Here is a 224,860-nt window from a genome sequence, read left to right as displayed (position 1 = left end):
CAAATCTTCTTGGTTCCGTCACATTCGGGCCGCACCGCTCGGCTTGGTGGGCAATGGCTGTTTTCTCGCTCGCACCATTTGGGCAGCAATGGTTTGAGCTTGGGCGCGGTCTTGGGTAAGATTGCCCGGGGCCGTGCTTTGGGACGAGTAGGGGATTTCCCAAGTGTTGGCGTTGTGGGACCTGCAAAAGACGCTGCCGATCCGCGGCGCGCTGCTGATCGCGGCGCTCGCCGTCGGCGGCTGCTCGAGCCAGCTCGCTGATATGACCCCCGCGGACGCGCAGGCGCATCCCAGGGAGCCCGGCACCTACCTGCCGGTGCACGACCTGCCGCCGGATCGCGATCAAGCGGTCATCCCGCCGGAGCAGCGCGCCAAGATCGAGGCTGAGCTCGCCGCCGCGCGCGATCGCCAGGCCGTCGCCGGCAAGGATGCGAAATGAGCCGCTCCAAGGTAATCGCTGGCGCCTCCGCCTTGCCGTGCTAAAAGACCACGGTTCAGCCGAGAGTCAGGGCGAACGACTTCAGTCCTCGTCGTCGATGATTGCTCTAAGCATTTGATTTTGAGTAATTTTCACGACGGGACCGGACGCCTTTCCGAAGCGCCGTCCTGGCCTGTCGATTCTGTCCTGACCGGTTGCCCCGGAGCCCAGAGAGCCATGGAAGAATTTTACCGCATCCGCCGCCTTCCGCCTTACGTGTTCGAGCAGGTCAATCGGGCCAAGGCGGCCGCGCGGAATGCCGGCGCCGATATCATCGACCTCGGCATGGGCAACCCGGATCTGCCGGCCCCGGCGCATGTGCTTGAGAAGCTGAAAGAGACGCTGGGCAAGCCGCGCACCGATCGCTACTCGGCGTCCCGCGGCATCCCCGGACTGCGCCGGGCCCAGGCCGGCTACTACGCCCGCCGCTTCGGCGTGAAGCTCAACCCCGACACCCAGATCGTGGCGACGCTCGGCTCGAAGGAGGGCTTTGCCAACGTGGCGCAGGCGATCACCGCGCCCGGCGACGTCATCCTCTGTCCGAACCCGAGCTACCCGATTCACGCCTTCGGCTTTTTGATGGCGGGCGGCGTGATCCGCTCGGTGCCGTCGGAGCCGACGCCGCAGTTCTTCGAGGCGGTGGAGCGGGCGATCGTGCATTCGATCCCCAAGCCGCTGGCGCTCGTCGTCTGCTATCCCTCGAACCCGACCGCTTATGTGGCGAGCCTGGATTTCTACAAGGACCTCGTCGCGTTCGCCAAGAAGCACGAGATCCTGATCCTGTCCGATCTCGCCTATGCCGAGGTCTATTTCGACGAGAACAATCCGCCGCCCTCGGTGCTCCAGGTGCCGGGCGCGATGGACGTCACCGTCGAGTTCACCTCGATGTCGAAGACCTATTCGATGGCCGGCTGGCGCATGGGCTTTGCGGTCGGCAATGAGCGCGTGATCGCGGCGCTCGCCCGCGTCAAATCCTACCTCGATTACGGCGCGTTCACGCCGGTGCAGGTCGCGGCGACCGCCGCGCTGAACGGTCCGGACGATTGCATCAAGGAGATGCGCGACACCTACCGCAAGCGCCGCGATGCGCTGGTGGAATCGTTCGGCCGCGCCGGCTGGGAGATTCCGCCGCCGGAGGCCTCGATGTTCGCCTGGGTGCCGCTGCCCGAAGCCTTCCGCAGCGTCGGCAGCATGCAATTCGCGACCCTGATGGTGGAAAAATCCGGCGTTGCGGTCTCGCCCGGCGTCGGCTTCGGCGAGCATGGTGAAGGATATGTCCGCATCGCCATGGTGGAAAACGAGCAACGGATCAGGCAGGCCGCGCGCGGCGTGCGACGCTTCCTTGAAAGCGGCATCGAAACGTTGCACAACGTCGTTCCGCTCGCCAATCGGCGTTAAGTTCTCTTCGGCAGGTTTTCTAAGTCATCATGGTTGCACCCCTGAAAGTGGGCATAGCGGGGCTCGGCACCGTGGGCGCCGAAGTTGTCCGTTTGATCGAAACGCAGGCCCGCGTGCTCGCGGGCCGCAGCAGCCGCGGCATCCGCGTCGTTGCCGTCACCGCGCGCTCGAAGGCGAAGAAGCGCGGCATCGATCTGCGCGGCGTCGAATGGGTCAAGGATCCGATGGCGCTCGCCACACATCCCGGCATTGATTGCTTCGTCGAGCTGATGGGCGGCGCCGGCGATCCCGCGCTGTCGGCGGTGGAAGCCGCGCTGAGCGCCGGCAAGTCAGTGGTCACCGCCAACAAGGCGCTGCTTGCGAAGCACGGTTTGAAACTGGCAAAAGCCGCTGAAAAGCACGGCGGTGCGCTGAATTTCGAGGCAGCCGTCGGCGCCGCGATCCCCGTCATCAAGACGTTGCGCGAGGGTCTTGCCGGAACTGGCATCAACCGCGTCTACGGCATCCTCAACGGCACCTGCAATTACATCCTGACCCGGATGGAGCAGGAAGGCCTGTCCTTCGCCGAATGCCTCAAGGACGCGCAGCGGCTCGGTTATGCCGAGGCCAACCCGTCGTTCGATGTGGATGGTCACGATACCGCGCAAAAACTCGCGATCCTCGCCAGCCTTGCTTTCGGCACGAAAGTTGCTCAAAGCGCGGTGTATGTCGAAGGCATCTCATCTATCGCACCGGAAGATCTGCGTGCGGCATCCGATCTCGGCTACCGCGTCAAGTTGCTCGGGGTTGCGGTGCGCACCGCCAAGGGCATCGAGCAGCGCGTGCATCCGACCATGGTTCCGAAATCCTCCTCGATCGCGCAGGTGATGGGCGTCACCAATGCGGTCACGATCGACGGCGAGGGCATTCCGCCGATCACGCTGGTCGGCCCCGGCGCCGGCGGCGCCGCGACGGCGTCCGCCGTCGTCGCCGATATCGCCGATGTCGCGCGCGGCATCCGCGCCAATCCGTTCGGCCGGCCCGTTTCTCATTTGCGCGACACCAAGAAGGCGCCGATGGAGCGGCACGAGGGCGGCTATTACATCCGCCTGCTGGCGCGCGATTTCCCGGGCACCGCGGCCGCGATCGCGACCCGGCTTGCCGAACAGAAGATTTCGATCGAGTCGATCGTGCAGCGTCATCCCAATGGCGGCGCTGCGCCGGCTGACGGCAAGGCGGTCCCAGTGCCCGTCATCCTGATCACTTACGCGACGCATGAGGACGCCGTGCGCCGCGCGCTCGCCGCTGTGCAGAAGGACAAGGTGATCAGCGGACGGCCGCAGGTGATCCGGATCGAGAAGAACTAGAGCATGACCCGGACCTGGAGGGCCGCGCCAGCGCAAAGTGCGAAGCGGTTTTCCGGAAGGGGCGTGCTCAAACAATAAGACGGTTTGAACGAACGAACCGTGGGCGTTGAGAGTTGATGCGGGCAGAGACTTCTGTCCAAAACCGTTTCGAAGGAGTGAGCCGATGTCGACCCATATTTCAGTCCCCCCGCACGCGTTGCTCGAGCGCATCCTCACGCTGGAGATCGTGCGCGTGACGGAGCGGGCGGCGGTGTCGTCGGCGCGGCTGCGCGGGCACGGCAACGAGAAAGCGGCCGACCAGGCTGCGGTGGATGCGATGCGCCGCGAGCTCAACAAGCTCCCGATCGAGGGCACCATCGTGATCGGCGAGGGCGAGCGCGACGAGGCGCCGATGCTCTTCATAGGCGAGAAGGTCGGCCTGAACGCCGGCCCGCAGGTCGACATCGCGGTCGATCCGCTCGAAGGCACCACGCTGTGCGCCAAGAACATGCCGGGCTCGATTGCCACCATGGCGATGGCCGACGGCGGGACGCTGCTGCACGCCCCCGACGTCTACATGCAGAAGCTCGCGATCGGGCCGGGCTACAACAAGGGCGTCGTCGATCTCGATGCAACGCCGGCCGACAACGTCCGCCGTCTCGCCAAGGCCAAGGGTGTCCAGCCCGACGGCATCACGGTTCTGGTGCTCGATCGCCCGCGCCATGCCAGCATCATCGAGAGCGTGCGCTCGACCGGCGCCGCCGTGCGCCTGATCACCGACGGCGACGTCGCCGGCGTGATCCATTGCGCCGACCCCGATAACACCGGCGTCGACATGTATCTCGGCACCGGCGGCGCGCCGGAAGGCGTGCTCGCGGCCGTGGCGCTGCGCTGCATCGGCGGCCAGATGCAGTGCCGCCTCATCCTCGATTCCGACGAGAAGCGCGAGCGCGCCGCCAAGATGGGCGTCAACGATCCCAAGATGATCTACGGCATCGAGGACATGGCGCGCGGCGACTGCCTGTTCGCCGCCACCGGCGTCACCACGGGCTCGCTGCTCTCGGGCGTCAAATTCCGCAAGGACGGCGTGATCGAGACCGAGACGGTGGTGATGCGCTCCGTCACCGGCACGGTGCGCTACATCAAGGCCGAGCATCGCGAGCTTGCGAAGTTCCATCTGGACTAAGTTAGGATACGCGACCCTCGTTCCGGGCCTGCGCTTCGCGGCGCATCCCGGGACGACCAAGAACAAGCAACATTCAGGGAAGCGCCATGTCCGAACTCTCCGCCGTCAAAGCCCTTGTCTTCGACGTCTTCGGCACGGTTGTGGACTGGCGCACCAGCCTCATCACCGACTTCATGTGGTGGAGCAAGCAGCGCGGCATCAGTGCCGACTGGACGGCGCTCGTCGACGGCTGGCGCGGCATGTACATGGCCTCGATGGACGACGTGCGCAAACATCCCGAGCGCGGCTATGTCATGCTGGACGATCTGCACCGCCGCTCGCTTGAGAATCTGGTCGCGCAGTTCGCGATCAAAGGCCTCACTGACGCCGATCTCGATTATCTCACCAAGGGCTGGCATCGCCTCCATCCCTGGCCGGACAGCGTCGCGGGCCTCACCCGGCTGAAGTCGAAATTCGTGATCTCGCCGCTGTCGAACGGCAATGTCGCGCTGCTCACCAACATGGCGAAGTTTGCCGGCCTGCCGTGGGATCTCGTCATGTCGGCCGAGCTGTTCGAACACTACAAGCCGGATCCGGAAACCTATCTGGGCGCAGCAAAGCTGCTCGGCCTCAAGCCGGAAGAGGTGATGATGGTCGCCGCCCACAACGGCGATCTCGCGGCGGCGCAGAAGAACGGGTTGAAGACCGCGTTCGTCGCACGGCCGACGGAGTACGGTCCGCTCCAGAAGGTCGATTTCGAAGCCACCGGCAATTGGGACATCGTCGCCAAGGACTTTGGCGGGATCGCCGACAAGCTCGGCTGCTGACCCTGGTCAAGCTGAGCGGGGCGGCTCACCGGCCCGTTCGTCGGCCGCACAGAACGTCGCAATGGCAAGATCGATCCGCCGGTCCAGCGCCCGGCGATTGAGCTTGAACGCGGTGTCCGTCAGCAGCCTGAAATGATCGTGGCTGAAGACCATGCCGAACAGCATCTCGGCGACGAGGCGGAGCGGCACGCCCTCGAAACGAGGCTCCAGGCGAACGGCCTTGAGCAGCTCCACGATGTGCTCCGTGCCGGATTCGATGATGACCTCGGCAAACATGCGCCCAAGTGCAGGCGAGGCCTGGCGTTCCCCGATGATCAGGCGCTGCAGCGCGATCTCGCCCGGCGACAACGCCACGTCTGCCGCCTCCCGGAGCATGTTTCGAAGCCGGATCACTGGTGATCCTTCCGAAGGGGCGTCTGCGTACTCAGCTTGAGGCAGGCTGCGCAGCAGCATGGCGCGGAACAGCTCGGTCTTGCTCTCGAACAATCTGTAGAGCGTCTTCTTCGACATCCCGGCGGCACCGGCGATGTCGTCCATCGTCGTCGCGGCAAAACCCTTGCTGGTGAAGGTGTCCTTTGCCGCCGCCAGCAATTGCAACATGCGCGCGTCGGGGGCGGGAGGGTCGACGGCCGGCTTGGTCTGCTCCGACGGCGGAGTAACGCGGCTCCGACTGCTGGATTCTCTTGCCATGGACGCACCTGCTTGAATTTGAGCTGCTTCACGACTGCTTGAATGCCGTTGCGTAGACAGCCTAGCACTTGACTTCAGGGAAGGAAACTACCAAGTTTCCCAATGGAAACTGAATAGTTTCCAAATGTTTCCGTGCGCGGTGCCCTTCAGGGGCCGCAACTTACCCATGGATCGTCATCATGCGTCGCCCGATCGTCCGCGCTGTTCCCTTGATTGCCCTGCTGCTTGCCGCTTGCGGGGAGCAGAACCCGCAAGCGGCATTGCAGCAGATGGTGCCGGAGGTCGGCATCATGACCCTGAAACCGCAGGAAGCGAAGATCTCGACGGTCCTGCCGGGCCGCGTCGTTGCCTATCAGGTTTCCGAGGTCCGGCCGCAGGTCACGGGCATTCTGCTCAAGCGCGACTTCGTGGAAGGCGCCGAGGTCAGGGAAGGCGACCTGCTCTATGAGATCGATCCGGTGCAGTACAGAGCGGGTCTGGCGAGCGCCGAGGCCGCCGTGCAGAGGTCGGAGGCAACGCTCGTCAGCGTCAAGCTCAAGGCCGCGCGCAAGACCCAGCTTCTGCAAACCAATGCGGCGAGCCAGCAGGATGTCGACGATGCGGTCGCCGCCTACAAGCAGGGCGAGGCCGACGTGAAGGCGGCGGAGGCCAACCGCGACACCGCCGCGATCTCGCTCGACCGCACCAAGGTCACCGCCTCGATCTCGGGCCGGATCGGCAAGTCGAGCATCACGCCCGGCGCGCTGGTCACCGCCAGCCAGGCAACCGCGATGACGACGATCCAGCAGCTCGACCCTGTTTATGTCGATCTCGACCAGTCCACCTCCGAGATGGAACGCCTGCGCAACCAGATCGCCAGTGGCCAGCTCAAGCGTCCCGCCGAGGGCGTGCAGGTCGAGCTCTTGATGGAGAGCGGCAGGGCTTACGGCCACAAGGGCAAGTACGGCTTCACCGATGCCAGCGTCAACGAGAGCACCGGCTCGGTCTCATCGCGCGCCGTCTTCGCCAATCCCGAGCGGGCGCTGCTGCCCGGCATGTATGTGCGCGCCCGCGTTGTCGCCGGCGTGGACACGGCCGCGATCTTGGTGCCGCAGCGGGCGGTCTCGCGCAATCCGCTGGGGCAGGCGGTGGCGATGTTCGTCGACAAGGACGGCAAGGTCGAGCAGCGGACGCTGGAGCTCGGGGAGGACGTCGGCAGCAACTGGCTGGTGCGCTCCGGCGCCAAGGCGGGTGATCGCCTGGTTGTCGAGGGAACGCAAAAGGCCCGCCCCGGTGCGCCCGTCAAGACCGTCGAGGTCGCGATCGATCCTGCAACCGGCCTCACCGTGAATCCGACGCGGCAGGCCGATGCGCGGCCTGCCGCCGCCACAGCCGAGCAGTAACCGTCATGTCCCATTTCTTCATCAAGCGGCCGATCTTCGCCTGGGTCATCGCCATCCTGATCATGCTGGGCGGCGTGCTCGCGATCATGCGGCTGCCGATCGCGCAATATCCGCAGATCGCGCCGACCGTGGTCACGATCACGGCGACCTATCCCGGCGCCAATGCCGAGACCGCGGAGAACTCGGTGACCAAGGTCATCGAGCAGAACATGACCGGTCTCGACTATCTGCAATACATGTCGTCGTCGAGCACTTCGACGGGCCAAGTGCAGATCTCGCTGACCTTCACCAACGAGGCCGATGCCGACATCGCCCAGGTGCAGGTGCAGAACAAGCTGCAGCTTGCAACACCGCTGCTGCCGCAGGTCGTGCAGCAGCAGGGCATCAAGGTCGTGAAGTCCTCGGCGAGCTTCTTGATGGTGCTCGGCTTCGTCTCCGAGGACGGCCGGCTTGCCGCCAGCGACATCGCCGACTACGTGGCCTCTTCGGTCAACGATCCGATCAGCCGCGTCGCCGGCGTCGGACAGGTGACGTTGTTCGGCGCCGAATACGCCATGCGCATCTGGCTCGATCCCGACAAGCTGGCCAAATACAATCTGATGCCCGGCGACGTGACCGAGGCGATCCAGACCCAGAACACCCAGGTGACCGCCGGCCAGCTCGGCGGCCTGCCGTCCGTCGGCGGCCAGCAGCTCAATGCCACCATCACCTCGCAGAGCCGCCTGCAGACGGTCGAGCAGTTCAAGGACATCATCCTGCGCACGGCCACGACCGGTCAGACGGTCCGCATCGGCGACGTCGCGCGGGTCGAGCTCGGTTCGAAGTCCTATGATTCCGCGGCGCGCTACAACGGCAAGCCGGCCGCGGGCATGGGCATCAGCCTTGCGACCGGCGCCAATGCGGTCGCGACCTCGGAAGCGGTGAAGGCGCGTGTTGCCCAGCTCAGCGCCACGATGCCGGAGGGGCTCCGCGTCGTCTACCCCTACGACACCACGCCCTTCGTCAAGCTGTCGATCGAGAAGGTGATCCACACGCTGTTCGAGGCGATCGCGCTGGTCTTCGTCGTGATGTTCGTGTTCCTCCAGAGCTGGCGCGCCACCCTCATCCCGACCATCGCGGTGCCGGTGGTGCTGCTCGGGACCTTCGGCGTGCTCTCGCTCGCGGGCTATTCCATCAACACCTTGACGATGTTCGCGATGGTGCTGGCGATCGGCCTGCTGGTCGACGATGCCATCGTCGTGGTCGAGAACGTCGAGCGCGTGATGGCCGAGGAGCAGCTCGGGCCGCGCGAGGCGACCGAGAAATCCATGCGCGAGATCACCGGCGCGCTGGTCGGGATCGGCGTCGTGCTCTCGGCCGTTTTCATTCCGATGGCGTTCTTCAACGGCTCGGTCGGAATCATCTACCGGCAGTTCGCGCTCACCATCGTCACGGCGATGCTGCTGTCGGTGCTGGTGGCGCTGATCCTGACGCCGGCGCTGTGCGTCACGATCCTGAAGCCGCCGCAACACCATGGCGCGCAACGCGGCTTCTTCGGCCTGTTCAACCGCGGCTTTGACCGTATGGCGGACGGCTATCAGCGCACCGCGGGCGGCGCGATCAGGCGCGTCGCCGGGGCGATGATCGCCTTCGCGGCGATCGTCGCCGCCATGGTCGTGCTGTTCCAGCGGCTGCCGAGCTCGTTCCTGCCCGAAGAGGACCAGGGCACGATCATGACCCTGATCCAGCTCCCGGTCGGCGCGACTTCGACTCGCACGCTCGACGTGATCAAGCAGGTCGAGCATCAATATCTCGACAACGAGAAGGACGCCGTGGACGGCGTGTTCGCGGTCAGCGGCTTCAGCTTCGCCGGCCAGGGGCAGAACGTCGGCCTTGCCTTCGTCAGCCTGAAGCCGTTCGACGAGCGCAAGAGTCCTGCGGCCTCGGCGCAGGCCGTGGCCGGCCGTGCCATGGGGGCTTTCATGAAGATCCGCGACGCCATGGTGTTCGCAGTGCTGCCGCCGTCGATCCCCGGCTTCGGCAATGCCGGCGGCTTCGATGTCTATCTCCAGGACACTGGCGGGCAGGGGCACGAGGCGCTGATCCAGGCGCGCAACCAGCTGCTCGGGCAGCTTGCGGCGGACAAGCGCGTGGCGCAGGCCCGGCCGAACGGTCAGGACGACACGCCGCAATTCAACCTCGACGTCGATCAGGCCAAGGCCACCGCGCTCGGCGTCAACCTCAGCGATCTCAACACCACATTGTCGGCGGCCTGGGGCGGCGCCTATGTCAACGACTTCATCGATCGCGGCCGCGTCAAGCAGGTCTATGTGCAGAGCGATGCGCCGTTCCGCATGGATACCAGCGACATGGGCCGCTGGTATGTGCGCAACGCCTCCGGCTCGATGGTGCCGTTCTCGGCGGTCGCTACCGATCGCTGGAGCTTTGGCTCGCCGCGCCTCGAGCGCTACAACGGCGTTGCCGCCGTCGAGCTTCAGGGGCAAGCGGGGCCGGGCATCAGCTCGGGCGTCGCCATGCAGGCGGTGGAGGAGCAGATGGCCAGGCTGCCCAAGGGCTATGGCCACGAATGGACCGGATTGTCGTTCCAGGAACGGCTCACCGGCAGCCAGACGCTGTATCTCTATTCGATCTCGCTGCTGATCGTCTTCCTGAGCCTTGCGGCACTCTACGAGAGCTGGTCGGTCCCGTTCGCGGTGATGCTGACGGTGCCGATCGGCGTGCTCGGCGCGCTGCTCGCGGCGACGCTGTTCAGTCAGGCCAACGACGTCTATTTCCAAGTCGGCCTTTTGACCACGATCGGTCTTGCCTCGAAGAACGCGATCCTGATCGTCGAATTCGCGCTGGAGCAGATCGCGGCCGGCCGCAACCTCGTCGATGCCACCCTGCACGCGGCGCGTCAGCGTCTGCGTCCGATCCTGATGACGTCGCTCGCCTTCATCCTCGGCGTGCTGCCGCTGGCGGTGGCGACCGGCGCGGGCTCGGCCAGCCAGAACGCGGTCGGCATCGGCGTCGCCGGCGGCATGATCGCGGCAACCGTGCTCGGCATCTTCTTCGTGCCCGCACTGTTCGTGCTCGTGAAGCGGATATTCCCGGGCGGCCGGACGGATGCCGCCGCCTCGGAGGCCGGCGCTGTTGCGGAGCCTGCGGAATAGGGCACGTCGACGGTCCGGACGGCACGCGCCGCCCGGACCTGATCTCGAGAACCTACAGCGTCATCTGCATCGGTTCGGGATAATAGTGGAAGCCTTCACCGGCCTTGGCGACATGGCCGTAGCCCGGCCAGGCGAAGTGATAGGACATCACCGGGGTCTTGTTGGCCGCAAGCATCGTCAGCAGTTTGACGCGCGATTCCGCGGCCTGCTTCGGATCGGTGTCGTAGGAGAATTCCATGCGCGGCCGCTCGAGCAGCAGCACGGAATGGTGCGAGAGGTCGCCGAGGAAGGCGAAGGACTTGCCGGCCGACGACACCAAGAAGATGGTGTGGCCGACGGTGTGACCGGGCGCGGAGATCGCCTGCACCCCCGGCAGGAATTCCTGGCCGTCCTTGAAGAACACGATCCGGTCGCGGACCGGCAGCAGGTTCTTGCGGGCGTGAACGACGAAGTCCTTGGCCGGGCTGCCGAGCTTGCCTTCGTCGGTCCAGAAGTCGAAATCGGTCTGCGAGATGTAGATCTGCGCGTTCGGAAACAGCGGCTTGCCGCCTTCGTCGACGATGCCTCCGATATGGTCGATATGGGCATGCGAGCACACGACGGCATCGATGTCCCCCGGCTTGATGCCGGCCTCGGTCATGCTCTTCTGTTGCCGGCCGGTGCTGGCGCCGAACATCTTCGATGAGCCCATGCCGGTATCGAACAGGATGAGCTTGTCGCCGGTGTTCACGATCGGCGAGTTCTGTTCGAGCACGACGTTGTCCGGCGACAGGAAATTGTCCGCCAGCATCTTCTTCACCTCTTCCTTGGGAACGCCGGTGAAGGTTCCGGAGGGATCGCCGAGCGGCAGCGGCCCGTCGGACACGACGGTGACCTCGGCATCGCCGAGAACGAAGCGGTGCCAGTAGGGCGTCTGGGTGCCGAGCTTGGGAGCCCGCGCCATCGCGCTGGTGCCGAGCATGGCGCTGGCGCCAAGGCCCGCTCCGAGCGCGAGTAGGGATCGACGGGACACATCGATTGTCATGCGTTTCCTCCGCTTTTGTCTTTTGTTTTGCGCGATTGTTCGCGCGTTGGGACCGGCCTGATCGGCCACGCGGCCGCAGGTCGGCAGAGAAGTATGCTGCTCCGGCCGCGACAAGCTAGCAAGTGGAATTAGTGCGCAGATTCACGCGGAGCGTGAACGAGCTGCCGGACGGGAAGGCCACGTGTGGACGCGCTCTCCGCTGGTCAGGACAACGCGAATTGCGCCTTACGCAATTCTCAGCGTGAGATCGTTCCCTTCCGTCTCGGCAAAGCCCGCCTGCAACACCTCCTCGCGCTTGTGGCGGAGATGCGCGCGCAAAATGTGGGAGAGGCCGACGCCGTCGCGGCGCTGGAGCGCGTTCAGGATGGCGTCATGCTCCTTCACGGCGAGCGCCCAGCGCTGCGGCGTCATCGGCGTGACGTAGCGCGCGCGCCGGATGCGCGCTGTCACTGATGTGTAGAGCCCCGCGAGCACGGGATTTCCGGCTGCGGTGACGATGGCCTCGTGGATGGCGCGATTGCCGCGGTAGTACTGGATCAGATCGCCATCGCGATAATGCAGCACCATGGCCGCATGCGCGGCGGCGATCTCGTCGATCTCGGCGTCCGTGATGCGTTCGCAGGCGAGCTCGCCGGCAAGGGCCTCCAGGCCCTGGCAGACCTCGAACAGGTCGCGCATGTCCTTGTCGGTCAGTTTTGCCGCGCGCGAGCCGCGATGCGGCAGCAGTTGCACGAGGCCTTCGGCGGCCAGCACCTTGAGTGCCTCGCGCAGCGGCGTGCGTGAGATCTCCAGCCGTTCACACAGCTCGCGCTCGGGAATCCGCGCGCCCGGCGGGATTTCGCCGTCGAGCAGGATCGCCCGGATGCGGCCAACGACGTCCTCGTGAAGCATGGGGACCAGCGCTCCAATTTGAATGCAAAACTGGGATAAGCGATCGTATTTAGAAGTTCCAGCTTGCTAATCGCAGATTTTGCATTCAAAAATGTAAAAAACAAGAGGATATGAGGAAATGGACCGGGCGGTAGGGGCAGACGACCTCGTTTTTGAATGCAACGACGGTATCGGGCGGATCACCTTCAACCGTCCGCAGGCCCGCAACGCCTTCACTTTCGCCATGTACGAGCGGCTCGCTGCGATCTGCGAGGAGGCCAACGGCGATCATGCGATCAAGGTGCTGGTGTTGCGCGGAGCCGGCGACAAGGCCTTTGCGTCCGGCACCGACATCAACCAGTTCCGCGAGTTCAAGACGCCGCAGGATGCGATCGACTACGAGAACCGCATCGATCGGGTGCTGACCACGCTCGAACAGTGCCGCGTGCCGACCATCGCGGCGATCAACGGCTTTTGCACCGGCGGCGGCGCCGGCATCGCCGCGGCCTGCGACCTCCGCATCGGCACGGCAAGTGCGAAGATCGGTTTTCCCATTGCCCGAACACTTGGCAATTGCCTGTCGATGTCCAATGTCAGCCGTCTCACCGCGCTGATTGGCGCCGCGCGCGTCAAGGACCTGATCTTCACCGCTCGCCTCGTCGACGCCGCGGAGGCTGCCAGCGTTGGGCTGCTCGGCGAAGTGGTCGAGGACATTGCCGCGCTGGAAAAGCGCGCCGACGAGGTCGCCCGGCTCGTCGCCAGCCATGCGCCGCTGACGCTGAACGCGACCAAGCAGGCGGTGGCCCGCCTGCAACGGCGGCTGACGCAGGACGAAGGCGAGGACCTTATCCTGATGTGCTACACGAGCCAGGATTTTCGCGAAGGGCTCGATGCTTTCCTCAACAAGCGCGCCCCGCAGTGGCGCGGTCAATAGGACAGGCCCGATGCAAAGCGATCGATCGCAATCCAACTCTCGCCGTTCGGGACCGCTTGCCGGCCTCAAGGTCGTCGACCTCACCCATGTCATGGCCGGGCCGACCTGCACCCTGATGCTCGCCGACATGGGTGCCGACGTCATCAAGATCGAGAAATCGCCCAACGGCGACGACACCCGTCATTCGGTGCCGCCGAAGATCGGCGAGGAGGCGGCCTCCTTCCTGATGATGAACCGCAACAAGCGCGGCATCGTGCTGGATCTCAAGACCGAAGGCGGCAAGCAGGTGCTGCGGCGGCTGATCGCTGATGCCGACGTGCTGGTCGAGAACTTTGCGCCGGGCGCGATGGAGCGCCTCGGCTTCGGCTACGAGGCGCTGCACGAGCAATTCCCGGCGCTGATCTACTGCTCGCTGTCGGGCTTCGGCCGCACCGGCCCCTACAAGCACCGCCGCGGTTTCGACCTCGTCGCCCAGGCCATGAGCGGCATCATGAGCTTTACCGGTGAGCGCCCGGATGGGCCGCCGGTCAAATGCGGGCCGCCACTGTCCGACATCACCGCCGGCCTGCTCGCGAGCATGGGCATCCTCGCGGCCTATACGCATCGCCTCAAGACCGGCGAGGGGCAGTGGGTCGAGACCTCGCTCTATGAGGCCGCCCTGGTGCAAACCTATTGGCAATCGACCATCGCACTCGCCGCCGGCACGGCGCCGCGTGCGATGGGGTCGGCCCATCCGCTCAACGCGCCGTACCAGGCGTTCGAAGCTTCCGACGGCTGGCTCGTGGTCGGCGGCGCCAACAAGAAGCACTGGCTCTTGATGCTGGAAGCTCTTGGCGCCGGCGAACTCGCCGCCGATCCGCGCTTCGTCACCGGGGCCGACCGCATGGCCAATCTGAAAGTGCTCGAAGCGGTCCTGAGCGAGCGCTTCAGGACCCAGTCGCGAGCGCATTGGCTCGCGGCACTGGACGAGAAGGGCGTGCCGTGCGGACCGGTGCATGACATGCTGGAGGCGCTCAGGGATCCCCAGACGCTGGCGCGCGAGATGGTCGTCGAAGTCGAGCATTCCACGCTCGGCCCGGTGAAGACGATCGGTCTTCCCGTCAAGTTTTCAGAGACCCCAGGCAAAGTCCTCTCGGGCGCGCCGGTCTATGGTGAGCATACGGGCGAGGTGCTGGCCGAGTACGGCTTCGACCAGAAGCAGATCGAAGCGCTCGAAAAAGAAGGCGCAATCGTCTTAGGCTCAGGAAGACGCGAGGAACGCGTCGCCTGACCGGACGTCGATACGACAGACAACAACAAAAGACAAAAGCCAGCTGGAGGAAATCATGGGTCGGACGTCGATACTTCTGCTCTCCGCAGCCGCGACCATGCTCGCCGGCACGATGCCGGCGCTCAGTGCCTGGCAACCGCAAAAGCCGATCGAGTTCGTCGCCACCGCCGGGCCCGGCGGCGGGACCGACAATCTCGCGCGCGCGGTGCAGAACATCATTACCAAGCACAAGCTGACGGAGCAGCCGATCGTCGTCGTCAACAAGGGCGGCGGCAGCGGCGCGGAAGGCTATGTCTATGGCAAGGCCTCCGCCGGCGATCCCTACAAGGTGATCTTCGGCACCTCGAACGCCTGGCAGCAACCGCTCGTCTCCAAGGTCGCCTTCAACTACACCGATCTCACGCCCGTAGCGGCGATGGCGCAGGACGAGTTCCTGCTGTGGGTGAAGCAGGACGCGCCTTACAAGACGGCGGGTGACTATCTGAAGGCGGCCGGATCGGGCGAGTTCAAGATGGGCGGCGCCCAGTCGAAGGACACCGACGAGGTGCTGACGCGCATGATCGAGAAGGCCGGCAAGGTCAAGCTGACCTATATCCCCTTCAAGAGCGGCGCGGAGACCGCCGTGCAGCTCGCCGGCGGACATCTCGATTCCCACGTCAACAATCCCAGCGAAAGCCTCGGCCAATGGCGCGGCGGCACGCAGCGGCCGCTCTGCGTTTTCAGCCCGAAGCGGCTGCCGCAGGGCGCCAAGGTCACCGCGACCGAAGGCTGGGGCGATGTTCCGACCTGCGTCGAGCAAGGGCTCGACATCAAGCAATATGAGCAGCCACGCACCGTGTGGCTGCCCGGCAAGGTCACGCCGGACCAGGCCGCGTTCTATGTCGACCTCATGAAGAAGGTGCAGGCGACGCCGGAGTGGAAGGACTACATCGAGAAGACGTCCCAGGTCGACACCTTCCTGACCGGCGCCGAGTTCGACAAGTTCATCAAGGAGGATCTCGAGCACGTCAGGCAGGTCGCGGGCGAGCAGGGCTGGCTGGTCAAGTGAGGAGGGGCGCATGCAGCGGGGGGGACGATGTGGGCAAGGCTTCCCGCAGCATGTCGACCATCATGCCAAATCCGCCGCTGTCGTCCCTGCCTAGCGCGCAATTGCGCGCGGAGGCGCAGGGACCCATACCGCGTGATCTGTCGAGAAGTGTCGGTCGCTGTACCGAAGTGACCTCGAGTCTTCGTCAAATTCCTCCCCGGGGTTATGGGTCCCTGCGTTCGCAGGGACGACACCGAGCGCCGGGGAAGGATGCGTGGCTACAGCGGGCAATTGCCCGACGTCAGAGCGGAGTCCCCGATGATCTCTCGCCGCGCGCTTGAACTTGCGACCGCTGTCCTCACCGGCAGCTTCGGTGTGGCCGTCGTCGTCTCCAGCCTCGACAACGGCATCGGCTGGTCGAGCGCGGGCGTCGATGCCGGCACGTTTCCGTTCCTGACCGGCATCGTCATCGTGCTCGGCAGCCTCTACAACCTGGCGCGGGGCGTGCTGCCGGTTGCGTCCCTGGCAAACGTTCCCATCGCGATCACGCCGATCGAGCTGCGCCGGCTTGCCGGCCTGTTCGTGCCCGCCGCGGTTTTCGTCGCCGCAATCCCGCTCGCCGGGATGTACGTCGCCTCGGCGCTGTATGTCTTCGCGGTGCTGGCGATCCCCAGACATCAATCGGTGCCGCGCGCGCTGGGGATGGCGGCAGCGACAGCGCTCGCGCTCTACGTCGTGTTCGAGCGCATGTTCCAGGTGAGCTTGCCGCACGGCGCGCTCGCAGCCGCCTTCGGGTTCTGACGGAGGGCCGATGGACAATCTCGGGGAACTCCTCCACGGCTTCAGCATCGCGGTCACCGTGCCGCACCTGGTGCTGATGGTTGTCGGCGTGCTGCTCGGCATTCTCGTCGGCGTGCTGCCCGGGCTGGGCGCGCCAAATGGCGTGTCGCTGCTCCTGCCGCTGACCTTCGGCATGCAGCCGGTGTCGGCGATCATTCTGCTCTCCAGCATGTATTGGGGGGCGCTATTCGGCGGCTCGGTCACCTCGATCCTGTTCAACATTCCCGGCGAGCCGTCGTCGGTTGCGACCACCTTCGACGGCTATCCGATGGCGCGCGACGGAAGGCCGACCACGGCGCTCGCCACCGCCTTCGGCTCGGCCGCCTTCGGTGCGCTGGTCGGCGTCATCCTGATCACTTTCCTCGCGTCCTGGGTGGCGCAGGTCGCGCTCGCCTTCGGGCCGGCGGAATACTTTGCCGTCTATTTCCTGGCCTTCGCCAGCTTTGTCGGCATGGGCGGCGCCGCGCCGATCAAGACGGTCGTGGCGCTCGCGATCGGCTTTTCGATCGCCGCGATCGGCATCGACACCGTCTCCGGCAGCGTCCGCCTCACCATGGGCGTTGATGAACTCGTCAAGGGCGTGAGCTTCGTCGTCGCGGTGATGGGCCTGTTCGGCATCGGCGAGCTGCTGGTCGCGGTCGAAGAGGAATTCCATGCCCGCGCGGTGTCCTCGAAGATCGACTGGCGCGAGGTGTTTCGCGCGGTCGGACGCCTGCCGCGGCATGGCGTTGCCTTGCTGCGCAGCGCCGCAATCGGCTGCTGGATGGGGATCACCCCGGGCGGACCGACCGCGGCGTCCTTTATGAGCTATGGCATCGCTCGCCGCTTCTCGCGCCGGGGCCGCTATTTCGGCACCGGAGAGGTCGAAGGCATCATCTCGCCGGAGACGGCTGACCATGCCGCCGGCACCAGCGCGCTGCTGCCGATGCTCTCGCTCGGCATTCCCGGCTCGGCGACCGCGGCCGTCATGATGGGCGGGCTGATGATCTGGGGCCTCAATCCGGGGCCGATGCTGTTCGTCGACCAGAAGGACTTTGTCTGGGGCCTGATCGCCTCGATGTATGTCGGCAACATCGTCGCCGTCGCCTTGGTGCTGTTGACCGTCCCGGTGTTTGCAGCCTTGATGCGGATTCCCTTCGTCGTCATCGCCCCGCTGATCGTGATCATCTGCGTCGTCGGCGCCTATTCGGTGTCGAATTCCTATCTCGACGTCGTCATGATGCTGGGCTTCGGCATCGTCGGCTATCTCTTCAAGAAGCTGTTCTATCCCTTGGCCCCGCTGGTGCTCGCGATCGTTATCGGCGACAAGGCCGAGGATGCGTTCCGGCAGTCGATGCTGATGTCGAAGGGGTCGCTCGGGATCTTCTTTGCGAACAAGCTGGTGACATGCCTGATCATGGCCGGCATCGCGCTGCTGCTGCTCCCGCTTGTGCTGCAGCTCGCACGCCTCTGGCGCAAGCCCGCATCCCCCGCGACCGAAACGACCGCCCAGGAGAAGGTGATCATATGACCGCAAAGCCGCTGGTTGCATTGGCCATGGGAGATCCCGCCGGCATCAGCCCGGAGCTGACGGCCAAGCTGGTGGCGCAGGACGACATCCGCGCGAAAAGCCGGCTCGTCGTGATCGGGGACCGCCGCATCTTCGAGGAGGGCGCGCGCATTGCCGGCGTCAGGCCGGCGCTGGAGATGGTGGAGCAGGGGGCCGATCTTCGCGCGGCGGGGGGCGAGGCGCTGTTCGTCGATCTCGGCCATCTCGATCCCAAGGAGGTCGAGCCGAAGACCGCGACCCTTGCCGGCGGAAAATTTGCGCTGGCGAACTACAAGCACGCGCTCGAGCTCGGCCGCGACGGCCGCGTCGAGGCGGTCTGCTTCACCCCCTTCAACAAGCAGGCGATGCGGCTTGCCCGCGCCGAGTACGACGACGAGATCGCGTTTTCGGCCGAAGTGGTCGGCCTCAAGACCGCGGCGAGCGAGTTCAACGTCCTGGACCGGCTGTGGAACGCGCGAGTCACCTCCCATATTCCGCTGAGGGACGTTGCTGCAAAGTTGTCCAGCGAACGCATCCGTCGTGCGCTCCAGCTGACCGATGCCTGCATGCGCAACGCCGGCTTCGCGCGGCCGCGCATCGCCGTGGCCGGTCTCAATCCGCACGCGGGCGATGGCGGAAATTTCGGCCGCGAGGAGATCGATATCATCGCGCCCGTGGTCGCGGCCGGCCAGCGCGAGGGCATCGCCGCGGAGGGACCGTTTCCCGCCGACACCGTCTTCCTGCGCGCCAATGCCGGCGCGTTCGATGCCGTGCTGACGATGTATCACGACCAGGGCCAGATCGCGATGAAGCTGATGGGCTTCGACCGTGGCGTCACCTTGCTCGGCGGCTTTCCATTCCCGATCTGCACGCCAGCGCACGGCACGGCTTACGACATTGCCGGGCAAGGCGTCGCGTCGATCGGAGCCAGCCGGGCCGCGTTGCTCCTCGCCGCGGAGATGGCCACGCGGCGCGCCGCCTGATTTGCACGCAGCAGGAGCAAACGCTTGCTGAACTCGCCTTGCGGGCAGCATTAGACTTTCGGGAAAAACTGGAAACTTCCGCCGTCGCGACGAGTTGGCGTCCCATGAACATCTTCACGTCGGAGCTGGGAACATGGTCGACGACGGTCCGCTACGAACAGCGGTCGATACCGCATGGTGCGTGTACCGCGCGCGGCATCGCGATATCGATGCTGCGGATGGCCGTCGCTGCCTGCTCGAGCGCCATCTGCGAGGGAGACGGGAAGCACGAGAGAGCGACGGCGACGCCCAGGAACTCACGGGTTTCGGGCTTGCCTATCTCGAGCGGCTTTCCGATGACTCATGTTGATGTCGCTTGAGAGGCTTCTGTGCCGCCTGGCGCGCGCGAGCGCCAGACCGGCTTGGACGTTGCTCGCGATTTCGAACCTCCTGTCCGCAGCCATCGTGCTGATCTTCCGATTAGCGATATAGCGGCGGGCTATCATGCGCATCGCTCAGCTTGCTCCCCTGGCCGAAAGCGTCCCTCCGAAGCTCTATGGCGGCACCGAGCGGGTAGTCGCCTGGCTGGTCGATGAGCTCGTCAAGCTTGGACACGACGTCACGCTATTTGCCAGTGGCGACTCCCGAACGACCGGCAAGCTTCACCCGGTATGGCCACGCGCGCTGCGACTCGGCCGAAAGGGCGCGGATCCCGGGGCGGCCAGCGCGATGCTGCTGGAAGCGATCGCGAAGCGGGCGAGGGAATTCGACGTGATCCACGCGCATGTCGACTGGCTCCCACTGCCGCTGCTCACTCGCCTTGGCGTGCCGTTCCTCACGACCATGCACGGCCGCCTCGACTTGCCGGGGTTACCGGACGTGATCCGGCAATTCCCCGAGGCAAGCTTCGTGTCGATTTCCGATCGCCAGCGCTTGCCGCTTCCCGATGCGAAATGGATCGGAACGATTCAGCACGGATTGCCGTCGGAGCTGTTGCGCCCCTCCTGTGAGGAGGGATCCTATCTGGCTTTTCTTGGTCGTCTGACCGCCGAGAAGGGGCCGGAGGACGCTATCCGGATCGCGCACGCGGCCCGGATGCCCCTCCGCATCGCCGCGAAGATCCCACGCGCCGAGACCGCCTACTTCAGGAAACACCTCGAGCCTCGGATCGACGGCGAGAAGATCCAGCTTATCGGTGAAGTCGATGACATCAAAAAGCAGGCCTTCCTCAGCCAGGCGGCCGCGCTTTTGTTTCCGATCGACTGGCCGGAACCTTTCGGGCTGGTCATGATCGAGGCGATGGCCTGCGGCACGCCCGTGATCGCGTACCGTTCCGGCTCCGTCCCTGAGGTGATCGAGCACGGTGTGACCGGTTTCATCGTCGAGAACGAGGAGCAGGCGGTCAAGGCCGTCGACGAACTGGACAAGCTGGATCGAAGGAAGGTGCGTGCCCGCTTCGAGGAACGCTTCACCGCACGCCGAATGGCGCGGCAGTATGAACAACGGTATCGCGAGCTGGTTGCCGCTGCAGCCCCAGGGTTCAACGCGCAACCGCAGGAAACCTGAAAGGAGGCGGCGATGTCCCTGACGAAAACGGGGCAGATTTGCATCTTGCTTGTCTTTGCCCTGGCGGCCTCGCCAGCGTTTGCTGCCGAGATGACGGCGGATGCGGTCAATTCTGCCCAGCCAACGAAAAAGAGCCTTTCGAAGGAGAAGCCGACCCCGGCGGGCGTGCGCTTGCAGGTCCTCCTGGATCGGGCGCACTTCTCGCTAGGCGAGATCGACGGCAAGTTCGGAGAGAATGCCAGGAAAGCGCTGCGGGCCTATGCGGAAGCGCAGCAATTGCCGAGTTCCGATACCCTATCGGACGATGTTTGGAAGGCGCTGCAAACGGATGACCGGCCGGCGACCGCGACCTACACCGTCGCCCAGCAGGACGTGGCGGGTCCTTTCCTGACCAGGCTCCCGCCGAAGATGGAAGACATGAAGGACATCCCGAAGCTCGGCTACACCAGCCCGCGCGAAGCACTGGCCGAGAAATTTCACATGAGCGAGCAACTCCTGGAGATGCTCAACCCCGGGCGCCATTTCGACCGGGCCGGCGAGATTATCGTCGTGGTGAACATTGGCAACGAGGGCAATGATGCACCTGCCAAGGCCGACAGGGTCGAGGTCGACAAGGTCAGGCAGACGGTAAAGCTGTTCGATAAATCAAATGTCATGATCGGATTCTATCCCGCGACGGTCGGAAGCGAAGACAAGCCTTCGCCTTCGGGCACGCTCAAAGTCACGGAAATCAGCCGCAATCCGTACTATCGCTATAATCCTGATTATCACTTCAAGGGCGTCCGTTCCCGCTCGCCCTTCAAGATCAGGCCAGGCCCGAACAATCCGGTCGGCACTGTCTGGATCAACCTGTCGGCTGAAGGCTACGGCATTCACGGCACGCCTTCGCCGGGCAAGATTTCCAAGGCGGAATCTCACGGCTGCGTACGCCTCACCAATTGGGACGCCGAACGCGTCGCGGCGAGCCTGTCGAAAGGCACGCCAGTCGTTTTCGTCGAGGGTCCCAATTGACGCTGGTGGCAATCGCCAGCCGTCTGCCGGTCTGGCGCTACTTCGCAAGAGGCGTCGTCAGCTCCTTGTCGGCCGTATCCACCACGAACACGGCCAGTAGTTTCGCCGGCTCGGTATCGCTGGCGTTGGCGCTGACGGCGTGGCGATCGCCAGGCCGTTCGGCAAAATTCTCTCCCTTGTGAAAGACCTTGGCGGGGCCGTCATTGACCTGACTGCGGATCGAGCCTTCCAGGACGGTGGCATAGATGAAGGCGGAGGGCGCGTGGATGTGGGCCGGCGAGGAGCCTCCGGGACCGTACTCAACCAGCACGCCCTTCATGCTCTTGCCGGGGACATTGGGCAGGGCCTGGTCGAATACGATTGTGACCTTGGCCGATGGTGCTGCCGTCTCGGCCGCATCGACCGTCAGGACAGACGCGGCGTAAACCGCCGTTGCGATCAACAATCTGCGCATGGGATTTCCTTCATTGCCGTTTCTGTGTTGATTGCAGCGGGCCCCCTCAGAGGCGCGCGAGCCATGTTGCGAGCGACGTCTTCCCGAGCCGCGCCTCGCCGAGCGGGTTCAGCGATGTGTCCTGAATGGGAGCGCCGTAATATTGTGCTTTTGGGTCGCCGACCACCGTACGGCTGTCGCCGGAGGCTTTCAGACGGCGCGCGACGAACTCATTGAAGGGAGCCTTCTCGGGGCCTGCGATGTCGATGGTGCCGTTCAGCGGCCGCCCGGATGCGATCTGTGCGAGGCAATCGACCACGTCGTCGGCCGCGATCGGCTGAAACAGCGCCGATGGAACGACGATCTTGTCGCCGGCCGCCCCGGCGTCGCCAATGGCGCCGAGGAATTCGAAGAATTGCGTGGCGCGGACGATGGAGTAGGGGACGGAGGAGGCCTTGACGATGGTCTCCTGGGCGAGCTTGGCACGGAAATAGGCGATGTCGGGCGAACGATCGGTCCCCACGATCGATAGCGCGACGTGATGCTTGATGGCTGCGGCGGCCTCGGTCGCGGCGAGATTTCGGCTCGAGCGCTCGAAGAATTCGAGCACGGCGGCGGGCTCCCAGGACGGCGCGTTGGCCACGTCGACGACAACTTCCGCGCCCGCCAGCGCCGCAGCGAGGCCTTCCCCGGTCACGGCGTTCACGCCTGATTTCGGCGAGGCCGCTACCGCGTCATGGCCCTGTTGTTTGAGCTTCGCCACGAGCTTGGATCCGATCAATCCGGTTCCGCCGATCACGACGATCTTCATGGCATGTCTCCTTGGCATGTAACGAGCGCGAGATGATCAATGCCGGTGCGAACCCGCGCGCTCACGTCGATCAACGTGATGCGAGCGACTCTATTCGATCAAGGACGCGGGCCTCTTGCCTGTAACGGGCGCGGCTTGCCGGAAACTGCTTCAGAAGCCGGGGTGCGATGTCACAAAACCGCGAAGGTTCGTTCCCTCATGCCGCAAACACAATCTGCGATGCTCGCAGATTGCCAGTGTTTTGCCCGACGTGTCAAAATTTTCGAGGGAACAAGGACCAAGCCCAGCTGGAAAACGCCAATGGAAGCAACCGTCTGGCTACTGTGCATGGGGTTGTTTTCGCATTTTTTGAATCGGCCTGCCGCCTCACGCCCCGCAGACGATCACGCCGTACCAGCCGAGCCCGCGATAGGTCTCATAGCCCGGCGTGGCATGGAAGGCGACCAGCGCGCCCGAGCGGTCGTGGTAGAAGCCCGAGCGTTGGCCATTCATTGAGATCGAGATGCGCTCGCTGAGAATGCCCTGGCCGTCGGACGCCGCGATGACGCGGAAATTCGAATCGACCAGCAGAACGCGGGCCTTGTCGCTGTCGCCGACACGCACGCCCTGCACGATGGCGCGGGCCTGCGCCTCCCAATCGAAATGGATGGCGAGCACGCCGATCGGGGCGCCGTGGGCCTGACCGCCGGCGCGGACGCTGGCGCAATAGGTCGCCACCTGCGCATTGCCGAGCAGCGGCTGGTTCTCGACGTCGCCGGCGACGTAGTCGTCACCGGAGCGCAAGGTTCGCGCCTCGCGAAACCATTTGGTGTGGGCGACGTTCTGGCCGACGACGCGAAAGCGATCGGCGCGGCCGTTGGCGATGACGTTGCCGTCGAGGTCGCAGAGCCAGAGATCGAGATAGACGGTGTAGGCGCCGAGGATCACCCCCAGGCGCTGCGAGGCGTGGGACACCGCTGCTGGAGTGGGCGAGGCCGCGCAATCGACCACGGCTGAGTCCGTCGCCCACCAGCGGACGTCGCAGGTGCGTTCATAGAGGTTGCGGTCGATCAACTCGATGGCGTTGAGCGAGAGGTCGACCATGCGCTCGCCGCGCGAGCGCTGGCTCATGCGGTCGATGGAGGCGACGAGATCGCCGGTGCGCTTCGTCAGCTGGCTTTCGAGCTCGCGTGCAATGGTCTCGACCTGCTGGCCAACGCCGCGCACCTCCTGCGCCACCACCGCAAAGCCCGCGCCTTGCGCGCCGGCGCGCGAGCTCTCGATCAGCGCGTTCAGCGCCAGCATCTTCATCTGGTTGGTGATCTGCTGGATCGACTTGGTCTTGTCGACCGCGATCTGGTTGACCTCTGCGGTCAGGCGATTGATCAGCGCGGAGATGTCGGAATCATCGTCGGCGGGTTCGGTGGCGATCGGCTTGGCTTTCAGACCCAGCGCAGCAGACATCGGGGGACTTCCCTTGGCAATGAGGTCTGATCTGCAATGAACCCGGAACAATCGCTTACAGATCGAATACGATTCTTTTTCGAAGATTCCGCCTAACGCCTGCTTAATTTGCTGCTCGCCGGAATGCCTAAAAGGTAGTCACTCCGGGCTGCCGGGGGGCTCCCCCGCCGCCTTGTGCGGCCCGGACCCCGAGTTTCTGGTGGAATGCCGCCGGCCGGCCCGGCGGCCCGTAAGATCAGTGTTGGGGAAGGCAGACAACGGCGAGCTCGTGGACCAGCCCGACTGCCCCTGGCAGCGGCCAGACCGTCCCATGCCCACAATAATCGATCGCGGCTTGCCATTGCGCGTCCGTCGGCGACGCGAATCTGTAGCCGGTCGCTTGCTCGAACAGCCCGAATTCATCCGCCGCTGATCGAACAGGATCGAGGCGTCAGCGCCAACGTAGCCCGCGATGATGATGGCGAACGCGGCAACCAGCCGAGCGCCGCAATGCATAGCGCGATTGGTGATAACAGCCTCGGCGCCAACCAGGCGACATTGCCGATGAGTGGAGCAATCGCGGCGCATGCCATCGCGACCACGACGGCCAGCGCCGCAACGAGCGCTGCGATACTGTCCCGCCGCTGCAAGGTCATTCGGAGCATCGCCGCTGAACGACTTCCGGGCAACGTCATAGCCGTCGATGGAGTACATCGGTGCAAACAGGGCCTGGCCACGCGCAATGATGTTGAGACCGAGCGCTGCCCAGAACGGTGTTGCGAACCGCGAGACTGTGTCCCTTGCGACGCTGGCGTTCAACACCTGGGCCTGCACGATTGCCTCTGCTGATGTTGAGCGATGACGTCGAGGGACAACAACGCGTTCCAGGGGCCAAAATGTGAGGCTTTTCAGCAGATGTCGTGCAGTACGGGGGTGGAATTTGGTTTGGCGTTCCACGGAAAAGGGTCGTGGCTCCGCTGTGCAAAACCGCTCGGCCGAGGCATCGAGCGATTGCTCAATGTGCTACCCTCGTCGTACGGACTGAATACATCATGGCTCCTCCCGCATCCGCCCTCCCGGTCGAAGCGCCCCAGGCGTTTCTCGGCGTCGCGCGTTCGCTGACCGACAAGCTCTGGCGCGACCGGCTGGATGCCCGCGGGGCGGCCCAGGCGCTCGCCATCGTGCAGCGGCACCAGCTTCCCGAGCTGCTGGCGCGGGTGCTGGCCGGCCGCGGCGTCGATATCGACGCGGTGCCTGACTTTCTAGATCCGACCATCCGCAAGCTCATGCCGGACCCGTTCACGGTGACGGAGATGGAGGCGGCCGCCAAGCGGGTCGCTGACGCGGCGGCGAAGGGCGAGAAGGTCGCGATCTTCGGCGACTACGACGTCGACGGCGCGACCTCGGCGGCGCTGCTCGCCTGGCACCTGCGCCATTGCGGGCTCGATCCATTGATCCACATTCCCGACCGCATTTTCGAGGGCTATGGCCCGAATGTGGAAGCCGTTCGCGGGTTGGTGGCCAAGGGCGCCACGCTGCTCGTCACCGTCGATTGCGGCACCACCAGCATCGAGCCGCTGGCGGAAGCCAAGCGCCTCGGCATGTCCGTGGTCGTGATCGACCATCACCAGGCCGGGACCGAGCTGCCGGAGGTCGACGCGCTGGTCAATCCGAACCGGCTCGACGATCTCTCCGGCCTTGGCCATCTCGCCGCGGTCGGTCTCGTGCTGGTCACACTGGTCGCGGTCAATCGCGAGCTGCGCCAGCGCGGTTTCTGGACGAGCGAGATGCCGGAGCCGGATCTGCTCGGCATGCTGCATCACGTCGCGCTCGGCACCGTTGCCGACGTCGCGCCGCTGATCGGCCTCAACCGTGCCTTCGTCGCCAAGGGGCTGATCGCGATGCGGCGCCGCGACCATGTCGGCCATACCGCGTTGATGGACGTGGCGCGGCTCAACGGCCCGCCGGAGGCCTGGCATCTCGGCTTCATGCTGGGGCCTCGCATCAATGCCGGCGGCCGCATCGGCCGCGCCGATCTCGGCGTGCGGCTATTGCTGGAAGGCGACAGCGTCGAGGCGGCGCGGATCGCGGCCGAGCTCGATCGCCTCAACAGCGAGCGCCGCGTCATCGAGCAAGCCGCCGAAGCGCAGGCCGAAGCCGAGGCGCTGGCCTCGATCGGGCTGGAGGACAAGCTCGGCGTCATCGTCACGGCGTCCGAAGGCTGGCACCCCGGCGTCGTCGGCCTCGTTGCCTCCCGGCTGAAGGAAAAATTTTCGCGGCCCGCTTTCGCCATTGCCCTCGAGCCCGGCGGTATCGGCACCGGCTCGGGCCGCTCGATCGCGGGCGTCGATATCGGCAAGGCCGTGCGTCAGGCGGTCACTGATGGCATTCTGCTCAAGGGCGGCGGGCACGCGATGGCCGCAGGCGTGACGCTCCGGAAAGAGAAGCTCGCCGAATTCCGCGCCTATCTCGAGAACGCGCTGGCGCAGGACGTCGCCGAGGCGCGGCACGTCAACGAGCTCTATATCGACGGCGCGGTCTCCGCGCGCGCCGTGACGACGGAGCTCGCAGCGACGTTGAACCGTGCCGGTCCGTTCGGCAGCGGCAATCCGGAAGCCGTGCTGGCGCTGCCGGCACACCAGCTCGTCTTTGCCGACGAGGTCGGGCAGGCCCATTTGAGGCTGCGCTTCAAGTCGGGCGATGGCGCCATCGTCAACGGCATTGCGTTCCGCTCGGTCGGCCAGAAGCTCGGCAACGCGCTGCTCGCCAATCGCGGCCAGCAATTGCATGTCGCGGGCTCATTGTCGGTCGATCGCTACCAGGGCGCCGAGCGCGTGCAATTCCGCGTCATCGACGTCGCGCTACCGGACCAGGGGCCATCCGTGATTAGATGATAACGGCCTCAAACAACAAAAAAGGGAGTGAACATGGCAGGGCAGGTTGAGGGCAAGGTCGCGCTGGTGACCGGCGGCGCCTCCGGTATCGGCGAGGCCATCGTCGAGCTGTTCGCGCGCGAGGGCGCGACCGTCGTCATCGCCGACATCGATGAGCTGCGCGGGCCCGAGCTCGCCAAGCGCGTGACAAAAGCCGGCGGCAAGGCGATCTTCCTGGAGCAGGACGTCACCAGCGAGGAGCGATGGGGGGACATCGTTGCCGAAATCGCCAAGCGCTACGGCAGGCTCGATATTCTCGTCTCCAATGCCGGCATCGGCATCGCCGTGCCATCGATCGTCGACATGACGCTCGCCGACTGGCGCAAGCAGAACGCGATCAATCTCGACGGCGTGTTTCTCTCGGTCAAGCATTGCCTGCCGCTGATGCGCAAGCATGGCGGCGGCTCGATCGTCATGATGTCCTCGCTCGCGGGTCTGCGCGGCGCGCCGGGCCTGTCGGCCTATTCGGCGACCAAGGGCGGCGTGCGGGGGTTCGCCAAATCGATCGCGATGGAATGCGCGGCGGCCGGCGACGGCATCCGGGTCAATTCCGTGCATCCCGGCATCATCGATACCCCGATCTGGGGCAAGATCCCGACCGGTGCGACCGGCGCCGGCCAGAACGCGCCGATCGATCCCGAGGAACGCGCCAAGGTCGTCACGCCGCTCGCCCGCGCGGGGCAGGCGGCGGAGATCGCTTCAGGCGTGCTCTATCTGGCCTCCGATGCCTCGCGCTACGTCACCGGCAGCGAGCTCGTCATCGACGGCGGCATGAATGCCGGCGGCGTGCCGCGGCGGGCCTGAGCCGCGCAGGGCAGGGTGGCGGTCGCAGGGGCTGACGCGCAGGCGCAGCCCCTGTACAACGCCGGGACCTTCCGACCGACAGAGGTGTCCTTCGCCATGGCGCACAGCCTTCACGCTTCCTCACCCGCGTCAGCGCCATTCCGCTCGAACCGGCCGGACCTCGCCACCGATGCGATCCGCACCGCGCGCGAGGATCTCGCGGCCTGCTTCCGCATGGCGGCGCGCAACGGTTTTGAGGAAGGCATCTGCAACCACTTCTCCGCCGTCGTGCCCGGCCATGACGATCTGTTTCTCGTCAATCCCTATGGCTATGCCTTTCGCGAGATCACCGCCTCAAAGCTGCTGATCTGCGATTTCCACGGCAACGTGCTCGACGGCGAGGGCGTGCCGGAGGCGACCGCGTTCTACATCCATGCCGAGATGCACAAGCGCCTGCCGCGCGCCAAGGTCGCGTTCCATACCCACATGCCCTATGCGACGGCGCTGTCGATGACCGAGGGCGATCCCTTGATCTGGGCCGGCCAGACCGCGCTGAAATTCTACGGCCGCACCGCGGTCGATCGCGACTACAACGGCCTTGCGCTCGACAATCGCGAGGGTGCGCGCATCGCCTCCGCCGTCGGCGATGCCGACATCGTCTTCATGAAGCATCACGGCGTGATGGTGCTGGCACCCACCATCGCGGAAGCCTGGGACGATCTCTATTACCTCGAACGTGCCGCCGAGGTGCAAGTGCTGGCGATGTCGACGGGGCGGAAAGTGCTGCCGGTCGATCCCGCGATCGCGGCCGAGACCTACAGGCAGATGCGCGAGGGCGATTCCGAATCCGCGCGGCTGCATCTGGCCGCGATCCGCAGGCAGCTCGATGCGGAGGAGCCGCAATACCGGCACTGAGGCAGGCTGGCATTCCGTGGCGCGCCACTCGGCGCGAGCCCGGAATCCATCGTGCAGCAAGCAATGCGGAGGAATGGATTCCGGGTTCTCGCTACGCGAGCCCCGGAATGACGGCGTACCTACGATCCCTGTCGCAGCTTGGCCAGCACCTTCAGCCCGCCGTAGCCATCCGCCGGCGTGATGCCGGCGCGCTGTTGGAAATCCTTGATCGCCTTCATGGTGTCGTTGCCGACCCGGCCGTCGGTGCCGCCGGTGTCGAAACCGGCTTTCGTCAATCGGGTCTGCATCTCCTGCACCTCGGCGAGCGTGAGCGCGCGCTCGGAGCCCGGGAAGGGCTGGATGAAGGGCGGCGCCCCGAGGCAGCGGTCGCCGAGATGGCAGATCGCGAGCGCATAGTTCATGGACGGGTTGTAGCTCTTCACCGCGTTGAAATTCGGTCCCAGCAGAAACGTCGGTCCGCCCGCAACCGGCGTCCACATCTGCGCGGATGCGTTCGGCTGCGGGAACGGCTGGCCGTCGGCTCGGGTGACGCCGGCTGACGCCCAGGCCGCATAGGTGCGGCTGCCGCTCATATTGCCGGCGGCGCGTACCTCATAGCCCCAATGTTCGCCGCGATGCCATTTGCCGCGATTGACGAGGTATTTTGCGGTCGAGCCCAGCGCGTCGTCGGGCTTGCCGAATGGCGAGACCTTGCCGTCGCCGTCATAGTCGATGCCGACATTGAGCCAGACTTCCGGCATCCATTGCGAATGGCCCATCGCGCCGGCCCAGGAGCCCTGCATCTGCTCGGGCGTGCTCCAGCCCTTGTCGACGATGCGCAGCGCGTTGATCAGCTCGGTCTCCCAATAGGCCTTCCGGCGCGGCTCGTTCCAGGCGAGCGCGGCGAGCGAGGGAAATACCGGCGTCATGTGGTTCTGCTGCACCAGGGGATCGCCATAGGCGGACTCGACGCCCCACAGCGCCAGCAGCGTGCCGCGCTCGACACCGAAATCGCGCTCGATGCGCGCGAGCAGCGCCTCGTTGTTCTTCAGTGCGATCTTGCCGTTGATGACGCGCCAGTCCGAGACGCGGCGGTTGATGTATTGCCAGACCTGCTCGTGGAATTCGGGCTGGCTGCGCATCTGCTTGAACACGCTCATGTCGGGCTCGACCCGTCCCATCGCGCGTTGCCAGGTCGCGGCCGAAATGCCCTTGGCCATCGCACGTGCGCGGAAGCTCTCGCGCCATTCGTCGAAGCCTGGAGGCGCGGCAAGGACGCGTGTCGGGAATGCGAGCAAAGCGGCCGCACCGAGCGTCGATTGCAGCAGGCTGCGGCGAGTTGGATCGAGCGAGGAATCAGTGTGCGTCATGGGCACATTGTAGCCCGAAACATGGCCTGTGTGGGTCGGTTCCCGGAACAGCCGCACGGCTGATTCTGCGCGACCCAGGATCAGGCTTTCTGTCGGAACAAACTGTCGCAGTCCCGCATTCCCTCCGTATCCGGAAGGAGGAAGAGATGATGAGGACATATCTGTTTGCCGCTGCCATGATCACCGCCGTTGCGACGCCTGCGTTCGCGGATGAAGTCGGCGTTCACGTCGGCCCGGTCGGCGCCGGCGTGACGGTCGGACAGTCCCACGAGTACCGCGAGCGAGACCGCGATCGCGACCGCACCACCGTCATCAGGGAGCGCGAGCCCTCTGATCGCACCACGGTGATCAAGAAACAGGATGAATTCGGCAATCGCAGCAAGACCGTGATTCATCACGACAACGACTGACGGAGCAGGGCCCCGGCGGATCGTCGGGGCCCGCCTTTCGCATGCAGTCCGTTCATCGAGAATTCGGGGTGGAATGAAGATACACACGCATGCGGAAAGCCATGTCGTCGAACTCGACGACGGATCGCAATGGCAGATCTTTCCCGGCGATCTCGCGACCACGCTGAGCTGGAAGCCCGAGACCGATCTGCGTCTCGAGCAGAGCGGTGATCGGGTGAGTTCGCATGTGCTGGTGAATGGCACGGACCAGAGCCGCGTGCGGGTGATCGCGGCGGACGAGACCTGGGTCGACGGTGAGGTTAAGAAAGTGTTGAAGGGCGGGTAGTCGGCTCCCGCGCTTATCGAGTACCCCCAACTTTAAGCCGGTCGCTTTACGGTCGGTTCGCTTCCATCTGCGCGTGATGTGCGCATGCGGGAGCTGTTCAACATCATCCGTGCCAATCCCTGGCCGTTCGGCGCCGGGCTCTTCGTCGTGATCCTGATGATCATCGCGGATAACTTTGGCCGCGGTATTCAGGGCGGCGACGGCGGTGGGGGCGGAGATTTTTCGGATGCCGCCGGCTGTGACGGCGGCGGAGACGGAGGCGGCGGCGGCTAGCCGTTGCCCGGGTTCTCCTCGCCTAGTCCTCCTGCAACTCCGTCGCGACGTTGGCGAGCCAGCGGCGAATGCTCGCCTCGGCCTTGGCGTCGAGGCCGCCAGCCAGACGCTTCTCCAGCGCGATCACGCGTTCTCTGCACGCCTTCAACAACGTCGTTCCGCGCTTGGTCAGCGTCCATTGCTGGATACGGCCGTGGACGGGATGAGGCGTCATCACAATCGCGCCGTCGCGTTCGAGGTTGCGGATGATGACCCCGACCGTCTGCGGCGTGAGGAAGGTGAGGCGGGCCACATCGGCACCCGATAGTCCCGGATAGGCATTCAGCATCGTCAGCACGGCAAATTGTGGCGACGTCACGCCGAGGTCTGCGAGCGTCCGCTCCATCGTCAGACGGACAGCTGCATGGGCCTGTCGCAAGAGATAGCCGAGATAGCCCTGCTCGCCGCGCTTGCCTTCGCCCGGGGCGGGCACGTGCACGGCATCAGGGCCGGCGGTTTTGCCCCGGAATTTCGATCTCGTGATATCGGGCGCCTTGCGTAACATGTAAGTGCTCTTATAAGATGTAAGCAGTCTTATAATAACACGAGGTGTACGGCAATGTCACACGTCCGCAGCGAATACGAGGATTTCAAGCGGATCGCACCCGATGCGTATGATGTGGTACTTGCGCTGGGCCAGCTTGCGGCCAAGGCCGGCCTCGACAAGCAGCTTCTCGAGCTCGTCAAGCTGCGCGCCTCGCAGATCAACGGCTGCGCCTTCTGCGTGCAGCATCATGTCCTGCTGTCGGAACGGATCGGCGTCCCCGTCGACAAGCTCCATTTGGTCGCAGTCTGGCGCGAGGCGCCGATCTTTTCGCCGCGCGAGCGGGCCGCGCTGGCGTGGGCCGAGGCGCTGACCTTGCTCCCCGGCGGCGTCGGCGAGGACGTCTACGCCGAAGCTGCCCGCGAATTCTCCGAGGCCGAGCTGATGTACCTGACCTCGGCGGTCGCCTCGATCAACGTCTGGAACCGCTTCGGTGCCGCGTTTCGCTGGACGCCGGCGCCGCGGCCGGTGGCCGCGAATGCTGCGGCATCCTGATCGGCACAAAGGGAGGTTGCGATGACAGCGATGAGTGTTTCTGCCGTGCAGCGTCCGGGGCCGTCACGTTCGACGGCGCTCGCCGTCGTTGCAGGGCTGGCCTGTGCGCTGGCGATCGGCAAAGCGCTGCCGGTGACGATGGATGCCGTCTCTGGCGCGCTGGCGCCGCTCTGCGCCACGACGGCGGAGAGCTCGCCGCTCGACAAGGTCGAACCGATCGGCTCCTACGCATTGCCAAACGTGCCGGGCAAGCGCGTCACCATCGTGCGGGTGACCTATGGTCCGGGCGGGTTTTCACGGCCGCATCGTCACGCAGGATCCGTGACGGCCTACATCACCAAGGGCGAGATCCGCTCCCAGCTCGGCGGCGGTCCTGTCGCGACGTTTGGCGTCGGCCAGTCCTTCTTCGAACCGCCGGGCTCGACGCACCTGGTCTCGGCCAACGCCAGCGCGACGGAGCCCGCGGAATTGATCGCGGTGTTCGTGGCGGACGAGGGCGCGCAGCTCACGACGTTCTTGGAGTAGCTCGCGCCCGTCGTTCGGATGCGGCTAGGAGGCGCGGTCCCGCGATCGCCTCAGCCGTTTCCATGCCGGCGACAGACCGTATTGGACTGCCGGAAGCGCAAGCGCGCCGACAAGCAGTCCAAGCACGCCTGAGATGGCCGCCTCGACCGACCATTCGATGACGCCGGCAATGGATGGAAGGGCGTGTGCGGCCGCCTCGGTTGCGGCATGGACCGTGCGGCCGACCACCGGCGGGCCGTATTTTTCGATGCCGTGCAGGATGATGCCGCCGCCAACCCAGATCATGGCGGCAGTGCCGATGGTGCTCAGCACCGCCAGGAAGGTGGGCATACCGCGGACCAGCGCGCGTCCAAGCGAGCGGATCGCGGCGCCAATGACGGAGGCGCCGTCGTAGCGCGCAAGGGCCACGCCGGCATCGTCCGCCTTCACGATCAGGGCAACCACGCCGTAGACCCCGACCGTGATGCCGAACCCGACCAGCGCCAGCACCAGCGCCTGCATCCAGATGCTGCCCGCCGGAAGGGCCGCCAGCGTGATCGCCATGATCTCCGCCGACAGGATGAAATCTGTCTTGATGGCGCTCGCGACCTTCTCGTCCTCGACCGACCGGGCATTCAGCGCGATCGGCTGGAGCTGGGCTTCGTGGTGGTGCGCATGATGCGGCATCACGGCTTCGAGCACCTTCTCGGTACCCTCGTAGCAGAGAAAGGCTCCGCCCAGCATGAGCAGCGGCGTCACCGCGGTGGGAAGGAAATAACCAAGCAGCAGGGCAACGGGAAGCAGAATCAGTAACTTGTTGCGCAGCGATCCGACCGCAATCTTGCCGACGATCGGGAGTTCGCGTTTCGAGGCAAAACCGATGACGTAGTTCGGCGTGACGGCCGCGTCGTCGATGACCACGCCGGCCGCCTTTGCGCCCGCCTTGGCAGCCTGGCTCGCCACGTCGTCGAGCGAGGCCGCTGCCACCTTTGCGATCGCCGCGATATCGTCGAGAAGACCGATCAGTCCGACACTCATCAACCCTATTCTTTCTTCGCTCAAACCCACGGCGTGCGCGACAACACGCTCTCACCCTCCGGCACGGGAGCGAGCAGGCCGTCAGTTCTCCTCGCCGCTCGACCCCTCGCGCAGGTCCGGCTTGATCACGTCGTCCGGCAGCGCATGGGCGACCGGCTGCGCCGTGACTGCGATCTCCGGGCCGACCTCACGGCCGCGGGCGCGGATCAAGCGTTCATAGGCCGAGACCAAGGTGACGTAGGGGCTGACCCAGATCCAGCCGTCGCGCGTGAACACCTGCACGTCGAAATGCAGATGCATCGAGGTGCCGGCCGGATGGTCCAGATAGTTCGAGATCACACCGATCTTCTCGCCTTCGGTGACGATGCGGCCATTGAGCACGCCATCGGCGTTCATTGCGTGCGGATTCATGTGCATGTAGCGGAAGCGGATGTGCTCGGTGCGGCTGTTGACTTGAAGCGTCGCAGCCTGGTCCTTGGACGCACGGATCACGATGGCGTCGCGCACTGCAACGACACCGCGCTGCTTGGGATCGCAGGGCTCTCGGCCTTCGCCGGGGGGCGGGCAGTCGGCGGCGCGGATGTCCTCGCCCTGATGGCCGTAACCGCCCGCGCATTGCCAGACCTCGAAACTGCGGGATTCGCAGAAATTGTCGCGCCAGGGATAGGCGGTCGTGCTCTCCGTCTTGTCACGCTTGGCATAGGATTGCGAGCGGACGAAGGCGGGTGTCTTTTCGAGCGGAAAGCGGATTTGTGCATAGGCCATTGCGTCGGCATGGCCGCCCTGTTTGCGGTAGCCGGTGTTCGGGATGATATCGCCGCTCGCCCGGTAGGTGAAATCCGCCGAACGGCCCGCCGGACGATCGAGGATGTTGGAGGCGATGTCCGTCAATGGCCGCATGCGCTGGCCGCCGGCGACGCGCAGGGCCTTCAGGAAGCGCTCGGCAACCGGATAGGCTTCCTTGCAGGCCAGCCGCCGCGGCTTGGCGACGCTGTCGAGGCACTGGATCGACACCACATAGGCGACGCCGAAACGGGTGAAAGCGTAGCGTACATAGCCTTCCCGGATGAACCTGCGCAGGTCCGGGTAGAGCGCTGCGAGCGGTTTGATCTGCTCGCCCTTGCCGCCGGCGGGATCGGCGATGTCGTAGACGAGCGCCGAGCCCGTGATCTGCACTTCGACCGGCCTTGTGAACACCCGGCTCGGCATGCCGTCGCCGGCGCCGGGCTCGAGCGAGAAGGTCGCACTGTAGCCGGCGGGGCCGGCATCGAACATGTCGACCGGATTGAAGTCCGCCTGGTAGCGGGGCAGCGCGAGCGTCGCCGCTGCGCTGCTGCGTTGCGCCTCGAGGTAAGCGGCGGCGTCGAACGGCAGCAGCACCGGCACGGGACTGCGGGTGATGCCGGTGAAGAATCGCGAGGAAACCGCGTTGAGCTGCACCAGGGCGGGCATCGCGCGGGGATCGTAGCGCGGCACCGAACGGCGAGGCGCGAAGATGACATCGTCCGCGACGCGGGGGCGGCTGTTGATCTCGGTGCGGAGCTGGTCGAGCGCTGCGCGCCAGTCGACGCGCAGGGCCGTGAGCGAGGGGCTGCGGAATTCATCCGCAGCGAGCGGAGTGGCAATCAGGAGCGAAAGCGACGCCAAAAGAAACGAGACGAAGCGGAAACCCTTCCCAACCACTGTCTCGCCCCCCGGCGGCACCTGCTGCGATTGCCCTGTTCCCCGTCAGTCCTTGGCGCGTTCGGAGTAGGAGCCGTCCTCGGTCATGACCACGATGCGGGTGCCGACCGCGATGTGCGGCGGCACGGTGGTGCGCACGCCGTTGGACAGCACCGCCGGCTTGTAGGAGGACGAGGCAGTCTGGCCCTTGGTCACCGGCTCGGTCTCGACCACTTCCAGCGTCACGCGCTGCGGCAGCGCGATCGACACCACGTTGACGTCGTGGGTCGACAGCTTGACGGTCATTTCCGGTTGAAGATACGAGGCCGCGTCGCCGATGACGTCCTTGGAGACCTGGACCTGATCGTAGGTCTCCGGGTTCATGAAGTGGTAGCCGTCGCCGTCTTCGTACAGGAACGTGTAGTTGCGCTCCTCGATGGTGGCCTTCTCGACCTGGTCGGTGGTCTTGTAGCGTTCGGAGATCTTTACCCCGTCCGAGATTCGGCGCATTTCGATCTGGCTGACCGGGGTGCCCTTGCCGGGGTGGATGTTTTCGGCGCTGACGACGACATAGAGCTTGCCGTCTTGCTCGATCACGTTGCCTTTGCGAATAGAACTGGCGATGACTCTCAAAGCTATATTTCCTGCTTGCTTGGCCCGGCACCGGCCAGGACGTGGTCGAATCGATGGGGGACTTGGGGCCTCAAATCGGACCTCGGCGCCCGTTTCGGGCCGCAACATACTGATTTTGCCGTTAGATGCCAGCGTTTTGCTCGGGTCTGGGGCCGTCGGGTAATGGCTGGGGACAAGCCCATCTCGCCGTTCTGGTCGCCCGGGCGGCACCTCGACCGTCGGCCGTTCCTCCAGGCCAGAGGGGCCATTACCGGGTCTCTACGGGCCTTTTTCGCCGAGCAGGGGTTCGTGGAGGTCGAAACCTCCGTCCTCCAGGTCTCCCCGGGCAATGAGACCCATCTGCACGCCCCCCGGACCGAGATCGTGCGGCCGGACGGCAGCCGGGCCCTCCGGTATCTGCGGACTTCGCCCGAATTCGCCTGCAAGAAGCTGCTGGCGGCGGGCGAGACGCGGATTTTCGAGCTCGCCCGGGTGTTCCGGGACCGCGAGCGCGGCGACCTTCATCTGCCCGAATTCACCATGCTGGAATGGTATCGGGCAGGCGCCTCCTATGACGCCATCATGGCCGATTGCGTCGTCGTCATCGCCCGTGCGGCGCAGGCGACCGGCATCGGCACCTTCTCGTTCCGGGGCCGGACCGCCGATCCCTTCGCCGGGCCCGAGCTCCTGACGGTCGCAGGCGCCTTCGAACGGTTCGCCGGCATCGACCTGCTGTCGACAATCAGGGACGGCGAGGGTAACCGTGCCGCGCTGGCCGAGGCGGCCAGTGGCAAGGTCCGTGTGGCCGAGGACGACACCTGGTCTGACATCTTCAGCAAGGTGCTGGTGGAGCACGTCGAGCCGCATCTGGGGCAGGGGCGTTTGACCATTTTGTTCGAATACCCATCTCCAGAGGCGGCGCTGGCACGCGTGAAGACTGACGATCCCAGGGTTGCCGAGCGCTTCGAGGTCTACGCGTGCGGCGTCGAGCTCGCCAACGGCTTTGGGGAACTGACCGATGCCGAGGAGCAGCGAAAGCGCTTCACGGAATCGATGACGGAAAAGCAGCGCCGCTACGGCGAAGCCTATCCGCTCGACGAGGACTTTCTGGCCGCGGTCGCCGCAATGCCGGAGGCCAGCGGCGTCGCGCTCGGCTTCGACCGGTTGGTGATGCTGGCGAGCGGCGCCGCGCGGATCGATCAGGTGGTTTGGACGCCACCTGCAAATGAAGCGTCTAGTGAGACATGACGAAAACGAACCTTGCACGCACCCTGCGCGAGCCGGCTGAGCTGGTCGCCGAAGGTCTGGCGCCCGCAGCGGCGCTGCCGGCGCTCGAACGCGTTGCCGCGCGCTATGCGGTGGCGATCACGCCGGCGCTGGTCGAGTTGATCGATCCGTCCGACCCTGACGATCCCATCGCACGGCAATTCGTTCCGAGTGCAAGCGAATTGGAGATGCAGCCGGGCGAGGACGCCGATCCGATCGGCGATCATCCGCACTCGCCGGTATCGGGGATCGTGCACCGCTATCCCGATCGCGTCCTGTTCAAGCTCGTTCACGTCTGCGCTGTCTATTGCCGCTTCTGCTTCCGCCGCGAGATGGTGGGGCCCGGCAAGGAGAACGCGCTGTCGGACAGCGCCTATCGCGCGGCGATCGATTACATCCGTTCGCATCACGAGATCTGGGAAGTGATCCTGACCGGCGGCGATCCGCTGATGCTGTCGCCCCGCAGGATGGGTGAGATCATGGCCGAACTCGCGGCGATCGATCACGTCAAGATCATCCGCCTGCACACCCGCGTGCCCGTGGCTGATCCCGCGCGCATCAGCGACGAGTTGGTTGCGGCGCTCAAGGTCGAGGGCGCGGCCACCTGGGTAGCGCTGCATGCCAACCATGCGCGCGAACTGACGGGACCGGTGCGCACCGCCTGCGCGCGGCTCGTCGATTCCGGAATTCCCCTGGTGAGCCAGTCCGTGCTTTTGCGCGGGGTCAACGACAACATCGCCGCGCTGTCGGATTTGATGCGAGCTTTCGTCGAATGCCGGATCAAGCCCTACTATCTGCATCACGGCGATCTCGCGCCGGGCACCGCGCATCTGCGCACCACCCTTGCGGAGGGGCAGGACCTGATGCGGCAGTTGCGCGGGCGGGTGTCAGGGCTGTGTCAGCCGGACTATGTCATCGACATTCCCGGCGGCGCCGGCAAATCCCCGGTGGGGCCGAGCTACGTCTTGGCGCCGCAAAATACCGCACCCCCTGCGGGTGATACGGGAGCCGAAACGCGCTATCGTATCGTGGACTATTGCGGCGACGTTCATCTCTATCCGCCCGAGACCTGAGCGGTAATGGAGAACGCGCCGGTTCGAGAATGGAGAAGCGGACATGAAAGAGATCATGGTGGCAGCATCGCTCGTGGTCTTGCTTGGCGGCGCGGCGGCAGCACAGACCGGCGGCTCCAAGGGATCGACAACCGGCGGCGCAAGCTCTGGATCGGTGTTGCCGGCACCGGTCGGTCACCGCCAGCCGCGCGCGGCTGACGTGCCGAGCGAGAAGAATTTGAGCAATCCGAACACCCCCGCGAACAAGGAAGACGCTGAACTCGATCGCAAGATCAAGAGTATCTGCCGCGGCTGCTAGGGCTTTCCACCTCTCCCCGCCAGGGAGAGGTGGAAATCGCGCAAGCGACGAACACTTTGCTCGCCATTCTTCAAGCCGAGCGTTCCTGCAGTCCGGCGCGACGGGTGTTGCGGCGGACTTCCACCGCGTCGGCGAGCTGCTCGAGCGCGGTCGCCGTAGCAGGCCAATCGATGCAGCCGTCGGTGATGCTCTGGCCGTAGGTGAGCGGCTTGCCCGGCACGACGTCCTGGCGGCCCGCAACGAGATTGCTTTCGATCATCACGCCCATGATGCGGCCTTCGCCGCCTGAGATCTGGCCGGCGATGTCGGCCGCCACCTGCGGCTGGTTCTCGGGCTTCTTGCTCGAATTGGCGTGGCTGGCATCCACCATCACCAGCGGTGCGACGCCGGATTTGGTCAGCTCGTTGCAAGCGGCCGCGACGCTTGCCGCGTCATAGTTCGGCTTGCTGCCGCCGCGCAGGATGATGTGGCAGTCCTCGTTGCCGGCGGTCGAGGCGATCGCCGAGCGGCCGAGTTTTGTAACGGCCATGAAATGATGAGGATGCGAGGCCGACTTTACCGCGTCCGCCGCGATCCGCACATTGCCATCGGTGCCGTTCTTGAAGCCGACGGGACACGACAGCCCGGAGGCCAGCTCGCGATGGATCTGGCTCTCGGTCGTACGCGCACCGATCGCGGCCCAGGACACGAGGTCGGCGATGTATTGCGGCGTCGTCATGTCCAGGAATTCGGTGCCGGCGGGCAGGCCGAGATTGTTCACCGCCGACAGCACGTTGCGCGCCAGCCGCAGGCCCTTGTTGATGTCGAAGCTGCCGTCCAGATCAGGATCATTAATCAGGCCCTTCCAGCCGACGGTGGTGCGCGGCTTCTCGAAATAGACCCGCATCACGATCTCGAGCTGATCGGCGAGGTCCTCGCGCAAAGTCGCGAGACGCTCGGCATATTCGAGCGCCGCCTTGGGATCATGCACCGAGCACGGACCGACCACGACGAGCAGGCGGTCGTCCTGGCCATTGAGGATGGCGTGGATGGCGTTGCGCGCCGCCATCACCACACGCGTCGCGGTGAGCGTGCGCGGGACTTCCCGTATCACCTCATCCGGCGTGCTCAGTTCTTTCAATTCGCGGATACGAAGATCGTCGGTCGTGCTCAGCACGGCGGGCTCCTGTTTGTTTCGAACCTGCCGGCCAATAAAAAAGCCGCCAGGTCTGGCGGCTTGTTCGGACGTTTGCTTCAATATTCAGATTGAGCGCGATCCTCCTGCCGCCAGCGAGCTGTCGTAGCTAAAGTACCAAAAATAGCTGGTGGCGACGGTGATCATGGTGGGGCATATAGCGCGGCATCGGCGGATTGTCACCCCCCAATCAGCGCGGCAGGTGACGAGGCGGGTCAGGTGTTGCTGTTGCGCGCCGCCAGCGCCAGGCCGATCAGGCTGGCTCCGCCGAACAGGAGGTTGATACCGACGAGGACGCCGATGGCCCATTCCGCCGAGCTCGGCAATCCGGTGATCACCATGAAGGAGATCGCGATGTCGACGAAGCCCGAGATCAGAAGCCACGACCAGCGGCCGCTGAGCTCGCGGCGGTGCTCCAGTGCGTACATGATGGTGGCGACGCCCTCGGCCAGGAAGTAGGCGCCGACCACGATGGTCAGCGTCAGCACGGCCTGCATCGGGCGCGCCAGCAGCAGCATACCGGCGAGCACGGCGAGCGCGGCCGAGATCAGCGACCACCAGAAGCCCGGCGTGCTGCGCGCCCAATAGGTCACGATCAGCCCGCCGATACCGCTGATCAGGAACATCCAGCCGAGGAAGATCGCGATCGCAAGGCTTGCGAGCGGCGGCAGGATCAGCGCCGCGACGCCGAGAATCGCGAGCAGGATGCCCTCGAACAGAAAGGCCTTCCAGTGGGCCTTGACCCTCTGGCTCATCATGGATTGCAGCCGTGAAAAATCTTCGGGCGACGTCATCGGCAGGCTCCAGATCGAAAGGTCTGCGCTCAATCTAGTATGCGCGCAGCGCGCTCGCCATCCCGCGGCTCACCCGCCGCCGGGCGCCGAGGAAAAACCTTCCGCGCTGGTGCGGATGCGGTTGCGGCCGAGAACATAGATCGCCGTTGTGACAATCAGAAGCGCAAGGCCGAGCAGGATTGATACGAAGCCGATCGGGATCAGGGCCAGGGTCAGATTGCGCTCGGGGTTGATGAGCCAGTGATGGATCGAGGTCAGCACGAAGGCGAGCCCGAGAAAGCCAACGCCCCCGCCGGCAAGCAGCAGCGCCCACATCCGGCGGAGCTGGCTGAGCCGCTCCCGTGCGACATCGGTCCGGGGGGCGTGGTGGCGGGCGACGCGCCGGACCAGGCGGATGGCGAAGGCGATCGAGCTGAAGCCGATCAGGAGGCTGGAGGCGCCCAGCCACATCCGCAGCGTCGGATCGAGGTCGGGCATTCTTTGCAGGGTCAGCAGCGGAAAGTCGAAGGCCGAATGCAGCGCAAGCGGGCCGGCCAGCATCAGGAGCCGGCTGGAGAGGCGAGCCCAGTCGCGATGGTGCCGGTTCGCGCCCAGCGCCGTGCCGGCGCGCGCGATCGTCAGGTAAGCGCCTGCGATGATGCCGAGCGCGCCGTGGAACGGCACGGTCAGCACGCTGCGCAAGGCGGCCAGCGAGCGCCACATCTCGGCGTGCTGGACCAGATAGGCGAGGTTCTCGTAAGCGGCGAAGCCGAGGCCGACCGCGGCGCCATAGACTACGGTGTCCATCGGATTGGCAAAGGTCCGCCGCTTGGTCGAGGAAATCACCACGATGGCAATCACCTTGACGGCTTCCTCAGGCAGCGCGACGCCGAAGATCGAATGCATGGCCAGCGCCGCCCAGGGGTCGTCGGGCGCCGCGACCATCTTGGCGAAGGGAGCCCGGGCGAGGCCCAGCAGCGAGATGCTGGCTGCCCCCAACAGGAACGCGGTCCAGACCTGGGCCGGCGGGCCGGGGCGCTCTTCGGCGGCGATGACAAGCCACAGCATCAGCAGCGCCGGGGCGATGGCGGCCGTTCCGATCACGGTGGGCAATGCTTCAATCAGGTACATCGGCGCCGAAAATAGGTTCCCTTGATCCGCTTATCTACATTCACCGATGCGACCATGTGTCATGCGCTTGCTGTCGGCTCGCTTAATGAGTGCGATAGCTTCCGTTCATCCGCCGCGGCTCGTGGCGGTGTAAAATACACGCGTAATCAATTGCATGACAGCACCTGTTCGTCATCCACGGCAATGACGGCCCGGCCCCGGCTGGAACGCGATTGGCAAGCCAGATCAAGGAAGTGCGCAGGTTTCTTCGATTCACGACGCAGGCGTGCGCGGGGTAGGCCAGCTAGCCGCGCTTCGTCGTGCGGTCGCGGGGCGGCGAGGCGATCCGGCGCGTTCGCGCCTGCTCCAACTCCCAGAAGGCGCGTACGAGGCAGGTGCCAAGGCAGAAGACGATGAGCACCAGCAGGAAAGCCTGGTCGACGGCGGGGATGTGTACCATGGCGATGATAAAGCAACGCCGATGCCATGCGTTCCCGCAACGGCCGGCGCTTTTCGCCTTCAGTGCGTGGTGAACGGCGGCGCCACCCCGGGAGCGACGTCGAAGGCGCCGAGATGGAATTCCTCGCCAAGGGATGCGTCAGCCTCGCCAGGTTGCGCCAACAGAGTGAACGCGGCCTGCGGATAGACCTTCCAGATCTCCAGATCGCCGGCGGTGATGGTGAGCCAGCCGAACGTGTACATGTAGCGTCCGGGCTCGGTGACCCGGCCGACCCTGTCCCAGGTGATCTTGTCCACCGTGATCTTGTCCACTGTGATCTTGTCGACTGCCATTCGGTCCCCCGATCGCAAGTCTGCAAATGACGCCGGCCCCGAGGCACGGACGTTCAAAAGCTGATCCCGCAATGGGGCCGCGATAGGGCGGTGATGCGGAGGCAAGACGGCCCGGCGGTGGCCGCTGCCTGCCGGTTCAGCGCGCCGTGGAGGCCGCCTCTGCTTCGGCCGCCCGCTCCAGCTGACGGTGCGAGGCGTGGAAGACGTCGTGGACGAGGCCGATCTTTTCCAGGCCCAGGATGATCAGGCCGTTGAGATCGATCTCCCACCAGGCGTGCGAGATGTAGGCGTCCCGCGGGAAGCGGTGATGGTTGTTGTGCAGACCCTCGCCGAAGGTGAGGATCGTGGTCACGAACTCGTTGGTCGAGGCGTCGTCGACCTCGAAGCGGCGATAGCCATAGGCATGGCAGACCGAGCCGGTGAGCTGGCTGGTGAGGATCAGCAGATAGGCTCGGAGCAGGCCCGAGAACAGCACGCAGCCGATCATGGCGTGCACGCCGCCGAAGGTGTAGCCGATCACGCCGGGGATGAAGACTGCCGACATCCCGTACCAGACCCAGCGCGTGCGCACGAAGAACATCGCGATGGGATCGGCGAGGATGTCCTTGGCATAGTATTCGTTGTCGGTGGTCGCCTGGTCGAACACCCAGCTGCCCTGGGCGTGCAGGAAGCCCTTGAACGCGCTGACATAGCGATTGCCGAAGCCGTCGAATTGCGGGCTGTGGGGATCGCCGACGTCATCGGCGTAGAGGTGGTGGCGGCGGTGGTTGGCGACCCATTTGGCGATCGAGCCCTGTACCGCCATCTGGGCGATGGCGCAGAAGAAGACCCGCATGATCGGGCCGGTACGGAAGCTGCGATGGACGAACAGGCGGTGCATGCCGGCGCCGATGCCGAACGTCGTCAGCGCGAACATCCAGGCGAACGTGAACAGCTCGACCTTGCCGACGCCTTGCGTCACGGCCCAGATGATGCCGGCAACCGCGCCGACATAGAGGATGCCGAGCAGGAGATAGCTTTCGCGCAGCTTGGCCTGGACCAGCGGTCCCTCGGTGACGACGCCGGGTGGAAGCTGCGGCTTGGGCGCGACGGGCGGGTTCGGCGCGATCTCTGCCGGGGCGAACTCGGCGTCGGCGATGGACATTCCGGGACTTCCAATACTCAAGGCCCGCAGTGATTGCGGACGGACCGGGTCACACCCTACCGCGCAGGGGTCGCCATCTCCAGTATTTAGTTAAAAAAGAGTTAAGATTGATCGGGCCGGCTTCAGGCCGACTGCAGCAAGGGCGTGCGAACGATCAGGCGGGCGAGGTCGTCTCGCGACTGCTTTTCCGCGAATTTGACTGCAAAGCCGTTGTCGAATTTGCGGATTACGCGCCCGACACAGGCCCCGACCGCAAGCGGGGTTCCGACCGGCGGATCGTATTCGCAGGAGATCGCGACGCCAGCCGTGGAGACGTCGATGATGAAGCACGGATGGCTGCTGCCGTCGGCGAGCGTCAGGAAGGTGTGCGAGACCTGCGGTACGAAACGCGCGTCGTTCCGCAGCTCCTGGACGCTGGCGTCCTTCTGCTTCTTCTCGAGCCAGGTCAGCTTTTCCGACATCCAGGCGCGCCGCGCCCGCGTCATGTCGAGCTCCATCAGGAAACCCGACTTCAGCGTCGCGCTGATCGTGCACTGGAATTCGCCGAAATCCTGGAAGTAGGAGGTGAGGCGCTCGCCGACCTTGCCGACGACGGGCACGTCCACGATCATGCGGAACGGCGAGACGCGCTTGGTGCGGCAGGCAAAGCTGCGCAGCTTGCCCTCGCAATCATACCAGCGGGGCAGCGAGTAGCTGCCGCTGACCGTGACGTCCACTGCACGCTGCCTGAGGAACTCTGCGACGGACATGAGGTGCCAATGATGTTCGGGATTGCTTCCGTAATTCCACGGTAGCGGTCAAATTCTAAGCAAATGATACCAGGGCTCGGGAGCAGGGGTAAATTTCCGGTTAACGCTCGCCTCGGTCGCGCCGCGGAAAGCGCGGCATATGGACCCGTTAGGCTGCAGGCCGCCTCACAACATCGTCATTGAGGCGCGGTGAAGCAATGACGCGCCGCGGCGCCTAGAGCGATCCGAACAGCACCAGCAAAGCCAGCGCGCCGACGGCCATCGCGAACTGGATCGTCGTCCATGTCAGGCCGTTCGGGCTGATCTGCAATCCCAACGGCGGCAATGCGCGCCGCATCGCCAGCGCCGTGAGTGCTTCGACGATGGCGAGCAGGAGGGCGATGCCGGCGATGAAAGACCATGACTCGGCTGGAGGCATCCATGGCGCGAGCCAGGCCGGGACGGAGCCTTTCAAGGCGGCAAGCAACGCGAACCAGCCGAACCAGAATGCCGAGCGCTTGACGATGTCGGGGCCGATCGTTTCGGGCTCGAGGCGGATACCGATCGTTGCCAGCGCGCTTTCGATGCGCTCGCCGTCGGTCAGGATGACGAACGCACCGAGATAGAGCGGAATGCGCGACTGGAAGAGCAGGGCGATGACACCGAACAGGACAACGTGGCCGATGACATCCCCGAGAAAGTCGCCGATCACGTTCTTGGCGCTGCTGCCTGACGGCGCGAGCGCGGCCGGCGCAGAATCTGCCTGACGCTGCGAAAGCGATCTGGCGCGCGCCATGTGCTCCAGCATTTTGGCGCGCCGGTCCGACGGATGCTGGCGGGGATGGCCCAGCCACGGCGGAAGGCGCGGCGTCATTGCGGACGCGCCGGACGAACCTTCAATCTCGGGAATACGCTGTGCCATGGGTCCGGTTCCAACTGACATTGGTCGGTGGCGGGCAGCGGGGAGGTTCATGCGGGAGCGGCGGAAATTGCGGCCGGGCTGTCATCGCGGCACCGTCGCCTGCACTGGCGCTCCCTAGCGGAATCGAACCGCTCTCTCCACCGTGAAAGGGTGGCGTCCTAACCGATAGACGAAGGGAGCAAACGCAGGGCCCTGCCGTTATTCCCGGCACGACCGCTGGCCGGCCGAGTCGAGCCCGGCGGCTTGCAGCGGGCGAACGTATAGTGGCCTTTCTGGCTCCGGGCAAGCCGTCCGGGACCGGTCTTTTGTCCCCGGTGGACAGCGCCGGCCCCGGGGTGATCCGGAGGCGATTTCAACGGTTTCTTAGGGTTCCCTGAGTAGCGCTGGAGGGGGAGATCTTTGCCAATGCCACCGCCGAAAAAGCGCGCAGCCCGCAAGCTGCTGTCGCAGCACGCCTGGATCACCCTCGACGGTGGCTTCGCCGCGCGGCATTGCCTGGTCCAGGACATCTCGGATTCCGGCGCCAAGATCACGCTGGACGAGGACGCGAGCCAGCTCCCGGGCGTGATCCGGCTCGCCTTCGCGCGCGATGCACGCACCGGGCGGAGCTGCCAGGTGGTCTGGCGCCGCGGCAAATCAGCCGGCATCAAGTTCATCTGATCGCGGCCGCGGCGGCCCCGATGGCGCGTGGCGCCCGTCCGGGCTAGAACGCCGCCATGCGCGCGCCGCTCCTCATCCTGATCTCGTTGCTGGCCACACCCGCCGCGGCGGAAGCCCTGCGTCTGCCGCCTGCCGAGCAGCCGAAGGCAGGCACGGCCGTGCCGCTGAAGGGTGCGGCCGGCAAGGCACGAGCGGGCTCCTGCGCCACTTACGGCCCGCGCTTCGTCATGGTCGAGGGCACCGGGACCTGCGTGAAGATCGGCGGCTCGATCAGCATCGACACCACCGTGAGGCGCTAGAGGCCCATGCCGGCGGATCTTCTGCGCCTCGACCTCGTCGTTCCCGTCCTGATGTACTGCGCGCTGTTGTGGTGGGTCGGCCGCGGCCTGAGCTGGACGGCACGGCTGGCGACCGCGGCGGTGACCTTGGTGCTGATCGTCTGCGTGCTGCTGGTCGAGCGCGGCTGGCGCTAGGCCAAAAACAAAAAACGCGAAAACAACCCCATGCACAGTAGCGTCAAGTGCTGAGTTGGCGCCGGAGGATTGCGCCGAAGCGCGGATTCATCGCGCTCTCACCGCAGCTTTTGCAGTTCTGCCGCCTCACGACATCGGCGGTGCGACATGCTGTGCAAATCCGGTCCGTTTGCCGAGCTCGGCGAGCCAGCGCGTCAGGTGCGGCTGCGCCGGCCGGGTGATGCCCTCGACGCCGAGCCAGCGCCGCGCGTAAGAGCCGAGCGCGATGTCGGCGAGCGTGAACGCATCGCCCTCGATGAAGCGGCGCGAGGAGAGCAGGCGGTCGGCGATGGCCCAGACCTCGGCGGCGGCATCGGCATCGCGCTGCACCTGGATCATGTCGCGCTCGGCGGGCGCCGTGCGCACGATGCCCCAGAACACCGGGCGGTCGACCGGCTGCACGGTCGACAGCGTCCAGTCGAGCCAGCGGTCGACGGATGCGCGGCTCTTCGGCGCCTCCGGGTAGATCGGCGTGCCGCTTCCATGCGCGAGGCAGAGATAGCGCAGGATCGAATTGGATTCCCACAGCACGAAGTCGCCCTCGACCAGCGTCGGGATCCGCGCATTGGGATTCATCGCGAGATAGTCGGCCTCGCGGGTCCTGCCGTAGCTCATGCCGGCGTCGATGCGTTCATAGGGCAGGGACAGTTCGGTCAGGCACCACAGCACCTTCTGCACGTTGACCGAATTGGCGCGGCCCCAGATCGTCAGCTTGGTGTCCGGCATGAAGCGTCTCCCCGCGTGCGTTGTTGCTTGCGCGGGTGATAGCGGAAATTCTCGAGACGCGCGATGCGCGATTGCGGTGCGCCTCGCATGCAAAAAGCTCCGCCACGGACGGAGCTTTCATTGCACGTTGAACCTGACGCTCAGCGGCCGAAGAACAGCCACAACAGAATGATAACCGGAATCGGCACGCCCAGCATCCACAACAACAATCCTCGTCCCATGCTTTCCTCCTCAAATTGCATTGTCGGGGAGAGAACGCGGGCAGCGAGAGCTTTGTTCCAGTTGCGAGCCTCACCAATGTCCGGTGTTGGGCATCGATGCCCAGGGCTCCTGCGGCGGCTTCGGCTCGCCCTTCTGCAAGAGCTCGATCGAGTGCAGGTCCGGCGAGCGGACGAAGGCCATGTTGCCGTCGCGCGGCGGACGGTTGATGGTGACGCCGGCCTTCATCAGTTGCGCGCAGGTGGCGTAGATGTCGTCGACCTCATAGGCGAGATGGCCGAAGAAGCGATCCTCGCCATACTTCTCCTCATCCCAATTCCAGGTCAGCTCGACCAGCGGCGCGCCGCGGGACTGCGGCTGCTGCTTCAGCGCCTCGAGATCGTCCGCCGAGCACAGGAACACCAGCGTGAAGCGCCCCTTGTCGTTCTCGATCCGCCGCACCTCCTTCAGCCCGAAAGCATCGACGTAGAATTTTAGCGCGACATCGAGATTGCGCACGCGCAGCATGGTGTGGAGGTATCGCATGGTTGTTGCTCCCTGGAACGGAGGTGTTTTGGTTTGGGCCAAGACGGCGGGGACAGGAGATAGCAGGAAACGGGCAGGAGGGGCAGGGGGCGGGCGCGCGAGGAGAAGCGGCTGGTGGAAACAGACCAGCCAAGCGTGGACCGAATCCGCAGAGCCTGCGGGTGAGCAGGCCATTTTTAATGCACTGTCACCGTAGTCTTGCTCATGCTGAGGGGCGACGGCGTATGAATTTTGATCCACCGTCACCGAACCCCAACGCCGGCGGCGCGACCAATTACTATGCTTCAAGCCCTGCTCAGCGCGATCGTGGATATTCTCCTGTCTGCCGCATGGAGCGCGGTCGTCAGGTTCTTCGGCCTGGAAAACGCCGTCGAGATCGCGACGGCCGTCTTCGGTCTTGTCTGCATCGCGATCGGCTCTGTGGTCTTGTTGCTTGGGCACTAACGAGGGAGCGTCGTGAAGACGATCACACTGGTTGCGGTGGCGGCCGTGCTGCTGCTGGAGGTCTTCGGCCCGACGTCGAGCGTCGGCGGCTCGATGAGCTTCATGCTGGTGCTTGCCCTCGTCGTGCTGGCTGTCGCGATTTACGAGGCCTGGTCGAACGGACGCGGCGCAATCGGCTGGGTCGTCAACATCGTCGCCGCCGCCTTTGGCGGCCTGCTTGCGGTTGCGCTCATCGGAATGGGCATGGACGCGATGCTGCCATACCTTCAGCTCGAAGGTTCGCTCGCGTCCTCGCAAAATCCGGTGAAGTATGTCGTGGTCACACTCGTTGCGATCGTCATCGTGCTGGGATCATGGATCCCGCTCCAGATCGTCAACCGGCTTCGCGATTAGCCGAAGAATGGGGGCCGTCGGCGAGGCGGCCGAACTGCTCGGTCCGCAGGGTTCGCCCGGCGATGCAGAGCATCGCCCGGCAATGGCCGCTGGAGCCGCCGCCTTCGATCAGGCCGCAATCCGTTGTTCGACCGGGGCCGTCAGCAGCTTGAGCGCCTGGGCGTGTTGCAGGTCGGGGACCGCGATCGCCGTGTGGCTGTAGATCGCATGGCTGCGTGATGTTGCAATCCTGTCCAGGATCTCTTTGCCCTTGATGACGTGAAGGCCCATGCCCTCGTCAGTGGGGAAGATTGCCAGCACCACGTCATAGGCCGCGATGACGGCCCTGAGTGCTTCGGCCTTGTCCTCGGCGACGTCGACAAAAACACGAACATCAGCCGCGAGTTCACGCAGCTCGTCAAAATCCAGCACTGTGGGGTTACTCCAACGCAACGAGACTGAATGGAGCTTGGCGGCGTTGGGTTACTGAAGTGTCAACAAGGCGTGCCGAGCCACAAGTTTCACGACGAGGTGACTTCACGCTCTAGCGCTTTGCTTCGTCGTTGCGAAGCCGGGCCTCCGCGGCCTCGTCCACGAGGTTCAAGGCGAGGCCGTCATAACTCAGCTTGAGCCCGCGGCCGACGATCCATGTCCATCCCTCGCGGTCCTTGAGGGCTTGCGCGTTGAACTGGTCGGAGATCGATTTGACGGCAGCGTCCTGCGCCCCCGGATTGTTCAACTCCGCCTTGACGCGCCAGATCGGGTGCCTGACGTCGGCCTCGTCGCTGTCGACCGAAACCTTGGCGCCGTTGATGTCGCATTCGAAAGTGTAGGAGTCGCGGCTCCGGCGGCAGAGATAGCGGCGTTGACTGATGAGCTTGCTGGTCTCGTCGAATGTCATCCCGGGCGAGAAGCCGAAGATGTCGGATTTCTTCACGAGGGCGAGGGAGGCAGGCTTCAGGAAGCTCGGCTGGATCGCGACGAGGGCGGCGACAACGACAACGATCAAACCTGCGATGACGATAGCGACCTTCATGAGCACCCCACGAGAAACCTTAAGACCATTACAGGCAGCCGGGCCGTTCTACCATGCCCCCAAAAGCGAAAGCCCCGCTCGGGGGAAGCGGGGCTTTCTGGTGGGGTGAAGCTTGGGGATTTCTTTGGGGACTTCAATGATATGACGCGCCAGCCGCAAATTGGTTCAAACGGAAAGCGGAAGGTCCTGCAGCATCTTGCACAGGAAGTCGGGAACCCCGCAGAACCCCTGCTTGCGTTTTGAGCCTCGATAGGCTCTAAGCCCGGTCAATTCATGACCTCTGGCATGAATCAGAAGCGCGCCTCCGCGGTCCGGCCGCGTCACAGCAGAGTTATTCGCGCGCACCCTTCAAAGGAATTCAGACATGGCGAAGATGACGAAGACCCAATTGATTGATGCAATTGCCGAGGGCACGCAGCTTTCGAAGAACGACGTGAAGTCCGTGATCGAGTACATGGCGACGGTCGGCTACAAGGAGCTCAACGAGTCCGGCGAGTTCGTCATTCCCGGCTTCGTGAAGATGTCGGTCGTGAACAAGCCGGCGACCGAAGCCCGCATGGGTGTCAATCCCTTCACCAAGGAGCCGATGCAGTTTGCGGCCAAGCCGGCGAGCAAATCGGTGAAGGCTTCGCCGCTGAAGGTGGCCAAGGACTCCGTCTAAGGCGATGTCGTTGCGGCGGGCGATGCCGCAACGATCAATGGCTGAAGACAAGGTGGTGCTCGGCGACGGCGATGCCGAACATCACCACGATGATCAGGACGAACCACAGGGAGCGCCGGTCGGTCTGTCCGGACGCGCTCTGTGGTTTCCCGCAATGGGGGCAGACCGAAAGTCCGATCGGGATCTCGGTTTCACAGAACTCGCAGATCATCGGCGCCTCGATGATGAAGGGCGCGGGCCCGGACACGGTAACGCGCGACACTCATCGGCCGGGCAATGCGAACGTTGGAAGATTCGTTCCCGTAGCCACGACCCGCTGCGCCTGGCTGAAGCCCGCGGCCTTGAAAAGAAAAACCCCGCGCCTTCGCACGGGGCTCTTCTGGCCGACGGCGTTGGGATTTCAGCGCCTGGCCGCCAGCCGTGTTCCTAACTTAAAGTTGAAAATCCAAAAAGCAACAGCGCCGCGATGACGGAATATGTTCGTTCACGGCGGCGCTGCCATATGACTGGGCGCTGAAATCCCCAGCTTCCTTGGGTCCACGCGGCGTTGAAAAGGTTCAACGCGACATACCGGGAAATCGCGCGCGGGGGACTGGACTTTTTGTTCTCATTTTGTTCTATTGAACCACCTTAGGGACCGCTTGGGAGGTGACTCATGACCGTCGAGAAACAGCGCGAAGTGATCAGGCTCTGGAACGAGCTCAGGAAGCTCGAGGGCCCGGCCGCGGAGGAGCTCCGTATCCAGATCCTGGAGTGCTTCTCGGAAAAGGAAAAAGTGAAGCGGGCGGCTTGATCTGCGCCGGCAGACGCCGACGATATCCGGCATCCGGCAAGCGCGGTCTCGTTCTGACGCCGCGCTTGATCGAGCGGCTGTCGCGGGGACGACGAGGCGGACCAATTTGAAGTTGGTCTTGGATGCTGGTCTTGGACTCCGGTCCTGGCTTGGGTCGTTGCGGCCGCGAGTATTCGCCGCTGATGCTTCAGGAACGAACCTGTGCCGTCAGCGTTCGGCCTGCATGACATGCCCCCGATGCGTCAAGCCGATGATGGCGACCTCCGCCAACAGCTTTCCATGCGAACCTTGCCGCGAGATCGTCATCGTGTTCGCGGTCGTTTCGGAATTCCTGCGGGCGAAGATCGTACCGACGGCGAGCCACGTCGCTGAAGAGATTGCGTCGTGCGCTTTCATCGATCGTTAGGAATCGCTTCGCGCCGAATTTTCCGACTCCGATTCGTTCTGCGAGAACGAAATGGAGTCGGATGCAGAACATGTTGCGCCTGCCGCCGGGGATGCGGCCACGCGTATCAGAACGAGACAGCGTGATGCTTGGCACAGTCGCGTCCGCGCCTCCTCCGTAAGGAGTGGGGCGAGGGAGAGCGACATGAATGCCTGCTGGTTTCTCGCCGAGATCGCGAAAGTGTTTTGGTACGATCGGCACCCGCGCTTGCGCAAGGACAAGCCGTCGGTGCCGCAAGTGCCGGCACCGGGATTGGAATCTCCTGGGCCCCCGTCTTCCGATGCGACGTGATCGGACGTGGCGCCCGCGTACGGTTTGTTAAGAGTTGCTCCGCGCCGATTTCTTCGATTCCGATTCGTTCTTTGAGAACGAAATGGTGTCGAAGCTGGAACAAAGCCGGTCGGCGACCGCGAGCCGCCGCAGCCTCGACTTCGCGCTGTAGCGCGATTCAGAAAGCGGCGCGCTGCGATCGCAGGCTTCGGCAAATTCCTAACGACCCTTTGCGCGGAAGCCGATAACCCTATTCGGTTAGGTTAAAAGCCCAATCGCATTGCGCTTGGCGCTCGTTGCGGTAGGTGTTGGCAACGACAAGCAAGAAACGACCTTTGCCAGAAGCAATTTTGTCATGACACCGTTTTCAGAGCCGTTCTTTTATCAAGGCGACCGACAGACCTACCGGCGCGTCGCCATCGTCGGCACGCTGTTCTGTCTCGCTTTTGTCGTGATCAGCTTTTCGCTGCGGCCGCAGCTCGAGGACACGCGCGTTGCGGTCAAGGCCGACCGGCTGGTGCGCACGGCGGGCCAGCCGGCGCACGCCAATTAAAGCGGCGCACGCCAACTAGCGCTCGTCGTGAGAGATGCGATCGTCGCCCGACACCTGCGGGCCCGCGGCGCCGCGCGAGGCGAGCGCCACGAAACCGGCATAGCCGGACAAATTGAGCAAAACTTCGAGCCACGCGGGCATGTCGGCCTCTTCCGCTCTCTGCGTGAAGGGGGATTCAACGTCCGCGCGCAATTCTGGTTCCGTGCTCTCGCCAAGAAATGCGGAAGAAATTCGAAGGAAACTCAAAGGGGTGAGGAGGGGTCGAGCCGGCGGCCGAGGGTCGCGACGGATTCGCTCGACGGCTGCTCCTTCAGGAACTCGGCGATCGCCCGCGCCAGCTCGCCGTCGCTCATCGGCGTCGGTGGCGGGTGCAGCGTGCCCACACCGAAGCTGCGAACGATCTCGTCGTAGTGCTGATCGTCGGATCTGGGAACCAGCCTGCGGATACGGGCCAGCAAAGCGGATAACGGCAAACTCTTCTCCTCGGTCGTTCGCCCCGTTGGCAGCAATCCTCGTCTGCTGCCATCTGCTCCCGTGAAACTGAAAACCCCGCCAGCATCGCGGAGATGCTGACGGGGCTTCGTGCCGTTGCCTCTACCCGGATGGCGGAGGCTCCCGCACTTGAGGCGATAATCCGCGGCCGGCGATTTCGTTCCGGCTGCATCGACTTTTTTTGCCGGGCCCGGTTCCCCACCCGTTGCGCAACCATCGCAGGCGCTCGTCGTTATCTCCGCAAGACGCGAAGGAGGAGAGCATGAAGAAAACACTGGCAGTTCTGGCCACCGTCGCAGCCGTCGGCGTGACCGCGGTTGCGGCCCCTGCGCCTGCCGAGGCGCGCGGGCGCGGCATCGGCCCGGGCCTCGCATTCGGCCTCGCCGCCGGCGCGATCACCGCGGGTGCGGTCGCAGCGTCGCAGCCCTACGGTTACGGCTATGGCCCGCGCTATGGCTATTATGGCGGACCCGCCTACTACGAGCCCGGCCCATACGCCTATTACGGTGGCGGACCGTACTACCGGCACCATCACCACTGGCGTCACTGGTAGTCTCATTCAAGCGAAAAGCCCGGAGCGATGCTCCGGGCTTTTTTCACGTGCATTGATCGGGACGTGAATTACGGCCAGAGCGAGGGCCGTTCGACTTTGCGGGCGTTCTCCAGGGTCGACACGAAATACTCTTCGCGCTCGCGCTTGAACTTTTCCTGCGTGGCACGGAAGGCGGCGACACGGGCGGCGATTTCGTCGCGCTCACGAGCTTTGCGTTCTTCGTCTTCGGTCATGACCATCCCCTCGGGTTTACTTGACTCAACTCAAGCACTGCCGCCGCATCATCCTGAGTCGCATTGACACATCCATTGGGGCTCCTGAATGGGGCGTCAATGGGGAGGAGGCATTGCAGGATTGTGATATGCGAAGGCCCGGAAAAAATTGCCGAGCGCCTCACGTTAGCGCTTGATAAGAGCGTCAACAATCTTGCCGCTTGTGCATGATGCTGTCAGGCAAAACGAATCGGGAGCCCGCGATTGATTGCATCGGATCTTCAGAGCGGCGTTGAGCGGCTCGGCGACATGATCGCCGAGGCGAGGGTCATCGTGCCGTTCACCGGCGCCGGCATCTCGACCGAATGCGGCATTCCCGATTTCCGCTCGCCGGGCGGAATGTGGACGCGCAATCGTCCGATCCCGTTCGACGAATTCGTCGCGAGCCAGTCAGCGCGGGACGAATCCTGGCGGCGCCGTTTTGCGATGGAGGAGGTCTTCGCGGCGGCCAAGCCCGGGCGCGGCCATCGGGCGCTGGCCTCGCTCTACCGCGCCGGCAAGGTTCCCGCCGTCATCACCCAGAACATCGACAATCTGCACCAGGCCTCCGGCTTCGCCGGCGAGCACGTGATTGAACTTCACGGCAACACCACTTATGCGCGCTGCATCGGATGCGGGCAGGCCTATCCGCTCGATTGGGTGAAGCGTCGCTTCGACGGCGACGGCCTCGCGCCAAACTGCACCGCGTGCGGTGAGCCCGTGAAAGCCGCCACGATCTCCTTCGGCCAGATGATGCCCGATGATGAAATGCAGCGCGCGACCGCATTGTCGCAGGCCTGCGACCTCTTCATCGCGATCGGTTCCTCGCTCGTGGTGTGGCCCGCGGCGGGCTTTCCGATGATGGCGAAGAACGCCGGTGCACGTCTGGTGATCATCAACCGCGAGCCGACCGAGCAGGACGACATTGCCGACCTCGTCATCCACGACGACATCGGCGAAGCGCTCGGGCCCTTTGTCGGCAATTGAGGCATCAATTTGATTCGCGGCTGTGCAAGCTGTTCATAGGTTCCGGCGAATCTCTTTTTTATCTATGCCTCGCAACCGGGAGTGTTATCTTTTGAGTCGAAAGATTCGCGTCGCGTCCGGTTGAGAAGGTTCTCGAAAGACGCGTGATTCGATACCGCTGCTGAGGCGGGTCGCATGACAGTGTGGGGTCCGGGGTTATGGGGTCGTCGGACGGATTTGAGTCCAAGAAGCTCGGGGTTCCCGGGCAGGGGGTGTCGCCCGGGCGGATCACGCCGGGCGAACACGGCAGTGCCGGTCGCGAGAGCGCGCTCAGTCCGTTCAGCGGGTTGGGTGAGACCAGCGCCAATCTCGTCGAAGTCCATGGCGTGATCAAATGGTTCGACGCCTCCAAAGGCTACGGCTTCATCGTCCCGGACAACGGCTGGCCGGACGTGCTGCTGCACGTAACCGTGCTTAGGCGCGACGGCTTCCAGACCGCCTATGAGGGCGCCCGCATCGTCGTCGAGTGCATCCAGCGCGCCAAGGGTTACCAGGCGTTCCGCGTGGTCTCGATGGACGAGTCGACCGCGATCCATCCGGCGCAGATGCTGCCGCCGCGCACCCATGTCACGGTCACCGCGACCAGCGGGCTGGAACGGGCCCAGGTCAAATGGTTCAACCGGCTCCGCGGCTTCGGCTTCCTGACCTGCGGTGAGGGCACGCCCGACATCTTCGTGCACATGGAAACGCTGCGCCGCTTCGGCATGACCGAGCTCAGGCCCGGCCAGTATGTCCTGGTCCGCTTCGGGCCCGGCTCCAAGGGCATGATGGCGGCCGAGATCCATCCCGAGACCGGATCGCCGGGATTGCAGTCGCACTAAGCGCGAGGAGACTCGCGCTCTAGCGTCCAAGTCCTGCAAATCTTCAAGTCCTGCAAATCTTCAAGTCCTGCAAGCTTCCAAATCCCCCAAGCTTCCATTTCCCGCAATCGTGAGCAGAGGCGTGCTGGCAGGCCGGTGCGCCTCTGGCTTTTCCGGCGACCGCCGCGTAAGGACTGGTCCAGTCCCACGCCTCGAGTGCCCGCATGAATCCTGATCGAAAGGCTGCCTGGTCCGCCCTGAAGGGCTGGCTTGCCGCCATCCTCGTCATCGCCGGCTGTGCTGTTGCCGGCGCGCCCGCCGGCGCAGCCAGCTTCCAGCCGCTCGAGATCGTCACCAAGAACGGCGTGCAGGTGTTCTCGGTGGAAGTGGCGACGACCGAGGAGGAGAAGCAGACCGGCCTGATGTACCGCAAGGAGCTGGCGGACGGCAAAGGCATGCTGTTCGACTTCAATCCGGAGCAGGAGGTGTCGATGTGGATGAAGAACACCTATGTCTCGCTCGACATGATCTTCATCCGCGCCGACGGCCGCATCCTGCGCATCGCCGAGAACACCGAGCCGATGTCGACCAAGATCATCTCGTCCCGGGGGCCCGCCCGGGCCGTGCTGGAGGTGGTGGCGGGAACGGCGCAGAAATACGGCATCCGGCCCGGCGACCGCGTCGGCCATCCGCTGTTCGGCAGCAAATAGGGCAGGCAGAAAGCACCTCGGGGCGCCCGGAAGCTAGCCGACGCTTTGGAAGCCTTGCTGGCGCCTTGGAGCCTTGCTGGCGCCCTGGGAAGCGTGTATCGACGGGGCTCGCAGGACATTCGGGGTATAGCGCAGCCTGGTAGCGCGGCAGTTTTGGGTACTGCAGGTCGTTGGTTCGAATCCAGCTGCCCCGACCAGTCCCGGGGTTGAATCTCCTAGACTTTTTCCTGCGACCTCCGACGTGATCTGACAGGCAGCGCTTGCGGCGTTCCCGCGATTTCTGCGCGATGTTTCAAGCCATTGCGTCCCCGCTGACCGGGCCAGAATTGCCGACGCCGCATCGAACCTTTCGCTGTCGCCGTAGACATATATGTATTGGGGATTTCAGCGCCCAATGTCTAAACGGACGCCGCCAAGCGATGATATTCCGCTTGCGCGGCGTTGCGCTTTTCGGCTGCCGTTTTTTCGGATCCGGCCAATCAGCTCGAGGCGTACCAGCCGAGCGGAAACGGCAGCAGCGGCCATATCCCGTGGTTGTCGTTGGCGGCTTTCGTCGGCTCTTGCGCCGGCGTCCTTGCGATTGGCGCAAGAAGCGTCGATCGCAGCGCCAGGCGCAGACGTTCACATTGCAAATTCATTGTGGTCGCCCTGACGAGTCGTCTCGAAATTTCAACTTACAAAATTGGACGTCAGCTCAATCAAATAGCCACGCGCCCAAGACGGCGCGGTCGTTCTCAAATCGTGCGCGTAGTCTAGATAGTTCGGCTGCGGCTTTCAACCGATCTCGGCTCCAAGCCGGGAGAAGTAAGGTTGACCGGTTAGGTTAAGGATGAGCGGTTGTTGCGGCCGCTTCGGCGATCGTTATCAGATCGATTCCGGCTCGCGATGGGCTGCCTGCAATTCGTGCTCACACAAGGTCACGGTTCGTCGCAGCGCGCGTATCCTGTGAGTTCTGCGTCATGTCTTTCGATCGCAACTTCAAATCCGCCGGTCCGCAATCGAGCTGGAGCGAGATCTGGCACCTCTGGACCGTGTTCGTGCCCCGCCGCTCGATCAACGGGCAGCTCGTGGTCGGCAAGGTCTGGCGCCGCCATGACGGCCGCGACTGGATCTACAAGAAATTCACCGAGTTCGACGGCGAAGAAGCCGCCTGAAGCACGATGAGCTGGGCGAGAATCATCATCGCGCCCAGAGCTGTTGCTAAGGCCGTTCGGCCTCGACCTCAGTCCGTCTGCCCGCGGCCTATCCCGGTGCCTGCACGCGCGGCAGCGGCAGCTTGAAGTGACGTTTCGCATAGGCGATGATTTCGGCGTCCGAGGGATGATCGGCGGCTTCCACCGCGGCAATCCGCTTGGCGATATCGGGTGCGCCCGCGCGAATGTGGCTGGCAAGCTCGGTCTTCGCGCTCGCCGGACCGATGATGAGAATCTCGCCGGCATCGGCCAGGGCTTTGGTCACCTCGGCGAAGAACGCCTTGTCAGGGGCGGCATGGCCGCTGCCGACCGCGTTGGCCTTGTGATGAAGGTGACGCGTCGCCAGTTGCGGATGCAACGTGATTTCGTCGGAGCCGCTCAGGCCGAGATGGAAGATCCTGGCCTGCGAATGGTCGATCCATACCACGGCGTGAAAATGAGAGGGCATGTGCTTTTAGCCTTGTCCGAGGGGAGGCCGCCGACATCGGTGCGCGGCGCGTGTCGTGAGGACACTATGCCGGCCGCCGCCGCCTCTGGTTGACTCAAGTCAACCGATCTTTGTCGATCGATCTCGGCCCAGGGCGGTTGAAGGCCGCGCTCAGGCGGCCTTCGCTGCGGCTGCCGCCGGCTTGGGCGGCGGTGGCTTCAGCGGCTTGTCCTGCTTCTTCGACCACGAGATGTAATAGGCCACCGTCGTCATGATCGCGATGCCGGCAACGCTGACGAAGATCTGCGCGAGCAGCGAGCCCGAGCTCATCGACAGCTCGAAATGGCCGACGAAGGACAGGAACACGCCGACGCAGAACACGGCGAGCGACTGCTGGCCGCAAACGATCAGGGGATCGAACACCTTCCATTCCAGCCCCGGCCATTCCTTCGGCACGAAGCGGATCACCAGGATCACGATCACGACGAAGTGGATGAAGCGGTAGGGCGCAAGGTTGGTCTTGTCGTTCGGGTTGAAGGCCGAGAACAGCCACTCCGGAAACATGCCACCGAACGCGGGGAAGCGGCCGGCCATGGTCATGACCAGCGCGAACAGGAGATAGCCGAGACAGAGATAAAGCGTGATCGGCGCGTTGATCAGCGTCATCGAGCGCCGCGCGCCGCCCATCGCGCACCAGGCGCCGAACACGAACAGCACCTGCCAGCAATACGGGTTGAAGTACCACTGGCCAGCCGGATAGGCGTTCAGATTCCAGCCGAAGTGACGCGCCGTCAGCCACAGCACGATCGCCAGCACCATCGTCAAATCGGGCTTGCGCAGCATGAACCACAGCACCGGCGGGAATAGCCCCATCAGCACGATGTAGAGCGGCAGCACGTCGAGATTGAGCGGCTTGAAGCGCAGGAACAGGCCCTGGCGCAGCGTCTCGGTGGCGTTGTCGACGAGGCCGGCGACGTTGAACTCGTTGATCATCTCGGAATCGCCGAAGCGCAGCGCCAGATAGCTGATCGAGGCGATATAGATCACGAACAGGATGATGTGGGCGACGTAGAGCTGCCAGACCCGCTTGGTCAGCCTGGTGGCGCCGACGAGGAAGCCACGCTCCAGCATCATCCGCGCATAGACGAACGAGGCGGTATAGCCGGAGATGAACACGAACAGGTCGGCGGCGTCGGAAAAGCCGTAATTGCGCGTCGTGACCCAGTTCACGACGTTGTCGGGGATGTGGTCGAGGAAGATCGCCCAGTTCGCGACCCCGCGAAACAGGTCGAGCCTGAGGTCACGGCCTTTTTCAGGGAGCGTGGCGTTGATGTTCAGGAAGGCCATGCGACGGAAGCTCTCGGAGGGGACGGTTACACTGATGTCGGCGAAGCAGTGCCGCCGGGCGGGACCCCAGCGCGAAAGGCGGGTACGCAATTGTCACGGTGCAGCATAATGACTATACCGTCGGAGAAGGTTGCCCGGGGCCGGAATCACCGATCAGTTCCCAATCGGTGTCTGTATACTATGCCCGCGGTTTCCACCAACTGCTACCGTGACGCATCGAAATCGAACGAAAAGACGAAGAGGCCGGACCGCCAATGACCGCACGCATTTTCAAGCCCGCCAAGAACGCGATGCAATCTGGTCGGTCCAAGACCCGGGAATGGCAGCTCGACTACGAACCCGAGCAGCCGCGTTCGGTCGAGCCGCTGATGGGCTGGACCTCGTCCGGCGACATGAAGCAGCAAATCACGCTGCGCTTCCATTCCAAGGAAGAGGCGGTCGCCTATTGCGAGCGCAAGGGCATCGCCTACCAGGTCATCGAGCCGCAGGATTCGATCCGTCGCCCGGCGGCCTATGCCGACAATTTCTCGTTCCGGCGCGGCGAGCCCTGGACGCATTGAGCGGGCGGCTGCTCCGACCTTAATCGACGTGATGTACTCGTCATGCCCGGGGCTCGTCCCGCCTGCGCGGCCGAAGCCGCTTCGGCGAGGCGAAGGCCCGGGCATCAACGTTTTGGGCGCGTGAACGAACAGTGGGCGGGACAGGCCGGCCATGACGGTGGGGGGAGGCATTCCTCCCGAACGCGATGGCGTCGCGCTCCGGGTTCGGACCCTTGGCACCAATTCCGCCGCGTGCTTCGCTGCCCCGCATGACACGAGCATGACGAGGGTAGGGTATGGCCGGGCGTGACCAGCTCGACGGCGTCGATCTGAAGATACTATCCGAGCTGCAGCAGGACGGGCGTATCCGCAACAACGAGCTGGCGCTGCGCGTCGGCGTATCCGCGCCCAACTGCCTGCGGCGGCTGAAATCGCTGTTCGGCCGCGGCGTGATCCGGGCGGTGCGCGCCGTCATCGACGAGCGGCTGCTCGGCTATGAGGTCGTGTCGTTCGTCTCGATCCAGCTCGGCAGCCAGGCCCAGCCGGTGCTGGAGGCGTTCGAGGGCTCGATCGCCGCGATCCCGCGCATCCAGCAGTGCTGGCGCATTTCCGGCGACACCGATTATCTCTTGAAATGCGTCGCGCCGAGCGTCGAGAGCATGCGCCAGCAGCTGCTGCATTTCGCCGCGATGCCCGATGTGAAGAACGTCCGCAGCTTCCCGGTGCTGGGTGTCGCGAAGGATGTGCCACTGCCGTTGCAGAACGTCGCGGCGGCGTCTGCGGGCTAGCGGCAGGCCACGCCCGAGGGCAGCCCGCACTGCATTTGAATCAATTGCGAAAGAGTGGAGGCGATCGCCCCGGCGGCACTATAATGCTGATCAACTCACCTAATTGAGAAATGTGATTATCACATCCCAGCAATGCGCTGAGCCGTGATTGATGGTTCCCGTGGTTGGCCTACATGCGAGGTGTGAGCCTCAGCGCGCGTTGCGAGTCGAGGGCTCGCATGTGGGACTTCTTAAGCAGGAAAAGACATCATGACCTCGGTTTCGAAGACGTTCGCAGTTTCCGCCGCGACGCTGTTTGCGTCTGCGTTTCTGGTGCTGACGGCACCGACTGCGAAAGCGGAAGATTATTGCATTACGAACGGCGCCCAGGCCGCTCACGGCTGCGGCTATCCGACGATGGAAGCCTGCCGCGCCGCTGCCGGCGGTATCGGTGGAACGTGCGCGCAGGGCGGTGGGAAGAGCGCGACCGACTCTCTCGCCTATCAGCCGAAGCACTCGCAGTCGCGCAGCAAGCTTCGCCACGGCGGGCAGACCAACTCGAATTGATCAGAGTTAGGACTAGTGGTTTCGACCTTTACGGCCTTCGGGAGTGATCCCGGGGGCCGTAAACGTCTGAGGAGTACGGTGCCTCAGAGTGCTCGCCCTCTCGGCATCGCACGGAAGACCGCGACGTGCTTTTCCGGATGATGTCTTAGCGATACCGCCCTCGAAACTCGCGGGGACTAGCGCCGGTCCAGCTGCGGAAGGCGCGCGAAAAACTCTTCTCGTTGCGGAAGCCGGCGATCTCCGCGATCCGCTTGATCGGCGCGCGGCCGCGCATCAGCTCCTGCTTGGCGAGCTCGAACTTTGCCTCTTCCTTGAGATCGCGCAGCGAGGTGGCCTCCTCGCGCAGGCGCCGATGCATGGTGCGCGTTGAAAGCGCGAGCTCGCTTGCGACGTCCTCGGCGCCGAGACTGCGTCCGCGCGCATTGCGCAGCACGCGGCGGACACGCTCGACCAGCAGCCGGTCGCGCCGATAGGGCAGCACGGTCAGCCGCAACGCGCCCTTGAGCATGTTGTCGAGATCGGCCGCGCTGCGGGTGAGCGGCAGCGACAGGTAGTGCTTGTCGAAGACGATGGCCGCGCCGCCCGCTCCGAAGCGGACGTTGCGACAAAAGATGGTCGGATAGACCGAGACGTGGTGCGGCTCGGGATACGGAAATTCGGCTGCGCGGAGCGCGATCCTGGAATCGACCGCCCAGCAGGAGAAGCCGAGCACGTAGCGGAGCAGGGTGACCAGACAGAACTCACGCAGCGGCCCGAGATCGCGCTGCTCCCGGATCGACACCACCGCGGTCTCCTCGCCGACCGCGAGATCGAGCAACACGTCCTCGGTGATAAGGCTGTGATGCCGACACCAGCGCTTGAGCGCCACCTCCAGCGTCGGCGCCGTGATCGAGGCGCGGCACAGCATGCCGTAGGTGCCGAAGGGCAGGCGGCGCGAGAACCAGCCGAGCGCCTCGTCGTCGAGCTCGCGCATGGCATGGCCCGCCAGGGCCTCGAACTGGGCGGCCGTGACCCGCCCATCCGGAGAATTGACAAGGTCCGGCGCTACCTGACCCCGCTGCAACGCCTCGGCCGGATCCCGTCCGTATCGCGCATAGGCGGCAACCACGCCCCGCACGAAGGCGGCGGGGGTGACGGCGCGGCGCGGGATCGCGGTTGCGGCTTGAAAAGGCATTGCGAACCTTTGGGAACTCCCTCGGGAAAATCCTCGCCAAGTTTGGCGGAAAATGCAACCTTTTCGACCGCAAGAGGGCCCTGACCCCGCTAGGTTCGGTCCCCAAAATACGGAGGAATCGCCTTGAACATCCCGAGCATCGATTTCGATCTGGGCGAAGACATCAGCCTGCTGCGCGACACGCTCCGCGCCTTCGTCGAGGCGGAGATCACGCCGCGGGCCGCCGAGATCGAAAAGGCCAATCTGTTCCCGGCGGACCTCTGGAAGCGCCTCGGCGACCTCGGCCTGCTCGGCATGACCGCGCCTGAGCAATATGGCGGCTCGAACATGGGCTACCTCGCCCACATCGTCGCCATGGAGGAGGTTTCGCGCGGCTCGGCCGCCGTAGGCCTGTCCTACGGCGCCCATTCCAACCTCTGCGTCAACCAGATCCGCCGCAACGGCAATGACGCGCAGCGCCAGCGCTATTTGCCGAAGCTGATCTCCGGAGACTATGTCGGCGCGCTCGCGATGTCCGAGCCGGGTGCCGGCTCCGACGTCGTCTCGATGAAGCTGCGCGCCGACAAGCGCGGCGACCGCTACGTGCTCAACGGCTCGAAGATGTGGATCACCAATGGCGGCGACGCCGACGTGCTGGTGGTCTACGCCAAGACCGATCCGGCGGCCGGCCCGCGCGGCATGACCGCTTTCCTGATCGAGAAGGGCTTCAAGGGTTTTACCCACGGCCAGCATCTCGACAAGCTCGGCATGCGCGGCTCCAACACCTATCCCTTGTTCTTCGACGAGTGCGAAGTGCCGGAGGAGAACGTGCTCGGCAAGGTGGGCGAGGGCGTCAGGGTGCTGATGTCCGGCCTCGACTATGAGCGCACGGTGCTGTCGGGCGGCCCGCTCGGGATCATGGCGGCCTGCATGGACGCGGTCGTGCCCTACATGCACGAGCGCAAGCAGTTCGGCCAGCCGATCGGCGACTTCCAGCTGATGCAGGGCAAGCTCGCCGACATGTATGCGACCTGGCAGGCCACGCGCGCCTATGTCTATGCCGTCGGGCGCGCCTGCGACCGCGCCGACCACGCGCGCAGCCTGCGCAAGGACGCCGCCGCCGCGATCCTCTATTCCGCGGAGAAGGCAACATGGATGGCGGGCGAGGCGATCCAGGCGCTCGGCGGGGTCGGCTACACCAGCGAATTCCCTGTGGGGCGTCTGTGGCGCGACGCCAAGCTGTACGAGATCGGCGCGGGGACGTCCGAGGTTCGCCGCATGCTGATCGGCCGCGAACTGATGTCCGAGACGGCTTAAAACCTTCACCTCATTGGAATCAACATGCCGCTCCATTCCAGCATCGATCCGTCTTCATCAGACTTTGCGCGCAATTCCGAGGCCATGCGCGGCCTCGTCGCGGACTTGCGCGAAAAGCTCGCCCAAGTCGCTGGCGGCGGCGGCGAGGTCTCGCGCAACCGCCACACCTCGCGCGGCAAGATGCTGGCGCGCCAGCGCGTCGACCTCTTGGTCGACCCCGGGACCTCGTTCCTGGAGCTGTCGCCGCTCGCGGCTTACGGCCTCTATGGCGGCGACGTGCATTCGGCGAGTGTCGTGACCGGGGTGGGGCGGGTTGCCGGCCGCGAATGTGTCATCGTCGCCAACGACGCCACCATCAAGGGCGGCACCTATTATCCCATGACGGTGAAGAAGCATCTGCGCGCGCAGGACGTGGCGCGGCAGAACAACCTTCCCTGCGTCTACATGGTCGATTCCGGTGGCGCCTTCCTGCCGCTGCAGGACGAGATCTTTCCGGACGAGCGGCATTTCGGCCGCATCTTTTACAACCAGGCGCAGATGTCCTCGCAGGGCATTCCGCAGATCGCGATTGTGATGGGCTCCTGCACCGCCGGCGGTGCCTATGTCCCCGCGATGTCGGACGAGAGCATCATCGTGCGCAACCAGGGCACCATCTTCCTCGGCGGCCCGCCGCTGGTGAAGGCCGCGACCGGCGAGGTCGTCAGCGCGGAAGAACTCGGCGGCGCCGACGTGCATTCGCGCCAGTCGGGCGTCACGGACCACTATGCCCAGAACGATGCCCATGCGATCGGCATCGCGCGGCGCATCGTCGGCACGCTGAAGCCGTCGGTGCGGCCGAATCTCAACATGCACAAGCCGCGCGAGCCACTATTCGCCGCGGAAGAGATTTACGGCGTGGTGCCGGTCGACGGCCGCAAGCCGTTCGACGTGCGCGACATCATCGCCCGCGTCGTCGACGGTTCCGAGTTCGACGAGTTCAAGAAGCTCTACGGCACGACGCTGGTGTGCGGCTTCGCCCATATATGGGGCTATCCGGTCGGCATCATCGCCAACAACGGCATTCTCTTCAGTGAAAGCTCGCTGAAGGGCGCGCACTTCATCGAGCTGTGCTGCCAGCGCGGCATTCCCCTGGTGTTCCTGCAGAACATCACCGGCTTCATGGTCGGCAAGAAATACGAGGCCGGTGGCATCGCGCGCGACGGCGCAAAACTGGTGACGGCGGTTGCGACGGCGTCGGTGCCGAAATTCACCGTGGTGATCGGCGGCTCTTACGGTGCCGGCAATTACGGCATGTGCGGCCGCGCCTACTCACCGCGATTCCTCTGGATGTGGCCGAACGCGCGCATCTCGGTGATGGGCGGCGAGCAGGCCTCGATGGTGCTGAGCCAGGTTCGCCGCGACAATATCGAGGCCAAGGGCGATAGCTGGTCGAAGGAAGAGGAAGATAAATTCCGCGAGCCCATCCGCGCGCAATATGAGAGCCAGGGACACCCGTATTACGCGACCGCGCGGCTGTGGGACGACGGCGTGATCGACCCCGCTGACACGCGCCTCGTGCTCGGCCTTGGCCTCTCGGCGGCGTCGAATGCGCCGATCGAGCCGACGAAATTCGGCCTGTTCAGGATGTGATGCGATGGACCACTCAAAGCTCTACCGTCGTTTTCGCACGCTCCTGATCGCCAACCGCGGCGAGATCGCCTGCCGCGTCATCCGCACCGCGCGCGCCATGGGGCTGCGCACGGTCGCCGTCTATTCCGAGGCCGATCGCGACGCGATGCATGTCGCGCTCGCGGATGAGGCCGTGCTGCTCGGGCCCGCGCGTGCCCGCGACAGCTATCTCAACGTCGAGCGGCTGATCGATGCGGCGCGCAAGACCGGCGCCGAGGCCGTGCACCCCGGCTACGGCTTCCTGTCGGAAAATGCCGAGTTCGCGCGAGCCTGCTTCGATGCAGGGCTGGTCTTCGTCGGCCCGACCGCCGGGATGATGAATGCGATGGGCTCGAAGTCCGGCTCGAAAGAGCTGATGGAGAAGGCCGGCGTGCCGCTGGTGCCCGGCTATCACGGCGAAGCCCAGGACGAGGCGACGCTTTCGAAGGCGGCCGACAAGATCGGCTTCCCGATTTTGGTGAAGGCCTCCGCCGGCGGCGGCGGCCGCGGCATGCGCATCGTGCGTTCGGCCGACGAGCTTGCGCCCGCGATCGTCAGCGCCAAGCGCGAGGCCAAGGCCGCGTTCGGCGACGACCGCATGCTGATCGAAAAATATGTCGATAATCCCCGGCATATCGAGGTGCAGGTGATCGGCGACAGCCACGGCAATCTGCTGTCGCTGTTCGAGCGCGAATGCACGCTGCAGCGCCGGCACCAGAAGGTGATCGAGGAGGCGCCGTCGCCGACGCTCAATCCTGCCCAGCGCGAGGCGGTCTGCGCCGCCGCGCGAAAAGCGGCGGGAGCTGTGAACTACGTCGGTGCCGGCACGATCGAGTTCGTCTCCGACGGCAAGGACGTGTTCTTCATCGAGATGAACACACGCCTGCAGGTGGAGCATCCCGTGACCGAGCTGATCACCGGGATCGACCTCGTGGAATGGCAGCTGCGCGTCGCCTTCGGCGAGGCGCTGCCGCTGAAGCAGAACGAGATCAAGCTCAACGGCCACGCCGTCGAGGCGCGCGTCTACGCGGAAAATCCCACCAAGAACTTCATGCCGTCGGTCGGCAGGATCTCGACCTGGCGGCTGCCGGCCGAGACCGGTGGCCTGCGCATCGACGCCGGCTACCGCGAGGGTGATACGGTCTCGCCCTATTACGACGCCATGCTCGCCAAGATGATCGCGTGGGCGCCGACGCGGGACGTTGCGATCGAACGGCTGAACCGCGGGCTCGAAGAGTCCGACGTCCGCGGCATCGTCACCAACATCCCGTTCCTGTCTGCGCTGATGACGCATCCGAAGGTGCGAACCAATGCGATCGACACCGGCTTCATCGAGCGTGAGCTGGCGGTGCTGACACAGGCCGCGCCGGCGCCGGGTGAGCTGGAGCTGTGCGCCGCGGTTGCCGCTATCATCAGCGACGAGCAGCGGGCTGCCCAAGCGGAGGCGAATTCGCCCTGGCAAACCTTTGGCTGGCAGCCGGTCGGCCGCCGGCAGCGCAGCTTTGCCTTCCGCGTCGGGCACGGGCCCGAGCAGAAGATCGTGCTGAACTACGGCAGCGGCCCGTCCACGCTGGTGATCGGCGAACGCGAATTGGCGTTCGCGATCGCGCCACGCGACGGCGGCTTCGACCTGACGCTTGACGGCGTCAAATCCTCGGTCGCCGCGGTCATCGCCGGCCATGAGCTCTACTTGCGCACGCGCAACGGCCGCTTCGACCTGCATTGGGTCGATCCGTTCGGCGGTGAGACCGAAGAGCAGACCGGCGAGGACAAGATCGCAGCGCCGCTGCCGGGCACCGTCGTCGCCGTGCTGGCCGAGGAGGGGGCGAAGCTCGAGAAGGGCGCGCCGATCCTGACGCTGGAAGTGATGAAGATGGAGCAGACGCTGCGCGCGCCCTATGCCGGCGTCTTGAAGTCCATCAAGTGCAAGGTCGGCGACATCGTGCAGGAGGGCGTCGAGCTCGCGGTGGTCGATCCTGCGGGAGAGTGACATGAGCGACCCCGTCCGCATCATCGAAATGGGGCCGCGCGACGGCCTCCAGAACGAGAAGACGCCCGTCAGCGTCGAAGACCGTATCGCCTTCGTGGAGGCGCTGGTCGCGGCTGGCCTCGATACGGTCGAAGTCGGCGCCTTCGTCTCGCCCAAGGCGATCCCGCAAATGGCGAGCTCGGATGCCGTGCTGCGCGGCGTGAGCGGCATCAAGGGCGCCGAATTCCACGTGCTGGTGCCCAACGAGAAGGGCTATGACGCTGCGCGGGCCGCGGGCGCGGAGGTGGTCTCGGTGTTCGCCGCGGCGTCCGAGGGCTTTTCCCGCGCCAACATCAATTGCACGGTCGCCGAGTCCATCGAGCGGTTCAAGCCGGTGCTGGCGCGCGCGAGGGACGACGGCGTCAAGGTGCGCGGCTATATCTCCTGCGTGCTCGGCTGCCCGTTCGATGGGGAGATCAAGCCGAAGGCCGTCGCTGATCTCGCGAGCACGCTGGGGGATCTTGGCTGCTACGAAATCTCGCTCGGCGACACCATCGGCGTCGGCACGCCTGATAAGGCCAAGGAGATGCTGCGCGCGGTTGCCGCCAACGTTCCCGCCGCCAATCTCGCAATGCACTTCCACGACACCTACGGCCAGGCGCTCGCCAATCTCTATGCCGGCCTGGAGCAGGGCGTCCGCGTCATCGACGCCGCCGCCGGCGGCCTCGGCGGTTGTCCCTATGCGCCGGGCGCGACCGGCAACGTCGCGACCGAGGACGTCGTCTACATGCTCGAGGGCATGGGCGTCCGGACCGGCGTCGACATGGACAAGCTGCTGGCGGCCACCAACGAGATGAGCGGCGTGCTCGGCAAGCCGCCCGTGAGCCGCGTGGCCTCCGCGCTGAATGCGAAGAGGAAGCGGGCGCTGACGTAAGGCCGCTTGCGGCGCTTTCAGGTGCCGTTACCTGCTCCCGTCAGGCCCCATCACCAGATCCGGCAGCCCGGTCGAGATCCCCGGGAAGAAGCAGAGCAGCAACACAGCGAGCATCATCAGCAGCACGAACGGCAGCGTGCCCCAGATCACCTCGCGCAAGGGGATATCCGGCGCGACGTTGCGGATGACGAAGATGTTGAGGCCGACGGGCGGATGGATCAGCCCCATCTCCATCACGATGGTCATGACCACGCCGAACCAGATGATGTCGAAATTGGCGGCGCGCAGCGGCGGCAGGATGATCGGCGCGGTCATGAGGATGATCGACACCGGCGGCAGGAAGAAGCCGAGCACGACGACCATGACGAGGATCGCGAACAGCAGCTCCCAGCGCGGCAGGTGCATCGCGACGATGGATTCGGCGACCGATTGCGAGATGTGCAGATAGCTCATCACGTAGGAATAGAGCAGCGACATGCCGATGATCATCATCAGCATGGTCGATTCCCGGATCGTCGACTTCATGATCGGGGCGAGGTCGCTCGGCCGCCACACGCTGTAGATCGCCGCGATCAGCGCCAGTGCCAGCAGGCCGCCGAGGCCGGCGGTCTCCGACGGCGTGGCGTAGCCGCCATAGAGCGCGATCATGACGCCGGTCAGCAGCAGCACGAACGGGATCACGCGCGGCAGCACGCTGAAACGTTCGGCGAGCGTGTATTCGTCGCGGGCGAGGATGGCGGCCTCCGGGCCGCCGTTCTTGTAGATCGCTTCGGCCGCGGCATATTCCCGGCGGAAGCGGATCACGGCATAGGCGCCGAACAGGGTGACCAGGAGCAGGCCGGGGCCGATGCCGGCGAGGAAGAGCCGTCCGAGCGATTTTTCGGCTGCGACCGCGAACAGGATCATGGTGATCGAGGGCGGCAGCAGGATGCCGAGCGTGCCGCCGGCAGCGATGATGCCTGCGGCGAAGCCGCCGGAATAGCCGCGCTTGCGCATCTCGGGGATGCCGGCCGAGCCGATCGCCGAGCAGGTCGCAGGCGAGGAGCCCGCCATCGCCGCGAACAGCGCGCAGGCGAAGACGTTGGCGACGCCGAGCCCGCCGGGCACGCGATGCAGCCAGGCATGCAGCGCCGAATAGAGATCCTGGCCGGCGCGCGACTTGCCGATCGCCGCGCCCTTCAGGATGAAGAGCGGGATCGACAACAGCGTGATCGAGGCCATTTCCTCGTAGACGTTTTGCGTCACCGTATCGAGGGACGCCGCCGGCATGTAGATGCCCATGAACACGACCGCGACCGCGCCGAGCGCGAACGCAATGGGCATCCCTGAGAACATCACCAGCAGGGTCGCAATACCGTAGGCGAGGCCGATACCGAAGACGCTCATGAACGCTTGGCTCCGGTGAAGGGCAGCGCAAGCTGCACGAGAATCTGGATGCAGAGCAGGCTCATGCCGAACGCCATCAGCGAATAGGGAATGGCGAGCGGCGGCGACCACATCGAGTTCGAGACCTGGCCGTCGACATAGGCCTCATGGGCCAGTGTCCAGGACTTCCATGTGAAGAACGCGCAGAACAGAAACGTCGCGGCATCGACCAGCCAGAGCCGGATCTTGTTCGCGAGCGGCGAGAGCAGGCCGACAAAGGCCTCGATGCCGATATGCCCGCGGTTCTGCTGCACATAGGCTGCGGTCATGAAGGTGGCGCCGACCAGCAGGAACACGGCGGCCTCGTCCTGCCAGTAATTGGCGGCCTTGAACAGGGCGCGGCTGAGCACGCTGTAACTCAGGATGGCGCAGGCCGCGACCAGCGCGATCGCGGCGAACACGACGATGATGTTGTTGAGGATGGCAAGACCGCGATCGATCGCCGCCGCAAGGCCTGTCCTTGCGGCAGCGATGGTGTGATCGTCACGATCCGGAAGCGGACCGTGGCTCATGCGGCGACATCGGTGGCGAGCTTGAGCAGGTTCGCCGCAGTCGCGGTCTTGGCGCTGTAGTCCTTCCAGGCGGTGTCGCGGGCGATGTCACGCCACTTGCCGACGGTCGCGGCATCCAGCACCGAGACCTTGGCGCCGGCCTTCTCGTAGACCTTTGCGACCTCGACGTCGTCGTCCTGCGCGCCCTTGCGGCCGAAGGCCTCGAGCTCGGCGCCAACTGCGAGCAGCACGTCCTGCTGGTTCTTCGGCAGCTTGTCGAAGATCGCCTTCGACATCATCAAGGGCTCGAGCATGAACCAGTAGGAAGCGCCCGCGCCCGAGGTCAGCGACTTCGCGACCTCTTCGAGCCGGAACGAGATCAGGCTGGTGGAGGAGGTGAGAGCGGCGTCGCAGGCGCCGGTCTGCATCGCCGCGTAGATTTCGTTCGAAGGCACCGACAGCACCGAGGCGCCGGCGGTCTGGAGCACCATGTCCATCTCGCGCGAGCCGCCGCGCACCTTCATGCCTTTGGCGTCTTCAGGCGCGACGATAGGCTTGGAGCGGCTGGCGAGGCCGCCGGCCTGCCACACCCAGGTGAGCAGGATGATGCCCTTGTCGGCGAGGAAGTCGGAGAGCGCCTTGCCGACCGGCTCCTTCTTCCAGCGCATGCCCTGGTCGTAGGTGGTGACGAGGCCAGGCATCAGGCCGATATTGGTCTCCGGCAATTCGCCGCCGGCGTAAGGCATCGGATAGAGGCTGATGTCGAGCGCGCCTTTGCGCATCGCGGAGAACTGCGCGTTGGTCTTGATCAGCGAGGAGTTCGGATAGATCTCAGCGGCAATGTCGCCATTGCTGCGCTTACTGACTTCGGCAGCGAACATGCGGCAGAGCCGGTCCCGGAAGTCACCTTTGTCGATGGTGCCGCCCGGGAATTGGTGCGAGATCTTCAGCGTGGTCGCGGCCTGCGCGGTACCGGTGCCGAAGCGGAGAATGGCGGGTGCGGCGACCGCGGTCGCGAGCAGATGGCGGCGCGTGAGCATGGCGTAATCCTCTTGAACGTTTCTTCGAACGGTTCTTGTTGGCGTGATTTGGGCGGGTCATATGACCGGCACGTAGGCCCATCCTAGCCGGTCTTTCACCCGATGTTCTCTCATCTGATAGTTCGAGACCGAATGCCGCGGCAAGGGGGTGGCCGTGCTGCGCTGCACACATCCAATTCCCGCCGCAGGCCCTGGCCTCCTTCGAGCGGCGGATCGCAGCAGGCTCGTCAAAAATTTTATCGGCGGCGGGGTAACAATGCGCGGCGTGCATCCGTCGAGATTGAATAGCGGCGTCCGTCGCTGACAAACACCATCTCAAAGGGAAGATGATCCATGACCATTCGCACCCGTATCGTGCTCGGCGTCTCCGCTGCCGCTCTCTCGCTTGGCCTCGCGCTCGCGCCGGCGGCCTTTGCTCAGGACAAGATGGGCAAGGATGACGGCATGATGAAAAAGGACACGATGTCCAAGGACGGCATGATGAAGAAGGACACCATGTCCAAGGACGACGGCATGAAGAAGGATCACATGTCGAAGGACGGGATGAAGAAGGACGACGGGATGATGAAGAAGAACTGATCTTCGACTGTCGTCTCCAGCAGGCAGACCCGCGTCGAAAATCCAGGGGCGGTCACGTGGACCGCCCCGGAACGGGTTAGTTCAAATTCAGTTGAACGCGACCGTGAATGCTACTTGCGCTTGGCCTTGCGGGCGGCGTAGCGGGCGTCACGCTTGGCCTTCTGCTCGGCCTCCATTTCAGCCTGCTTGGCGACCGCTTCCTCCGCCTCGCGGGCCATCCGGGCTGCCTCCGCGGCTGCGGCTTCCTCCGCGATACGCTTCTGCTCGGCCTTTTCGGCCTCGCGCGCTGCCTTTGTCTCGGCGCGCTTGGCCGCGAGTGCTTCGCGCTCGGCGCGTCGTGCCGCGACCGCCGGATCGTCATGACCCGGCTGCGACTTGAATTTGTTCAAAAGATTTTTGCGTGCTTCCTGTGCCGCCTTTTGTCGGTCGGAGAAGCCTGGTTCCCTAAATCCACTCATCGAACGAACCTTGTCTTCCTCACTTTCAGCCCTACATCACTGCGTGTTGGTACGTCGGCTGGGCATAGCGGGCGCCACGCGACGCAGAAGCGTGTACATCGGCGCGCGTCGCGAAGCCACCCATAATCGCAGCCGATCAGGTAGACGAAAAATCGCCGCCCCGACGATCTCGTAGCCCGGAAAAACTGCCGAATTGTGATGTCCCTCATAAGGGAGCACGAGGGGCGACGCCTAGCGTCCGCCCCGATACGAGACGGAGCACGGGCATGACGATCTTCCGCTTCCGCCAGAAGGCGCTCGTAATCGCCTTGGCCCTGGTAGCCGCGGCTGGCGCGGCGCTGCTGCTCGCTCGTCCGCAGCCCATCGAGAGCGCCGTTCTGGGGGCCGACTGGGAATGCACCCAGACCGCGTTCGTGCTCACGACCTGTGCACCGCGGCTCCAGCAGGCGATCCCGGCGGTCGAAACCTCCCGCAAGGATGCGATCCGGGCGACCCGAGGCTAACCTGACGAGCAGGGCTGAACAGGCTGATCAGGATGTGACGGGACGTCGCAGAGGTGATAAGCCGGCTCGCCCGCGCGGTAGGTAGCCATGTCCACTTCCAAGCCCGAGTCCGAGCTGGAGTCCAAGCTCAAGTCCAAACTCGAGTCCAGGCCCGAACCGGGCGCGAAGCCGAAATCCCAGCCGAAGCCTCAATCTGGTGATAACCGCCGCGGCGCGATCGCCGGCTTGATTATCGCGGTCCTGATCCTCGGTGTCGGCTGGTGGCTCGCGCGGGACCTCACCGCCGCCAGCAAAATGCAGGACTGCCTGATGTCCGGGCGGAGCAATTGCAACGTGATCGAGCCGGCCCGCTAGAAGCGCTCCAGTGCGGCCCGTCGAGCCGAAAAATTGCCGTGATCTTAATCATTTGTAACGCGACATGGCCGACCAAAGCAGGTCAGCTATGTCAGCCGGCATCAAGCCGAGCGCGATCCGAATCGTCTATCGCGCCAGGCACCACGGCAATTGCGAGAGCAATCGAAAAGTAGGGGGTCAAGCACGCATGAGTGCGTCCAGCCGCATGAAGATCATCTTTTCCTTGGTTTCGGCCATGTCGTTGCTCGCGCTTTCGGCGCAGGCCCAGGACGCCAGGCCGTCGAGGGACGCCGGCCAGCCTCCGGCCCGCCCGGGCGCGGGCGCACCACCTCCGGACAGTCAGAACATGCGCAGGGGCCCGCCGCCGCAGCAGGCGGCCCGGCCCGCGCCGCGGCCCGGTGGCCAGCCCCATGCGGGTCCCGGTCCGCACGGCGCCGGCGGCCCGCCGCCGGGACGTTATGTCGCCCGCGGTCCCGCTCCGACGCGCGACTGGGGCGGACAGGCCTATCGCGGCAATCGCTCCTGGGATGGCGGGCGCTGGCGCCACGAAGTCCACAACGGCCGCTCCGGCTGGTGGTGGGACGTTGGCGGCGTCTGGTATTATTATCCGCAGCGGATGGCCGGCCCGCCCGGCTACATCTCCGAGGAATATTACGACGACGTGCCGGTGGCCTATGCCCCGCCGCCGCCTCCGGTCGCCTATGCACCGCCACCTCCGCCGCCGCCGGCTGATCCCGGCGCGAGCGCGCTTGGCGGCGCCATCGTCGGCGGCGTGCTGGGCGGACTGATCTCGGGCAACGCAACGGGGGCTGCCGCGGGCGCGGTTCTCGGCGGCGCGACCGGAGCCATCGCTGGCGCCACCGCCGCATCCCAGCCCGGCTACTACTGGGCGCAGGGCAATTGCTACTACCGCTATCCGGACGGGCAGTACGTGGCGACCGATCCGCGGGCGTGCCGCTAAGGCACTGATCGCATCCTGACCTGAAAGAGGCGGGCGAAAGGCCCGCCTCTTTTTATTCTGGTGGTGTCAACCGAACGTCTCGATGCGCATCTCGGCGCGGCGTTCGGCGGCGCACAACAACTGCCTCAAAATAGCACTGGCTCCCGGTGCCGCTTCACGCGATTCTCAAAAGAAAAAACGTTGGGAAAGCGATTCGCGGGGACGTGGGACATGCTGGATGCAATCCAGATCAGCTTGGCGCTTTGGGCCATGATCGTTTGCGGCGGGATCAAGCTGGGGCAGATGTTGCACTGCCTGTTCTAGCGCACGATCGCGGCGACGAGCCTTGCTCGCCAACGCGACGGATTGCCTGCGTCACACCAGCCAGTTGAAGAACGCAATCGCGCCCCACACCAAGCCGGCGATCCAGGCCAGCATCACGATGCCGATGGTCCCGAGATAGGCGATACCGAGCAGGTCGGTCCTTTGTCGTTGCGTCGGGACGTTGGCCGGAGCTGCTGCGTCTTGTGTCATGACGGGAATTACCATCGATCCCCTCTGCGTGCTGCTGGGAGCGTCGACACAAGGTTTAACCGAGATGCAGGTCGCAGACTGTGACACAATTCACAGATCGCCTGGATGAAGCCCAGCCAAATGGCTTCGCAATCAGCGCATGCATGCAGTGAGGCAATCGCGCCGGGGCGTTTGTATCAGTCCGGGAGACGCGGACGTTACCCCGCAATCATACGGACGAAATTGCCATGTGCTTGTCCAGATGGCCGGCTAGAGTCGGTCTCATGTGTACCAAGTACGACCCACAGCACGAAGCGGAGGCCGCGATGAAGCGGGCCGCGGCATCGGAAGGCGCCGACCGGCAACGGCTGATCCAGTTGGCGCTGGCCTGGCACGAGCTGGCCCGCGACCAGCGCGACGAGCGGGCGGACTGAGGGCATTCGCAGGGAAATTTCGCGTCAGACGAATTTCGCGTCAGACGATGACGGACCGAACTCGGCCGGCCAGCTGATCTGCATGAGAAAGCCCCGTGCTCGGGGGACAAGCACGGGGCCCTTCAAAGCCGACCGGGGCTGGCAGGTCGGCACCACTTGATTTCAAGCCATCCAACGTGCCGGTCGTGATCTCGTTCCATGCCGCTGCTCATTTTGTTGTGCCGTGTTCGATACGCCTGGCATTGCGCAAGGCGACCCGCCTCGCTCGCGCTCAAACAGGAACCTCCGTTCCCCGCGGACGTTGGCCGTCCATGACCGACCCCGAGTTACGCGCACAGTCCTTCGACATTGCCTGGAAATATCTCGACCGATCCGGCTTGCTCACAGGCGAGCACGAGGACTCCGCCCGCTTCATCCTGAACAGGATCGACAGGTTGATGCTGCGAGGAGAGCGGCGCAGGCTGCTGCTGTCGAACGCTGCGATCGACGCCTACCTGCTGCGGCCGACGCTCGTGCCCATGGATACCTGAATGGATCCGTGAATGGCTACGTGATCGATCCGACGAAACGCGACGTTAAGAAATGCGCGGCGCCGACTTTACGATTACGATTCGTGCTTTTTGGAACGAAGCGGAGTCGGATCGTGAACAAACAAAAAGCCCCCGAAGGGGCTCAATGTTCAGGCGGCTTCCGTCTTCGGTACGGCGTCGGCATTCATTGAAAGCTTGACGACATCGCCTTCGACGGCACCGACATATTTCGTGTCGATGTAGTGATGGTGGTCCTTGTGACCTTCCGGGCTGTCCTTGCGCGTCAGCTTGATGCGGTTGCCCTCGACGCGGTCGACGGTGCCGACATGTGCGCCGTCCTTGCCGATGATTTTCATGTGCTCTCTGATCTCAGACATGTTGTCCTCCTTTGCCTGGTCTCAACAGCGAACATCGACCTTCGTTGCAGGCGGACGCAGATAGGACCCAACGTGCTGTCCGCGCGTTTGACGTCCGATCGGATTTGCCAAGACGCGCAATGGAGACCATTGAAGCCTATCTCGAACGGAAGCACAGGGAACTCGGGCTGTTGAATGACTGCCTGAGCCATCGGCTCGATCTGACGCGTCCGCGATCGGTCGACGAGGTCGTCAGGTCCAAATTCCAGATCACTGCGGCGCTCAGGGCAGAGCACGAGCTGCACGAGTGGAAGGCAACGGAAACAGCCTGGTCGCACAGCGCCGATCCCGTCAGCGGGCCCTTCAAGTTCAGTTACGATTACCAGCGGGCCGATCTTACGGTGCGCGGTCCTTCCTTCTATGAGTTCGAATGCGGCTGCATGAGCGCGGCGATCTATACTGCCTCGGGCATGGCTGCGATCTCCGCCGTCCTGCTGGCCTCCGCGCAAATCGTCGAGAAGGCTGATTTGCTGGTGCTTCCCGGCTCCTATGGCGAGACGCTGGAGCTGATCCGGGGCCTTATTCCTCATCTGCGGCTCGTGGCTTTGAAGCCGCCGTTCGGCGATAATTTTGCTTCGGCGAATTCACCGCGAATCCTCTTATTGGATTCCTGCTGTCTCGCCGGCGCTTTCGAGGCGGCGATCCGAAGTGACGGCTCGGGTCTCGATCTCGTGATTTTCGATACGACATGCTTCGCGGGCAGCTCGGGCCGGATCCGGCGTGTCCTGAGCTGGGCCCGGCGATACGGAATTCCGCTGGTGCTGGTGCGAAGCCACAACAAGCTCGATTCGCTCGGGGCGGAATACGGCCGCCTCGGCTCGGCGGTTTTCGTGCAGGGGAATGATGACCGGCGGCGGGCAGGGCGGCCTGAATGGACACGTCTTTCGGCTGAAACGCGCAACGCGGTGCGATTGCTCGGCGGCGCGGCGTTGCCGGCGCACTTTCCGCCCTTCGTGGGCAGCGCGGTCTACTGGGCCCTCACGAAGCGGCGTGTCGCGGCGATCTTGCGCAACGGCCGGAGCATGGCTCGCTATTTTGCTGCGAAGCTCCCGGCACTCTCTGCCGAACTCCATTTCGCCCATGGTCTCTATGTCACCTTGCGGGGCAGGCGCCCTCTCGACGAGGCGGGCGCGCGGCAGGCCGCCGAGGACATGAGCAACGAACTGCGCGCCGGGGGCCTCCCGATTCGCCATGCCGGCAGCTTCGGTTTCGACTTCGCCGCGACCGAGTGGTTTCACGACGCCGCCACGGACCAGTACAGCGTGCGGGTGGCGGTCTCGGATTTGCCGACGCAGGTGTGGGACGATCTCACCGCGGCCATTGCGCGCTGGTGGCAGGTTCGTCAGTCGACAGGTGGCGGAGGATGAATATGGTCGCTTGCGCGGAAGAAAGCGCCTCGATCAGTCGATCGCCAGGCAATGCTCCAGGGGCGGCTTTTCGTTGTTGTCGCGGCTGGGACGCGCCCACTCCTGAACGGCGAAGGAAAGGTGACGCTGGCCCATAGCGCCGCCAATGATCGATGCTTGAGCCATCTTGATGGGCCTCGTGACCACACTGGTGTTCACCACGCCCGCGTCAATGGCCAAATACGACATCGCGACGATTGCCACCGCAGATGCGATGGCCATTCTCGTCCATTCGGCTGGAAGCATCGAAGTCCTTAACCGGGCGCAATTCGCCCCGCGCTTAGATAGGGCTGTTCGGCACCGTTCAAAGGCCGGCGTATGGTTACCCACGCGTTCGTGAAGGGCGGTGGATTTAGAAATGAGACTGGCGATCCCAGCAGAAGTGACATTGCGAACGATCGCAATGACTTAGATTGGCAAATTGGGTTAACGCTCTCTATTGAACCTAAAGCGGTATTTGGGACGCTGGCAAACGGGAAGCCAGAGGGGGCACCCACGGCCATGTCGGCTGCCTTCGCCGCAGCGCTGGCGCGGAAGGCGGTGCGGCCATGAGCGAGCCGAGCAATCGTCTGCCTGTCCTGGCTAACGACATCCGGCGCGCGCATGCCGGCGTGCGAGAGGCAGCTAAGGTCGCCGCCTCCCACGCCATTGCGGCGGGCACGGCGCTCCTAGAAGCGAAGGCGCTCCTGAAGCATGGTGAGTGGCTGCCCTGGCTCAAGGCTCATGCCGGCGTATCGGAACGCACAGCTCAGCTCTACATGAAGATCGTTCGCCTCGGGCTCAAATCCGAAATGGTTGCGGATTTGGGGCTACAAGCAGCGGCGAAAACCGTCAGCGTCTATCGCGACCCGGAGTACGATCCCTTCCATGGGGCAAGTGATGCCGAAGTTCATGAGTGGTTGGCCTTTCGGCTATTCATAGGCCGCTTCGTCCGGCCGGATCACGCTGATCATCATGTCGAGTGGTTGCTCCAAGCTAAAAAAACCTACCCGCTAGCGGACTGGCTTAGCGGTAAGGGCGATCGGTGGCGACAGTTACAGGGATATCGCGCAGCCAAGGTCGGTCCGCGCTTTCTTTCAGAATGGGAGCAATTCAAGCGAGAATCGTCGCAGAAGTCGCGAGCCGACCTTGAGCGCGAAATCGACAGGCAAACTGAAGGCTTCCTTGTCGGAGAGGCGGTGCGGTCGTGACCGGCAGCAACGTAGTCGCGTTCCCATCCGCAAAGCCGCCATTTCTTGAGGTCTGTCCCGAGGAGGTCGACGGCTACAAGTTCGTAATCCGGTACCGAGACGAACGTTATCGCCCGATGGTTTTCCGGCGCTGCATGTCGCGGCGAGAGGCCTTGCAGCACGCGCGCAACTACGGCGGCATCCCGATTTTGGGCGAGGTGCGGAGATGACGAACCTGTTCGCGCATCAGATCGCAGCCCGGGCCGCTGGCGGCCGGGTTTCGGTCGTTAGCTTCCGCGACCCTGCCGACGGAAGCGAGACCTACGGGGCCGCCTACACTGCTGCCGGCGGTGTTGGCGGTCGCTGGCTATCTCCCCAGCGGTTCGTTGAACGGGCTCACGCAGATGCCGCCGTTGCCGTCCTTGCCGCATTCCTCGGGCTGGAGGTGCGCTGATGGACCTATCCCGTGGCTATATCGCGGTGCCTAGGGCGCTTCTCGGTGGCCATCCGGCATTCGCCAGCGAGCCCTATACCGAACTGCAGGCTTTTCTAAGCATGGCTGGTGATGCTGCATGGAAGCCCCGCAGGTTGCGCCTTCGTCGAGGCTTCGTTGAGCTGGAGCGAGGCCAGCTGCTCGCCTCCAGCCGCTACCTGGCGGAGCGCTGGCGGTGGCCAGAACCCCGTGTTCGGCGCTTCATCGACAGGCTCTCTGGTCGACGCGCAAACGACGCGCAGAACGACGCACCTAGCAACGCTCAAAACGACGCGTTGATTGACGCTCATCCCACCCCGAACGGAACGATCATAACCATCAGAAATTACGACGCATTTCAAAAAGAGGCAAAGACAGAAAAGTCCAGCGAAGACGCGCAGATTGACGCGCAATCTGACTCACCGATCGACGCACCCCTTGATCCAAAATCGACGCAAAGAGAAGAAGAAATAAATATAAATAATACTCCCCTGAAGGGGAGTGAGCGCGCGCGCGCGACGCTGATTCCGGAGGAGTTCACTCTCGACGATCAGAACTACAACTGGGCGCTCGAACAGCTTGGCAGCACAGACGCGGTGACAGCATCGCTCTCCCGCTTCCGAGACCATCACCGCGCCAAGGGCACTACCAGCCTTGATTGGCAGGCCACGGCCAGGCTGTGGATCGGTGATGACTTCCGTTCCCGACGCTACCACGCGAAACCAACACCTGAGGGTCGGCCTGAAGGGCCCAGCGAAACGGCTTGGCGCGCTGTGCTGTCTACGCTCGTAAAGACGGGCAGGTGGACTATCTACGTCACCGAGTTCGGGCCTGATCCAAGCTCTCCTAACTGCCGCGCGCCTCGGCATTTGCTCGAAGAGTATGGTTTGGCGAGGGCGGCAGCATGAGCCGCGCGCTTTCACAACCAACATCTGCAGCAGATAGGGTTACTTACCTCACTTCGCGACGGCAAGGCAGCAGAGTCGGTTGCTCCGCCCAAACTGTTCGGGTGTCAATGACGATATCTCGCGAGGCATTCGCAGAGCTTCGATCACAAGCCGACATGCACCATCGTTCGATATCACGACAAGCAGCGCGCTTGCTCGTCCAGACACTGACGCAGCACCCGGGGGGTATCCCCGATGTGGAAGCGACCTTGATCCCAAACCGGCGCGCACCATGCGTTTGCACTGGGATCAGAAATCAGAACGACCCCATGGGGTCAGAGGTAGATGGAAGCCCGACAAGTACCTGAAAACATACACATCTTGAATTGTTCATAGGCGGGTCAATTGAGCGTCAATTCAGAGGCCGAATTCAAACAAATCAAACGTGGACACGGCGGCGCCCGTCCCGGCGCCGGCAGAAAGCCCGGCGATGCAAGGCGTCCGCGATGCGCAGCGTGCGGCGACGCGCGAGCAGCCGCTCTCGCCTCTGCGGTCAGGGGCGCACGCGCAATCCAGTTCATCACCGCCATGCTCGCTCTTGGATCCGACATCGACACAATCTGTCGCGCCCTCAATTTGTCTCGCAACCAGTTCGCGACGACCTACCTCGCCGAGCTCAGACCGGGGGGGCCTTCGTAACTCCCCCCGACCGGCGCCGGCAAAGACCGGCGCGCACCTCATTCGCAGAAAATAACCCCTCAGCAAAATTCAGTGTGCACTTTCCATGACCAAACAGACCGCAATCGACTGGACACTAGCTAAGCAACTATTCGAGTCCGGCCGATCTCTCCGGGCTATTGCACGTCAAGCCGGCGGATCACCGTCCGGCATTCGCCGCCGCGCCAGAGCCGAGAAATGGTCCCGCGCAGTGCACAGGCGCGCACATGTGCTCATCGATCCGCGGCCGATAGCGAAGCTCCATCCGTTAATTTTGGAGGCCGCCACCGACGACCCATTGGCCTTGGTTCGCAAAGGGCGCCATTTGATCGCCGCGCTTATGGATGAGCTCATGCGCGAGAGTGAGGCGGTACCGGATATCCTCGATCTCGCTAATGCGTCTGATGCCATTAGGGCGAAAGCCGTCGAGAAGGCCGTTTCGCTCTCCACACGAGCTCAGGCCGCGAAGAACCTGGCGACTGCGCTAACGGCTTTGACTGCCCAGGTTGGGAAAAAGCGCGAGGCGGATCTTGCTGCAGACCGAGCTGGCGAGGGCTCCGAATGGGGCGAAGATCTGCAATACAAAGGCGGAAAGGCAAACTAGATGGCTCGAATTCAGCGTGCGCCATTCCCGGCCCCTCCGAGCAACTGTTTGAATTGCGGAGCGGGCTTCTGGCCAAAACGACCCGAGAGAGCCATGTACTGCTGCGATGGCTGCAAGATGATTGCGCACCGCATTCGCAAGAAGGCGCGCACAGCCGACCCATCCGCGAAGCCGGCTCTAATTCCAGTGTCGGATTACTACCAATTCGTCGACTTCGCATCCCGGTACGGCGGGCTCGGCGCTTGGGACGAAAACAACCCTCGTAAAGTCGGTGAAGCGATGAGCAGAGCGATCGCATCGTTCGAGCGAGTGAAACCGTAACGCGCGCCCGACGAGTTTAGTTTGCTACGGTCCGACCAACATCACACGGTTCGGGATCGTAAACATGTCGACAGCAACCTTTCTCCCGCTTGAAAAAGCTATCGCGCAGGCAAAGCCGCCCGCCTTTCTGAAGCTGAAGGGCGATCTAAGGCGCATCGAAGAGCAGATCGCGCTCGTGAGCCACGAGCGTGGTGTTCAGCGCGAATTGTCCGACACCCAGTTTTCATCAAATCTGAAGGTGAGAACTCCCGAGTTTCGACAGGCGGCTGCGAGCAAGGTCGAGGATCTGGATCGGCAAATCGCCGCGCTCACGCGCACCGCTGGAGATGTCCGCCGGCAGATCGCAGAAATCCAGCCAGTCGTTGTCCAGGCCATGGAGCCGTTGCGCAAGACGACAAGGCTACAGCTCACCGCGGCGCGGGACTGCCTGTACCAGGCGTTAATCGACTTCAATGCTGTCAGCGTCGCCCGACAAGAAGCCGGCGCGGCTGCGACAATCTTGCCGACGTCTTTTCCGCACCTCGAAGAGATCATTCGGCAACTCGATATTAGGGGTGAATGATATGGTCGTCGTCCGGCTAGATGGCACAAAGAACCGACGTCAGAAAGCCGGGACGGTCACCGTTCTGCCGACGAATAACGACGTCTGGGGCGTCGAGATCAGGATTGGAATGTCCCTGGTCAAGGGTGATTTCAACGGCGCCCGATTTTATCGTGACCAATATCTAGAACTCAAGTCGCGGGGTGCGCCGATTGAGGCCGCGACGCCCCGCAAGTTTTCGTGGGTTGACCTCGATGCAATCAAGGTAGCCAGAGCTTGGTTGGAGGGCCGCGGCGATAGTGCCAAGTGGCTGGCTGAGCAACTGGCGCTTAAGATGGTGGCTCGTCCATGACGAAGTCTGTCAGCGAGCTTCAGACGAGTCTTCTGGCGGCCAAGGTTCGCTACAACGAACTGTCGCGCGCTGTTAGCTGCCTGGATTTCCGGGAGGTTGCCGAACTCAGATCTCTTGGCGTGATGCTGCCAATCATGACTGAAGAGATCGAACGGGCACGTGAGGAACAACGGAAGCGAGCTGCTGCTTGCCGCTTTGGCGGCATGATGACGTCTGACTCTGAATCCATTTGGATGAAGGATGCGACCGGCCTGATGGTGTCCGGACCGCGAATGATCCACGGAATTGCTTCGACACCGACTCCTTCAATCCACTACAGGGAAGTAGACGGAGAGAGGAAGGAATTCACGCAGGTGCTCCTTTCGAGGGGAGCGAACATTAAGCTTCCAGTGCCGATGTGGTGTGCGCACTGTGGTGACGCCGCGATTGGGCAGTTCGTGTTTGCACGCAAGCGCGCAGATCAGATCTACGTGATAGGAATGGTCTTTGAAAACGAGGCGAGCGACTACGCATGGTCGAAAATCCTCAGCGGGGAAATGCGTTGTCTCTCCGTCGGATCAAGAAATGGCCGATCTCAGGGAGTAATCGATGGTCGTCGATTTTGGGACTGCTGGGATTTGAAAGAGATTTCGATCTGTCGGGAGGGAGCGAATCCCGACGCGAAGTTCGAAATCTATAACGGGGTTTGCCGGCCGCGACAGGCCACTGCAAGCAGGGCGGCGCGGCCGAGCAGCGTAAGCTCTCGGTCGCCCGTTCCTTACGCCCGCAAGGTGATCACATGATTGGCGTTGTGAAGCAATTCAACGATGAAGCCGGCTTTGGCTTTATCACACGGGACGACGGACAAGGTGACGTCTTCGTGCACATCAAGCATTGCAAGCTGGGTCTCAAGGAAGCTGTAAAATGCCAATCTTTACTGCAGCCGCAACGGCTATTCTCGCAACCGCCAGCATCACTAGCACCTTCATCGACGAAGCGGAGGTCGCGAAGGTTGATGAACGGGATGAGAGCGACGGTGGAGAAGACCAATGACCGCGATCTCCGCCTTCAAGGACTCAAATTCAGTCCATATCTTCTCCGATGGTGCGTGGCATGACGCCTTCTCCGGCAAACGTTGTGGCACGGGCACGAAGGTGCAGACGATCCCTGAGATGAACTCGGTGTTCGCCGTCACCGGCCTGTCGACGGTGCCGACACTGTTATCGGCACTTCTCATGGAAACTGCACCATTTGCGGATCTTCATTCGCTAGCGCAGGCATTCCCAGATCTGCTCAAGACCTGCGGCGCGCGGGCCAAGACGGTCGGTCTCACCCTGACCGGTCGATGCGACGTCATCCTAGCGGGCTGGTCCGACAGCGCTGGGCCGTCCATCCATGTGACCCAGTGCTATTTTGAACATGAGATTTACAAAGGATCGGACGTTAATCGCTACGTCAGGCCGAGCGTCGACGAGTCTTCGCGGATGCATTTTCCAGATGATGGGCTGCGACTACTCGAAAAGCAGCGTGACGCGAAGGTTAGTCGGACGATTCCGGGCGCATTCAGCACCGAGACCATTAGCGGGCTGGTCGGCGGCTTCGCTCAGCACACGCAAGTCGATGCGGATGGGATCCGGATCAGGGTTCTGCAGCGCTGGCCAGATAGGACTGACGGCGATTTGCCAGGCATTGCCGTTTCATCGGTCGAGATGGCTCAGAAGGAACGGGCATTATGATGCAAATCGATCCGCCGCATGGGCCGCCCGCTCTTACCGAGAAGCCGCCTGTTTCCATCCGCGAAGCCGCCGCGAGGCTCAAAGCTATCGTTGCTGAATGCATGGCAGATGAGGAAAAGCGGAAGCTCTATTTCGGATATTTCGTGACGTCGGACGGAGATCTTTGAATGACCGCGCTCAACAGCTACTCCACCGGCACTGCCTCCGTCTCCGCAGGCGGAACCACCGTCACCGGCTCCGGAACTATCTGGTCGGGCGGCAACGTCAAGCCCGGCGATATTCTTCAGATCGGCAATTTTCAGTCGATCATTTCGGATGTGACTGATGCGACGCACCTGGTCATTCCGCCGTGGGGAGGCGGCAATCAAAGCGGTGTCGCCTATACGATTTGGCAGGTCTCGCCGCAGCGCTTTGCTGGCGCCGAGGCGATGGCGACCGTCAATGAACTGGTCGCTGCGTTCAACACGTCGGGCTTTTTCGTGTTCGTGGACATCGATGAGACCGACCCCGACCCCTCGCTCGGAGATGACGGGCAATTCGCCTTCCAGCCGACGACTGGCAAGACCTGGGAGCGGGTTGCGGGCGTCTGGTCCTATCTCGGCATTTACAAAGCATTCCGATTGCTCGGCGCGTGGAGCGGCAGCACTGACTATGTGATTGGCGATGTCGTGACGCTGAGCGGTTCGAGCTACATTTGCATTCTCGACCACACCAACCACACGCCTCCGAACGCGACTTATTGGCAATTGCTGGCGAGCAAGGGAGATACTGGCGCAACGGGTGCCGCGGGCGCCGGTTACGGCGGTACCTCGACAACGTCGCTTGCCCTTGGCACAGGATCAAAGGCATTCACTACGCAGGCCGGCCTCGCCTACACGAACGGCGCACGCGTGCGGGCGAGTTACGCCGCAGACCCGTCGAATTACTGGATGGAAGGCGTTGCGACCTATAGCGGCACGACGCTGACAATCACCGTCGACAAGGTCAACAACAGCGGAACGTGGGCGAGTTGGAATTTCAACATCGTTGGTCAGCCCGGCGCGGGCGATCTCACGAGCACGAATAATCTTTCGGACCTTGCTAGCGCGGCTACAGCCCGCACCAATCTCGGTGTTCCTCAGACCTACGGGCAATGCAAACTGGTTAAGTCGGGTTCAAACCTAGTCTTGCAGCCATTCAACGGAAACCTGCTCACGATCGCAGGCGCCACATACGCTGTACCCGACGCTGGTGTTTCGCTTGCGGCCACGAGCCTGACTCCGGGCACGTTGTATTACATTTACGCCTATATGAATTCGGGCACGATGACGCTCGAAACATCGACTACGGCGCACGCAACATCGACGACGGCCGGCAACAAGGGAACGGAGATCAAGAGCGGTGACAACACGCGCTCGCTTGTCGGCATGGCGAGGGTTATCACGGGGCCGGCTTGGGCCGATAGCGCTACGCAGCGTTTTGTTGTCTCATGGTTCAACCGTGACCGACGCTCATTGGCCGGCGCGCTCGATGGGGCGTCGACAGAGACCTCAACTGGTTCTTATGTCGAAAAAACGGTCTCGAAGGTTGAGTATCTTTGCTGGGCCGGTGAGCTGCTGCAACTGATCACCTACGGCATTATCACCAATTCCGTGAACAACGGCGCCGTTGGCCTGATGAACATGCTGGACGGCGTCACTGTCGGCGGGCAGGCCGACGTCAACCCAGGCGGCACGTCGTTCCGTTGTCCCGTTTCCGCGACCTACAACGTAAGCGCAAGCTCAGAGGGATATCACTATTCGGACTTCGGCTTGCGTGCTCTGGGCGGTGGAACGGCCAGCTGCTCTTACGGGGTCACCCATACCGCTGTAGTCGGCTAATGCAAGCGAAGGGCGCGACGATCAAACGTTAGAGCGTCGCTGCTAAAGGAAGCCCAAATGTCTAGGCAAATGGTCGAGGCGGCCTCAGTTCTGCCGCCGTTTCATAAAGTTGTCGACGCCGATTCAGGTCCTCGAATATCCGCGGATGTGCCTCATCATAGACGCCCATGTTCCGAAGTGCGCGAGCAACGCTATCCCACGCCAGTTCGGCGGGCGCCTCGTCGAGTGCTCGCCTAGCATAGCTGAAGAACGAGGCGGCCCCAGCGTAGATGATCGCGCAATCTACCACGTAGCTCTCTAGTTGGTGGCGCGTGACCACACTGGATCTTGAGGTCGTATTCTCTGTTACGAGAGACCTTAATCTAGAGTCATTGATTTGAATTCGAGCCACTGTGGCTTCGAGTACCCTCGCCGTCCCGGGTTCGCTAAACTCGATAAATTGGGCCAGCGCATCGATGCTTTTTGTTGGAGGTTCGCGGAGCAAATGGTCGGTCGCCGACCCCTTCGGCAGGGACTCCCCATCGCATTTTTCGATGATATCCAACAGTGTCGTGACGATGCCTCCGGCATAGTGATTGATGTCTGCTAGAGCGAGAGGCAGCGTTGCTCGAAGGGCAGCGTGTTTCCTTGCGCGCCGATCTTCTTCAACTCTCTGAGAATGGGCAAGCGAGCGGGTCGTGTTGAAATAGGCCAGGCCGGCGGCGACCAGAGCAACTGTAGCGCCAACGAGGGTTTGCCATTCGTGTAACCGGCTTGCAAATCCGCCTTCGGGGAGATGGATAAGCGGTAGCGCAATGAATATCCAGACTGCGATCGCGATTAGCGCGATCAGTGCGAAAGGAACATCTTTGGTTTCACATGGCTTCTTGGGCATGTCAGAAATCGTCGGTCTCTGTTTAGCGGGGAGCTGCGTCTCGGGCAGGTAGCAACTGGCCATCAAGTGAAGCGCTTAAGAGGAGTGATTTTTAGTCGCCGTTTTTCGCACCTTCCTGTAATGCTCGTTCAGCATCTATGCGCCGAAACCTCCTCCAAAAGCTCATCCGATTGGACAACGATGCCGGTTACAATGAGCGATCTGCGGAAAATGAGCAAATAGGCAGAGAGTTCACCTCCGTCGTCCTTGCCATACCGATATGCGAACTGATCGGATAGGTCGCGCCGATTGCGGACGATCGGCGGGCGTGCCGGCAGCCCCATATAGAATTGCGCTTCGTCGCTGCTCCGGAAGACGTCAAAATAGGCGTTTGTGTACCAGTCAGCTTTGACGCCATCGTCATTTCGAACGATGTTACCGGTGTGCTTCCAATGAAGCGCTTTCAGGAGCTTGGTCATCGTAGTGCTAAAGAGCTCTTCGGCTGCTTTGGCCTCGATGCCCGCGACGTGCATGTCGACCAGAGCCGCGCCGGGCGGCCGATGGATACCCTCCGACTTTAAGAATTTCCTTTTTTCATTTGCGGTGAACGGCTTTAGCAGCCCCTGAAAATTGTTTCGCATGCCGGTCAAGTACTTCTGGAGTTCTCGTCGGCGAATAGGATCGTCCAGACGCTCGGCATCGATCCGGACCAACAACGCGAGCTTGTGCTCAGCGTCTTTAGACGACCGGTTGCACGGTTCGCAGGCGGGAAAAGCATATCCGTCCGGCCACTCCCTCCTATCGAACAGGGCTCTTGCCGGTTGGTGGTCGACGGTCGTAGCAGGGGCGCGCCCTGCGCAAAAAATGCAAACGCTGCTCAAGCTCAGAATTGACTGTGTTCGCTGCTTTGCCTGTCCCATGTTGCTGCAATACCGCACCCTTATTCTGGAAGCGGCGGGAGGTCTGCATAAAAGGCACCCGTCTCTTGCTGGACTAAATGAGCGACCTCAAGCATCTTGTAGTACATTCGCTCGGCGCGATTTATGGCTGCAATCAGTTCCACCGCAGAGCGCCCATTGACGGCCCTCCGCTTTACTCTCACGAGATCCATGCTTTCGTCAGCGTAGTCGTAGCTAAGCTCATACCCTTCAAACCGAGCCCTGCCATCCTCTTCGTTCAAATATCGCGCGTGGCAGTAAAAATTGCGCAATCTGCTAAGGCCAAACATCAGTTTGGCGCAGTGTTCAACCTCAGCGAACGCCTTCGGCGAAAGCCGATTTATCTTCGCTACGCGAAGAACCAATTGGATGCGAGCCCGAGTGCTGATCTGAGAAAGCCACAGAACTTCGTGATGGCGTTTGCCTTCCTGCCCCGCGAGGCATCGTAGGACGACGTAGAAAAAATACTCGCAGCTAGATAGTGATGCGACCAAGTGTCCGATCCCGAGAAGGATTTGGTCTTCATCGCTCAGCCCCTTCGGCCAAACAATTGACGACTTGAACTTTTTCTTTTGCATGATTGTTGCCGACGCTGAAGGTGTCACGCCGTTGAACGCCTCTTCGATCAAATCACCGGACAATTCTGATCGCCGCCGGCCCAACCAAGTATCAGCGTCTTGTATTTCTCGCTGGCCATGGTGTTGCCTGAACGAACCGTTAGCTTTGAGCCGGTCGGCTGTTTATCGACACGGGCTGAAACGTAGTAGTTGCGCGTTCCCATGTTGATCAAAGAAAGTGTAAGCTCTCCATAGCCGAGTTCTGAATACAATTCCGAGTCGACCGCAAAGGACGCGTACGCACCGACGTTGCCGGCGAAGCAGCGCTTCGCGGTCGTTGAAACTCTCCGATAAATTTCTTGGTAGTTTTCGGAATACGTCTGGACGATCGGTGCCGCTTTGGCTTCGAGATCGGCCGGAGTTGAAGAGCAACCAGGAAGCAGCATGGTGGCGCAAACCGCCACGACTCCGCAATAACGCATTATTGGTCCCCCCAGACCGAAAGTGATATTCAACCGCAACCGGGGCGAGAGCGCAAGCCGTAGTGCACCGGACTAAAGGACTAGATCACTCGTCCTGCCAGTGGATTGTCACGAACGATCCCTTGCCCCGCCGCGACTCAGGAGCCGCCTTCCGCAGCGCAATTCCGCGCCATGTGGAGGCGAGCATGTCCCGTGTCCAAAAATTTCGATCGCATGAGGAGCGTAGCGCTGCCAGACGGAGGTGGATGACCGTCCCTCCCGGCATGACGCCTGAGCTCGCTGCCGAATTCATGCGGAGATTGATTGCAGGCCACTCGCTGCGGCGGATCACATCGGGTGACAAGAGACATGGGCCAGCTTTCGTTACGCCGAGCCGCTTCAAGAAACACTGTGAATTGCACCCAGAGTGGGCTGTAGAGGCGATGCGCTTGGCGAAGGCCAACGCCAAGGCCGCTGATCTGTTAAAATCGGTCAACGCCGCCAAGCGAAAGAAGACGCAGGAGGTGTGTCTTAAGGGTCTTCACCCGATGTCGGGTGACAACATTATGATCCACAAAGGTAGACGTGCGTGCTTGGCGTGCTGGCGACACCATGCGAACAATCCGCCCCTTCACTCTATTTTGCCTGTACTGGAAAAGATCAAGGACAGTCTGCGGCGCGGGATTTCGCTAGCGCAGATATGCCATGGGCGTCCCACTGGGGGTGGAAAAATTGATCGAGGTCTCGTTCTGGTTCGACCAAACGTCTTCTACCTAGGAGACTTCATCCGGAGTTCGACCTCTTGGTTAGAGAGGCAATTTCGGGAAATAATAGTCGAGGACAGAATATTCGATGGACGCGGGTTCGGACATCCTCCGTCCGCGACGACAACAACGACTATTATAAGATCCGAGGCATGATCCCGGAAAGCAATCCGCATCGCGACGATATCGTTGCTCGCATCTTCGAGGACTTGCTAGGCGGCGGATTACAGCGAGAGAACGTGCCCAATCGCATCAAAGCCTATGTTGCGGAATTCCACCGTATGTTCCCGACCAAATATGCAAAGTTTGGCGATAGTCCTCTCGTTTCGCTGGACGAGGCGCTCTACGACGACGGCTCCGGCACCAGGGGAGACTACGTGAGCCGCGGCCTTTGGGATTGATACGCAAGCAGCCGTGGGTCCTAAGGCTTCAATCTCTAGTGCAGGACCCTCGCGGCCTCGGCCGCCTGAACCCTTTCTCGGAGGTTCTCAAGCTCCCCGATCGCATCCAGCAATCTGACCAGCCTGCGAGCGATCTGCTCCAAACTGGGGCTTGGCTGTTTAGGAATACGAATATGCTGTGCCATCGGCGCACGCCTCCATGCCTTGGAGTTCTCCTTGGCAAGAAGCGCGCCGAAGCGCCCCTGAAGAGGACGGATTTGCTATTTGGGACCGAGAGCGCTCAGGAGCCCGATCGCAACGGGGATCAGGGCGACGCAGGCCCACAAAGCTGGCGCGCCAGAGTTTAGGCCGGCAATGAAGATCCCGATGCCAAAGCCGACGATAAAGGCCGAGATCCCATAGGCGACAACTGTGTCCATTGGGCTGATCCACAAGCAACGGGATCGATGCCTTAAGGACGCGTCGCGGCAACAAACGTTCCTGCGTGTCCCAGCACGCAATACCCCGACGCGGGGCGATTATTGCGGCTCGCTTGGTTTATCCCGTTCATGGCTCTCGGCTTCGGCGGCCGAGCAGGCGTCCATGCCATGGCATTTGCTTAGATAGTACCGTGTGCCCGCGACGATCGAGCCAACAATCACTAGGGCAACCAGCAGGAAGATCCACCGTCGTTTCGACATTTCCATGACCTTGACGCGAACCCTCTCCGATCGGCGACTATACTTAGCTTATCCATTCACGAAGCCCGTCACGTGGCATGACGACCGAGAAGCCTGGGTGTTAATGAAACCCATGTTGAAGCCGCGCACGGTCTTGCTGCTCTTGGGTTTGATGGCTTCGTAAATCGTCCGGGTATTGGCGTCGATCAGGGTGCCGCTGTTGGCTGTGTGCTCGCACCTAACGTCCACGTCCTTCACCGCAAAATCGTTGGTGTTCTCGATCGTAAGCGTCGCAAGCATGACATTGTCAAATCCTCCCTTCTGCCAGGAGAATTTCGAAATCTTGACGCTCAAGAGGCGTTGCTGCTGCGCGATATAGCGGTCGACATCGGTGTTTCTGGCCTCGGCAACCTTGTTGGCCTGCGACCGGTCATCCGGAGACCGAGAGAGCCACAAAACGCCGAGTACAACCAAAAATAACGCGATCAGCGCTCTCATAATTGCCCCCCGAACCCGGGGAGAGCCTACCGCGGGTTGTGGGCGCGCGGAAGCGCCCCCAAAGGGGAATTGAATTTTAACCAAATCAGTGGTGAAGTGTCCGTGGGCTTGAACACCCGGACTAGGATAGGCGTGCCACCGATTGGCGTCGGAAGCGTGCCGAATGCATGGACCCTTGGCGGGGTCTGATGCTGGATGCACCTTGGCGGGTGCACCGACCTGGCCATTATGGCCGGGAGGGGTGCGCTATGTCCAGAGCGAAAGCTTAAAGGCCATCCGCCTGTTTCTAGCAGGTGTTCAACTCCCGGCTGCCGGTCCGCCACCGGCAACGGCCTTGAACAGCCATCTAGAAAGCCAACCACCATGACACTCGCTAGACCTATGTTTCCGCCCGCAGCGGGGAGCGCCTGCGCACCCATTCCGTCCGGACTCGCTCGACAGCAGCTGAACCGCCGAAGGGCACTCAAGGCCGTCGCCCAACTCAGGGAGGAGGCGTCCACTGAGATCGAGCGGCTGATCGCCTTCCTTGACCAGACCGACATCTACGTCCGGACCGAGCTCGAGCTGGACGGTGACGAAGGAGTGTCAGCATGAGCAGCCCCGTCAAAATCGGCCGCAGGGGCTTCCTGGGACGCGCCGCGGGGGTACTGGCCGGCGCCAGCGCAGCCACCCCCATCGCACTGACGGCCGCGCTTGCGGCGCCTGAGGAGCACCCGGCGCTGCTTGATGCCGGCCGGCACCTGGATGGCCTTGTTGAGGCACACACGGCGGCAACTGCCAGGCTGGCCAAGGCCAAGGCCCTCGCGCAGTCCCTCGTACCAGAGCCCCCAGAGGAGATTGTTTGTTATTCCCACTTTTGGGCGGGCTGTTCCTACGAACTGAGGGACGTTGACGACAATCCGTTACCCCGGGGATTCGTCGTCGACGGCGACGGCAAATCGAGAGCGGCCCGGCCGAAGAAGATCGTCGACGCGACTGCGCTGAAAAATCAGATAAAGGCCGGGATCATACATTGCGACGGCCGCACCTCGTTCGGGAAGGCAGTTAAGCGAATGATCGAACTCGCGGAACGTTATGAAAGCGAGCGCGCTGCAGTCATCGAACGATCGGGACTGCCGGAGGCGAGGGGGGCCGCCTTCTTGGCCTCTCAAGCGATTGACGATCTCGCCAGAGCGGTTGCTTCCATCGAGCCGAAAACGCAGGCCGGCGCGGTGGTGCTGGCGCGGGTTCTTTGTGCCTACGTGAGCACGGAGGACGGCAGTAACAGGCACCAAGGCGTCTTAATTCTAGGCAAGCCGCTCGCAGAGGCCGTCGCTCGCCTTGCATAATCGCGAGGCCCGCCGGCAATGAGCCGGCGGGCCATCCACGTGAAACGTGAAACAAAATCCGAAATCGCTGTGGGCGGCTTGTGTGTAACTCAAATTGCTGTTGCCTTCACATGCCGAATATTGGCCCTATAGCGACGGAAGCGGTACCGCTTCCTGGTCCTCTCCGGGGGGAGAAGCTGAAGAACGAGAGATATTCGCCAAAATCGGCGAATTGCGCGTTCGGAGGTGCACCCGTGAGTATCGTTCCTTGGTTCTATTCCTTCGCTGAAGTCGACGAGCTCGTTCCGCTCTGTGATAGCACGCGATGGCGCCTGGAGCGGAAAGGCCGCTTTCCGCGACGCATTCGGATTTCGAGCCGAAAGTCCGTTTATCGAAAATCAGATATCGACGCGTGGCAGGCCGATCCTGAGGGGTGGCGCGCGCCTTCGGCAGAGGCTGCCGCATGAGCCGACTGCCGTCCTCATTCCGGCAACAGGATGTGACTCGCGCTGTCCGCGCGGTGCGTGCGGCTGGAGAATCGGTCCGGCGGGTTGAAGTCGACAAGTCGGGACGGATCGTCATCGTCACCGGCGAGCCCGATATCGGGGATGAGCCGAACGAGTGGGACAAGGTCCGGTGAAGAAGCGATACCCAAAGTACACGCATGCCTTCATGGACCATGACGGGACGCCGCGGTTTTATCTCCGCGTTCCCGGGCGAAAGCGCATACCGCTGCCGGGACTGCCATGGTCTCCAGAATTCATGGAGGCTCGGGAGAAGGCTCTTAATGCCGACTGGGAGGCGCCGCCGCTCGGAGCAAGTCGCACTGTCGCCGGTACCGTTAATGCCGCGCTGATCAGCTACTATCAGTGTGGCCCGTTCACGTCGTTAGCGAAGAGCACGCAAGGCAATCGCCGGGCGATCCTGGAGCGTTTCCGGAACGAGCACGGCGACAAGCGAATCGCGATGATGCACGCACAGGCGCTCCAGAATATCGTCAACTCAAGAAAGCCGGCTGCTCAGCGCAACTTCATCAAGACGATGCGCGGGTTCATCGACCATTGCGTGTCATTGGGCATGATCAAGGTGGATCCGCTGCTGACGGTGAAGCGCTTGAAAATGAAAAAGACGGGGGGCTTCCACACCTGGACCGAAGACGAGATCGTTCAGTATCGAAAGCGTCACAAGCCGGGAACCAAAGCGCGCCTCGCCTTGGAATTGCTCTTGCAGACCGGACACGCGAGATCGGACGTGGTTCGGATGGGCCGCCAGCACGTGAGGCGCGGAAAGCTCTCGATGCGTCGCCAAAAAACAGGCGTGCAGTTCGATATTGAATTGCTGCCCGATCTTCTCGCGGAGCTGAAGCTGCATCCGTCGACAGACAATCTGGCGTTTCTCACAACCGAGTTTGGCGAGCAGTTCACACCGGCCGGCTTCGGCAATTGGTTCGCTGATCGATGCAAGGAAGCTGAGGTTCCGGGGAGGGCGCACGGCCTGCGCAAGGCGTCGGCCATCCATCATGCGCTGAATGGTGCAACCGCTCCCGAATTGATGGCTTGGTTCGGCTGGAAGACCATCACCGAAGCGCAGCGCTACATCGAGGAGGCGAATCGTATTCGCCTCGCTGAGAGCGCAGCCGACAAGGTCAGAGCAGGAACAGGAATTGGCAAACCGCAGAGCCCGTTTGCCAAAAAGTCTCGTAAGTCTCTGAAAAATAAGAGGGTGAAATCGTGAGTGGCGATCCCAGCAGGACTCGAACCTGCAACCCGCGGAGTAGAAATCCGCTACTCTATCCAGTTGAGCTATGGGACCGTCGCTGCGCCAGCCTCCGTTTCGAGGCCGGCTGTTCATCTACCATGCCAAATATGAAAAATATCGTCTTTCGCCAAGTCTGAACCGAACCGTTTTCCTCAGAGCCGCGACAAAGCGAGACGGTGGCATGTCAGGGTGCCGGGTTGAGCGGCGGCGGACTGGACGATGGATCACATCGCCGGGAACGCTGGCCAGCTTCCGGGATGTGGCCGCCGGTCGACGGGTCAGGTAGTGCTGCGCCATCAGGACGGCGTGCGCGGCGGTATCTTGATCGGTCTCCTCTGGGCTTGCCTTTCCATGGCGAATGCGACGATTTGCACCTTTGGTTCCATCGCCTTGAGTCCGTCACCTTTCCGCGCATTTCATGCCGCCTGCGGGCGGCTGTCCGCGATTTCCGGGAGTCCATCATGATCGGTCTTGTTCGCGCCGTCACACTCTGCGCCACGCTGGCGCTCGGCCTCACCGCCGCGCATGCCGCGGACAAGGCGTTCAAGCGCGACGACCTCGCCGATTCCGCGATCAAGCTGGAGGCCCAGATCAAGAGCGAGGCGGGGCCGGTCGCCAAGTCCAACGCGACGCTGCGCACCGACGCGGACGCCGCCTTCCGGCGCAATGATTATCGCACCGGCCTGTCGGTGCTCGGCCAGATCGCGGCGACCACGCCGGAGGACGCCGGCAACTGGCTGCGGCTCGCCAAGGTCATCTTCCAGATCTCGCCGAAGAGCTCGAGCGAGCAGACCTTCCTGCTGGAGCGCGCCTCGACCGCGGCCTACATCGCCTACCAGCGCGCCGGCAATCCCGGCGAGGAGGCCGACGCCCTCGCCGTGCTCGGCAAGTCGCTGTCGGAACGCAAGCTGTGGCGGCCGGCCCTGGATTCGCTGCGGCTGTCGCTCGACATGCGCGAGGTCGCCGACGTCCGCGGCCAATATGAGAAGATGCGCGACGAGCACGGCTTCCGGCTGCTCGACTATACCGTGGACTCGGATTCGGCGAGCCCGCGCGCCTGCTTCCAGTTCTCCGAGGAATTGGCCAAACGCACCGACTTCGCGCCGTTCCTGGCGCTGGCGGGCCAGGACAAGCCGGCGCTGTCGGCCGAAGGCAAGCAGCTCTGCGTCGACGGGCTGAAGCACGGCGAGCGCTACAACATCAATCTGCGCGCCGGCCTGCCGTCCACCGTGAAGGAGGGGCTGCCGAAATCGGCCGAGTTCAACGTCTATGTGCGCGACCGCAAGCCGTTCGTGCGCTTCACCAGCCGGGCCTATGTACTGCCCCGAACCGGCCAGCGCGGCATTCCCGTGGTCAGCGTCAATACGCCCGCGGTCAACATCAACGTCTTCCGGATCGGCGACCGCAACCTGATCAACACGGTGGTCGACAGCGACTTCCAGAAGACGCTGTCGAAATACCAGCTCTCCGATCTCGGCGACGAGCGTGGCGTGAAGGTCTGGACCGGCGAGCTCGCGACCGCGATGACGCTGAACCAGGACGTCACCACGGCATTTCCGGTCGACCAGGCGCTCGGCGAGCTCCAGCCGGGCGTCTATGTGATGACGGCGGCCGCCAAGGGCCCGGGTTCGGACGACGATTACCAGCTCGCTACGCAATGGTTCATCGTCTCCGATCTCGGCGTTTCCGCCTATTCCGGCAATGACGGTATCCACGTGTTCGTGAACTCGCTGGCCTCGACCGACCCGGTCGGCAAGGCCGAGGTCCGGCTGGTTGCCCGCAACAACGAGATCCTGGCGACGCGCAAGACCGACGACAGCGGCCATGTGCTGTTCGAGGCGGGCCTTGCGCGCGGCGAGGGCGGTCTGTCGCCGGCGATGCTGACGGTCACGGGCGAGAAGGCCGATTATGCCTTCCTCAGCCTGAAGTCCTCCGCCTTCGATCTGTCCGATCGCGGCGTCTCCGGCCGCGCCGTGCCTGCAGGTGCCGATGCCTTCGTCTATGCCGAGCGCGGCGTCTATCGTTCCAGCGAGACCGTCTATCTCACCGCGCTGCTCCGGGACGGGCAGGGCAATGCCGTCAGCGGCGGGCCGCTCACGATCGTGATCGAGCGCCCTGATGGCGTCGAATACCGACGCGCGGTGCTCGCCGACCAGGGCGCCGGCGGCCGTACGCTGTCCGTGCCGCTCAACTCGGCCGTGCCGACCGGGACGTGGCGGGCGCGCGCCTTCACCGACCCGAAGGGCTCCTCGGTCGGCGAGACCACCTTCATGGTCGAGGACTACGTCCCTGATCGGATCGAATTCGACTTGTCCGCCAAGGACAAGCTGATCAAAGCTAACGCTCCAGTGGAGCTTAAGGCGGACGGCCATTTCCTCTATGGCGCGCCCGCGTCCGGCCTGCAGCTCGAAGGCGACATGCTGGTCGCGCCCGCGAGCGAACGCCCAGGATTTGCCGGCTACCAGTTCGGTGTTGCCGACGAGGAGACCAATTCGAACGAACGCACGCCGCTGGAGAACCTGCCCGAAGCCGACGCCAACGGCGTTGCGACCTTCCCGGTCACGCTGGACAAGCAGCCAGCCTCGACCCGTCCGCAGGAGGCGCAGATCTTCGTCCGCATGGTCGAGACCGGCGGCCGCGCCGTTGAGCGCAAGCTCGTGCTGCCGGTCGCGCCCACCGCGGCGCAGATCGGCGTCAAGCCGCTATTCGCAGACAAGAACGTCGCCGAGGGGGACAAGGCCGAGTTCGACGTCCTGTTCGTCTCGCCCGAGGGCGAGAGGCTGCGCCGCGACGGCCTGCGCTACGAGCTCCTGAAGATGGAGTCGCGCTACCAGTGGTATCGCCAGAACAATTACTGGGAGTACGAGCCGGTCAAATCGACCTCGCGCGTCGCCGACGGTGATGTGACCGTTGCCGCCGACAAGCCGGCGCGGATTTCGCTCAGTCCTCAACCCGGCCGCTACCGGCTCGATGTGAAGTCGAACGACGCCGATGGCCCCGTGACCTCGGTGCAGTTCGACGTCGGCTGGTATTCCGACGGCAGCGCCGACACGCCGGACCTGTTGGAGACCTCGATCGACAAGCCGCAATACGCCTCCGGTGACACCATGACGGTGTCGGTCAACGTCCGCAGCGCCGGCAAGCTCACCATCAACGTGCTCGGCGACCGCCTGCTGACGACGCAGACCATCGACGTCAAGGAAGGCACTGCCCAGGTGAAGCTTCCGGTCGGCAAGGACTGGGGCACCGGCGCTTACGTGGTGGCGACGCTGCGCCGTCCGCTCGATGCAGCCGCCCAGCGCATGCCGGGCCGGGCGATCGGCCTGAAATGGTTCGGCATCGACAAGCAGACCCGCACCTTGCAGGTGAAGCTGTCGCCGCCGGCGCTGATCCGGCCGAACGCGACCTTGAAGATCCCGGTCAAGCTCGACGGGCTCAATCCGGGCGAGGACGCCAAGATCGTCATCGCCGCAGTCGACGTCGGCATCCTTAACCTCACCAATTACAAGCCGCCGGCGCCGGACGATTACTATCTCGGCCAGCGCCGCCTGAGCGCCGAGATCCGCGATCTCTATGGGCAGCTCATCGACGGCATGTCCGGCACGCGCGGCCAGATCAAGTCCGGCGGTGACGCTGGAGCTGCCGAGCTTCAGGGCTCGCCGCCCGCGCAAAAGCCGCTGGCGCTCTATTCCGGCATCGTCACGGTTGGCCCCGACGGCAGCGCGGAAGTCAGCTTCGACATTCCGGAGTTCGCCGGCACCGCGCGCGTGATGGCGGTGGCGTGGACCGCGACCAAGCTTGGCCGCGCCAACACCGATGTCGTGATCCGCGACCCCGTCGTGCTCACCACGACCCTGCCGCGCTTCCTGCTCAATGGCGACCACGGCACGGTGAACCTCGAGATCGACAATGTCGAGGGACAGGCCGGCGACTACGTCATCAATGTGAAGACCGGCGGCCCCGTGAAGATGACGGGCAATCCCGCGACCACGGTCAAGCTCGCCGCCAAGCAGCGCAATTCGTTCTCGCTTGCGGTCGACGCGACCGCGGCGGGGCAGGCGACGCTGGACGTCGACATCAGGGGTCCGAACGGGCTGACGCTGGCGCGCCATTACGCGTTCGACGTCAAGGCGGCGACGCAGGTGCTGGCACGGCGTTCGATCCGAACGCTGGCGAAAGGCGAGAGCCTGACGCTGACATCGGACATGTTCTCCGACCTCGTGCCGGGCACCGGCAGCGTCTCGGTTTCGGCGAGCCTGTCGACCGCGCTCGACGCGGCGACGATCCTGAAAGCGCTCGATCGCTATCCCTATGGCTGCTCAGAACAGATCACGAGCCGCGCCATGCCGCTGCTCTATGTCAACGATCTCGCGGCCGGTGCGCATCTCGCCATGGACACCGAGGTCGACCAGCGCATCCGCGACGCGATCGAGCGGCTCTTGGCGCGTCAGGGCTCCAACGGCTCGTTCGGCCTGTGGTCGGCCGGCGGCGACGACGCCTGGCTCGACGCCTACGTGACGGACTTCCTGACCCGCGCCCGCGAAAAGGGTTTTGCGGTGCCGGACGTGCTGTTCAAGAACGCGCTCGACCGTGTCAGAAACTCCGTCGTCAACGGCAACGAGCCGGAGAAGGACGGCGGGCGCGATCTCGCTTACGGCCTCTACGTGCTCGCACGTAACGGCGCAGCGCCGATCGGCGATCTGCGCTATCTTGCCGACACCAAGCTGAACAACCTCGCAACCCCGATCGCGAAGTCGCAGCTCGCGGCGGCGCTCGCTCTCGTCGGCGACCGCAACCGCGCCGAACGGGTCTATGGCGCCGCGCTCGACAGCCTCGCGCCAAAGCCCGTGCTGGAGTTCGGCCGTACCGACTACGGCTCGCAGCTTCGCGATGCCGCAGCTTTGGTGTCGCTGGCCAGCGAAGGCAACGCGCCGAAGGCGACGCTGACGCAGGCAGTGTCGCGGGTCGAGACCGCGCGCGGGCTGACGCCCTACACCTCCACGCAGGAGAATGCATGGCTGGTGCTGGCGGCGCGCGCGCTGGCCAAGGAGAACCTGTCCATGGAAGTGGACGGCCAACCGGTCAAGACCGCGCTTTATCGCAGCTACAAGGCCGCGACGCTGGAGGGCAAGCCGCTGAAGATCACCAACACCGGCGATGCACCGGTGCAGGCCGTGGTCTCGGTGTCGGGCTCGCCGGTGACGCCGGAGCCAGCGGCGTCGAACGGCTTCAAGATCGAGCGCAACTACTTCACGCTCGACGGCAAGCCGGCCGACATCAGCAAGGTCAAGCAGAACCAGCGCTTTGCGGTGGTGCTGAAGATCACCGAGGCGAAGCCCGAGTACGGCCACATCATGGTGTCCGACTATCTGCCGGCGGGCCTCGAGATCGACAATCCGAAGCTGGTCTCGTCGGGCGACAGCGGCACGCTGGACTGGATCGAGGACGGCGAGGAGCCTGAAAACACCGAGTTCCGCGACGACCGCTTCACGGCGGCGGTCGACCGGGCCTCGGATTCGAAGTCGGTCTTCACCGTCGCCTATGTCGTGCGCGTGGTTTCGCCCGGCAAATACGTGCTGCCGCAGGCCTATGTCGAGGACATGTACAATCCCTCGCGCTATGGCCGGACGGGCACCGGGACGGTCGAGGTGCGGGCGGCGAAGTGAGTGAGATGAGCGAACCCAACGAAGTCTCTCGTCATTCCGGGGCGGTGCGCAGCACCGAACTACGGCGCGCAATTGCGCGCCTGAGAATCTCGAGATTCCGGGTCTGGTCCTTCGGGCCATCCCGGAATGACGGCCGTTGGGCCAGGGGCAGGGCCCTTCGCATCCTCTCAGCCTTCGCACTCGCTTTCATCATCGCCATCGTCGGCTTCGTCGGTTGGGTCTACTCCCTCGGGCCTCTCCCGCTCGACGAAGCCCGGCACGTCTCCACCACCATCGTCGACCGCAACGGCAAGCTGCTGCGCGCCTACGCCATGGCAGACGGCCGCTGGCGGCTGCCGGTCGATGCCAAATCCAATGTCGATCCGACCTATCTCAAGCTGCTGCTCGCCTATGAGGACCAGCGCTTCTACGGACACAACGGTCTCGACCCGCTGGCGCTCGGCCGCGCCGCCTTGCAGCTCGTAACGCGCGGCCACATCGTCTCGGGCGGCTCGACCATCAGCATGCAGCTGGCCCGGCTGATGGAGCCACGGCGGCAGCGCTCGCTCTACGCAAAACTGCGGCAGATGGTGCGCGCGATCGAGATCGAGCGCAGCATGAGCAAGGAGCAGATCCTCGACCTCTATCTTGCGCTCGCGCCTTATGGCGGCAATCTCGAAGGCATCCGCGCCGCCTCCATCGGCTATCTCGGCAAGGAGCCGAGACGCCTGTCGCTGGCCGAAGCCGCGCTGCTGGTCGCGCTGCCGCAGTCGCCGGAGACGCGCCGGCTCGATCGCCATCCCGAGGCCGCGCGCAAGGCGCGCGACCGCGTGCTCGACCGCATGGTCGAGGAGCAGGTGGTCAGCGCCGACGACGCAAGGCAGGCCAAGGCCGTGCCCGTGCCAAAGCTGCGCAAGCCGATGCCGATCCTGGCGCCGCATGCGTCCGACACCGCGCTGTCGACAGTCAAGGATACGCCGGTCATCAAGCTGACGCTGGACGCAAATCTGCAGAAGGTGCTGGAGCCGCTGGCGCGCGACCGCGCCATTGCGCTCGGACCTAACATCTCGGTCGGCATCATCGTGGTCGACAATGAGAGCGGGGACGTGCTCGCCCGCGTCGGGTCGGCCGATTATTTCGACGAGAGCCGGGCAGGGCAGGTCGACATGACCCGCGCGATCCGCTCGCCGGGCTCGACGCTGAAACCCTTCATCTACGGGCTCGCCTTCGAGGACGGCTTCGTTCATCCGGAAAGCCTGATCGACGATCGTCCCGTCCGCTTCGGCTCCTACGCGCCGGAAAATTTCGACATGACCTTCCAGGGCACGGTGCCCGTGAAGAAGGCGCTGCAACTCTCGCTGAACGTGCCGGCGATCGTGTTGCTCGATCGCGTCGGATCGAGCCGGCTGGCGTCGCGACTGCGGCAGGCCGGCGGCAATCTGGTTCTGCCCAAGGACGAAGCGCCGGGGCTCGCCATGGGGCTCGGCGGCGTCGGCGTGACGCTGCAGGATCTCGCCCAACTCTACACCGGCTTCGCCCGTCTCGGCACCACGAGGCCGCTGCGCGAGGTGATGGCTGACAAGGACGACCGCGAGCCGCTCCGGCTGCTGGACCCCGTCGCGGCCTGGCAGGTCGGCAACGTGCTGCTGGGAACGCCGCCGCCGGAGAATGCCGCTCACAACCGCATCGCCTTCAAGACCGGCACCTCGTACGGCTATCGCGATGCCTGGTCGGTCGGGTTCGACGGCCGGATGACCATCGGCGTCTGGGTCGGCCGGCCCGACGGTGCGCCGGTTCCCGGCCTGATCGGGCGCGTCGCCGCCGCGCCAATCCTGTTCGACGCCTTCGCCCGCAGCGGCAAGACGCTGGCCGCATTGCCGAAGCCGCCTAAGGGAACCCTGGTTGCTGGCAATGCCAAGCTGCCGTTGCCGCTGAAGCGGTTCCGTCCAGTCGGGGAGCTGGTTCGGACCGGCCGCGAGCAGGCGTTGCACATCCAGTTTCCGCTGAACGGCTCGCGGATCGATGTCGATCGCTCCGGGGGGCAGGACAGCGCCGCGATGCCGGTCAAGGTCGCCGGCGGGGTGCTGCCCATGACCGTCATGGTTAACGGTACGGCGCTCGGCGAGATTGACGGACGCCGCCAGCGCCTGATCGATCCGCCCGGTCCGGGCTTTGCGCGGCTCACCGTGATCGACGCCACGGGCGCCGCGGACACAGTCGTCATTCGAATTCAATGACCCTGGCCTTAACCGGTTGTCGGAATGGCGGTTTCAGCGTAAGCGGAACCAATGGCCGAGACCTTTCCCAGCCCCCGTTTTGGAGCGCCCCGCGAGCCGAAATCGCCCGTGAATCCGGGCAGCCGGCTCGTGCTCATGCTCGACATCGCCACGGCCAGCCAAGCCCGTGCCGTCGCCTTCCTGCTGCTGTGCGCGCTGCTGTTGTTCCTGCCGGGCTTCTTCACGATTCCGCCTGTTGATCGCGACGAGGCGCGCTTCGCCCAGGCCACCAAGCAGATGGTCGAGAGCGGCGACTATGTCGACATCCGCTTCCAGGAGGACGTCCGCTACAAGAAGCCGGTCGGCATCTACTGGTTGCAATCGGTTGCGGTCGAAGCCGCCTCGGCGCTGAAGCTGCCGAAGGCCGAATTGCGGATCTGGGTGTACCGGCTGCCGTCGCTGTTCGGAGCGATCGGCGCCGTGCTCATGACCTATTGGGCCGCGCTCGGCTTCGTCACGCGGCGCGCCGCGGTGCTGGCGGCGCTGATGATGTGCGCCTCCGTGCTGCTCGGCGTCGAGGCGCGGCTCGCCAAGACCGACGCGATGCTGCTGTTCTGCGTGACCGCCGCGATGGGGGCGATGGCGCGGGCTTACCTCTCCTGGCAGCGCGCCGAGGACGAGACGCATCCGCCCTGGAGCTGGCCCGCGATCTTCTGGACCGCGCTTGCGGTGGGCATCCTGATCAAGGGGCCGCTGATCCTGATGTTCGCCGGGCTGACCATCGTCGCGCTCGCGATCCAGGACCGCGATGCCTCCTGGCTGTGGAAGCTGCGTCCGGTCTGGGGCCTGATGTGGATGCTGGTGCTGGTGCTGCCCTGGTTCGTCGCGATCTTCTGGCGCGCGGGCGATGCCTTCTTCGCCGATTCCGTCGGCGGCGACATGCTGAGCAAGATCGGCGCCCAGGAATCCCACGGCGCGCCGCCCGGCATGTATCTGGCGCTGTTCTGGATCACGTTCTGGCCGGGCGCGCCGCTAGCGGCGATGGCGGCGCCCGCGGTGTGGCGGGCGCGGCGGGAGCCCGGCGCGCAATTTCTGCTGGCCTGGCTGATCCCGTCCTGGATCGTGTTCGAAGCGGTGCTGACCAAGCTGCCGCATTACGTGCTGCCGCTATATCCGGCGATCGCCATTCTCACGGCCGGTGCGGTGGAGCGGCGCGTGCTGTCGCGCTCCTGGCTGATGCGCGGCTCGGCCTGGTGGTTCGCGATCCCCGCGGCCGCCTCGATCATCGCGGTGGTCGGCGCGGTGATGCTGACGCGGCAGCCGGCTTTTGTGGCCTGGCCATTCATCGCGGCATCGCTGATCTTCGGCCTGTTCGCCTGGTGGCTCTACGACAACAACCGCGCCGAGCGCTCGCTGCTCAACGCGCTGGTCGCGGCCCTGATGCTGGCGGTGGTGGTGTATGGCATCGTGCTGCCGTCGCTGACGCCGCTGTTTCCGAGCATCGAGGTCGCGCGCGCCTTGCGCAACGTCACCTGCGTCGGGCCGAAGGCGGCCGCGGCCGGCTATCACGAGCCGAGCCTCGTCTTCCTGACGGGCACGCAGACCGTGCTCACGGACGGGTCGGGCGCGGCCGACTTCCTGAGGCAGGGCAGCTGCCGCTTTGCGCTGATCGAGCAGCGTTCGGAGCGGAGCTTCGTGCAGCGTGCCGAGGCGATCGGGCTGCGCTATAAGGTCGGCACCCGCATCGACGGCTATAATTTCTCGCAAGGACGCGCGATCTCGATCTCGATCTTCCGCTCGGAAGGCACCGAATAGGATGCCGGCCTCGACCAGCCCCGCGCCGCGCCCGGGCTATCCCGCGCAATTGCTCGCCGTGTCGGGCCGCGCGCTTGCGCAGCTCGTTCGCACGCCCTCGCATTCGCGCCGCGCAGAGGCCGCGCGAAAACTGGCGCGGCATTCGCTGTGGCTCAGTGCGGCGGGCGCGGCCCTGGTCATTGCGCTGATGCTCGCGTTCGACCTAACCGAGATCCAGCTGATGCCGGCGCGCGGCACGCCGAGCCTGTGGCCGATCCGCATCCTCACCGATTTCGGCAAGGACGAGTATCTGCTCTCGGTGCTCGGGGGCGTGCTGGTCCTGCTGGCGCTCGTTGCGGCGGGACTTCACGGGAGACGGCGCGCGCTGCTCCTCGGTCTCGGCACACGGCTGCAGTTTGTGTTTCTGTCGATTGCCGTCTCGGCCTTCGTTGCCGAGATCCTGAAATATATCATCGGCCGCGGACGTCCGTTTGTCGGCGGCAAGGCCAATCCGTTCAACTTCATGCCGTTCGAGGGGACGGGGGCTTATGCCAGTCTGCCGTCGGGCCATGCCGTGGCAGCGTTCGCCCTGGCGTTTGCCGTGTCGGCATTGTGGCCGCGTCTGCGCGTGTTCATGTTCACTTACGCAATCGTGATCCTGTTGACGCGTCTGGTGCTGGTCGCGCATCACCCGAGCGACGTCGTGGCCGGCGCCCTGGTCGGCACGGTCGGCGCCATGGCGGTCCGCTATTGGTTCGCGGCCAGGCGGCTGGGCTTCGCCATCTGCGCCGATGGCACCATTGTGCCGCTTGCAGGGGCGGTTTCGGGCCATCTCAAAGGGGTTGCTCGCGGGGCATCCGCCCCATAAAAGCGGCTGCCTGTCGGGGCCGCCGGTTCCCCGGGAAGGCCCATTCCAACCACGAGCCTCGATTTGTCGTCGTCCCAGCCTTCGGTTTCCCAGCCTTGGGTTTCCCAGCCCTCGGTTTCCATCGTCGTTCCCGTGCGCAACGAAGCCGACAACATCGCGCCGCTGATCGCGGAGATCGGCGCGGCGCTCGATGGCCGCTGGGCCTATGAGATCATCTACGTCAACGACGGCTCGACCGATGCGACCGGCGAACGCCTCGCAGCGATCATGGCGCAGCGGAGCAATCTGCGCCAGCTTCGCCACGCCAGATCAGGCGGCCAATCCGCGGCCGTGCGCAGCGGCGTGCGTGCGGCGCGCGGGGCGATCGTGGCGACGCTCGATGGCGACGGCCAGAACAATCCGGCCTTCCTGCCCGACCTGATCTCGGCGGTCGAGAAGGGAGCAGGGCGCGTCGGCCTCGCCGCGGGGCAGCGCGTCGGACGCAAGGATACCGGCTTCAAGAAATTCCAGTCGCGCGTGGCCAACGGTGTCCGCAACTCCATCCTGAAGGACGGCACGCGGGATACCGGCTGCGGGCTGAAGGCATTCCGGCGCGAGGTCTTCCTGATGATGCCTTATTTCGACGGGCTGCATCGCTTCCTGCCGGCACTGGTCCGCCGCGAAGGCTACGATATCGCCTATGTCGACGTGATCGACCGGCCGCGCCATTCCGGCGTGTCCAATTACGGCTTCTTCGATCGGCTGTGGATCGGCATCATGGATCTCGCCGGCGTGTGGTGGCTGATCCGCCGCAAGAAGCCGACACCAGATGTGACTGAGGTGAACGCATGATCATTCAATACGGTCAGGCGCTGAGCAACTATCTCTACGACGTCTTCGTCGCCAAGTTCGATTTCTGGCTGGCGTTCGGCCTCGTCGCGCAGCTGTTCTTCACGGCGCGATTCCTGGTGCAGTGGATCGCCAGCGAGCGCGCCGGCAACAGCGTGGTGCCGATGGCGTTCTGGTTCTGCTCGATGGGCGGCGGGCTGATGACGCTGGTCTACGGCGTCGTGAAGCGCGAGCCGGTGATCATCCTCGGACAGTCGCTGGCGACCATCATCTATATCCGCAACATCATGCTGATCATCAAGAACCGCGGCCGCGCCTCGAAGACGCTCGATCGCTGAGCCCAGGTTTTAGCGCGGCAACGCCGATGCCGCGCCTGAGGCTGGCAGAGCCGCTGTCTCCGCCTCGGTCCTGCGATAAGGCACGCCGGCTGCGTCGAGCACGGGATAGGCGACCGAGCAGATGTGCGAGTGGATACGCCTGAGGTCGCGCAGCACGTCCAGATGCAGCGAGGTCGTCTCGATGGTTTCGGGGCGGCCCTCGCGCAGGCGGTCGAGGTGGCGCTCGACTGCGGCAAGCTCCGTGTTGCGCAGTGCAGTTTTCTCCACCAGCAGCTTGCGCGCCTCATTGGCGTCGCCGGACATGAAGACGCCGAAGGCGATCCGCAGCGAGTCCATCGTGCGCTTGTGGAAGGCGGCGAGCTCCTCGGCCCCCTCGGCCGAGAACTGGAAGCGGCGCTTGATCTTCTTGGTGGCGAGCTCGCTCAGGCTCTTGTCGATGATGTCGCCGATATGCTCGAGGTTGATGGCGAAGGAGATGATCTCCATCGCGCGCCGCCCTTCGCTCTCGTCGAGGCTGCCCCGCATCAGCTTGGTCACGTAGAGCTTGATGGCCTCGTCGAGACCGTCGACGAAATTGTCCATCTTGGAGACCTGGTCGACCAGCGCACGGTCGCCTGTCATCATCGCGGCCATCACCTTGCGCAGCATGACCTCGACGAGATCGCCCATCCGCAACGTCTCGCGCGCGGCGTCTGCAAGCGCCAGTGACGGCGTCTCCAGCGCGGTCTCGTCGAGATAGCGCGGGCGGGCCGGATCGGCCTCTTGCACGCGATCGGGCAGGAGGCGTGTCAACAGGCGCGACATGGCGTCGAGCAGGCCGATGAAGACGACGGCGGTGCCGACATTGAAGGCGATGTGGAAAGCCGCCGTCATCCTGGCGAGATCGGGCTGCCAGGCGTGCATGTGCTCGGCGATCGCGCCCAGGAAGGGCAGCACGAGGGCAATCCCGATCACGCGGTTGACGAGATTGCCGACCGGCAGGCGGTAGCTCGCGGGATCGTCACGCCTGGCGCCCTCGAACACGGGATTGACGGCACTGCCGAGATTGGCCCCGAGCACCAGCGCCAGGCCCGCGTCAGGCGTGATGAACTGCGAATAGGCCAGCGACATGATCAGCAGCACGCTGGCGACGCTCGAATGCACTGCCCAGGTGACGAGGGCGGCGATGACGATGCACAATATTGGATCGCCCGTGATGGCCGACATCACGATGCGGACGCCCGGTGCGTTCTCAGCCGGCGCCAGCGTGTCGAGCAGGATGTGCAGCGAGAGCAGCATCAGGCCGAGGCCGATGCAGACGCGGCCGATGTCCTTGATCCGCGATCGCGGGCCGGAGCGGAAGGCGACGAGGCCGAGCACGAACAGCACCGGTGCGACGGCTGCGATGTTGAACGACAGCACCTGCACGATCAGCGTCGTGCCGACATTGGCCCCGAGCATGATGGCGAGCGCAGCGGCGAGGCTGACGAGCCCTTCGGCCGCGAACGAGCTCGTGATCAAGGCGGTCGCGGTGCTGCTCTGGAGCAGCGCGGTGAGGCCGAGGCCGGCAGCAAAGGCGCTGGCGCGGTTGCTCAGCGCCTTGCCCAGCAGCCGCCTGAGGTCAGGACCGAAGGCGCGCAAGATCCCGCTGTGGACCATGTGCAGGCCCCACAGCAACAGCGCAACGCCGCCCATCAGATCGAGCAGAACCAACGTTCCCATGCTCCGTGTCCGGATTGGAGTCGATTGGTGAGGCTAGCGCCAAATGCTTGAGGTTCAAACCCTTTGTTGGCGCGTTGGCGTTAACGTTTACGCCAGCTGCACGTTCCCACGGCGCGTGGTGCGCGTCCGCCGCGGCGTGCGTTGGCGCGTCCGCAGTCGAGATGCCTTGTGAGCAGGCTCACATTGCCGCCTTGAGGGCAGCGAAGCCGCGGTCGAGATCGGCCTTGAGGTCGTCGACGCTCTCGAGGCCGATGTGGAGACGCAGCGTCGGGCCGCCCGGCGCCCACTTGGTCGCGGTGCGATAGGCGTCGCAATCGAAGGGAATCGCGAGGCTCTCGAAGCCACCCCAGGAAAAACCCATGCCGAACAGCTTGAGCGTGTTGAGCATGGTGTCGACGGCCTTCTGCGGTGCTGGCTTCAGCACGATGCTGAACAGGCCTGACGCGCCGGTGAAGTCACGCTTCCAGATCGCGTGGCCGGGATCGGTCTCGAGCCCCGGATGCAGCGCGCGCGCGACCTCGGGTCTAGCCGCGAGCCAGCGCGCCATGTCGAGCCCGGAGCGGTGATGCTGCGCCAGCCGCACCGACAGCGTGCGCAGGCCGCGCAATGCGAGGAAGACGTCGTCGGGACCGGCGCAGACGCCGAGCAGGCGGATGCCTTCCGCAATCTGCGGCCAGGCCTTGGCGTTGGCCGAGATGGTGCCGAACATGATGTCGGAATGGCCGCCGATATATTTGGTGGCGGCCTGCATGCTGATGTCGACGCCCTGGTCGAGCGAGCGGTGATACAGCGGCGTCGCCCAGGTGTTGTCGTCGATGACGAGTGCGCCGCGCCCATGCGCGACCTCGGCGATGGCGCGAATGTCCGGCATCTCGAACGACTGCGAGCCCGGCGCCTCCACCAGCACCGCGCGGGTGTTCGGCTTGAACAGCTTGTCGATGCCGGCGCCGATCAGCGGATCGAAATAGGTCGTCTCGACGCCAAAGCGGGTGAGCATGCCGTTGCAGAAATTGCGCGAGGGCCGATAGACGTTGTCGCAGACCAGGAGATGGTCGCCGGCCTTGAGCACCGCGAGCAGGGTGGTCGAGATCGCCGACAGCCCCGACGGCACGATGCCGATGCCGGCGCATTGCGGTCCCTCCAGCGCCATCAGCGTCTCCTGGAACGCCTTGGTGGTGGGGGAACCGTGGCGGCCATACGTGAACTCGCCGCGATGGGCGTGCAGGTCCTCGGCGGTCGGATAGAGCACGGTCGAGCCGTGAAAGACCGGCGGATTGACGAACCCCTTCTGCGCCTTGGTGTCGCGGCCGGAGGTGACCAGCCGGGTCTCGGCATGCTGCTGGGAGGGGTGCGAGGAATCCATGCGTCTGCTTTCAAAACCGCGTTTCCGCTCGGGCTTGGCGCCCGATGGGCTGGCCAAAAGGCCGCTGTCGTTAATAACAGAACACAGAAGAGTCCCGTCAACCCCTTGACCCGGCAGGCCAGTCGTTCTGTGATGCGCAGGTGCTATTCAGTCGCCGCATGTTGAGGGGCAGCCGCGACCTTCGATCCATCGTCCGACCGGACCTTGCGCCACAGCCAAAAAAATGGCGGGCGCGAGCGGCAGGGATTAAGGTATGGCCTCCCGGGATCGGCGAGTGTTCGGCAAGGTTTCCCAGCATGACTCTTGCAGGGGCTGGCCTTGATACGCCTGGCCCTGGCAGCGATGATCCTGAGACAACGTTCCTTGAGACGACTTTGAAAGGCCCAAAGCCCATGAAACGCGTAACCTTGGCTCTCACCCTTGCTATCGCCGCCGGCCTCTCCGCCCAGGCCGCCGATGCGCAAACGCTCAAGACGGTCAAGGACCGGGGCATGCTGTCCTGCGGCGTCAGCCAGGGCCTGCCGGGATTCTCCTCGCCCGACGACAAGGGCAACTGGACTGGCCTCGACGTCGATGTCTGCAAGGCGATCGCCGGGGCGATCTTCAACGATGCGACCAAGGTCAAGTACGTGCCACTGTCCGCCAAGGACCGCTTCACCGCGCTGCAGTCCGGCGAAATCGACGTGCTCTCGCGCAACACCACCTGGACCATCTCGCGTGATACCTCGCTCGGCGCCAATTTTACCGGCGTGACCTACTATGACGGGCAGGGCTTCATGGTGAAGAAGTCGCTCAAGGTGAATTCGGCGCTCGAGCTCAACAGCGCCTCGGTCTGCGTGCAGACCGGCACCACCACCGAGCAGAATCTGGCCGACTACTTCAAGGCCAACAACATGAAGTACGAGGTGATCGCGTTCGGCACCAACGACGAAACGGTCAAGGCGTATGAGGCGGGACGCTGCGACGTCTTCACCACCGACCAGTCGGGCCTGTACGCCAATCGCCTGAAGCTTGCCAATCCCAACGACCACATGGTGCTTCCCGAGATCATCTCGAAGGAGCCGCTCGGCCCCATGGTGCGCCACGGCGACGATCAGTGGTTCGACATCGTGAAATGGACGCTGTTCGCGATGGTCACCGCCGAAGAGCTCGGCGTGACCTCGAAGAACGTCGACGAGAAAGCGAAGCTGGAAAATCCCGAGTTGAAGCGCGTCCTCGGCACCGACGGCAATTTCGGCGAACAGCTCGGCCTGACCAAGGACTGGGTGGTGCGGGTCGTGAAGGCAGTCGGCAATTACGGCGAAGTGTTCGATCGCAATGTCGGCGCCGGCTCGCCGCTCGCCATCAACCGCGGTCTCAACAATCTCTGGAACAAGGGCGGTCTTCAGTACGCGCCGCCGATCCGCTGATCATCTGATCCGCTGGCAGCGGCATGAGCACCGAGGCCCGAAAACCGCCACCCCAGATCGCGCTGAAGATCAGGCGCGTTCTGGGTGGCAAGGCAGGCTGGAACGGCGTTGCCGTCCAGTTTGCCTTCGCGGCGATCCTGGGCTGGATCGGCTATGAGATCGTCTCCAATGCCCGCGCCAACCTCGAAAACCAGCACATTGCCGCCGGCTTCGGCTTCCTCCGGAATAATGCCGGCTTCGACGTCAACCAGACCCTGATCTCCTATACCGGCTCGGACACCTTCCTGCGCGTGTTCGTGGTCGGGCTCCTGAACACACTCGTGGTCTCGGTGGTGGGCATCGTCTTCGCCACCTTGATCGGCTTCATCGTCGCGCTGTGCCGGTTGTCGCCCAACTGGCTGCTGTCCCGCGTCGGCGAGATCTATGTCGAGATCATCCGCAACCTGCCGCTGCTGTTCCAGATCCTGTTCTGGTACCTCGCGGTGCTCGCTGCCTTGCCCAATCCGCGGCAGAGCATTTCGCTGCTCGGCGTTGCCTTCGTCAGCAACCGCGGCCTCGTCATTCCAAGCCCGGTCGGCGGGAGCGGCCTGGAGCCGTTCCTGGCGATGCTGGCGCTCGGTATCGTCGCGTCACTGGCCTTGCGCTTCCATGCGCGGCGCGCGCTGTTTCAGGAAGGGCGGATGATCCGGATCTGGCCCACCGTGCTGGGCCTGCTGTTCGGGCTGCCGCTCGCCACGATATTGGTGTTCGGTCTGCCCTTCACTTTCGAGCTGCCGCAGCTGAAGGGCTTCAATTTCGCCGGCGGATCGCGGATCATTCCGGAGTTCGTGGCGCTGACGCTGGCGCTGTCGACCTATACCGCCGCCTTCATCGCCGAGATCGTGCGCGCCGGAATCCTGTCGGTCCACAAGGGGCAGATGGAGGCGGGGGCCTCGCTCGGCCTCAGCCGCGGCACCACGCTCCGGCTGGTCGTCGTGCCTCAGGCCATGCGCGTCATCGTGCCGCCGCTGACCAACCAGTACCTCAACCTCACCAAGAACTCGTCGCTGGCGGTCGCGATCGGCTATCCCGACCTCGTCTCGGTGTTCGCCGGCACGTCGCTGAGCCAGACCGGGCAGGCGATCGAGATCATCGCGATGACGATGGGGATCTATCTCCTGATCTCGCTCCTCACCAGCGCGATCATGAGCGTCTACGGTTGGCGCGTCAGCCGGAGTCTGGGCGCATGAGCGACATCGCCTCGAGCAGCTTCGTTCGCCGGGACCTGCTCACCGAACGTCCCGCGCCTGTGAAGACCACGGGCTTTGTCGGGCTGGTGCGCACGCGCCTGTTCAACTCGCCGACCAACATCCTGCTCACGATCGTGGGCGCCTTGCTGCTGTGGTTCACCATCGTTCCCTCGGTCAGGTTCCTGATGGTCGATGCGGTCTGGAGCGGCAAGGACCGCACGGCGTGCCTCACGGAGAACGCCGGCTTTGCGGTCGGCGCCTGCTGGCCCTACATCCAGGCCAAGCTGCCGCAATTGATCTACGGTTTCTATCCCGAGGCCGAGCGCTGGCGGGTCAACCTCACCTTCGTCCTTGCGGCGGCCCTGCTGGTGCCGCTGCTCGTGCCGCGTCTGCCGGCGAAGGGGCTCAACGCCAGTCTGTTCTTCTTCGCATTTCCTGTGGTCGCGTTCTTCCTGCTGCACGGTGGCGGCATCAAGGGCTTTGGCCTCAGCTGGACCGCCGGCCTGCTGGAATTGTTCGACGACAGCATCATCGGCGCCGGGCAGGCCGTGCTCGGTCTCAGCAAGACATCCGCCGTCGCGCCGCTGTTGTGGGCGGTCGGGAGTTTTATCGTGCTGGTCGGCACGGCGATCTCCTGGCTGATCCTTCCGCTGACCTGGCTGCGCGATCAGATCCAGGGCGCGGGTCAGTCGATCTGGGCCGATTTCGCCGTCACCACCGCGGTCGTGTCGTTGATCGCCTTCGGTCTCGGCGGCGGCTTGCGCACCGGCTGGCGCGCTCTGGCCTCGAGCATCGTTGCCTTCGGCGCCATCGCTATCGTGATCAAGCTGATGGGGCTCGATCGCGGTGGACTGCCGGTCGTGACGACGAATTTGTGGGGCGGCCTTCTGGTGACGCTGGTGGTCTCCGTCACCGGCATCGTCACCTCGCTGCCGATCGGCATCGCGCTGGCGCTCGGCCGCCGCTCCACCATTCCGTTGATCCGGATCTTCTCGATCGCCTTCATCGAGTTCTGGCGCGGCGTGCCGCTGATCACCGTGCTGTTCTTCGCCACCTACATGCTGCCGCTGTTCCTGCCCGGCAATTTCACCGTCGACGGCCTCGTCCGCGCGCTGATCGGCATCGCGCTGTTCACGGGCGCCTATCAGGCCGAGAACGTCCGCGGCGGGCTTGCCGCGATCCCGCGCGGGCAGGGCGAGGCCGCCGCAGCCCTGGGCCTGTCCTGGTGGAAGACGACCTCGCTGATCGTGCTGCCGCAGGCGCTGCGTCACGTCATTCCGAACCTCGTCAACAGCTTCATCTCGCTGTTCAAGGACACTTCGCTGGTCTCGATCGTGGCGCTGTTCGACCTGCTGGGCTCGCTCAGGGCCTCGTTCTCGGATCCAAAATGGTCGACGCCCTCGACCGCGTTCACCGGCTTCGCCTTCGCCGGGATCATCTACTTCATCTTCTGCTTTGGAATGTCGCGCTACTCGCTGTTCGTCGAGCACCGCCTCAACGCCCACCGTCGCAACTGATCGAGGTCACCATGTCCGACCCCATCGTCAAGATTTCCGGCCTCAACAAATGGTACGGCGACTTTCACGTGCTGCGCGACATCGACCTCGATGTCCGCAAGGGCGAGCGCATCGTGATCTGCGGACCCTCGGGCTCCGGCAAGTCGACCCTGATCCGCTGCATCAACGCGCTGGAGGAATTCCAGGAGGGCGAGATCGTCGTCGACGGCATCGCGCTCGGCCCCAACCTCAAGCACGTCGACGCGGTGCGCCGCGAAGTCGGCATGGTGTTCCAGAGCTTCAACCTGTTCCCGCATCTGACCGTGCTGGAGAACTGCACGCTGGCGCCGATCTGGGTGCGCAACATCCCGAAGAAGGACGCCGAGATCAACGCGATGAAGTTCCTGGAGCGGGTCAAGATCCCGCATCAGGCCAACAAGTTTCCGGGGCAGATGTCCGGCGGCCAGCAGCAACGCGTCGCGATCGCCCGCGCCCTGACGATGAACCCGAAGGTCATGCTGTTCGACGAGCCGACCTCGGCGCTCGACCCGGAGATGGTCAAGGAGGTGCTGGACACCATGGTGGACCTTGCCGAGGAAGGCATGACCATGCTGGTCGTCACCCACGAAATGGGCTTTGCCCGCGAGGTCGCCAACCGCGTGGTATTCATGGACGCCGGCCAGATCATCGAGGCCAACACGCCGAACGAATTCTTTGCGGCACCCCAGCACGCCCGCACGAAGCTGTTCCTGAGCCAGATCCTGCGCTGAGCGCCTGCCATCCGGTGGCCGCGCCGGCCTGACTCACGCGCCAGCCTGGCACCAGCGAATCAGCTTTGCCTCTTTTCGGGCGATTCCCCGGAGAGAGACCTTGCAGAGCAGTGTTGGTGCGCGCGCATATCAGAATGCGCGATTGCAAAAGAAGTTGAGGAAGCAGGCGGACGCCGTCATGTCGCTTGCGGTCGAGGCGCTGCGGCAGGGCCGATTTGCCGAGGCCGAGACGCTCTGCCGCGGGATTGTGGAGGAGGTTCCGGATCATTTCCACGCCACGCACCTGCTTGGCCTGCGCGCGTTTGAGGGCGGGCGGCTTGAGGAGGCGCAACGACTGTTCGAGCGCGCGATTGCGCTCGATCCGCGCTCGCCCGATGCCCATGGCAATCTCGGCGCCGTCTATTTCGACCTCCAGAAATTCCAGGACGCCCGCGCATGCCAGGAGAGGGCCATTGCGCTGAAGCCGAATTGTCCGATCACCCTGACCAATCTCGGCAATACGCTCCTGAACGTCGGCCTCGGCGAACAGGCGATCGGACTGCACGAACGCGCTATCAAGCTGCGGCCCGACTACGCCGATGCCTTTTGCAATCGCGGGATGGCGGAGCTGATGATCGGCCGGTCCGAGCGTGCCAAGGAGAGTTTCGATCGCGCCCTGTCGTTTCAGCCGCGTCATGCGGAAGCGATCGCCGGCAAGGGCATGGTGTGCATCGAGCTTCGGCACTACGAGGAGGCGGAAGCCGCCCTCGCAGCAGGGCTCGCGATCAAGCCGGGTTCACCGCGGATTCTGGCCCAGCGCGGACGGCTCAATTTCGATCTGCACCGGCTGGAGCAGGCGGCGGCGGACTTCGATGCGGCGCTGGCGCAATCGACGCGACTCGAGCTCGCGCTGCGCGGCAAGGCGCAAGTCAACCTCCTGCTGGGGAACACGACGCAGGCGCTCGCGGCCGTCAAGACCCTGCTCGAGGACAATCCGCGGTCGGACTACGCCATCGTGCTTCTCGGCGCCTGCTACGCGAACCAGGGAGACGTCGCGACGGCGCTCGAGCACCTCGACGCGGCGCTCGAAATCTCCCCGGACTATGCAGATGCCATCGCACGCAAGATATTCATCCTGGACTATCAGTCGGAGGCCGATTTCGCGGTCCAGCAGGCGGCGCGAAAATCCTGGTGGGATGCGATCGGCGCCAGACTGCCGCAACGGACGCTGCCGCCCCGGCAGCTCGATCCGGGCCGGCGGATCGTCGTCGGATATGTCGCGTCGGAATTCAGGAACCACTCGGCAGCATTCGCGCTGTTGCCGGTGCTGCGCCATCATGATCACATCAGGTTCGAGATCGTCTGCTATTCCTGCTGGCCGCTGCAGGATGAGATCACCGAGAGGTTCAAGCCCCTCGCGGACGTCTGGGTCGACGCCGCGCAGCTTTCGGACGACGAGCTGGCCGATCGCATCCAGGCGGACAAGATCGACATCCTGATCGACGTGTCCGGGCACACGGCCGGCAACAGGCTGCCTGTATTTGCCCGCAAGCCGGCCCCGATCCAAGTCACGGGCTTCGGACACGCCACGGGCACGGGCCTTCAGACCATGGACTACGTGCTCGCCGATCCAATCTTCATTCCGCAATCGGCGCGCCATTTGCTGACTGAGAAGGTCCATGATCTGCCGTGCCTGATCACGATCGATCCCATCCTGGACGTGCCGCCCTCGGAGCTTCCCATGCTCCGCAACGGCCATGTGACTTTCGGCGTGTTCAACCGCATCTACAAGATCTCGGATGAGGCGATCCGGGTGTGGTCGAAAGTGATGCGCGAGGTGGCGGGTTCGAAGATCATCATCAAGCACGGGCTGCTCGACGATCCCTTGCTGCGCGACGGCCTGATCGCACGGTTCGCAGCCCAGGGCATTGCCGAAGACAATATCACCTGCCTGGGCTCGACCACGCGCCACGAGCATCTGTTGGCCTTTGCGCAAGTCGACATCTCCCTCGATACCTTCCCGCAAAATGGCGGCATCAGCACCTGGGAATCCCTCTATGCGGGCGTTCCGGTCGTCGCCAAGCTCGGCAACGGCTCTTCGTCACGCGCCGGCGGCTCGATCGTGGCGGCCGTCGGCCTCGACGACTGGGTCGCCGAGGATGACGACGGCTATGCCGCGATCGCGTGCAAATATGCGGCGCAGTCCGCTCATCTGGCGAAATTGCGTGCGGAGCTGCCGGCTCGGATCGCAGCCTCGCCTGCCGGCAACGTCGAAGTTTACGCGCGTGAGGTCGAGGCGGCCTATCGTCGTTTTTGGCTCGACTATTGTGCCGGCGCCTCGGAACGCGGCGAGGTGGCGTAGTCCGACCTTGCGCCGCCCCCCGGGAAATCCCGGAGGCGCTGCTGGTCGGGTGACCGGCCGGCCGGGCCTGCGAATCAGTTAGACTCCTCTGAGGGCATCCTCCGGAGAGACACCTTGCAGAACAGCGGCGGCGGCGCGCGCGCATTCCAGAACGCGCGATTGCAGAAGAAGTTGATGAAGCAGGCCGACGCCGTCATCGCTGCTGCGGCGAACGCCTATGGCCAGGGCCGATATGCCGAGACCGAGGCGCTGTGCCGCGAGATCCTGAAAGCCCTTCCGGATCATATCGACGCCATGCACCTGCTCGGCATGTGCGCCCACGACGGCCGGCGCCTCGAGGAGGCGAAAGAGCTGCTGGAGCGCGTGATCGCGCTCGATCCGCGCCTGCACGATGCCCATAACAACCTCGCAACCGTGCATTTTGACCTCGGCAATTACGAGGAGGCGCGACGGTGCCAGGAGAGGGCGATCGCGCTGAAGCCGAATTTCGCGGTGGCGCTGACCAATCTCGGCAACACGCTGATGCACATGGCGCTCTACGAGCAGGCGCTCGAGATGCACGAGCGCGCCATCAAGATCAAACCGGATTATGCCGATGCGCTCTGCAATCGCGGCATGGTCGAGCTCGTGCTTGGGCAGATCATGCGCGCCAAGGAGAGTTTCGATCGCGCCCTGCTGTTTCAGCCGCGTCACGCCGAGGCGATCGTCGGCACCGGCATGGTCAGCATGGAGCTGCGGCACCACGAGGAGGCGGCAGCCAAGTTCGCCATGGCGCTCGCGATCAAGCCTGGTGCGCCGAGGATCCTGGCCCAGCGCGGGCGGCTCAGTTACGAGCTGCAGCGCCTGGAGCCCGCGCTTGCGGATTTCGATGCGGCGCTTGCGATTTCGCCCAAGCTCGAGCTGGCCCTCCGGGGCAAGGCGCAGGTCTGCCTCGTCATGGGAAGGACCGCGCAGGCGATGGCGGCCGCGACGACCTTGATCGAGCGAAATCCGCGATCCGAGATGGGGTTGGCGCTGCTGGGCTTCGCCTATTCCAACCAGGGAGACATGGACTCCGCGATCCAATATCTCGATCGCGCGCTTGCGATCCGACCGGATTATGGAGACGCGATCAGGGGCAAGATCTTCCTGCTCGACTACCTCGCGGACGCCGATTTCGCGGTCCAGCAGGCGGTACGAAAATCCTGGTGGGATGCGATCGGCTCGAAGATACCGCGAAGGACGCTGCCGAAGCGGCCGCTCGATCCGGACAAGCGGATCGTGGTCGGCTATGTCGCGGCCGAATTCCGGCAGCACTCGGCGGGACTCACCCTGCTGCCCGTGCTGCGCAACCACGATCACACCAAGTTTGAGATCATCTGCTATTATTCCTGGCCGGGAGCGGACGAGTACACCGCCAAGTTCAAATCAATGGCGGACGTCTGGGTCGACGCCTGGCAGATGTCGGACGACGAGCTCGCTGATCGTATTCAGGCCGACAACGTCGACATCCTGATCGACGTTTCCGGCCACACGACCGGCAACAGGCTACAGGCCTTCGCGCGGAAGCCGGCTCCGATCCAGGCCACGGGATTCGGACACGCGACGGGCACGGGCATGCCGACCATGGACTATGTGCTCGCGGATCCCATCTTCATTCCGCCATCGGCTCGGCATTTGTTTCCGGAAAAGATCTACGATCTGCCGTGCCTGATCACGATGGAGCCGGTCACTAATCTGCAGCCCTCCGAGCTGCCGATGCTCCGCAACGGCTACGTCACCTTCGGCGTGTTCAACCGTATCTACAAGATTTCGGACGATGCGATCCGTGTGTGGTCGCGCATCATGCGGGAGGTGCCGGGATCGAAGATCATCCTCAAGCATGGTTTGCTCGATGATGCCCTGCTGCGCGATAGCCTGATCGCACGCTTCATCGCGCAGGGCATTGCGGAGGAGGACATCACCTGCCTCGGCACCACCTCGCGCGACGACCACCTGATGGCCTTCGACAAGATCGATATTTCGCTCGACACGTTCCCGCAGAATGGCGGCATCAGCACCTGGGAATCCCTCTACAAGGGCGTTCCCGTCGTCGCCAAGCTCGGCATTGGAGCCTCTTCGCGTGCCGGCGCCTCCATCGTGGCCGCCGTCGGTCTCGGCGACTGGGTCGCCGAGGATGACGACGGCTATGTCGAGATCGCCCGCAGATTTGCGTCGCGGCCCGAGCATCTGGCGAAGTTGCGGGCGGGCTTGCCGGCTCAGATCGCAGCCTCGCCCGCCGGCAATGTCGAGATCTACACGCGTGAGCTCGAAGCGGGTTACCGCCAATTCTGGCGCGACTATTGTGCCGCCTCCGCGGAGAGCAGGACAGCCGCACCGGGCGGTTCCTGAGCCGGATCCTGCGGCGAGGCCCGGAATAGCCCGGGGGGATTTCCGGTCGCGCCGACCGGCCGGCTCGGCGCGCGAATCAGCTAGACTCGCCCCGGGCCATCTTCCGGAGAAACACCTTGCAAAGCAGCGCCGGCGCGCGCGCATTCCAGAATGCGCGATTGCAGAAGAAATTGAAGAAGCAGGCCGACGCCATCATCTCCGCCGCGGCGAGCGCCTATGGCCAGGGCAGATATGCGGAGAGCGAGGCGCTTTGTCGCCAGATCGTGCAAGCCGTTCCGGATCATTTCGACGCAACGCATTTGCTCGGCCTGAGCGTGCAACAGGGCGGGCGCCTTGATGAGGCGCGACAGCTGCTCGAGCGCGCAATTGCGATCGATCCACGTTCGCACGAAGCCCATCACAATCTCGCCGCTGTCCACCTGTCCCTTCAGAAATTTGAGGCCGCCCGCGCGTGCCAGGAAAGGGCGATCGCGCTGAAGCCGAATTTTCCGCCGGCCCTGGCCGGCCTTGGCAACGCCTTGCTCCAGATGAACCTGCCGGAACAAGCCATCGAACTGTATGACCGCGCCGTCGCCTTGAAGCCCGACTACCCCGATGCGCTCTGCAATCGGGGTCTGGCCGAGCTGGCGCTGGGCCGATTTGACCGCGCCAGACAGAGTTTCGAGCGCGCGCTGTTGTTTCAGCCGCGTCACGCCGAAGCCCTCATCGGCAAGGGCGTGGTCGGGATCGAGCTCAAGCATTACGACGAGGCGGAAGCCGCGCTCGCAGCGGCGTTCGCGATCAGGCCAGGTTCGGCAAAGCTCCTCGCGCACCGCGGACGGCTCAATTTCGCGCTGTCGCGGCCCGAACAGGCAGCTGCGGATTTTGACGCGGCACTGGCGCTTTCACCGAAGCTCGAAGTGGCTTTGCGGGGGAAGGCAGAAGTCGCGCTGAGCATGGGAAATACGGCGCAGGCGATTCTGGCCTGCACGGCGTTGCTCGAGGAAAATCCGCGCTCGGCGATCGCGCTGGCGCTGCTGAGCTCCTGCTTTGCCAACCAGGGAGAGATCGCAGCCGCCATCGAACATCTCGACGCCGCTCTGGCAATTGCGCCGGACCAGCCGGACTTGATCGCGCGGAAGATCTACTTTCTCGACTTTCTCTCCGAGGCCGATTTCGCGGTCCAGCAGGCCGCGCGCAAATCCTGGTGGGATGCGATCGGCGCCAGATTGCCACAGAGGAAGCTCGCACCCCGGCAGCTCGATCCCGGCAGGCGGATCGTGGTCGGGTATGTCGCGGCCGAGTTCTGGTACCACTCGGCGGCGTTTGGCCTCTTACCGGTGCTGCGCCACCATGATCACGCCAAGTTCGAGATCGTCTGCTATTCGTGCTCGTCGGTACGAGATGAGATGACAGCCAAGTTCAAGTCGTTGGCGGACGTCTGGGTCGACGCCGCGCAGCTTTCGGACGATGAGCTGGCCGATCGTATCGAGGCCGACAAGGTCGATATCCTGATCGACGTGTCCGGGCATACGACCGGCAACAGGCTTCCGGTCTTCGCCCGCAAGCCGGCCCCGATTCAGGTCACGGGCTTTGGACACGCCACAGGCACGGGCCTTCAGACCATGGACTACGTGCTCGCAGATCCGATCTTCATTCCGGAATCGGCCCGTCATCTGCTGGCCGAAAAGGTCTACGATCTGCCGTGCCTGATCACGATCGATCCGATCCTGGATGTGCCTGCTTCGGAGCTTCCCATGCTCCGCAACGGCCATGTGACTTTCGGCGTGTTCAACCGCGTCAACAAGATCTCGGACGAGGCGATCCGCGTGTGGTCGAAAGTGATGCGCGAGGTGATCGGATCGAAGATCATCATCAAACATACGCTGCTTGACGATTCTCTGGTACGCGATGGCCTTCTTGCGCGACTCGTGAACCAGGGCATCCCAGCAGAGAACATCACCTGCCTGGGCTCGTCAGCGCGCGCGGAACATCTTCAGGCCTTCGCGAGAGTCGATATTTCGCTCGATCCATTTCCGCAGAATGGCGGCGTCAGCACCTGGGAATCCCTTTATGCGGGCGTTCCAGTCGTCGCCAAGCTCGGCCACGGCGCCTCCTCGCGCGCCGGCGGTGCCATCGTGGCGGCGGTCGGGCTTGACGACTGGGTCGCCGAGGACGACGACGGCTATGTCGAGATCGCCCGCAAATTTGCCTCGCAGCCCGAGTATCTCGCGAAGTTGCGCGCGAGCTTGCCGGCTCGGATCGCAGCCACGGCGGCCGGCAATGTCGAGATCTATACGCGCAGGGTCGAGGAGGGCTATCGCCAGTTCTGGCGCGACTATTGTGCCGCCGCTGCGGAGCGCGGCGAGGTCGTGTAAGCCGGCCGAACCGCGCTGAGTTTGTGGAGGCGCGTCCCCGACCAGAGGGGGCGCGTGACGATCACACGAAGGGTGGCTTGATGTTGCTGCGCTTCTCCAACCATTCCGGCACCGGCAGGTTCTTGGCGCGCATGAAGTCCGCGTTGAACAGCTTCGACTGATAACGGCTGCCGGAATCGCACAGCACGGTGACGATGGTCTTGCCGGGCCCGAGCTGCTTGGCGAGGCGTATGGCGCCCACGATGTTGACACCGGTCGAGCCGCCGAGGCACAGGCCCTCGTGCTGCAGCAGCTCGTAGATCACGCCGACGGCTTCGGCATCGGGAATGAGATAGGCATCATCGACCTTCGCGGTCTCCACGATGGCGGTCGCCCGGTTGAGGCCGATGCCCTCGGTGATCGAGCCACCCGGCGTCGCCTTGGGATCGCCGGTCCTGAAGTATTCATACATGCCGGCGCCGTGCGGATCGGCGCATGCGATCCGCACGTTCTTGTTCTTCTCTTTCAAGTAACGGCTGACACCAGCCAGCGTGCCCCCGCTGCCGACCGAGCAGACGAAGCCGTCGACCTTACCGCCGGTCTGCTCCCAGATTTCGGGGCCCGTGGACTCGTAATGCGCCTTGGCATTGTCGAGGTTGTTCCACTGATCGGCGAACAGCACGCCGTTCGGCTCGGTCTTGCGCAGCTCGTCAGCAAGACGGCGACCGACATGCTGGTAGTTGTTGGGATTGGCGTAGGGCAGGGCCGGCACCTCGATCAGCTCGGCGCCGCACAGCTTCAGGAAATCCTTCTTCTCCTGGCTCTGCGTTTCCGGGATCACGATCAGGGTGCGGTAGCCGCGCGCGCTCGCGACGACCGCAAGGCCAATGCCGGTATTGCCGGCGGTCGCTTCCACCACGAGACCACCGGGCTTGAGCTCGCCGCGCTTCTCGGCCTCCAGGATCATCCATTTGCCGGCGCGATCCTTGACCGACTGGCCGGGATTCATGAACTCGGCCTTGCCGAGAATGGTGCAGCCGGTCAGTTCCGAGGCGCGCTTCAGCTTGATCAGCGGGGTGTTGCCGATGGCTTCGACAACGTCATTTCGAATGGTCATGTCGGGGAAATCGCTACCAAGGGGGTTGATCTGGTTGGTCAGAACCTAGTGCTTGGGAGGCCAAAGGGGAAGGCTTTTGCGCTGCGGCGAGACCGGCTGAAACGCCTGTCCAAACAGCGATATTCTCGAGAAGCGAGGCCGGCGATGATGCGTTCGGCCACGCGGCGAGATATCGATAGGAGGAAATGGCTGAACTCCGCCAGAGCACGGAAGATGACGGTCGCCACCAGCCGCTTCGCGACCGCTTTTTTCCAAGGGTGAGATGAGCCGACACCCGAGGGACGTGGATGGTCTGGATGGCCGAAATCATATCTGCTCGAGGGATGGCTCCCTTTCGGGAATTGAAGGCCAGGCGAGATGGAGCGGCCGGAGCGTACGACTGAACCAACGCCGCGCGGGGGTTGGTGCGGTCGGATGGAAAGGCTCAGGTGCCACTGTGGCAGCAATATCACATGAAATCTTGGTAAGCTTGATCACGTATCCAAATGTTTCAGAATGAGAGAAATCCCTGCGAGACAGTCACCGTTCGAATACAGATCGACTCGATCGCACCTGATTGGCGTGGCCATCTCGCAACTGCGGGACTGTCCCGCTGGTCAGCGCACGGCTAGTATGATTTTCGAGGTTCCGCAGAAAGCATCGCCGCTGTGAACGAGTTGTCCAAAGCCCCCCGACTGCCCCGCCGCGAATCGGTTAATCCGGCTGTGCGGCGGTTCGATCTGCCCGGCGGGGGATGGATGTGACACAGGATGTTCCTGCGATCGCCGTGCGGCGGTCTGAAGGTTCTGCATCCCGGACGCTGCGCGCGGCGCGCTGGATTGCGGTGTTGTGCCTCGCCGCCGGCTCGGGTGCTTGCGTGCTGACCCAGGACCTTCCGGATCCCGCCCTCGACGTTCCCACGCAGTACAAATATGCGGGCAAGGGTGATGCGCCGCCGTCACTGGACTGGTGGCGCGGCTTCCGCTCCGCGGAGCTGACGCAGCTGATGGAAGAGGCGCAGACCGTCAACCTCGACATCGCCGCCGCCGTTGCGCGCATCGTCCAGGCTGACGCCCAGGCGCGACAGGCGGGTGCGGCGCTGCTGCCGAGCGTGTCGACAGGCGGATCGGAGACCTATTCGCGCACTTCGGGATCGAGCGCGTCCGGCCTGTCCATCGGGGGGCGCGAGGTCGTCAATTACTCGGCATCGCTGAGCGCGAGCTACCAGCTCGACTTCTGGGGCCAGAACCGCGACGCGCTGCAGACGGCGGAAGAGACCGCGAATGCCAACCGCTTCGATCGCGACACGGTCGCGCTGACGACGCTTGCGGCCGTCGCCAATGCCTATTTCCAGGTGCTCGCCTCGCAGGATCGCATCAGGACCTCACAGCGCAATATTGCGAGCGCGCAGCGCATCCTCGATGCGGTCAGGGAGCGGCGCAAGGCCGGCACCGGCACCGATCTCGACGTCGCCCAGCAGGAGAGCGTGCTTGCCAACCAGAAGGCCCTGGTGCCGCCGCTGCGCCAGACGCTCGACCAGAACGTCAACGCGCTCGCCGTGCTGGTCTCGCGCCCGCCGGAAAGCGTGCGGGTGCTCGGCGGCTCCCTGGACCGGATCGCGATCCCGCGCGTGACGCCCGGCCTGCCGTCGGAGCTCCTGACGCAGCGGCCCGACATTCGCCGCCAGGAGGCGCAGCTTGCGTCTGCGACCGCCAATATCGGCAATGCCCGCGCGCAGTTCTTTCCGACCATCCAGCTCACCGGCAATGGCGGCTATCAGAGTTCGGCCTTGGTCTCGCTGTTCCAGCCCCATGCGGCCTTCTTCCAGCTCGTCGGCAGCGCCACGCAGCCGATCTTCGACGGCGGCAAGATCCTCGGCAATTTCGAGTTCGCCAAGGCGCGGCAGGACGAATTGCTCCAGACCTACCGCAAGACGATTATCCAGTCGTTTGCCGACGTCGACAATGCGCTGTTCTCGATCAAGCAGACCACGATCAAGCTGCAATTGCAGCGCGACGTGGTCGTCGCCTCGCGCCGCGCCTTCGATCTCTCCGAGCAGCAATTGCGCGCCGGCACCGCCGACATCGTGACCGTGCTCAACACTCAACTGACCCTGTTCCAGGCGGAAGACGCGCTGTCACAGGCGCAACTGGCCCGCTTGCTCGCCATCGTCAGCCTGTATCAGGCGCTCGGCGGCGGCTGGGAGCCGCGAATGGAGAAACCGGTCAATGCTCTTTAAGCCGGACAGCAAGCAAGGCGCGAAGGAGGGGACGGCGAAGACGTCGCGCGGCCGCGGCTTTGTCATGACCCTGATCACGCTCGCGATCCTCGGCGGTCTGTTCTATCTCGGCTGGACCGTCACCCATCAGCAGCAGGCCAACAACCGCAACAACAACCAGCGGCTCGATCTGCCGGTGCCCGTGCTGGCGGCGAGCCCGCGCGTTCAGGACGTTCCCGTCTATCTCGACGGCGTCGGCGCGATCCGCGCGCTCAACACCGTGACCGTGCGCTCGCAGGTCGACGGCAAGCTGATCGCCGTCAACTTCACCGAGGGACAGGACGTCAAGAAGGGCGACGTGCTCGGCGAGATCGAACCCGCGCTCTACCAGGCCACGTACGACCAGGCGGTCGCCAAGAAGGCGCAGGACCAGGCCCAGCTCGCCAACCAGCGCATCGATCTGACGCGCTACGAGCAGCTCGCTGCCTCCAATGCCGGCTCCAAGCAGCAGGCCGACACCCAGCGCGCGCTGGTCGCGCAGACCGAGGCGCTGGTCAAGGCCGATCAGGCCGCGATCGACAACGCGGCGGCGACGCTGAGCTACACCAAGATCGTCGCGCCGCTCTCGGGGCGCGCCGGCCTGCGCCAGGTCGACCAGGGCAACATCATCCACGCCTCCGACACCACCGGTCTCGTGGTGATCACGCAATTGCAGCCGATCGCGGTGTGGTTCAGCCTGCCGCAGCAACAGATCATGCGCGTCAATGCGGCCGCGGCGAAAGGCACGCTCGCGGTCGACGTGTTCGGCAATGACGGCGTCACCGTGATCGACACCGGCAAGCTCACCGGCATCGACAACCAGGTCGACCAGACCACCGGCACGCTCAAGCTCAAGGCGGAATTTCCCAACGCCAACTACCAGCTCTGGCCGGGCCAGTTCGTCAATGTCCGTCTCAAGGTCGAGACGCTGATGCAGGCGCTGGTGGTGCCGACATCGGCCGTGCAGCGCGGCCCGATCGGAACGTTCAGCTACGTCATCGGCGAGGACAACGTGGTCTCGGCCAAGCCGGTGACGGTGACGCAGCAGAACGAGCATGACGCCGTGATCGCCAGCGGCCTGTCGGCGACCGACAAGGTCGTCACCACGGGCTTCGCCAATCTGTCCGACGGCTCCAAGGTGACCGTCGGCCGCGACGACCAGACCCCATCGGCTGATCTTGCCCCGCGCAAGCGCTCGCGCGGGCCCGACGCCCAGAAGAAGGATGGCGCCAAGGACGGCCAGAAGGAAGGTCCGAAGGACGGACAGGGCAAGGACGGCGAGTTCCGCGCCAAGCGGAGTAGCAGCGAGGGCGACCAGAAGGGGCAGACCGGGCCGGCTCCAGGACCTGCGCCAGGTCCGGGGGCATCGGGAAGTGGAGCCAAGCAGCCATGATCCCGACAACAGCCGCTTGAAGCGGCAGGCAGATCCCATGGGTGTCTCCGAACCCTTCATCCGCCGTCCCATCGCGACCTCGCTGCTCGGCATCGCGCTGCTGATCGGCGGGCTGCTGGGCTATTTCGCGCTGCCGGTCTCGGCGCTGCCGCAGGTCGATTTCCCGACCGTGCAGGTGACGACGCAGCTCCCGGGCGCGAGCCCCGACGTGATCGCCTCGCTGATCACGGCGCCTTTGGAGCGGCAGCTCGGGCAGATCCCGTCGCTGTCGGCGATGAACTCGACCAGCTCGTTCGGCGTCAGCCAGATCTCGCTCCAGTTCGATCTCAACCGCGACATCGACGGCGCGACCCAGGACGTGCAGGCCGCGATCAACGCCGCGGCGGGCGTGCTGCCCAAGACGCTGCCGTATCCGCCGACCTACGCCAAGGTGAACCCGGCGGACGCGCCTGTCATGACGCTGGCGTTGCGCTCCGACACCATCTCGCTGCGGGCGATGAGCGACATCGCCGACACGCTGCTGGCGCAACGGCTGAGCCAGATCTCCGGCGTCGGGCGGGTCTCGGTGCTGGGCGGGCTGAAGCCGGCGGTGCGCATCCAGGCGGACCTGGCACGGCTCGCCGCCTACGGCATCGCCATGGAAGATCTGCGCACCGCGATCGCCAATGCCAACGTCTCGGGGCCGAAAGGCTCGCTCGACGGCGCGCAGCAATCCTACATCATCGCGGCCAACGACCAGATCGCTGCGGCCGAGGCCTACAAGCCCGTCATCATCGCCTACCGCAACGGCTCGCCGGTCACCATCGCCGACGTCGCGCAGATCGTCGACGGCCTCGAGAACGACCGCACCGGCGGCTGGTACCAGGGCACGCCGGCCGTCATCATCGACATCCAGCGCCAGCCCGGCGCCAACGTCATCGACGTCGTCAGCCAGATCCGCGCCGAAATCCCCAAGGTGCAGCGCGCGATTCCGGCCGGCGTGAACCTCACCATCGTCTCCGACCGCACCGTGACCATCCGCGCCTCGGTCCACGACGTGCAGTTCACGCTGGTTCTCAGCGTCGTGCTGGTGACGCTGGTGGTGCTGCTGTTCCTGCGCTCGCTGCGAGCGACCCTGATCGCCGGCGTGGCGCTGCCGCTGTCGCTGATCACCAGCTTCGGCATCATGTATTTCGCCGGCTTCAGCCTCGACAATCTGTCGCTGATGGCGCTCACGATCGGCACCGGCTTCGTCGTCGACGACGCCATCGTCATGATCGAGAACATCGTCCGCCATATGGAGAACGGCGACGGGCCGATGGAGGCCTCGCTGAAGGGCGCCAGCGAGATCGGCTTCACCGTGATCTCGCTGACGGTGTCGCTGATCGCGGTCTTCATCCCGCTGCTGTTCATGTCCGGCCTCGTCGGGCGCATGTTCCGCGAATTCGCGCTAACCTTGACCATCGCGGTCGTGACCTCGGCCGTGGTCTCGCTGACGCTGACACCGATGATGTGCTCGCGCCTGCTCAAGCACGCCCATGAGGAGCTGGCGGTGCCGGGCCTCGCCGCCATCAGCCGCTTCATCGACCGCACCGTCGAGGCCTATCACCGGACGCTGCTGGTGGTTTTGCAGCACCAGCGGACGACGCTGGTCGTGACCTTCGCCACGCTGATCGCGACCCTCGTCCTCTACGTCGTCGCGCCGAAAGGCTTCCTGCCGCTGCAGGACACCGCCTCGATCACGGCGGTGACGGAGGCGGGGCCGGACGTGTCGTTCGCGGAGATGCAGAAGCGGCAGGCCGAGGCTGCCGACGCCATCAAGGCCGACCCCGACGTGGTCGGCGTGGTCTCGGTGATCGGCGCCGGCTCGGTCAATCCGACCACCAATGTCGGCCGTCTCGTCATGACCTTGAAGCCGCGCGGCGAGCGGCGCGACGATGTCAGCGCGGTCATCGTCCGGCTGAAGGAGCGGGTCTCAGGCATTCCCGGCATGACCGTCTATTTCCAGCCGGTGCAGGACGTGCAGATCTCGACCCAGTCGAGCCGCTCGCAATACCAGTACACGTTGACCGGCACCGATGCGACGCTGGTGTCGGAATGGGCGCGCAAGCTGGTCACGGAGATGCGGCGCGATCCCTTGTTCCGCGACGTCTCCTCCGAGGCGCAGGAGGGCGGATTGCGGGCGCAGCTCGATGTCGACCGCACCCGCGCAGGCCAGCTCGGCGTCAGCCTGCAAGGCATCACCGATACGCTCAACGACGCCTTTGCACAGAGGCAGATCTCGACCATCTACGGCCAGGCCAACCAGTACCGCGTGGTGCTGGAGGCGCTGCCGATGTACCAGCGCGATCCCTCGATCCTGTCGAAACTCTATCTGCCGGGCGCTGCGAGCGCGACCGCCGGCGCGCCCAACGCCCAGGTGCCGCTGTCGGCAGTGGCGACGCTGAAGCGCACCACCGCGCCGCTCGCGATCTCGCACCAGGCGCAGTTCCCGTCGGTGTCGCTCAGCTTCAATCTCGCGCCGGGCGCCGCGCTCGGCGATGCCGTCGAGGCCGTGAAGACGATCGAGACCCGGATCGGCATGCCCAACAGCATCGTCGGCGTCTATGCCGGCGATGCCGCCGAATTCGCCAAGGCGCTCGCGGGCCAGCCCTGGCTGCTGCTTGCCGCCGTCATCACGATCTACATCGTGTTAGGGGTGCTCTACGAGAGCTACATCCACCCGATCACGATCCTGTCGACGCTGCCCTCGGCCGGCGTCGGCGCGATCCTGGCGCTGGTGCTGTGTGGGCAGGACCTCTCGGTCATCGGCCTGATCGGCATCATCCTCTTGATGGGCATCGTCAAGAAGAACGCGATCATGATGATCGACTTCGCGCTGGAGGCCGAGCGCCGGCAGGGCATGTCGCCGAACGAAGCCATCGTGCAGGCCTGCCTGCTGCGCTTCCGACCCATCATGATGACGACGCTGGCGGCGCTGTTCGGTGCCTTGCCGCTCGCGATCGAGAGCGGCACCGGCGCCGAGCTGCGCTTTCCGCTCGGCATCTCCATCATCGGCGGCCTGCTGCTCAGCCAATTGCTCACGCTCTACACGACGCCCGTGATCTACCTCGCGCTCGACCGCATCAACCGCCGCCTGGAGCAGGCGCTGCCGCCGGCCGAATCCGGCGGCCCGCCGGTCGCGGGCGCGACCGAGGGGATGCAGTGATGGTGTCGATCTCGGAGCCCTTCATCCGCCGTCCGGTCGCGACCACGCTGCTGTCGATCGGATTGTTCCTGCTGGGTGTCGTCGCCTACGAGTTCCTTCCCGTCGCCTCGGTCCCGAACGTCGACTTCCCCGCCATCTTCGTCTCGGCCAGCCGGCCCGGCGCCGACCCGGCGGTGATGGCGGCGACGGTGGCCTCGCCGCTGGAGCGGCGGTTAGGGGAGATCGCCGGCATCAACCAGATCACCTCGACCTCGACGCTCGGCAACACCAGCATCCAGCTCCAGTTCGACATCGGCCGCAACATCGACAAGGCCGCGCGCGACGTGCAGGCGGCGATCAACGCCGCGATGGTCGACCTGCCGAGCGACCTGCCGACGCTGCCGCGCTTCCGCAAGGCCAATACGGCCGGCGCGCCCGTCTTCGTGCTGGCGCTGACCTCGAACACACTCGCAGCCAGCGCGATCTACGACGTCGCCGACACCGTGCTGGCGCAGCGCATCTCGCAGGTTCCTGGCGTCGGCAACGTGGCCATCAGCGGCGCCGACCAACCGGCGGTACGCATCCAGCTCAATCCGGTGGCGCTCTCGAACGCCGGAATTGCCACCGACGACGTCCGCACCGCCATCATCAACGCCAATCCGCTCGGCCCCGTCGGAATCTTCAACGGCGAACGCCAGAGCGAGACGCTGGCGCTCAACCGGCAGATGCGGACCGCCAAGGAATTCCGCGACGTCGTCATCAAGAGCGCCAACGGCAATTTCGTCCGGTTGTCCGACGTCGCCGATATCCAGGATTCCGTCCGCAACGCCCGTTCCATCGCCTGGTTCAACAAGCAGCCGGCGGTGCTGATCCAGATCACCAAGCAGGGCGACGCCAACGTCATCGACACCGTCGATCGGGTGAAGGCGCTGATCCCCGAGCTCAGGCAATGGATTCCGGCCGGCGTGGAGGTTTCCACCCTGGTCGATCGCACCGGCACGATCCGCGCCAGCGTGCTCGACATGCAATGGACATTGCTGGCGACCGCGATCCTGGTGATGGTCGTGGTGTTCGTGTTCCTGCGCAGGCTGACGCCGACGATCGCGGCCGGCATCTCGGTGCCGCTGGCGCTGGCCGGCACCTGCGCCGGCATGTGGGTGGCGGGCTTCTCGATCGACAATCTGTCGCTGATGGCGCTCGCAATCTCAGTCGGCTTCGTGGTCGACGACGCCATCGTCATGATCGAGAACATGTACCGCAATCTCGAGCATGGCATGCGGCCGCTCCGGGCGGCGCAGGAGGGCGCGAGGCAGATCGGTTTCACGGTGGTCTCGATCAGCCTGTCGCTGGTCGCCGCGTTCACGCCGCTGATCTTCATGGACGGCATTGTCGGCCGCCTGCTGCGCGAATTCTCGCTGACGCTGACCTTCGCCATCCTGGTCTCGACGCTGGTGTCGCTCACGGTGACGCCGATGATCTGCGCCCATTACATCCGGCAGACCCCGTCCGGCACGGCGACGCTGTTCGATCGGATGATCGAGGGCTCGCTGTCGCGCATCGTCGCCTTCTACGCCCGGACCTTGCGCACCGTGCTGGACTATCCGCTGGCGACCCTGCTGGTGTTCTTCGCCACCATCGGCCTCACGGTGACGCTCTACATCAAGGTCCCCAAGGGCTATTTCCCGACCGACGATTCCGGCTTCGTGATCGGGGCGACGCGGGCCTCGGCCGACATCTCGTTCCAGTCGATGCTCGGTCTCCAGCAGCGGCTCGCCGACATCGTGATGCAGGACCCCGCCGTGGCCGGCATCGGCTCGACCGTCGGCGCCGGAGGCGGCCCGGGGGGAGCGACCTCGAACCGCGGCATCATGTACATCAGCCTGAAGCCGCCGGAGGAGCGCGACCACGTCTCGACGCAGGTCGTGATCGACCGTCTCAGGCGCGCGCTGTATCCCGTGCCCGGCATCCGCCTCTTCATGTTCGCCGCCCAGGACGTCCGTGCCGGCGGGCGGCAGAGCGATTCCGACTACCAGTACACCCTGACCAGCACCGATCTCGGCCTGCTGCAGAAATGGGCGCCGATCGTGGCCAAGCGCATGGAGAGCGTCGAGGGTATCACCGACATCTCCAGCGACCGCGATCCAGGCGGCCTCCAGCTCACGCTCGCGATCGATCGCCAGAAGGCCTCGGCGCTCGGCGTCAGGGTTCAGGACATCGACAATGCGCTGAACAACGCGTTCTCGCAGCGGCAGATCTCGATCATCTACACCCAGCGCAACCAGTACATGACCGTGCTGGAGATCGATCCGAAGTTCCAGGTCGATCCCTCCAACCTCGAGCGCATCTATGTTGCCGGCGCCGGCGACGCGCAGGTGCCGCTGTCGGCCGTCGTGCACGCGACGCGTGGGTTGGCCGCGCTCGCGGTCTATCACTCGCAGTCGTTTCCCTCGACCACGGTGTCGTTCAACCTGATGCCGGACGTGCAGCTTCAGGCGGCGACCCAGAACATCCAGCGCGCGGTCGAGGAGCTGCACATGCCCGAGGGCATCCGCGGCAGCTTCGACGGCAACGCCGGCGACTTCGCCAAGACCAGCGGCCGCCAGCCGCTTCTGATCCTCGGCGCGCTGGTGGCGATGTATATCGTGCTCGGGGTGCTCTATGAGAGCCTCGCCCATCCGCTCACGATCATTTCGACGCTGCCCTCGGCCGGTCTCGGCGCGCTGCTCGCCCTGCAGCTCACCAACACGCCGCTGACGGTGATCGCCTTCGTCGGCATCATCCTCTTGATCGGCATCGTCAAGAAGAACGGCATTATGATGGTGGATTTCGCGCTCGACGCCGAACGTCAGCGCGGCCTGTCCTCGGCGGAAGCGATCTTCGAGGCCTGCCAGGCACGCTTCCGTCCAATCCTGATGACGACCATGGCGGCGCTGTTCGCCGGCATTCCGCTCGTGGTCGCGACCGGCCCCGGCACGGAGCTCCGCCGTCCGCTCGGCATCACCATCATCGGCGGCCTGTTCGTCTCGCAAATCCTGACGCTCTACACCACGCCGGTGATCTACCTCTTGATCGACCGCCTGCGGCGGCGGTCGGCGCCGCGCCCGGTGCCAGCGCCGGCGGAATAGGTTGTTGAAGCGCCGCATCAAGCGTATAGCGGCGGCCATGTCGAACCCGCCAGATATTGCCGCCGCCGATCCGATCCCCGAGTGCCCGCATTGCCAGAAGCCGATGCCGCTGTGCATCTGCGACAGCGTCACGCCAATTGAAAAGAGCCGCCTCGGGCTCCTGATCCTGCAGCACCCGCAGGAGCAGGACATGGCGCTCGGCACTGCGCGGCTGCTGGCCCGGCATTTTGCCGATGCCACGGTGCGGGTCGGCCTGTCCTGGCCGAGCCTGTCCAAGGCGCTGGGACGGCCGGTCGAGAATGCCTCGCATTGGGCCGTGCTCTATCTCGGCTCGGCGCGCGCCGCCGATCTCGAAGCCGAAGGCGAGATCGTCGCGCTCAACCGCAAGGGCGAGGTCGCGGAGAACCAGCGCGGGATCCTCGGCAAGCTCGAAGGAATCGTGCTGCTCGACGGCACCTGGAGCCAGGCCAAGGCGCTGTGGTGGCGCAATCCCTGGATGCTCAAGTGCCAGCGCGTGATCCTCAACCCCGCGCATCCCTCGCGCTATGGCCGTCTGCGCAAGGAGCCGCGCAAGGACGGGCTCTCTACCATCGAGGCTGCGGCGACGATCCTCGCCGGCCTCGAGCGGCGTCCTGATATCGCCGAGACGCTGAATGCGAGCTTTGAACGCCTGTTAACACGCTACCGCGAGGTCCAGGCCGAGATGCCGGAATTGGCGCCCAAACCTGCCCCGAAGGGCCGGCGCGACTTCCGGCGGCGCAAACGAGCCTGACTTCGGCCCAACTCATCTGTACGGTCGATTGCACCGCGAGGGCCGGGCGTCTAGAGACGATCGGCCGAAACCGGTTGCGATCTGCTCTCCTGTTGCGGCATCGGAGAGCGAGAACTTGAGGGGCAGTCGAATTCAGCTCGCAGCGAAGGAAATTCTGGCACAGGCGGCGCGGCCCGATCGTTGGGGCACGCTCGCGCTGATGGACATTTCGCTGCGCTACCGCCGGACCGTGATCGGCCCGCTCTGGATCACGCTGACGCTCGCCGCGACGATCGCAAGCGTCGGCACGGTCTATGCGGCCCTGTTCAAGCAGGACATCGCCGTCTTCCTGCCGTCCTTCGCGATCGGCCTGATCGTCTGGACCCTGATCGCCACGACGCTTCAGGAGGGCTCCAACATCTTCGTGGCGTCCGGCCATCTCATCAAGGCGGTGCCGGCGCCGCTGATCGTTCATGTCCTCCAGATGATCGCGCGCAACGTCCTCATCTTCGCGCATCATTTGGTGATCGTCGTGCTGCTCTACGTCGTGCTGCCCTGGCCGCTGCACTGGAGCATGCTGCTCGCGCTGCCCGGCTTTGCGATCCTGTTCCTCGCGCTGCTCGGCGGCTCGGTCGCGCTCGGCATGCTCTGCGCGCGTTTTCGCGACATCGGTTCGGCGATCGTCAGCGGCCTGCAATTCGTCTTCTTTCTCACGCCGATCATCTGGACCGAGGACAGCGCGCGCGGCACCGCGTTTCACTGGCTGACGCTGGTCAATCCGTTCGCGACGCTGCTCGATCTGGTGCGACGGCCGCTCTTGTCGCAGCCGACCGATGCGGAGCAATGGCTGCTAGGGGCCCTCTATGCGATCGTCGCGGCCGCCATCGGCCTCGGCTGCTACGCAAAATACCGCCATCGCGTGGCGTATTGGCTGTGATGCGCGCATGACCGCCCCGGCCCACATCGTGCTTCGCGACGTCTCGGTCACGTTTCCGGTGCTGTCGTTTCGCGACCGCTCGCTGCGCAGCCGGTTCGTCAGCGCCGTGACGCTGCGGCGGAAGCCGGCGGTTTCGCACATCATCACGGCGTTGAACGAGGTCAGCCTCGACATCCGCGCCGGCGACCGCCTCGCCATCATCGGCGCCAACGGCGCCGGCAAGACCACGCTGCTGCGGGTTCTCGCCGGCATCTACCATCCGACGGCGGGGAGCATCGACGTACGCGGCCGCTGCCTGTCGCTGTTCGATTTGCAGGCCGGTTTCGACGAGGAAGCGACCGGCTACGAGAACATCATGCGGCGCGGGCTCGTGATCGGCGCGCGGCGCGCCGAGATCGACGCGCGGCGGGCGGAGATTGCCGAGTTCACCGAGCTCGGCGATCGGCTCGACCTGCCGCTGCGCACCTATTCCAGCGGCATGATGCTGCGCCTGATCTTCGCGGTCGCAACCGCGGTCGAGGGCGAGATCGTGCTGCTCGACGAATGGATCGGCGTCGGCGACCAGCAATTCCGCAAGAAGGCGCGGCAGCGGCTCGACGAGATCGTCGCCCGCGCTGGCATCCTGGTGTTCGCCTCGCATGACATCGAGCTGATCCAGAGCAGCTGCAACCGGGCGATCCTGCTGGAGCAGGGGAGGATCATCGCCGCCGGCGCAACCGATACGATTCTCGCGCAATATCTGGCGGGGTCCGGCGGGAGAAAGGCGTAACGCTTCGAAGGTCCCCCTGACGGGGCGGCCCCCACCCAAAATCGGTCGAAGGCGGTTGCCTAAACCCTTCATCCCCTATATTGCTCCGGCCTTACGGGGCCACGTGGCGGAGTGGTTACGCAACGGTCTGCAAAACCGTGTACACCAGTTCAATTCTGGTCGTGGCCTCCATCACAACCCTCTGATATCCCAGCATTATTCGATTTCGCCGCCAGTTCCGCAGAGGGCTGCGCGCAACGTTCTGCCGACGTGAGAGGCGGATCGATCACCGGGTTTGCCCGGGGCTTGCTGGAAACCGCCGATTCACGCCCGTTGGCATAGACTTCGCATCTGCGAAGTGATGCGACTGACATCAACGAGCGCTGGAGCACCCGTGGGCGACATCGTCCGACTTGTCCCGAAATCCGAGCTGGAACGGGCTCGCCTCATCCGTGAGGCCCGTGCGATCTATGACAGCATCTTTCCATCGGCCGCACCCGACCGGGCGCCGCAGGATGGCGAGGAACGCGTCAAGACCTGATCGTCGCGCCGCCCGGTTTCCGGCAACGGCAAAACGCCCGCGAGGCGGGCGCTGCGGCTCACCGTGAAAGCAGCCCTCAGCAGGCCGCGTACCATCCGTCGGGGAACGGCAGGAGGGGCCAGGCGCCCTCGTTGTCATTGGCGGCTTTGGGCGTCGCGTCAAAACTCCACGAGCGGGGCACGAACTCCTCCTCCGGCGCGGGAGCAAAGTCTTCAATGACCATGGCGTCCCGGACGGCATCCAGCAGCAAGTTGAATTCGGCTTCGCTTCTCATCGCACCCTCGCAGAACGCGGACGGTGCAATGTCGCAGAGCCGGTTTGTTACCCGGTTGAGCCGATCGTTCGCATTTTAACGATCTGGCGATCGGGTCCCGATTGGTTAGCGATGTCTAAAAAAATCCCCGCGGAAACCCTAGGTTCCTCCGCTGCGCGGGCCGTGTGAAAGAAATCACATCCTCGGCGGTTTATTTCTCCTACCCCTTCGCATACCGGCCCGATGCAGGCCGGAGCGGGCAGGGCGAACGGGAGACTGGTCATGAAGGCGAGGTTCTTGCGGTTTGCGGGTGTGAAGAGCCGGGCGCGCCGCGCCTCCACGGTCGGGCTGTTCCTGACACTGTTTGCTTCCGCTGCCCACGCGCAGGGGACGGCCGAACAGCGCCGGGCCTGCACGCCCGACGTCTACCGGCTCTGCGCCGGCGAAATACCCAACGTCCGCGCCATCACGGCGTGCCTCCGGCGCAACCGGTCGAGCCTGAGCGAAGCCTGCCGCAGCGTGTTCGATCAGGCCGGCGGCTGAGGACCTGTGGATTTGTGCGCAGCAAGTGGCTCGCGCCGGCTGACGAATTCGCGATACCGGCCCTGTGGATATGCTGCGGACAGCCTGTGGATCAACGGGGGCCGCAACTCCCGTCGCCCGGATGGGATCGCAGCGCAATCCGGCTCTAGCCTACAAGCGGTTGCGCTGCCCGACGGGCAAAACACGCTAGCCGTGGGGCAAGGCGCGCAGGCGAAAATATTCGCCTTTACAGAATTTCGGCTTTGTCGCATTGTCCGGCCACCTCACCCCGGTCAGAGGGGCGTATCGCGATCGTCACGAAACGTGGGGTGAGCTGCGGTGGACGCTAGTCACATCGGCGCGAGAGGCATCGCAGGGCGGGCAACCGTGAGCGACAGCCTATCGCGCACACGACCGGTGTGATCTGCGTACGGCAAAACCGTGTCGTCCTGACGCCCGGGGTCTGTGCGTCAAGTCTTGTGGTGATGTGTGCGGCCCGACCGGGTGCGCCCATCAGTCATCTGCAAGGCGACGGGGGCAATAGTGCATCGCTCCCCGGGGAGAACTCGGCATAAGCCGTCAAACCACTGCGCAGGGAAGGCCGGGTTGTCCTGGCTACACCTGTATGCCGCTGTGCAGCTTCTTGTCACGCAGGTTTCGCACAGTGGACCGCGGGTGCCAGCCGGCACCCGGTCTTCCCTGCGCCCTCTGACAAAGAGGGCGATGAGATGAGCAAAGCTCGGGCAGAGTGAGCCGCGAGGATGCGGATCTGTGTCTGCGTTATACATTGCAAGTTGGTGGCGCGAGGCGTTGCGTGGAGGAGAGCTCAGTCTCGCGTGCCCCGGACGCTGCGCAGCGTCTCCCCGGCGATGCGAAGCATCGTCCGGTTCGACGGTGCGCTGCAGGGCCGGGCCCATGCATCAGCAGGTGCGCGGCTTCCTGGGTCCCGGCTCTGCGCCGCGACGCTGACGCGTTGCAGCTTGTCCGGGACACGAAAGCTGCGCGAGCAGCAACCGACTTGCCGAACCCTCCCTGCATTTCGTCTCAAATTGCAACCCGCGCGTGCAAGAAGTCTTGATCGGCTGTGATCTAGGGGTGAACGCCTGGCTTGAACGCGGGTCCCGGGCACAGCGACCAATAAGTAGCGTGCATGAGGGTCAGGGAAACGTGATTATGCCTTCTCTTCCTAAAGCACCAAAATGGTGCTTTAGTGCTTTCCATGAGCCAATCGCCCCGAAACGCGCCGTCCGCGCTGCGTTACAGGCTTGCCCCTGACCCGGCCGCCAAGGCCGCCATCGAGGCGACGTTCAGGGCTTATGACCGCATGATGGAGATCCTCGACGAGGTGGCGCGGACCCACAATGTGGGTTCCAACGTCGTGCTGCTGCACGCCCACGCCTATGAGCCGATCCGGAAAGAAACTGCGCTGCCCTCGCGGCTGGTGACGCTGGGCCTGCGCGACCGCGCGGAATATCGCGCAGCGCAAGGCCGCCGCCTGCCGCTCGACGACAAGCTCGCCAAGATCAAGGGGCCCGCCACCATCTCGATTGCGACCGTGCAAGGGCGCTTCAGCGTGCCCTTCGACTACGCCGGCTATGCCGAGGGCTGGGGGCAGAGCGCGCCCGCGCGCCTCATCCGCACCGACGACGGTTTTGAAGTTCACTACGGCGTCACGCCGAACAATCTGCCAGAGGAGGAGAACGCCATGGATACCATCGCTGCCGCTCCCGAGAACTTCCTGTCCCGGGTCGGGCGCCTGATCGCCGGGATCGCCTATGACGCGATCGAGCAGGCGGAAGGCAAGAACAAGCTGAAAGTGGTCGGCCAGGCCATCCGCGAGATCGAGCGCGCCGAGAGCGAAGCGCGCGACGCGCTCGCCGCTGCGCGTGCCGAGGAATATCGCCTCAACGCGCGCCGCACCGAGATCGAACGCGAGATGGCCGATCTCGCACCCAAGATCGAGGGCGCGATCGCTGATGGCCGTGACGATCTCGCGCGCGCCGGCATCGCGCGCCAGATGGATATGGAGGCGCAGTTCGATGTGCTTTCCCGTGCCATCGACGAGAACAACGAGAAGATCGAGCAATGCATCACCTCGCTGCGCGCGGTGCTGTCCGCGCTCCAGGATGCTGAGCAGCGCCGTGCCGATCTCGAAAAGAGCGAGGCGGCGGCGAGCCATCAGGCCTCGACGTCATCCCGAAAACAGGGGGGCGGCTCTGCGGCGGCGAAGGCGCTGCGGGCGGGCAGGGCGGTGGCACGCGCCACCGGCGTGCCGCAGGGGATCCCGTATTCGAGCGACATCGACGAGCTCAGCACGTTGCATCGCGACAAGGAGATTGCAGCGAGGCTGGCGCGATTGAAGTCGCGCTCCTGAGTAATGTGTCATGAGCGCTCTGCTCGAACACGTGATGTCGCCGGAGGTCAGGCCGTTCGCGATCGCGGCGGCCATGATCGTCATCGTCGGCTCGATCGAGGTGATCTCGATGCTGGTCGGGGCCTCGCTCAGCGAGATGCTCGGCACCAACATCGATTTCGGTCATCCCAGCGACAATGGCGTCATCAACGCCATTTCCTGGATCAATGTCGGCGGCGTGCCGCTTCTGATCTTCCTGCTGCTGCTGCTCGGCGCCTTCTCCATCACCGGCTTCCTGATCCAGGACATCGCGCGGATGGTTGCGGGGCCCTTGCCGGCAACGGTCGCCTCGGTCGGGGCCGTCGCGGTCTCGGTTCCGCTGGTCCGCGCTGCCAGCAGGGCGATCGCGCGGGTCATTCCCAGGGATGAAAGCTATGCCGTCGGCCTCGGGGATCTCGTCGGCCGCATCGGTGAGGTCGTCATCGGCCCGCTCGACCAGGGGCCGCCCGGCCGCGTCAGCGTCGCCGACGTCCACGGCAACCGCCATTTCGTCTGGGCGGTTGCGGCGCCGGCGTCATCGCCTCTGCCGCAGGGAACCCTGGTCCTGCTGGTCGACCGCGACGGCACCCGCTTCGTGGCGGTCAAGGCCGACGATGAACTCAAACCTTCCAAGCCCACTCTAAACAGCTAGCAAGTCATCATCGGAGAACATCATGTTCGACATCGCAGTCCCGGCCATGATCGGCGTCGCGCTGATCATCGTCCTGGGGATCGTCTTCACCATCCTCTACAAGCGCGCCACCCGCGACGAGGCCTTCGTGCGCACCGGCCTCGGCGGCAAGAAGGTGGTGCTCGACGGCGGCGCCATGATCCTGCCGATCTTCCATTCCTATGCCAGCGTCAATCTGAAGACGCTGCGGCTCACCGTGGAGCGCAAGGAGCGGGAATCCCTCATCACCAAGGACCGGCTGCGCGTCGACATCGTCGCCGAGTTCTACGTGCGCGTTCGCCCCGACGACGAGAGCATCGCGCTTGCGAGCCAGACGCTGGGCGCACTGACCAATGATGCCGAAGCCCTGCGCAACCAGGTCGAGGCGAAATTCGTCGACGGCCTGCGCTCGGTGGCGGCGACCATGTCCATTTTGGAGCTGCAGGAGAAGCGCTCGGATTTCGTCAAGCATGTGCAGGCGACGGTCGAGTCCGACGTCAAATCCAACGGCCTCGAGCTCGAATCCGTGTCGCTCACAAAGCTCGACCAGACCGACGTCAAGTTCTTCAACCCGGAGAACTTCTTCGACGCCGAAGGTCTCACCCAGCTCAAAACCGTCACCGAGACCCGCCGGCGTGACCGCAACGCCATCGTACGCGACAACGAGGTGGCGATCGCCCAGAAGGACCTCGAGGCGCGGCAGCAGACCCTCGGCATCGAGCGGACCAAGAAGGAGGCCGAGCTGTCGCAGGAGCGCGACATCGCCAACAAGACCGCGAGCACCCGCGCCGAGGTCGCAACCGCGACGCAGACCGCGCGCCTCACCGAGGAGAATGCCCGCATCGATACCGACCGTGCCGTTGCCGAGAAGGAAGCCGGCGCCAAGCAGGTCAAGGAAACCGCGGTGATCGAGTCGGATCTGGCGATCAACAAGCGCAAGACCGACGCCCAGCGCGAGATCCAGATCGCGACCCAAGAGAACGAGATCCAGATCGCGTCCAAGAGCAAGCAGACCTCTGAAGCCGTCGCCGAGGCCAAGACCGCCGAGGCGATCGCGGTCTCCGCGGAGGAAAAGGTCGTGACCGCACGCGCGGTCGAGGTCGCCGATCGTGCCCGTCTCACCCAGGTGCTGGCCGCGCGGACTGAGGCCGAGCGCAAATCGACCGAGCTGATCGTCGCGGCCGAAGCCGAGAAGAAGGCCTCGCTCGATCGCGCCGAGGCCGTCAAGACGCTGGCCACGGCCGAAGCCGAGTCCAACAAGATCAAGGCCGTCGGCGTGCGCAACATCGGCGAGGCGGAAGCCGCTGTCATCACCATGAAGAACGAGGCGCAGAACAAGCTCGGCGCCAACGTCATCGATTTCGAGATCGCCAAGAAGCGGATCGAGACGATGCCGTCGGCGCTGGCCGAGATGGTCAAGCCCATCGCCAACCTCAAGGACGTCCGTATCCTGCACACCGGCGGCGCGTTCGGCGGCAACGGCGCCGGCGGAGGCAATGTCGGCTTCGGCGAGGGGCTCGCAGGCGAGCTGCTCAAGGTGCATGCGCTGCGTCCGATGATCGACGAGATCTTGCGCCAGAGCGGCTTTGCGCCCGACGATGATCCCGTGAAGGCGCTGGTCGGCGCCGTGACCGGCAAGAGCAACGGCGCGGCCGTGCCGGCACCCGAGAAGACGAACACCGCCGATCTATGAATGCCCGTTCATTGCTGCGGAGAATTCGAATCGATAAACAGGCTGAGCGCGTCTCGCGTCGCGCAACGTGCCGGAGTGCCGATCGATCGTCTTGAACCTTTCGATCGCACTCCGGACGAATCTTCCTGAGGCAACGCCATTGGTTGCCGCGGCGCCTGCGCCGATCGACGCCAGGTGCCGAAGCCTGTTTCGATCGGGGAATTTCATATGAAATATTTTCTGTCTGGACTGATCGCGATCGGCCTTTCGATCGCCGCCATGCCGTCGTTCGCGGCCGATGCCCGCAACGTCACCGTCGTCAACGAGACCGGCTATGCCATCAGATTCCTGGGCTTCAACGCGCCGGACGATGGCCTGGACGAATGGGACAATGAGCTCGACAAGGTTTTGCAGAACCAGGCCAGCACCTATGTCGAGTTCGACGAAGACGACGATGGCTGCGTCTGGAACATCCGCGTCGACTGGCAGAACTACGACGAAGCCGTGCTCTGGAAGAACGTCAACCTCTGCAAGATGACCGCGCTTCGGCTGCGCTACGATCCCGGCACCAAGACCACCTCGTTCCTCGCGGAATAGCCTTTGGCGACATGGCCGGAGGAGGGGTCGTCCCAGCCTTCCTCCGGCGCGCCTGCGGATGATGACGAATTCGTCCTTTGCAAGCGCAAGCGGCTTTGTTATACGCAGCCGCGCGCGAACGACTGGTTCGCCTTTTCCTCGGTAGCTCAGCGGTAGAGCATCCGACTGTTAATCGGATGGTCGCTGGTTCGAATCCAGCCCGGGGAGCCAAATCCTGCCGCAAATTCAATGGTTTATGGTTGCGCCCTCATGTGGCGCGCGACGTCGTTGCTTTGCTCTCTGAGCCGCGCATCCATAAATTCTCGCCCGGAATCATCCTCAAGCAGATGTGTGCATGGGCGCCGTCACGCCATGCGGGTGGCGCCAAATCGACTCAATTGAAATCGAGCCTTGGGTTTGCCGGATCTCAACGGAGCTGATTCCCATGCCAGACATCCAGGTCGACCATATGGCCCCCTCGATTCTGCCGGCCGACGTTCCCGAACTCAGCGACGACGAATGCCTCGCCTGTCTGGCGCGTGCGGTCGAGACGCCCGATTCGGCTCGGCTGGACGAGGTCGCCGCTCTGATCGGTCGCCTAGCGGTGGCCATCGAATAATCCCCTCCGGCCCTGAAGCGGTAAGATGCGGAAGCCTTGAAGATGCGGAAGCCTTGGCCCCGCAGGCGAACGGCCGTGTTGCGTTTTGGCCGTGCATGCTCCAAAGATGCCGCGAATTTCGTCCGCGGCATCGTCCGCCTTGCAGGGTCCGCAAATGTCCGGTTTCTCGACCGCGCGCCTCAAAATGGTCGATGGCCAGGTGCGCACCAATGACGTCACCGACCGTCGTGTTCTCGATGCCATGCTCACGGTTCCGCGCGAGGCTTTCGTGCCGGCCGACCGGCAGGCGTTGGCCTATCTCGATCTTGACCTCGACGTGAGCGAAGGCGCCGCCAAGCGGTTCCTGATCAAGCCGCAGCTGACCGGCAAGCTGCTCCAGGCCGCCGAAATCGGCGAGGGCGACAACGTGCTGGTGGTCGGGTGCGCCACGGGCTACCTCGCGGCTCTGGCCGCCAAGCTCGCGCAGCAGGTTACCGCGACCGAATGCGACCCGGCTTTGGCCGCGAAGGCCAAGCCCGCCCTGGCCGCCCTGAACCTCGCCAATGTGACCTGCAAGGCCGCCGCCTGCGCCGAGGGCGATCCTTCGGCCGCTCCCTTTGACGTGATCATCCTCAATGGCGCGACCGAGGTGACGCCGGAAGCGCTGCTCGGGCAGCTGAAGGAGGGCGGGCGTCTGGTGGGGGTGTCCGCCGAATCGAGGCCGCCGCGTGCCATAATCATGACCCAGACCCATGGTGAATTCGGCCATCGGGCGCTGTTCGACGCTGCTGCCCCGGTCCTTCCCGGGCTGGCGCGGGCTGCCGCCTTCGTGTTCTGACGGCCCAGAACCCGATAAAATCCCGTTCTGAATCAGAAGTGTGGCCGGGATGCTGCACGTGAAGAGTTTCCACCGAGAACTACCCTCAGGTAGTTCCGTCGCGCTTGACCGCGTCTTATGTTGCGGCGGGGCGATGACTCCACTCGTAGACGGTAACCCAGCTCGCGGGCACGAGCCGGGCGTTAGAATGAACGGAATTTTTGGGATGCATGGGGTGAAGCTCTTCACCGGCGCTGCGGTTTCGGTCCTGCTGCTGGCGCTTGCCGGGCCGACGCCTGCCTTGGCGGACACGATCGAAGCCGCGCTGGTGCGCGCCTATCAGAACAATCCGCAACTCAACGCACAGCGTGCCCAGGTGCGTTCGACGGACGAAAACGTGCCTCAGGCGCTGTCGGGATATCGCCCGAAGGTCAATCTGACCGCCAGCGGTGGTTACCAGTACTCGGACTTCAAGAGCGGCAGCAATGACCCTCCCGTCAATGGCAGGAGCCTGCCGCGCAGTGCGAGTCTGACTGCTTCCCAGACGCTCTACAACGGTAACCAGACTGCCAACAGGACGCGTGCCGCCGAGAGTCAGGTGTCCGGCTCTCGCGAAGCGCTGCGCAGTCTCGATCAAAGCGTGCTGCTCCAGGCCGCCACGACCTACATGGATTATCTGCGCGACTCGGCGACGCTCGAAGTCCAGCGCAGCAACGTGCGGGTGCTCGAGCAGACGCTCAAGCAGACCCGTGACCGTTTCAATGTCGGCGAAGTCACACGTACCGACGTTGCACAGTCGGAAGCACAGCTGGCGGCCGGCAGGACGCAGGCCCTCACCGCGGAAGCAAATCTCACCACGACGCGCGCGAACTTCCGCCGCATCATCGGCAACGAGCCGACGAACCTGGCGCCCGGTTCGCCGGTCGATCGTTTCCTGCCTGCGACGCTCGCCGCCGCAGTCGAGCTCGGGCTCGTCGAGCATCCTAACGTCACGGCCGCAATGTTCGGCATCGACGTCAACTTCTTGCAGGTCAAGGTCGCCGAGGGCGCTCTGCTGCCGACGGTCTCCCTCCAGGCGGCGGTGACCCAGTCGTACGAGCAGTCTTTGATTCAGTACCGCTCGTTCAACGCATCCGCGATCGCGCAGGTCTCGGTGCCGATCTATCAGGGTGGCAGCGAGTATTCGCTGATCCGCCAATCCAAGGAAAATCTGGCGCAGCAGCGTCTCAACCTCGAAACGACTCGCGATCAGACGCGCGCGACCGTCGTACAGTGGTGGGGGTCGTTGCAGGCCGGCAAGGCGCAGGTGCAGTCCGCACAGGCGCAGGTGACGGCGTCCGAGATCGCGCTGAACGGCGTGCGAGAAGAGGCCAAGGCCGGTCAGCGCACCACGCTCGACGTGCTCAACGCGCAGCAGGCGCTGGTCAATGCGCGCGTCGCGCTGGTGACCGCGCAGCATGACCGCGTCGTCGCATCCTACAACGTTCTCTCCGCCGTTGGTCGTCTGGCGCCGCAGGTCCTCGGCCTTGCGACCACGGTTTACGATCCCAGCGTTCACTACCATCAGGTCCGCGACAGCTGGGCCGGCGTGCGTACGCCTGACGGGCGCTGATTCCCGTACTCGTCCGGTCGGCCTCGTGAATTGCCGAGGCCGACCGGCGCTTTGCTTGCAATCATCAAAATCCCTGACATAGCCTTGCCAAGACGATGCGGGTCGATTCGCCTCGCATTGATGCCGTGTGCGTAAAGCTTGAGTGCCGGGGGCAGGGGCGCACCGCCGCACGTTGAGCCGTGATCTGGGGACAAGTCGGGCTGCCGCGACGAAAATGTCGGGCCGCCCATCCGGAACCGGCCAATCCTGCCGTGCTTGGTGTAAAACAACGCATGCGAGGGCGTTGATGATGTGGAGTCGGAGATGACGCAGCCTGCAAAGGTCACAGAACCCTCGATGGAGGAGATTCTGGCCTCGATCCGGCGCATCATTGCCGACGATGAGGCCAAGCCGCCGCCGGCTGAGGCTGCAAAGCCGGCGCCAGCTGCCGCGGCGCCCGCACCCAAGCCGCAGGCGATGAACGACGTTCCGCCCTCCAAGGTTGCCTCTGCCAAGCCTGCCGCTGAAAAGCCCGCGCCGCCCCCTGCCGCAAAGCCAGCACCGGCCCCACCGCCTGCACCTGCGGCGGATGCATCCAATAACCAGGACGATATCGACGCGCTGCTGGCGGGGCTCGATGCGGCCACACCTGCGCCGGAGGTCCGCGAGCCTGAGCCGGAGCCCGAGCCTGAGCCCGACGTGCTCGAATTGACCGACGACATGGCGATGGATCCGACACCGCCTCCGCCGCCGCCGAGCTTCCGCAAGGTCGAGCCGCGTGACGATCTCGAATTCGCCGAATCGCCGCCGCCGCGTCCGACGCCGCCACCGTCCTATGCGCCGGTGGACTTCGACGCCCCGCCATTGCCGCCGCAACAGCCGATGCTAGCGCAAACCACGGTCTCGGCGGTCGAATCCGCCTTCAACTCGCTGGCCCATACGGTGCTCAGCAGCAACGCGCGGACGCTGGAGGACCTGGTCAAGGAGATGCTGCGTCCGATGCTGAAGTCCTGGCTCGACGACAACCTGCCTGGCATGGTTGAACGCATCGTGAAGGCCGAAATCGAGCGGGTCTCGCGCGGCGGCCGCTGAGACTGCCCTGCGGCCCCGATAAAGCCCTGCTCCTGTGGCATATTCGGTCTGCGGACCGGGCAGGAAAGCCTTTGCCGCTGAGCTTCCCGTTGACTTGACCCGCACACGCGGCTTTCTAACAGCCCCATGATCGAGAAAAATTACCAGCCCGCCGATATCGAAGCCCGCATGTCCGTGGTGTGGGAGGACAGCCTTGCCTTCAAGGCCGGCCGCCCCGACCGCCGCGACGCCGTGCCGTTTACCATCGTGATCCCGCCGCCGAACGTGACGGGCTCGCTGCACATGGGCCACGCCCTCAACAACACGCTCCAGGACATTTTGTGCCGGTTCGAGCGCATGCGCGGTCGCGACGTGCTGTGGCAGCCTGGCACCGACCATGCCGGCATCGCGACCCAGATGGTGGTCGAGCGGCAGCTGATGGAACGCCAGCAGCCCGGCCGCCGCGAGATGGGCCGCGAGAAGTTTCTGGAGCGGGTCTGGCAGTGGAAGGCCGAGAGCGGCGACACCATCATCAACCAGCTCAAGCGGCTCGGCGCGTCCTGCGATTGGTCGCGCGAACGCTTCACCATGGACGAGGGTCTGTCGAAGGCCGTCATCAAGGTGTTCGTCGAGCTGCACCGCGACGGCCTGATCTACAAGGACAAGCGGCTGGTGAATTGGGACACCAAGCTGCTGACCGCGATCTCCGATCTCGAAGTGCAGCAGACCGAGGTCAAGGGCCACCTCTGGTATCTGCGCTATCCGATCGAGGGCAAGACGTTCAATCCCGAGGATCCCTCGAGCTTCATCGTCGTCGCCACCACGCGCCCCGAGACCATGCTGGGCGATACCGGCGTTGCCGTGCATCCCGAGGACGAGCGCTATCTGAAGCTGGTCGGCAAGAACGTGATCCTGCCGCTGGTGGGCCGCAAGATCGCGATCGTCGCCGACGATTATTCCGATCCCGAGAAGGGCTCGGGCGCGGTCAAGATCACGCCGGCGCACGACTTCAACGACTTCGAGGTCGGCAATCGCCACGGCCTGCGCCGGATCAGCGTGATCGACAGGGAAGGCTGTCTCGATCTCGTCGACAACGAGGACTATCTGCGCGACCTGCCGGAAGGCGCCGCGCAATTCGCCGAGGAATTCCACAAGGTCGACCGCTTCGCCGCGCGCAAGCGCATCGTCGAGCGGCTGGAATCGTTCGGCTTCGTCGAGCGGATCGAGCCGCACACCCACATGGTGCCGCACGGCGATCGCTCGAACAGCGTGATCGAGCCGTATTTGACCGACCAGTGGTACGTCGACGCCAAGACGCTGGCAAAGCCCGCGATCGCGGCGGTGCGGTCGGGCGAGACGTCGTTCGTGCCGAAAAATTGGGAAAAGACCTATTTCGAGTGGATGGAGAACATCCAGCCCTGGTGTATCTCGCGCCAGCTCTGGTGGGGCCATCAGATTCCGGCCTGGTACGGACCCGATGGCAAGGTGTTCGTCGCCGAGACCGAGGAGGAGGCCGTCAGCCACGCGCTCGGCTACTACGTCGAGCAGGAGGTCATCACGGCCGAGCAAGGCCGCGAGATGGCGCTCGACCGCAACAAGCGCGAGGGCTTCATCACGCGCGACGAGGACGTGCTCGACACCTGGTTCTCCTCGGCGCTGTGGCCGTTCTCGACGCTCGGCTGGCCCGAGGACGCACCCGAGGTGCAGCGCTACTACCCGACCAATGCGCTGGTGACCGGCTTCGACATCATCTTCTTCTGGGTCGCCCGCATGATGATGATGGGCCTGCACTTCATGAAGGAGGTGCCGTTCTCGACCATCTACATCCACGCCCTCGTCCGCGACGAGAAGGGCGCCAAGATGTCGAAGTCGAAGGGCAACGTCATCGATCCGCTCAACCTGATCGACGAATATGGCGCTGACGCACTGCGCTTCACGCTGGCCGCGATGGCGGCGCAGGGCCGCGACATCAAGCTCGCCACCAGCCGCGTCGAGGGCTACCGCAATTTCGCGACCAAGCTCTGGAATGCGTCGCGGTTCGCCGAGATGAACCATTGCGCCGTGCCCGAGGGTTTCGAGCCGGCGAAGGCCAAGGAGACGCTGAACCGCTGGATCGCGCATGAGAGCGCGCACACCACGCGTGAGGTGACCGAGGCCATCGAAGCCTATCGCTTCAACGATGCGGCAGGCAGCATCTACCGCTTCGTCTGGAACGTCTATTGCGACTGGTATGTCGAGCTCGCAAAACCCGTGCTGCTCGGCCCGGACAGCCCGGCCAAGGACGAGACCCGCGCCATGGTCGCCTGGGCGCGCGATGAGATCCTGAAGCTGCTGCACCCCTTCATGCCCTTCATCACCGAGGAGCTGTGGGAGGTGACGGCCAAGCGCGATGGTCTGCTCGCATTGGCGCAATGGCCGCTGAAGCCGGCCGAGCCGACGCCGGAGCAGCTCGCAATCCTCGCTGCAGCGGCCGGGCCGACCGACCCCCTGGTGTCGCCGATGCTGGTCATGCCGATCTTCGACCACGCCGACTTCACCGATCCCAAGGCGGAAGCCGAGATCGGCTGGGTGATCGACCTGATCACGCAGATTCGTTCGGTGCGTGCCGAGATGAACATTCCGCCGGCAACGCTGACGGCGCTGGTGCTCGTCGGCGCTTCCGCCGAGACCGGGGAGCGCGTGCCGCGCTGGACCGACGTCATCATGCGCATGGCGCGGCTGTCGGACATCTCCTTCGCCGACCGCGCGCCTGACGGAGCGGTTCAGCTGCTCGTCCGCGGCGAGGTGGCCGCGCTGCCGCTCAAGGGCGTGATCGACGTCGCTGCCGAGCGCACGCGTCTCGACAAGGAGATCGGCAAGGCCGACGCCGACATCAAGCGCGCCGAGTCCAAGCTCGCGAACGAGAAATTCGTCGCCAACGCGGCCGAGGAGGTCGTCGAGGAGGAGCGCGAAAAGCGCGAGGCCGCGCTGGCGCGCAAGGCCAAGCTGCTCGAGGCGCTGGAGCGGCTGAAGCAGGCGTCCTAGACTTACTTCGGAAACGGCTTGCTCAGAAACTTCGAGCCCCTGACGCCATAGCGCCAGGGCAGTTCGACGGCCTTGGTGATGCCGATCCGGATGCCGGCCACTACCTCCAAATCCTCGGTCCGTGCATGCAGTGCGATCGGCGCGCGGTCCAGCGGCAGGGCGTTGTGCGCGATGGTGATGCCGAGCGCCTCGGTCAGCTTGCCCGGACCCGAGCACAGCGCGTGCACATCCTGGAGGTGGCGGCGGCGACGCATGGTGGCGATCCCGTGCGTCGGCTCCAACGCGCGGATCAGCACGGCGCTGGCCGAGCCTTCCTCCTCGCAGACGAAGTTGACGCACCAGTGGATGCCGTAGGAGCGATAGACATAGGCAAAGCCGGGCGGGCCGAACATCACCTGGTTCCGCGGCGTCGGACCGTTGTAGGAGTGCGCCGCCGGCTCGGTATGATGATAGGCCTCGACCTCGACGATGAGGCCGCCGACGCCGTCGACCAGCATGGTGGCACCGATCAGGTCCCGGGCGACCTCGCGGACGTCGCGGTTGAAAAAGGCCCGCTTCAGAACCTTGCCGAGCCGCGGTGTGGAAGTCTTCGATACTGGAGCCATTCGAGGTGAGAATCGCCTGAGAACAGAGCAGGATATTGCCCATATCTGCCATGTTCCCTGAAGCGGCGCGAGCCGGGTTGCGATGCGTGGCGAGACCGACTAGGTAGGACCTGAACAGACCGGACACCCCATGGTCGTTATTGTCGATACCATCACGAACCCGCTGCGCCCGCGCCACCCCGAAAAGGTGAATCGCCCTGACTCCGCTTCGCCGCCGAAGCCGGACTGGATCCGCGTGCGCGCGCCCAATACCCGCGGCTACGGCGAGACCCGCAACATCGTGCGGTCCAATGGCCTGCACACGGTGTGCGAGGAAGCGGGCTGCCCGAACATCGGCGAGTGCTGGGACAAAAAGCACGCCACCTTCATGATCATGGGTGACACCTGCACCCGTGCCTGCGCCTTCTGCAACGTCAAGACCGGCCTGCCGAATGCGCTGGATGCGGCCGAGCCGCAGCATGTGGCGGAGGCCACCGCCAAGCTGGGCCTCGCCCATGTCGTCATCACCTCTGTCGATCGCGATGATCTCGATGACGGCGGCGCCGAGCACTTTGCCCAGACCATCCGCGAGATCCGGGCCGCGTGCCCCTCGACCACGATCGAGATCCTGACGCCGGACTTCCTGCGCAAGGAGGGGGCGCTCGAAATCGTCGCTGCCGCCAAGCCCGACGTCTTCAACCACAATCTCGAGACCGTGCCGTCGCGCTATCTCACGGTGCGGCCCGGCGCGCGCTATTTCCATTCGATCCGGCTGTTGCAGCGGGTCAAGGAGCTCGATCCCACCATCTTCACCAAGTCCGGCATCATGGTCGGCCTCGGCGAGGAGCGCCACGAGGTGCAGCAGGTGATGGACGACCTGCGCTCGGCCGAGGTCGATTTCCTGACCATCGGCCAGTATCTGCAGCCGACCCGCAAGCACCACGCGGTGATGCGCTACGTGCCGCCGGACGAGTTCGCCTCCTATGAGAAGATCGCCTACACCAAGGGCTTCCTGATGGTGTCGGCGAGCCCGCTCACCCGCTCGTCGCATCATGCCGGCGAGGATTTTGCGAGACTGAGGGCCGCGCGGGCCGCAACCGCCCGCTGAACCGCCATCTGAGCCACCATGCCCAAATTTTCGAGCAAGCGCCGTGTCAATCACAGCGCCTCCGAGATGTTCGATCTGGTCGCCGACGTCGAGCGCTACCCGGAATTCGTGCCGCTGTGCAGCGCGCTGAAGGTGCGCCAGCGCATGGCCAAGCCTGATGGCACCGAGGTGCTGGTCGCCGACATGACGGTGTCGTTCAAGCTGGTCAAGGAATCCTTCACCAGCCGCGTGACGCTCGATCGCGCCAATCAGAAGATCCTGGTCGAATATCTGCAAGGTCCTTTCAGCAACCTGGAAAACCGTTGGACGTTCGAGCCCAAAGGTGAGGGCGTCTGCGACGTCGGTTTCTTCCTGTCCTACGAATTCAAGAGCCGCATGCTGGCGCTGCTGATGGGCTCGATGTTCGACGCCGCGTTCGCGCGGTTTTCGAGCGCGTTCGAAAAGCGCGCGGATGCGATCTACGGCCGGCCGAAGCTGGCGTCGTCGTAGATAACTCTCGTGTCCCGGACGCGCTGCAACGCCCTCAGCGTTGCTGCGCAGAGCCGGGACCCACGCCGCCCGAACGCCTCGGAGAGATGGGCCCCGGCTCTGCAGCGCACCGCTGAAGCAGCGCTGCGCTGCGTCCGGGGCACGAGAGCCATCCTCAATCCACCGCCTTCACCACATCCGGCGGCTGCGAGGCGTAATACGCCGCGGCCGCCTCGATTTCCTGAGGCGTCATTGCGCGGGCGATGTTGCGCATCTGCTGGCTGATGTCGTTGCGCCGTTCACCTGAGGCGAAGGCGTGGAGCTGCGCCTTCATGTAGGCTTCGGACTGTCCCTCCAGCCACGGGCTGCCGGTCTTGTTGTCGAGGCTGCCATGGCAGGAGCCGCAGGGCGCGATGCCGCGCATCGGCGCGCCATAGATCACGATGTTCGGCTTGGGCAGCTGCGGCGTTGGATGATAGGCCGGAAGCCGCGGCAGATAGGCGTAATAATTGGAGAGATCGGCGATCTCCTGGTCGGTCAGGTTGACCGCGAACGGCGACATCACGGCATTGGTGCGCGCACCCGAGCGGAAATCGTGCAACTCCTTGTAGATCACGGCGGCATACTGGCCGGCGAGATTGGGCGAGTCCGCGCGGCTGACGCCGGTCGGGCCATGACAGATCGCGCAACGCTGCGCCAGCGTCGCGCCACGGCCGATGGCTTCCTGGCTCGGGCGCGACAGCGTGTTCGAGGTGAGCACGACCTCGGACAGGCGTTTTGCCTGCTCGGGCGCCGTGACGCTGGCCGCGCGCTGCGGCACCCCGGCGGCGCTGCAGATTGCGTCCCAGACGCTGGCGAACTGGACCCAGGGCTGTGCGAAAGGCAGCACGATGAAGCCGGCAATCGTGGTGACGACGAGGATCGCGGCGGTGATGCCGACGCCAGTCCTGAAATGGCTGTTGCGGAAGGTAAAGAGGTCGCGCGTGCTCATCACTGCGCTCCCACATAGACGGCCGGCACCGAGGTGCCCGAACTCAGCGCCAGATTCAGGATCGGATAGCCGTAATTGGTGAGGGTGAGGCCGATCATCAGCGCCACCCATAGCGCGTGGGTGTTGAGTGCGACCGGCACCGTCTTTGGTTCATGTACGGCGAGTGCGAAGCGATAGGGCCCGGCGTCGATTTGAGGCGCGCGCATGCCACGCGCCAGGATGACGATGAACATGATGCCCGAGGCCAGCAGGATGAAGCCGCCGATCGCCGAGAGGGTGACGGAGAGCGCCTGCGGCGCGATCGCGGGATCGCCGAAGTCGAAATAGGCCATGCGGCGCGGCATCCCCAAAATGCCGACCCAGTGCCACGGGAAGGTCGTCACGATCATGCCGATGAACCACAGCCAGAGCTGGGTGCGGATCAGGCGGATATCGATCAGCTCGCGCCCGGTCAGATGCGGCCAGAGATCATAAGCGATCGCGAAATACATGATGACGATGGCTCCGCCGAAGATCAGGTGGAAATGGCCGGTGATCCACTGCGTGTTGTGGATCGAGGCATCGAGCTGATAGCTCATGTTGATCAGGCCGCCGGCGCCGCCGAAGCCGAGCATGACGAAGGAGAACGCCAGCGCCAGCATCATCGGATTGTCCCAGGGCAGGGCCCCGATCCAGCCGAACATGCCGCGGCCGCCGCGCAGCCGCGCCGCGATCTCGACCGAGGCGCAGATCGTGAACACAGTCAGCAGCGTCGGCAGCGCGACCAGCGCCGTGAAGGCGGAATGGATGAACTTGAAGCCGGCACCGACCTGCGGATCGGCAAAGGTGTGGTGCATGCCGATCGGCATCGCCACCACCAGGAACAGGATGAAGGAGATCCGCGCCATCGAGTCGGAATAGACGCGGCCGCCGATCGCGCGCGGCACGATGGCGTAATAGGCGATGTAGGTCGGCATCAGCCAGAAATAGACGATGGCGTGCAGCGTCCAGGAGAAGAAGATGCGGGCGAGGCCGGCATCGATGGTGGACTTCAGGCCTGCCGCAACCGGAATGATCTGGAGCAGCAGCTCGAGCGCGGCGCCGACCGCGGTCCAGGCCCACAAATACGAGCCCGCGACATTGGCGAACATGGCGAGCGGCACCGGCGCGCCGGGATTGGCCTTGCGCCAGACGCGCAAGTTGATCGACATCAGCGCGACCCAGATCCACGAGCCGACCACCACCAGGACGACGCCGAGGTAGTAGAAGACGTTGCCGATCAGCGGCGGATAGAAGGTGTAGAGCACCGAGGCACGCCCCATTGCGATCGGGATCACCGCCATGATGCTGCCGATCACGATCAACCAGAACCCGGCCCAGGCCCAGCGCACACCGACCAGGCGCTGCTGCAGCGCGGACTCACTGATGGCGTAGCCGAATCCCATCGCGACCAGCGTCGGGAAGGCGTAGCCCATCACCGTGCCGTGGGCGGTCAGCGAGCGGTAATAGAGCTCGGGGTTGGAGAGCCAGGTGCCGATCGGGCTGCGGATGAACATCTGCCAGGCGCCGAGCGTGAGCGCGATGCCGAATACGACGAAGGCCAGCCAGAAATGGGCGAGGATGAGCTTCCTATTGATCAACACAGCTCAGCCTCCCGCCACCCTTCGCGCGACCCGCGAATTCGGTGTTGTCGATCACCTTGACCTTGCCCCACATGCCTTCGTGGCCAAAGCTGCAAAACTCCTGGCAGGGCATCAGATAGTCGCCGGTTTTCGTGAAGCGCATCAGCTGCTCGGAGATGTAGCCCGGCACCAGCATGGTGTTGACGTTGGTGCCCTGGATCAGGATGCCGTGGACGACGTCGGCACTGGTGGCGCGCATCGTGATCGGCGTATCCACGGGCACCACGATGCAGGCCGGCGTGAAGGAATATTGCTGGCCGATCGCGCGCACGGTCACATTGCCATTGGCCTCCAGGACGCTGCCGAGATTGCTCTCGACGAATTCGCCGGACAGATGCAGGCGCGAGGGATCGGTGGTCTCGACGCGCGGCTGCGGCATGGTCGCGCGGTGGATGCCGGCAAAAGCCGCCAGTAGCGCCATCATCACGATGATGATCACGGCAATGGTGGCCCAGCGCCGCTCGACGCGGGCGGCGACCTCGGCGCTGGCGTGATGAGTTTCCTCGGCGCTCATTGCAGCGATCCGCGGGGCAGGAAGACGAACAGATAGAAGGCGAGCCACATCGCGACCACGCAGGCGGTGGCGATGCCGGCGACCACGATCGCGCCGGACGGACCTTGCGCGACGACCTCCTCGACGGCCTGGTCGGCGCTAGCGGGGCTGGTCGGCGGATCGGAATTGATCATGACGTCTCTCAGTTCAGCGGTGCGGAGCGCAGCTCGTTGGCCTCGCGCGCCGAGACCGGCGTGCCGCGATTGCCCCAGGCGGTGCGGATGTAGGAGACGACGGCGGCGATCTCGTTGTCGGACAACAGACCGGCGAAGGGTGGCATGCCGTAGGGCATCGGATTGCCCTTGGTGCCCGGCGGATAGCCGCCATTGAGGACCATGCGGATCGGGTTGACCGCCGACTGCATCTCGATCGACTGGTTGTTGGCGAGCGGGGGCCAGTGCGGCGGCTTGCCTTCGCCCTGCGTGCCATGACAGCTCGCGCACTGCTTGTCGTAAACGGTCTTGCCGAGGCTGATCAGCAGGCTGCTCTCGGTGGTCGACAGCGTCGAGCTTGCCGGCGGCGGAGGCGAGGGCTCCGCGATGCTCTTGAGGTACACCGCCATCGCCTTGGTGTCCTCGTCGTTGAGATATTGCAGGCTGTTGTGCACGACCTCGGCCATCGGGCCGTAGACCACGCCGCGCATGGAGACGCCGGTCTGGAGCAGGTCGGTGATGTCCTTGATGCTCCAGTCGCCGAGGCCGGCCTCGCGATTGGACGTCAGCGAGGGCGCGTACCAGTTCTGCATCGGGATCAGGCCGCCCTTGAAGGCGTCCGATTGCGAGGTGCCGCCGAGCGCGTTGATCGGCGAATGGCACATGCCGCAATGGCCGAGGCCCTCGACCAGATAGGCGCCGCGATTCCATTCCGCCGATTTCTTCGGATCGGGCTTGAACTCGCCCTCGCTGAAGAACAGCGTGCGCCATCCCAGGATGAGCTGACGGTTGTCGTAGGGGAAGCGCAGCTCATGCGGCTTGTTCTTCTGGCTCACCGGGGGAATCGAGCGCAAATACGCGAAGATCGCGTCGCTGTCGGCGCGCGTCACCTTGGTGTAGGATGCGAACGGCATCGCCGGATAGATCAACCCGCCGTCCGGGAAGCGTCCGCTGTGCATGGTCTTGTAGAAATCGTCCGCGCTCCATTTGCCGATGCCAGTGTCGGGATCAGGCGTGATGTTGGAGGTGTAGAGCGTGCCGAACGGCGTCGGCATGGCGCGGCCGCCGGCGAACAGGCGTCCTTCCGGCGCGGTGTGGCACGCCGTGCAGTCGCCGGCACGGGCGAGGTATTCGCCGCGCGCGATGATGTCGCTGCTCTTGTCTTGAGCCTTGTCCTGCGCTTGCGCGGCCGTCGTGAACGCGGCGAGAACCAGGAGTCCGATCGACAGTTTCGAGCCCATCATCCGCCTCGTCAGTTGGGCTGGCTGCCGCAGCCGAAGGGCAGGGCGTAGGTGCCCTTCGGTACGGGGGCCGGGTTCGTTGGCGCGGGCCGCGTCGCGAGCCAGGCGGCGACCGCGGTGACGTCGGCCTCGGTCAGATGGCCTGCGACTTGCTGCATGCAGTCTGGCGATTTTGCCGTGCGGGTGCCGTAGCGCCAGGCGCCGAGCTGGGCGCTGATATAGTTGGCACGTAAGCCCAACAGGCCGGGGATGCCGGGCTGCATGCCTGCCAGCGCCGGGCCGTGGCAGCTGACGCACGCCGGAATATTGCGGCTGGCATCGCCGCTGGTGGCAAGCAACTCGCCCTGCGCCAGCACGTCCTTGCTGACCTCGCTCGGCGCGGGCTGCGGCAGCGGCGGATGCTCGCCGGCAAAATACTCTGCCATCGCCTCCAGATAGGGATCAGGCAGAAACTCCAGCAGATAGTTCATGGGCGGATATTTGCGGCGGCCGCTGCGGAAGGCGAGCAGCTGATTGTAGAGATAGCCGGCGGGCTTGCCGGCAAGCCGCGGGAAATAGACGTCGCTGGTGCCTTCGCCCTTGTTGCCGTGACAGGGCGTGCAGGCCTCGACCCGCGCCGCCATCGTATCCGGCGGCTGGTTAGCCGTTTGCGCGGCCGCACCATCAATGGTGGCCAAGGTAATGGCGGCCGAGGTGACAATCACGGCGACTGAAGCCGCGGCGCGAGCGAACAATTTCGTCGCCCTCCAAAATGCTGGTCCGGTTGATTCCGGATCACAACGTAGAGCGGCATTATTGCGCCAATATTTTCTCGCGCAAGATCGGACACGAGTAATGACGTTTAGCCGCGCCGTTCGCATCTGCGATTCCGATCGGATTCGACAAATTTGCGCGCTTTTGGGAAACTGGACATAACGCCGTGGTCTCGCGACAGTTCCTGCCCGAGTCTTGCGCGGTCATGTCGCCCTCTTTGTCAGAGGGCGCAGGGAAGACCGGGTGCCGGCTGGCACCCGCGGTCCACTGTGCGAAACCTGCGTGACAAGAAGCTGCACAGCGGCATACAGGTGTAGCCAGGACAACCCGGCCTTCCCTGCGCAGTGGTTTGACGGCTTATGCCGAGCTCTCCCCGGGGAGCGATGCACTATTGCCCCCGTCGCCTTGCGGATGACTGATGCGCGCGATCCGGTCGGACCGCAAACATCACCGCAAGACTTGACGCACAGACCCCGGGCGTCAGGACGACACGGTTTTGCCGTACGCAGATCACACCGGTCGTGTGCGCGATAGGCCGTCGCTCACGGTTGCCCGCCCTGCGATGCCTCTCGCGCCGATGTGACTAGCGTCCACCGCAGCTCACCCCACGTTTCGTGACGATCGCGATACGCCCCTCTGACCGGGGTGAGGTGGCGGGACAATGCGACAAAGCCGAAATTCTGTAAAGGCGAATATTTTCGCCTGCGCGCCTTGCCCTACGGCTAGCATGTTTTGCCCGTCGGGCAGCGCAACCGCTTGTAGGTGCGCAAGGTGGGTTGGGAGAAGGCGTAATCCACCATGTCTGCCGAGCAGGCATGAGAAGAGGTGGATGACGCTTCGCTAATCCCCCTACGACGTGTTTCGTGCCGAGTTCCCCTTCGATCCGCACCGCGATCATGTCGCGCCATCGCGAGTTCAACGTGCTGTTCGGGCCGAAGCTGGAACGAAACTAATTCCAAGCAGCGCGCTGTTTGTCCCAGCGCAACCAGATTCCCGGTGCGCGCGGCGAGCTTCGCGCGAGATCGCGACGGCGTTCAGCGTCGCCCGCGGGAAAAAGTGGGGGCTGGAGTGGGAAGTAGGATCATGAGTCCGTCGTTGGAGCGAGGGCGTTCGCGGCGCGCAGGCAGAACGCAAGGCACGGTGCTGCTATCTTGGACAGCGTCTGCCTTGCTGCTGCCGGCGCTCGCCGGAGAGGCTTGCCTGGCGCAATCGGCGGCGCCGGGCGCGGCGGTCCAGCTCGATCCTGTCGTGGTGGAGGCGCCGAAGAGCGCGGCGAAGCCCGCGGCGATATCGCGCGAGCGGATCGCGGCGCGGCGTCGGGCCGCCGAGCCGCAACCGCGCGGCGGTGCCAGCCTCGGCGAGGAGGCGGCGGGGCCTGCTGCCCCGGCCGCATCGGTGCAGGAGCGCTTCGAGGCGCTCGCGGGCGGCGTCGCGCTGGTCAGGCGCGAGGATCTGGCGCCCACCGGCAATCCGACCGTGTCACGTGCCCTCAGCGGCGTTCCCGGTGTCGTGGTGCAGAACTTCTTCGGCGGCAACGACCAGCCGCGCATTCAGATCCGCGGCTCCGGCCTGCAGCAGAATCCGGTCGAGCGCGGGCTGCTGGTGCTCCAGAACGGCCTGCCCATCAACCGCGCCGACGGCTCCCACATCGTCGGCTTTGCCAACCCGCAACAGGCGGAGGCCATCGAGGTCTATCGCGGCTACATGGCCAACCGCCTCGGCGCCACCGTGCTCGGCGGTGCGCTGAATTTCGTGTCACCGACGGGATCGTCCTCGCCGGGCACGCAAGTCGCTGTCAGCGGCGGCAGCTTCGGCCAGATCAATGCCAGCGCGCAGACCGGCGGCAGGAAAGACAACGTCGATGCGCTGGTGCAGGCCGATTTCAGCCGCCGCGACGGCTTTCGCGACTACAACAGCTCCGAGCGCAGCAGTTTCAATGCCAATGTCGGCGCCGTGCTGTCCGAGAATGTCAGCACGCGCTTCTTCATCGGCTACACCGATCTCGGCTTCGACGTGGCGGGACCGTTGACCAAGAGCGCGATGCAGGCCAATCCGCGGCAGGTCTTTGCCGGTCCGACCTTCATCCCGCCGTCGACCTCGATCAATCCGGGCCCCAACGTCGTGCGCGACCGGCCGCGCCGCGAGGCCGAGCAGTTCGTGGCGGGCTCGCGGACCACCGCGACGTTCGACGCGCATCTGTTCGACGTCGCGCTCGGCTATACCCACACCGACGACATGTTCCGCTTTCCGATCTCCTCAGGCGTACGCGCCACGCGCGGCGACGATGCGACCGGCGTCTTCCGCTACGCCTACAAGCCCGACAGCGCGGCGGCGTTGCCGCTGCTGGAAACGACCGCGCAATACTCCGTGGGATCGGCGGATCGGGAGAATTTCATCAATCAGGCCGGGCAGACCGGCGCCAAGTTCGGCGAGAGCCGGCTCGATGCCACCACGCTCGCGCTGCATACCGGCCTCAATCTGCCGGTCTGGGACGGGATCACCGTGTCGCCGGCGATCGCCTATGGCTACGCCACGCGCGACAATGACGACATCTATCGGAGCGCGACGCGGCCGACGATTGCCTACAATCCGGCAAATCCGACCATGCTGCTGCCCAACGGCGCGGTGCCGACGCAGAGCTCGAGCTATGCGCGCAGCTATGCGGCGTGGAGCCCCAGCCTCGGCGTGACCTTCCGCCCCGTGCCCGGCCAAACCATCTTTGCCGCGGTCAGCCGCAGCTTCGAGCCGCCCTCGCATGACGATCTGCTCGCGACGATCAACGGGACGCCGAACAGCAGTGCCGGACGGCCGACGCCGGGCAATCCGGGCCTCGTCGCAGCGGCGTTCGCGACGCCCGATCTGAAGGCCCAGACCGCGACCACCGTCGAAGGCGGCTGGCGCGGCCGCGCGGGCATCCTGTCGTGGGACGCTGTCAGCTACTATTCCTGGGTCGACAACGAACTCTTGAGCCTGCGCGACTCCACCGGCGCGCTGATGGCGGCCTTCAATGCCGACCGCACCACGCATCTCGGCGTCGAGCTCGGCCTCGGCGTCAGGATCACGCAGCGGCTGACCGGCCGCATCGCGTACACCTACCAGGACTTCCGCTTCGACAACGATCCGCTGCGCGGCAACAACCGCCTCGCCGGCGCGCCGCCGCATCTGGTCAACGCGGTCCTGCAATATCAGGCGACCGACGCCTGGAAGTTGGAAGGCGTGGTGCGCTGGAGCCCGGGCCACATGCCGGTCGACAACATGAACACGCTGTTTGCCGATCCGTTCGTGGTCGCCGATCTGCGCACCGAATACCAGATCAGCGAGCGCTTCTCGGTGTTCGGCGAGATCACCAATCTGTTCAACGCGACCTATGCCGCGTCGACCCTGATCGTCGATCAGGCGCGGCCGGACCAGGCCGCGTTCATCCCCGGCGACGGACGCGGCTATTACGGCGGCATCCGGGCGCGGTTCTAACTTGCAAAGGAGACACCAATGATTGCAGACCACACGATGCCATCGGTCGAACTGCCCGGAGGCGATCTCGACGTGGCGAAGATGCCGGGCCATTGGCTGCTGGCCCGGCTCGGCAAGCGCGTGCTGCGTCCCGGCGGGCTTGGCCTGACGCGCGCGCTGCTGCACGGGCTGGTGATCGGCGCCGAAGATGATGTCGTCGAGTTTGCGCCGGGGCTCGGCGTCACCGCGCGCCTGATCCTGGAGCGAGGGCCGCGGCGCTATGTCGGCGTCGAGCGTGATGCGCAGGCGGCGGCGTGGACGAGCCGGCAGCTTCCGGCCAAGGGAAACGTCTCGGTCGTCGTCGGGACCGCCGATCAGACGACCCTGCCGGCGGGCTTTGCATCGGTCGTGATCGGCGAGGCGATGCTGAGCATGCAGACCCAGGAGCAGAAGCGCCGCATCGCGGCGGAGGCGTTCCGGCTGCTTCGCCCCGGCGGGCGTTACGGCATCCACGAGCTCGCCGTGACGCCGGACGACATGCCGTTCGGCCAAAGGCAGGCGATCGATCGCGCGCTCTCCGGCGCCATCCATGTCGGGGCACGTCCGTTGTCCGGCGAAGGATGGAGAGGGCTGCTGGAGAGCGTCGGCTTTCAGATCGAGGCGGTTGAATTCGCGCCGATGCATCTGCTCCGGCCGCGCCGCCTCGTGCAGGACGAGGGCCTCGTCGGCGCGTTGCGGCTCGCCAGGAATTTGTTGCTGGATCGGGCGGCGCGGCGCCGGGTGCTGGCAATGCGGCGGGTGTTCGAGCAGCATCGCGCCAATCTGGCTGCGATCCGTGTGATCGCCCGCAAGGTGTAAGCGGGTGCTCAGCCCCGCGGCGACCGTGGCGTCCGGCGTTTGGCCACATGTCGGCGCGGCGAGCGGGTGACGCGCGGGCGCAAGCGGGTTGCGGCGGCGGGACGGCGCGGCTTGGTCTGGGCTTGCGGGCCGCGGGCCAGATCCATCAACATCCGCAGCGCTTCGACGACGGAGCGCTGCCGCACCGCGCTGCGGCCGATCGCGCCGAAGCGGTGCTCGCGGTGGATGATGCGGCCGTCGCGCGCGGCGACGGCGAAATGCACGAGACCGACCGGCTTGCCGGGCGTCGCGCCGCCGGGACCGGCAATGCCGGTAATGGCGACGGCGAGATCGACGCCGGCGCGCTCCAGCGCGCCGACCGCCATGGCGGTTGCGGTTTCCTTGCTGACGGCGCCGAAATTGGCAAGCGTGCCGGCTTCGACGCCGAGCATGGCGCGCTTGGCGTCGTTGGAATAGGTGACGAAGCCGCGATCGATGACGTCAGACGAGCCGGGGATGTCGGTCAGTGCGCCGGCGACGAGGCCGCCGGTGCAGGATTCAGCGGTTGCGATCGTCAGCTTGCGCATCCGGCACAAATCGAGCAGCGAGCGGGAGAGGGCGCGTGCGTCGCTGCCGCCCATGACCCTACAGGCTCCAGGGCAGGCGGATGGTGGCGCTCGCGGTGGCCGCGATGCCTTCCTCGCGGCCGGTGAAGCCGAGCCGCTCGCTCGTGGTCGCCTTCACCGCGACGCGCGAGATGTCGACGCCGGAGATCTCCGCGATGCTCGCGCGCATGGTGTCGCGCAACGGGCCGATCTTCGGCCGCTCGCAGATCATGGTCACCTCGAGATTGGCGACGCGGCCGCCGCGCGCCGTGACGCGCTCGATGGCATATTTCAGGAACTGGTCGGAGGAGGCGCCCTTCCATTTCGCATCGCTCGGCGGAAAGTGCGAGCCGATGTCGCCGTCGGCGAGCGCGCCGAGGATGGCATCGACCAACGCATGCAGGCCGACATCGCCGTCGGAATGGGCGAGAAAACCCTTGGTGTGCGGCACGCGCACGCCGCAGAGCATGACGTGGTCGCCTTTGCCGAAGGCGTGCACGTCGTAGCCGGTGCCGGTCCTGATATCGCCGAGCTGGGCAGCCAGGCGCGCTTCCTCGCGCACGAAATCCTCGGGAGTGGTGAGCTTCATGTTGGCAACATCGCCTTCAAAGGTTGCAACGGTCAATCCCGCCCATTCGGCAATCGCGGCATCGTCGGTGAAATCGCTGCGGCCGTCCTTCGCGGCGCGACGATGCGCTTCGAGGATGACGTCGAAACGAAAGGATTGCGGCGTCTGCGCGATTCGCAAGCGCGCCCGGTCCGGCGTGCCCTCGACGTTGCCGCCATCGCCGGTGAGCTTGATGGTGTCGGTGACGGGAACGGCAGGGATCGCGGCACCGGTGCGGCTCGCCGCCTCGATGGCGCGCGAGATCAATCCCTCCGAGACGAAGGGGCGCGCGGCGTCGTGGATCAGCACGATATCGGGCTCGTGCCTGACCAGAGCTTCGAGGCCGGCAAGCACCGAGGCCTGCCGGGTCGCACCGCCATTGGTCGGCGGCTCATGCCTGAGCCCGGCGACCGCGGCCGTGAACATGGCGCTGTCGTCGGGGTTGACCACCGGCTGCACCGCAAACACGTCGGCGTGGCGGCTGAAGGCTTCCATGGCGCGATAGATCACGGGCACGCCGCCGATCTCGCGATATTGCTTCGGCCCGCCGGCGCCTGCACGCAGTCCACGCCCGGCTGCGACGAGGACGACTGCGGTGCGCTGTGATTTCGCCATAGGACTCGAATACTCAGTTGGTGATGAAGAGTCGGGGAGTGGGGTGATTGCCGCATGCCTCTAGCACGGCAGGCCCGCAAAAAAAGGGGGTTTCCCCGGATTGTTGGAAACAGCATTTTGCTGCACTGCACTTGAAAGATTTGCAGAATTGTCTAAACTGTAGGCATGGCGCTTGACTGCACAAGAATTGTGCGCAAGATAGCTCATGGCAGGCGCGATGAGGCCCTGCCCAGTCAACGAGACCCCTGTGACCGGTTCGGCAGTATCCGGCTCTAAGCCGTTGAAAATAGGCGAGATTGATGTCGCCACCCCGGTCTTCCTGGCACCGATGTCGGGGGTGACGGACTCGCCCGTCCGCCGGTTGGCCGCCGAGCTTGGAGCCGGCCTCGTCGTGTCCGAAATGACGGCCAGCGATGAGCTCGCGAGCGGCCACCGGATGTCCCGGTTGCGTTGCGAAGCCACTGGGATCGGCCCCCACGTGGTTCAGCTCGCCGGCTGCGAGACGCACTGGATGGCGGAAGGCGCCCGGATCGCCGAAGCTGAAGGCGCGGATATCATCGACATCAACATGGGCTGTCCGGCTCGCCACGTCACCGGAGGCCAGTCCGGCTCGGCCCTGATGCGCGACCTCGACCATGCCGTCAGCCTGATCGATGCGACCATCGCGGCGGTGAAGGTGCCGGTGACGCTGAAGATGCGGCTCGGCTGGGACGACCGCAGCCGCAACGCGCCGGAACTGGCGCGGCGCGCGGAAGCCGCCGGCGTCAAGCTCGTTACGGTGCATGGCCGCACCCGCAGCCAGTTCTACAAGGGCGAGGCCGATTGGGATGCCATCCGCGCCGTGCGCGATGCGATCTCGATCCCGCTCGTCGTCAACGGCGACATCACGACTTACGAGAAGGCACTCACGGCGCTCGAGGCCTCCGGCGCCGACGCCGTGATGATCGGGCGCGGCGCGCAGGGCCAACCCTGGCTGCCCGGTCAGATCGGCCGTCGCCTGCAGGGCGGGGCTGAGGAGGCTGTGCCCTCGCTGGAAGCGCAGCTGCATTATGTCCGCACGCTCTATGAGGGCGTCTGCGCGCTCTATGGTCTGCGCATCGGCCTCAGGCATGCCCGCAAGCATCTGGGCTGGGCGCTCGACGTCGCCGCAGAGGCGAGCGGCGCTTCCGTCGAGAAGCTGAAAGGGTGGCGCCAGACGATCCTCACCTCGGAGGATCCGCGCCTCGTCCACCAGTCGCTGCAGGATGCCTTCGACGACTTCGCATGGAGCGCTGCTGCATGAGCTCCGCCGCTGAACATCGCCGGCCCGCCGACAGTGACGCGATCCTGGATGCCTTGCCCAATCCCGTGCTGATGATCGGGCCGGATGGCAAGATCGTCGCCGCCAACATCGCCACCGAGGCCTTCTTCGACATCTCGACGCAGTTCCTGAAGCGGCAGTCGCTGAAAGAGCTGGTGCCGTTCGGCAGCCCATTGCTGGCGTTGATCGACCAGGTGCGTTCGTCGAATTCGCCGGTCAACGAATACAAGGTCGATCTGGGCACGCCGCGCATGGGCGGCGACCGCCAGGTCGATCTGCATGTCGCGCCGCTCACGGAGCGGCCCGGCCATATCGTGGTGATGCTGCAGGAGCGCTCCATCGCCGACAAGATGGACCGCCAGCTCACCCATCGCAGCGCGGCGCGTTCGGTGATCGCACTGGCCGCGATGCTGGCGCACGAGATCAAGAATCCGCTCTCCGGCATCCGCGGCGCGGCGCAGCTTCTCGAGCAGCAGGCCTCGTCCGAGGACCGCATGCTGACGCGTCTGATCTGCGACGAGGCCGACCGCATCGTGACGCTGGTCGACCGCATGGAGGTGTTCGGCGACGAGCGCCCCGTGTTGCGCGGTCCCGTCAACATCCATTCGGTGCTCGACCACGTCAAGCGGCTGGCGCAGTCCGGCTTTGCCCGCAACATCCGCTTCATCGAGGACTACGATCCCTCGCTGCCGCCGGTGCTGGCGAACCAGGACCAGTTGATCCAGGTGTTCCTCAATCTCGTGAAGAACGCCGCAGAAGCCCTGATCGACGTCCCCGACGCCGAGATCCAGCTCACCACCGCGTTTCGCCCCGGCGTGCGCCTGTCAGTCCCCGGTCAAAAATCCCGGGTATCCTTGCCGCTCGAATTCTGCGTGAAGGACAACGGACCAGGCGTGCCCGACGATCTTCTGCCCAATCTGTTCGATCCCTTCGTGACCACCAAGCAGACCGGCTCGGGTCTCGGCCTGGCGCTGGTCGCCAAGATCATCGGCGATCACGGGGGCATCATCGAATGCGAATCTCAGCCGCGCAAGACCACCTTCCGCGTGCTGATGCCGATGTATTCCACATCGGTGAAACATGCCGATCAAAGCAGTCGCGCCGACTCTGCCGGGAAGCCGTCGCCTGCGTCACAGGGGGCGAAATGAGGATTAACGATGCCCGCAGGTAGCATTCTCGTAGCCGATGACGATACCGCCATCCGCACCGTTCTCAATCAGGCACTGTCCCGCGCCGGCTATGAAGTGCGGCTGACCGGCAATGCCGCAACGCTGTGGCGCTGGGTCAGCCAGGGCGAGGGCGATCTCGTCATCACCGACGTGGTGATGCCGGACGAAAACGCCTTCGACCTGTTGCCACGGATCAAGAAGATGCGGCCGAATCTGCCGGTCATCGTCATGAGCGCGCAAAACACCTTCATGACGGCGATCCGCGCCTCCGAGCGCGGGGCTTACGAATATCTGCCAAAGCCCTTCGACCTCAAGGAGCTGATCGCCATCGTCGGCCGCGCGCTGGCCGAGCCGAAGGAACGGGTCTCGACGCCGGACGAGGACGCCGAGATGGAGGCGATCCCGCTGGTCGGCCGCTCGCCGGCGATGCAGGAAATCTACCGCGTGCTCGCGCGTTTGATGCAGACCGACCTCACCGTGATGATCACGGGCGAGTCCGGCACCGGCAAGGAGCTGGTGGCGCGCGCGCTGCACGATTACGGCAAGCGCCGCAACGGCCCGTTCGTCGCGGTCAACATGGCGGCGATCCCGCGCGACCTCATCGAATCCGAGCTGTTCGGCCATGAGCGCGGCGCCTTCACCGGCGCCAACACCCGCGCCTCCGGCCGGTTCGAGCAGGCCGAGGGCGGCACGCTGTTTTTGGATGAGATCGGCGACATGCCGATGGAGGCGCAGACCCGCCTGCTGCGCGTGCTGCAGCAGGGCGAATACACCACCGTCGGCGGCCGCACCCCGATCAAGACCGACGTGCGCATCGTCGCGGCCTCCAACAAGGATCTGCGCGTGCTGATCCAGCAGGGTCTGTTCCGCGAAGACCTGTTCTTCCGCCTCAATGTCGTGCCGCTGCGGCTGCCTCCCTTGCGCGAGCGCATCGAGGATCTGCCCGATCTCATCCGGCACTTCTTCACGCTGGCCGAGAAGGACGGGCTGCCGCCGAAGAAGCTCGACGCGCTGGCGCTGGAACGGATGAAGCAGCACCGCTGGCCCGGCAACGTCCGCGAGCTCGAAAACCTCGCCCGGCGCCTCGCCGCGCTCTATCCGCAGGACGTGATCACGGCCTCCGTCATCGATGGCGAGCTGGCGCCGCCCTCGGTCAGCCCGGGTGCCGCGGTCCAGCAGGGCGTCGACAATCTCGGCGGTGCCGTGGAGGCGTATCTGTCCTCGCACTTCCAAGGCTTTCCCAACGGCGTGCCGCCGCCGGGCCTCTATCACCGCATCCTCAAGGAGATCGAGGTGCCGCTGCTGACGGCCGCGCTCGCCGCCACCCGCGGCAACCAGATCCGCGCCGCTGACCTGCTCGGCCTCAACCGCAACACGCTGCGCAAGAAGATCCGGGATCTCGACATCCAGGTCTATCGCAGCGGCGGCTAGTTCTCTCGCGACAAACGCTGAGCGCGTTTGCGCGGCGGTGGCTCAGCTCCCCCTACCAAAGCGGAGCTGAGCCTGTCCGGATCGCGCTGGCCGTTTTGGCTGACGCGGTGATCAGAAGTCGGAGTGGGGCCGAAATGTTCCCCAGTCACACTGGGGGGTGAGGCATTCGGCCGCCCGCGACCGCGATCCATCACCTGATCAGTCGCTCGGTTGACGGCACCAGGCGCGCGACGTTTGTGGTCGGCTCCTGCAGGACAGGACCATTGACCAGCAGATCGGAGGCCACGATCAGCAGCAGAACGGCAGAAACCATCATCGCGAGGAAGAATCTGTCCATGCTGGTCAAGCCGCAACGGCAGACAACCGTTCCCGCAGGCGAGGTCTGCCCAAGACATCGGCCATGATCAGCCTGTGGATGCGCCGGTCCGTCGCGGCGAGGGCGCCGCGGAATTGTCGCAATTCGGCAACAATGTGGTACGAATACATCAGTATCCGCCCATCGCGGACCCGTTTTCAGCACCACCATTGCCGGAATGACCAGCGCAGACACCTCGGCCGCACACTTTGACACGGCCCCAGCGGAAGAGCCCCGGCGTTGGTCGGCGCGGCGCTGGCTGGCGCCCTTTGCCGTGGCGCTGGCGCTGCTCTCGGCCTTCCTGACCTTCCTGGTCTTGACCGGCCTGACCACGATCGAGCCGACGCCGGCGGTGGTCCGCTCGATCTACCTGATCAACGCGGCCACGATCCTGCTGCTGGTAGGAATCATCGTCCGCGAGCTCTGGCAGCTGATCCTGGCGCGGCGGCGGGGCAGGGCGGCGGCACGGCTCCATGTCCAGATCGTCAGCCTGTTCTCGATCGTGGCGGTGCTGCCGGCGGTGCTGGTCGCCGTCGTTGCCAATGTCACCATCGAACGCGGCCTCGACCGGTTGTTCTCCGGCCCGACCAAGGAGGTGATCCAGAATTCGCTGACGATCGCGCGCGCCTATATGCAGGACCATGCACAGCTGATCCGCGGCGACATTCTCGGCATGGCCAACGACATCGCGCATGCCCGGCCGCTCTACGACCAGGATCGCCGCTCGTTCCGGGAGATGCTGAGCGCCAGCGCCGCGTCCCGCAACCTGCCGGGCGCGATGATCATCGACAAGAACACCAACATCCTGGAATCCGCCGACACCGGCATGCGGCTCGCTTATTCGCCGCCGGCGTCCGACTTCCTCAGCAACGTCAACGAGTCCGAGCCCGAGATCGCGGTCCTTCCCGATGCGAGCTTCGTGGCCGCGGTGATCCGGCTGCGCGCCTTCAGCGACACCTTCCTCTATGTCGCCCGTCCCCTTGATCCGAATGTCGTCAATCAGCTCAAGCAGACCGAGGTCAGCGTCGCCGAATACGCCCAGATCGAGTCGCGCCGGCTCGGCATCCAGGTTGCCTTCGCGCTGATGTTCGCCGTGATCGCGCTGACCATCCTGATGGCCTCGGTGCTGATCGGCCTCAACTTCGCCAATTCACTGGTCTCGCCGATCCGGCGGCTGATGAACGCGGCCCACACGGTCTCGACCGGCGACCTCCATGTCCAGGTGCCGGTGCACCAGTCGGAAGGCGATCTCGCCCAGCTGGGCGAGACCTTCAACAAGATGACGCAGGAATTGCGCAGCCAGCGCGACGAGCTCGTCAACGCCAGCGACCTGATCGACAGCCGCCGCCGCTTCATCGAAGCGGTGCTGTCCTCCGCGAGCGCCGGCATCATCGGCGTCGATACCTCCGGCAGCGTCGGCATTTTGAACCGCTCGGCCGAGAAGCTGATCGGGCACTCCGAGGCCGAAACGCTCGGTCATCCGCTCTCCGAGGTGCTGCCCGAGCTCGACGAGATGATGACGGCGGCGCGGGAAGGGAGCCAGCGCCTGGTGCAGGGCCAGATCACGATCACCCGCGACGGCACCGAGCGCAATCTCTCGGTCCGCGTCAGCGCCGAGAAGAACCAGCCGCATGACAGCTACATCATCACGCTCGACGACATCACCGAGCTGGTCTCGGCGCAGCGCACCTCGGCCTGGGGCGACGTGGCGCGCCGCATCGCGCACGAGATCAAGAACCCGCTGACGCCGATCCAGCTTTCGGCCGAGCGCATTCGCCGCAAGTTCGGCAGGGACATCACCGAGGGCAAGGACAAGCAGATCTTCGAGCAGTGCACCGATACCATCGTGCGCCAGGTCGACGACATCAGGCGCATGGTCGACGAGTTCTCGCGTTTTGCACGGATGCCGAAGCCGGTGATGGAGGGCGAGGACGTCGCCGACACCGTGCGGCAGGCCGTGTTCCTGATGAAGGTCGCCCATCCCGAGATCGACATCGAAGCCGAATTCAAGGATGATCCGCTCCGCGCCCAGTTCGACCGGCGGCTGATCTCGCAGGCGGTCACCAATATCGTCAAGAACGCCACCGAGGCGATCGAGCAGGTCCCGCCGGAGGAGCTCGGCAAAGGTCATATCGACGTCGTCGTGTCGCGCCAGGGCGAGGACGTGCTGATCGACGTCATCGACAACGGTATCGGCCTGCCCAAGGTCGCGCGCTCGCGGCTACTCGAGCCCTATGTGACGACGCGCGCCAAGGGCACCGGCCTTGGCCTTGCGATCGTCGGCCGCGTGCTGGAAGACCATGGCGGGCGCATCGAGCTGAAGGATGCTTCCGACTTCCGCGAGGGCCAGCGCGGCGCCTGGATGCGGATGCGCTTTGCGATCTCCGGGCAACCTGCGAAGGCCGAGGGAGCCGAGCAGGTCCCGGCGGCCGCGATCAAGGAAGCGACCGGCGAGCAGGCCGGCGCTGCTGTCAAGGACCTGGCGCAGGAAACAAAAGAGCCGGCGGCCGAAACAAAAGAGCCGGCGGCCGAAACCAAAGAGCCGGCTGAAATGACTAATGATTCAACGAAAATCGAAGCCTCGACAGGCATCTGACAAGACAGGCGCGACCCATGGCAAGTGAAATTCTGATTGTCGATGATGAGGCCGATATTCGAGATCTCGTCGCAGGCATTCTCGAGGACGAGGGTTTTGTCACGCGCACCGCGCGCGACAGCGACTCCGCACTGGCTGAGATCGCCAACCGGCGGCCGCATCTGGTGTTCCTCGACATCTGGCTGCAGGGCTCCAAGCTCGATGGCTTGCAGCTGCTGGAGCAGGTCAAGAAGGACAATGCCGACCTGCCGGTCGTGATGATCTCCGGTCACGGCAACATCGAGACCGCGGTCGCCGCGATCAAGCGCGGCGCCTACGACTTCATCGAAAAGCCGTTCAAGGCCGACCGGCTGATCCTGGTCGCGACGAGAGCGCTGGAGAACTCGCGGCTCAAGCGCGAGGTCAAGGAGCTGAAGCAGCTCGCGCCGAGCGCCAGCCAGCTCGTCGGCCGCTCGCCGAGCATGAACCAGCTGCGCCAGACCATCGAGCGCGCGGCCAAGGCCAACAGCCGCATCCTGATCGTCGGCCCCGCCGGCGCCGGCAAGGAACTGGCGGCGCGCACGCTGCACACGGCCTCGGGCCGCGCCGACGGTCCCTTCGTCGTCATCAACGCAGCCGCGATCACGCCCGACCGCATGGAGCACGAGCTGTTCGGCGTCGAGCAGTCCAACGGCGAGCAGGCGCGCAAGCCCGGCGCGCTCGAGGAAGCCCATGGCGGCACGCTGTTCATCGACGAGATCGCGGACATGCCGCGCGAGACCCAGAACAAGATCCTGCGCGTGCTGGTCGAGCAGTCGTTCCAGCGCGTCGGCGGCACCGCCAAGGTGCAGGTCGACGTCCGCATCATCTCGTCGACCGCGCGCAATCTCGAAGAGGAGATCGCGGCCGGCCACTTCCGCGAGGACCTCTATCATCGGCTCTCGGTGGTGCCGATCCGCGTGCCTGCGCTGTCGGAGCGGCGCGAGGACATCCCGGAATTGATCGACTATTTCATGGAGCAGATCTCGGCCGGCAGCGGCCTGCCCAAGCGGCAGATCGGGCAAGACGCGATGGCGGTGCTGCAATCGCATGTCTGGCCGGGCAATGTGCGCCAGCTCCGCAACAACGTTGAAAGAGTCATGATTCTCGCCGCCGGTGGGCCAGAGGTCATCATCACGGCCGACATGTTGCCGCAGGACGTCGGCTCCATGGTGCCGGCGATGCCGACCAGCAACAACGGCGAGCACATCATGGGCCTGCCGCTGCGCGAGGCGCGCGAAGTGTTCGAACGCGACTATTTGATTGCACAGATCAGCCGTTTTTCAGGAAATATTTCTCGTACAGCCGAGTTCGTTGGCATGGAACGGTCGGCGCTGCATCGAAAGTTGAAGGCGCTCGGTGTCGGCTAGCGCGTTTTTGTGCAAGGAAAACGCCGTCGAAACAAGATTCTAACGCCGCGACGTTGCGGCGACCTCTTATGAACAAAGCGAGGAATTTCATCGATTTCCGTAGTTTTTCGGGGCAATACGGCGCCCGCTGCCGTGTGAAGCGGCTTGCCTAATAGGTCCACCTGTCCTCTAATCGCACAGCTGTTCCTTCCGAGGGGGATCTCATGAGGAACGGCAACCGGGAGAGGCCCCGAACTCCACAAAGAGGGCCGCAACCGGCGCAATAAAAAGAAACTCAAAGCGAGAAAAAAACAATGGCGGCAGACCGCGCACAAAACCTACAGGACACCTTCCTTAATCACGTTCGCAAAACCAAGACGCCACTGACGATCTTTCTGGTCAACGGAGTGAAGCTCCAGGGCATCGTGACCTGGTTCGACAATTTCTGTTTGCTGCTTCGGCGCGACGGTCATTCGCAGCTCGTCTACAAGCATGCGATCTCGACCATCATGCCGGGTGCGCCGATCCAGTTGTTCGAAGGCGGCGAGGATCAGCCGGCTTGAGAGTGATCTGATTGGAACCCCGGAATTTCGACGGGGATGCCGACCGTCCGCGGTCGGCAGGGGCTAAGCAGACGGGGCGGGTGCTTGTCATCGGCCCCTATTTGCGGGTGCGCGCAGGCGGTGCCGACGCGCAATCGGAGACTTATATCCAGCGCAACGCCGAGGCCCGGCTCGATGAAGCCGCCGGCCTCGCGCGCGCGATCGACCTCGTCATAGCCGACGCCATCATCGCGCCGATCAGCCAGATCAGGCCTGCCACTTACATTGGCAAGGGCAAGGTCGAGGAGATCGCTGCACTGGCCAAGAGTCTCGACGTCGAGCTCGTGGTGATGGATTGCGCGCTGGCGCCGATCCAGCAGCGCAATCTCGAGAAGGAATTGCACGCCAAGGTGCTCGACCGCACCGGGCTGATCCTGGAAATCTTCGGCCGCCGCGCCAAGACCAAGGAAGGCTCGCTCCAGGTCGAGCTCGCGCATCTCAACTACCAGCGCTCGCGCCTGGTGCGCTCATGGACCCATCTGGAGCGCCAGCGCGGCGGCTTCGGCTTCATGGGTGGTCCCGGCGAGACGCAGATCGAAGCGGACCGACGCCTGATCCAGGAGCGCATCTCCAAGCTCGAAGGCGAGCTGAAGAAGGTGCAGGCGACGCGGCGGCTGCATCGTGCCGGCCGCCAGCGCGTGCCGTATCGCGTCGTCGCGCTGGTCGGCTACACCAATGCCGGCAAGTCGACGCTGTTCAACCGCCTGACCCGCGCCGACGTGCAGGCGGCGGATATGCTGTTTGCGACGCTTGACCCGACCCTGCGCGCGCTGACCCTGCCGCATGGCGGCAAGGCGATGCTGTCGGACACGGTCGGCTTCATCTCCAATCTGCCGACCCAGCTCGTCGCGGCCTTCCGCGCCACGCTCGAGGAGGTGCTGGAAGCCGACGTCATCCTGCACGTCCGCGACATCTCGCATGAGGACGCCGAGGCGCAGCAGAGTGACGTCGACGCCGTGCTGCGCCAGCTCGGCATCAACCCCGACGATAGCGGCCGCATCATCGAAGTCTGGAACAAGATCGACCGCTACGATTCCGAGCAGCGCGAAGAGCTTTTGAACATCGCCGCGCGGAGGCCGGAGGACCATCCCGCGATGCTGGTCTCGGCGGTGTCAGGCGAGGGGGTCGACGCCCTGCTTGCCGCGATCGAGGAGCGGTTGGCGGCCAAGCGCACCACGCTCGACCTCTCCATCGACGCCGCCGACGGCGCCGGCATCAGCTGGCTGCACCGCAATGCCGAGGTGCTGGCCAAGGAGCTGCACGACGGCCGCTTCGACATGACCGTACGGGTCGACGAGACCAAGCGGGATATCGTGGTGAACAGGTTCGACGCCGTGCCGCGCCTCTCGGCCTAGGCGCTGCTGCCTGAGAAGATCACCTCGACAGATCGAGGCTCATGAACTGGTTGTGCGGGCTCGCCTGATAATCGGCGAACGGCGCACAAGCCGACGCTGCGGTAGAGCGAGATCGCGGGGGCGTGCAGCGGCGCAGTGCCGGTCTCCAGGCTGAGACGCGCATAACCGCGCTTGCGGGCTTCAGCAACGATGTGGTCCAGAATGGCTCGCCCGACTCCGGTTCGCCGCGCAGTGGGCGCGGCCCGCATCGACTTCACTTCGCCATGGGTGTCATCGAGTTGCTTGAGGGCGCCGAACCCGGCCAACGCACCATTGTGCCAGGCGGTCCAGAACGTCACGGATGAGGCCGAAAGACTGCTCGCGTCCAGCGCCTGCGCATGCTCGCCCATGACGCTGCGGAGCTCTTCCAGATGATGCGCCAGCAAGTCGGCGACATAGGGCGCCGTCGGATCGTCCTGCCTGATATCCACGTCGTCCCCTTGTGTCAGGTGGCGGTCTTGGCCGCATTCCACAGCGCGTCCATCTCCGCCAGCGAGGCCTGCTCCAGCGTGCGCCCCTGCGCCTCCAGCGCCCGCTCGATATAGGCAAAGCGCCGCTCGAATTTCGCGTTGGTCGCACGCAGCGCGGCTTCCGGATCGGCGTCGACGTGGCGGGCGAGATTGACGAGGGCGAACATCAGATCGCCGGTCTCTTCCGCAATCTCCTGCTTGTCGTTGCGGTCGAGCGCGGCCTCGATCTCATCGGCTTCCTCGCGGATCTTTTGCAGCACCGCGCGCGGGTCGTTCCAGTCGAAGCCGACGGTGGAGGCCTTGCGCTGCAGCTCCATGGCGCGCGTCAATGCGGGCTGACCGGCCTTCACCCCCGACAGCAGCGATTTGTGCGTAGGCACGTCCTCCGGCGGCCGACGCGCGGCGCGCTCGGCCTTCTCCTCGGCCTTGATGCGGTCCCAGACTTCCTTGACGTGGGAGGAGGCGAGATTGCCGTCCTTGTCGGCGAAGACGTGGGGATGGCGCCGGATCATTTTTCGCGTGATCGCCTCGACGACATCTCCGAAAGCAAAGGCGTTCTGCTCCGAGGCCATCTGGGCGTGGAAGACCACCTGGAGCAGGAGGTCGCCGAGCTCCTCTCTGAGATCGTCGAGATCGCCGCGGCTGATGGCCTCGACCACCTCATAGGCCTCCTCGATCGTGTAGGGCGCGATCGTCGCAAAATCCTGCTCGAGGTCCCAGGGGCAGCCGGTCACCGGCGTGCGCAGCGCCGCCATGATCTCGATCAGGCGGGAAATGTCACGGGAAGGGGTCATTGGCGGGGCAGTCTCCTGGGTCCAGAACCTTATGCCAAAAGCGGTCGGACGATCCCAGCGCAAGGAGGCGGAACAGGCCGATTTCCACCGATTGGCTGATGCGTTCCGCGGTGCTAAAGCGCGGGCCATGAGCGACACATTTTCCTCAGACACCGCGCTGGTGTTGTTTTCCGGTGGCCAGGACTCCACCACCTGCCTCGCCTGGGCGCTCAGCCGCTTTGCACGCGTGGAGACGCTGGGCTTCGAGTACGGCCAGCGCCATGCCATCGAGCTCGCCTGCCGCGACCGGCTGTTCGACGGCATCAAGGGCTTGCGCGCCGATTGGGCTGCAAAACTCGGCGAGAGCCATACGCTGTCGATCCCGACGCTGGCCGACGTGTCCGAGACCGCGCTGACGCGCGATGTCGCGATCGCGATGGGCGCCGACGGCCTTCCGAATACGTTCGTGCCCGGCCGCAACCTGGTGTTTCTGACTTTTGCGGCGGCGCTGGCCTATCGGCGCGGCATCACGCACATCGTCGGCGGCATGTGCGAGACCGACTATTCCGGCTATCCCGATTGCCGCGACGACACCATCCGCGCTATGCAGGCCGCGCTCTCGCTCGGCATGGCCAGACAATTCGCGCTGCACACACCCTTGATGTGGATCGACAAGGCCGCGACGTGGAAGCTGGCGCAGGATCTCGGCGGCGAGGGGCTGGTCGATCTCATCCGCGAGCATTCCCACACCTGCTATCTCGGCGAACGCGGCGCGCAGCATGAGTGGGGTTTTGGGTGCGGCGAGTGCCCGGCATGCAGCTTGCGGGCGAAGGGATGGCGGGAGTTTGTGGCGGGGCGCTGATGCTCACTGCGCCGCTCTCGTGCCCCGGACGCAGCGCAGCGCCTCTTCAGCGGTGCGCTGCAGAGCCGGGGCCCAAGTCTCTGCAAGGTGCTGTGTGGCTTTCTGGGTCCCGGCTCTGCGCCGCGACGCTTACGCGTCGCAGCTTGTCCGGGACACGAGCTCCGTAATAACGGGCGTTGCCAGAGCTACCCGAAATCCTCCGGCCGCAGCTCGATCGGCTTGCCATGCGGCGTGCGATCGGCGGCGTGGTCCCAGGCGTCGCGGTAGCGGTGCAGCGTCTCCAATGACGCAACACCCTTGCGCGCAACCAAACCCTCCAGCGTGGCGAGCCAGTGCAGGTAGTAGGTTTCGCCTGTATCCGGATCGCCGGCAGCCTGCGCGCGCTTGATCTCGGAGGCGAGGCTTGCTGCCCATTCCGGCCAGGTGAATACGCCGCGCTCGTGCAGGCTCAGCGCCATCGCGAACGCATGCGCCTCCCAGGGCGCGCGGAACACCGGGCCGTCGTCATCGCGGGGAATGCTGGGTATCGCCGCGGTGGCTGCGGCAGCAGCGGTACCACTCATGACGCCGGGTCCAGATACGGCTCGAATGCGTCGATCGAGACCTTCAGGGTGGGATCACCATCCTCGCCCCAGAGATCGCGGCCTTCGAACACGACCGTATAAAGCCATTGCGGATGTTCACCGTGCTCCATCGCCGCCGAATCCGGAAACACGTGGCAGCCATGGTTCAGCTCGACGATCCCGACATGGCCGCGCACGTAACGCGGCAGCCGCGTGTGCGTGGGCGGATGGATGTTCTTGGCGCGCACGCGATCGCCGATGTTGAATTTCGCCGGTGCAGGGGCAGGGCGGGCGAACTTGCCGCGCACCATGATGCGCTCGACCTGAGTGAGATCGAACTTGCCGTGCTTGAGCGCCTTGGCAGGCTGCATCGCGTGACCGGCGGCGACTTCCTCGCGGGTGAGGTAGCCCTTCTCGATCAGCATCTCCTCGAGCCCGAGAAACCACTTCTTGTAGTAGGAGCTCGACAGATAGACGTGCGGCGGAATCGTCTCGCGATAGAAGCGCGAGGTGTCGATGTTGAAGGCACCGGCCGCGCCCATCGCGCGCACCATCGCCAGCACGCGGGATTCCCATTCCGCATGGAACACCGGCTCGTTGGGCTCGGGCTCGACCTTGCCGAACCCGTCCATGCCGCCCATGTCGTGCACGCCGTTCATGACGGCGCTCCCGGCGTCTTGGGAAAGCCGGTCCCGATCATGGAATCGCGCGTGACGAGCTCGGCGAGTTGCTCCTCGCTCCAGCCGTCGGTGCCTTCGGGGCGCATCGGCAGCACCAGGAAGCGCGTCTCGGCGGTCGAATCCCACACCCGGATCTCCATGTCCTTCGGCAGGGTGACGTCGAAATCGGCGAGCACGCCGCGCGGATCCTTCACGGCGCGCGAGCGGTAGGGCGCGGCCTTGTACCAGACCGGCGGCAGTCCCAGCATCTCCCAGGGGTAGCAGGAGCACAGTGTGCACACGACCATGTTGTGTCGCGCGGGCGTGTTCTCGACCACGACGAGATGGTCGCCGACGCGGCTGACATGGCCGAGCGTGCCGATCGCTTTGGAGCCGTCCTCCAGCAGCGCCCGCTTGAACGCCGGATCGGTCCAGGCCTTGGCGACCACGCGGGCGCCGTTGTGCGGGCCGATCTTGGTCTCATAGGCCTGGATGATGGCATCGAGCGCGGCGGGCTCGACATAGCCTTTCTCGGTCAAGATCGTCTCGAGCGCGCGCACGCGCAGCTCGGTCTCCGACAGCTCGGAATGGTCGTGATCGTGGTCGTGGTGATGGTCGCTCATGGCGCGAAGATAGTCCCAGAATCCGGGCCTTGTCGAGGCGAAGACTCTGCTAACATCCAGCCATGGGATGGGCCAAACAAACCGGAATAGCCGCCGCAATCGCGGCTCTTGTCGCACTTGCGGCGCAGGATGCGCGCGCCGCGAATGGCGCCTATGCGGTGGATGCCGCCGACATTTCGGAGGTCGGCTCCTGCAAGGTCGAAAGCTGGCTGTCGATGGCGTCCAACACCGATGTCGCGGCCGTCGCCAATCCCTCCTGCGTAGTCGATCCCTTCAGGCCGGTCGAGCTGAGCCTGCAGACCATCCGGGCCAGAAGCGACGGCGACTGGAGCACCACTGTCGCTCCGAAAGCCAAGACGAATTTCATCCCGACCGGGATCGGACGGTGGGGGCTATCGGCCTATGGCGGCGGATCGTTCGAAGTGACGACCGGCGAGGCGCTGTCCGCCTTTGCGGTCATCCCCGCGACCTTCCGCCTGTCGGAGACGATGCGCGTCAATGTCAATGGCGGCTGGCTCTGGGATCGCACCGTCGATCGCCACTATCTGACCTACGGCATCGGCTTCGACTGGAAGTTCACCGACACGTTGCAGTGGACGATCGAGGCCTATGGGCAGGCCGGCGCCTCCGAGATCGCGAGTGTCGTGCAGCCGCGCTTCCAGACCGGCGTGCGCTATCGCCCGAACGAGATCTTCTCCGTCGACGTGATCTACGGCCGCAACATCACCGGCGAGAACGCCAACTGGATCACCGTCGGCACCACCATCCGGTTTCCGGTCAAGGGCAGCGAGCCCGAGCACCATCGCACCGGGCATTTGTGAGCTACCAAGAACAAGAACCGGGAGGTTGCGTTGGCAGAGTACGTGAAGATCGAAAAGGGCCTCGGGCCCGAGGGACGGATTGCGGTGGTGCGTTTCGATCGGGGCGACGGCATCAACGCCCTGTCGCCCGAGGCATTGCGGCAGCTGACCGCGGCGGCCCGCAGCTTCGAGGACGATTCCGCGACGTCGGTCGTCGTGTTGACCGGCAGCTCGGGCGCGTTCAGCGCCGGGTTCGACCTCAAGGATGCCGAGGGACGCTCGCGCAAGGAGATGGATCTCGGCACTCTGCGGCGGCACCTCAAGCTGGGACCGCGCCTGACGCACGCCTGGCAGGAGATGGAGCAGATCACGATCGCGGCGATCGAGGGGTTTTGCGTCGGCGGTGGTGTGGCCCTCGCCGTCGCGCTCGACTTCCGCATCATGGGCCGCGATGCGCATCTGCGCGTGCCCGAAATCGGGCTCGGCATGAACATGAGCTGGCAGAGCATCCCGCGCATGCTGCATCTGATGGGCCCCGCCCGCACCAAGCAGGCGGTGATCCTGGCCGATCAACGCATCTCGGCCGATGAAGCCCATGAATGGCGCCTGGTCGAGCAGGTGGTCGATCCCGGCCATGCCTTCGAGGCCGCGATGGATCTCGCCCGCAAGGTCGCCGCGCAGCCGCCGCTCTCGGTCGCGATGACGAAGCTGACCGTCAACCGGCTCGCGCATGCGCTTGACGATCTCGCCAGCCACATGGACGTCGACCAGTTCGCGCTCGCTAGCTTCAGCGAGGATCACAAGGAGGGCGTCGACGCGTTCCTGGGCCGCCGCAAGCCGCGCTTCAAGGGGCAATAGATTGATGCCAGGCCATTGATCGCACAACCGACAGTTCGTATACGCGGCGCAGGGACAAGAGCAGGCTCGCCCACGGGCCGCACAGGCGACGACGATCGAGGGGGAGGGCCCATGACTGCTAGCTCGCAGGCGCCAGAGGCGAAAGGGTTTCGCTGGAAACTGGTCGCGCCGCTCGTGGTGTGGCTGGTGATCTATCTGTGGCCGGTGCCTGCAGGGCTCAACGTCAATCAGTGGCACTATTTCGCCGTGTTCGCGGCCGTCATCACCGGGCTCATCCTGGAATCGATGCCGGTCGGCGCAGTCGGCCTGATCGGACTCACGGTCGCCGGCATCAGTGGCTATATCGACCCTGATCCGACCAAGTCGCTGCGCTGGATGCTGGCAGGCTTTGCCGAGAGCACGGTCTGGTTGATCGTCGGCGCTTTCGTGTTCTCGATCGGCTACCGCAAGAGCCAGCTTGGCCGGCGCATTGCATTGGTGCTGGTGCAGCGGCTTGGCCGCAACACGCTCGGCCTTGGCTATGCGGTCGCAATGTCGGACTTCCTGCTTGCGCCGGCGACGCCGTCGAACACCGCGCGCAGCGGCGGCATCGTCTATCCCATCATCAGCAACATCCCGCGCATCTATGGCTCCGAGCCGGGGCCGACCGCCGGCAGGATCGGCACTTACGTGATGTGGACGGCGTTTGCCGCGACCGCCGTCACAAGCTCGCTGTTCTTCACCGCGCTCGCGCCCAACGCGGCGGCGCTGGCGATCGCCAAGAAGACCGCCGGGGTCGAGGTCAGCTGGGGCCAGTGGTTTCTCGGCTTCGCGCCGCTCGGCATCCTGCTGATGGTGCTGGTGCCGCTGCTCAGTTATTTGGTCTGCCGTCCCGAGGTGAAACGCAGCCCCGAAATCTCCGAATGGGCGGCGAAGGAACTCGCCGAGATGGGCCCGATGTCGCGCAACGAGTGGATCATGCTCGGCCTGATCGTGCTCGCGATGTTCCTGTGGATCGCGGGCTCCAGCCCGGACATCCACGTGCCCGTGCTCGGCTCGAACTTCGTCAATGCCACCACGGTCGTGTTCATCGTGATCTCCCTGATGCTGGTGACCGGTGTGATCGAGTTTGCCGACATCGTCAGCGAGAAGAGCGCCTGGGAGGTGTTCTTCTATTTCACCTCGCTGTTGACGCTGGCCTCCGGCCTCAACGAGATCGGCTTCATCAAATGGTTCGCAACCGAGTACGCAAAGCCGCTCGCCGGGCTATCGCCGTCGACCGCGATGCTGCTGCTGGTCGCGCTGTTCTTCTGGATCCACTATTTCTTCTCGAGCATCACCTCGCATGCCGCCGCCGTGCTGCCCGTCGTGCTCGCGGTCGGATCGGGCATTCCCGGTCTGCCGGTCACGACCCTCGCCATGCTCTGCATGTACTCGCTCGGCCTGATGGGCGTGATCTCGCCTTACGCGACGGGACCGGCGCCGATGTATTTCGGCAGCGGCTACATCGGGAAGGGCCAGTTCTGGGGTTTTGGCCTGCTCTTCGGGCTGCTCTATTTCGCAGGTCTTCTGCTGATCGTGCTGCCCTGGTTGCAGATGGGATGAGCCCGGGCGGGAGGCTGATACCCTCGGCGAAGGAATATTCTTCTCCGGCGAGGGATTGGGGAATCTTCGTCCATCTCCTCGCAAATATCTGAAATTGCAAGAAAGACTGGAAAAGGCGATGGTGCGTGCTGCGGTGCAGCGCGTTGCCCTCAGAGGCGTATGCTGCTGTTCCATCTCCAGTCGCTGATGCGACCCGGCTTTCGTTTGCCTTTTCGGGTGAGCGAGAGAACTATTGTGCATGAAGGCCGTCTCCATGAACGCTCACCAATCGCTTGCCGTCGGACAGCCGATTGCGCCGCCTGAAGCGATCTCACGCGCCGCGCCGGAACCGGACGCGATGGTCCGTTTCGCCGGCATCTCGAAGATCTATCCCGCCTATCGCGGCAAGCCCGGCGTCAACGCGCTGCAGGACATCGACTTCGCGATTCCCCGCGGCTCCATCACCGGCGTGATCGGCCGCTCCGGCGCCGGCAAGTCGAGCCTGGTCCGGCTCATCAACGGGCTGGAGAAGCCGACCACGGGACGCGTCGTCGTCGACGGCCGCGATATCTCGGCGCTCGCCGGCCGCGAGCTGCGGCTGGCGCAGCGCTCGATCGGCATGATCTTCCAGCACTTCAACCTGCTGTCGTCGCGCACCGCCGCCGACAACATCGCGCTGCCGCTCGAGATCGCCGGCTGGTCCAAGGCCGACATCAAGGCCCGCGTCACCGAGCTGCTCGCCCTCGTCGGCATCGCCGACAAGCACGACCGTTATCCCTCAGAACTCTCCGGCGGCCAGAAGCAGCGCGTCGGCATTGCCCGCGCGCTCGCGACGCGGCCGAGCGTGCTCTTGTCGGACGAGGCGACGTCAGCGCTCGATCCGCAGACGACGCGCGCGATCCTCGATCTGCTCGCCAACATCAACCGCGAGCTGGGCGTGACCATCGTGCTGATCACCCACGAAATGTCCGTGGTACGCCAGCTCGCCAAGGAAGTGGTCGTGCTCGACGCCGGCCACGTGGTCGAGAGCGGCCATGTCGCCGACATCTTCACCCATCCAAAACATCCGATCACGCAGTCCTTCCTCGCGGAAGTTATCGGCGACAGCCTGCCGGTCTCGCTGGCGAGCCGGATCGTGGCCGAGCCGCCCGTTGGCGGGCAGGCCGTGATCCGCGTCGAGGTCCGCGGGGCAGGGGCAGGCGACACCGTGGTGGCGCGGCTCGCTCGCGAGCTCGGCCTCGACGTCGCGCTGCTATCGGCGCGCGTCGACGAGATCGGCGGCCAGCATGTCGGCTCGCTCGTTCTCGGCATTCCCGGCCGCGAGGACGCGCAGGCGCGGGTCCTTGCCTGGTTGTCTCAATATCAATTCCCGGCGGAGCATCTCGGCTATGTCGCCTGAACTCATCAATTTGATCATCCAGGCTACCTTCGAGAGCCTGTACATGGTCGGCATCGCGGCGCTGCTCGGCACAGTCTTCGGCCTGCCGCTCGGCGTCTTCCTCGCGACCAGCCGGAAGGGCGAGCTGTTCGCGGCCCCACTCGTCAACCGCGCGCTCGGCATCGTCGTCAATGCGACGCGCTCGACGCCCTTCATCATCCTGGTCGTGGCCATCATCCCGTTCACCCGGTTTGTCGCGGGCACCTCGATCGGTTCGACCGCGGCGATCGTGCCGCTGACGATCGCGTCGGCACCGTTCATCGCGCGTCTGGTCGAAGCTGCGATCCGCGAGGTCGATGGCGGCCTGATCGAGACGGCGTCCTCGTTCGGCGCCTCGCCGCTTCAGATCGTGTTCAAGGTGCTGATCCCCGAGGCGCTGCCGGGCCTGTTGCTGGCACTGACGCTCGCAGTGGTCAGCCTGCTCGGCTACTCCGCGATGGTCGGTGCGGTCGGCGGCGGCGGCCTTGGCGATCTCGGCATCCGCTACGGCTATCAGCGCTTCATGCCGGAGATGATGCTCGCCGTCGTGGTCGTGCTGATCGCGTTGGTGCAGCTCGTGCAGAGCGCGGGCGATTATCTGGCGCGGCGGGTCAACCGCCGGCTGCGGCATCACTGATACCACCATCCTGAAACTGGAGACTTCAATGCGCTTTCTCGCAACCCTTGCGGCTGCAGCCTTGTTTGCGACCACGGCGACAGCCGAAACCATCCGCGTCGGCGTCACCGCCGGTCCTCATGCCGAGATCATCGACGTCGTGAAGAAGGTCGGCGCCGAGCGCGGCCTCGACATCAAGGTGGTCGAGTTCACCGACTATGTGATCCCGAACCAGGCGCTGGCCCTGAAGGATCTCGAGGCCAATTCGTTCCAGCACGAGCCGTATCTGAAGAACCAGATCGCCAAGACCGGCTGGAAGATCGTCAAGGTCGCCAACACGATCGGCTCGCCGCAGGGCGTCTATTCGCAGAAATACAAGAATCTCGCCGACCTGCCGGAAGGTGCCCGTGTCGCGATCGCCAACGATCCCTCCAACGGCGCGCGCGGCCTGATGATCTTGGCGCTGCACGGCGTGATCAAATTGAAGGACCCGAACAACGTCTCCTCGACCATCGCTGATATCACCGACAACCCGAAGAAGCTTCGCTTCGTCGAGCTCGATGCCGCCCAGCTGCCGCGCGCGCTGCAGGACGTCGACGTCGTCTCCATCAACAACAATTACGCGGTGCAGGCCGGCCTCAATCCGGCGACCGATGCGATCGCCCGCGAGAATCCCGACGGCCCCTGGGTGAACATCCTCGCCGTTCGCGAAGAGGACAAGGACAAGCCTTGGGTGAAGCCGCTGATCGAGGCCTATCACTCCGCGCAAGTGAAGGAATTTTTGGAGAAGCGCTTCAAGGGCACTTATCTGCCGACCTGGTAAGGCGAGAGGGCGCGTCAGGCCGCCAGCCTGGCGCGTCGCAGCGTCTGCGAAGGCAGCTCGGCGAAGTGGCGCTTGTAGTCGAGCGAGAACTGGCTGAAGTGCCAGAAGCCGTGCTGCACGGCGACGTCGTAGACAGAGCTCTCGATGCCGCTGGCGCGCTTGAGGTCGCGGCGCACGCGGTTGAGCCGCATCGCCCGCCAATAATGCATCGGGCTCGTGCCCACGACTTCCTGGAAGCAATAGCCGAGCTTGCGCGGGCTGGCGCCGACCGCCTTGCAGACCTCCAGCAGCGAGAGCGAGCGATCGCCGCTGCCATGCATCAGCGCCCGCGCACGATCGACGGTGCGCTTGCGCGCCGCGGCGCTGCGGCCGGGATCGCTGGGGCGTGCGGTCGGCAGCATGTCCATGATCTCGACGAGAAGGGCGTCTTCCAGCGCCTGCCCGACGGCCGGATCGTCGAACCGCTCGGGGGCAGTCGAGATGGTCTCGTGGATCGCGGCAAGGTGAGCGCGCAATCGCGCGACCGGTGCCTGCGCCATCTCGATCACCCGCAACTGGTGCCAGACTGCGCGCGGCAGCTCGATATCGAGCCGGGCCGCAAGCTCCTCGATCAGCGCCGCGCTGGCGACAACACCGCGCAGCTCGAATGACTTTGGCGTGCACATATCGACCTCGGCGTCGACGCAGGCGATGACCTGGGCGCCCGCAACGCTGGCGCCGTTGCAATTGACCTCGCCGTCACCGCGCCAGGGCAGACCGATGCCGAAGCTGTCGGCCCCTAACTGGCCGTATTGGCGGACCTGCTGGCTGGTGATCTCGCGGAAGACCTCGAGCCGGGGCAGGGAGAGTTGGGTGAAGCCGCCCCTGAAGGCTCCGGCGCTGATCTGGTCGTAGCTGAGCCGCCAGCGGCCGAGCGAAGCGCAATGCTCGTCGACATCGGTGCTGCTGGCCTGAAACAGGCCGGCAGCCGGGTCTGGAGTTGGAGGAGTTGCGCCTAAGGGCATGACGACACGTCGAAATTCACCACCCGACAGCCAGCTAGACCCGCGCCAGACTGGCATGGCTATAGGCGCTGTCCAGCAAAATATTGCCGGATCTCGATAACGCCCACCGCGACCCTCCGTGCAGTCTTCCGCGCCAGTCGTTCCCGACAACGGGGTTCGGGGCTGCTTTGCGGAGGGATCGAGATGCGACCGACCGAGATCATGCGCGGCAGCCCGCCCGCGCCCGAGGCGCAGGTGACGCGCGCCAATTGGCGCAGCTTTCCCGCGATCCGCTGGGGCTTTACCCACACCCGCGAAGTGCTGCCGACCGCAGAGATCCGCCGCTCCGCCCAGCGGACGCCGATGCGAAGCGCGCCGCGCGAACTGGCAAAACTCGGCTTCACCGCACCGGATGGCAAGGAGACCACGATCGAAGCCACGCTCCGCGAGACGTTTGCCGATACGCTCCTCGTCATGCACCGGGGCACGCTGATCCACGAATGGTACGGCGACGGCATGAGCGTGACCACGCCGCATCTGATCTGCTCGATCAGCAAGGCGATCGCCGGCACCCTCGGCGGCGTGCTCGCCGCGCGCGGGCTGCTCGATCCCGAGGCGAGGGTGGTACGCTACGTGCCGGAGCTGGAGACTTCGGTCTATGGCAGTTGCACGGTCCGCAACCTGCTCGACATGGCCGTCGCCATCAAGTTCGAGGAGGATTACGAGGATCCCGCCGGCGACGTTGCGCGCTATCGGTTCTCCTCGGGCTGGGACGTGCCGCCGCCGGGCGTCGACGCAGGCCACCAGCGCGCTTATCTCACAACCTTGCGCGGCACCGGCAAGCCGCACGGCAAGGTGTTCCACTACGTCTCGCCCAATACCGAGGTGCTCGGCTGGGTCTATGAGCGCGCCTGTGGGATGCCCTACCATCGCATCCTCTCCGAATATCTCTGGCAGCCCCTGGGCGCGGAGGAAGACGGCTCGCTCACGCTCGACAGCCACGGCATGGGCCGCATCGCCGGCGGCATCTCCGTCACCGCGCGTGACCTCATCCGTTTCGGCGAGATGATCCGCTGCCGCGGCGTGGTCGAGGGGCGGCAGGTGGTGCCGGGCTGGTGGATCGACGACATCCGCGAGAACGGCGATCCCAAAGCCTGGGCCGACGGCGACCTCGCCGAGTTTTTCCCGGGCGCGCGCTATCGCAGCAAATGGTTCACGATCGATCCGGCGCGCAACGCCATGACCGCGATCGGCATCCACGGCCAACATCTTTATGTCGATTGGGACTCGGACACCGTCATCGTCAAGCTCGCCACGCAGCCCAAGGCGATGGACGTTCCGGTCGACCAGCGCTGGTTCGCCGCCTTCAACGCCATCACCGCGCATCTCGCCTGATTTCTGGACATCCCCATGCTCGATACCGTCAAAGCCAAATCGCAAGCAGGGACCGCGACGCCGCATCCGCTCGATCCGCTGACGACCGAGGAGATCACCGCCGCTTGCGCGCTGGTGCGCGCCGCCGCGACCTCGCCGGAGAACTGCCGCTTCCCGACGGTGCGGCTGGAGGAGCCGACCAAGCAGGAGCTGGCCGCAGACAGCGCAGGGCGCCGCGCCTTCACGTTGACGCTGGACATCACCACGGGTGAGGCGATCGAGCACATCGTCGATCTCACCCGCAATGAGATCATGGCGCGAAAAGTCATTCCGAACCGCGAGGCGCCCTACGGACAGCCGCCGGTCATGCTGGAAGAATTCTTCAAGTGCGAGGCCGTGGTGAAGGCCGATCCCGGCTGGCGGGCGGCGATGGTGCGGCGCGGGCTTTCCGACAAGGACATCGAGCTGGTCCAGGTCGATCCGTTCTCGTCGGGTTTCTTCGACAAGGAGTTCGAGCGCGGCGCCCGTATCGTGCGTGCCGTCAGCTATTTTCGCGAGCACCTCCAGGACAACGGCTATGCGCACCCGATCGAGGGCGTGGTCGCTGTCGTCGACCTGATCGGCGGCAAGGTCATCGACCTCACGGATGAGGATCCGATCGTGCCGATTCCGCGCAAGAAGCGGAACTACGGCGCGCATGAGATGACCAATCCGCGCACCGACATCAAGCCGCTGCACATCGAGCAGCCGGAAGGTGCGAGCTTCAAGGTCGACGGCTGGAAGGTCGACTGGCAGAAATGGAGCTTTCGCATCGGCTTCACGCCGCGCGAGGGCCTCGTGCTGCATCAGCTCGCCTACCAGGACGGCGCGCGCAAGCGCCCACTGATCCATCGCGCCAGCGTCACCGAGATGGTGGTGCCTTACGCCGATCCGACCGCGAACCATTTCTGGAAGTCGGCGTTCGATGCCGGCGAGTACGGCCTCGGCATGCTCGCGAACGCGCTCGAGCTCGGCTGCGACTGTCTCGGCAACATCCGCTATTTCGACGTGCCGGCCGCGGACAGCAAGGGCGAGCCCTTCGTCATGCAGAACGCCATCTGCATGCATGAGGAAGATTACGGGATCGCCTGGAAGCACTATGAGTTCCGCAACGGCCTGTTCGAGGTCCGCCGCTCGCGGCGGCTCGTGATCTCGTTTTTCGCGACCGTCGGCAATTACGATTACGGCTTCTACTGGTATCTCTACCAGGACGGCACGATCCAGCTGGAGACCAAGCTCACCGGCATCATCCAGACCGCCGCCGTGCCATCAGGCGAGACGTACAAATGGGGCGGCATGGTCGACGACAATCTGGGCGGACCGACGCACCAGCACTTCTTCAACGTCCGCCTGCACATGGATCTCGACGGCGGCGGCAACACCGTCACCGAGCACGATTTCGTGCCGCGGCCCTGGGGTGACGACAATCCGCACGGCAACGTCTTCGACACCACGACGCGGGTGTTGTCGCGCGAGCATGATGCGGCGGGCATCGCCAATGGCCAAACCGGCCGGTTCTGGAAGATCAGCAATCCCAACGAGACCAACTCGGTCGGCAATGCTCCGGCCTACAAGCTCGTCGTCAATCCGAGCCCGCTGATTCTGGCGCAGGAGGGCAGTTACGTGCGCAAGCGCGGCGGCTTCGCGACCAAGCATGTATGGGTGACTGCATTCGATCCGGCCGAGAAATACGCAAGCGGCGACTATCCCAACGTCCATGCCGGCGGCGATGGCCTGCCGCGCTATGCCGCGAAGGACCGCAATATCGAGAATGCCGATATCGTGGTGTGGCACTCGTTCGGCCACACCCATGTCTGCAAGCCCGAGGACTTTCCGATCATGCCGGTGGAATATGCCGGCTTCCTGCTGAAGCCGACCGGCTTTTTCGCCGCCAATGCAGCCGGCGACATCCCGCCGGACCGCAACAGCCGCAGCGTGATGGCACACGAGAAGGGCGACTCCGCGACCTGTTGTCACGCGGACCGGGCGTAACCATCAACGGCTTGCGCCTTCGGCTTCGGTCGCAACTCTATTGCGCGATGCAGCCGTCGCTTGCGGTCGCGTTTCGAACAGAATCGCGATCTCAGTCTGGAAATATTCCAATTCTAAAGAAGCGACGTCGCAGCGCGCGTGAGCGCATTCGTCGCACATGCTGCTCGCATGTCTGGAGAAATTCTAACGCCGTTCCTATCGCACTCCGAAATCGCCTGAGTTAGGGCGAGGCATCAAGAACGATACCGGCGAAGCCGGCAGTGCGTGGGGCATAAAAGACGTGACCGACTTCCAACCTTTTTCGCGTGAGCACACGCGTCATCGACAGATTCGCATGCTGCTCCTCGGAGCGGTCAGTACGCTCTCCCTCGCCATGCCCTTCGGTTCCGTGCAAGCCCAAACGCAAATTCCCGCTGTCACCGTCGATGCGCCGGTTCAGCGCGCCCGTCCTGCGGCGGTTGCTTCGTCGCGAAGGGCGGCGACACGCACCTCTCGCGCCAATCGTCGCTCTCCCGCGCAGCCAGCCACGCCAACCCAGTCGGCATCGTCGAACGGCGCGACGGGCGAACGTGCCAATGGTCCGGTGCGCGGTTTCGTCGCCACGCGAAGCGGCACGGCCACCAAGACCGATACACCGCTGATCGAAACCCCGCAGTCGGTCTCCGTCGTCACCACCGACCAGGTCAGGAATCAGGGCGCGGTCTCGATCGGCGAGGCGCTGCGCTACACCGCCGGTGTCAGCGGCGACGTCAATGGCGGCTCGGACACCCGCTTCGGCGCTCTGCAGATCCGCGGCTTCGACACGACCATGTCGGGCCTCTATGTCGACGGCCTGCGGATTCCCTCCAGCAATTACGTGCACTTCAACGGCCTCGATCCCTACGGGGCCGAGCGCCTGGAGGTGCTCAAGGGCCCGTCATCGGCGATGTATGGCGGCAGCGGCACCGGCGGCATCCTCAACTACGTGACCAAGCTGCCGACGGCGCAGCAGTTCGGCGAGGTCTCGATCTCCGGCGGCAGCTTCAACCGCTATCAGGGCCAGTTCGACATGGGCGGCCCCGCCAACAAGGAAGGCACGGTGCTGTGGCGCCTCACCGGCGTCGTCCGCGACGGCGAGACCCAGGTCGACTTCACCAAGGACAACCGCGTCTTCATCGCGCCCGCCGTCACCTTCAAGCCGAACGAAGACACCACCATTACCTTGGTCGCCAACTATCAGAGGGACAGGGCAGGGTGGGGCCTGCAGTTCCTGCCGGCCTCGGGCACGGTGTGGCCGAACAACGGCCGCACCATTCCGGTCTCGTTCTTCGCGGGCGTGCCGAGCTTCAACGCGTTCAACACCGAGATCGCGACCGCCGGCTACCAGCTGTCGCACAACTTCACCGACAACATCACCTTCCGGCAGAATTTGCGCTACGCCTATCAGCACAACGAGGAGAAGGTGTTTTACGGCGGCGGCTATACCGACGAGGCCGCGGGGCAGCTCGCGCGCTTCGGCAGCTACAGCAACTCCTACATCAACTCCTTCGCGGTTGACAACCAGCTCCAGGGTAAATTCACCACCGGCATCCTCAGCCACACCACGCTGGTTGGCGTCGACTACCGCAATACGACGTTCCGCGACACCGCCTTCGCCGTCACGACGTCGGCGCCCGAGATCAACGTCTTCAACCCGGTCTACAGCTACGACTGGACCATCGGCGGCATGAGTGACAACACCGGCGTCAAGCAGTCGCAGGTCGGCCTCTATGCGCAGGATCAGATCAAGCTCGGCCGGCTGTCGCTCCAGCTCGGCGGGCGCCAGGATTTCGTGACGACGCAGGTCGACAGCGGTATCTCGAACACCTCGGTCTCGAAAGATGCGTCGGCCTTCACCGGCCGCGCCGCATTGATGTACAATTTCGACAACGGCATCGCACCCTATTTCAGCTATTCCGAGTCGTTCCTGCCGGTGCTCGCGACCGGTCCGTCCGGACAGATGCTCAATCCCGAGACCGGCGTTCAGTACGAGGTCGGCGTCAAGTACCAGCCGCTCGGCTGGAATGCGCTGTTCACCTTCGCCGCCTTCGACCTGACGCGCGACAACGTCGTCACCTACGCGCCGCCGCTCAACTTGGCCGAACAGACCGGGCAGGTGAAATCCCGCGGCATCGAGCTCGAAGGCTCGATGTCGCTTGCCGATGGCTGGAACCTGCGCGCGGCCTATGCCTATGTCGATGCGATGGTCACGCAGGATCCGGTGAATGTCGGCAAGGCGCCGGTCACCGTGCCGCTCAACCGCGCCTCGCTGTGGAGCGACTACACGCTCCAGAGCGGACTGCTCGCAGGCCTGCAGTTCGGCGGCGGCATCCGTTATGTCGGCGCGACCTGGGGCGATGATGCCAACACCTTCAAGGTGGGATCGGCGACCGTCCTGGACGCGCTGCTCGCCTACACCAGGGACAATTGGCGCTTGTCGCTGAACGTCACCAATCTCGCCGACACGCGCTATGTCGCCGCCTGCTACAGCCTGTCCGGCTGCTTCTATGCGGAGGGACGGAAAGCCATCGGCAAGCTGACTTACCGATGGTGAGTTCATTCTGAGGACGGTCCCGGTAAAGGCAGCCGGACCGCTTGATGAGAGTTGACGACCATGAGAGCGATATTCGGCAGGCTGCATCGCTGGGCGGGATTGCTCACGGCCGGCTTCCTGTTCTTCTCCGGCATCACCGGCGCGATCATCTCCTGGGATCACGAGATCGACGACGTCCTGAACGGCCATCTGTTCGACGTCAGCAGCAAAGGCCCGGCGATCCCCTCGATCGAGCTCGCAGGGATGATCGAGCAGCGCGATCCCCGTGCGCGCGTCGTCTATCTCTTCATGACGCCGGAGCAGGGCCACTCGCTGTGGTTCTTTGTCATGCCGCGGATCGATCCGGCGACCGGCAAGCGCTACGGCCTCGACTACAATCAGGTGTTCCTCGATCCCAACACCGGCGCGGAGCTGGGCCGGCGCTATTGGGGCGCGGTCTGGCCTGTCACGCGGGAAAACTTCGTCTCGTTTCTCTACAAGCTGCACTACACGATGCACATCCCGGAATTCTGGGGCAGCGATCGCTGGGGCATGCGGGTGCTCGGCGTGATCGCCATCATCTGGACCATCGATTGCTTCGTCGGCTTCTATCTGACACTGCCCTCGCGCAGGCGCGCCAAGGCGGCACGGGCGCCTGCCGTCACGCGCCAGCTCGATCGCGGCTTCTGGTCGCGATGGGCGCCGGCCTGGACCATCAAGACCTCCGGCAGCGCCTACCGGATCAATTTCGACATCCACCGCGCCTTCAGTCTCTGGACCTGGGGCGTGCTGTTCGTCATCGCCTTCACGGCGTTCTCGCTGAACCTCTATTTCGAGGTGTTCTCGCCGCTGATGAAGATGGTCTCGAACTACACGCCGACACCCTATGAGCAGCGGCCTTATCGCGATCTCGACGATCCCATCGAGCCCAAAGTCACCTTCGCCGACATCGCCGCACGCGCCGCCGCCGACGGCAAGGCGCGGGGATGGACGATCCCGGTCGGCTCGATCAATTACGGCCCTGCCCATGGCGTCTATGCCGCCGCCTTCTTCCACCCCGGTGACGACCACGGCGCCGGCGGCGTCGGCCCGGCGCAGCTCTATTACGACAGCGAGGACGGCCGCCCGATCGGCGAACGGCTGCCCTGGGTCGGTACCGCCGCCGACATCTTCGTCCAGGCGCAGTTTCCGCTGCATTCGGGCCGCATCGTCGGACTGTTCGGCCGCATCCTGATCTCGATCATGGGCCTGGTGGTGGCGGCACTCTCGGTCACCGGCGTCGTGATCTGGTGGCGCAAGCGCCGCGCCCGCGTCCGCGTGCGCGCGACCGCGGCGATGCGCTTGGATCGGCAGCTGACGCCGGCGGAGTAGGGTCCCGTACGGGTCGTTACGGATGAACCTTCCCGCCTGTGGCGGGCACAAAGACTGGAGATCGCTCCCAGTCCCCGGACATCGAATGAAATCGCTTGCCTTGCTCTGCCTGCTCGCCCTGGCGACGCCCGCCCATGCGGCCGCGCCGGAGCAGCACTATCTCGACCTGCGCGATCGCTACATCGCAAAATTCTCGAGTGCCAAGGAGAGCGACGAGATCTACAAGCAGCATGATGCGGCGCTCAAGGAGCTGGCAAGCGTGCTGCGCGGCCTGGTGGGACCGGTCACGATCAAGGGGCTTCCCGCAGACGGCAAGTCGAACGTCGACACGCTGTTCAAGAGTGATATCGGGTTCGGCCATCTCGACGGGCTCGGTTTCGCCTCCGAAGGCGACAAGATGCAGGCCGTGGTGACCACCACGGGGTTGCTCACGCACTGGCTACGCGAGCATCGCGAGGACGGCATGCCGCAGGACAGCGGCGCCGCGTTCAAGTCCGACCGCTTCTATTATCAGGCGATCCAGGACGCCGCCTTCGCCAAATATGCCGAGCTGCCGATCACAAGGCCCGCATCCGCGAGCGCTGCAGTCGCCGTGCTCGGCCTGCGCGGCAATGGCGGGCTCAAGGGAGCGCCGGATGAAATCGACGTCGTCGCGATCAAGGGCGATAAGGTCTACTTCCTCGCCACATCGGACGCGTTAAAGACCGCTGAAATCCCGGCCTGCGAACGGGTGTGGAAGCAGATGATGGCGAAACCCGTCAACAAGAAGGACCCGCGCGGCGACATGGCCCGCGAGGATCAGGCCATGGACGCCTACACGAAATGCTTCGCCAAGGAAGCGCCGAGCCAGAGCTGGTACGCAGCGGCCGTGAAGAAGGCGCAGAGCCAGTTGGAGCTGCTGCCGCTGCGGTAGCGCGCAGGTTACGCCGACAATTCGACCGATCGGCCGGCCCCGTCGATCAGGTGCACGCGGTCGATGTCGACATGCGGCAAGAGCGATCGAATCTCGTCTTCCGAGATCAGGCTGAACGCCGTCGACAATGCGTCCGCGGCGGTCGCGCAACGGGACACGGTCGTCACGCTGCGATAGCGGTGGGCGCAGCCGCCTGATCGGGGATCGAACAAATGGTTGAAGCGCGCCCTGAGGTCGAACTGGAAGCCGTAGCCGCCCGAGGTGGACACGGCGCGGTCGACGATCGGCAGCACCGTTTTCGTGCGGTCCACAATGTCTGGATCGGCGATGCCGATCTCCCAGGGCCGTCCATCCGGACGCGTGCCGATCGCGCGGGGCTCGCCCATGTCGACCAGGCTGCGCGAGATGCCGTGTGCCCGCAGCAGCTCGACCACCTTGTCCGTGACGTAGCCTTGCGCGATTCCGTTCAGGGTGACGGTCATGCCTTTGGGCATCACGATCCGGTCGCGGCTGATCGTCAGCCGACTGCTGCCGATCCGCGCGAGCGCGGTCTGGACCTCGGCTGGCGCAGGACCGGCCGGATCCGCGTCATCTTGACCGAAGTGGCGGGCATAAAGCTCCCACAGCGGCTGCACCGTGACATCGAACAGACCGCCCGTCACCGTGGAATAGTGCTGCGAGGTCGACAGCAGATCGACCATTTCTGCGGCGGGATCGATCAGGACACCGGTCCGGTTCAGCTCGACCAGGGCGGAATCGTTCAGGTAGAGGCTGAACAGCCGCTCGAGCCGCCGCGCCTCGGCGCAGGCCAGCGAGATCAGCCGCTCTGCGCGGCTGCGGTCTTCGTCGTGGATCTCCATCGTGGCGACCGCGCCCAGCATCGTGCCACGCCAGGTCACCGGCGCGACCTCCGCACGAGCGGGATGTCCTGGGGACAGCGCGCCGAGGCCCGCTGCCGCCGCGCTGATCCGGATGAAGCGTCGGCGCGTCAGTGCTCGCGTCATGGCGTCCTCCTCGGTCGTTCGCCCGGCGGGGCTTCGGCCGCTTCGCCGGCCGCAGCGGCGCCGGTGACATTCGCCGACGTCAAGACATAGTCGCGGGGTACGTCGTCGAAGCCGACGATCCTGCCGCCGTTTTCTCCGATGAACTTCTCCGCCGCCGCGCGGTCCGAGAACGGAACGGCCTCGTCGCCGCCCATGCCGCTCTTGACCCGGCTCTCGATCACGAACAACGCCTTGCGCGCCTCGATCCAGTTGTCGGCGCCGGGCTTGGCCCAGTCAGGCGCCTTGCCCATGTCGGACACATAGATCGCCTGGATGTCCTTGGGCTCGTCCGGCAGCATGGTGAAGGCGATTGTGTCCCGCACCGACGAGAACCACACGGGCTCCATCAGGCTCGCGGCGAAGATATGGCCCTTCGGTCCCGGGTGCTCGAGCACGTTCATGCCGCAGTAATGGCCGATGTCTTCCGCGGTCATCCGATGCGGCGGCGGGATCTTCGCGGCCTGCTTCTCGTTGCAGCCCGCCAGCGCGAGCGGCAAGAACAAGGCGAAGAGGATCGTTCGGCGCCTCATAGCTCCCTCCGCGAGAAGGCGAGCGCGGCCAGCCCCAGCGGCAGCAGCGTCCAGCAGAGCAGGGCGGTCAGAAGGACCGGTATCGTCAGGGACGTGGTTTGGGCAAGGCCAGCCATGCCGGCGAAGGTGCTGACATTGGCGAATCCGGTCAGGTTGATGAGCCGGTAGGCGTCGGTCGGATTCGACAGCAGCAGGGCGTTGAGCACGCTCGCCGAGATGCTGCGTCCCTGATCGAGCGCAAGCACGCCCAGCAGCGCCATGTCGTAGATCAGCACGAGCAGCAGCCACAATCCGATGCAGATGCCGGCCGCCGTTCCACGGTCGCGCACGAGCGCGCTGACCAGATATCCAATGGCGACGAAAGCGGCGCCGAGCAGCACGGAGGAGCCCACCATCGCCGCGAACGCGAGAAAACTATCGCGATCAATCTGGCTGCCCGTCGCTGCCAGCACTCCAACCGCCGCGCCGTAGCCGAGGCAGGTCGCAAAGGCGAGGACGGCGAGGTGGCCCAAGAACTTGCCGAGCAGCACCTGCCATCGCGCGACCGGATAGCTCAGCAGCAACAGCATCGTCCCCCGTTCCATCTCGCCGACGATGGCGTCATGGGAGATCAGAAGCGCGATGAGCGGAACGAGAAAGATCGTCAGGCTCGACAGGCTGACGACGACCACGTCCAGGGTGCGGACGCCCACGTTCCCGGTCGGCGCGCTGCCGAGAAAAGTCAGTGACAGGGCAAGCCCGGCGAGCAGGAGCGTTGCGGCAAGCACCCAGCGATTGCGGATGGCCTGGTGGACTTCCTTGGCGGCGATGATCAGGACATTCATGGCGCCTGCTCCGATTGCCGGAGGAAATGAGCGTAGAGCTCGTCGAGGGTTGGCGGGACCACGTCGACGTCCTCGACGGAATTGCCGGCGGCCGTCGCACGATGAAGCAGCTCGATCTTCCGCTCCGGCGCGGCGTCGATCTCGACGATGTGGCCGTTCAAACGACGGCAAGCCACGTCCTTGGGCGCCCAGGGCGGCATCTCGCTCGGGGCGAGGCCAGCCACCTTGAGGCGGATCCTGGTGGGCAGGCGGGCGAGACGACGCAGCTCGTCGATCGATCCGTCCGCGACCTTGATGCCGCGGTTCATGATGATGACCCGGCCGGCGCGCTCCTCGAGCTCGGTCAGCGCATGCGACGACAGCAGCACGGTCGCGCCCGCAGCGGAGAGCCGGGCGATGATGTCGTAGAAGGTCTGCCGCAGCTCCGGATCGAGGCCGGTGGTCGGCTCGTCCAGCAGCAGCACGCGCGGCTTGCCAAGCAGCGCCTGCGCGAGCCCCAGCCGCTGACGCATGCCCTTGGAGTAGGTGCCGACCCGGCGGCGGCTGGCGGCTCCGAGGCCCACGGCGTCGAGCAGCTCCAGCGACTTTGCGACCGGCTCTCGTTTCAGCCTGGCGTAGAAGGCCTGGGTCTCGCGGCCGGTGAGGGCGGGGTCGAAGGAGACGTTTTCCGGCAGGTAGCCGAGCTGTCGTCGGCCCGCGAATTCGCCTGCGGCGGGATTGTCTCCGAGAACCTCGATGGCGCCGCTGGTCGGCCGGATCAACCCGAGCATGAGCTTCATGAGCGTGGTCTTGCCGGCGCCGTTGTGCCCGATCAAGGCGACCAGCTCGCCCTGGCCAAGCGTGAACGACGCACCGCGCACGGCCTCGACCCGGCCATATGCTTTGGTGACGTCGCTGACGCGTACCGTGCTGGTCATCGTGTTTCCTTCGCCGGGGTCCGCGGCGGCGACACCAGCGGATGGCTGTCGACCACGCCGCCCGGCAGCAGCGCGGGAAACTGTGCCTGCGCCCAGCGGATCACTTGGACGGCGGGGCTGTTGATCAGGACCTTCGCTGCCGGCGCCGTCCACAGCACGCGATCGATGAGGTCGTTCGGCCGGTACGCCGTGTCGGCGATACCGTCGCCGTTGAGATCGAACGCCGGATTATCGCTCCAGTAATTGCCGCGCCCGCCGGTCGACCAGTCGAGGTGCCGGGTGCCGACATATTTCACCTGGTTGGCGTTGCCGACGAAGGCGTTGCCCGTGATTTCGTTGCCTTCGGAGCCGGCCGTGAAGTGCACGCCGATGGCGCAGCGTTCGAACCAGTTGTTGCGGAATTTGTTGTGATTGGTGTTGTAGATGAACACGCATTTCTCCGGGCCGCTCTTGAGAGTAGTCTCCCGTGCCTGCTGCGGAAGCATGCCTCGCTCGTCGGCGGGACCGTCCTCCGCACTCTGTGTCATCGCGCCGAGCGGGCCGCCCGTGACCCGGTTGTCCTCGATCTGGGCATAGTTCGCGTAGTTGAAGAGCATCCCATGGTCGCGATCGTGATCGGAGGAGTTGCCGCGGATCACCAGACGGTTCGAATACATGATGGCGTAGCCGACGTGGTTGCCGATCGAGACGTTGCCGCTCACCTCGCTGTCGTTGGTGTACATGTAATGGACGGCGAAGCGGACCTGCTCGAAGCGGTTGTTGATGAAGCGGTCCTTTCGGCTCGAAATCGTGAAGATGCCGTCGCGGCCGTAGCGGAACGTGTTGTCGGCGATGGTGACGTCGGGCGCATTCCACAGCGAGACGCCGTTGCCTGCCTCGCTGAGACGCCCGCCACGCAGTCCCTCGATCTCGTTGCGGACGACGCGCGAACCCTGGGCGCCGTGCACATAGACGCCGAACAGGTTTCCCACCAGCCGGTTGTCCTCGATCTTGGCGCGTTCTGCCGTCTTTTGCAGGAATATCCCGGAATTCATCTCCTGCAGGTCGCGGCCGGATGCCCGGATGGTCACGCCGCGGATTGTGACATCGGGCGCGGTGACGGTGATGACGTTGCCGGAGCCGTCGCCGTCGAGCACCGCGCCTCGGCTCCCGACCAGCTGCAAGGGACGGTCGATCCGGATCGCACCGTGATATTCGCCGGGCGCCAGCTCGACGACGTCGCCGGGGCGGGCGCCGTCCAGCACCGCCTGGAGCGGTCGGTCCGGCGCAGCCGTCAACGTCTCCGCACTGGCGAAGCCGGACAATCCGGCGGCGACCAGCGCCGCCGGAAACATGCGTAAGAGAAGACCCACGAGGTCGCTCCAATCAGACCGACGTCAAACCGACTTGGGTTCGACGAACATCCGGCCCTTCATCTCCATGTGCATGGCGTGGCAGAACCACGAGCAGTAGTACCAGTAGACACCCGCCTTGTCGGCCGTGAAGGTCACGGACGCCGTTGCCATCGGGCCGATCTCCATCTGGATGCCGTAGTTCACGATGCAGAAGCCGTGCGTCAGGTCTTCGACGGCGTCGATGTTGGTGACGAAGACGGTCACTTCGTCACCCTGCTTGACCTGGAACTGATCGAGGCCATAGGCGGGCGCGGTGGACGTCATGTAGACGCGCACCTTGTTGCCGTCGCGAATGATCTTCGAATCCGCCTCCAGATTGATGCCGTCCGCCTTGGCCTGCTTGACCGCATCGGCGAACATCGGATCCGCGCGATCGTAGATCGAGATCGGGTTGATCTTCGAGCGGTGGACGATGGTCGCGTCATGCGGCTCGGCGAAGCTCGGGCCGTCGTGCACCAGCTTCATCTGATCGCCCGAAATGTCGATCAGCTGGTCGTTCTCCGGCTTGAGCGGCCCGACGTTCAGGAAGCGGTCCTTCGAGAACTTGTTCAGCGAGATCAGCCACTTTCCATCGGCCTCCTTGGTCTGGCCCATCGAGGAATGGTTGTGACCCGGCTGGTAGTGCACGTCGATCTTCTGGAGGATGGGATTGACCTTCTCACCCTTGAAGGCCCGCTTGGCGAGGTCGATGTTCCACTTGCAGACCTGGCTGTCGAGGAACAGCGTGGTGTAGGCGTTGCCCTTGCCGTCATAGGCAGTATGCAACGGTCCGAGTCCCAGCTCGGGCTCCGCGACGACGACGTCGCGCGGCTTGATCTTGTCGTCGAACAGATCGTCGAATTTGCGGACGTCCATCACGGTCACGGTCGGCGAGAGCTTTCCGGCCGCCACGATGTGGATTCCGTCCGGCGCCGTGTTCATGCCGTGCGGATTGTTCGAGACCGGAACGTAGCGGGTGTAGGCCGAGCCCTTGCGGCCGTCGATGACGGGCACGCCGTTCATCTCCTTGAAGTCGCCCTTCTTCACGGCCTCTTCGATCCGCTTGATGTTGAAGATGACGACCCAGTCCTGTTCGCTGGCGGTCATCTCGGCGAGCGTGACGCCTTCCTCGCCGTTGTAGCAGGTCGCGAAGCAGTACTTGCCCTGGTAGTCGGCGTCGACGTTGTCGAGGTTGCCGCTGACGATCACCTGCCAGGCCACCTTCATCGTTTCGCCGTCGATCGCGCTGAAGATCGAGTGATACTGCTTGGGATCGTCGAGGACCTTGCCGTCATTGGGCAGCGGCACGCCGTCCTCGCCGTTGGCGAACACATAGCCCGTGCGCGGATATTTCTGCAGACGCAGGCCGTGGACCGTGTGCTGGTTCGGCAGCTCGACGATCTTGTCGCATTTCATGATGTCGAGCCGCACCCGCGCGACGCGGCTGTTGGCCTTGTCGTTCATGTAGGCATAGCGACCGTCATAGGTGCCGTCTGTGAACGAAATGTGGGGATGGTGGAGGTCGCCGTTCATGAACGTGCCGCCGCGGTTCTTGAGGAATTCGCGGGTGGCGGGCTGCATGCCTTCGGTCAGAACCTTGAGGCTTTCATTGGTCTGGCCCCAGCCGGTGGCGCTGCAACGGTTGAACACCGGCACGCGCATCAGTTCGCGCATCGAGGGTAGGCCGATGATGCGCATCTCGCCGGACTGGCCGCTCGAGAAGAACACGTAGTATTCGTCGAGCTCTCCCGGCGCGACCTCGGTCTTCAGCACGGCCGACCTTGCCGCCGGCGCTTTCGGAGCTGCGTTCTTGGTCTGCGCGTCGGCAGACGAGACGAAGCCGCCGTCCTTCAGCGCCACTCCGCCCGCAAGGCCTACGCCCGCCGCAGCCGCCGTCGTTCCGAGCACTGCTCGCCGGCTGACGCCCTTTGCCTGTTCGTTTTCGCTCATGATTGCCTCCTCGGCTTTCGGTTCAGTTTGGTGGTGGAGTTGCGACGGGTGACGCCGCGACAGGCTTGCCGCCGGCGGTGATGACGGTCGCGGGACCCTTGCCGCCTGAGCGCATCGCGGGCGAGGACATCGCCGCGAATTTCTCGCGCTTGAGCCGCACCTGGATCATGTGCGGGCAGCGGTGATCGTCGTAATAGAGCTCCTGACAATGCATGCAGTAGATGCACTCATTGACGTTGATATGACCCTCGGGATGGATCGACTGCACCGGGCATTCCTTGGCGCAGCGTTGGCAGGGTGACCCGCATTCTTCCCAACGGCGGAGCCATTCGAAGGTTCGGATGCGGCCGGGGATCGCGAGCGCGGCGCCGAGCGGGCAGAGGTAGCGGCAGAAGAAGCGTTCGATGAAGAGGCCGATGACGAGAAGGGCGACTGCGTAGGCCACGAACGGCCAGCTTCGCGAAAACTTCAGGATGATCGCGGTCTTGAACGGTTCGACCTCGGCGAACCGCTCGGCCATGTCGACCGAATAGAGCGACAGCCCGAACAGACCGAGGAAGATGATGTACTTGATCGGCCATAGCCGTTCGTGCAGCCCCCACGGCACCGTTATCTGCGGCACCTTCAGCCATTTCGCGGCCGTGTTGGTGAGCTCCTGCAGCGCGCCGAAGGGACACAGCCAGCCGCAGAACGGGCCGCGCCCCCAGAACAGAAGCCCGCCGGCCGTTGCAGCCCACAGAATGAAGATCAGCGGAGCGGCGAGGAAGAACTCCCAGCGAAAACCCGTCACCAGCGCATTGGTAAAGGTGACGACGTTGACGACGGAGAGCTGCGCGTTTGCGTACCAGCCGAGCCAGACCAGAACGAGGGCGAGATACCCCCGCCGCACCCAGGTGTAGAACACCGGGCGGCGCACGAGCAGATTCTGGAAGAAGAAGATGCCGGTGAGGGCGGCCAGCATGACCGCGGTGAAACCAATCGAGACCGTGCTCGACCGCCAGATCCGCATCCAGAGCGGCTCGTCCGCCTCCGGGGGCGGGGCGGCGGCAGCGGTGGCCTGCGAGGCTGGAGGCGCCGCGCTCTCCGGTACCGTCACCGCACGCTGCTCGCGGCGTATGTAGCTGTCGGGCAGGGCGTAGCCGAGATCGAAAGTCAGGAACGCCTTGTCGCGGCCGCCGAGGCTGCGCTGCACCAGCAGCTGAAGCTGCCACGGCTGCGTCGGATCCAGCGTGAATTCAGGCGGGGTGACGAACAGGCCGATTTCCCTGAACTCGGGCGCGCCAGCAGCGTCCAGTGCGCCAAGACGGGTGTGGTTGCGGTCGCGGAAGCGGGTGCTGTTGCCGTCCTGCAGGATTTCGATGCGATCGAAGATGCCGCCGCGGACATAGGCCGACCCCTTGAAGGAGTAGGGGCCGTTGCCGGCGACGACGATGGCCTGCTGCCCCGGCTTCAGGCTGTCCTTCAGCCGCTGATAGCCGTCCTCGCCGAGCAGGCTGCGGCCGATCGTGGGCGCGGTCACGAGCGCCACGTAGAGCTCGATAAAGGTATCGCTCGCCTCACCCGGTTCGGGATACTGGCCCGCGGCGGCGCTGCCGGACTTCGCAAAGGCGTCGTTGATGTCGCCGATGCCGAGATGAAGCCGGCGCACCGAGCCATCGCCGACGAGGCTCTCCCAGTCGCGCACGTCACTGCGCGCGAGATCGAGCGTCTTGACGACAGGGGGCAGGGCTGCCGAAGCCGCCGCACCGTCGCCGCCGCCGACGCGCCCGCTCCGGATGAGCTTGGACGCCGCACGGACGATACTGTCGCCCATCACCAGCACGGTGACGGTCGCGCCGCTCACGATGTCGACCTGCGGCGGCTTCTCGGCACCACTTGCGACCGGCTTCATGTCCTTGCCGATCAGGGCATTCATGGCGGCGACGATGCGGGGCTCGGGAATGCCGACCAGCACGATCGGCTCCTTGTGATCGACGAGCTTGATGCCGGTGATCACGCCCTTCGGGTCGATCCCGGCCAGCAAGTGAATCGGTTTGCCCGAGTACCCGACGGAATTCGCGAAATCGGAGTTGAGGAAGACAAATCCCTGGAGCTGGTCGCCGCGGTACACTGGTACGATGGGCGGATCGCCTTGCGGCGGGCCAAAACGGTCCGCATTCGGGAAAAATTCGGCAGGCGTAATCTTCGGCAGGTATGTCGGTAAGTCGCCGGCGGCGCACGCGGGCGAAATATAAGTCAGACACATCAGCAGCAAGCCTGCGAGCGCTAGCGCTGCACGCCTTGCGAAGGCGGTTTCGTCATCCGGTCGCTTCAACATATCGATTCAAATGCGATTTGCGCGACGGACAGAGGCGCGCGTGCCTTGATATCTTCTTCGATGATTTGTCGCCGCTGACGTGCAACACTCATCGCGCGCGACTGACTCTGTCAACCCCGCTCTTGAGATTTGTGCGTGCGCGGAACCGGTTCAGAAATCTGCATGTGGAGTCCTCGGTATGCCATTCCTACGCACATCATTGCTCAGTGCTGAGCCCGCGGGTGTATTGGAGTCTCTCGACGAGCTCTTTGCGCTAGCGCATGCAATGGAGCAGGAAGCCGCCAACAGGTACGAATCACTCGCGCAAGACATGCGCGGGCAGGGCAAGGCTGATCTCGCCGAGGTATTCACGCGACTTGCCGCCGCCGAGCGCGAGCACGTGGACAGCGTCACACAGTGGTCGCAATCGCGCCGCGGCAAGAGCCCGGATCCCGCTTTGGTGCGTTGGGAAGCGCCGGAAGCGCTTGCCCCGGAAGCTGCCGCCGAAGTCAAGACATCGCGGCTGATGACACCGTACCGCGCGCTCGCCATGGCGGTCCGCAACGAGGAGCGGGCCTTCGCATTCTGGTCCTATCTCGCCGCCTATTCCAAGGATCCTGACATCAAGAGAGCATCCGAGGCGATGGCCAGGGAAGAGCTCGGCCATGTCGCGACCCTGCGGAAGGAGAGGCGCCGCGCCTATCATCACGAGCACGAACGGAGCAGCGCCGACGCATCGACACCTCGGCCGCCGCAAATCGATGCGCGGCGGCTCGAGCTTCGCCTGATTGCTCAACTCGGCGATATCGAACAGCGCCTGAGCGGGCCGGCCGCGGTCCGGACACGGGACATGCGCCAACAGACGATCGCGATGGCCGACGCCGCCGCGGGCCTCGGCAGCTTTCCGGCCTCCATGGAACGAAAGGATCCACTGGAGATCGCGGAAGCCCTGGTCGACGGCTACCTCGACGGCGCCGAGCGGTCGAGCGACGCAGCCCACCTCGAAAGCATGCAGCACCTGGCCGAGCGCGCGATCTCGAGACTGGCCTGGCTGCGATCGCTTGCGGCGGAGTGACGCGCTTACGGCAACAATGCTACCGCACTTCAGAGCCGCATGGCCGCCCGGCCGGGGCAGTGGCCGCAGGTCCTTCGGCCACGGAACAGACGCACAGGTACGGCGATAGGCGCTCAGCTCAGGCGATCTGACTGGCAGGCCGCGTGCGGCCATAGCCCAATCCGTAATTCGCATAAGGTATATTATGGAATATCTTTATGTACAATCAGATCAGTTATTTAGACGGAATTCCTGTCACCACACCTTCGCCCTGGCGCGATTTTCGATCCGGGCTTCGACGTTGCCCCGGTTCTCGACGGCTACTGTGCATGGGGTTGCTTTTTCAGATTTTGAATCCAGCCCATCTGACCGAAAGCCGATATTGCCGGGACCTTGTCCGGCTGCAATAAGCGAGGCCTCGCGAGATCGCAGATGACCTTCAGGCCTTCCGTCCGTATAGGTTTGCGTCTCAGAACAACAACAAACCTTCCGAGGAAGCAGACCCATGGTCTTTTCGACGCGCTTTTCCCGACGCACGCTTCTCAAGGCCTCCGCCGCGACCGCGGTCCTGGGCGGCATCGGTGCGCCCCATGTGGCCCGCGCAGAGAGCGCCGAGTTCACGTACAAGTACGCCAATAACCTGCCGGACACCCATCCGCTGAACGTCCGCGCCAAGGAGATGGCAGCGGCGATCAAGACCGAGACCAACGGCAAGTTCGACCTCCAGATCTTCCCGAACAACCAGCTCGGTTCCGACACCGACATGCTGAGCCAGATCCGCTCCGGCGGGGTCGAGTTCTTCACACTGTCGGGCCTGATCCTGTCGACCCTGGTGCCGGCGGCGTCCATCAACGGCATCGGCTTCGCGTTCCCGGACTACGACACGGTCTGGAAGGCCATGGACGGCGACCTCGGCGCCCATGTCCGCGGCGAGATCAAGAAGGCCGGCCTCGAGGTCATGGACAAGATCTGGGACAACGGCTTCCGCCAGACCACCTCGTCGAGCAAGCCCGTCACCGGTCCCGACGATCTCAAGGGCTTCAAGATCCGCGTGCCGGTATCGCCGCTGTGGACCTCGATGTTCAAGGCGTTCGACGCGGCGCCCGCCTCGATCAATTTCAGCGAGGTCTATTCGGCGCTCCAGACCAAGATTGTCGAAGGCCAGGAGAACCCGCTGGCGATCATCTCGACCGCCAAGCTCTACGAGGTACAGAAATACTGTTCGCTGACCAACCACATGTGGGACGGCTTCTGGTTCCTGGCCAACCGCAGAGCCTGGGAAAAGCTGCCGCAGGACGTGCGCACCGTCGTCGCCAAGAACATCAATGCCGCCGCGGTCAAGGAGCGTGAGGACACCGCCAAGCTCAATGCCAATCTGCAGCAGGAGCTCGCGGCCAAGGGCCTGATCTTCAATCAGCCCACGGTGGCGCCGTTCCGCGACAAGCTGCGGACTGCCGGCTTCTATGCCGAGTGGAAGGGCAAGTATGGCGACCAGGCCTGGGATCTCCTGGAAAAGGCCGTCGGCAAGCTGTCGTAACGCGCGTTGGAGCCATCATGGCTCATGTCGGGGTCGATGTGACCGGAGTGGTGGGCGAGGCGGCGTTTCAGTCCCCTCGCCGATCTTCCGTGCTGGCTTCGGTCGAGCGCCTGCTCGGTCTCGTCGTCGAAATCCCGGCGGCGATCCTGGTCGTCGCCGAGATCGTGATCCTGTTCGCCGGCGTGGTCGCGCGCTACGGCCTGCACCGGCCGCTGATCTGGTCGGACGAGCTCGCCTCGATCCTGTTCTTGTGGCTCGCCATGCTGGGAGCGGCGGTTGCGTTCCGCCGCTCCGAGCACATGCGCATGACCGCGGTCGTCGCCAGCGCGAAACCTGCCATGCGGGCCTATCTCGATCTGGTCGCCACCTGCGCGGCGCTGGCGTTCCTGGTCCTGATCGTCTGGCCGTCCTGCGACTACGCCTATGAAGAGAGCTACATCACCACGCCGGCGCTCCAGATCTCCAATATGTGGCGCGCCGCCGCGCTGCCGGCCGGCATCAGCCTGATGGCGGCGTTTGCCTTGCTGCGGCTGCTGCGCGCGGCCGATTACCGGATCGTCGCAGCCGCCGTGCTCTCGGTCGCCGTCCTGGTCGGCCTGTTCTGGCTGGCGGAGCCATTGCTGCGGCCGCTCGGCAATCTCAACCTCGTCATCTTCTTCGTCGGCGTCGCCGGCTTCTGCGTCTTCGCCGGCGTTCCCATTGCCTTCGGGTTTGGCCTTGCGATCTACGGCTATCTCGCGCTGACGACGCGGACGCCGGTCATGGTGCTGGTCGGGCGGATGGACGAGGGCATGAGCCACCTCATCCTGCTCTCGGTGCCGCTGTTCGTATTCCTGGGGCTCCTGATCGAGATGACCGGCATGGCGCGGGCCATGGTGGCGTTCCTGGCGAGCCTGCTCGGCCATGTCCGCGGCGGCCTGCATTACGTGCTGGTCGGCGCGATGTACCTGGTCTCGGGCATATCGGGCGCCAAGGCCGCGGACATGGCGGCCGTCGCGCCCGTGCTGTTTCCGGAGATGAAGCAGCGCGGCGCCAAGCCCGGCGACCTCGTCGCGCTTCTGGCAGCGACCGGAGCGCAGACCGAAACCATTCCGCCGAGCCTCGTGCTGATCACGATCGGCTCGGTGACGGGCGTCTCGATCGCCGCCCTGTTCACCGGCGGCCTCCTGCCCGGCGTCGTGCTCGCGATCACGCTCTGCATGCTGGTGTGGTGGCGCTACCGCCACGAGGACATGAGCCATGTCCGACGCGCCACGGGCGGCGAGATCGGCAAGACCTTCGTCATCGCCCTGCCCGCGCTCGCGCTGCCCTTCGTGATCCGCTACGCCGTGGTCGAGGGCATCGCGACCGCGACCGAGGTCTCCACCATCGGCATCGTCTATGGCGCCCTGGTCGGCCTCCTCGTCTACCGCCGGTTCGACTGGTCGCGGCTGTTTCCGATGCTGGTCGAGACCGCGGCGCTGTCGGGCGCCATCCTGCTGATCATCGGCACGGCGACCGGCATGGCCTGGGGCTTGACCCAATCGGGCTTCTCGCGCTCGCTGGCGGCGGCCATGACCGGATTGCCCGGGGGAGCGGCGACCTTCATCGCCGTATCGATCCTGGCCTTCACCATCCTCGGCAGCGTGCTGGAGGGCATCCCGGCGATCGTGCTGTTCGGCCCGCTGCTGTTTCCGATCGCCCGGGCCGTCGGCGTGCACGAGGTGCACTACGCGATGGTGATCATTCTCGCCATGGGTATCGGACTATTCGCCCCGCCCTTCGGCGTCGGCTATTATGCGGCCTGCGCCATCGGGCGCGTCGATCCGGCCGAGGGTATCCGGCCGATCTGGGGCTATCTGCTGGCGCTGCTGGTGGGATTGATCATCGTCGCGATCTTCCCCTGGATCTCGATCGGATTCCTTTGAGGCGCGGCTTAAGGAGGGTGTCGATGAGTGAGCGGCAGAACCAGTACAATATCGGCCTCGACAGGACCCCCGCCAACTACGTGCCGCTGAGCCCGCTCAGCTTCCTCGCGCGCAGCGCCGCCGTCTATCCCGATCATGTCAGCACGGTCTATGAGGGACGCAGCTTCACCTGGGCGCAGACCCATGAGCGCTGCAAGCGTTTTGCGTCCTGGCTCGCGCGCAAGGGCATCGGCGTCGGCGATACCGTGGCAGCGATGCTGCCGAACATCCCGGCGATGAATGAAGCGCATTTCGCCGTGCCCATGACCGGCGCCGTGCTCAACGCGCTGAACATCCGCCTCGATGCGCCCTCGATCGCGTTTCAGCTCGATCATGGCGGCGCGAAAATCATCCTGGTCGATCCCGAGTTTTCGGGCGTCATTCGCGACGCGCTCGCGCAGATGACCGGCCCGAAACCATTCGTCCTCGACGTCGACGACGACGCCTTCAAGGGCGGACAGCGCATCGGCGAGATCGAATATGAGGCGGCGGTTGCGGAAGGCGATCCCGCTTTCACGGCGATCCTGCCGCAGGACGAGTGGGACGCCATTGCGCTGAGCTACACGTCGGGCACGACCGGAAATCCCAAAGGCGTCGTCACCCATCATCGCGGCGCGTATCTGAACGCCGTCAGCAACATCCTTGCCGGCAATCTCGGCCAGCATCCGGTCTATCTCTGGACGCTGCCGATGCTCCATTGCAATGGCTGGTGCTTCCCCTGGACCATCGCGGCGGCCGCCGGCATCAATGTCTGCCTGCGCAAGGTCGAGCCGACGAAAATCTTCGAGCTGATCAAGAGCCGCGGCGTCACCCACATGTGCGGCGCGCCGATCGTCTACAACACGCTGATCAACGCCCCCGATGCGCCCAAAGGCAACGCCGCGCGCCGCGTCGTCGGCCTGATCGCGGGCGCAGCGCCGCCGGTCGCGGTGCTCGAAGGCGCCGAAAACATCGGCATCAAGCTGACCCACGTCTACGGCCTGACCGAGGTCTACGGCCCCGCCTCCGTCTGCGCCGAGCAGCCCGGCTGGGACGAGCTTCCGCCTGCCGAACGCGCGCGCATGAAGCGCCGGCAGGGCGTGCCCTACCCGCTCGAGGAAGGCGTCACTGTCATCGATCCCCAGACCATGAGGCAAGTGCCGCGCGACGGCGAGACCATCGGCGAGGTCATGTTCCGCGGCAACATCGTGATGAAGGGCTATCTCAAGAACGAGAAGGCGACCAGGGAAGCCTTCGAGGGCGGCTGGTTTCACACCGGCGATCTCGGCGTCCTCGACGAGCACGGCTACGTCATCATCAAGGACCGCTCCAAGGACATCATCATTTCCGGCGGTGAGAACATCTCCTCCGTCGAGGTCGAGGACATCCTCTACAAGCATCCGGCCGTGCTGTTCGCCGCCGTGGTGGCAAAGCCCGATCCGAAATGGGGCGAAGTGCCCTGCGCCTTCGTCGAGTTGAAGGACGGCGCCAGCGCGAGCGAAGCCGACATCATCGCGTTCTGCCGCAGCCACATGTCGGGCTTCAAGACGCCGAAGTCCGTCGTGTTCGGGCCCATCCCGAAAACGTCCACGGGCAAGATCCAGAAATTCCTGCTGCGCAACGAAGCGGGATCGGCGAAGGCGATTACGGACTGAGCTGAATTCCCATTTCAAAATGCGGATCGACGCCGGCGGCGCCGAGAAGTCTCGGCAGCGTTGAGGCTCCCGCTCCATTGCCGGCGAGGCCGTATCGCGCCAGGCCGGTGCGCTCAGTGCGTCTCCAGCCGCAGCCCGTCAAAAGCAGGCACCACGCCCGCGGGCAGCGATTGCCGGATGACTTCGTAATCAACGTCGGCTGTCATGTTGGTGATGACCGCGCGCTTCGGCTTGAACCGTTCGATCCAGGACAGCGCGTCGTTGATGCTGAAATGGCTGACATGGTTGGTGTAGCGCAGGCCGTCGACGATCCAGAGGTCCAGATTTTCCAGCGCACCCCAGCTCTCGCGCGGGATGTCGTTGAGGTCGGGCGTGTAGGCCGCATCCCCGATGCGGTAGCCGAGCGCGGGAATGTTGCCGTGCTGCACCAGGAAGGCCGTCATCGTCACGGCGCCGCCCTTCCCCAGAACGGTCTGGCTTTCGCCCGCTTCGATCGAATGCCGGGTCAGGATCGGCGGATAGTCGCTGCCCTCCGGCGAGATGAAGCAATAGGAGAACCGCGACAGGATGTCCTTGGCCGTCGATTGGTTGAAATAGGTCGGGATCCGCCGGCGCATGTGCATCACGACCGAACGCAAATCGTCCATGCCGTGAGTCTGGTCGGCATGCTCATGCGTCAGGAACACCGCGTCGATGTGATCGACATTGGTCGAGAGCAATTGCTCGCGCAAATCCGGCGAGGTGTCGATCAGGATGCGCGTGGTGCCGTGCTCGGAGGTCCGTTCCACCAGCAGCGAGCAGCGGCGGCGGCGGTTCTTGGGATTGTTGGGATCGCAGGCGCCCCAGCCCAGTGCCGGGCGCGGCACGCCGGCGGAGGAGCCGCAGCCCAGGATCGTCAGCGTCAGCGTCATGCGGCTCCCAGTCTCAAGCTTTCACCTTCGAGAACAGACGGAAGAAGTTCTCGCTGGTCTGGCGCGAGATCTCGTCAAACGACACACCGCGCGTCTCGGCCAGCACCTTTGCGACCTCGGCCACATAAGCCGGCTCGTTGCGTTTGCCCCGAAACTTGCCGGGCGCAAGGTAGGGCGAGTCTGTTTCAACCAGAATACGGTCAGCCGGCAGTTCGGCCGCAAGCGCACGCAGGGCCTCCGACTTCTTGAAGGTCAGGATGCCCGTGAATCCGACATAAAGCCCCAGCGACACCGCCTTCAGCGCCAGCTCGCGCCCGCCGGTGTAACAATGCAGCACGGCGCGAAACGCCCCCTTGGCCGCCTCCTCTTCCAGGATGCGCGCGCAGTCCTCGTCGGCCTCGCGGGTGTGGATCACCAGCGGCAGGCCGGTCGTGCGAGCGGCGGCGATGTGGGCGCGAAAGCCCCTCGCCTGCGCCTCAGGCGAGCCGTTGTCGTAGAAATAGTCGAGCCCGGCCTCGCCGAGCGCGACCACTTTGGGATGCTCCGTCAACGCAACCAGCTCGTCCGGCGCGATACCGTCCTCCTCATCCGCGTTATGTGGATGAGTGCCGACCGAGCAATAGACGTCGTCGAAGCGCTCGGCGATGGCGAGAAGCTGATCGAGCTTTCGCACCCGCGTCGAGATCGTGACCATACGGCCGATGCCGGCCGCGCGTGCTCGCGACACGATCCCGTCGAGATCTTCCGCGAAGTCCGGAAAATCCAGATGGCAGTGGCTGTCGACCAGCATCGCGCAAACGTCCTAGGCTGCCGGCTCGATATAGCGCGGGAATGCCGGCGTCGGCGCTGGTAAGGTCGAGCCGGGCGCAATGCGCCTGGCACCGCCGAGCATGGCGAAGTTGCGCTCGCCGTCCGGGATGCCGAGGCTGTCGAGCAGCAATCCCGAAGCGGTCGGCATCGCGGGCTGGGCCAGGATCGCGATCTGGCGCACGACTTCGGCGGTGACGTAGAGCACCGTCTTCTGCCTGGCCGGGTCGGTCTTGGCGAGCGCCCACGGCGCCTCGCCCGCGAAATAGCGGTTGGCCTCCGCCACCACGGCCCAGACGGCGTTGAGCCAGTGATGGATCTGCTGCGTTGCCATGGCCGTGCGTGACGCGGCGACCATGCCGTCGGCCATTGCCAGAATTGCCTTGTCGTTGTCGCTGAATTCGCCGGGCTCGGGCAGCACGCCGCCGAGCTGCTTGGCGATCATCGACAGCGAACGCTGCGCGAGGTTACCGAGATCGTTGGCGAGGTCGGCATTGATGCGGGCCACGATGGCCTCGTGATTGTAGTTGCCGTCCTGTCCGAATGGTACCTCGCGCAGGAAGAAATAGCGCACCTGGTCGACGCCGTACTGGTCGGCAAGGTTGAAGGGATCGACGACGTTGCCGACCGACTTCGACATCTTCTCGCCCCTGCTGAACAGGAAGCCGTGGGCATAGACCCGCTTCGGCAGCGGGATGCCGGCCGACAGCAGGAACGCCGGCCAATACACCGCGTGGAAACGGATGATGTCCTTGCCGATGATATGCACATCGGCCGGCCAATAGCGCCAGTTTCCGTCGTTCTCATCGGGGAAGCCGACGCCGGTGATGTAGTTGGTCAGCGCGTCGACCCAGACATACATCACGTGCTCTTCGTCGCCAGGCACCTTGACGCCCCAATCGAACGTGGTGCGCGAAATCGAGAGATCACGCAGGCCGCCTTTGACGAAGCTCACCACCTCGTTCTTGCGGGAATCCGGCCCGATGAAATCGGGATGTTCCGCATAGACCTTCAAGAGCCTGTCCTGGTATGCCGACAGGCGGAAGAAATAGCTCTTCTCCTCGACCCATTCGACCGGCGTGCCCTGCGGGCCGAGCCGGACGCCGTCATCGTTCAAGCGCGTCTCATCCTCGGCGTAATACGCCTCGTCCCGCACGGAATACCAGCCTGCATAGATGTCGGCATAGATATCGCCGTTCGCTTCCATGCGCCGCCAGATCTCCTGGCTGGAGCGATGATGCTGCTCTTCGGTGGTGCGGATGAAGCGATCGAACGACACGTTCAGACGCTCGTCCATCTCCTTGAAGCGACCGGCATTGCGGGTCGCGAGCGCAGAGACAGCCATGTTCTCGCCGGCCGCCGTCTGAACCATTTTCTGGCCGTGCTCGTCGGTACCGGTCAGGAAGAACACGTCCTTGCCGTCGAGCCGCGCAAAACGCGCCAGCACGTCGGTCGCGATCGCCTCATAGGCGTGGCCAATATGCGGACTGCCGTTGGGATAGGCGATGGCGGTCGTGATGTAGAAGACGTTGTCGCGTGCGGGGGCGGCAACGGGCGCGGCAGCCTTTGGTGCGGCTGCGGGCGCTGCGGCTTGCGGAGCTGCAGCGGGCTTCGGCGGCGTGGCGGCGGGGGCCGGCGCTGCGATCACAGGCGCGACCACCCTCGCCTTCTTGGCCACCGTCTTCGCAGGTAACTTGGCGGGGGTCTTGGCTGATTTGTTGGCTGGCTTCTTGGCGGCTTGCTTCACAGCCTTCTTGGCGACGACCGGCTTCTTCGCAGCCTTCTTGACCGCCTTCTTTGCCGTCTTCACGGCGCTCTTCTTCGCGCCCTTCTTGGCCGTGGCTTTCTTGGTCTTCTTGACTTTCTTGGCCGCCTTGGCGTTGGCCTTGGACGCACGCGCCTTCACGGCCTTCTTTGCGGCTTTCTTCGCAGCCTTGTTGCGGCCCTTGCCTTTAGCGGTTTTCTTAGCTGGCGTTGCCACGACGAATTCCTTTACCGGCTTCTCGAAATCTGGAAACGAACCTGAGTTCGATTATTGATTTGCGCATGATCTTTCGGAAAGCCGCTCGCACTGTTCCGGATCATGCTTCAGCGCGTTGCGTCCGCCAGCCAGCCGAACACCGAGAAAACCAAGGGCTTTCGCTCCAGATTGTAGGTTTCGGTGTCGCGCGCGGCGCGGACGATCTTTTCCCATACCTCAGCTAGGCGCGCAAGGCGCGGCAGGTTCTGGTTGGCATAGGCCTCGTCCGCATGCAGGCGTTCCGCGATCCAGCGATCGATCCCGTCGATGAAGGCGGCGAGCGCGACGCGGTCGCTGGTACCGAGCGAATCGCCGAGCGTGTGCAGTTCGCGCGGATCGACCTGCGGCAGGCGCGCGAGCAGCGCCGCCGTGCGCTGCTGGAGCTTGAGCGCATCGCCGCCGAGCAGCGTCAGCGCCCGCGCAACGCTGCCTTCGGAGGCCTCCGCCGCCTCGCGCAGCGCAAGGTCGTTCGGATCGAGCTCGGCCGCCGACGCCGCCGCCCCGATCACATCGTCCGTAGCGAGGGATCGCAGGCGCAGCTTGCGGCAGCGCGACTGGATCGTGGCGAGCACGCGCGAGGGCGCGTGGCTCACCAGAAGAAACAGCGATTGCTGCGGCGGCTCCTCGAGAATCTTCAGAAGCGCGTTGGCCGCGTTCGGATTGAGCTCGTCGACGGTGTCGACAATGCAGACGCGCCAGCCTTCCGCCGCGGCAGTCGAGCCGAAGAAGCCGATCGTCTCGCGCGTCTCGTCCACGGTGATCACGGTGCGCATCACGCCGCGGTCGTTGGCGGTACGCTCCAGCGTCAGCAGGCCGCCATGCGAGCCGGCCGCCACCTGCCGCGCCACGGCGTCATCAGGATCGATCGCGAGGTCTTCGGCGCGCTGCACGGAAGGCGCGAGCGGCTGGCCGTGGGCGAGCACGAAGCGCGCCATGCGATAGGCCAGCGTCGCCTTGCCGATCCCCTGCGGCCCGCCGATCAGCCAGGCATGCGGAATTCGCCCGCTGCGATAGGCCGTCAGCAGAGCCGCCTCGGCCTCGCGATGGCCGAACAGGCGGCTCGTCTCGCGCGGATGCTGAATGGCGCTTTCGCGCTCGGTCTGACGCGGGCTCATGCTGATATCACCGAGGCCGGCGTCGGAAGAAGACGCTCGCGCAGCGCCGTCCAGACACGGCCTGCGACCGTGTCAGGGTCGGAATTGGCGTCGATCAGCACGCAGCGTGCGGGATCGTCCGCGGCGATCTTGCGATAGGCCTCGCGCAGGCCCTGGTGAAAACCGAGCTTCTCGCCTTCGAACCGGTCGGGCGTGCCGCCGCCCCGGCGCGCGGCGGCGCGCTGCAGGCCGATCTCGACCGGCAGGTCGAGGATGATGGTGAGGTCCGGCTTGAGATCGCCGATCGTGACCCGCTGCATCGCGTTGATGAGGCCCTCAGGCACTTGGCCGAGGCTGCCCTGATAGGCCCGCGTCGAGTCGGCGAAGCGGTCGCACAGCACCCAGGTGCCCTGGTTGAGCGCAGGCAGGATCACGGTGCGGACATGGTCGTCGCGCGCGGCGGCGAACAGCAGCGTCTCCGCCTCGGGGCCGAGCAGCTTGCCCATGCCCGACAGCACCAGATGACGCATGATCTCGGCGCCCGGCGAGCCGCCCGGCTCACGCGTGACACGGATGCGGAGCTTTGCTGCCTTGAGACGGTCGGCAAGCTTCTTGATCTGGGTCGACTTGCCGGTGCCCTCGCCGCCTTCAAAGGTGATGAAGCGTCCGCGTCCGGACGGCCGCTGTAGCGCGCTGTCACTCATGATCAGAGCTTCTCGGCGCCTGCGCGGAACATGCCGATCACGAGCTCGCTGGCGCCGTCGATCGCGCGTCGCACGGTCGAGCCGGTGCCGATCGCTTCGGCCGCATAGACCGGCGTCTCCACCGCGATGTTGCCGCTGCGCCAGACCTTGACCACGCCGACCCGTTGGCCCGCCTCGACCGGCGCACGCACCGGACCGCTATAGACGACACGCGCGATCAGCTTGTCGCTGCCGTTCTTGTGCACCATCACTTTCACCGGCGTCTTGGCGACGAGCCTGACCGAGCGGCTCTCACCGCCGAACACCTTGGCGTAGCCGACCGGCTGCTCGGCCGCGATCAGCGTGCGGGTCTCGAAATTGCGGAAACCCCATTCCAGCATCTTCTTGGCTTCCGTGGCGCGATCCTCGGGATCTTCCAATCCGTTGACGACGACGATCAGCCGCGTGCCGTTCTGCACCGCCGAGCCGACCATGCCGTAGCCGCCTTCCTTGGTGTACCCTGTCTTCAGGCCGTCGGCGCCTTCCATCGAGCTGAGCAGCGGATTGCGGTTGGGCTGGCGAATCTTGTTCCAAGTGTACTCCTTCTCGCCGAACAGTTTGTAGAATTCGGGGAAGTCCAGGATGATGTGCCGGGCGAGCACGCCGAGCTCGCGCACCGTCATCTTGTTGGCGGGGTCGGGCAAGCCGTTGGAGTTGCCGAAGGTCGACTTGGTCATGCCGAGCTCGCGGGCGCGCTTGGTCATGAAGTCAGCCGCGAAGATCCGCTCGTTGCCCGCCATGGCTTCGGCGAGCGCGATGCAGGCATCGTTGCCGCTCTGGATGATCGCACCGTGCAGGAGATCGTCGACCGAGACCTTGCTGTTGATGGCGGCAAACATGGTCGAGCCGCCCGACGGCGCCCCGCCCCGGCGCCAGGCATTCTCGCTGATCCGGTACTCGTCGGTCAGCTTGATGTCGCCCTTCTTGATGGCATTGAAGACGACCTCCGCCGTCATCAGCTTCATCATGCTGGAGGGCGCGCGCAGCTCGTCGGCGTTCTTCTCGAACAGCACGCTGCCTGAGGAGGCCTCGATCAGGATTGCGGTCGGGGCATCGCCGTCGAAGCCGGCATCGTCCGGCTTCTTGGCCCCCTGGATGCTCTGGTTGGCGGCCAGAAGCGCCCCGCTCCAGCCGATGCCCACGACCAGAGCCGTCGCGATCAGCCCGCGCACCAGCGCTCCGGCGGTGAACCGGGTGCGACGTAGCGAAGGAAGACGACATGCCATGGTCAAGCCCTGAGAGCAGCGTTCTAACAGCTGGAATCGGTGCGAACAACGCGGGGGGGTGGACGCCTGCCCAGAGATTGCACGATTCTCGCCGCGCCCCTATCGTGGCGCCTTATGTTTCTCGACCAAACCCCTGAAACAAGGCGGAAAAGCGATGTCCTCCACCCGCGTGATCAAGGCCAACGGCATCGACCTCTTCATCCGCGAAGCCGGCCATGGCCCGCTGGTGGTGCTGTGCCATGGCTGGCCGGAACTGTCCTATTCCTGGCGCCACCAGATCCCCGCGCTCGCCGCAGCCGGGTTTCACGTCGTCGCCCCCGACATGCGCGGCTACGGCCAGAGCGCCGCGCCGCCTGACGTTGCCGCCTACTCGATCTTCGACACCGTCGGCGACGTGGTCGGGCTCGTACAGGCGCTTGGCGAGACCAGGGCGATGGTGGTCGGCCACGATTGGGGTGCGCCGGTCGCCTGGCACGCGGCGCTGTTCCGGCCCGACATCTTCACGGCGGTCGCCGGCCTCAGCGTGCCGCCGCCGTTCCGCGGCCGCGGCAAGCCGCTCGACCTGTTGCGCCAGGGCGGCGTCACCAATTTCTACTGGCAGTACTTCCAGGCACCCGGCGTCGCCGAGGCCGAGCTGGAGCGCGACGTCGCCCGCACCATGCGCATCGTGCTCGGCGGACGCGGCCTCGCCGATCCCACCGCCGCCATGTTCGTGCAGGAAGGCAAGGGCTTTCTCAGCCACGCGACCGCCGAGGAACCGCTGCCCAGCTGGCTCAGCGAGGCGGATCTGGCCTACTTCACCGAAAGCTTCCGCAAGTCTGGCTTTCACGGCGGGCTGAACTGGTACCGCAACCTCGATCGCAATTGGGAGCTGACGGCGCCCTGGCAGGACGCGCAGATCCATCAGCCCTCGCTGTTCATCGCCGGCTCCAGGGACGCCGTCATCACCGGCCTGATCGGCGCCAAGCGCGTCAACGAGCTCGAGCGCGTGCTGCCCAACTTGAAGCGAAAGCTGATCCTCGAGGGCGCCGGCCATTGGGTGCAGCAGGAACGGCCGGGCGAAGTGAACGCGGCGCTGGTGCAATTCCTGAAAGAAAGCGCGGCCTAGTAGAGCCCGCGGCCGCTCAGGATGCTGCGGGCCTCGGCAGCGCCGTCGGCCGACGACGGCGCGTTCTCCGCCGCATAGCGGCCGTCCTCTTCATAGGACACGGCGCGCGCGTTGTGGACCGCCCGGCCCCGGCTGCGGCTCGAGGCCGACATTTCCGAGGTCGCGTTGAGCGAGGCCATGTCGGCGGAGGTGGTGCCGAGATTGTAGGGCCGCCCCTCCGGCATCGGCACGTCGCCGCGAATGGCAGCGCGGCTCGATCCCGGCAATTCCGGTACGAAGGGCTTGGCCGAGGCGACCCGGACCATCGAGGGCGACGGCGCCGGAACGCCGGTGCGCAGGGTCGCCAGAAGCTGGCGGTCGTCGGAGCCTTCGAGCGGCGCCCGGCCGACATATTCGACGCGGACCTTGGCGACGCCATTGCCTTTGAATTCAAGCAGTTCGGCGGCCTTGTTCGAGACATCGATGAGGCGGTTGCCGTGATAGGGCCCGCGGTCATTGACGCGCACGATCAGCGACTTGCCGTTCGAGACATTGGTCACCCGCGCATAGGACGGCATCGGCAGGGTCGGATGCGCCGCGGTCAGCGAGGTCATGTCGAACACTTCGCCATTGGCAGTCAGGCGGCCATGGAAGTCATCGCCGTACCAGGACGCCATGCCCTCGGCGCGATAGTTGACGTCCTCCTCAGGCACGTAGGTCCGGCCGGCAACGACATAGGGCTTGCCGACGCGGTAGGTGCCGCCGCCCTTCGGGACCGGATCCCCCAACGCCACGACCCGGGGGCTCGAGGACACGCCGTATTTCGGATCGACGCGGCTGGCGAACTTGTTCGAGGAGGCGCAATTGGCAAGCGCAAGGCAGGCTGCGACCGCCGCAACACCGCGCGCGGCCCGCAAAACCGAATCTGACCGTCGGATCCCCATGCGCCCCAAATACCACTTTGCCGGAGGCGTACCCAACCCGCTTTGGCGACGGGGAGCGCTGTCCGGTCCTTTAATCCGAGGCGGCCCACCACCGCGTCGGAAGCGGTAACGATAACGCAACCCGAACACGGCGGAAATGGGGAGCCCACAGCGATCCCGCCGGGATGGTAAACAGGACGTTCGCATTTTTCCGTTGTTCTACGGAGCGATAGCGCCTGCTCTGTGCCACGGCCGGACATTCTGTTGCGCCAAATCCTCACTCCACCCCCATTGTCGCTGCCTTCACTGGAATTCTTTTGACTGTGCAAGGCCGCACGCGTTCTCTCGGATGCAAGGGCGGGATTTGGAATTTAACGATGATCGAGACGGTTTCGGCACTGATGGGTCTGGTAAGCGCGGGGATCTTCCTGGCCCATGCGTTTGAAGGTTATCGCACGAGGGCCTGAGGCACTCGCGCGATCGGCAAGCATCACCTCTTTCAAGCAGCGCGTTCGGACAATTTTGATCGATCCGACCGAGCATCGAAAACGAGAGCGGCAGGTGTCACATGCGCAACCATGACCTGGTATCTGACGGCTTCCTGGCATTGACCGCCGGCGGCTTGGTCCTGCTCTGCTCGAGCCTCGTGGCACTGGCGTTCGCCTGAGCCCCGCTTCATTCCTCTCCGGCACAGCTCCACCGCGGCGCAGCATGCGCCAATGCCCGCTCCCATTCAGTTGATTGAATTTCCGCGTCCGGTGCCTCGACACATTTCCAGAGGCCATCACCAACAAGGGTGACGCAAATGCTTGCCGAGAAATTCTTCCTGGTTTTGGAATCACTGATCCGCGGCGACCGCATCTATCCGGACGGAAGCCCCCGCGTCATCAGCACCTCCCCGCACGTGCCAGTCAGGCTGCCGGCGCAGAAATAGCCGGCGTCGCGCGCCGCTCAGCGCAGCCCCAGCAGGGAGCGGCGATAGCGCCCGTCGCGGGCCTCGTTCAGGCAGACGAAGCTGCCGTCGAACCCCTGGCCGTACCGCTGCTGCCCCTTGCGGTAGTAGATGCCCTTCCTGAAGTCGAGCCAGACCACCTTGTCGTGCGGGCAATGACGCTGCGCCTGCGCCTCGTAGCGAAACGGCGTCAGCGGTGTCGCCGAGACCTCCGCGGAGCCGGCGCCGATCATGATCGCGCCAGCGAGCGCGATCCCGCCGGACCATCTGCGAAAGCCGCTCCTCGTCACTTCCCGCCCTCCAGATCCGGGCCGTCGTGCGGCCGCCGCGCGGGCACGCTAGCACGAAATGGCGCGATCCGCCGAAGGCGAGACGTGCGCGGCGTCTTCCGCCGGCCATGTTGCCGGGCTAGAGGAAAGCGAGATCGTTTCGATTGCGAGGATGCAGCCTGAATGTCGGTTGAGCCTTCACCCCCATCCGAACCTCGTGCCGAACCCCGTTCGCCCTCGCCGCGCCTGGGCCTGCTGCCGATGATCATCTTCGGCTCGCGCTGGCTGCAACTGCCGCTCTATCTCGGACTGATCGTGGCGCAATGCGTCTACATCGTGCTGTTCCTCAAGGAGCTCTGGCATCTCTCCTGGCACGCGATCGATCTCACCGAGCAGCAGATCATGATGAGCGTGCTCGCGCTGATCGACGTCGTGATGATCTCCAACCTGCTCGTGATGGTGATCGTCGGCGGCTACGAGACGTTCGTCTCGCGGCTCGACCTGCAGGGCCATCCCGACGAGCCGGAATGGCTCGGCCACGTCAATGCGAGCGTGCTCAAGATCAAGCTCGCCATGGCCATCATCGGCATCTCCTCGATCGCGCTGCTGCGCACCTTCATCGAGGCCGGCAATCTCGGCTCGAACCGCGCCGGCTTCACCGAGACCGGCGTGATGTGGCAAGTGCTGATCCATCTCACCTTCGTCGTCTCGGCGATCGGCATTGCCTATGTCGACAGGCTCGGAGACTCCGTCGCGCGCAAGCAGGCCGTATGAGGCCCGGCGGCCTCTTCACCTGTCTGTTTCAAGCTGCTGCATGGCCTGGTGCAGGCACTCCTGAAACTTGGCCGCGACCTGCTCGCGCGCGAGGCCGGTGGCAGCGAGATCGCGCGACACCTTGTCCAGCACCTCGTCCATCGTCCGGTTGTCCAGATGGTCCGTCACCAGCGTCGTCGCGTAGCCGGCCGCGGCATCGCCGCTGAGACCGAGCCGGCTTGCAGCCCAGAGCCCGAGCAGCTTGCTGGACCGGGCGGCGGCCCTGAACATGAGTTCCTCGTCGTGGACGAATTTGGCCTCAAAGCCCTGCTCGCGCTTGTCGAACGTGGTCATGGTCAGCTCCATTTGCGCTTTTCGCTGATGGGTGTCGGACTGGCCGGGGGCGAACGTCTCTGTGCTTCACGTCAGTTGGGATCAGTTGAAGCTTCCGGCGGAAGGCAGACGCCGTCAAGCCTGCCGATGCGTCCCGCGCCGGGCGCGTGCATGGCCCGCACAAGCCCGGCGCCAGCCAACCCGGCTAGGCAGAGATCGTTTACCACCCGTTAAGCAGACTCAGCGCCGCATGGCTTGGGGCACACCGAGAGCTGACGCATGAACAAAGAGCTGCGGGAGTTTCGACGGCTTGAACGGGTCTGCCTGGAGCAGGCCGCCCTCTCCACCCTGGACCTCGCGCGAAGCGGGCTGCTCAAGGTCGCCGACGATTGCCGCATCGCAGCCGAAGCCATCGAGGCGCGATCGCCCCGCGGCGCGTTCACAGGGGCCGTCCAGGCGCTGATGCTGGCCTGGAGCGCGACACGGATGTCCAATCGGCATTAGCCGGCGGCATCGCGCGGACAGATCGCGTCAGAAGATTGCCGTCAGGGCCCGGGCTGGATCAGGCCTTTGCCGCCGCCGCTTCCGCCGCTTCGCGCGCCAGCCGCTCGGCCCTCAGCCGCTCCTTGTTGGCGTAAAACGCCTTCTGCGCCTCTTCATGGTCGCGCATGGCCTTTTCGGCCTCGATCCGGCGTGCCGCATCGCGCGCCTGGCGCTGCTCGGGGGTCAGGGGTTTGCGTCGGAAGGAAAGGTCTTCAGTCATGTGAAGATAACGCAGACGCGGCGAAAGGGTTCCATAAGGCGGACCCCGTGGCCCAAAGCGGGAACTCAAGCTGTCCGCCCTGCCCGAAGGCCGCTCCACCAAAATATCGAAAAACAACCCCATGCACAGTAGCTAAGCCGTTCTGGCGGCAAGATTTTTCAAACCCGCGAAAGCCGTCTGGCCCGCCACCCTGCCAACTTCGGAAACTCCGCCGGGCGCGACACGCCGGTTCGCGCGAGCTCCACAGCGCGATGTCATTGCGACAGGTCAACACCAGCAAGCTCAGGCTCTGAGATCCTGACGTCGGCAAGCAGATGGAGACGGCCATGTCACAGCAGAGCAGCATGCATTTCTACCTCAATTGGGCCAAGGAGCGGATCGACGAAATGGATGCCGCATTGGCCTCGTTCGAGGTCAAAGCCGGCCAGGCCAAGGCCGAGTCCAAGGTCAAGACGGATCAGCTCCTGTCCGATCTGACGACGCGCCGTGACGCGTTTCGGGCGATGCTCAAGACCCAGGCGGAAGCAGGTGAAGCCGCCTGGACCGACGCCAAGGCTGATCTGGAGAAGCAGTGGGCTGGATTCGAGGCCCAGGTGAAAACCCACTTCGAAGGCGCCGGCAAACAGTTCGAGCAGCAGCAGGCCACCTTCAAGGACGTTGCCGCGGCCCAGGCCAAGGCGTGGCGCGAAGCGGCGGATAAATTCCGCGACGCCGCCAGCAAAGTGGCCTCAGCTCGCACCGTCGATGTCGATGCCGCGCTCAAGCAGATGAAATCCGATGCGTCCGAAGCCGAAGCGCGTCTGCAGAAGCTGAAGCAGGCCGGCAGCGAATCCTGGTCGGTCCTGAGCGCCGCACTCGCGGAGTCCCGCAAAGCATTCGATCAAGCGAACCAGGCCGCCTGGGACGCGCTGAAGGGCGGCGGTCCGAAGAGCTGAGGTTTCTCTTCGTTCAAGCTGCCAGCCAGAACAGACGGGGCGCTCAAGCGTGCGTGGCCACGACTGCGCGAGGAAGGTGCAGGTCACCCGCCTTCCTCGTACGCTTTGGTCAATGCTCAGGTGTTCAAGAGTCGCACGTTTTAGGCACCACTGTTCATGTTGGCGGACAAGCTTCCAATCTTAATTAGCCGCCCGAGTTGTCAACGAGCGGCAGCGGTCTGCTGGCTTGCGGAGTTATCCGCGTTGAACTCGCTCCAAGCCTGTCGGAGTATCTGGATCGAGGAGGTCAGGAAGATGCCACCCATCACGGCAGCGACGAGGAGGTCGGGCCAAGCTGTGTCGGTCCCCCAAACGCCCAAGGCGGCGACCATCACGATCACGTTGCCTATTGCGTCGTTTCGCGAGCAGAGCCAAACAGACCGGACGTTCGCGTCCCCATCCTTGTACGGCCTGAGCATCAAGACCGAACCGAGATTGGCCGCAAGAGCAAGAAATCCAATCACTCCCATGACTTCTGCTTTTGGCGTACCGAGAATGAGCGTTTGGTAGACAGTCGACCCGACAACCCAGAGCGCCATCACGCTGAGAGAGAGACCCTTGAAAAGGGCGGCTGTAGCTCGGCGTCGCAAGCTCGCCCCGATCACGGCCAAGCTGAGCCCATACGTCACCGTGTCACCAAGAAAATCCAGAGCATCGGCTTTCAGCGCCTGTGAACCTGCCAATTGCCCAGCAAGCATCTCGATCAAGAACATCGAGCCGTTGACAGCGATTACCGTCCAGAGGACCCGCTTGTACGTGGGGTCCATTCCGTCGAAGACCGGAACACCGCCGGAACAACCACACGCCGCCTCTGCGGACCCGCACTCTGTGCGCCGAACAGGTTCGAGGTTCAACGGTGGGGGGCTGCAGCAAGAGCCGTTCTGTTCGCAGCAGTCCGTCGCCATGATGTCGGCCCTCACTTCGTGCCGAACCTACCAGCTACTGACGCTTCGCGGTAGCTGCTGTTCCACTTCGAGTCCGGTGCCGGCTGCGCGACGAAGTCGCTATCGCCCCTCGTCGCTTCCGCTCTCACAGTCTCCGCCGAATTACGGTGACGCTGCATCTTATCAGCACGCCGGCAGCATCGACGACCGACATCGCCATGCTCTCAACTCCGGCCAAAGCCGCGCCCCTCAGCTTCCCTTGCGAGCGGTCCCTGACTGCGACTCGCCAAGGCCGGGATTGATGGCCAGCGACGCGCCGGCGGCGCCGCCGGCTTCATAGGCCGTCATCGACACCATCCGGCTGGTGCTGCGCGCGGTCCGGAGCTTGAGGTCGAGCTTGTCTAATTCTGCATCGACCACCGAGGTCTTGAGGACGACCAGCCCGCGACCGGTGCTTTCGTTGACCTGATCGCGACTGGCCTTGATCGCCACCAGCCTGTTCGCGATCGAGGCCACCATCCCGAGCGCGAAGGAGGCATTGGCCAGATGCCGCTCCTGGTGCCGGAACCTGCTGTAGTCGAGCGAGGTCTTGAAGCGGCCAAGCTCGGCGCGCACGGCGCCGTCGATCAATTCGGCCAGATAATGCGCGACCTCGACATCCGCGCCGAGACCGAAGAACACGTAGCTGCTTTCGCCGGCCGCGTTCTTCTCGCGCCAGACCCGACAATCGCAGAAATGCGCGATCGCGCCGATGCAATCGTCCAGGGGAATTCGCTTCTTGCGATGGGTCCCATAAACCCTCCGTTCGCAGGGCGACGCGCGCAGCTCGACGTCGGAGAGCGACAAATCGTGGCGATCGAGCAGCTCGGCGACCTTGGCGGCGGCAGACAGCGCCTCGTCCTCGGTGCAGCCATTGGCGATGGTCTTGGCGCGCAACGCCTGGATACGGAGCTTCAGCTTGTCGAGCACGGCCGGATTGGACGTCTGATGCACCGATCACCTGCCCGGGAAAGCCCGACCGATAGTATGGCGGAAGGGGTGGGATTCGAACCCACGGTACCCTTGCGGGCACGCCGGTTTTCAAGACCGGTGCCTTAAACCACTCGGCCACCCTTCCTTCGCAACAATGCCAGGGAGTTAGCTTAGCTTCGGACTGAGCGCAACGCGAACTTGGATCCAATTTGGACCTATCGGTACGATGCCCGCGGTCTCATACCGATTGCCGATTCGCGTCCACAGATGCGGGCACCCGGGCTAAACCGCGGCCTAGGGCCTATTTCGGCAGGCATTCCACGTTGTAGGCGATGATGATCTGAGCTGGATCCGCGTTACCCAGGCTCTTGAGATCCTCTAAGCCACTTCGGAGCTTGGCGCCCGCCCCGCTCAAGCTTCCTTCAAGCGTGACTTTGGCCTTCCGGCACCGCTCTTCGTTGGAAAACTCCTGGAAGACAACCGTCGGAAGGAGCCGCCATTCCGCCTTGTCGTTCGTCGCGGCAGGACTGATCGAGTAGGAAAAGACATACATCAGCACCCACATCGCTTTTACTCCAGCTTTGGCCGGCTCGATCCGTGTGCACACTTGGATGGTCGCGCCTGGACACACCTGAGCAGGCTACCGCCGCCATCCCCGCGTTACTTGGAGGGCGCGCGATCAAGCCGCGATCGCTGCGCCCTCATGCGCTTGATCTCTCGACGCAGGTCTTCACTTTTTTCGTCACGCTGCTCTCCGCTCGATTTGATCTGATCGTCTTGGCGCAACTTTTCGAGAGCTTTCTCGACCGAGAGCTTGTTCGTTCCGGCCATAACCGACCTCACTTGCGCTTCTGCGTTCATCAATAAGGATAGTAGGGATTACGCTGCGGGCAGGTCCAGTTGCCAATGATCGCCGCGCTGGCGCATGACGTCCAAAAAGAGGACGCTGCGCTGTCCTGCATCGACCTTGTATTCCACGGCCGAAGCGACCAACCTGGAGCTTCAGATTTTCAATGGCCATGTTTGACCTCGTCGTCGCACAAGGCATTCAGGAGGCGCCGCCATCGCTGAGACGTTGATTTAAGTCAACGGTCAGCGACAAGCTGCGCAGGCGGCACGGCCCCGTCGATGCGGATCCAGGCCGCTGTGAGTTCCCAGGCGACCGAGAGAATGATCGGTCCGATGAACAGACCGATGATCCCATGCGCGAGCGTGCCACCGATCACTCCGATCAGGATGACGAGCGCCGGCGTGGAGAGGCCCCGTCCCATGACCAGCGGCTTCAGGATGTTGTCGAGAAGGCCGACGATGACGAGAAATACAGTCAGGAGCAGCGCCGTGGTGACGTCCTTGTCCATCCAGATCCAGATGACGACCGGAATGAGGACGATCCCTGCGCCGAGCTGCACGATCGACAGCAGCAGAACAATGACGGCGAGCAGCCCCGCGCTCGGGATGACCGCCAGCTTGAATCCGATGCCGGCGAGCAGCGCCTGAATGATGGCAACGCCGATGACGCCTTGCGACACCGCCCGGATGGTCCCAGCCGCCAGCTCAAGGAAATGTTCGCTCTGTTCCGGCACGATGCGGAACAGGAAACCACGGATCGCGCTGACGAGCTGCGGACCATATGGAAAGAGAAATCCGGCGACCAGCACCGACATCAGGAACTGCAGGGTGCCAAGGCCGGCGCTGCCTGCGAATGACAGCATCATGCCGGCAATCGGCTTCAGATATGGCGCAACCTCGCGAACGGCCGCGCGGATGTTGGTGTAGGCCTGATTCCAGAGATCGTAGAGCTGCGGCCCGACCAGTGGCCAGTCCCTGATCCGCTTCGGAGCCGCCTGCAGCGCGAGATCGCCGCTCCCGAGTTGCCCTGCGAGCTCCCTGACCCCCTCAACCGCACTGAGGCCGAGCCAGGCCGCCGGACCGATGACGATGCCGAGCATGGTGAAGGTGAGGAGCACCGCGGCTGTCCGTGGGCGGCCGCCCAGACATTTCGCGAGCCAGCTGAAGACCGGATAGAACGCCACGGCAAGCACCGCGCTCCAGGTCAGGATCGGCACGAAGGGACGGATGATCAGGAGCGTCCACAGGATCAGCAGCGCAAGCAAGCCGAGCCGGATCACGAGCTGAACGACGTCGCTGGTGGAAAAAAGTTGGCGAAGTGTCTTCAAGGTCTGAGGCCTGCGCCCAGCTAATTGGCTCCATGCGGAAAGCCTAGCGGCCGGACCGGGACTGCAGGCTTGATCCAAATCAACCGGCAAAGGACTGAAGGCGGCCTGATGGGACGGGTGCCGCGGTCACCTAGCGGCTCAACAATTTCGACGCGAACGCATGTCGAATGCAGCAAATTACGCGCGAAACGATCAGCTCGGCGACGGTACGGCCGTGGAGATCCGTGCTCTCCGGCCAGATGACGAGGCCGCCATGCTGGCCGCCCTTGGCGAGGTGGGCACACAGTCCCTCCAGCGCCGCTTCTTCATGCTAAAACGTCATTTTTCCGAGAAGGAGCGCGCCTATTTCGTCGAAGTCGACTTCAAGGACCATGTGGCGCTGGTCGCGTGCGTGGCGAATGCAGGTCGGAGCACCATCGTGGGCGGCGCGCGATACGTCGCGGCCGGGCCGGGCTGCGCCGAGACGGCCTTCATGGTGATCGACGCCTGGCAAGGACGCGGCATCGGCGGACTGCTGCTGCGTCACCTGATCAGTCTAGCCCGCGAAGCCAGGCTGAAGGAACTGACCGCGGAGGTGCTGCCTGACAACGCCGCGATGCTCAGGGTTCTTGGCAGATTTGGGTTCGAACGCGCAGAACGCCGCGAACCTGATACGGTCCATATGGTACTGACGCTGACCTGATAGAAGCTCTCGGACGACGCCTCAAGCTCGCGCAAAACACTGCCGCCTTCTGATACATGTAGCTCGGCAACAAGGGCTTACCGGTTCAAAGACGCTCTCTTTACACCGCGCAAAAGAAAGCGGCGCCCCGTGAGGAGCGCCGCGCGAATGTTCTTCGTGACTGCCTCTAGCTCAGTACCCGCAGGACGCACAGCCCATCTGCACCGGGGCGTAATAGGAATAGCCGGGCGAGACCATCTCGACGCGCTGGCGCGTGGCGTATTGCGGCGGGATGCGCTCGTACTGGACGCTCGGCGGCGCGACCATCACGGTCTGCGGCACCATCACGGTGCGATACTGCGCCGGCGAGCGGTGCGCCACAACGGAGCCCGGCGAGACCATCACGGTCTCGTCGACGGTGCGGTATTGCGGCTGCACGTATTGCTGCTGATAGCAGGTCTGGCACGGCGGCGGTGCGTAGCAATTGTAGCAGCCGGCGGAGGCTGCGCCCGTCATGGAAATCGCGGCGACGGCGGTGGAGAAAACGACGGCGAGAGTACGAGACATTGCGGTGGTGCCCCAGTTGCCCAAAATGGATTTGCGAAGGTCGCGCGAGTATACGCCGCAAAATCCAGGGCTGCCGAACTTCGTCGGGGCATCCTTAATGCGAACGGCCGATCGCGGCCGACCGGTAAGAACTCATTGACCACGCGCATTAACGCGAAGATCGCTCATCCGCCTCCGTCAAGGTCGAGCTTCAGCGCCTCGCTGCTCTTTCCAGAAACTCCAGCAGCGAGGGATCTGTCTCCTCGAATTCGACAAAGCGGCGGCGCAGCTCGTCTGCTATTTCTGCGGTGGCGTCTCGTGACCATCCCTCCGCGGTATTGAAGGCCACGACACGTACCGGATGGAGATATTGCCCCTCGACGAGATGTCTGAGCAGGGTCGCCCGATCGGCGTCCTCCTCGGCGGTCTCGCACCAGGCGCGGCCCATCCGCCGACCGAAATCATCGAGCACGAGATAGACGTCCCGGTCTGTCGTCATTTGCGGCACGAGCGATGGAGATTGACTCATGGCTGACTCCGCTACTGTCATCCGGACCGTTG

At 64.5% G+C, this 224,860-nt stretch carries 221 protein-coding genes, 6 tRNA genes and 1 pseudogene; 138 read left to right on the top strand and 90 right to left on the bottom strand.

Annotation, left to right across the window (positions count from 1 at the left end):
* Positions 1-163: 163 nt before the first annotated feature.
* The 5 genes from AABA86_RS29800 to AABA86_RS29780 all read left to right on the top strand — a co-directional run bounded on the left by AABA86_RS29800 (position 164) and on the right by AABA86_RS29780 (position 5,193).
* Complete coding sequence (locus AABA86_RS29800; protein ID WP_038946669.1) at positions 164-439, top strand: hypothetical protein; 276 nt, start codon at positions 164-166, stop codon at positions 437-439.
* 216 nt (positions 440-655) lie between these two features.
* Complete coding sequence (locus AABA86_RS29795) at positions 656-1,876, top strand: LL-diaminopimelate aminotransferase (protein ID WP_212244324.1); 1,221 nt, start codon at positions 656-658, stop codon at positions 1,874-1,876.
* Positions 1,877-1,905: 29 nt separating this feature from the next.
* Positions 1,906-3,222: a homoserine dehydrogenase gene (locus AABA86_RS29790; protein WP_338309333.1), complete on the top strand. Its 1,317-nt coding sequence runs from the start codon at positions 1,906-1,908 to the stop codon at positions 3,220-3,222.
* Positions 3,223-3,385: 163 nt separating this feature from the next.
* A complete protein-coding gene (gene glpX, locus AABA86_RS29785) occupies positions 3,386-4,387 on the top strand; it encodes a class II fructose-bisphosphatase (protein WP_018323059.1) in 1,002 nt (333 codons plus the stop codon).
* Between the two features lie 86 nt (positions 4,388-4,473).
* Complete coding sequence (locus AABA86_RS29780; protein WP_338309332.1) at positions 4,474-5,193, top strand: haloacid dehalogenase type II; 720 nt, start codon at positions 4,474-4,476, stop codon at positions 5,191-5,193.
* A gap of 6 nt (positions 5,194-5,199) precedes the next feature.
* Here AABA86_RS29780 and AABA86_RS29775 read toward each other — a convergent pair whose 3' ends face one another.
* Complete coding sequence (locus AABA86_RS29775; RefSeq protein WP_338309347.1) at positions 5,200-5,793, bottom strand: TetR/AcrR family transcriptional regulator; 594 nt, start codon at positions 5,791-5,793, stop codon at positions 5,200-5,202.
* Positions 5,794-6,062: 269 nt separating this feature from the next.
* Here AABA86_RS29775 and AABA86_RS29770 point away from each other — a divergent pair, with 269 nt between their 5' ends.
* Complete coding sequence (locus AABA86_RS29770; protein ID WP_338309331.1) at positions 6,063-7,265, top strand: efflux RND transporter periplasmic adaptor subunit; 1,203 nt, start codon at positions 6,063-6,065, stop codon at positions 7,263-7,265.
* A 5-nt stretch (positions 7,266-7,270) separates the two neighbouring features.
* Complete coding sequence (locus AABA86_RS29765) at positions 7,271-10,417, top strand: efflux RND transporter permease subunit (protein WP_338309330.1); 3,147 nt, start codon at positions 7,271-7,273, stop codon at positions 10,415-10,417.
* A gap of 52 nt (positions 10,418-10,469) precedes the next feature.
* On the opposite strand, the gene AABA86_RS29760 is transcribed toward AABA86_RS29765, so the two are convergent.
* Both AABA86_RS29760 and AABA86_RS29755 read right to left on the bottom strand, forming a co-directional pair.
* Positions 10,470-11,441 carry an MBL fold metallo-hydrolase gene (locus AABA86_RS29760; RefSeq protein WP_028144796.1) on the bottom strand — a complete coding sequence of 324 codons (972 nt, stop codon included), beginning with the start codon at positions 11,439-11,441 and terminating at the stop codon, positions 10,470-10,472.
* Between the two features lie 225 nt (positions 11,442-11,666).
* Positions 11,667-12,332: a GntR family transcriptional regulator gene (locus tag AABA86_RS29755; protein WP_338309329.1), complete on the bottom strand. Its 666-nt coding sequence runs from the start codon at positions 12,330-12,332 to the stop codon at positions 11,667-11,669.
* A gap of 118 nt (positions 12,333-12,450) precedes the next feature.
* Here AABA86_RS29755 and AABA86_RS29750 point away from each other — a divergent pair, with 118 nt between their 5' ends.
* The 9 genes from AABA86_RS29750 (at position 12,451) to AABA86_RS29710 (ending at position 21,449) form a co-directional block, all read left to right on the top strand.
* Complete coding sequence (locus AABA86_RS29750) at positions 12,451-13,245, top strand: enoyl-CoA hydratase/isomerase family protein (RefSeq protein ID WP_338309328.1); 795 nt, start codon at positions 12,451-12,453, stop codon at positions 13,243-13,245.
* 10 nt (positions 13,246-13,255) lie between these two features.
* Positions 13,256-14,515, top strand: a complete 1,260-nt coding sequence (locus tag AABA86_RS29745; RefSeq protein WP_338309327.1) for a CaiB/BaiF CoA transferase family protein — start codon at positions 13,256-13,258, stop codon at positions 14,513-14,515.
* Positions 14,516-14,570: 55 nt separating this feature from the next.
* Positions 14,571-15,563: a Bug family tripartite tricarboxylate transporter substrate binding protein gene (locus AABA86_RS29740; protein WP_338309326.1), complete on the top strand. Its 993-nt coding sequence runs from the start codon at positions 14,571-14,573 to the stop codon at positions 15,561-15,563.
* Positions 15,564-15,860: 297 nt separating this feature from the next.
* Positions 15,861-16,343 (top strand): tripartite tricarboxylate transporter TctB family protein, encoded by a 483-nt coding sequence (locus AABA86_RS29735; RefSeq protein WP_338309325.1) that lies wholly within the window; start codon positions 15,861-15,863, stop codon positions 16,341-16,343.
* A 10-nt stretch (positions 16,344-16,353) separates the two neighbouring features.
* Positions 16,354-17,892 (top strand): tripartite tricarboxylate transporter permease, encoded by a 1,539-nt coding sequence (locus AABA86_RS29730; protein WP_212244302.1) that lies wholly within the window; start codon positions 16,354-16,356, stop codon positions 17,890-17,892.
* On the top strand, positions 17,889-18,893 hold the full coding sequence (locus AABA86_RS29725) for a 4-hydroxythreonine-4-phosphate dehydrogenase PdxA (RefSeq protein WP_338309324.1): 1,005 nt from the start codon (positions 17,889-17,891) through the stop codon (positions 18,891-18,893). The genes AABA86_RS29730 and AABA86_RS29725 overlap by 4 nt, the downstream gene beginning before the upstream one ends.
* Positions 18,894-19,026: 133 nt before the next feature.
* On the top strand, positions 19,027-19,242 hold the full coding sequence (locus tag AABA86_RS29720) for a hypothetical protein (protein WP_212244299.1): 216 nt from the start codon (positions 19,027-19,029) through the stop codon (positions 19,240-19,242).
* Positions 19,243-19,376: 134 nt separating this feature from the next.
* Positions 19,377-20,438 (top strand): glycosyltransferase family 4 protein, encoded by a 1,062-nt coding sequence (locus AABA86_RS29715; RefSeq protein WP_338309323.1) that lies wholly within the window; start codon positions 19,377-19,379, stop codon positions 20,436-20,438.
* 12 nt (positions 20,439-20,450) lie between these two features.
* Positions 20,451-21,449: a L,D-transpeptidase family protein gene (locus AABA86_RS29710; RefSeq protein WP_338309322.1), complete on the top strand. Its 999-nt coding sequence runs from the start codon at positions 20,451-20,453 to the stop codon at positions 21,447-21,449.
* Positions 21,450-21,486: 37 nt separating this feature from the next.
* Here the strand turns inward: AABA86_RS29710 and AABA86_RS29705 are convergent, their stop codons facing one another.
* The 3 genes from AABA86_RS29705 to AABA86_RS29695 form a co-directional block, all read right to left on the bottom strand.
* Positions 21,487-21,903, bottom strand: coding sequence for a cupin domain-containing protein (locus AABA86_RS29705; RefSeq protein ID WP_212244294.1), 417 nt, complete (start codon positions 21,901-21,903; stop codon positions 21,487-21,489).
* Positions 21,904-21,949: 46 nt separating this feature from the next.
* A complete protein-coding gene (locus AABA86_RS29700) occupies positions 21,950-22,693 on the bottom strand; it encodes an SDR family oxidoreductase (protein WP_212244293.1) in 744 nt (247 codons plus the stop codon).
* Positions 22,694-23,059: 366 nt separating this feature from the next.
* Complete coding sequence (locus tag AABA86_RS29695) at positions 23,060-24,136, bottom strand: methyl-accepting chemotaxis protein (protein WP_338309321.1); 1,077 nt, start codon at positions 24,134-24,136, stop codon at positions 23,060-23,062.
* Positions 24,137-25,167: 1,031 nt separating this feature from the next.
* On the opposite strand from AABA86_RS29695, the gene recJ reads away from it, so the two are divergent.
* The 3 genes from recJ (at position 25,168) to AABA86_RS29680 (ending at position 28,746) form a co-directional block, all read left to right on the top strand.
* Positions 25,168-27,009 (top strand): single-stranded-DNA-specific exonuclease RecJ, encoded by a 1,842-nt coding sequence (recJ, locus tag AABA86_RS29690; RefSeq protein ID WP_338309320.1) that lies wholly within the window; start codon positions 25,168-25,170, stop codon positions 27,007-27,009.
* 33 nt (positions 27,010-27,042) lie between these two features.
* On the top strand, positions 27,043-27,852 hold the full coding sequence (locus AABA86_RS29685; RefSeq protein WP_338309319.1) for an SDR family NAD(P)-dependent oxidoreductase: 810 nt from the start codon (positions 27,043-27,045) through the stop codon (positions 27,850-27,852).
* A 96-nt stretch (positions 27,853-27,948) separates the two neighbouring features.
* A complete protein-coding gene (locus AABA86_RS29680; RefSeq protein WP_271591916.1) occupies positions 27,949-28,746 on the top strand; it encodes an aldolase in 798 nt (265 codons plus the stop codon).
* A 119-nt stretch (positions 28,747-28,865) separates the two neighbouring features.
* Here the strand turns inward: AABA86_RS29680 and AABA86_RS29675 are convergent, their stop codons facing one another.
* The gene (locus AABA86_RS29675; RefSeq protein ID WP_338309318.1) at positions 28,866-30,095 is read right to left on the bottom strand and encodes a lytic murein transglycosylase; all 1,230 of its coding nucleotides are present in this window, start codon (positions 30,093-30,095) and stop codon (positions 28,866-28,868) included.
* A 149-nt stretch (positions 30,096-30,244) separates the two neighbouring features.
* Between AABA86_RS29675 and AABA86_RS29670 the strand changes: the two genes are divergently transcribed.
* The 3 genes from AABA86_RS29670 (at position 30,245) to AABA86_RS29660 (ending at position 31,103) form a co-directional block, all read left to right on the top strand.
* Entirely contained in the window at positions 30,245-30,505 is a 261-nt protein-coding gene (locus tag AABA86_RS29670) for a hypothetical protein (protein ID WP_026202873.1), read from the top strand.
* A gap of 73 nt (positions 30,506-30,578) precedes the next feature.
* Entirely contained in the window at positions 30,579-30,830 is a 252-nt protein-coding gene (locus tag AABA86_RS29665; RefSeq protein WP_338309317.1) for a hypothetical protein, read from the top strand.
* 84 nt (positions 30,831-30,914) lie between these two features.
* Complete coding sequence (locus tag AABA86_RS29660; protein ID WP_338309316.1) at positions 30,915-31,103, top strand: hypothetical protein; 189 nt, start codon at positions 30,915-30,917, stop codon at positions 31,101-31,103.
* 22 nt (positions 31,104-31,125) lie between these two features.
* Here the strand turns inward: AABA86_RS29660 and AABA86_RS29655 are convergent, their stop codons facing one another.
* A complete protein-coding gene (locus AABA86_RS29655) occupies positions 31,126-31,647 on the bottom strand; it encodes a MarR family winged helix-turn-helix transcriptional regulator (protein ID WP_338309315.1) in 522 nt (173 codons plus the stop codon).
* Positions 31,648-31,701: 54 nt separating this feature from the next.
* Here AABA86_RS29655 and AABA86_RS29650 point away from each other — a divergent pair, with 54 nt between their 5' ends.
* Both AABA86_RS29650 and AABA86_RS29645 read left to right on the top strand, forming a co-directional pair.
* Positions 31,702-32,181, top strand: coding sequence for a carboxymuconolactone decarboxylase family protein (locus AABA86_RS29650; protein ID WP_338309314.1), 480 nt, complete (start codon positions 31,702-31,704; stop codon positions 32,179-32,181).
* Positions 32,182-32,202: 21 nt separating this feature from the next.
* Entirely contained in the window at positions 32,203-32,706 is a 504-nt protein-coding gene (locus tag AABA86_RS29645; RefSeq protein ID WP_338309313.1) for a cupin domain-containing protein, read from the top strand.
* Between the two features lie 24 nt (positions 32,707-32,730).
* On the opposite strand, the gene AABA86_RS29640 is transcribed toward AABA86_RS29645, so the two are convergent.
* From AABA86_RS29640 to efp, 3 genes are all read right to left on the bottom strand, one after another.
* Positions 32,731-33,723 carry a DUF808 domain-containing protein gene (locus tag AABA86_RS29640; RefSeq protein WP_338309312.1) on the bottom strand — a complete coding sequence of 331 codons (993 nt, stop codon included), beginning with the start codon at positions 33,721-33,723 and terminating at the stop codon, positions 32,731-32,733.
* 81 nt (positions 33,724-33,804) lie between these two features.
* On the bottom strand, positions 33,805-35,427 hold the full coding sequence (locus AABA86_RS29635; protein ID WP_338309311.1) for a M23 family peptidase: 1,623 nt from the start codon (positions 35,425-35,427) through the stop codon (positions 33,805-33,807).
* A 24-nt stretch (positions 35,428-35,451) separates the two neighbouring features.
* Complete coding sequence (gene efp / locus AABA86_RS29630) at positions 35,452-36,018, bottom strand: elongation factor P (protein ID WP_338309310.1); 567 nt, start codon at positions 36,016-36,018, stop codon at positions 35,452-35,454.
* Positions 36,019-36,180: 162 nt separating this feature from the next.
* On the opposite strand from efp, the gene epmA reads away from it, so the two are divergent.
* The 3 genes from epmA to AABA86_RS29615 are packed head-to-tail and all read left to right on the top strand — an operon-like array spanning position 36,181 to position 38,634.
* A complete protein-coding gene (gene epmA, locus AABA86_RS29625; protein ID WP_338309309.1) occupies positions 36,181-37,245 on the top strand; it encodes an EF-P lysine aminoacylase EpmA in 1,065 nt (354 codons plus the stop codon).
* On the top strand, positions 37,242-38,336 hold the full coding sequence (locus AABA86_RS29620; RefSeq protein ID WP_338309308.1) for a lysine-2,3-aminomutase-like protein: 1,095 nt from the start codon (positions 37,242-37,244) through the stop codon (positions 38,334-38,336). The genes epmA and AABA86_RS29620 overlap by 4 nt, the downstream gene beginning before the upstream one ends.
* 43 nt (positions 38,337-38,379) lie before the next feature.
* Complete coding sequence (locus AABA86_RS29615) at positions 38,380-38,634, top strand: hypothetical protein (RefSeq protein ID WP_212244262.1); 255 nt, start codon at positions 38,380-38,382, stop codon at positions 38,632-38,634.
* A 70-nt stretch (positions 38,635-38,704) separates the two neighbouring features.
* Here AABA86_RS29615 and AABA86_RS29610 read toward each other — a convergent pair whose 3' ends face one another.
* From AABA86_RS29610 to AABA86_RS29570, 9 genes are all read right to left on the bottom strand, one after another.
* Positions 38,705-39,790, bottom strand: a complete 1,086-nt coding sequence (locus AABA86_RS29610; RefSeq protein WP_338309307.1) for a 3-deoxy-7-phosphoheptulonate synthase — start codon at positions 39,788-39,790, stop codon at positions 38,705-38,707.
* Positions 39,791-40,023: 233 nt separating this feature from the next.
* Positions 40,024-40,602 (bottom strand): HdeD family acid-resistance protein, encoded by a 579-nt coding sequence (locus AABA86_RS29605; RefSeq protein ID WP_338309306.1) that lies wholly within the window; start codon positions 40,600-40,602, stop codon positions 40,024-40,026.
* Positions 40,603-40,671: 69 nt separating this feature from the next.
* Positions 40,672-41,712 (bottom strand): PrsW family glutamic-type intramembrane protease, encoded by a 1,041-nt coding sequence (locus tag AABA86_RS29600; RefSeq protein WP_028144767.1) that lies wholly within the window; start codon positions 41,710-41,712, stop codon positions 40,672-40,674.
* A gap of 283 nt (positions 41,713-41,995) precedes the next feature.
* The gene (locus tag AABA86_RS29595) at positions 41,996-42,151 is read right to left on the bottom strand and encodes a hypothetical protein (protein WP_338309305.1); all 156 of its coding nucleotides are present in this window, start codon (positions 42,149-42,151) and stop codon (positions 41,996-41,998) included.
* 59 nt (positions 42,152-42,210) lie between these two features.
* Positions 42,211-42,483 carry a hypothetical protein gene (locus AABA86_RS29590; protein WP_338309304.1) on the bottom strand — a complete coding sequence of 91 codons (273 nt, stop codon included), beginning with the start codon at positions 42,481-42,483 and terminating at the stop codon, positions 42,211-42,213.
* Positions 42,484-42,619: 136 nt separating this feature from the next.
* Positions 42,620-43,627, bottom strand: coding sequence for an acyl-CoA desaturase (locus AABA86_RS29585; protein ID WP_212244254.1), 1,008 nt, complete (start codon positions 43,625-43,627; stop codon positions 42,620-42,622).
* A gap of 122 nt (positions 43,628-43,749) precedes the next feature.
* Positions 43,750-44,376 (bottom strand): PilZ domain-containing protein, encoded by a 627-nt coding sequence (locus AABA86_RS29580; protein ID WP_212244252.1) that lies wholly within the window; start codon positions 44,374-44,376, stop codon positions 43,750-43,752.
* Between the two features lie 214 nt (positions 44,377-44,590).
* Positions 44,591-45,277, bottom strand: a complete 687-nt coding sequence (locus tag AABA86_RS29575; protein ID WP_338309303.1) for a hypothetical protein — start codon at positions 45,275-45,277, stop codon at positions 44,591-44,593.
* A gap of 105 nt (positions 45,278-45,382) precedes the next feature.
* Positions 45,383-45,457: transfer RNA gene (locus AABA86_RS29570), tRNA-Glu, on the bottom strand.
* Between the two features lie 225 nt (positions 45,458-45,682).
* On the opposite strand from AABA86_RS29570, the gene AABA86_RS29565 reads away from it, so the two are divergent.
* Genes AABA86_RS29565 through AABA86_RS29555 form a run of 3 tightly spaced genes read left to right on the top strand, consistent with a single transcriptional unit; the run spans position 45,683 to position 46,410 of the window.
* Positions 45,683-45,937 carry a PilZ domain-containing protein gene (locus AABA86_RS29565; RefSeq protein WP_018323099.1) on the top strand — a complete coding sequence of 85 codons (255 nt, stop codon included), beginning with the start codon at positions 45,683-45,685 and terminating at the stop codon, positions 45,935-45,937.
* Positions 45,938-45,993: 56 nt separating this feature from the next.
* Entirely contained in the window at positions 45,994-46,236 is a 243-nt protein-coding gene (locus AABA86_RS29560) for a hypothetical protein (protein WP_338309302.1), read from the top strand.
* 6 nt (positions 46,237-46,242) lie between these two features.
* On the top strand, positions 46,243-46,410 hold the full coding sequence (locus AABA86_RS29555; RefSeq protein ID WP_338309301.1) for a hypothetical protein: 168 nt from the start codon (positions 46,243-46,245) through the stop codon (positions 46,408-46,410).
* Between the two features lie 126 nt (positions 46,411-46,536).
* On the opposite strand, the gene AABA86_RS29550 is transcribed toward AABA86_RS29555, so the two are convergent.
* Both AABA86_RS29550 and AABA86_RS29545 read right to left on the bottom strand, forming a co-directional pair.
* Positions 46,537-47,175, bottom strand: coding sequence for a glutathione S-transferase family protein (locus AABA86_RS29550; protein WP_338309300.1), 639 nt, complete (start codon positions 47,173-47,175; stop codon positions 46,537-46,539).
* 291 nt (positions 47,176-47,466) lie between these two features.
* On the bottom strand, positions 47,467-47,919 hold the full coding sequence (locus AABA86_RS29545) for a VOC family protein (protein WP_338309299.1): 453 nt from the start codon (positions 47,917-47,919) through the stop codon (positions 47,467-47,469).
* Positions 47,920-48,198: 279 nt separating this feature from the next.
* On the opposite strand from AABA86_RS29545, the gene AABA86_RS29540 reads away from it, so the two are divergent.
* Together AABA86_RS29540 and AABA86_RS29535 are read left to right on the top strand one after the other, a co-directional pair.
* Positions 48,199-48,363 (top strand): hypothetical protein, encoded by a 165-nt coding sequence (locus AABA86_RS29540; RefSeq protein ID WP_212244243.1) that lies wholly within the window; start codon positions 48,199-48,201, stop codon positions 48,361-48,363.
* Between the two features lie 12 nt (positions 48,364-48,375).
* The gene (locus AABA86_RS29535) at positions 48,376-48,756 is read left to right on the top strand and encodes a hypothetical protein (RefSeq protein WP_212244241.1); all 381 of its coding nucleotides are present in this window, start codon (positions 48,376-48,378) and stop codon (positions 48,754-48,756) included.
* A 108-nt stretch (positions 48,757-48,864) separates the two neighbouring features.
* Here AABA86_RS29535 and AABA86_RS29530 read toward each other — a convergent pair whose 3' ends face one another.
* Both AABA86_RS29530 and AABA86_RS29525 read right to left on the bottom strand, forming a co-directional pair.
* Entirely contained in the window at positions 48,865-49,167 is a 303-nt protein-coding gene (locus tag AABA86_RS29530) for a hypothetical protein (RefSeq protein ID WP_028144758.1), read from the bottom strand.
* Positions 49,168-49,279: 112 nt separating this feature from the next.
* A complete protein-coding gene (locus AABA86_RS29525; RefSeq protein ID WP_338309298.1) occupies positions 49,280-49,771 on the bottom strand; it encodes a hypothetical protein in 492 nt (163 codons plus the stop codon).
* 364 nt (positions 49,772-50,135) lie between these two features.
* Here AABA86_RS29525 and AABA86_RS29520 point away from each other — a divergent pair, with 364 nt between their 5' ends.
* On the top strand, positions 50,136-50,432 hold the full coding sequence (locus tag AABA86_RS29520; protein ID WP_007591377.1) for an HU family DNA-binding protein: 297 nt from the start codon (positions 50,136-50,138) through the stop codon (positions 50,430-50,432).
* 34 nt (positions 50,433-50,466) lie between these two features.
* On the opposite strand, the gene AABA86_RS29515 is transcribed toward AABA86_RS29520, so the two are convergent.
* Positions 50,467-50,694 carry a hypothetical protein gene (locus AABA86_RS29515; RefSeq protein ID WP_338309297.1) on the bottom strand — a complete coding sequence of 76 codons (228 nt, stop codon included), beginning with the start codon at positions 50,692-50,694 and terminating at the stop codon, positions 50,467-50,469.
* A 393-nt stretch (positions 50,695-51,087) separates the two neighbouring features.
* Here AABA86_RS29515 and AABA86_RS29510 point away from each other — a divergent pair, with 393 nt between their 5' ends.
* Positions 51,088-51,225, top strand: a complete 138-nt coding sequence (locus AABA86_RS29510; RefSeq protein WP_162832227.1) for a hypothetical protein — start codon at positions 51,088-51,090, stop codon at positions 51,223-51,225.
* A 1,070-nt stretch (positions 51,226-52,295) separates the two neighbouring features.
* A complete protein-coding gene (locus tag AABA86_RS29505) occupies positions 52,296-52,493 on the top strand; it encodes a hypothetical protein (protein ID WP_338309296.1) in 198 nt (65 codons plus the stop codon).
* A 15-nt stretch (positions 52,494-52,508) separates the two neighbouring features.
* On the opposite strand, the gene AABA86_RS29500 is transcribed toward AABA86_RS29505, so the two are convergent.
* Both AABA86_RS29500 and AABA86_RS29495 read right to left on the bottom strand, forming a co-directional pair.
* On the bottom strand, positions 52,509-52,634 hold the full coding sequence (locus tag AABA86_RS29500; RefSeq protein ID WP_338309294.1) for a hypothetical protein: 126 nt from the start codon (positions 52,632-52,634) through the stop codon (positions 52,509-52,511).
* Between the two features lie 101 nt (positions 52,635-52,735).
* The gene (locus tag AABA86_RS29495; RefSeq protein ID WP_028144755.1) at positions 52,736-52,966 is read right to left on the bottom strand and encodes a hypothetical protein; all 231 of its coding nucleotides are present in this window, start codon (positions 52,964-52,966) and stop codon (positions 52,736-52,738) included.
* A 281-nt stretch (positions 52,967-53,247) separates the two neighbouring features.
* On the opposite strand from AABA86_RS29495, the gene AABA86_RS29490 reads away from it, so the two are divergent.
* A complete protein-coding gene (locus AABA86_RS29490; protein WP_212244229.1) occupies positions 53,248-53,538 on the top strand; it encodes a hypothetical protein in 291 nt (96 codons plus the stop codon).
* 68 nt (positions 53,539-53,606) lie between these two features.
* On the opposite strand, the gene AABA86_RS29485 is transcribed toward AABA86_RS29490, so the two are convergent.
* Positions 53,607-53,771 carry a hypothetical protein gene (locus tag AABA86_RS29485; protein WP_162832225.1) on the bottom strand — a complete coding sequence of 55 codons (165 nt, stop codon included), beginning with the start codon at positions 53,769-53,771 and terminating at the stop codon, positions 53,607-53,609.
* Between the two features lie 243 nt (positions 53,772-54,014).
* Between AABA86_RS29485 and AABA86_RS29480 the strand changes: the two genes are divergently transcribed.
* From AABA86_RS29480 to AABA86_RS29465, 4 genes are all read left to right on the top strand, one after another.
* Positions 54,015-54,776 carry an SIR2 family NAD-dependent protein deacylase gene (locus AABA86_RS29480; RefSeq protein WP_338309292.1) on the top strand — a complete coding sequence of 254 codons (762 nt, stop codon included), beginning with the start codon at positions 54,015-54,017 and terminating at the stop codon, positions 54,774-54,776.
* 197 nt (positions 54,777-54,973) lie between these two features.
* Positions 54,974-55,636 carry a cold-shock protein gene (locus AABA86_RS29475; RefSeq protein WP_212244225.1) on the top strand — a complete coding sequence of 221 codons (663 nt, stop codon included), beginning with the start codon at positions 54,974-54,976 and terminating at the stop codon, positions 55,634-55,636.
* A 203-nt stretch (positions 55,637-55,839) separates the two neighbouring features.
* A complete protein-coding gene (locus AABA86_RS29470; RefSeq protein ID WP_212244223.1) occupies positions 55,840-56,325 on the top strand; it encodes a DUF192 domain-containing protein in 486 nt (161 codons plus the stop codon).
* 120 nt (positions 56,326-56,445) lie between these two features.
* Positions 56,446-56,522, top strand: a tRNA-Pro gene (locus AABA86_RS29465).
* Between the two features lie 282 nt (positions 56,523-56,804).
* Here the strand turns inward: AABA86_RS29465 and AABA86_RS29460 are convergent.
* The gene (locus AABA86_RS29460; protein ID WP_338309291.1) at positions 56,805-56,963 is read right to left on the bottom strand and encodes a hypothetical protein; all 159 of its coding nucleotides are present in this window, start codon (positions 56,961-56,963) and stop codon (positions 56,805-56,807) included.
* Between the two features lie 321 nt (positions 56,964-57,284).
* Here AABA86_RS29460 and AABA86_RS29455 point away from each other — a divergent pair, with 321 nt between their 5' ends.
* The gene (locus tag AABA86_RS29455; protein WP_338309290.1) at positions 57,285-57,479 is read left to right on the top strand and encodes a hypothetical protein; all 195 of its coding nucleotides are present in this window, start codon (positions 57,285-57,287) and stop codon (positions 57,477-57,479) included.
* Between the two features lie 88 nt (positions 57,480-57,567).
* Here the strand turns inward: AABA86_RS29455 and AABA86_RS29450 are convergent, their stop codons facing one another.
* Positions 57,568-57,966 carry a translational machinery protein gene (locus AABA86_RS29450; RefSeq protein WP_212244219.1) on the bottom strand — a complete coding sequence of 133 codons (399 nt, stop codon included), beginning with the start codon at positions 57,964-57,966 and terminating at the stop codon, positions 57,568-57,570.
* 150 nt (positions 57,967-58,116) lie between these two features.
* Entirely contained in the window at positions 58,117-59,292 is a 1,176-nt protein-coding gene (locus AABA86_RS29445; protein WP_212244217.1) for an OpgC domain-containing protein, read from the bottom strand.
* A 254-nt stretch (positions 59,293-59,546) separates the two neighbouring features.
* Here AABA86_RS29445 and AABA86_RS29440 point away from each other — a divergent pair, with 254 nt between their 5' ends.
* The 3 genes from AABA86_RS29440 (at position 59,547) to AABA86_RS29430 (ending at position 61,165) form a co-directional block, all read left to right on the top strand.
* Positions 59,547-59,852 carry an ETC complex I subunit gene (locus AABA86_RS29440; RefSeq protein ID WP_212244215.1) on the top strand — a complete coding sequence of 102 codons (306 nt, stop codon included), beginning with the start codon at positions 59,547-59,549 and terminating at the stop codon, positions 59,850-59,852.
* A 275-nt stretch (positions 59,853-60,127) separates the two neighbouring features.
* Positions 60,128-60,619 (top strand): Lrp/AsnC family transcriptional regulator, encoded by a 492-nt coding sequence (locus AABA86_RS29435; RefSeq protein ID WP_338309289.1) that lies wholly within the window; start codon positions 60,128-60,130, stop codon positions 60,617-60,619.
* 249 nt (positions 60,620-60,868) lie between these two features.
* Entirely contained in the window at positions 60,869-61,165 is a 297-nt protein-coding gene (locus AABA86_RS29430) for a DUF3551 domain-containing protein (RefSeq protein WP_212244211.1), read from the top strand.
* Positions 61,166-61,310: 145 nt separating this feature from the next.
* Here AABA86_RS29430 and AABA86_RS29425 read toward each other — a convergent pair whose 3' ends face one another.
* The gene (locus tag AABA86_RS29425) at positions 61,311-62,339 is read right to left on the bottom strand and encodes an AraC family transcriptional regulator (protein WP_212244209.1); all 1,029 of its coding nucleotides are present in this window, start codon (positions 62,337-62,339) and stop codon (positions 61,311-61,313) included.
* Between the two features lie 123 nt (positions 62,340-62,462).
* On the opposite strand from AABA86_RS29425, the gene AABA86_RS29420 reads away from it, so the two are divergent.
* Genes AABA86_RS29420 through AABA86_RS29405 form a run of 4 tightly spaced genes read left to right on the top strand, consistent with a single transcriptional unit; the run spans position 62,463 to position 68,185 of the window.
* Entirely contained in the window at positions 62,463-63,635 is a 1,173-nt protein-coding gene (locus AABA86_RS29420; RefSeq protein WP_338309288.1) for an isovaleryl-CoA dehydrogenase, read from the top strand.
* A 24-nt stretch (positions 63,636-63,659) separates the two neighbouring features.
* The gene (locus tag AABA86_RS29415; protein ID WP_212244205.1) at positions 63,660-65,264 is read left to right on the top strand and encodes a carboxyl transferase domain-containing protein; all 1,605 of its coding nucleotides are present in this window, start codon (positions 63,660-63,662) and stop codon (positions 65,262-65,264) included.
* A 4-nt stretch (positions 65,265-65,268) separates the two neighbouring features.
* Positions 65,269-67,272 (top strand): acetyl/propionyl/methylcrotonyl-CoA carboxylase subunit alpha, encoded by a 2,004-nt coding sequence (locus AABA86_RS29410; RefSeq protein ID WP_338309287.1) that lies wholly within the window; start codon positions 65,269-65,271, stop codon positions 67,270-67,272.
* Position 67,273: 1 nt separating this feature from the next.
* Complete coding sequence (locus AABA86_RS29405) at positions 67,274-68,185, top strand: hydroxymethylglutaryl-CoA lyase (RefSeq protein ID WP_338309286.1); 912 nt, start codon at positions 67,274-67,276, stop codon at positions 68,183-68,185.
* A gap of 27 nt (positions 68,186-68,212) precedes the next feature.
* Here AABA86_RS29405 and AABA86_RS29400 read toward each other — a convergent pair whose 3' ends face one another.
* From AABA86_RS29400 to AABA86_RS29390, 3 genes are read right to left on the bottom strand one after another with little or no spacing between them, the layout of a single operon-like run.
* Entirely contained in the window at positions 68,213-69,571 is a 1,359-nt protein-coding gene (locus tag AABA86_RS29400; RefSeq protein ID WP_212244193.1) for a TRAP transporter large permease, read from the bottom strand.
* The gene (locus AABA86_RS29395; protein WP_212244192.1) at positions 69,568-70,122 is read right to left on the bottom strand and encodes a TRAP transporter small permease; all 555 of its coding nucleotides are present in this window, start codon (positions 70,120-70,122) and stop codon (positions 69,568-69,570) included. The genes AABA86_RS29400 and AABA86_RS29395 overlap by 4 nt, the downstream gene beginning before the upstream one ends.
* The gene (locus AABA86_RS29390) at positions 70,119-71,141 is read right to left on the bottom strand and encodes a TRAP transporter substrate-binding protein (protein ID WP_212244191.1); all 1,023 of its coding nucleotides are present in this window, start codon (positions 71,139-71,141) and stop codon (positions 70,119-70,121) included. The genes AABA86_RS29395 and AABA86_RS29390 overlap by 4 nt, the downstream gene beginning before the upstream one ends.
* Positions 71,142-71,474: 333 nt before the next feature.
* Here AABA86_RS29390 and AABA86_RS29385 point away from each other — a divergent pair, with 333 nt between their 5' ends.
* On the top strand, positions 71,475-71,720 hold the full coding sequence (locus AABA86_RS29385; RefSeq protein ID WP_018323138.1) for a pentapeptide MXKDX repeat protein: 246 nt from the start codon (positions 71,475-71,477) through the stop codon (positions 71,718-71,720).
* Between the two features lie 110 nt (positions 71,721-71,830).
* Here AABA86_RS29385 and AABA86_RS29380 read toward each other — a convergent pair whose 3' ends face one another.
* Positions 71,831-72,178: a DUF6481 family protein gene (locus tag AABA86_RS29380; protein ID WP_212244190.1), complete on the bottom strand. Its 348-nt coding sequence runs from the start codon at positions 72,176-72,178 to the stop codon at positions 71,831-71,833.
* Positions 72,179-72,444: 266 nt separating this feature from the next.
* Here AABA86_RS29380 and AABA86_RS29375 point away from each other — a divergent pair, with 266 nt between their 5' ends.
* The 3 genes from AABA86_RS29375 to AABA86_RS29365 all read left to right on the top strand — a co-directional run bounded on the left by AABA86_RS29375 (position 72,445) and on the right by AABA86_RS29365 (position 73,996).
* A complete protein-coding gene (locus tag AABA86_RS29375) occupies positions 72,445-72,681 on the top strand; it encodes a hypothetical protein (protein WP_212244188.1) in 237 nt (78 codons plus the stop codon).
* 87 nt (positions 72,682-72,768) lie between these two features.
* A complete protein-coding gene (locus AABA86_RS29370; RefSeq protein ID WP_212244187.1) occupies positions 72,769-73,035 on the top strand; it encodes a DUF2273 domain-containing protein in 267 nt (88 codons plus the stop codon).
* 187 nt (positions 73,036-73,222) lie between these two features.
* Positions 73,223-73,996: a hypothetical protein gene (locus AABA86_RS29365; RefSeq protein ID WP_212244186.1), complete on the top strand. Its 774-nt coding sequence runs from the start codon at positions 73,223-73,225 to the stop codon at positions 73,994-73,996.
* Positions 73,997-74,350: 354 nt separating this feature from the next.
* Here AABA86_RS29365 and AABA86_RS29360 read toward each other — a convergent pair whose 3' ends face one another.
* Positions 74,351-74,509: a hypothetical protein gene (locus AABA86_RS29360; RefSeq protein ID WP_212244184.1), complete on the bottom strand. Its 159-nt coding sequence runs from the start codon at positions 74,507-74,509 to the stop codon at positions 74,351-74,353.
* A 263-nt stretch (positions 74,510-74,772) separates the two neighbouring features.
* On the opposite strand from AABA86_RS29360, the gene AABA86_RS29355 reads away from it, so the two are divergent.
* Positions 74,773-74,922 carry a hypothetical protein gene (locus AABA86_RS29355; RefSeq protein WP_212244182.1) on the top strand — a complete coding sequence of 50 codons (150 nt, stop codon included), beginning with the start codon at positions 74,773-74,775 and terminating at the stop codon, positions 74,920-74,922.
* A 311-nt stretch (positions 74,923-75,233) separates the two neighbouring features.
* Positions 75,234-75,452 carry a hypothetical protein gene (locus AABA86_RS29350; protein ID WP_028144729.1) on the top strand — a complete coding sequence of 73 codons (219 nt, stop codon included), beginning with the start codon at positions 75,234-75,236 and terminating at the stop codon, positions 75,450-75,452.
* Positions 75,453-75,601: 149 nt separating this feature from the next.
* On the opposite strand, the gene AABA86_RS29345 is transcribed toward AABA86_RS29350, so the two are convergent.
* Positions 75,602-75,829: a DUF2171 domain-containing protein gene (locus AABA86_RS29345; protein ID WP_018323146.1), complete on the bottom strand. Its 228-nt coding sequence runs from the start codon at positions 75,827-75,829 to the stop codon at positions 75,602-75,604.
* 119 nt (positions 75,830-75,948) lie between these two features.
* Between AABA86_RS29345 and AABA86_RS29340 the strand changes: the two genes are divergently transcribed.
* A complete protein-coding gene (locus AABA86_RS29340; protein WP_338309285.1) occupies positions 75,949-77,235 on the top strand; it encodes a hypothetical protein in 1,287 nt (428 codons plus the stop codon).
* A gap of 33 nt (positions 77,236-77,268) precedes the next feature.
* Here the strand turns inward: AABA86_RS29340 and AABA86_RS29335 are convergent, their stop codons facing one another.
* A complete protein-coding gene (locus tag AABA86_RS29335) occupies positions 77,269-77,496 on the bottom strand; it encodes a hypothetical protein (protein ID WP_246549975.1) in 228 nt (75 codons plus the stop codon).
* 326 nt (positions 77,497-77,822) lie between these two features.
* On the opposite strand from AABA86_RS29335, the gene AABA86_RS29330 reads away from it, so the two are divergent.
* The 11 genes from AABA86_RS29330 (at position 77,823) to AABA86_RS29280 (ending at position 85,911) form a co-directional block, all read left to right on the top strand.
* Entirely contained in the window at positions 77,823-78,464 is a 642-nt protein-coding gene (locus AABA86_RS29330) for a DUF3102 domain-containing protein (RefSeq protein ID WP_338309284.1), read from the top strand.
* 205 nt (positions 78,465-78,669) lie between these two features.
* Positions 78,670-78,897: a hypothetical protein gene (locus tag AABA86_RS29325; protein WP_338309283.1), complete on the top strand. Its 228-nt coding sequence runs from the start codon at positions 78,670-78,672 to the stop codon at positions 78,895-78,897.
* Complete coding sequence (locus AABA86_RS29320) at positions 78,897-79,823, top strand: hypothetical protein (protein WP_338309282.1); 927 nt, start codon at positions 78,897-78,899, stop codon at positions 79,821-79,823. The genes AABA86_RS29325 and AABA86_RS29320 overlap by 1 nt, the downstream gene beginning before the upstream one ends.
* A gap of 763 nt (positions 79,824-80,586) precedes the next feature.
* On the top strand, positions 80,587-81,123 hold the full coding sequence (locus AABA86_RS29315) for a hypothetical protein (RefSeq protein ID WP_338309281.1): 537 nt from the start codon (positions 80,587-80,589) through the stop codon (positions 81,121-81,123).
* A 385-nt stretch (positions 81,124-81,508) separates the two neighbouring features.
* A complete protein-coding gene (locus AABA86_RS29310; RefSeq protein ID WP_338309280.1) occupies positions 81,509-82,006 on the top strand; it encodes a hypothetical protein in 498 nt (165 codons plus the stop codon).
* A 1-nt stretch (position 82,007) separates the two neighbouring features.
* Complete coding sequence (locus tag AABA86_RS29305; RefSeq protein WP_338309279.1) at positions 82,008-82,337, top strand: hypothetical protein; 330 nt, start codon at positions 82,008-82,010, stop codon at positions 82,335-82,337.
* Positions 82,334-83,119, top strand: a complete 786-nt coding sequence (locus AABA86_RS29300; protein ID WP_338309278.1) for a hypothetical protein — start codon at positions 82,334-82,336, stop codon at positions 83,117-83,119. The genes AABA86_RS29305 and AABA86_RS29300 overlap by 4 nt, the downstream gene beginning before the upstream one ends.
* Complete coding sequence (locus tag AABA86_RS29295) at positions 83,116-83,433, top strand: cold shock domain-containing protein (protein WP_338309277.1); 318 nt, start codon at positions 83,116-83,118, stop codon at positions 83,431-83,433. Before AABA86_RS29300 ends, AABA86_RS29295 begins: the two co-directional genes overlap by 4 nt.
* Positions 83,366-84,052, top strand: a complete 687-nt coding sequence (locus AABA86_RS29290; protein WP_338309276.1) for a hypothetical protein — start codon at positions 83,366-83,368, stop codon at positions 84,050-84,052. Before AABA86_RS29295 ends, AABA86_RS29290 begins: the two co-directional genes overlap by 68 nt.
* Positions 84,049-84,219, top strand: coding sequence for a hypothetical protein (locus AABA86_RS29285; protein ID WP_338309275.1), 171 nt, complete (start codon positions 84,049-84,051; stop codon positions 84,217-84,219). The genes AABA86_RS29290 and AABA86_RS29285 overlap by 4 nt, the downstream gene beginning before the upstream one ends.
* Complete coding sequence (locus AABA86_RS29280) at positions 84,220-85,911, top strand: carbohydrate-binding protein (protein ID WP_338309274.1); 1,692 nt, start codon at positions 84,220-84,222, stop codon at positions 85,909-85,911.
* 61 nt (positions 85,912-85,972) lie between these two features.
* Here AABA86_RS29280 and AABA86_RS29275 read toward each other — a convergent pair whose 3' ends face one another.
* Both AABA86_RS29275 and AABA86_RS29270 read right to left on the bottom strand, forming a co-directional pair.
* Positions 85,973-86,785, bottom strand: a complete 813-nt coding sequence (locus tag AABA86_RS29275) for a hypothetical protein (RefSeq protein ID WP_338309273.1) — start codon at positions 86,783-86,785, stop codon at positions 85,973-85,975.
* A gap of 128 nt (positions 86,786-86,913) precedes the next feature.
* Positions 86,914-87,477 carry a hypothetical protein gene (locus AABA86_RS29270; RefSeq protein ID WP_338309272.1) on the bottom strand — a complete coding sequence of 188 codons (564 nt, stop codon included), beginning with the start codon at positions 87,475-87,477 and terminating at the stop codon, positions 86,914-86,916.
* A gap of 284 nt (positions 87,478-87,761) precedes the next feature.
* Between AABA86_RS29270 and AABA86_RS29265 the strand changes: the two genes are divergently transcribed.
* Positions 87,762-88,151 carry a hypothetical protein gene (locus AABA86_RS29265; protein ID WP_338309271.1) on the top strand — a complete coding sequence of 130 codons (390 nt, stop codon included), beginning with the start codon at positions 87,762-87,764 and terminating at the stop codon, positions 88,149-88,151.
* 176 nt (positions 88,152-88,327) lie between these two features.
* On the opposite strand, the gene AABA86_RS29260 is transcribed toward AABA86_RS29265, so the two are convergent.
* Positions 88,328-88,705, bottom strand: a complete 378-nt coding sequence (locus AABA86_RS29260) for a hypothetical protein (protein WP_338309270.1) — start codon at positions 88,703-88,705, stop codon at positions 88,328-88,330.
* A gap of 931 nt (positions 88,706-89,636) precedes the next feature.
* Between AABA86_RS29260 and AABA86_RS29255 the strand changes: the two genes are divergently transcribed.
* Positions 89,637-89,885 carry a hypothetical protein gene (locus tag AABA86_RS29255; RefSeq protein ID WP_338309269.1) on the top strand — a complete coding sequence of 83 codons (249 nt, stop codon included), beginning with the start codon at positions 89,637-89,639 and terminating at the stop codon, positions 89,883-89,885.
* Between the two features lie 728 nt (positions 89,886-90,613).
* Here AABA86_RS29255 and AABA86_RS29250 read toward each other — a convergent pair.
* Positions 90,614-91,042 (bottom strand): hypothetical protein, encoded by a 429-nt coding sequence (locus tag AABA86_RS29250; RefSeq protein ID WP_338309268.1) that lies wholly within the window; start codon positions 91,040-91,042, stop codon positions 90,614-90,616.
* Positions 91,043-91,632: 590 nt separating this feature from the next.
* On the opposite strand from AABA86_RS29250, the gene AABA86_RS29245 reads away from it, so the two are divergent.
* The 4 genes from AABA86_RS29245 (at position 91,633) to AABA86_RS29235 (ending at position 94,083) form a co-directional block, all read left to right on the top strand.
* A complete protein-coding gene (locus AABA86_RS29245; protein ID WP_338309267.1) occupies positions 91,633-92,370 on the top strand; it encodes a hypothetical protein in 738 nt (245 codons plus the stop codon).
* A 110-nt stretch (positions 92,371-92,480) separates the two neighbouring features.
* Entirely contained in the window at positions 92,481-92,816 is a 336-nt protein-coding gene (locus AABA86_RS34670; RefSeq protein ID WP_445083495.1) for a helix-turn-helix transcriptional regulator, read from the top strand.
* Positions 92,817-92,848: 32 nt separating this feature from the next.
* A complete protein-coding gene (locus tag AABA86_RS29240; RefSeq protein WP_338309266.1) occupies positions 92,849-92,989 on the top strand; it encodes a hypothetical protein in 141 nt (46 codons plus the stop codon).
* Complete coding sequence (locus tag AABA86_RS29235; protein WP_338309265.1) at positions 92,986-94,083, top strand: tyrosine-type recombinase/integrase; 1,098 nt, start codon at positions 92,986-92,988, stop codon at positions 94,081-94,083. Before AABA86_RS29240 ends, AABA86_RS29235 begins: the two co-directional genes overlap by 4 nt.
* A gap of 1 nt (position 94,084) precedes the next feature.
* Here the strand turns inward: AABA86_RS29235 and AABA86_RS29230 are convergent.
* Positions 94,085-94,161: transfer RNA gene (locus tag AABA86_RS29230), tRNA-Arg, on the bottom strand.
* A gap of 407 nt (positions 94,162-94,568) precedes the next feature.
* On the opposite strand from AABA86_RS29230, the gene AABA86_RS29225 reads away from it, so the two are divergent.
* The 6 genes from AABA86_RS29225 to AABA86_RS29200 all read left to right on the top strand — a co-directional run bounded on the left by AABA86_RS29225 (position 94,569) and on the right by AABA86_RS29200 (position 105,796).
* A complete protein-coding gene (locus AABA86_RS29225; RefSeq protein WP_338309264.1) occupies positions 94,569-99,773 on the top strand; it encodes an alpha-2-macroglobulin family protein in 5,205 nt (1,734 codons plus the stop codon).
* A 5-nt stretch (positions 99,774-99,778) separates the two neighbouring features.
* A complete protein-coding gene (gene pbpC / locus AABA86_RS29220) occupies positions 99,779-101,989 on the top strand; it encodes a penicillin-binding protein 1C (RefSeq protein WP_338309263.1) in 2,211 nt (736 codons plus the stop codon).
* Between the two features lie 51 nt (positions 101,990-102,040).
* Positions 102,041-103,783, top strand: a complete 1,743-nt coding sequence (locus AABA86_RS29215; protein ID WP_338309262.1) for an ArnT family glycosyltransferase — start codon at positions 102,041-102,043, stop codon at positions 103,781-103,783.
* 1 nt (position 103,784) lies between these two features.
* On the top strand, positions 103,785-104,630 hold the full coding sequence (locus AABA86_RS29210; RefSeq protein ID WP_338309261.1) for a phosphatase PAP2 family protein: 846 nt from the start codon (positions 103,785-103,787) through the stop codon (positions 104,628-104,630).
* Between the two features lie 63 nt (positions 104,631-104,693).
* On the top strand, positions 104,694-105,461 hold the full coding sequence (locus AABA86_RS29205; protein WP_212244168.1) for a glycosyltransferase family 2 protein: 768 nt from the start codon (positions 104,694-104,696) through the stop codon (positions 105,459-105,461).
* Positions 105,458-105,796, top strand: coding sequence for a lipid-A-disaccharide synthase N-terminal domain-containing protein (locus AABA86_RS29200; protein ID WP_018323154.1), 339 nt, complete (start codon positions 105,458-105,460; stop codon positions 105,794-105,796). Before AABA86_RS29205 ends, AABA86_RS29200 begins: the two co-directional genes overlap by 4 nt.
* Before the next feature lie 9 nt (positions 105,797-105,805).
* On the opposite strand, the gene AABA86_RS29195 is transcribed toward AABA86_RS29200, so the two are convergent.
* The gene (locus AABA86_RS29195) at positions 105,806-107,497 is read right to left on the bottom strand and encodes a Na/Pi cotransporter family protein (RefSeq protein ID WP_338309260.1); all 1,692 of its coding nucleotides are present in this window, start codon (positions 107,495-107,497) and stop codon (positions 105,806-105,808) included.
* A gap of 178 nt (positions 107,498-107,675) precedes the next feature.
* Entirely contained in the window at positions 107,676-108,860 is a 1,185-nt protein-coding gene (gene metC, locus AABA86_RS29190; RefSeq protein WP_338309259.1) for a cystathionine beta-lyase, read from the bottom strand.
* A 392-nt stretch (positions 108,861-109,252) separates the two neighbouring features.
* Here metC and AABA86_RS29185 point away from each other — a divergent pair, with 392 nt between their 5' ends.
* From AABA86_RS29185 to AABA86_RS29155, 7 genes are all read left to right on the top strand, one after another.
* Positions 109,253-110,269 carry an amino acid ABC transporter substrate-binding protein gene (locus AABA86_RS29185; protein WP_212244158.1) on the top strand — a complete coding sequence of 339 codons (1,017 nt, stop codon included), beginning with the start codon at positions 109,253-109,255 and terminating at the stop codon, positions 110,267-110,269.
* A 23-nt stretch (positions 110,270-110,292) separates the two neighbouring features.
* Positions 110,293-111,498, top strand: coding sequence for an amino acid ABC transporter permease (locus AABA86_RS29180; RefSeq protein WP_338309258.1), 1,206 nt, complete (start codon positions 110,293-110,295; stop codon positions 111,496-111,498).
* On the top strand, positions 111,495-113,015 hold the full coding sequence (locus AABA86_RS29175) for an amino acid ABC transporter permease (protein WP_338309257.1): 1,521 nt from the start codon (positions 111,495-111,497) through the stop codon (positions 113,013-113,015). Before AABA86_RS29180 ends, AABA86_RS29175 begins: the two co-directional genes overlap by 4 nt.
* A gap of 11 nt (positions 113,016-113,026) precedes the next feature.
* Positions 113,027-113,764, top strand: a complete 738-nt coding sequence (locus AABA86_RS29170) for an amino acid ABC transporter ATP-binding protein (protein ID WP_338309256.1) — start codon at positions 113,027-113,029, stop codon at positions 113,762-113,764.
* Positions 113,765-113,864: 100 nt separating this feature from the next.
* A complete protein-coding gene (locus AABA86_RS29165) occupies positions 113,865-116,105 on the top strand; it encodes an O-linked N-acetylglucosamine transferase, SPINDLY family protein (RefSeq protein ID WP_338309255.1) in 2,241 nt (746 codons plus the stop codon).
* Between the two features lie 114 nt (positions 116,106-116,219).
* Complete coding sequence (locus AABA86_RS29160) at positions 116,220-118,475, top strand: O-linked N-acetylglucosamine transferase, SPINDLY family protein (protein WP_338309254.1); 2,256 nt, start codon at positions 116,220-116,222, stop codon at positions 118,473-118,475.
* Between the two features lie 116 nt (positions 118,476-118,591).
* The gene (locus tag AABA86_RS29155; protein ID WP_338309253.1) at positions 118,592-120,832 is read left to right on the top strand and encodes an O-linked N-acetylglucosamine transferase, SPINDLY family protein; all 2,241 of its coding nucleotides are present in this window, start codon (positions 118,592-118,594) and stop codon (positions 120,830-120,832) included.
* Between the two features lie 61 nt (positions 120,833-120,893).
* Here AABA86_RS29155 and AABA86_RS29150 read toward each other — a convergent pair whose 3' ends face one another.
* Positions 120,894-121,928, bottom strand: coding sequence for a cysteine synthase A (locus AABA86_RS29150; protein WP_095424178.1), 1,035 nt, complete (start codon positions 121,926-121,928; stop codon positions 120,894-120,896).
* Positions 121,929-122,661: 733 nt separating this feature from the next.
* Between AABA86_RS29150 and AABA86_RS29145 the strand changes: the two genes are divergently transcribed.
* The 9 genes and pseudogenes from AABA86_RS29145 to AABA86_RS29105 all read left to right on the top strand — a co-directional run bounded on the left by AABA86_RS29145 (position 122,662) and on the right by AABA86_RS29105 (position 134,825).
* Positions 122,662-124,146 (top strand): efflux transporter outer membrane subunit, encoded by a 1,485-nt coding sequence (locus tag AABA86_RS29145; RefSeq protein WP_212244153.1) that lies wholly within the window; start codon positions 122,662-122,664, stop codon positions 124,144-124,146.
* The gene (locus tag AABA86_RS29140) at positions 124,136-125,557 is read left to right on the top strand and encodes an efflux RND transporter periplasmic adaptor subunit (RefSeq protein ID WP_338309252.1); all 1,422 of its coding nucleotides are present in this window, start codon (positions 124,136-124,138) and stop codon (positions 125,555-125,557) included. The genes AABA86_RS29145 and AABA86_RS29140 overlap by 11 nt, the downstream gene beginning before the upstream one ends.
* Before the next feature lie 37 nt (positions 125,558-125,594).
* Positions 125,595-128,744, top strand: a complete 3,150-nt coding sequence (locus AABA86_RS29135; protein ID WP_212244149.1) for an efflux RND transporter permease subunit — start codon at positions 125,595-125,597, stop codon at positions 128,742-128,744.
* Positions 128,744-131,848, top strand: a complete 3,105-nt coding sequence (locus AABA86_RS29130) for an efflux RND transporter permease subunit (RefSeq protein ID WP_338309251.1) — start codon at positions 128,744-128,746, stop codon at positions 131,846-131,848. Before AABA86_RS29135 ends, AABA86_RS29130 begins: the two co-directional genes overlap by 1 nt.
* Before the next feature lie 37 nt (positions 131,849-131,885).
* Positions 131,886-132,620: a tRNA-uridine aminocarboxypropyltransferase gene (locus AABA86_RS29125; protein ID WP_338309250.1), complete on the top strand. Its 735-nt coding sequence runs from the start codon at positions 131,886-131,888 to the stop codon at positions 132,618-132,620.
* A 115-nt stretch (positions 132,621-132,735) separates the two neighbouring features.
* A complete protein-coding gene (locus AABA86_RS29120; protein ID WP_445083494.1) occupies positions 132,736-133,536 on the top strand; it encodes an ABC transporter permease in 801 nt (266 codons plus the stop codon).
* A 163-nt stretch (positions 133,537-133,699) separates the two neighbouring features.
* Positions 133,700-134,305 (top strand): annotated as a pseudogene (locus tag AABA86_RS29115) (ABC transporter ATP-binding protein); the annotation flags it as partial.
* A 97-nt stretch (positions 134,306-134,402) separates the two neighbouring features.
* Positions 134,403-134,476, top strand: a tRNA-Cys gene (locus AABA86_RS29110).
* A gap of 202 nt (positions 134,477-134,678) precedes the next feature.
* Complete coding sequence (locus AABA86_RS29105) at positions 134,679-134,825, top strand: hypothetical protein (RefSeq protein WP_212244143.1); 147 nt, start codon at positions 134,679-134,681, stop codon at positions 134,823-134,825.
* A gap of 76 nt (positions 134,826-134,901) precedes the next feature.
* On the opposite strand, the gene AABA86_RS29100 is transcribed toward AABA86_RS29105, so the two are convergent.
* The gene (locus tag AABA86_RS29100) at positions 134,902-135,099 is read right to left on the bottom strand and encodes a hypothetical protein (protein WP_028144701.1); all 198 of its coding nucleotides are present in this window, start codon (positions 135,097-135,099) and stop codon (positions 134,902-134,904) included.
* Between the two features lie 261 nt (positions 135,100-135,360).
* On the opposite strand from AABA86_RS29100, the gene AABA86_RS29095 reads away from it, so the two are divergent.
* The 11 genes from AABA86_RS29095 to AABA86_RS29045 all read left to right on the top strand — a co-directional run bounded on the left by AABA86_RS29095 (position 135,361) and on the right by AABA86_RS29045 (position 148,011).
* Positions 135,361-135,621 (top strand): hypothetical protein, encoded by a 261-nt coding sequence (locus tag AABA86_RS29095; RefSeq protein ID WP_015686208.1) that lies wholly within the window; start codon positions 135,361-135,363, stop codon positions 135,619-135,621.
* Positions 135,622-136,810: 1,189 nt separating this feature from the next.
* Positions 136,811-137,974: a PspA/IM30 family protein gene (locus AABA86_RS29090; RefSeq protein WP_212253840.1), complete on the top strand. Its 1,164-nt coding sequence runs from the start codon at positions 136,811-136,813 to the stop codon at positions 137,972-137,974.
* A 10-nt stretch (positions 137,975-137,984) separates the two neighbouring features.
* Positions 137,985-138,644: an OB-fold-containig protein gene (locus AABA86_RS29085; protein WP_212253841.1), complete on the top strand. Its 660-nt coding sequence runs from the start codon at positions 137,985-137,987 to the stop codon at positions 138,642-138,644.
* Positions 138,645-138,666: 22 nt separating this feature from the next.
* Positions 138,667-140,355 carry a flotillin family protein gene (locus tag AABA86_RS29080; protein WP_212253842.1) on the top strand — a complete coding sequence of 563 codons (1,689 nt, stop codon included), beginning with the start codon at positions 138,667-138,669 and terminating at the stop codon, positions 140,353-140,355.
* 207 nt (positions 140,356-140,562) lie between these two features.
* Positions 140,563-140,931 carry a hypothetical protein gene (locus AABA86_RS29075; RefSeq protein WP_212253843.1) on the top strand — a complete coding sequence of 123 codons (369 nt, stop codon included), beginning with the start codon at positions 140,563-140,565 and terminating at the stop codon, positions 140,929-140,931.
* Positions 140,932-141,066: 135 nt separating this feature from the next.
* A tRNA-Asn gene (locus AABA86_RS29070) sits at positions 141,067-141,141 on the top strand.
* 214 nt (positions 141,142-141,355) lie between these two features.
* Positions 141,356-141,529, top strand: coding sequence for a hypothetical protein (locus AABA86_RS29065; protein ID WP_212253844.1), 174 nt, complete (start codon positions 141,356-141,358; stop codon positions 141,527-141,529).
* 154 nt (positions 141,530-141,683) lie between these two features.
* Positions 141,684-142,346 (top strand): protein-L-isoaspartate O-methyltransferase family protein, encoded by a 663-nt coding sequence (locus tag AABA86_RS29060; protein WP_212253845.1) that lies wholly within the window; start codon positions 141,684-141,686, stop codon positions 142,344-142,346.
* A gap of 205 nt (positions 142,347-142,551) precedes the next feature.
* Positions 142,552-143,937 carry a TolC family outer membrane protein gene (locus tag AABA86_RS29055; protein ID WP_212253858.1) on the top strand — a complete coding sequence of 462 codons (1,386 nt, stop codon included), beginning with the start codon at positions 142,552-142,554 and terminating at the stop codon, positions 143,935-143,937.
* A gap of 303 nt (positions 143,938-144,240) precedes the next feature.
* The gene (locus AABA86_RS29050; protein ID WP_212253846.1) at positions 144,241-145,008 is read left to right on the top strand and encodes a PopZ family protein; all 768 of its coding nucleotides are present in this window, start codon (positions 144,241-144,243) and stop codon (positions 145,006-145,008) included.
* Between the two features lie 126 nt (positions 145,009-145,134).
* Entirely contained in the window at positions 145,135-148,011 is a 2,877-nt protein-coding gene (locus tag AABA86_RS29045) for a valine--tRNA ligase (RefSeq protein WP_338309248.1), read from the top strand.
* A 2-nt stretch (positions 148,012-148,013) separates the two neighbouring features.
* Here AABA86_RS29045 and AABA86_RS29040 read toward each other — a convergent pair whose 3' ends face one another.
* On the bottom strand, positions 148,014-148,616 hold the full coding sequence (locus AABA86_RS29040; protein WP_338309247.1) for a DNA-3-methyladenine glycosylase: 603 nt from the start codon (positions 148,614-148,616) through the stop codon (positions 148,014-148,016).
* Positions 148,617-148,746: 130 nt separating this feature from the next.
* Here AABA86_RS29040 and lipA point away from each other — a divergent pair, with 130 nt between their 5' ends.
* Positions 148,747-149,703: a lipoyl synthase gene (gene lipA, locus AABA86_RS29035; protein ID WP_338309246.1), complete on the top strand. Its 957-nt coding sequence runs from the start codon at positions 148,747-148,749 to the stop codon at positions 149,701-149,703.
* An 18-nt stretch (positions 149,704-149,721) separates the two neighbouring features.
* Positions 149,722-150,192, top strand: coding sequence for a type II toxin-antitoxin system RatA family toxin (locus tag AABA86_RS29030; RefSeq protein ID WP_212253850.1), 471 nt, complete (start codon positions 149,722-149,724; stop codon positions 150,190-150,192).
* 154 nt (positions 150,193-150,346) lie between these two features.
* Here AABA86_RS29030 and AABA86_RS29025 read toward each other — a convergent pair whose 3' ends face one another.
* The 6 genes from AABA86_RS29025 to AABA86_RS29000 are packed head-to-tail and all read right to left on the bottom strand — an operon-like array spanning position 150,347 to position 155,503.
* On the bottom strand, positions 150,347-151,162 hold the full coding sequence (locus AABA86_RS29025) for a c-type cytochrome (protein ID WP_212253851.1): 816 nt from the start codon (positions 151,160-151,162) through the stop codon (positions 150,347-150,349).
* Positions 151,162-152,784: a b(o/a)3-type cytochrome-c oxidase subunit 1 gene (locus AABA86_RS29020; RefSeq protein ID WP_338309245.1), complete on the bottom strand. Its 1,623-nt coding sequence runs from the start codon at positions 152,782-152,784 to the stop codon at positions 151,162-151,164. The genes AABA86_RS29025 and AABA86_RS29020 overlap by 1 nt, the downstream gene beginning before the upstream one ends.
* On the bottom strand, positions 152,771-153,337 hold the full coding sequence (locus AABA86_RS29015) for a cytochrome C oxidase subunit II (protein WP_338309244.1): 567 nt from the start codon (positions 153,335-153,337) through the stop codon (positions 152,771-152,773). The genes AABA86_RS29020 and AABA86_RS29015 overlap by 14 nt, the downstream gene beginning before the upstream one ends.
* On the bottom strand, positions 153,334-153,510 hold the full coding sequence (locus AABA86_RS29010) for a hypothetical protein (RefSeq protein WP_212253854.1): 177 nt from the start codon (positions 153,508-153,510) through the stop codon (positions 153,334-153,336). The genes AABA86_RS29015 and AABA86_RS29010 overlap by 4 nt, the downstream gene beginning before the upstream one ends.
* A gap of 8 nt (positions 153,511-153,518) precedes the next feature.
* A complete protein-coding gene (locus tag AABA86_RS29005; RefSeq protein WP_212253855.1) occupies positions 153,519-154,769 on the bottom strand; it encodes a cytochrome c in 1,251 nt (416 codons plus the stop codon).
* An 11-nt stretch (positions 154,770-154,780) separates the two neighbouring features.
* Positions 154,781-155,503 (bottom strand): c-type cytochrome, encoded by a 723-nt coding sequence (locus AABA86_RS29000; protein WP_212253856.1) that lies wholly within the window; start codon positions 155,501-155,503, stop codon positions 154,781-154,783.
* A 1,102-nt stretch (positions 155,504-156,605) separates the two neighbouring features.
* Here AABA86_RS29000 and AABA86_RS28995 point away from each other — a divergent pair.
* Entirely contained in the window at positions 156,606-158,993 is a 2,388-nt protein-coding gene (locus AABA86_RS28995; protein WP_212249379.1) for a TonB-dependent receptor family protein, read from the top strand.
* A gap of 18 nt (positions 158,994-159,011) precedes the next feature.
* Positions 159,012-159,830: a class I SAM-dependent methyltransferase gene (locus tag AABA86_RS28990; RefSeq protein WP_338309243.1), complete on the top strand. Its 819-nt coding sequence runs from the start codon at positions 159,012-159,014 to the stop codon at positions 159,828-159,830.
* Between the two features lie 8 nt (positions 159,831-159,838).
* Here AABA86_RS28990 and AABA86_RS28985 read toward each other — a convergent pair whose 3' ends face one another.
* From AABA86_RS28985 to AABA86_RS28975, 3 genes are read right to left on the bottom strand one after another with little or no spacing between them, the layout of a single operon-like run.
* Positions 159,839-160,450 (bottom strand): CinA family protein, encoded by a 612-nt coding sequence (locus tag AABA86_RS28985; RefSeq protein ID WP_212249380.1) that lies wholly within the window; start codon positions 160,448-160,450, stop codon positions 159,839-159,841.
* 4 nt (positions 160,451-160,454) lie between these two features.
* Complete coding sequence (locus AABA86_RS28980) at positions 160,455-161,636, bottom strand: bifunctional 2-C-methyl-D-erythritol 4-phosphate cytidylyltransferase/2-C-methyl-D-erythritol 2,4-cyclodiphosphate synthase (RefSeq protein WP_338309242.1); 1,182 nt, start codon at positions 161,634-161,636, stop codon at positions 160,455-160,457.
* Between the two features lie 60 nt (positions 161,637-161,696).
* Positions 161,697-161,945, bottom strand: coding sequence for a hypothetical protein (locus tag AABA86_RS28975; protein WP_338309349.1), 249 nt, complete (start codon positions 161,943-161,945; stop codon positions 161,697-161,699).
* Here AABA86_RS28975 and dusB point away from each other — a divergent pair.
* The 3 genes from dusB to ntrC are packed head-to-tail and all read left to right on the top strand — an operon-like array spanning position 161,917 to position 165,536.
* Positions 161,917-162,918, top strand: coding sequence for a tRNA dihydrouridine synthase DusB (gene dusB, locus AABA86_RS28970; protein ID WP_338309344.1), 1,002 nt, complete (start codon positions 161,917-161,919; stop codon positions 162,916-162,918). The two genes, AABA86_RS28975 and dusB, sit on opposite strands and share 29 nt — an antisense overlap.
* Entirely contained in the window at positions 162,915-164,084 is a 1,170-nt protein-coding gene (locus tag AABA86_RS28965; protein WP_212249382.1) for a two-component system sensor histidine kinase NtrB, read from the top strand. The genes dusB and AABA86_RS28965 overlap by 4 nt, the downstream gene beginning before the upstream one ends.
* A 9-nt stretch (positions 164,085-164,093) precedes the next feature.
* Positions 164,094-165,536 carry a nitrogen regulation protein NR(I) gene (ntrC, locus tag AABA86_RS28960; RefSeq protein WP_212249383.1) on the top strand — a complete coding sequence of 481 codons (1,443 nt, stop codon included), beginning with the start codon at positions 164,094-164,096 and terminating at the stop codon, positions 165,534-165,536.
* 190 nt (positions 165,537-165,726) lie between these two features.
* On the opposite strand, the gene AABA86_RS28955 is transcribed toward ntrC, so the two are convergent.
* The gene (locus tag AABA86_RS28955; RefSeq protein ID WP_338309241.1) at positions 165,727-165,873 is read right to left on the bottom strand and encodes a hypothetical protein; all 147 of its coding nucleotides are present in this window, start codon (positions 165,871-165,873) and stop codon (positions 165,727-165,729) included.
* Positions 165,874-166,069: 196 nt separating this feature from the next.
* Between AABA86_RS28955 and AABA86_RS28950 the strand changes: the two genes are divergently transcribed.
* The 4 genes from AABA86_RS28950 to hflX all read left to right on the top strand — a co-directional run bounded on the left by AABA86_RS28950 (position 166,070) and on the right by hflX (position 171,811).
* Positions 166,070-168,487 (top strand): sensor histidine kinase, encoded by a 2,418-nt coding sequence (locus tag AABA86_RS28950; protein WP_338309240.1) that lies wholly within the window; start codon positions 166,070-166,072, stop codon positions 168,485-168,487.
* Between the two features lie 17 nt (positions 168,488-168,504).
* Positions 168,505-169,875, top strand: coding sequence for a nitrogen assimilation response regulator NtrX (gene ntrX / locus AABA86_RS28945; RefSeq protein ID WP_338309239.1), 1,371 nt, complete (start codon positions 168,505-168,507; stop codon positions 169,873-169,875).
* A gap of 293 nt (positions 169,876-170,168) precedes the next feature.
* The gene (gene hfq / locus AABA86_RS28940) at positions 170,169-170,417 is read left to right on the top strand and encodes an RNA chaperone Hfq (protein WP_007591126.1); all 249 of its coding nucleotides are present in this window, start codon (positions 170,169-170,171) and stop codon (positions 170,415-170,417) included.
* Positions 170,418-170,428: 11 nt separating this feature from the next.
* Positions 170,429-171,811, top strand: coding sequence for a GTPase HflX (gene hflX, locus AABA86_RS28935; RefSeq protein ID WP_338309238.1), 1,383 nt, complete (start codon positions 170,429-170,431; stop codon positions 171,809-171,811).
* On the opposite strand, the gene AABA86_RS28930 is transcribed toward hflX, so the two are convergent.
* Positions 171,808-172,281 (bottom strand): GNAT family N-acetyltransferase, encoded by a 474-nt coding sequence (locus AABA86_RS28930; RefSeq protein WP_338309237.1) that lies wholly within the window; start codon positions 172,279-172,281, stop codon positions 171,808-171,810. The two genes, hflX and AABA86_RS28930, sit on opposite strands and share 4 nt — an antisense overlap.
* Before the next feature lie 14 nt (positions 172,282-172,295).
* Positions 172,296-173,114, bottom strand: a complete 819-nt coding sequence (gene mazG / locus AABA86_RS28925) for a nucleoside triphosphate pyrophosphohydrolase (RefSeq protein ID WP_338309236.1) — start codon at positions 173,112-173,114, stop codon at positions 172,296-172,298.
* 127 nt (positions 173,115-173,241) lie between these two features.
* Between mazG and queC the strand changes: the two genes are divergently transcribed.
* Positions 173,242-173,955, top strand: a complete 714-nt coding sequence (gene queC / locus AABA86_RS28920) for a 7-cyano-7-deazaguanine synthase QueC (protein WP_338309235.1) — start codon at positions 173,242-173,244, stop codon at positions 173,953-173,955.
* A 185-nt stretch (positions 173,956-174,140) separates the two neighbouring features.
* Here queC and AABA86_RS28915 read toward each other — a convergent pair whose 3' ends face one another.
* From AABA86_RS28915 to nthA, 3 genes are read right to left on the bottom strand one after another with little or no spacing between them, the layout of a single operon-like run.
* Complete coding sequence (locus tag AABA86_RS28915; RefSeq protein WP_338309234.1) at positions 174,141-174,518, bottom strand: nitrile hydratase accessory protein; 378 nt, start codon at positions 174,516-174,518, stop codon at positions 174,141-174,143.
* Positions 174,515-175,177 carry a nitrile hydratase subunit beta gene (gene nthB, locus AABA86_RS28910; protein WP_338309233.1) on the bottom strand — a complete coding sequence of 221 codons (663 nt, stop codon included), beginning with the start codon at positions 175,175-175,177 and terminating at the stop codon, positions 174,515-174,517. The genes AABA86_RS28915 and nthB overlap by 4 nt, the downstream gene beginning before the upstream one ends.
* Entirely contained in the window at positions 175,174-175,800 is a 627-nt protein-coding gene (gene nthA, locus AABA86_RS28905; RefSeq protein WP_338309232.1) for a nitrile hydratase subunit alpha, read from the bottom strand. Before nthA ends, nthB begins: the two co-directional genes overlap by 4 nt.
* 62 nt (positions 175,801-175,862) lie before the next feature.
* Here nthA and AABA86_RS28900 point away from each other — a divergent pair, with 62 nt between their 5' ends.
* From AABA86_RS28900 to AABA86_RS28875, 6 genes are all read left to right on the top strand, one after another.
* The gene (locus AABA86_RS28900; protein ID WP_338309231.1) at positions 175,863-176,621 is read left to right on the top strand and encodes a hypothetical protein; all 759 of its coding nucleotides are present in this window, start codon (positions 175,863-175,865) and stop codon (positions 176,619-176,621) included.
* 30 nt (positions 176,622-176,651) lie between these two features.
* Positions 176,652-177,458, top strand: a complete 807-nt coding sequence (locus tag AABA86_RS28895) for an enoyl-CoA hydratase/isomerase family protein (protein ID WP_338309230.1) — start codon at positions 176,652-176,654, stop codon at positions 177,456-177,458.
* Positions 177,459-177,569: 111 nt separating this feature from the next.
* Positions 177,570-179,042 (top strand): DASS family sodium-coupled anion symporter, encoded by a 1,473-nt coding sequence (locus tag AABA86_RS28890; protein ID WP_338309229.1) that lies wholly within the window; start codon positions 177,570-177,572, stop codon positions 179,040-179,042.
* Between the two features lie 238 nt (positions 179,043-179,280).
* The gene (locus AABA86_RS28885) at positions 179,281-180,420 is read left to right on the top strand and encodes a methionine ABC transporter ATP-binding protein (protein WP_338309228.1); all 1,140 of its coding nucleotides are present in this window, start codon (positions 179,281-179,283) and stop codon (positions 180,418-180,420) included.
* Complete coding sequence (locus AABA86_RS28880; RefSeq protein WP_212249397.1) at positions 180,410-181,075, top strand: methionine ABC transporter permease; 666 nt, start codon at positions 180,410-180,412, stop codon at positions 181,073-181,075. Before AABA86_RS28885 ends, AABA86_RS28880 begins: the two co-directional genes overlap by 11 nt.
* 28 nt (positions 181,076-181,103) lie before the next feature.
* Positions 181,104-181,877 (top strand): MetQ/NlpA family ABC transporter substrate-binding protein, encoded by a 774-nt coding sequence (locus tag AABA86_RS28875; protein WP_338309227.1) that lies wholly within the window; start codon positions 181,104-181,106, stop codon positions 181,875-181,877.
* A gap of 14 nt (positions 181,878-181,891) precedes the next feature.
* On the opposite strand, the gene AABA86_RS28870 is transcribed toward AABA86_RS28875, so the two are convergent.
* The gene (locus AABA86_RS28870) at positions 181,892-182,881 is read right to left on the bottom strand and encodes a helix-turn-helix domain-containing protein (RefSeq protein ID WP_338309226.1); all 990 of its coding nucleotides are present in this window, start codon (positions 182,879-182,881) and stop codon (positions 181,892-181,894) included.
* A 183-nt stretch (positions 182,882-183,064) separates the two neighbouring features.
* On the opposite strand from AABA86_RS28870, the gene AABA86_RS28865 reads away from it, so the two are divergent.
* From AABA86_RS28865 to AABA86_RS28845, 5 genes are all read left to right on the top strand, one after another.
* Positions 183,065-184,255 (top strand): serine hydrolase domain-containing protein, encoded by a 1,191-nt coding sequence (locus AABA86_RS28865; protein WP_212249400.1) that lies wholly within the window; start codon positions 183,065-183,067, stop codon positions 184,253-184,255.
* A gap of 15 nt (positions 184,256-184,270) precedes the next feature.
* Positions 184,271-186,265: a primary-amine oxidase gene (locus tag AABA86_RS28860; protein ID WP_338309225.1), complete on the top strand. Its 1,995-nt coding sequence runs from the start codon at positions 184,271-184,273 to the stop codon at positions 186,263-186,265.
* 583 nt (positions 186,266-186,848) lie between these two features.
* Positions 186,849-188,837 carry a TonB-dependent siderophore receptor gene (locus AABA86_RS28855; RefSeq protein WP_338309224.1) on the top strand — a complete coding sequence of 663 codons (1,989 nt, stop codon included), beginning with the start codon at positions 186,849-186,851 and terminating at the stop codon, positions 188,835-188,837.
* Between the two features lie 60 nt (positions 188,838-188,897).
* The gene (fsrB, locus tag AABA86_RS28850; RefSeq protein ID WP_338309223.1) at positions 188,898-190,187 is read left to right on the top strand and encodes a siderophore utilization protein FsrB; all 1,290 of its coding nucleotides are present in this window, start codon (positions 188,898-188,900) and stop codon (positions 190,185-190,187) included.
* A gap of 85 nt (positions 190,188-190,272) precedes the next feature.
* Complete coding sequence (locus tag AABA86_RS28845) at positions 190,273-191,100, top strand: hypothetical protein (protein WP_338309222.1); 828 nt, start codon at positions 190,273-190,275, stop codon at positions 191,098-191,100.
* A gap of 8 nt (positions 191,101-191,108) precedes the next feature.
* Here the strand turns inward: AABA86_RS28845 and AABA86_RS28840 are convergent, their stop codons facing one another.
* The 7 genes from AABA86_RS28840 to AABA86_RS28810 are packed head-to-tail and all read right to left on the bottom strand — an operon-like array spanning position 191,109 to position 199,982.
* Entirely contained in the window at positions 191,109-192,104 is a 996-nt protein-coding gene (locus tag AABA86_RS28840; RefSeq protein WP_338309221.1) for an FAD:protein FMN transferase, read from the bottom strand.
* Positions 192,101-192,673, bottom strand: a complete 573-nt coding sequence (locus AABA86_RS28835) for a nitrous oxide reductase accessory protein NosL (protein ID WP_212249406.1) — start codon at positions 192,671-192,673, stop codon at positions 192,101-192,103. Before AABA86_RS28835 ends, AABA86_RS28840 begins: the two co-directional genes overlap by 4 nt.
* Positions 192,670-193,497 carry an ABC transporter permease gene (locus AABA86_RS28830; protein WP_338309220.1) on the bottom strand — a complete coding sequence of 276 codons (828 nt, stop codon included), beginning with the start codon at positions 193,495-193,497 and terminating at the stop codon, positions 192,670-192,672. The genes AABA86_RS28835 and AABA86_RS28830 overlap by 4 nt, the downstream gene beginning before the upstream one ends.
* Positions 193,494-194,414: an ABC transporter ATP-binding protein gene (locus tag AABA86_RS28825; RefSeq protein WP_212249408.1), complete on the bottom strand. Its 921-nt coding sequence runs from the start codon at positions 194,412-194,414 to the stop codon at positions 193,494-193,496. Before AABA86_RS28825 ends, AABA86_RS28830 begins: the two co-directional genes overlap by 4 nt.
* Entirely contained in the window at positions 194,411-195,766 is a 1,356-nt protein-coding gene (locus AABA86_RS28820; protein WP_338309219.1) for a nitrous oxide reductase family maturation protein NosD, read from the bottom strand. The genes AABA86_RS28825 and AABA86_RS28820 overlap by 4 nt, the downstream gene beginning before the upstream one ends.
* A gap of 24 nt (positions 195,767-195,790) precedes the next feature.
* Complete coding sequence (gene nosZ, locus AABA86_RS28815) at positions 195,791-197,737, bottom strand: TAT-dependent nitrous-oxide reductase (protein WP_338309218.1); 1,947 nt, start codon at positions 197,735-197,737, stop codon at positions 195,791-195,793.
* A gap of 22 nt (positions 197,738-197,759) precedes the next feature.
* Positions 197,760-199,982, bottom strand: a complete 2,223-nt coding sequence (locus tag AABA86_RS28810; RefSeq protein ID WP_338309217.1) for a 4Fe-4S binding protein — start codon at positions 199,980-199,982, stop codon at positions 197,760-197,762.
* 250 nt (positions 199,983-200,232) lie between these two features.
* Between AABA86_RS28810 and AABA86_RS28805 the strand changes: the two genes are divergently transcribed.
* The 4 genes from AABA86_RS28805 to AABA86_RS28790 all read left to right on the top strand — a co-directional run bounded on the left by AABA86_RS28805 (position 200,233) and on the right by AABA86_RS28790 (position 206,204).
* Entirely contained in the window at positions 200,233-201,108 is an 876-nt protein-coding gene (locus AABA86_RS28805) for a ferritin-like domain-containing protein (RefSeq protein ID WP_212249697.1), read from the top strand.
* Between the two features lie 484 nt (positions 201,109-201,592).
* A complete protein-coding gene (locus AABA86_RS28800; RefSeq protein WP_338309216.1) occupies positions 201,593-202,624 on the top strand; it encodes a TRAP transporter substrate-binding protein in 1,032 nt (343 codons plus the stop codon).
* Between the two features lie 17 nt (positions 202,625-202,641).
* Positions 202,642-204,531: a TRAP transporter large permease gene (locus AABA86_RS28795; RefSeq protein ID WP_338309215.1), complete on the top strand. Its 1,890-nt coding sequence runs from the start codon at positions 202,642-202,644 to the stop codon at positions 204,529-204,531.
* Between the two features lie 23 nt (positions 204,532-204,554).
* On the top strand, positions 204,555-206,204 hold the full coding sequence (locus tag AABA86_RS28790) for an acyl-CoA synthetase (RefSeq protein WP_338309214.1): 1,650 nt from the start codon (positions 204,555-204,557) through the stop codon (positions 206,202-206,204).
* A gap of 113 nt (positions 206,205-206,317) precedes the next feature.
* On the opposite strand, the gene AABA86_RS28785 is transcribed toward AABA86_RS28790, so the two are convergent.
* The 6 genes from AABA86_RS28785 to AABA86_RS28760 form a co-directional block, all read right to left on the bottom strand.
* On the bottom strand, positions 206,318-207,115 hold the full coding sequence (locus AABA86_RS28785) for an MBL fold metallo-hydrolase (protein ID WP_028144641.1): 798 nt from the start codon (positions 207,113-207,115) through the stop codon (positions 206,318-206,320).
* A gap of 13 nt (positions 207,116-207,128) precedes the next feature.
* Positions 207,129-207,905 (bottom strand): TatD family hydrolase, encoded by a 777-nt coding sequence (locus AABA86_RS28780; RefSeq protein ID WP_338309213.1) that lies wholly within the window; start codon positions 207,903-207,905, stop codon positions 207,129-207,131.
* Positions 207,906-207,917: 12 nt separating this feature from the next.
* Positions 207,918-209,903, bottom strand: coding sequence for a methionine--tRNA ligase (gene metG, locus AABA86_RS28775; RefSeq protein WP_338309212.1), 1,986 nt, complete (start codon positions 209,901-209,903; stop codon positions 207,918-207,920).
* A 107-nt stretch (positions 209,904-210,010) separates the two neighbouring features.
* Positions 210,011-211,057, bottom strand: coding sequence for a DNA polymerase III subunit delta' (locus tag AABA86_RS28770; protein WP_338309211.1), 1,047 nt, complete (start codon positions 211,055-211,057; stop codon positions 210,011-210,013).
* Positions 211,054-211,740 carry a dTMP kinase gene (gene tmk, locus AABA86_RS28765; protein ID WP_212249419.1) on the bottom strand — a complete coding sequence of 229 codons (687 nt, stop codon included), beginning with the start codon at positions 211,738-211,740 and terminating at the stop codon, positions 211,054-211,056. Before tmk ends, AABA86_RS28770 begins: the two co-directional genes overlap by 4 nt.
* A gap of 2 nt (positions 211,741-211,742) precedes the next feature.
* A complete protein-coding gene (locus AABA86_RS28760) occupies positions 211,743-213,005 on the bottom strand; it encodes a D-alanyl-D-alanine carboxypeptidase family protein (RefSeq protein WP_212249420.1) in 1,263 nt (420 codons plus the stop codon).
* Between the two features lie 154 nt (positions 213,006-213,159).
* On the opposite strand from AABA86_RS28760, the gene AABA86_RS28755 reads away from it, so the two are divergent.
* On the top strand, positions 213,160-214,113 hold the full coding sequence (locus AABA86_RS28755) for an alpha/beta fold hydrolase (RefSeq protein WP_338309210.1): 954 nt from the start codon (positions 213,160-213,162) through the stop codon (positions 214,111-214,113).
* On the opposite strand, the gene AABA86_RS28750 is transcribed toward AABA86_RS28755, so the two are convergent.
* Positions 214,110-215,036: a septal ring lytic transglycosylase RlpA family protein gene (locus tag AABA86_RS28750; protein ID WP_338309209.1), complete on the bottom strand. Its 927-nt coding sequence runs from the start codon at positions 215,034-215,036 to the stop codon at positions 214,110-214,112. The two genes, AABA86_RS28755 and AABA86_RS28750, sit on opposite strands and share 4 nt — an antisense overlap.
* Before the next feature lie 784 nt (positions 215,037-215,820).
* Between AABA86_RS28750 and AABA86_RS28745 the strand changes: the two genes are divergently transcribed.
* Positions 215,821-215,949, top strand: coding sequence for a hypothetical protein (locus AABA86_RS28745; RefSeq protein ID WP_338309208.1), 129 nt, complete (start codon positions 215,821-215,823; stop codon positions 215,947-215,949).
* 17 nt (positions 215,950-215,966) lie between these two features.
* On the opposite strand, the gene AABA86_RS28740 is transcribed toward AABA86_RS28745, so the two are convergent.
* A complete protein-coding gene (locus AABA86_RS28740; protein WP_338309207.1) occupies positions 215,967-216,257 on the bottom strand; it encodes a hypothetical protein in 291 nt (96 codons plus the stop codon).
* Positions 216,258-216,419: 162 nt separating this feature from the next.
* On the opposite strand from AABA86_RS28740, the gene AABA86_RS28735 reads away from it, so the two are divergent.
* Entirely contained in the window at positions 216,420-217,010 is a 591-nt protein-coding gene (locus AABA86_RS28735; protein WP_338309206.1) for a TIGR00645 family protein, read from the top strand.
* Positions 217,011-217,025: 15 nt separating this feature from the next.
* Here the strand turns inward: AABA86_RS28735 and AABA86_RS28730 are convergent, their stop codons facing one another.
* Positions 217,026-217,343, bottom strand: coding sequence for a DUF1476 domain-containing protein (locus AABA86_RS28730; RefSeq protein WP_212249426.1), 318 nt, complete (start codon positions 217,341-217,343; stop codon positions 217,026-217,028).
* Between the two features lie 258 nt (positions 217,344-217,601).
* Between AABA86_RS28730 and AABA86_RS28725 the strand changes: the two genes are divergently transcribed.
* Positions 217,602-217,826: a hypothetical protein gene (locus tag AABA86_RS28725; RefSeq protein ID WP_212249427.1), complete on the top strand. Its 225-nt coding sequence runs from the start codon at positions 217,602-217,604 to the stop codon at positions 217,824-217,826.
* A gap of 58 nt (positions 217,827-217,884) precedes the next feature.
* Here the strand turns inward: AABA86_RS28725 and AABA86_RS28720 are convergent, their stop codons facing one another.
* Positions 217,885-218,085 (bottom strand): hypothetical protein, encoded by a 201-nt coding sequence (locus AABA86_RS28720; RefSeq protein ID WP_212249428.1) that lies wholly within the window; start codon positions 218,083-218,085, stop codon positions 217,885-217,887.
* A 326-nt stretch (positions 218,086-218,411) separates the two neighbouring features.
* Between AABA86_RS28720 and AABA86_RS28715 the strand changes: the two genes are divergently transcribed.
* A complete protein-coding gene (locus AABA86_RS28715; RefSeq protein WP_338309205.1) occupies positions 218,412-219,020 on the top strand; it encodes a hypothetical protein in 609 nt (202 codons plus the stop codon).
* 200 nt (positions 219,021-219,220) lie between these two features.
* On the opposite strand, the gene AABA86_RS28710 is transcribed toward AABA86_RS28715, so the two are convergent.
* The 6 genes from AABA86_RS28710 to AABA86_RS28685 form a co-directional block, all read right to left on the bottom strand.
* Positions 219,221-219,964, bottom strand: a complete 744-nt coding sequence (locus tag AABA86_RS28710; protein ID WP_212249430.1) for a cation transporter — start codon at positions 219,962-219,964, stop codon at positions 219,221-219,223.
* A 228-nt stretch (positions 219,965-220,192) separates the two neighbouring features.
* Positions 220,193-220,936 carry a DUF7168 domain-containing protein gene (locus AABA86_RS28705; protein WP_212249431.1) on the bottom strand — a complete coding sequence of 248 codons (744 nt, stop codon included), beginning with the start codon at positions 220,934-220,936 and terminating at the stop codon, positions 220,193-220,195.
* A gap of 34 nt (positions 220,937-220,970) precedes the next feature.
* Positions 220,971-221,060 (bottom strand) — tRNA-Ser (locus tag AABA86_RS28700).
* A 156-nt stretch (positions 221,061-221,216) separates the two neighbouring features.
* Positions 221,217-221,480, bottom strand: coding sequence for a hypothetical protein (locus AABA86_RS28695; RefSeq protein WP_212249432.1), 264 nt, complete (start codon positions 221,478-221,480; stop codon positions 221,217-221,219).
* A gap of 95 nt (positions 221,481-221,575) precedes the next feature.
* Positions 221,576-221,746, bottom strand: coding sequence for a hypothetical protein (locus AABA86_RS28690; RefSeq protein WP_018318037.1), 171 nt, complete (start codon positions 221,744-221,746; stop codon positions 221,576-221,578).
* Between the two features lie 254 nt (positions 221,747-222,000).
* Positions 222,001-223,092 carry an AI-2E family transporter gene (locus tag AABA86_RS28685; protein WP_212249433.1) on the bottom strand — a complete coding sequence of 364 codons (1,092 nt, stop codon included), beginning with the start codon at positions 223,090-223,092 and terminating at the stop codon, positions 222,001-222,003.
* 160 nt (positions 223,093-223,252) lie between these two features.
* Here AABA86_RS28685 and AABA86_RS28680 point away from each other — a divergent pair, with 160 nt between their 5' ends.
* Entirely contained in the window at positions 223,253-223,774 is a 522-nt protein-coding gene (locus AABA86_RS28680; protein WP_212249434.1) for a GNAT family N-acetyltransferase, read from the top strand.
* A 171-nt stretch (positions 223,775-223,945) separates the two neighbouring features.
* On the opposite strand, the gene AABA86_RS28675 is transcribed toward AABA86_RS28680, so the two are convergent.
* Positions 223,946-224,269 (bottom strand): hypothetical protein, encoded by a 324-nt coding sequence (locus tag AABA86_RS28675; RefSeq protein WP_212249705.1) that lies wholly within the window; start codon positions 224,267-224,269, stop codon positions 223,946-223,948.
* Between the two features lie 241 nt (positions 224,270-224,510).
* Positions 224,511-224,860: hypothetical protein (locus AABA86_RS28670; RefSeq protein ID WP_338309204.1), on the bottom strand; the 350-nt coding region annotated here is incomplete at its 5' end.

Origin of the sequence: Bradyrhizobium sp. TM233 (genome assembly GCF_036247965.1) — a bacterium.
Lineage (GTDB): Bacteria > Pseudomonadota > Alphaproteobacteria > Rhizobiales > Xanthobacteraceae > Bradyrhizobium > Bradyrhizobium ottawaense.
This window is presented reverse-complemented; position numbering and strand designations above follow the sequence as displayed.

Bases quoted from the DNA above. Each gene is read 5' to 3' on its own strand.
- AABA86_RS29795 (WP_212244324.1), top strand. From the start codon at position 656: ATGGAAGAATTTTACCGCATCCGCCGCCTTCCGCCTTACGTGTTCGAG.
- AABA86_RS29790 (WP_338309333.1), top strand. From the start codon at position 1,906: ATGGTTGCACCCCTGAAAGTGGGCATAGCGGGGCTCGGCACCGTGGGC.
- glpX (WP_018323059.1), top strand. From the start codon at position 3,386: ATGTCGACCCATATTTCAGTCCCCCCGCACGCGTTGCTCGAGCGCATC.
- AABA86_RS29780 (WP_338309332.1), top strand. From the start codon at position 4,474: ATGTCCGAACTCTCCGCCGTCAAAGCCCTTGTCTTCGACGTCTTCGGC.
- AABA86_RS29775 (WP_338309347.1), bottom strand. From the start codon at position 5,793: ATGTTGCAATTGCTGGCGGCGGCAAAGGACACCTTCACCAGCAAGGGT.
- AABA86_RS29770 (WP_338309331.1), top strand. From the start codon at position 6,063: ATGCGTCGCCCGATCGTCCGCGCTGTTCCCTTGATTGCCCTGCTGCTT.
- AABA86_RS29765 (WP_338309330.1), top strand. From the start codon at position 7,271: ATGTCCCATTTCTTCATCAAGCGGCCGATCTTCGCCTGGGTCATCGCC.
- AABA86_RS29760 (WP_028144796.1), bottom strand. From the start codon at position 11,441: ATGACAATCGATGTGTCCCGTCGATCCCTACTCGCGCTCGGAGCGGGC.
- AABA86_RS29755 (WP_338309329.1), bottom strand. From the start codon at position 12,332: ATGCTTCACGAGGACGTCGTTGGCCGCATCCGGGCGATCCTGCTCGAC.
- AABA86_RS29750 (WP_338309328.1), top strand. From the start codon at position 12,451: ATGGACCGGGCGGTAGGGGCAGACGACCTCGTTTTTGAATGCAACGAC.
- AABA86_RS29745 (WP_338309327.1), top strand. From the start codon at position 13,256: ATGCAAAGCGATCGATCGCAATCCAACTCTCGCCGTTCGGGACCGCTT.
- AABA86_RS29740 (WP_338309326.1), top strand. From the start codon at position 14,571: ATGGGTCGGACGTCGATACTTCTGCTCTCCGCAGCCGCGACCATGCTC.
- AABA86_RS29735 (WP_338309325.1), top strand. From the start codon at position 15,861: ATGATCTCTCGCCGCGCGCTTGAACTTGCGACCGCTGTCCTCACCGGC.
- AABA86_RS29730 (WP_212244302.1), top strand. From the start codon at position 16,354: ATGGACAATCTCGGGGAACTCCTCCACGGCTTCAGCATCGCGGTCACC.
- AABA86_RS29725 (WP_338309324.1), top strand. From the start codon at position 17,889: ATGACCGCAAAGCCGCTGGTTGCATTGGCCATGGGAGATCCCGCCGGC.
- AABA86_RS29720 (WP_212244299.1), top strand. From the start codon at position 19,027: ATGGTCGACGACGGTCCGCTACGAACAGCGGTCGATACCGCATGGTGC.
- AABA86_RS29715 (WP_338309323.1), top strand. From the start codon at position 19,377: ATGCGCATCGCTCAGCTTGCTCCCCTGGCCGAAAGCGTCCCTCCGAAG.
- AABA86_RS29710 (WP_338309322.1), top strand. From the start codon at position 20,451: ATGTCCCTGACGAAAACGGGGCAGATTTGCATCTTGCTTGTCTTTGCC.
- AABA86_RS29705 (WP_212244294.1), bottom strand. From the start codon at position 21,903: ATGCGCAGATTGTTGATCGCAACGGCGGTTTACGCCGCGTCTGTCCTG.
- AABA86_RS29700 (WP_212244293.1), bottom strand. From the start codon at position 22,693: ATGAAGATCGTCGTGATCGGCGGAACCGGATTGATCGGATCCAAGCTC.
- AABA86_RS29695 (WP_338309321.1), bottom strand. From the start codon at position 24,136: ATGTCTGCTGCGCTGGGTCTGAAAGCCAAGCCGATCGCCACCGAACCC.
- recJ (WP_338309320.1), top strand. From the start codon at position 25,168: ATGGCTCCTCCCGCATCCGCCCTCCCGGTCGAAGCGCCCCAGGCGTTT.
- AABA86_RS29685 (WP_338309319.1), top strand. From the start codon at position 27,043: ATGGCAGGGCAGGTTGAGGGCAAGGTCGCGCTGGTGACCGGCGGCGCC.
- AABA86_RS29680 (WP_271591916.1), top strand. From the start codon at position 27,949: ATGGCGCACAGCCTTCACGCTTCCTCACCCGCGTCAGCGCCATTCCGC.
- AABA86_RS29675 (WP_338309318.1), bottom strand. From the start codon at position 30,095: ATGACGCACACTGATTCCTCGCTCGATCCAACTCGCCGCAGCCTGCTG.
- AABA86_RS29670 (WP_026202873.1), top strand. From the start codon at position 30,245: ATGAGGACATATCTGTTTGCCGCTGCCATGATCACCGCCGTTGCGACG.
- AABA86_RS29665 (WP_338309317.1), top strand. From the start codon at position 30,579: ATGAAGATACACACGCATGCGGAAAGCCATGTCGTCGAACTCGACGAC.
- AABA86_RS29660 (WP_338309316.1), top strand. From the start codon at position 30,915: ATGCGGGAGCTGTTCAACATCATCCGTGCCAATCCCTGGCCGTTCGGC.
- AABA86_RS29655 (WP_338309315.1), bottom strand. From the start codon at position 31,647: ATGTTACGCAAGGCGCCCGATATCACGAGATCGAAATTCCGGGGCAAA.
- AABA86_RS29650 (WP_338309314.1), top strand. From the start codon at position 31,702: ATGTCACACGTCCGCAGCGAATACGAGGATTTCAAGCGGATCGCACCC.
- AABA86_RS29645 (WP_338309313.1), top strand. From the start codon at position 32,203: ATGACAGCGATGAGTGTTTCTGCCGTGCAGCGTCCGGGGCCGTCACGT.
- AABA86_RS29640 (WP_338309312.1), bottom strand. From the start codon at position 33,723: ATGAGTGTCGGACTGATCGGTCTTCTCGACGATATCGCGGCGATCGCA.
- epmA (WP_338309309.1), top strand. From the start codon at position 36,181: ATGGCTGGGGACAAGCCCATCTCGCCGTTCTGGTCGCCCGGGCGGCAC.
- AABA86_RS29620 (WP_338309308.1), top strand. From the start codon at position 37,242: ATGACGAAAACGAACCTTGCACGCACCCTGCGCGAGCCGGCTGAGCTG.
- AABA86_RS29615 (WP_212244262.1), top strand. From the start codon at position 38,380: ATGAAAGAGATCATGGTGGCAGCATCGCTCGTGGTCTTGCTTGGCGGC.
- AABA86_RS29605 (WP_338309306.1), bottom strand. From the start codon at position 40,602: ATGACGTCGCCCGAAGATTTTTCACGGCTGCAATCCATGATGAGCCAG.
- AABA86_RS29600 (WP_028144767.1), bottom strand. From the start codon at position 41,712: ATGTACCTGATTGAAGCATTGCCCACCGTGATCGGAACGGCCGCCATC.
- AABA86_RS29595 (WP_338309305.1), bottom strand. From the start codon at position 42,151: ATGGTACACATCCCCGCCGTCGACCAGGCTTTCCTGCTGGTGCTCATC.
- AABA86_RS29590 (WP_338309304.1), bottom strand. From the start codon at position 42,483: ATGGCAGTCGACAAGATCACAGTGGACAAGATCACGGTGGACAAGATC.
- AABA86_RS29585 (WP_212244254.1), bottom strand. From the start codon at position 43,627: ATGTCCATCGCCGACGCCGAGTTCGCCCCGGCAGAGATCGCGCCGAAC.
- AABA86_RS29580 (WP_212244252.1), bottom strand. From the start codon at position 44,376: ATGTCCGTCGCAGAGTTCCTCAGGCAGCGTGCAGTGGACGTCACGGTC.
- AABA86_RS29575 (WP_338309303.1), bottom strand. From the start codon at position 45,277: ATGGCACAGCGTATTCCCGAGATTGAAGGTTCGTCCGGCGCGTCCGCA.
- AABA86_RS29565 (WP_018323099.1), top strand. From the start codon at position 45,683: ATGCCACCGCCGAAAAAGCGCGCAGCCCGCAAGCTGCTGTCGCAGCAC.
- AABA86_RS29560 (WP_338309302.1), top strand. From the start codon at position 45,994: ATGCGCGCGCCGCTCCTCATCCTGATCTCGTTGCTGGCCACACCCGCC.
- AABA86_RS29555 (WP_338309301.1), top strand. From the start codon at position 46,243: ATGCCGGCGGATCTTCTGCGCCTCGACCTCGTCGTTCCCGTCCTGATG.
- AABA86_RS29550 (WP_338309300.1), bottom strand. From the start codon at position 47,175: ATGCCGGACACCAAGCTGACGATCTGGGGCCGCGCCAATTCGGTCAAC.
- AABA86_RS29545 (WP_338309299.1), bottom strand. From the start codon at position 47,919: ATGCGATACCTCCACACCATGCTGCGCGTGCGCAATCTCGATGTCGCG.
- AABA86_RS29540 (WP_212244243.1), top strand. From the start codon at position 48,199: ATGCTTCAAGCCCTGCTCAGCGCGATCGTGGATATTCTCCTGTCTGCC.
- AABA86_RS29525 (WP_338309298.1), bottom strand. From the start codon at position 49,771: ATGAAGGTCGCTATCGTCATCGCAGGTTTGATCGTTGTCGTTGTCGCC.
- AABA86_RS29520 (WP_007591377.1), top strand. From the start codon at position 50,136: ATGGCGAAGATGACGAAGACCCAATTGATTGATGCAATTGCCGAGGGC.
- AABA86_RS29510 (WP_162832227.1), top strand. From the start codon at position 51,088: ATGACCGTCGAGAAACAGCGCGAAGTGATCAGGCTCTGGAACGAGCTC.
- AABA86_RS29505 (WP_338309296.1), top strand. From the start codon at position 52,296: ATGACACCGTTTTCAGAGCCGTTCTTTTATCAAGGCGACCGACAGACC.
- AABA86_RS29500 (WP_338309294.1), bottom strand. From the start codon at position 52,634: ATGCCCGCGTGGCTCGAAGTTTTGCTCAATTTGTCCGGCTATGCCGGT.
- AABA86_RS29490 (WP_212244229.1), top strand. From the start codon at position 53,248: ATGAAGAAAACACTGGCAGTTCTGGCCACCGTCGCAGCCGTCGGCGTG.
- AABA86_RS29485 (WP_162832225.1), bottom strand. From the start codon at position 53,771: ATGACCGAAGACGAAGAACGCAAAGCTCGTGAGCGCGACGAAATCGCC.
- AABA86_RS29475 (WP_212244225.1), top strand. From the start codon at position 54,974: ATGGGGTCGTCGGACGGATTTGAGTCCAAGAAGCTCGGGGTTCCCGGG.
- AABA86_RS29470 (WP_212244223.1), top strand. From the start codon at position 55,840: ATGAATCCTGATCGAAAGGCTGCCTGGTCCGCCCTGAAGGGCTGGCTT.
- AABA86_RS29460 (WP_338309291.1), bottom strand. From the start codon at position 56,963: ATGAATTTGCAATGTGAACGTCTGCGCCTGGCGCTGCGATCGACGCTT.
- AABA86_RS29455 (WP_338309290.1), top strand. From the start codon at position 57,285: ATGTCTTTCGATCGCAACTTCAAATCCGCCGGTCCGCAATCGAGCTGG.
- AABA86_RS29450 (WP_212244219.1), bottom strand. From the start codon at position 57,966: ATGCCCTCTCATTTTCACGCCGTGGTATGGATCGACCATTCGCAGGCC.
- AABA86_RS29445 (WP_212244217.1), bottom strand. From the start codon at position 59,292: ATGGCCTTCCTGAACATCAACGCCACGCTCCCTGAAAAAGGCCGTGAC.
- AABA86_RS29440 (WP_212244215.1), top strand. From the start codon at position 59,547: ATGACCGCACGCATTTTCAAGCCCGCCAAGAACGCGATGCAATCTGGT.
- AABA86_RS29435 (WP_338309289.1), top strand. From the start codon at position 60,128: ATGGCCGGGCGTGACCAGCTCGACGGCGTCGATCTGAAGATACTATCC.
- AABA86_RS29430 (WP_212244211.1), top strand. From the start codon at position 60,869: ATGACCTCGGTTTCGAAGACGTTCGCAGTTTCCGCCGCGACGCTGTTT.
- AABA86_RS29425 (WP_212244209.1), bottom strand. From the start codon at position 62,339: ATGCCTTTTCAAGCCGCAACCGCGATCCCGCGCCGCGCCGTCACCCCC.
- AABA86_RS29415 (WP_212244205.1), top strand. From the start codon at position 63,660: ATGCCGCTCCATTCCAGCATCGATCCGTCTTCATCAGACTTTGCGCGC.
- AABA86_RS29410 (WP_338309287.1), top strand. From the start codon at position 65,269: ATGGACCACTCAAAGCTCTACCGTCGTTTTCGCACGCTCCTGATCGCC.
- AABA86_RS29405 (WP_338309286.1), top strand. From the start codon at position 67,274: ATGAGCGACCCCGTCCGCATCATCGAAATGGGGCCGCGCGACGGCCTC.
- AABA86_RS29400 (WP_212244193.1), bottom strand. From the start codon at position 69,571: ATGAGCGTCTTCGGTATCGGCCTCGCCTACGGTATTGCGACCCTGCTG.
- AABA86_RS29395 (WP_212244192.1), bottom strand. From the start codon at position 70,122: ATGAGCCACGGTCCGCTTCCGGATCGTGACGATCACACCATCGCTGCC.
- AABA86_RS29390 (WP_212244191.1), bottom strand. From the start codon at position 71,141: ATGCTCACGCGCCGCCATCTGCTCGCGACCGCGGTCGCCGCACCCGCC.
- AABA86_RS29385 (WP_018323138.1), top strand. From the start codon at position 71,475: ATGACCATTCGCACCCGTATCGTGCTCGGCGTCTCCGCTGCCGCTCTC.
- AABA86_RS29380 (WP_212244190.1), bottom strand. From the start codon at position 72,178: ATGAGTGGATTTAGGGAACCAGGCTTCTCCGACCGACAAAAGGCGGCA.
- AABA86_RS29375 (WP_212244188.1), top strand. From the start codon at position 72,445: ATGACGATCTTCCGCTTCCGCCAGAAGGCGCTCGTAATCGCCTTGGCC.
- AABA86_RS29370 (WP_212244187.1), top strand. From the start codon at position 72,769: ATGTCCACTTCCAAGCCCGAGTCCGAGCTGGAGTCCAAGCTCAAGTCC.
- AABA86_RS29365 (WP_212244186.1), top strand. From the start codon at position 73,223: ATGAGTGCGTCCAGCCGCATGAAGATCATCTTTTCCTTGGTTTCGGCC.
- AABA86_RS29360 (WP_212244184.1), bottom strand. From the start codon at position 74,509: ATGACACAAGACGCAGCAGCTCCGGCCAACGTCCCGACGCAACGACAA.
- AABA86_RS29355 (WP_212244182.1), top strand. From the start codon at position 74,773: ATGTGTACCAAGTACGACCCACAGCACGAAGCGGAGGCCGCGATGAAG.
- AABA86_RS29350 (WP_028144729.1), top strand. From the start codon at position 75,234: ATGACCGACCCCGAGTTACGCGCACAGTCCTTCGACATTGCCTGGAAA.
- AABA86_RS29345 (WP_018323146.1), bottom strand. From the start codon at position 75,829: ATGTCTGAGATCAGAGAGCACATGAAAATCATCGGCAAGGACGGCGCA.
- AABA86_RS29340 (WP_338309285.1), top strand. From the start codon at position 75,949: ATGGAGACCATTGAAGCCTATCTCGAACGGAAGCACAGGGAACTCGGG.
- AABA86_RS29335 (WP_246549975.1), bottom strand. From the start codon at position 77,496: ATGGCCATCGCATCTGCGGTGGCAATCGTCGCGATGTCGTATTTGGCC.
- AABA86_RS29330 (WP_338309284.1), top strand. From the start codon at position 77,823: ATGAGCGAGCCGAGCAATCGTCTGCCTGTCCTGGCTAACGACATCCGG.
- AABA86_RS29325 (WP_338309283.1), top strand. From the start codon at position 78,670: ATGACGAACCTGTTCGCGCATCAGATCGCAGCCCGGGCCGCTGGCGGC.
- AABA86_RS29320 (WP_338309282.1), top strand. From the start codon at position 78,897: ATGGACCTATCCCGTGGCTATATCGCGGTGCCTAGGGCGCTTCTCGGT.
- AABA86_RS29315 (WP_338309281.1), top strand. From the start codon at position 80,587: ATGACCAAACAGACCGCAATCGACTGGACACTAGCTAAGCAACTATTC.
- AABA86_RS29310 (WP_338309280.1), top strand. From the start codon at position 81,509: ATGTCGACAGCAACCTTTCTCCCGCTTGAAAAAGCTATCGCGCAGGCA.
- AABA86_RS29305 (WP_338309279.1), top strand. From the start codon at position 82,008: ATGGTCGTCGTCCGGCTAGATGGCACAAAGAACCGACGTCAGAAAGCC.
- AABA86_RS29300 (WP_338309278.1), top strand. From the start codon at position 82,334: ATGACGAAGTCTGTCAGCGAGCTTCAGACGAGTCTTCTGGCGGCCAAG.
- AABA86_RS29295 (WP_338309277.1), top strand. From the start codon at position 83,116: ATGATTGGCGTTGTGAAGCAATTCAACGATGAAGCCGGCTTTGGCTTT.
- AABA86_RS29290 (WP_338309276.1), top strand. From the start codon at position 83,366: ATGACCGCGATCTCCGCCTTCAAGGACTCAAATTCAGTCCATATCTTC.
- AABA86_RS29285 (WP_338309275.1), top strand. From the start codon at position 84,049: ATGATGCAAATCGATCCGCCGCATGGGCCGCCCGCTCTTACCGAGAAG.
- AABA86_RS29280 (WP_338309274.1), top strand. From the start codon at position 84,220: ATGACCGCGCTCAACAGCTACTCCACCGGCACTGCCTCCGTCTCCGCA.
- AABA86_RS29275 (WP_338309273.1), bottom strand. From the start codon at position 86,785: ATGCCCAAGAAGCCATGTGAAACCAAAGATGTTCCTTTCGCACTGATC.
- AABA86_RS29265 (WP_338309271.1), top strand. From the start codon at position 87,762: ATGAGCGACCTCAAGCATCTTGTAGTACATTCGCTCGGCGCGATTTAT.
- AABA86_RS29260 (WP_338309270.1), bottom strand. From the start codon at position 88,705: ATGCTGCTTCCTGGTTGCTCTTCAACTCCGGCCGATCTCGAAGCCAAA.
- AABA86_RS29255 (WP_338309269.1), top strand. From the start codon at position 89,637: ATGATCCCGGAAAGCAATCCGCATCGCGACGATATCGTTGCTCGCATC.
- AABA86_RS29250 (WP_338309268.1), bottom strand. From the start codon at position 91,042: ATGAGAGCGCTGATCGCGTTATTTTTGGTTGTACTCGGCGTTTTGTGG.
- AABA86_RS29245 (WP_338309267.1), top strand. From the start codon at position 91,633: ATGAGCAGCCCCGTCAAAATCGGCCGCAGGGGCTTCCTGGGACGCGCC.
- AABA86_RS34670 (WP_445083495.1), top strand. From the start codon at position 92,481: ATGCCGAATATTGGCCCTATAGCGACGGAAGCGGTACCGCTTCCTGGT.
- AABA86_RS29225 (WP_338309264.1), top strand. From the start codon at position 94,569: ATGATCGGTCTTGTTCGCGCCGTCACACTCTGCGCCACGCTGGCGCTC.
- pbpC (WP_338309263.1), top strand. From the start codon at position 99,779: ATGAGCGAACCCAACGAAGTCTCTCGTCATTCCGGGGCGGTGCGCAGC.
- AABA86_RS29215 (WP_338309262.1), top strand. From the start codon at position 102,041: ATGGCCGAGACCTTTCCCAGCCCCCGTTTTGGAGCGCCCCGCGAGCCG.
- AABA86_RS29210 (WP_338309261.1), top strand. From the start codon at position 103,785: ATGCCGGCCTCGACCAGCCCCGCGCCGCGCCCGGGCTATCCCGCGCAA.
- AABA86_RS29200 (WP_018323154.1), top strand. From the start codon at position 105,458: ATGATCATTCAATACGGTCAGGCGCTGAGCAACTATCTCTACGACGTC.
- AABA86_RS29195 (WP_338309260.1), bottom strand. From the start codon at position 107,497: ATGGGAACGTTGGTTCTGCTCGATCTGATGGGCGGCGTTGCGCTGTTG.
- metC (WP_338309259.1), bottom strand. From the start codon at position 108,860: ATGGATTCCTCGCACCCCTCCCAGCAGCATGCCGAGACCCGGCTGGTC.
- AABA86_RS29185 (WP_212244158.1), top strand. From the start codon at position 109,253: ATGAAACGCGTAACCTTGGCTCTCACCCTTGCTATCGCCGCCGGCCTC.
- AABA86_RS29180 (WP_338309258.1), top strand. From the start codon at position 110,293: ATGAGCACCGAGGCCCGAAAACCGCCACCCCAGATCGCGCTGAAGATC.
- AABA86_RS29175 (WP_338309257.1), top strand. From the start codon at position 111,495: ATGAGCGACATCGCCTCGAGCAGCTTCGTTCGCCGGGACCTGCTCACC.
- AABA86_RS29170 (WP_338309256.1), top strand. From the start codon at position 113,027: ATGTCCGACCCCATCGTCAAGATTTCCGGCCTCAACAAATGGTACGGC.
- AABA86_RS29150 (WP_095424178.1), bottom strand. From the start codon at position 121,928: ATGACCATTCGAAATGACGTTGTCGAAGCCATCGGCAACACCCCGCTG.
- AABA86_RS29145 (WP_212244153.1), top strand. From the start codon at position 122,662: ATGGATGTGACACAGGATGTTCCTGCGATCGCCGTGCGGCGGTCTGAA.
- AABA86_RS29140 (WP_338309252.1), top strand. From the start codon at position 124,136: ATGCTCTTTAAGCCGGACAGCAAGCAAGGCGCGAAGGAGGGGACGGCG.
- AABA86_RS29135 (WP_212244149.1), top strand. From the start codon at position 125,595: ATGGGTGTCTCCGAACCCTTCATCCGCCGTCCCATCGCGACCTCGCTG.
- AABA86_RS29130 (WP_338309251.1), top strand. From the start codon at position 128,744: ATGGTGTCGATCTCGGAGCCCTTCATCCGCCGTCCGGTCGCGACCACG.
- AABA86_RS29125 (WP_338309250.1), top strand. From the start codon at position 131,886: ATGTCGAACCCGCCAGATATTGCCGCCGCCGATCCGATCCCCGAGTGC.
- AABA86_RS29100 (WP_028144701.1), bottom strand. From the start codon at position 135,099: ATGAGAAGCGAAGCCGAATTCAACTTGCTGCTGGATGCCGTCCGGGAC.
- AABA86_RS29095 (WP_015686208.1), top strand. From the start codon at position 135,361: ATGAAGGCGAGGTTCTTGCGGTTTGCGGGTGTGAAGAGCCGGGCGCGC.
- AABA86_RS29085 (WP_212253841.1), top strand. From the start codon at position 137,985: ATGAGCGCTCTGCTCGAACACGTGATGTCGCCGGAGGTCAGGCCGTTC.
- AABA86_RS29080 (WP_212253842.1), top strand. From the start codon at position 138,667: ATGTTCGACATCGCAGTCCCGGCCATGATCGGCGTCGCGCTGATCATC.
- AABA86_RS29075 (WP_212253843.1), top strand. From the start codon at position 140,563: ATGAAATATTTTCTGTCTGGACTGATCGCGATCGGCCTTTCGATCGCC.
- AABA86_RS29065 (WP_212253844.1), top strand. From the start codon at position 141,356: ATGCCAGACATCCAGGTCGACCATATGGCCCCCTCGATTCTGCCGGCC.
- AABA86_RS29060 (WP_212253845.1), top strand. From the start codon at position 141,684: ATGTCCGGTTTCTCGACCGCGCGCCTCAAAATGGTCGATGGCCAGGTG.
- AABA86_RS29055 (WP_212253858.1), top strand. From the start codon at position 142,552: ATGCATGGGGTGAAGCTCTTCACCGGCGCTGCGGTTTCGGTCCTGCTG.
- AABA86_RS29050 (WP_212253846.1), top strand. From the start codon at position 144,241: ATGACGCAGCCTGCAAAGGTCACAGAACCCTCGATGGAGGAGATTCTG.
- AABA86_RS29045 (WP_338309248.1), top strand. From the start codon at position 145,135: ATGATCGAGAAAAATTACCAGCCCGCCGATATCGAAGCCCGCATGTCC.
- AABA86_RS29040 (WP_338309247.1), bottom strand. From the start codon at position 148,616: ATGGCTCCAGTATCGAAGACTTCCACACCGCGGCTCGGCAAGGTTCTG.
- lipA (WP_338309246.1), top strand. From the start codon at position 148,747: ATGGTCGTTATTGTCGATACCATCACGAACCCGCTGCGCCCGCGCCAC.
- AABA86_RS29030 (WP_212253850.1), top strand. From the start codon at position 149,722: ATGCCCAAATTTTCGAGCAAGCGCCGTGTCAATCACAGCGCCTCCGAG.
- AABA86_RS29025 (WP_212253851.1), bottom strand. From the start codon at position 151,162: ATGAGCACGCGCGACCTCTTTACCTTCCGCAACAGCCATTTCAGGACT.
- AABA86_RS29015 (WP_338309244.1), bottom strand. From the start codon at position 153,337: ATGAGCGCCGAGGAAACTCATCACGCCAGCGCCGAGGTCGCCGCCCGC.
- AABA86_RS29010 (WP_212253854.1), bottom strand. From the start codon at position 153,510: ATGATCAATTCCGATCCGCCGACCAGCCCCGCTAGCGCCGACCAGGCC.
- AABA86_RS29005 (WP_212253855.1), bottom strand. From the start codon at position 154,769: ATGGGCTCGAAACTGTCGATCGGACTCCTGGTTCTCGCCGCGTTCACG.
- AABA86_RS28995 (WP_212249379.1), top strand. From the start codon at position 156,606: ATGAGTCCGTCGTTGGAGCGAGGGCGTTCGCGGCGCGCAGGCAGAACG.
- AABA86_RS28990 (WP_338309243.1), top strand. From the start codon at position 159,012: ATGATTGCAGACCACACGATGCCATCGGTCGAACTGCCCGGAGGCGAT.
- AABA86_RS28985 (WP_212249380.1), bottom strand. From the start codon at position 160,450: ATGGGCGGCAGCGACGCACGCGCCCTCTCCCGCTCGCTGCTCGATTTG.
- AABA86_RS28980 (WP_338309242.1), bottom strand. From the start codon at position 161,636: ATGGCGAAATCACAGCGCACCGCAGTCGTCCTCGTCGCAGCCGGGCGT.
- AABA86_RS28965 (WP_212249382.1), top strand. From the start codon at position 162,915: ATGAGCTCCGCCGCTGAACATCGCCGGCCCGCCGACAGTGACGCGATC.
- ntrC (WP_212249383.1), top strand. From the start codon at position 164,094: ATGCCCGCAGGTAGCATTCTCGTAGCCGATGACGATACCGCCATCCGC.
- AABA86_RS28955 (WP_338309241.1), bottom strand. From the start codon at position 165,873: ATGGACAGATTCTTCCTCGCGATGATGGTTTCTGCCGTTCTGCTGCTG.
- AABA86_RS28950 (WP_338309240.1), top strand. From the start codon at position 166,070: ATGACCAGCGCAGACACCTCGGCCGCACACTTTGACACGGCCCCAGCG.
- ntrX (WP_338309239.1), top strand. From the start codon at position 168,505: ATGGCAAGTGAAATTCTGATTGTCGATGATGAGGCCGATATTCGAGAT.
- hfq (WP_007591126.1), top strand. From the start codon at position 170,169: ATGGCGGCAGACCGCGCACAAAACCTACAGGACACCTTCCTTAATCAC.
- mazG (WP_338309236.1), bottom strand. From the start codon at position 173,114: ATGACCCCTTCCCGTGACATTTCCCGCCTGATCGAGATCATGGCGGCG.
- queC (WP_338309235.1), top strand. From the start codon at position 173,242: ATGAGCGACACATTTTCCTCAGACACCGCGCTGGTGTTGTTTTCCGGT.
- AABA86_RS28915 (WP_338309234.1), bottom strand. From the start codon at position 174,518: ATGAGTGGTACCGCTGCTGCCGCAGCCACCGCGGCGATACCCAGCATT.
- nthB (WP_338309233.1), bottom strand. From the start codon at position 175,177: ATGAACGGCGTGCACGACATGGGCGGCATGGACGGGTTCGGCAAGGTC.
- nthA (WP_338309232.1), bottom strand. From the start codon at position 175,800: ATGAGCGACCATCACCACGACCACGATCACGACCATTCCGAGCTGTCG.
- AABA86_RS28900 (WP_338309231.1), top strand. From the start codon at position 175,863: ATGGGATGGGCCAAACAAACCGGAATAGCCGCCGCAATCGCGGCTCTT.
- AABA86_RS28890 (WP_338309229.1), top strand. From the start codon at position 177,570: ATGACTGCTAGCTCGCAGGCGCCAGAGGCGAAAGGGTTTCGCTGGAAA.
- AABA86_RS28885 (WP_338309228.1), top strand. From the start codon at position 179,281: ATGAAGGCCGTCTCCATGAACGCTCACCAATCGCTTGCCGTCGGACAG.
- AABA86_RS28880 (WP_212249397.1), top strand. From the start codon at position 180,410: ATGTCGCCTGAACTCATCAATTTGATCATCCAGGCTACCTTCGAGAGC.
- AABA86_RS28875 (WP_338309227.1), top strand. From the start codon at position 181,104: ATGCGCTTTCTCGCAACCCTTGCGGCTGCAGCCTTGTTTGCGACCACG.
- AABA86_RS28870 (WP_338309226.1), bottom strand. From the start codon at position 182,881: ATGCCCTTAGGCGCAACTCCTCCAACTCCAGACCCGGCTGCCGGCCTG.
- AABA86_RS28865 (WP_212249400.1), top strand. From the start codon at position 183,065: ATGCGACCGACCGAGATCATGCGCGGCAGCCCGCCCGCGCCCGAGGCG.
- AABA86_RS28860 (WP_338309225.1), top strand. From the start codon at position 184,271: ATGCTCGATACCGTCAAAGCCAAATCGCAAGCAGGGACCGCGACGCCG.
- fsrB (WP_338309223.1), top strand. From the start codon at position 188,898: ATGAGAGCGATATTCGGCAGGCTGCATCGCTGGGCGGGATTGCTCACG.
- AABA86_RS28845 (WP_338309222.1), top strand. From the start codon at position 190,273: ATGAAATCGCTTGCCTTGCTCTGCCTGCTCGCCCTGGCGACGCCCGCC.
- AABA86_RS28840 (WP_338309221.1), bottom strand. From the start codon at position 192,104: ATGACGCGAGCACTGACGCGCCGACGCTTCATCCGGATCAGCGCGGCG.
- AABA86_RS28835 (WP_212249406.1), bottom strand. From the start codon at position 192,673: ATGAGGCGCCGAACGATCCTCTTCGCCTTGTTCTTGCCGCTCGCGCTG.
- AABA86_RS28830 (WP_338309220.1), bottom strand. From the start codon at position 193,497: ATGAATGTCCTGATCATCGCCGCCAAGGAAGTCCACCAGGCCATCCGC.
- AABA86_RS28825 (WP_212249408.1), bottom strand. From the start codon at position 194,414: ATGACCAGCACGGTACGCGTCAGCGACGTCACCAAAGCATATGGCCGG.
- nosZ (WP_338309218.1), bottom strand. From the start codon at position 197,737: ATGAGCGAAAACGAACAGGCAAAGGGCGTCAGCCGGCGAGCAGTGCTC.
- AABA86_RS28810 (WP_338309217.1), bottom strand. From the start codon at position 199,982: ATGTGTCTGACTTATATTTCGCCCGCGTGCGCCGCCGGCGACTTACCG.
- AABA86_RS28805 (WP_212249697.1), top strand. From the start codon at position 200,233: ATGCCATTCCTACGCACATCATTGCTCAGTGCTGAGCCCGCGGGTGTA.
- AABA86_RS28800 (WP_338309216.1), top strand. From the start codon at position 201,593: ATGGTCTTTTCGACGCGCTTTTCCCGACGCACGCTTCTCAAGGCCTCC.
- AABA86_RS28795 (WP_338309215.1), top strand. From the start codon at position 202,642: ATGGCTCATGTCGGGGTCGATGTGACCGGAGTGGTGGGCGAGGCGGCG.
- AABA86_RS28790 (WP_338309214.1), top strand. From the start codon at position 204,555: ATGAGTGAGCGGCAGAACCAGTACAATATCGGCCTCGACAGGACCCCC.
- AABA86_RS28785 (WP_028144641.1), bottom strand. From the start codon at position 207,115: ATGACGCTGACGCTGACGATCCTGGGCTGCGGCTCCTCCGCCGGCGTG.
- AABA86_RS28780 (WP_338309213.1), bottom strand. From the start codon at position 207,905: ATGCTGGTCGACAGCCACTGCCATCTGGATTTTCCGGACTTCGCGGAA.
- AABA86_RS28770 (WP_338309211.1), bottom strand. From the start codon at position 211,057: ATGAGCCCGCGTCAGACCGAGCGCGAAAGCGCCATTCAGCATCCGCGC.
- tmk (WP_212249419.1), bottom strand. From the start codon at position 211,740: ATGAGTGACAGCGCGCTACAGCGGCCGTCCGGACGCGGACGCTTCATC.
- AABA86_RS28760 (WP_212249420.1), bottom strand. From the start codon at position 213,005: ATGGCATGTCGTCTTCCTTCGCTACGTCGCACCCGGTTCACCGCCGGA.
- AABA86_RS28755 (WP_338309210.1), top strand. From the start codon at position 213,160: ATGTCCTCCACCCGCGTGATCAAGGCCAACGGCATCGACCTCTTCATC.
- AABA86_RS28750 (WP_338309209.1), bottom strand. From the start codon at position 215,036: ATGGGGATCCGACGGTCAGATTCGGTTTTGCGGGCCGCGCGCGGTGTT.
- AABA86_RS28745 (WP_338309208.1), top strand. From the start codon at position 215,821: ATGCTTGCCGAGAAATTCTTCCTGGTTTTGGAATCACTGATCCGCGGC.
- AABA86_RS28735 (WP_338309206.1), top strand. From the start codon at position 216,420: ATGTCGGTTGAGCCTTCACCCCCATCCGAACCTCGTGCCGAACCCCGT.
- AABA86_RS28730 (WP_212249426.1), bottom strand. From the start codon at position 217,343: ATGACCACGTTCGACAAGCGCGAGCAGGGCTTTGAGGCCAAATTCGTC.
- AABA86_RS28725 (WP_212249427.1), top strand. From the start codon at position 217,602: ATGAACAAAGAGCTGCGGGAGTTTCGACGGCTTGAACGGGTCTGCCTG.
- AABA86_RS28720 (WP_212249428.1), bottom strand. From the start codon at position 218,085: ATGACTGAAGACCTTTCCTTCCGACGCAAACCCCTGACCCCCGAGCAG.
- AABA86_RS28715 (WP_338309205.1), top strand. From the start codon at position 218,412: ATGTCACAGCAGAGCAGCATGCATTTCTACCTCAATTGGGCCAAGGAG.
- AABA86_RS28710 (WP_212249430.1), bottom strand. From the start codon at position 219,964: ATGGCGACGGACTGCTGCGAACAGAACGGCTCTTGCTGCAGCCCCCCA.
- AABA86_RS28695 (WP_212249432.1), bottom strand. From the start codon at position 221,480: ATGTGGGTGCTGATGTATGTCTTTTCCTACTCGATCAGTCCTGCCGCG.
- AABA86_RS28690 (WP_018318037.1), bottom strand. From the start codon at position 221,746: ATGGCCGGAACGAACAAGCTCTCGGTCGAGAAAGCTCTCGAAAAGTTG.
- AABA86_RS28680 (WP_212249434.1), top strand. From the start codon at position 223,253: ATGTCGAATGCAGCAAATTACGCGCGAAACGATCAGCTCGGCGACGGT.
- AABA86_RS28675 (WP_212249705.1), bottom strand. From the start codon at position 224,269: ATGACGGGCGCAGCCTCCGCCGGCTGCTACAATTGCTACGCACCGCCG.